General features: G+C 66.3%; 203 protein-coding genes, 6 tRNA genes and 6 pseudogenes (1 of these 215 cut by a window edge). 112 read left to right on the top strand and 103 right to left on the bottom strand.

Annotated features, from left to right (window positions below; translation table 11 throughout):
• The 3 genes in view from MNAB215_RS09440 to espB (MNAB215_RS09430) are tightly spaced (at most 31 nt apart) and all read right to left on the bottom strand, a layout consistent with a single transcriptional unit that may run on beyond the window.
• Window positions 1-60, bottom strand: the beginning of a protein-coding gene (locus MNAB215_RS09440) for a PHP domain-containing protein (RefSeq protein ID WP_077078629.1). 951 nt of this gene lie to the left of the window's left edge; 60 of the gene's 1,011 nt are visible here — the first part of the coding sequence; its start codon is at window positions 58-60; the stop codon falls past the left edge of the window.
• Between the two features lie 21 nt (window positions 61-81).
• Window positions 82-513, bottom strand: coding sequence for a hypothetical protein (locus MNAB215_RS09435; RefSeq protein ID WP_077078628.1), 432 nt, complete (start codon window positions 511-513; stop codon window positions 82-84).
• Window positions 514-544: 31 nt separating this feature from the next.
• Window positions 545-2,059 carry an EspB family ESX-1 secretion system-associated protein gene (espB, locus tag MNAB215_RS09430; RefSeq protein WP_131829096.1) on the bottom strand — a complete coding sequence of 505 codons (1,515 nt, stop codon included), beginning with the start codon at window positions 2,057-2,059 and terminating at the stop codon, window positions 545-547.
• A gap of 264 nt (window positions 2,060-2,323) precedes the next feature.
• On the opposite strand from espB (MNAB215_RS09430), the gene MNAB215_RS09425 reads away from it, so the two are divergent.
• Entirely contained in the window at window positions 2,324-2,971 is a 648-nt protein-coding gene (locus tag MNAB215_RS09425; protein ID WP_077078626.1) for a response regulator, read from the top strand.
• A 2-nt stretch (window positions 2,972-2,973) separates the two neighbouring features.
• Here the strand turns inward: MNAB215_RS09425 and MNAB215_RS09420 are convergent, their stop codons facing one another.
• A complete protein-coding gene (locus MNAB215_RS09420) occupies window positions 2,974-4,317 on the bottom strand; it encodes a sensor histidine kinase (RefSeq protein ID WP_425436431.1) in 1,344 nt (447 codons plus the stop codon).
• A 25-nt stretch (window positions 4,318-4,342) separates the two neighbouring features.
• On the opposite strand from MNAB215_RS09420, the gene MNAB215_RS09415 reads away from it, so the two are divergent.
• A complete protein-coding gene (locus tag MNAB215_RS09415; protein ID WP_077078624.1) occupies window positions 4,343-5,194 on the top strand; it encodes an LLM class F420-dependent oxidoreductase in 852 nt (283 codons plus the stop codon).
• 374 nt (window positions 5,195-5,568) lie between these two features.
• Here MNAB215_RS09415 and MNAB215_RS09410 read toward each other — a convergent pair whose 3' ends face one another.
• Entirely contained in the window at window positions 5,569-7,035 is a 1,467-nt protein-coding gene (locus tag MNAB215_RS09410; protein ID WP_077078623.1) for a glutamate synthase subunit beta, read from the bottom strand.
• A complete protein-coding gene (gene gltB, locus MNAB215_RS09405) occupies window positions 7,028-11,611 on the bottom strand; it encodes a glutamate synthase large subunit (RefSeq protein WP_077081889.1) in 4,584 nt (1,527 codons plus the stop codon). The genes MNAB215_RS09410 and gltB overlap by 8 nt, the downstream gene beginning before the upstream one ends.
• Window positions 11,612-12,153: 542 nt before the next feature.
• On the opposite strand from gltB, the pseudogene MNAB215_RS09400 reads away from it, so the two are divergent.
• A pseudogene (locus tag MNAB215_RS09400) lies at window positions 12,154-13,381 on the top strand (MinD/ParA family ATP-binding protein).
• A 16-nt stretch (window positions 13,382-13,397) separates the two neighbouring features.
• On the opposite strand, the gene sigI reads toward MNAB215_RS09400, so the two are convergent.
• Window positions 13,398-14,267 carry an RNA polymerase sigma factor SigI gene (gene sigI / locus MNAB215_RS09395; protein WP_077078621.1) on the bottom strand — a complete coding sequence of 290 codons (870 nt, stop codon included), beginning with the start codon at window positions 14,265-14,267 and terminating at the stop codon, window positions 13,398-13,400.
• Between the two features lie 123 nt (window positions 14,268-14,390).
• Between sigI and MNAB215_RS09390 the strand changes: the two genes are divergently transcribed.
• The gene (locus MNAB215_RS09390) at window positions 14,391-15,227 is read left to right on the top strand and encodes an NAD(P)H-binding protein (protein ID WP_077081888.1); all 837 of its coding nucleotides are present in this window, start codon (window positions 14,391-14,393) and stop codon (window positions 15,225-15,227) included.
• 18 nt (window positions 15,228-15,245) lie between these two features.
• Window positions 15,246-15,695, top strand: a complete 450-nt coding sequence (locus MNAB215_RS09385) for a nitroreductase family deazaflavin-dependent oxidoreductase (protein WP_077078620.1) — start codon at window positions 15,246-15,248, stop codon at window positions 15,693-15,695.
• A gap of 123 nt (window positions 15,696-15,818) precedes the next feature.
• On the opposite strand, the gene MNAB215_RS09380 is transcribed toward MNAB215_RS09385, so the two are convergent.
• Entirely contained in the window at window positions 15,819-16,100 is a 282-nt protein-coding gene (locus MNAB215_RS09380) for a WhiB family transcriptional regulator (RefSeq protein WP_077078619.1), read from the bottom strand.
• Between the two features lie 442 nt (window positions 16,101-16,542).
• On the opposite strand from MNAB215_RS09380, the gene espM reads away from it, so the two are divergent.
• From espM to MNAB215_RS09290, 15 genes and pseudogenes are all read left to right on the top strand, one after another.
• Window positions 16,543-17,646, top strand: a complete 1,104-nt coding sequence (gene espM / locus MNAB215_RS09375) for an ESX-1 type VII secretion system transcriptional regulator EspM (protein ID WP_077078618.1) — start codon at window positions 16,543-16,545, stop codon at window positions 17,644-17,646.
• Between the two features lie 160 nt (window positions 17,647-17,806).
• On the top strand, window positions 17,807-19,204 hold the full coding sequence (locus MNAB215_RS29700) for an EspA/EspE family type VII secretion system effector (RefSeq protein ID WP_165691555.1): 1,398 nt from the start codon (window positions 17,807-17,809) through the stop codon (window positions 19,202-19,204).
• A gap of 72 nt (window positions 19,205-19,276) precedes the next feature.
• Window positions 19,277-19,591 carry a type VII secretion target gene (locus MNAB215_RS09350; RefSeq protein ID WP_077078616.1) on the top strand — a complete coding sequence of 105 codons (315 nt, stop codon included), beginning with the start codon at window positions 19,277-19,279 and terminating at the stop codon, window positions 19,589-19,591.
• Between the two features lie 2 nt (window positions 19,592-19,593).
• Window positions 19,594-20,460 (top strand): ESX secretion-associated protein EspG, encoded by an 867-nt coding sequence (locus MNAB215_RS09345; protein ID WP_077078615.1) that lies wholly within the window; start codon window positions 19,594-19,596, stop codon window positions 20,458-20,460.
• A 24-nt stretch (window positions 20,461-20,484) separates the two neighbouring features.
• Window positions 20,485-21,099, top strand: a complete 615-nt coding sequence (locus MNAB215_RS09340; protein ID WP_077078614.1) for a hypothetical protein — start codon at window positions 20,485-20,487, stop codon at window positions 21,097-21,099.
• The gene (eccA, locus tag MNAB215_RS09335; protein WP_077078613.1) at window positions 21,092-22,813 is read left to right on the top strand and encodes a type VII secretion AAA-ATPase EccA; all 1,722 of its coding nucleotides are present in this window, start codon (window positions 21,092-21,094) and stop codon (window positions 22,811-22,813) included. The genes MNAB215_RS09340 and eccA (MNAB215_RS09335) overlap by 8 nt, the downstream gene beginning before the upstream one ends.
• 3 nt (window positions 22,814-22,816) lie before the next feature.
• Window positions 22,817-24,262 (top strand): type VII secretion protein EccB, encoded by a 1,446-nt coding sequence (gene eccB / locus MNAB215_RS09330; RefSeq protein ID WP_077078612.1) that lies wholly within the window; start codon window positions 22,817-22,819, stop codon window positions 24,260-24,262.
• Window positions 24,262-26,508 carry a type VII secretion protein EccCa gene (gene eccCa / locus MNAB215_RS09325; protein ID WP_077078611.1) on the top strand — a complete coding sequence of 749 codons (2,247 nt, stop codon included), beginning with the start codon at window positions 24,262-24,264 and terminating at the stop codon, window positions 26,506-26,508. Before eccB (MNAB215_RS09330) ends, eccCa (MNAB215_RS09325) begins: the two co-directional genes overlap by 1 nt.
• Window positions 26,505-28,280: a type VII secretion protein EccCb gene (eccCb, locus tag MNAB215_RS09320; RefSeq protein WP_077078610.1), complete on the top strand. Its 1,776-nt coding sequence runs from the start codon at window positions 26,505-26,507 to the stop codon at window positions 28,278-28,280. Before eccCa (MNAB215_RS09325) ends, eccCb begins: the two co-directional genes overlap by 4 nt.
• A 259-nt stretch (window positions 28,281-28,539) precedes the next feature.
• Entirely contained in the window at window positions 28,540-29,763 is a 1,224-nt protein-coding gene (locus MNAB215_RS09315) for a PPE family protein (RefSeq protein WP_077078609.1), read from the top strand.
• 97 nt (window positions 29,764-29,860) lie between these two features.
• On the top strand, window positions 29,861-30,154 hold the full coding sequence (locus tag MNAB215_RS09310; RefSeq protein WP_425436430.1) for a WXG100 family type VII secretion target: 294 nt from the start codon (window positions 29,861-29,863) through the stop codon (window positions 30,152-30,154).
• Between the two features lie 36 nt (window positions 30,155-30,190).
• Window positions 30,191-30,481 carry a WXG100 family type VII secretion target gene (locus MNAB215_RS09305; RefSeq protein ID WP_077078607.1) on the top strand — a complete coding sequence of 97 codons (291 nt, stop codon included), beginning with the start codon at window positions 30,191-30,193 and terminating at the stop codon, window positions 30,479-30,481.
• A 104-nt stretch (window positions 30,482-30,585) separates the two neighbouring features.
• Window positions 30,586-32,017 (top strand): annotated as a pseudogene (locus MNAB215_RS09300) (MinD/ParA family ATP-binding protein); the annotation flags it as partial.
• Entirely contained in the window at window positions 32,014-33,579 is a 1,566-nt protein-coding gene (eccD, locus tag MNAB215_RS09295; RefSeq protein ID WP_217348923.1) for a type VII secretion integral membrane protein EccD, read from the top strand. The pseudogene MNAB215_RS09300 and the gene eccD (MNAB215_RS09295), both read left to right, overlap by 4 nt.
• A gap of 104 nt (window positions 33,580-33,683) precedes the next feature.
• The gene (locus MNAB215_RS09290) at window positions 33,684-34,421 is read left to right on the top strand and encodes a hypothetical protein (RefSeq protein ID WP_077078526.1); all 738 of its coding nucleotides are present in this window, start codon (window positions 33,684-33,686) and stop codon (window positions 34,419-34,421) included.
• Window positions 34,422-34,479: 58 nt separating this feature from the next.
• Here MNAB215_RS09290 and MNAB215_RS09285 read toward each other — a convergent pair whose 3' ends face one another.
• The 4 genes from MNAB215_RS09285 to MNAB215_RS09275 form a co-directional block, all read right to left on the bottom strand.
• On the bottom strand, window positions 34,480-36,663 hold the full coding sequence (locus MNAB215_RS09285) for a hypothetical protein (RefSeq protein ID WP_077078527.1): 2,184 nt from the start codon (window positions 36,661-36,663) through the stop codon (window positions 34,480-34,482).
• 111 nt (window positions 36,664-36,774) lie between these two features.
• Window positions 36,775-38,304 (bottom strand): EspB family ESX-1 secretion system-associated protein, encoded by a 1,530-nt coding sequence (gene espB / locus MNAB215_RS30500; RefSeq protein WP_077078528.1) that lies wholly within the window; start codon window positions 38,302-38,304, stop codon window positions 36,775-36,777.
• A 43-nt stretch (window positions 38,305-38,347) separates the two neighbouring features.
• A complete protein-coding gene (locus MNAB215_RS29695; RefSeq protein WP_165691551.1) occupies window positions 38,348-38,485 on the bottom strand; it encodes a hypothetical protein in 138 nt (45 codons plus the stop codon).
• Between the two features lie 366 nt (window positions 38,486-38,851).
• A complete protein-coding gene (locus MNAB215_RS09275; RefSeq protein ID WP_077081882.1) occupies window positions 38,852-39,538 on the bottom strand; it encodes an FkbM family methyltransferase in 687 nt (228 codons plus the stop codon).
• A gap of 95 nt (window positions 39,539-39,633) precedes the next feature.
• On the opposite strand from MNAB215_RS09275, the gene MNAB215_RS09270 reads away from it, so the two are divergent.
• The 4 genes from MNAB215_RS09270 to MNAB215_RS09255 are packed head-to-tail and all read left to right on the top strand — an operon-like array spanning window position 39,634 to window position 42,894.
• Window positions 39,634-40,602, top strand: coding sequence for a TauD/TfdA dioxygenase family protein (locus MNAB215_RS09270; RefSeq protein WP_077078529.1), 969 nt, complete (start codon window positions 39,634-39,636; stop codon window positions 40,600-40,602).
• Between the two features lie 13 nt (window positions 40,603-40,615).
• Window positions 40,616-41,437, top strand: coding sequence for a DUF6065 family protein (locus MNAB215_RS09265; protein ID WP_077078530.1), 822 nt, complete (start codon window positions 40,616-40,618; stop codon window positions 41,435-41,437).
• Between the two features lie 30 nt (window positions 41,438-41,467).
• Entirely contained in the window at window positions 41,468-42,121 is a 654-nt protein-coding gene (locus MNAB215_RS09260) for a hypothetical protein (protein WP_077078531.1), read from the top strand.
• Entirely contained in the window at window positions 42,118-42,894 is a 777-nt protein-coding gene (locus tag MNAB215_RS09255) for a hypothetical protein (protein ID WP_077078532.1), read from the top strand. Before MNAB215_RS09260 ends, MNAB215_RS09255 begins: the two co-directional genes overlap by 4 nt.
• 4 nt (window positions 42,895-42,898) lie before the next feature.
• Here MNAB215_RS09255 and MNAB215_RS29400 read toward each other — a convergent pair whose 3' ends face one another.
• The 16 genes from MNAB215_RS29400 to MNAB215_RS09170 all read right to left on the bottom strand — a co-directional run bounded on the left by MNAB215_RS29400 (window position 42,899) and on the right by MNAB215_RS09170 (window position 61,277).
• Window positions 42,899-44,515: a DUF4254 domain-containing protein gene (locus MNAB215_RS29400; protein ID WP_077078533.1), complete on the bottom strand. Its 1,617-nt coding sequence runs from the start codon at window positions 44,513-44,515 to the stop codon at window positions 42,899-42,901.
• A 68-nt stretch (window positions 44,516-44,583) separates the two neighbouring features.
• The gene (locus MNAB215_RS09240; RefSeq protein WP_077078534.1) at window positions 44,584-45,597 is read right to left on the bottom strand and encodes a glycosyltransferase family 9 protein; all 1,014 of its coding nucleotides are present in this window, start codon (window positions 45,595-45,597) and stop codon (window positions 44,584-44,586) included.
• A 13-nt stretch (window positions 45,598-45,610) separates the two neighbouring features.
• Window positions 45,611-46,390 carry a sulfotransferase family protein gene (locus tag MNAB215_RS09235; RefSeq protein WP_131829094.1) on the bottom strand — a complete coding sequence of 260 codons (780 nt, stop codon included), beginning with the start codon at window positions 46,388-46,390 and terminating at the stop codon, window positions 45,611-45,613.
• Window positions 46,391-46,443: 53 nt separating this feature from the next.
• Window positions 46,444-46,788, bottom strand: a complete 345-nt coding sequence (locus tag MNAB215_RS30495; RefSeq protein ID WP_077078536.1) for a YbaB/EbfC family nucleoid-associated protein — start codon at window positions 46,786-46,788, stop codon at window positions 46,444-46,446.
• Window positions 46,789-47,011: 223 nt separating this feature from the next.
• Complete coding sequence (eccE, locus tag MNAB215_RS09225) at window positions 47,012-48,412, bottom strand: type VII secretion protein EccE (RefSeq protein WP_077078537.1); 1,401 nt, start codon at window positions 48,410-48,412, stop codon at window positions 47,012-47,014.
• Between the two features lie 7 nt (window positions 48,413-48,419).
• The gene (mycP, locus tag MNAB215_RS09220) at window positions 48,420-49,769 is read right to left on the bottom strand and encodes a type VII secretion-associated serine protease mycosin (protein WP_077078538.1); all 1,350 of its coding nucleotides are present in this window, start codon (window positions 49,767-49,769) and stop codon (window positions 48,420-48,422) included.
• Window positions 49,770-49,954: 185 nt separating this feature from the next.
• Window positions 49,955-51,805 (bottom strand): type VII secretion AAA-ATPase EccA, encoded by a 1,851-nt coding sequence (gene eccA, locus MNAB215_RS09215; RefSeq protein ID WP_077078539.1) that lies wholly within the window; start codon window positions 51,803-51,805, stop codon window positions 49,955-49,957.
• Window positions 51,802-53,340 (bottom strand): type VII secretion protein EccE, encoded by a 1,539-nt coding sequence (gene eccE, locus MNAB215_RS09210; RefSeq protein WP_077078540.1) that lies wholly within the window; start codon window positions 53,338-53,340, stop codon window positions 51,802-51,804. Before eccE (MNAB215_RS09210) ends, eccA (MNAB215_RS09215) begins: the two co-directional genes overlap by 4 nt.
• On the bottom strand, window positions 53,337-55,001 hold the full coding sequence (gene mycP, locus MNAB215_RS09205; protein WP_083746293.1) for a type VII secretion-associated serine protease mycosin: 1,665 nt from the start codon (window positions 54,999-55,001) through the stop codon (window positions 53,337-53,339). Before mycP (MNAB215_RS09205) ends, eccE (MNAB215_RS09210) begins: the two co-directional genes overlap by 4 nt.
• A 5-nt stretch (window positions 55,002-55,006) precedes the next feature.
• On the bottom strand, window positions 55,007-56,488 hold the full coding sequence (gene eccD, locus MNAB215_RS09200; RefSeq protein WP_077078541.1) for a type VII secretion integral membrane protein EccD: 1,482 nt from the start codon (window positions 56,486-56,488) through the stop codon (window positions 55,007-55,009).
• On the bottom strand, window positions 56,488-57,516 hold the full coding sequence (locus tag MNAB215_RS09195; protein ID WP_077078542.1) for a MinD/ParA family ATP-binding protein: 1,029 nt from the start codon (window positions 57,514-57,516) through the stop codon (window positions 56,488-56,490). The genes eccD (MNAB215_RS09200) and MNAB215_RS09195 overlap by 1 nt, the downstream gene beginning before the upstream one ends.
• Window positions 57,517-57,552: 36 nt before the next feature.
• Complete coding sequence (locus tag MNAB215_RS09190) at window positions 57,553-58,386, bottom strand: ESX secretion-associated protein EspG (protein ID WP_077078543.1); 834 nt, start codon at window positions 58,384-58,386, stop codon at window positions 57,553-57,555.
• Window positions 58,387-58,450: 64 nt separating this feature from the next.
• Window positions 58,451-58,741 (bottom strand): WXG100 family type VII secretion target, encoded by a 291-nt coding sequence (locus MNAB215_RS09185; protein WP_077078544.1) that lies wholly within the window; start codon window positions 58,739-58,741, stop codon window positions 58,451-58,453.
• 50 nt (window positions 58,742-58,791) lie between these two features.
• On the bottom strand, window positions 58,792-59,115 hold the full coding sequence (locus MNAB215_RS09180; protein ID WP_077078545.1) for a WXG100 family type VII secretion target: 324 nt from the start codon (window positions 59,113-59,115) through the stop codon (window positions 58,792-58,794).
• A gap of 173 nt (window positions 59,116-59,288) precedes the next feature.
• On the bottom strand, window positions 59,289-59,807 hold the full coding sequence (locus MNAB215_RS09175; protein ID WP_077078546.1) for a pullulanase: 519 nt from the start codon (window positions 59,805-59,807) through the stop codon (window positions 59,289-59,291).
• A 24-nt stretch (window positions 59,808-59,831) separates the two neighbouring features.
• Window positions 59,832-61,277, bottom strand: a complete 1,446-nt coding sequence (locus MNAB215_RS09170; protein WP_077078547.1) for a CCA tRNA nucleotidyltransferase — start codon at window positions 61,275-61,277, stop codon at window positions 59,832-59,834.
• 110 nt (window positions 61,278-61,387) lie between these two features.
• Here MNAB215_RS09170 and MNAB215_RS09165 point away from each other — a divergent pair, with 110 nt between their 5' ends.
• The 8 genes from MNAB215_RS09165 to MNAB215_RS09130 all read left to right on the top strand — a co-directional run bounded on the left by MNAB215_RS09165 (window position 61,388) and on the right by MNAB215_RS09130 (window position 72,445).
• The gene (locus MNAB215_RS09165; RefSeq protein WP_083746071.1) at window positions 61,388-62,122 is read left to right on the top strand and encodes an NUDIX hydrolase; all 735 of its coding nucleotides are present in this window, start codon (window positions 61,388-61,390) and stop codon (window positions 62,120-62,122) included.
• A complete protein-coding gene (locus MNAB215_RS09160; RefSeq protein ID WP_077078549.1) occupies window positions 62,119-64,527 on the top strand; it encodes a DUF6049 family protein in 2,409 nt (802 codons plus the stop codon). The genes MNAB215_RS09165 and MNAB215_RS09160 overlap by 4 nt, the downstream gene beginning before the upstream one ends.
• Before the next feature lie 161 nt (window positions 64,528-64,688).
• Window positions 64,689-68,144, top strand: coding sequence for a lipid II flippase MurJ (locus MNAB215_RS09155; protein WP_245830422.1), 3,456 nt, complete (start codon window positions 64,689-64,691; stop codon window positions 68,142-68,144).
• Between the two features lie 62 nt (window positions 68,145-68,206).
• A complete protein-coding gene (sigM, locus tag MNAB215_RS09150; RefSeq protein WP_077078551.1) occupies window positions 68,207-68,794 on the top strand; it encodes an RNA polymerase sigma factor SigM in 588 nt (195 codons plus the stop codon).
• 71 nt (window positions 68,795-68,865) lie between these two features.
• Entirely contained in the window at window positions 68,866-69,642 is a 777-nt protein-coding gene (locus MNAB215_RS09145) for a hypothetical protein (protein ID WP_077078552.1), read from the top strand.
• Window positions 69,643-69,733: 91 nt separating this feature from the next.
• Complete coding sequence (gene trxB, locus MNAB215_RS09140) at window positions 69,734-70,744, top strand: thioredoxin-disulfide reductase (RefSeq protein ID WP_077078553.1); 1,011 nt, start codon at window positions 69,734-69,736, stop codon at window positions 70,742-70,744.
• Complete coding sequence (trxA, locus tag MNAB215_RS09135; RefSeq protein WP_077078554.1) at window positions 70,741-71,094, top strand: thioredoxin; 354 nt, start codon at window positions 70,741-70,743, stop codon at window positions 71,092-71,094. The genes trxB (MNAB215_RS09140) and trxA (MNAB215_RS09135) overlap by 4 nt, the downstream gene beginning before the upstream one ends.
• Before the next feature lie 130 nt (window positions 71,095-71,224).
• On the top strand, window positions 71,225-72,445 hold the full coding sequence (locus MNAB215_RS09130) for an N-acetylmuramoyl-L-alanine amidase (protein ID WP_077078555.1): 1,221 nt from the start codon (window positions 71,225-71,227) through the stop codon (window positions 72,443-72,445).
• On the opposite strand, the gene MNAB215_RS09125 is transcribed toward MNAB215_RS09130, so the two are convergent.
• From MNAB215_RS09125 to rpmH (MNAB215_RS09085), 9 genes are all read right to left on the bottom strand, one after another.
• Window positions 72,442-73,194 carry an acetyltransferase gene (locus tag MNAB215_RS09125; protein WP_077078556.1) on the bottom strand — a complete coding sequence of 251 codons (753 nt, stop codon included), beginning with the start codon at window positions 73,192-73,194 and terminating at the stop codon, window positions 72,442-72,444. The two genes, MNAB215_RS09130 and MNAB215_RS09125, sit on opposite strands and share 4 nt — an antisense overlap.
• Window positions 73,195-73,489: 295 nt before the next feature.
• Entirely contained in the window at window positions 73,490-74,473 is a 984-nt protein-coding gene (locus tag MNAB215_RS09120; RefSeq protein WP_077078557.1) for a ParB/RepB/Spo0J family partition protein, read from the bottom strand.
• Between the two features lie 17 nt (window positions 74,474-74,490).
• Window positions 74,491-75,516 (bottom strand): ParA family protein, encoded by a 1,026-nt coding sequence (locus tag MNAB215_RS09115; RefSeq protein WP_425436427.1) that lies wholly within the window; start codon window positions 75,514-75,516, stop codon window positions 74,491-74,493.
• Window positions 75,513-76,244, bottom strand: a complete 732-nt coding sequence (gene rsmG, locus MNAB215_RS09110) for a 16S rRNA (guanine(527)-N(7))-methyltransferase RsmG (RefSeq protein WP_077078558.1) — start codon at window positions 76,242-76,244, stop codon at window positions 75,513-75,515. The genes MNAB215_RS09115 and rsmG (MNAB215_RS09110) overlap by 4 nt, the downstream gene beginning before the upstream one ends.
• A 60-nt stretch (window positions 76,245-76,304) precedes the next feature.
• Window positions 76,305-76,913, bottom strand: a complete 609-nt coding sequence (locus MNAB215_RS09105; protein ID WP_077081884.1) for a Jag family protein — start codon at window positions 76,911-76,913, stop codon at window positions 76,305-76,307.
• Between the two features lie 85 nt (window positions 76,914-76,998).
• Entirely contained in the window at window positions 76,999-78,123 is a 1,125-nt protein-coding gene (gene yidC / locus MNAB215_RS09100) for a membrane protein insertase YidC (RefSeq protein ID WP_077078559.1), read from the bottom strand.
• Window positions 78,098-78,457, bottom strand: coding sequence for a membrane protein insertion efficiency factor YidD (gene yidD / locus MNAB215_RS09095; RefSeq protein WP_077078560.1), 360 nt, complete (start codon window positions 78,455-78,457; stop codon window positions 78,098-78,100). Before yidD (MNAB215_RS09095) ends, yidC (MNAB215_RS09100) begins: the two co-directional genes overlap by 26 nt.
• The gene (gene rnpA, locus MNAB215_RS09090) at window positions 78,457-78,816 is read right to left on the bottom strand and encodes a ribonuclease P protein component (RefSeq protein WP_077078561.1); all 360 of its coding nucleotides are present in this window, start codon (window positions 78,814-78,816) and stop codon (window positions 78,457-78,459) included. Before rnpA (MNAB215_RS09090) ends, yidD (MNAB215_RS09095) begins: the two co-directional genes overlap by 1 nt.
• A 24-nt stretch (window positions 78,817-78,840) precedes the next feature.
• Entirely contained in the window at window positions 78,841-78,984 is a 144-nt protein-coding gene (rpmH, locus tag MNAB215_RS09085; protein WP_077081885.1) for a 50S ribosomal protein L34, read from the bottom strand.
• A 587-nt stretch (window positions 78,985-79,571) separates the two neighbouring features.
• Between rpmH (MNAB215_RS09085) and dnaA (MNAB215_RS09080) the strand changes: the two genes are divergently transcribed.
• From dnaA (MNAB215_RS09080) to MNAB215_RS09040, 9 genes are all read left to right on the top strand, one after another.
• Complete coding sequence (dnaA, locus tag MNAB215_RS09080) at window positions 79,572-81,086, top strand: chromosomal replication initiator protein DnaA (RefSeq protein ID WP_077078562.1); 1,515 nt, start codon at window positions 79,572-79,574, stop codon at window positions 81,084-81,086.
• Between the two features lie 489 nt (window positions 81,087-81,575).
• Window positions 81,576-82,775 (top strand): DNA polymerase III subunit beta, encoded by a 1,200-nt coding sequence (gene dnaN / locus MNAB215_RS09075; RefSeq protein WP_077078563.1) that lies wholly within the window; start codon window positions 81,576-81,578, stop codon window positions 82,773-82,775.
• Window positions 82,776-83,942, top strand: a complete 1,167-nt coding sequence (gene recF / locus MNAB215_RS09070) for a DNA replication/repair protein RecF (RefSeq protein WP_077078564.1) — start codon at window positions 82,776-82,778, stop codon at window positions 83,940-83,942. It begins immediately after the preceding gene.
• Window positions 83,939-84,496, top strand: a complete 558-nt coding sequence (locus MNAB215_RS09065) for a DUF721 family protein (RefSeq protein WP_077078565.1) — start codon at window positions 83,939-83,941, stop codon at window positions 84,494-84,496. Before recF (MNAB215_RS09070) ends, MNAB215_RS09065 begins: the two co-directional genes overlap by 4 nt.
• Window positions 84,497-84,761: 265 nt before the next feature.
• Window positions 84,762-86,795 carry a DNA topoisomerase (ATP-hydrolyzing) subunit B gene (gene gyrB, locus MNAB215_RS09060; RefSeq protein ID WP_077078566.1) on the top strand — a complete coding sequence of 678 codons (2,034 nt, stop codon included), beginning with the start codon at window positions 84,762-84,764 and terminating at the stop codon, window positions 86,793-86,795.
• 52 nt (window positions 86,796-86,847) lie between these two features.
• Window positions 86,848-89,364 carry a DNA gyrase subunit A gene (gyrA, locus tag MNAB215_RS09055; protein ID WP_077078567.1) on the top strand — a complete coding sequence of 839 codons (2,517 nt, stop codon included), beginning with the start codon at window positions 86,848-86,850 and terminating at the stop codon, window positions 89,362-89,364.
• A gap of 115 nt (window positions 89,365-89,479) precedes the next feature.
• Window positions 89,480-90,331 carry a DUF3566 domain-containing protein gene (locus MNAB215_RS09050; protein WP_077078568.1) on the top strand — a complete coding sequence of 284 codons (852 nt, stop codon included), beginning with the start codon at window positions 89,480-89,482 and terminating at the stop codon, window positions 90,329-90,331.
• A 62-nt stretch (window positions 90,332-90,393) separates the two neighbouring features.
• A tRNA-Ile gene (locus MNAB215_RS09045) sits at window positions 90,394-90,467 on the top strand.
• Between the two features lie 145 nt (window positions 90,468-90,612).
• Window positions 90,613-90,685 (top strand) — tRNA-Ala (locus MNAB215_RS09040).
• A gap of 37 nt (window positions 90,686-90,722) precedes the next feature.
• Here the strand turns inward: MNAB215_RS09040 and MNAB215_RS09035 are convergent.
• The gene (locus tag MNAB215_RS09035) at window positions 90,723-91,475 is read right to left on the bottom strand and encodes a C39 family peptidase (protein ID WP_077078569.1); all 753 of its coding nucleotides are present in this window, start codon (window positions 91,473-91,475) and stop codon (window positions 90,723-90,725) included.
• Window positions 91,476-91,676: 201 nt separating this feature from the next.
• Window positions 91,677-92,102: a cell wall synthesis protein CwsA gene (cwsA, locus tag MNAB215_RS09030; RefSeq protein WP_077078570.1), complete on the bottom strand. Its 426-nt coding sequence runs from the start codon at window positions 92,100-92,102 to the stop codon at window positions 91,677-91,679.
• Window positions 92,103-92,232: 130 nt separating this feature from the next.
• On the opposite strand from cwsA (MNAB215_RS09030), the gene MNAB215_RS09025 reads away from it, so the two are divergent.
• Window positions 92,233-92,781, top strand: coding sequence for a peptidylprolyl isomerase (locus MNAB215_RS09025; protein WP_077078571.1), 549 nt, complete (start codon window positions 92,233-92,235; stop codon window positions 92,779-92,781).
• A gap of 25 nt (window positions 92,782-92,806) precedes the next feature.
• On the opposite strand, the gene MNAB215_RS09020 is transcribed toward MNAB215_RS09025, so the two are convergent.
• The gene (locus MNAB215_RS09020; RefSeq protein WP_077078572.1) at window positions 92,807-93,256 is read right to left on the bottom strand and encodes a PH domain-containing protein; all 450 of its coding nucleotides are present in this window, start codon (window positions 93,254-93,256) and stop codon (window positions 92,807-92,809) included.
• A gap of 131 nt (window positions 93,257-93,387) precedes the next feature.
• Window positions 93,388-93,669 (bottom strand): cell division protein CrgA, encoded by a 282-nt coding sequence (gene crgA / locus MNAB215_RS09015; protein WP_077078573.1) that lies wholly within the window; start codon window positions 93,667-93,669, stop codon window positions 93,388-93,390.
• Window positions 93,670-93,791: 122 nt separating this feature from the next.
• Here crgA (MNAB215_RS09015) and MNAB215_RS09010 point away from each other — a divergent pair, with 122 nt between their 5' ends.
• Entirely contained in the window at window positions 93,792-94,535 is a 744-nt protein-coding gene (locus MNAB215_RS09010) for a DUF881 domain-containing protein (protein ID WP_077078574.1), read from the top strand.
• A 38-nt stretch (window positions 94,536-94,573) separates the two neighbouring features.
• Window positions 94,574-95,272, top strand: a complete 699-nt coding sequence (locus MNAB215_RS09005; protein WP_077078575.1) for an aminodeoxychorismate/anthranilate synthase component II — start codon at window positions 94,574-94,576, stop codon at window positions 95,270-95,272.
• Here the strand turns inward: MNAB215_RS09005 and pknB (MNAB215_RS09000) are convergent.
• The 7 genes from pknB (MNAB215_RS09000) to MNAB215_RS08970 all read right to left on the bottom strand — a co-directional run bounded on the left by pknB (MNAB215_RS09000) (window position 95,250) and on the right by MNAB215_RS08970 (window position 105,148).
• Complete coding sequence (gene pknB, locus MNAB215_RS09000) at window positions 95,250-97,127, bottom strand: Stk1 family PASTA domain-containing Ser/Thr kinase (protein WP_077078576.1); 1,878 nt, start codon at window positions 97,125-97,127, stop codon at window positions 95,250-95,252. The two genes, MNAB215_RS09005 and pknB (MNAB215_RS09000), sit on opposite strands and share 23 nt — an antisense overlap.
• Window positions 97,124-98,455 carry a serine/threonine-protein kinase gene (locus MNAB215_RS08995; protein ID WP_077078577.1) on the bottom strand — a complete coding sequence of 444 codons (1,332 nt, stop codon included), beginning with the start codon at window positions 98,453-98,455 and terminating at the stop codon, window positions 97,124-97,126. Before MNAB215_RS08995 ends, pknB (MNAB215_RS09000) begins: the two co-directional genes overlap by 4 nt.
• Window positions 98,452-99,930: a D,D-transpeptidase PbpA gene (gene pbpA / locus MNAB215_RS08990; RefSeq protein WP_077078578.1), complete on the bottom strand. Its 1,479-nt coding sequence runs from the start codon at window positions 99,928-99,930 to the stop codon at window positions 98,452-98,454. Before pbpA (MNAB215_RS08990) ends, MNAB215_RS08995 begins: the two co-directional genes overlap by 4 nt.
• Window positions 99,927-101,336, bottom strand: a complete 1,410-nt coding sequence (locus tag MNAB215_RS08985; protein WP_077078579.1) for an FtsW/RodA/SpoVE family cell cycle protein — start codon at window positions 101,334-101,336, stop codon at window positions 99,927-99,929. Before MNAB215_RS08985 ends, pbpA (MNAB215_RS08990) begins: the two co-directional genes overlap by 4 nt.
• The gene (locus MNAB215_RS08980) at window positions 101,333-102,853 is read right to left on the bottom strand and encodes a PP2C family protein-serine/threonine phosphatase (RefSeq protein ID WP_077078580.1); all 1,521 of its coding nucleotides are present in this window, start codon (window positions 102,851-102,853) and stop codon (window positions 101,333-101,335) included. Before MNAB215_RS08980 ends, MNAB215_RS08985 begins: the two co-directional genes overlap by 4 nt.
• Window positions 102,850-103,317 (bottom strand): FHA domain-containing protein FhaB/FipA, encoded by a 468-nt coding sequence (locus MNAB215_RS08975; protein WP_077078581.1) that lies wholly within the window; start codon window positions 103,315-103,317, stop codon window positions 102,850-102,852. The genes MNAB215_RS08980 and MNAB215_RS08975 overlap by 4 nt, the downstream gene beginning before the upstream one ends.
• A gap of 124 nt (window positions 103,318-103,441) precedes the next feature.
• A complete protein-coding gene (locus MNAB215_RS08970) occupies window positions 103,442-105,148 on the bottom strand; it encodes an FHA domain-containing protein (RefSeq protein WP_077078582.1) in 1,707 nt (568 codons plus the stop codon).
• A gap of 253 nt (window positions 105,149-105,401) precedes the next feature.
• Between MNAB215_RS08970 and MNAB215_RS08965 the strand changes: the two genes are divergently transcribed.
• The 4 genes from MNAB215_RS08965 (at window position 105,402) to MNAB215_RS08955 (ending at window position 107,730) form a co-directional block, all read left to right on the top strand.
• Window positions 105,402-105,487 (top strand) — tRNA-Leu (locus MNAB215_RS08965).
• A 90-nt stretch (window positions 105,488-105,577) separates the two neighbouring features.
• Complete coding sequence (locus MNAB215_RS29690) at window positions 105,578-105,742, top strand: hypothetical protein (protein WP_165691553.1); 165 nt, start codon at window positions 105,578-105,580, stop codon at window positions 105,740-105,742.
• 26 nt (window positions 105,743-105,768) lie between these two features.
• Entirely contained in the window at window positions 105,769-106,656 is an 888-nt protein-coding gene (locus tag MNAB215_RS08960; protein WP_077078583.1) for an SCO6745 family protein, read from the top strand.
• 18 nt (window positions 106,657-106,674) lie between these two features.
• Window positions 106,675-107,730 (top strand): NHL repeat-containing protein, encoded by a 1,056-nt coding sequence (locus tag MNAB215_RS08955; RefSeq protein ID WP_083746072.1) that lies wholly within the window; start codon window positions 106,675-106,677, stop codon window positions 107,728-107,730.
• A 14-nt stretch (window positions 107,731-107,744) separates the two neighbouring features.
• Here the strand turns inward: MNAB215_RS08955 and MNAB215_RS08950 are convergent, their stop codons facing one another.
• The 5 genes and pseudogenes from MNAB215_RS08950 to MNAB215_RS08930 all read right to left on the bottom strand — a co-directional run bounded on the left by MNAB215_RS08950 (window position 107,745) and on the right by MNAB215_RS08930 (window position 112,423).
• On the bottom strand, window positions 107,745-109,076 hold the full coding sequence (locus MNAB215_RS08950; protein ID WP_077078585.1) for a PPE family protein, SVP subgroup: 1,332 nt from the start codon (window positions 109,074-109,076) through the stop codon (window positions 107,745-107,747).
• Window positions 109,077-109,485: 409 nt separating this feature from the next.
• Complete coding sequence (locus MNAB215_RS08945; RefSeq protein WP_077078586.1) at window positions 109,486-109,827, bottom strand: GNAT family N-acetyltransferase; 342 nt, start codon at window positions 109,825-109,827, stop codon at window positions 109,486-109,488.
• Window positions 109,824-110,333 (bottom strand): annotated as a pseudogene (locus MNAB215_RS08940) (pirin-like C-terminal cupin domain-containing protein); the annotation flags it as partial. The gene MNAB215_RS08945 and the pseudogene MNAB215_RS08940, both read right to left, overlap by 4 nt.
• Before the next feature lie 197 nt (window positions 110,334-110,530).
• On the bottom strand, window positions 110,531-111,913 hold the full coding sequence (locus MNAB215_RS08935) for an acyl-CoA dehydrogenase family protein (RefSeq protein ID WP_077078587.1): 1,383 nt from the start codon (window positions 111,911-111,913) through the stop codon (window positions 110,531-110,533).
• A 93-nt stretch (window positions 111,914-112,006) separates the two neighbouring features.
• The gene (locus tag MNAB215_RS08930) at window positions 112,007-112,423 is read right to left on the bottom strand and encodes a WhiB family transcriptional regulator (RefSeq protein WP_077078588.1); all 417 of its coding nucleotides are present in this window, start codon (window positions 112,421-112,423) and stop codon (window positions 112,007-112,009) included.
• Between the two features lie 143 nt (window positions 112,424-112,566).
• On the opposite strand from MNAB215_RS08930, the gene MNAB215_RS08925 reads away from it, so the two are divergent.
• The 6 genes from MNAB215_RS08925 (at window position 112,567) to MNAB215_RS08900 (ending at window position 116,789) form a co-directional block, all read left to right on the top strand.
• Window positions 112,567-113,355, top strand: coding sequence for a helix-turn-helix domain-containing protein (locus tag MNAB215_RS08925; RefSeq protein WP_077078589.1), 789 nt, complete (start codon window positions 112,567-112,569; stop codon window positions 113,353-113,355).
• Window positions 113,352-114,182: a C40 family peptidase gene (locus MNAB215_RS08920; RefSeq protein ID WP_077078590.1), complete on the top strand. Its 831-nt coding sequence runs from the start codon at window positions 113,352-113,354 to the stop codon at window positions 114,180-114,182. Before MNAB215_RS08925 ends, MNAB215_RS08920 begins: the two co-directional genes overlap by 4 nt.
• Before the next feature lie 26 nt (window positions 114,183-114,208).
• Window positions 114,209-114,565 carry a DUF4226 domain-containing protein gene (locus MNAB215_RS08915; RefSeq protein ID WP_077078591.1) on the top strand — a complete coding sequence of 119 codons (357 nt, stop codon included), beginning with the start codon at window positions 114,209-114,211 and terminating at the stop codon, window positions 114,563-114,565.
• Between the two features lie 136 nt (window positions 114,566-114,701).
• Entirely contained in the window at window positions 114,702-116,117 is a 1,416-nt protein-coding gene (locus MNAB215_RS08910) for a DUF4226 domain-containing protein (RefSeq protein WP_077078592.1), read from the top strand.
• A gap of 46 nt (window positions 116,118-116,163) precedes the next feature.
• A complete protein-coding gene (locus MNAB215_RS08905; protein ID WP_077078593.1) occupies window positions 116,164-116,481 on the top strand; it encodes an ESX-1 secretion-associated protein in 318 nt (105 codons plus the stop codon).
• Window positions 116,478-116,789: a DUF2694 family protein gene (locus MNAB215_RS08900; protein WP_077078594.1), complete on the top strand. Its 312-nt coding sequence runs from the start codon at window positions 116,478-116,480 to the stop codon at window positions 116,787-116,789. The genes MNAB215_RS08905 and MNAB215_RS08900 overlap by 4 nt, the downstream gene beginning before the upstream one ends.
• Window positions 116,790-116,812: 23 nt before the next feature.
• Here the strand turns inward: MNAB215_RS08900 and MNAB215_RS29680 are convergent, their stop codons facing one another.
• Window positions 116,813-116,956, bottom strand: coding sequence for a hypothetical protein (locus tag MNAB215_RS29680; protein ID WP_165691554.1), 144 nt, complete (start codon window positions 116,954-116,956; stop codon window positions 116,813-116,815).
• Window positions 116,957-117,038: 82 nt separating this feature from the next.
• Here MNAB215_RS29680 and MNAB215_RS30665 point away from each other — a divergent pair.
• The 7 genes and pseudogenes from MNAB215_RS30665 to MNAB215_RS08870 form a co-directional block, all read left to right on the top strand.
• A pseudogene (locus MNAB215_RS30665) lies at window positions 117,039-117,380 on the top strand (hypothetical protein); the annotation flags it as partial.
• A 255-nt stretch (window positions 117,381-117,635) separates the two neighbouring features.
• A complete protein-coding gene (locus MNAB215_RS08895) occupies window positions 117,636-118,787 on the top strand; it encodes a DUF5631 domain-containing protein (RefSeq protein ID WP_342743249.1) in 1,152 nt (383 codons plus the stop codon).
• A 52-nt stretch (window positions 118,788-118,839) separates the two neighbouring features.
• The gene (locus MNAB215_RS08890) at window positions 118,840-119,169 is read left to right on the top strand and encodes a DUF2710 family protein (RefSeq protein WP_108637734.1); all 330 of its coding nucleotides are present in this window, start codon (window positions 118,840-118,842) and stop codon (window positions 119,167-119,169) included.
• Window positions 119,170-119,220: 51 nt separating this feature from the next.
• Window positions 119,221-120,711, top strand: coding sequence for a type VII secretion protein EccB (gene eccB, locus MNAB215_RS08885; protein WP_077081886.1), 1,491 nt, complete (start codon window positions 119,221-119,223; stop codon window positions 120,709-120,711).
• 2 nt (window positions 120,712-120,713) lie between these two features.
• Window positions 120,714-124,793, top strand: coding sequence for a type VII secretion protein EccCa (eccCa, locus tag MNAB215_RS08880; protein ID WP_077078597.1), 4,080 nt, complete (start codon window positions 120,714-120,716; stop codon window positions 124,791-124,793).
• A 176-nt stretch (window positions 124,794-124,969) separates the two neighbouring features.
• On the top strand, window positions 124,970-125,269 hold the full coding sequence (locus MNAB215_RS08875) for a PE domain-containing protein (protein ID WP_425436429.1): 300 nt from the start codon (window positions 124,970-124,972) through the stop codon (window positions 125,267-125,269).
• Window positions 125,270-125,278: 9 nt separating this feature from the next.
• Window positions 125,279-126,493, top strand: coding sequence for a PPE domain-containing protein (locus tag MNAB215_RS08870; RefSeq protein ID WP_077078599.1), 1,215 nt, complete (start codon window positions 125,279-125,281; stop codon window positions 126,491-126,493).
• A gap of 3 nt (window positions 126,494-126,496) precedes the next feature.
• On the opposite strand, the gene MNAB215_RS08865 is transcribed toward MNAB215_RS08870, so the two are convergent.
• Both MNAB215_RS08865 and MNAB215_RS08860 read right to left on the bottom strand, forming a co-directional pair.
• Window positions 126,497-127,270: a TIGR03084 family metal-binding protein gene (locus tag MNAB215_RS08865; protein WP_077078600.1), complete on the bottom strand. Its 774-nt coding sequence runs from the start codon at window positions 127,268-127,270 to the stop codon at window positions 126,497-126,499.
• 10 nt (window positions 127,271-127,280) lie between these two features.
• Window positions 127,281-128,567 carry an MFS transporter gene (locus tag MNAB215_RS08860; protein ID WP_077078603.1) on the bottom strand — a complete coding sequence of 429 codons (1,287 nt, stop codon included), beginning with the start codon at window positions 128,565-128,567 and terminating at the stop codon, window positions 127,281-127,283.
• 142 nt (window positions 128,568-128,709) lie between these two features.
• Between MNAB215_RS08860 and MNAB215_RS08855 the strand changes: the two genes are divergently transcribed.
• The gene (locus MNAB215_RS08855; protein ID WP_108637593.1) at window positions 128,710-129,312 is read left to right on the top strand and encodes a YqgE/AlgH family protein; all 603 of its coding nucleotides are present in this window, start codon (window positions 128,710-128,712) and stop codon (window positions 129,310-129,312) included.
• Here the strand turns inward: MNAB215_RS08855 and MNAB215_RS08850 are convergent.
• Window positions 129,309-130,295: a bile acid:sodium symporter family protein gene (locus MNAB215_RS08850; protein WP_108637735.1), complete on the bottom strand. Its 987-nt coding sequence runs from the start codon at window positions 130,293-130,295 to the stop codon at window positions 129,309-129,311. The genes MNAB215_RS08855 and MNAB215_RS08850 overlap by 4 nt on opposite strands.
• 49 nt (window positions 130,296-130,344) lie before the next feature.
• A complete protein-coding gene (locus MNAB215_RS08845) occupies window positions 130,345-130,689 on the bottom strand; it encodes a hypothetical protein (RefSeq protein WP_077078602.1) in 345 nt (114 codons plus the stop codon).
• 78 nt (window positions 130,690-130,767) lie between these two features.
• Here MNAB215_RS08845 and MNAB215_RS08840 point away from each other — a divergent pair, with 78 nt between their 5' ends.
• A complete protein-coding gene (locus MNAB215_RS08840) occupies window positions 130,768-131,112 on the top strand; it encodes a hypothetical protein (protein ID WP_077078602.1) in 345 nt (114 codons plus the stop codon).
• A gap of 49 nt (window positions 131,113-131,161) precedes the next feature.
• Entirely contained in the window at window positions 131,162-132,148 is a 987-nt protein-coding gene (locus MNAB215_RS08835; protein ID WP_108637735.1) for a bile acid:sodium symporter family protein, read from the top strand.
• On the opposite strand, the gene MNAB215_RS08830 is transcribed toward MNAB215_RS08835, so the two are convergent.
• Complete coding sequence (locus MNAB215_RS08830; RefSeq protein WP_108637593.1) at window positions 132,145-132,747, bottom strand: YqgE/AlgH family protein; 603 nt, start codon at window positions 132,745-132,747, stop codon at window positions 132,145-132,147. The genes MNAB215_RS08835 and MNAB215_RS08830 overlap by 4 nt on opposite strands.
• A 142-nt stretch (window positions 132,748-132,889) precedes the next feature.
• Here MNAB215_RS08830 and MNAB215_RS08825 point away from each other — a divergent pair, with 142 nt between their 5' ends.
• Both MNAB215_RS08825 and MNAB215_RS08820 read left to right on the top strand, forming a co-directional pair.
• Entirely contained in the window at window positions 132,890-134,176 is a 1,287-nt protein-coding gene (locus MNAB215_RS08825; RefSeq protein ID WP_077078603.1) for an MFS transporter, read from the top strand.
• A 10-nt stretch (window positions 134,177-134,186) separates the two neighbouring features.
• Complete coding sequence (locus MNAB215_RS08820; RefSeq protein WP_077078600.1) at window positions 134,187-134,960, top strand: TIGR03084 family metal-binding protein; 774 nt, start codon at window positions 134,187-134,189, stop codon at window positions 134,958-134,960.
• 3 nt (window positions 134,961-134,963) lie between these two features.
• On the opposite strand, the gene MNAB215_RS08815 is transcribed toward MNAB215_RS08820, so the two are convergent.
• The 7 genes and pseudogenes from MNAB215_RS08815 to MNAB215_RS30655 all read right to left on the bottom strand — a co-directional run.
• Window positions 134,964-136,178, bottom strand: coding sequence for a PPE domain-containing protein (locus tag MNAB215_RS08815; RefSeq protein ID WP_077078599.1), 1,215 nt, complete (start codon window positions 136,176-136,178; stop codon window positions 134,964-134,966).
• Between the two features lie 9 nt (window positions 136,179-136,187).
• Window positions 136,188-136,487 (bottom strand): PE domain-containing protein, encoded by a 300-nt coding sequence (locus MNAB215_RS08810; RefSeq protein ID WP_425436429.1) that lies wholly within the window; start codon window positions 136,485-136,487, stop codon window positions 136,188-136,190.
• A 176-nt stretch (window positions 136,488-136,663) separates the two neighbouring features.
• Window positions 136,664-140,743, bottom strand: coding sequence for a type VII secretion protein EccCa (gene eccCa / locus MNAB215_RS08805; protein WP_077078597.1), 4,080 nt, complete (start codon window positions 140,741-140,743; stop codon window positions 136,664-136,666).
• Window positions 140,744-140,745: 2 nt separating this feature from the next.
• Complete coding sequence (gene eccB / locus MNAB215_RS08800) at window positions 140,746-142,236, bottom strand: type VII secretion protein EccB (RefSeq protein ID WP_077081886.1); 1,491 nt, start codon at window positions 142,234-142,236, stop codon at window positions 140,746-140,748.
• Between the two features lie 51 nt (window positions 142,237-142,287).
• Entirely contained in the window at window positions 142,288-142,617 is a 330-nt protein-coding gene (locus tag MNAB215_RS08795; protein WP_108637734.1) for a DUF2710 family protein, read from the bottom strand.
• A gap of 52 nt (window positions 142,618-142,669) precedes the next feature.
• The gene (locus MNAB215_RS30660; RefSeq protein WP_342743248.1) at window positions 142,670-143,392 is read right to left on the bottom strand and encodes a DUF5631 domain-containing protein; all 723 of its coding nucleotides are present in this window, start codon (window positions 143,390-143,392) and stop codon (window positions 142,670-142,672) included.
• Between the two features lie 684 nt (window positions 143,393-144,076).
• Window positions 144,077-144,418 (bottom strand): annotated as a pseudogene (locus tag MNAB215_RS30655) (hypothetical protein); the annotation flags it as partial.
• An 82-nt stretch (window positions 144,419-144,500) separates the two neighbouring features.
• On the opposite strand from MNAB215_RS30655, the gene MNAB215_RS29675 reads away from it, so the two are divergent.
• Window positions 144,501-144,644 carry a hypothetical protein gene (locus MNAB215_RS29675; protein ID WP_165691554.1) on the top strand — a complete coding sequence of 48 codons (144 nt, stop codon included), beginning with the start codon at window positions 144,501-144,503 and terminating at the stop codon, window positions 144,642-144,644.
• 23 nt (window positions 144,645-144,667) lie between these two features.
• Here MNAB215_RS29675 and MNAB215_RS08785 read toward each other — a convergent pair whose 3' ends face one another.
• From MNAB215_RS08785 to MNAB215_RS08760, 6 genes are all read right to left on the bottom strand, one after another.
• Window positions 144,668-144,979 (bottom strand): DUF2694 family protein, encoded by a 312-nt coding sequence (locus tag MNAB215_RS08785; RefSeq protein ID WP_077078594.1) that lies wholly within the window; start codon window positions 144,977-144,979, stop codon window positions 144,668-144,670.
• Window positions 144,976-145,293 carry an ESX-1 secretion-associated protein gene (locus tag MNAB215_RS08780; RefSeq protein ID WP_077078593.1) on the bottom strand — a complete coding sequence of 106 codons (318 nt, stop codon included), beginning with the start codon at window positions 145,291-145,293 and terminating at the stop codon, window positions 144,976-144,978. Before MNAB215_RS08780 ends, MNAB215_RS08785 begins: the two co-directional genes overlap by 4 nt.
• A 46-nt stretch (window positions 145,294-145,339) precedes the next feature.
• Entirely contained in the window at window positions 145,340-146,755 is a 1,416-nt protein-coding gene (locus tag MNAB215_RS08775; protein ID WP_077078592.1) for a DUF4226 domain-containing protein, read from the bottom strand.
• A gap of 136 nt (window positions 146,756-146,891) precedes the next feature.
• Window positions 146,892-147,248 (bottom strand): DUF4226 domain-containing protein, encoded by a 357-nt coding sequence (locus tag MNAB215_RS08770; RefSeq protein ID WP_077078591.1) that lies wholly within the window; start codon window positions 147,246-147,248, stop codon window positions 146,892-146,894.
• A 26-nt stretch (window positions 147,249-147,274) separates the two neighbouring features.
• A complete protein-coding gene (locus MNAB215_RS08765; protein WP_077078590.1) occupies window positions 147,275-148,105 on the bottom strand; it encodes a C40 family peptidase in 831 nt (276 codons plus the stop codon).
• Complete coding sequence (locus MNAB215_RS08760) at window positions 148,102-148,890, bottom strand: helix-turn-helix domain-containing protein (protein WP_077078589.1); 789 nt, start codon at window positions 148,888-148,890, stop codon at window positions 148,102-148,104. Before MNAB215_RS08760 ends, MNAB215_RS08765 begins: the two co-directional genes overlap by 4 nt.
• Before the next feature lie 143 nt (window positions 148,891-149,033).
• On the opposite strand from MNAB215_RS08760, the gene MNAB215_RS08755 reads away from it, so the two are divergent.
• The 5 genes and pseudogenes from MNAB215_RS08755 to MNAB215_RS08735 all read left to right on the top strand — a co-directional run bounded on the left by MNAB215_RS08755 (window position 149,034) and on the right by MNAB215_RS08735 (window position 153,712).
• On the top strand, window positions 149,034-149,450 hold the full coding sequence (locus MNAB215_RS08755) for a WhiB family transcriptional regulator (protein WP_077078588.1): 417 nt from the start codon (window positions 149,034-149,036) through the stop codon (window positions 149,448-149,450).
• Window positions 149,451-149,543: 93 nt separating this feature from the next.
• Entirely contained in the window at window positions 149,544-150,926 is a 1,383-nt protein-coding gene (locus MNAB215_RS08750; RefSeq protein WP_077078587.1) for an acyl-CoA dehydrogenase family protein, read from the top strand.
• 197 nt (window positions 150,927-151,123) lie between these two features.
• Window positions 151,124-151,633 (top strand): annotated as a pseudogene (locus MNAB215_RS08745) (pirin-like C-terminal cupin domain-containing protein); the annotation flags it as partial.
• Window positions 151,630-151,971 carry a GNAT family N-acetyltransferase gene (locus MNAB215_RS08740; RefSeq protein WP_077078586.1) on the top strand — a complete coding sequence of 114 codons (342 nt, stop codon included), beginning with the start codon at window positions 151,630-151,632 and terminating at the stop codon, window positions 151,969-151,971. The pseudogene MNAB215_RS08745 and the gene MNAB215_RS08740, both read left to right, overlap by 4 nt.
• A 409-nt stretch (window positions 151,972-152,380) precedes the next feature.
• Window positions 152,381-153,712, top strand: a complete 1,332-nt coding sequence (locus MNAB215_RS08735; RefSeq protein WP_077078585.1) for a PPE family protein, SVP subgroup — start codon at window positions 152,381-152,383, stop codon at window positions 153,710-153,712.
• Between the two features lie 14 nt (window positions 153,713-153,726).
• Here the strand turns inward: MNAB215_RS08735 and MNAB215_RS08730 are convergent, their stop codons facing one another.
• The 4 genes from MNAB215_RS08730 to MNAB215_RS08720 form a co-directional block, all read right to left on the bottom strand.
• Window positions 153,727-154,782, bottom strand: coding sequence for an NHL repeat-containing protein (locus MNAB215_RS08730; RefSeq protein ID WP_083746072.1), 1,056 nt, complete (start codon window positions 154,780-154,782; stop codon window positions 153,727-153,729).
• A gap of 18 nt (window positions 154,783-154,800) precedes the next feature.
• A complete protein-coding gene (locus MNAB215_RS08725) occupies window positions 154,801-155,688 on the bottom strand; it encodes an SCO6745 family protein (protein WP_077078583.1) in 888 nt (295 codons plus the stop codon).
• A 26-nt stretch (window positions 155,689-155,714) separates the two neighbouring features.
• On the bottom strand, window positions 155,715-155,879 hold the full coding sequence (locus tag MNAB215_RS29665; protein ID WP_165691553.1) for a hypothetical protein: 165 nt from the start codon (window positions 155,877-155,879) through the stop codon (window positions 155,715-155,717).
• Between the two features lie 90 nt (window positions 155,880-155,969).
• Window positions 155,970-156,055 (bottom strand) — tRNA-Leu (locus tag MNAB215_RS08720).
• Window positions 156,056-156,308: 253 nt separating this feature from the next.
• On the opposite strand from MNAB215_RS08720, the gene MNAB215_RS08715 reads away from it, so the two are divergent.
• From MNAB215_RS08715 to pknB (MNAB215_RS08685), 7 genes are all read left to right on the top strand, one after another.
• Window positions 156,309-158,015, top strand: a complete 1,707-nt coding sequence (locus MNAB215_RS08715; protein ID WP_077078582.1) for an FHA domain-containing protein — start codon at window positions 156,309-156,311, stop codon at window positions 158,013-158,015.
• Between the two features lie 124 nt (window positions 158,016-158,139).
• Entirely contained in the window at window positions 158,140-158,607 is a 468-nt protein-coding gene (locus MNAB215_RS08710; protein ID WP_077078581.1) for an FHA domain-containing protein FhaB/FipA, read from the top strand.
• Window positions 158,604-160,124, top strand: a complete 1,521-nt coding sequence (locus tag MNAB215_RS08705; RefSeq protein WP_077078580.1) for a PP2C family protein-serine/threonine phosphatase — start codon at window positions 158,604-158,606, stop codon at window positions 160,122-160,124. The genes MNAB215_RS08710 and MNAB215_RS08705 overlap by 4 nt, the downstream gene beginning before the upstream one ends.
• Window positions 160,121-161,530 (top strand): FtsW/RodA/SpoVE family cell cycle protein, encoded by a 1,410-nt coding sequence (locus MNAB215_RS08700; protein WP_077078579.1) that lies wholly within the window; start codon window positions 160,121-160,123, stop codon window positions 161,528-161,530. The genes MNAB215_RS08705 and MNAB215_RS08700 overlap by 4 nt, the downstream gene beginning before the upstream one ends.
• Window positions 161,527-163,005, top strand: coding sequence for a D,D-transpeptidase PbpA (pbpA, locus tag MNAB215_RS08695; RefSeq protein WP_077078578.1), 1,479 nt, complete (start codon window positions 161,527-161,529; stop codon window positions 163,003-163,005). Before MNAB215_RS08700 ends, pbpA (MNAB215_RS08695) begins: the two co-directional genes overlap by 4 nt.
• Window positions 163,002-164,333: a serine/threonine-protein kinase gene (locus tag MNAB215_RS08690; RefSeq protein ID WP_077078577.1), complete on the top strand. Its 1,332-nt coding sequence runs from the start codon at window positions 163,002-163,004 to the stop codon at window positions 164,331-164,333. The genes pbpA (MNAB215_RS08695) and MNAB215_RS08690 overlap by 4 nt, the downstream gene beginning before the upstream one ends.
• Window positions 164,330-166,207, top strand: coding sequence for a Stk1 family PASTA domain-containing Ser/Thr kinase (pknB, locus tag MNAB215_RS08685; RefSeq protein ID WP_077078576.1), 1,878 nt, complete (start codon window positions 164,330-164,332; stop codon window positions 166,205-166,207). Before MNAB215_RS08690 ends, pknB (MNAB215_RS08685) begins: the two co-directional genes overlap by 4 nt.
• Here pknB (MNAB215_RS08685) and MNAB215_RS08680 read toward each other — a convergent pair.
• Together MNAB215_RS08680 and MNAB215_RS08675 are read right to left on the bottom strand one after the other, a co-directional pair.
• A complete protein-coding gene (locus tag MNAB215_RS08680) occupies window positions 166,185-166,883 on the bottom strand; it encodes an aminodeoxychorismate/anthranilate synthase component II (protein ID WP_077078575.1) in 699 nt (232 codons plus the stop codon). The genes pknB (MNAB215_RS08685) and MNAB215_RS08680 overlap by 23 nt on opposite strands.
• A 38-nt stretch (window positions 166,884-166,921) precedes the next feature.
• Window positions 166,922-167,665, bottom strand: coding sequence for a DUF881 domain-containing protein (locus MNAB215_RS08675; RefSeq protein WP_077078574.1), 744 nt, complete (start codon window positions 167,663-167,665; stop codon window positions 166,922-166,924).
• Between the two features lie 122 nt (window positions 167,666-167,787).
• Between MNAB215_RS08675 and crgA (MNAB215_RS08670) the strand changes: the two genes are divergently transcribed.
• Both crgA (MNAB215_RS08670) and MNAB215_RS08665 read left to right on the top strand, forming a co-directional pair.
• The gene (gene crgA / locus MNAB215_RS08670; RefSeq protein WP_077078573.1) at window positions 167,788-168,069 is read left to right on the top strand and encodes a cell division protein CrgA; all 282 of its coding nucleotides are present in this window, start codon (window positions 167,788-167,790) and stop codon (window positions 168,067-168,069) included.
• A gap of 131 nt (window positions 168,070-168,200) precedes the next feature.
• Window positions 168,201-168,650: a PH domain-containing protein gene (locus tag MNAB215_RS08665; RefSeq protein ID WP_077078572.1), complete on the top strand. Its 450-nt coding sequence runs from the start codon at window positions 168,201-168,203 to the stop codon at window positions 168,648-168,650.
• 25 nt (window positions 168,651-168,675) lie between these two features.
• Here the strand turns inward: MNAB215_RS08665 and MNAB215_RS08660 are convergent, their stop codons facing one another.
• Window positions 168,676-169,224, bottom strand: a complete 549-nt coding sequence (locus MNAB215_RS08660; RefSeq protein ID WP_077078571.1) for a peptidylprolyl isomerase — start codon at window positions 169,222-169,224, stop codon at window positions 168,676-168,678.
• 130 nt (window positions 169,225-169,354) lie between these two features.
• Between MNAB215_RS08660 and cwsA (MNAB215_RS08655) the strand changes: the two genes are divergently transcribed.
• Together cwsA (MNAB215_RS08655) and MNAB215_RS08650 are read left to right on the top strand one after the other, a co-directional pair.
• Window positions 169,355-169,780: a cell wall synthesis protein CwsA gene (cwsA, locus tag MNAB215_RS08655; protein ID WP_077078570.1), complete on the top strand. Its 426-nt coding sequence runs from the start codon at window positions 169,355-169,357 to the stop codon at window positions 169,778-169,780.
• Between the two features lie 201 nt (window positions 169,781-169,981).
• Complete coding sequence (locus MNAB215_RS08650) at window positions 169,982-170,734, top strand: C39 family peptidase (RefSeq protein WP_077078569.1); 753 nt, start codon at window positions 169,982-169,984, stop codon at window positions 170,732-170,734.
• 37 nt (window positions 170,735-170,771) lie between these two features.
• Here MNAB215_RS08650 and MNAB215_RS08645 read toward each other — a convergent pair.
• From MNAB215_RS08645 to dnaA (MNAB215_RS08605), 9 genes are all read right to left on the bottom strand, one after another.
• Window positions 170,772-170,844 (bottom strand) — tRNA-Ala (locus tag MNAB215_RS08645).
• A 145-nt stretch (window positions 170,845-170,989) separates the two neighbouring features.
• Window positions 170,990-171,063, bottom strand: a tRNA-Ile gene (locus MNAB215_RS08640).
• Between the two features lie 62 nt (window positions 171,064-171,125).
• Window positions 171,126-171,977 carry a DUF3566 domain-containing protein gene (locus tag MNAB215_RS08635; RefSeq protein ID WP_077078568.1) on the bottom strand — a complete coding sequence of 284 codons (852 nt, stop codon included), beginning with the start codon at window positions 171,975-171,977 and terminating at the stop codon, window positions 171,126-171,128.
• Between the two features lie 115 nt (window positions 171,978-172,092).
• Window positions 172,093-174,609 carry a DNA gyrase subunit A gene (gene gyrA / locus MNAB215_RS08630; RefSeq protein ID WP_077078567.1) on the bottom strand — a complete coding sequence of 839 codons (2,517 nt, stop codon included), beginning with the start codon at window positions 174,607-174,609 and terminating at the stop codon, window positions 172,093-172,095.
• A 52-nt stretch (window positions 174,610-174,661) separates the two neighbouring features.
• On the bottom strand, window positions 174,662-176,695 hold the full coding sequence (gyrB, locus tag MNAB215_RS08625; protein ID WP_077078566.1) for a DNA topoisomerase (ATP-hydrolyzing) subunit B: 2,034 nt from the start codon (window positions 176,693-176,695) through the stop codon (window positions 174,662-174,664).
• Window positions 176,696-176,960: 265 nt separating this feature from the next.
• On the bottom strand, window positions 176,961-177,518 hold the full coding sequence (locus MNAB215_RS08620; RefSeq protein WP_077078565.1) for a DUF721 family protein: 558 nt from the start codon (window positions 177,516-177,518) through the stop codon (window positions 176,961-176,963).
• Window positions 177,515-178,681 (bottom strand): DNA replication/repair protein RecF, encoded by a 1,167-nt coding sequence (recF, locus tag MNAB215_RS08615; RefSeq protein ID WP_077078564.1) that lies wholly within the window; start codon window positions 178,679-178,681, stop codon window positions 177,515-177,517. The genes MNAB215_RS08620 and recF (MNAB215_RS08615) overlap by 4 nt, the downstream gene beginning before the upstream one ends.
• Entirely contained in the window at window positions 178,682-179,881 is a 1,200-nt protein-coding gene (gene dnaN / locus MNAB215_RS08610) for a DNA polymerase III subunit beta (protein ID WP_077078563.1), read from the bottom strand.
• A 489-nt stretch (window positions 179,882-180,370) separates the two neighbouring features.
• A complete protein-coding gene (dnaA, locus tag MNAB215_RS08605) occupies window positions 180,371-181,885 on the bottom strand; it encodes a chromosomal replication initiator protein DnaA (protein ID WP_077078562.1) in 1,515 nt (504 codons plus the stop codon).
• A gap of 587 nt (window positions 181,886-182,472) precedes the next feature.
• Between dnaA (MNAB215_RS08605) and rpmH (MNAB215_RS08600) the strand changes: the two genes are divergently transcribed.
• The 9 genes from rpmH (MNAB215_RS08600) (at window position 182,473) to MNAB215_RS08560 (ending at window position 189,015) form a co-directional block, all read left to right on the top strand.
• Complete coding sequence (gene rpmH, locus MNAB215_RS08600; protein WP_077081885.1) at window positions 182,473-182,616, top strand: 50S ribosomal protein L34; 144 nt, start codon at window positions 182,473-182,475, stop codon at window positions 182,614-182,616.
• Window positions 182,617-182,640: 24 nt separating this feature from the next.
• A complete protein-coding gene (gene rnpA, locus MNAB215_RS08595) occupies window positions 182,641-183,000 on the top strand; it encodes a ribonuclease P protein component (RefSeq protein ID WP_077078561.1) in 360 nt (119 codons plus the stop codon).
• Window positions 183,000-183,359: a membrane protein insertion efficiency factor YidD gene (gene yidD, locus MNAB215_RS08590; RefSeq protein WP_077078560.1), complete on the top strand. Its 360-nt coding sequence runs from the start codon at window positions 183,000-183,002 to the stop codon at window positions 183,357-183,359. The genes rnpA (MNAB215_RS08595) and yidD (MNAB215_RS08590) overlap by 1 nt, the downstream gene beginning before the upstream one ends.
• The gene (gene yidC, locus MNAB215_RS08585; RefSeq protein ID WP_077078559.1) at window positions 183,334-184,458 is read left to right on the top strand and encodes a membrane protein insertase YidC; all 1,125 of its coding nucleotides are present in this window, start codon (window positions 183,334-183,336) and stop codon (window positions 184,456-184,458) included. The genes yidD (MNAB215_RS08590) and yidC (MNAB215_RS08585) overlap by 26 nt, the downstream gene beginning before the upstream one ends.
• A gap of 85 nt (window positions 184,459-184,543) precedes the next feature.
• The gene (locus MNAB215_RS08580; RefSeq protein WP_077081884.1) at window positions 184,544-185,152 is read left to right on the top strand and encodes a Jag family protein; all 609 of its coding nucleotides are present in this window, start codon (window positions 184,544-184,546) and stop codon (window positions 185,150-185,152) included.
• 60 nt (window positions 185,153-185,212) lie between these two features.
• On the top strand, window positions 185,213-185,944 hold the full coding sequence (gene rsmG, locus MNAB215_RS08575) for a 16S rRNA (guanine(527)-N(7))-methyltransferase RsmG (RefSeq protein ID WP_077078558.1): 732 nt from the start codon (window positions 185,213-185,215) through the stop codon (window positions 185,942-185,944).
• Window positions 185,941-186,966, top strand: a complete 1,026-nt coding sequence (locus tag MNAB215_RS08570) for a ParA family protein (RefSeq protein WP_425436427.1) — start codon at window positions 185,941-185,943, stop codon at window positions 186,964-186,966. The genes rsmG (MNAB215_RS08575) and MNAB215_RS08570 overlap by 4 nt, the downstream gene beginning before the upstream one ends.
• A 17-nt stretch (window positions 186,967-186,983) precedes the next feature.
• Window positions 186,984-187,967: a ParB/RepB/Spo0J family partition protein gene (locus MNAB215_RS08565; protein WP_077078557.1), complete on the top strand. Its 984-nt coding sequence runs from the start codon at window positions 186,984-186,986 to the stop codon at window positions 187,965-187,967.
• A gap of 295 nt (window positions 187,968-188,262) precedes the next feature.
• Window positions 188,263-189,015 carry an acetyltransferase gene (locus tag MNAB215_RS08560; RefSeq protein WP_077078556.1) on the top strand — a complete coding sequence of 251 codons (753 nt, stop codon included), beginning with the start codon at window positions 188,263-188,265 and terminating at the stop codon, window positions 189,013-189,015.
• Here the strand turns inward: MNAB215_RS08560 and MNAB215_RS08555 are convergent.
• From MNAB215_RS08555 to MNAB215_RS08520, 8 genes are all read right to left on the bottom strand, one after another.
• Complete coding sequence (locus tag MNAB215_RS08555; protein ID WP_077078555.1) at window positions 189,012-190,232, bottom strand: N-acetylmuramoyl-L-alanine amidase; 1,221 nt, start codon at window positions 190,230-190,232, stop codon at window positions 189,012-189,014. The genes MNAB215_RS08560 and MNAB215_RS08555 overlap by 4 nt on opposite strands.
• 130 nt (window positions 190,233-190,362) lie before the next feature.
• Window positions 190,363-190,716: a thioredoxin gene (trxA, locus tag MNAB215_RS08550; RefSeq protein ID WP_077078554.1), complete on the bottom strand. Its 354-nt coding sequence runs from the start codon at window positions 190,714-190,716 to the stop codon at window positions 190,363-190,365.
• On the bottom strand, window positions 190,713-191,723 hold the full coding sequence (trxB, locus tag MNAB215_RS08545; RefSeq protein WP_077078553.1) for a thioredoxin-disulfide reductase: 1,011 nt from the start codon (window positions 191,721-191,723) through the stop codon (window positions 190,713-190,715). The genes trxA (MNAB215_RS08550) and trxB (MNAB215_RS08545) overlap by 4 nt, the downstream gene beginning before the upstream one ends.
• A gap of 91 nt (window positions 191,724-191,814) precedes the next feature.
• On the bottom strand, window positions 191,815-192,591 hold the full coding sequence (locus tag MNAB215_RS08540) for a hypothetical protein (RefSeq protein ID WP_077078552.1): 777 nt from the start codon (window positions 192,589-192,591) through the stop codon (window positions 191,815-191,817).
• A gap of 71 nt (window positions 192,592-192,662) precedes the next feature.
• Window positions 192,663-193,250 carry an RNA polymerase sigma factor SigM gene (gene sigM, locus MNAB215_RS08535; RefSeq protein WP_077078551.1) on the bottom strand — a complete coding sequence of 196 codons (588 nt, stop codon included), beginning with the start codon at window positions 193,248-193,250 and terminating at the stop codon, window positions 192,663-192,665.
• Between the two features lie 62 nt (window positions 193,251-193,312).
• Window positions 193,313-196,768, bottom strand: a complete 3,456-nt coding sequence (locus MNAB215_RS08530) for a lipid II flippase MurJ (protein WP_245830422.1) — start codon at window positions 196,766-196,768, stop codon at window positions 193,313-193,315.
• 161 nt (window positions 196,769-196,929) lie between these two features.
• Window positions 196,930-199,338, bottom strand: a complete 2,409-nt coding sequence (locus MNAB215_RS08525) for a DUF6049 family protein (RefSeq protein ID WP_077078549.1) — start codon at window positions 199,336-199,338, stop codon at window positions 196,930-196,932.
• Window positions 199,335-200,069: an NUDIX hydrolase gene (locus MNAB215_RS08520; protein WP_083746071.1), complete on the bottom strand. Its 735-nt coding sequence runs from the start codon at window positions 200,067-200,069 to the stop codon at window positions 199,335-199,337. The genes MNAB215_RS08525 and MNAB215_RS08520 overlap by 4 nt, the downstream gene beginning before the upstream one ends.
• 110 nt (window positions 200,070-200,179) lie before the next feature.
• On the opposite strand from MNAB215_RS08520, the gene MNAB215_RS08515 reads away from it, so the two are divergent.
• The 16 genes from MNAB215_RS08515 to MNAB215_RS08440 all read left to right on the top strand — a co-directional run bounded on the left by MNAB215_RS08515 (window position 200,180) and on the right by MNAB215_RS08440 (window position 218,558).
• Complete coding sequence (locus MNAB215_RS08515; RefSeq protein WP_077078547.1) at window positions 200,180-201,625, top strand: CCA tRNA nucleotidyltransferase; 1,446 nt, start codon at window positions 200,180-200,182, stop codon at window positions 201,623-201,625.
• A 24-nt stretch (window positions 201,626-201,649) separates the two neighbouring features.
• Complete coding sequence (locus MNAB215_RS08510; protein ID WP_077078546.1) at window positions 201,650-202,168, top strand: pullulanase; 519 nt, start codon at window positions 201,650-201,652, stop codon at window positions 202,166-202,168.
• Window positions 202,169-202,341: 173 nt separating this feature from the next.
• Window positions 202,342-202,665: a WXG100 family type VII secretion target gene (locus MNAB215_RS08505; protein WP_077078545.1), complete on the top strand. Its 324-nt coding sequence runs from the start codon at window positions 202,342-202,344 to the stop codon at window positions 202,663-202,665.
• 50 nt (window positions 202,666-202,715) lie between these two features.
• Window positions 202,716-203,006 (top strand): WXG100 family type VII secretion target, encoded by a 291-nt coding sequence (locus MNAB215_RS08500; RefSeq protein ID WP_077078544.1) that lies wholly within the window; start codon window positions 202,716-202,718, stop codon window positions 203,004-203,006.
• A gap of 64 nt (window positions 203,007-203,070) precedes the next feature.
• On the top strand, window positions 203,071-203,904 hold the full coding sequence (locus tag MNAB215_RS08495; RefSeq protein ID WP_077078543.1) for an ESX secretion-associated protein EspG: 834 nt from the start codon (window positions 203,071-203,073) through the stop codon (window positions 203,902-203,904).
• A gap of 36 nt (window positions 203,905-203,940) precedes the next feature.
• Entirely contained in the window at window positions 203,941-204,969 is a 1,029-nt protein-coding gene (locus MNAB215_RS08490) for a MinD/ParA family ATP-binding protein (RefSeq protein ID WP_077078542.1), read from the top strand.
• Window positions 204,969-206,450 (top strand): type VII secretion integral membrane protein EccD, encoded by a 1,482-nt coding sequence (gene eccD / locus MNAB215_RS08485; RefSeq protein ID WP_077078541.1) that lies wholly within the window; start codon window positions 204,969-204,971, stop codon window positions 206,448-206,450. Before MNAB215_RS08490 ends, eccD (MNAB215_RS08485) begins: the two co-directional genes overlap by 1 nt.
• A 5-nt stretch (window positions 206,451-206,455) precedes the next feature.
• On the top strand, window positions 206,456-208,120 hold the full coding sequence (mycP, locus tag MNAB215_RS08480; RefSeq protein WP_083746293.1) for a type VII secretion-associated serine protease mycosin: 1,665 nt from the start codon (window positions 206,456-206,458) through the stop codon (window positions 208,118-208,120).
• Window positions 208,117-209,655 carry a type VII secretion protein EccE gene (eccE, locus tag MNAB215_RS08475; protein WP_077078540.1) on the top strand — a complete coding sequence of 513 codons (1,539 nt, stop codon included), beginning with the start codon at window positions 208,117-208,119 and terminating at the stop codon, window positions 209,653-209,655. Before mycP (MNAB215_RS08480) ends, eccE (MNAB215_RS08475) begins: the two co-directional genes overlap by 4 nt.
• The gene (gene eccA, locus MNAB215_RS08470) at window positions 209,652-211,502 is read left to right on the top strand and encodes a type VII secretion AAA-ATPase EccA (protein ID WP_077078539.1); all 1,851 of its coding nucleotides are present in this window, start codon (window positions 209,652-209,654) and stop codon (window positions 211,500-211,502) included. Before eccE (MNAB215_RS08475) ends, eccA (MNAB215_RS08470) begins: the two co-directional genes overlap by 4 nt.
• Before the next feature lie 185 nt (window positions 211,503-211,687).
• Window positions 211,688-213,037 carry a type VII secretion-associated serine protease mycosin gene (mycP, locus tag MNAB215_RS08465; RefSeq protein WP_077078538.1) on the top strand — a complete coding sequence of 450 codons (1,350 nt, stop codon included), beginning with the start codon at window positions 211,688-211,690 and terminating at the stop codon, window positions 213,035-213,037.
• A gap of 7 nt (window positions 213,038-213,044) precedes the next feature.
• Entirely contained in the window at window positions 213,045-214,445 is a 1,401-nt protein-coding gene (gene eccE / locus MNAB215_RS08460; RefSeq protein WP_077078537.1) for a type VII secretion protein EccE, read from the top strand.
• Between the two features lie 223 nt (window positions 214,446-214,668).
• Window positions 214,669-215,013: a YbaB/EbfC family nucleoid-associated protein gene (locus MNAB215_RS30490; protein ID WP_077078536.1), complete on the top strand. Its 345-nt coding sequence runs from the start codon at window positions 214,669-214,671 to the stop codon at window positions 215,011-215,013.
• A 53-nt stretch (window positions 215,014-215,066) separates the two neighbouring features.
• On the top strand, window positions 215,067-215,846 hold the full coding sequence (locus MNAB215_RS08450) for a sulfotransferase family protein (protein WP_131829094.1): 780 nt from the start codon (window positions 215,067-215,069) through the stop codon (window positions 215,844-215,846).
• A gap of 13 nt (window positions 215,847-215,859) precedes the next feature.
• Window positions 215,860-216,873, top strand: a complete 1,014-nt coding sequence (locus MNAB215_RS08445) for a glycosyltransferase family 9 protein (RefSeq protein WP_077078534.1) — start codon at window positions 215,860-215,862, stop codon at window positions 216,871-216,873.
• Window positions 216,874-216,941: 68 nt separating this feature from the next.
• Window positions 216,942-218,558, top strand: coding sequence for a DUF4254 domain-containing protein (locus tag MNAB215_RS08440; protein WP_077078533.1), 1,617 nt, complete (start codon window positions 216,942-216,944; stop codon window positions 218,556-218,558).
• A 4-nt stretch (window positions 218,559-218,562) separates the two neighbouring features.
• On the opposite strand, the gene MNAB215_RS08435 is transcribed toward MNAB215_RS08440, so the two are convergent.
• From MNAB215_RS08435 to MNAB215_RS08420, 4 genes are read right to left on the bottom strand one after another with little or no spacing between them, the layout of a single operon-like run.
• Window positions 218,563-219,339 (bottom strand): hypothetical protein, encoded by a 777-nt coding sequence (locus tag MNAB215_RS08435; RefSeq protein WP_077078532.1) that lies wholly within the window; start codon window positions 219,337-219,339, stop codon window positions 218,563-218,565.
• Window positions 219,336-219,989 carry a hypothetical protein gene (locus MNAB215_RS08430; RefSeq protein WP_077078531.1) on the bottom strand — a complete coding sequence of 218 codons (654 nt, stop codon included), beginning with the start codon at window positions 219,987-219,989 and terminating at the stop codon, window positions 219,336-219,338. Before MNAB215_RS08430 ends, MNAB215_RS08435 begins: the two co-directional genes overlap by 4 nt.
• Before the next feature lie 30 nt (window positions 219,990-220,019).
• A complete protein-coding gene (locus MNAB215_RS08425; RefSeq protein ID WP_077078530.1) occupies window positions 220,020-220,841 on the bottom strand; it encodes a DUF6065 family protein in 822 nt (273 codons plus the stop codon).
• Between the two features lie 13 nt (window positions 220,842-220,854).
• Window positions 220,855-221,823, bottom strand: a complete 969-nt coding sequence (locus MNAB215_RS08420) for a TauD/TfdA dioxygenase family protein (protein ID WP_077078529.1) — start codon at window positions 221,821-221,823, stop codon at window positions 220,855-220,857.
• A gap of 95 nt (window positions 221,824-221,918) precedes the next feature.
• Here MNAB215_RS08420 and MNAB215_RS08415 point away from each other — a divergent pair, with 95 nt between their 5' ends.
• The 4 genes from MNAB215_RS08415 (at window position 221,919) to MNAB215_RS08405 (ending at window position 226,977) form a co-directional block, all read left to right on the top strand.
• Entirely contained in the window at window positions 221,919-222,605 is a 687-nt protein-coding gene (locus MNAB215_RS08415) for an FkbM family methyltransferase (RefSeq protein ID WP_077081882.1), read from the top strand.
• Window positions 222,606-222,971: 366 nt separating this feature from the next.
• Complete coding sequence (locus tag MNAB215_RS29660; RefSeq protein WP_165691551.1) at window positions 222,972-223,109, top strand: hypothetical protein; 138 nt, start codon at window positions 222,972-222,974, stop codon at window positions 223,107-223,109.
• A gap of 43 nt (window positions 223,110-223,152) precedes the next feature.
• Window positions 223,153-224,682, top strand: a complete 1,530-nt coding sequence (espB, locus tag MNAB215_RS30485; RefSeq protein WP_077078528.1) for an EspB family ESX-1 secretion system-associated protein — start codon at window positions 223,153-223,155, stop codon at window positions 224,680-224,682.
• Between the two features lie 111 nt (window positions 224,683-224,793).
• On the top strand, window positions 224,794-226,977 hold the full coding sequence (locus MNAB215_RS08405) for a hypothetical protein (protein WP_077078527.1): 2,184 nt from the start codon (window positions 224,794-224,796) through the stop codon (window positions 226,975-226,977).
• Window positions 226,978-227,035: 58 nt separating this feature from the next.
• Here MNAB215_RS08405 and MNAB215_RS08400 read toward each other — a convergent pair whose 3' ends face one another.
• The 3 genes from MNAB215_RS08400 to MNAB215_RS08390 all read right to left on the bottom strand — a co-directional run.
• Window positions 227,036-227,773, bottom strand: coding sequence for a hypothetical protein (locus MNAB215_RS08400; RefSeq protein WP_077078526.1), 738 nt, complete (start codon window positions 227,771-227,773; stop codon window positions 227,036-227,038).
• Between the two features lie 104 nt (window positions 227,774-227,877).
• Window positions 227,878-229,443, bottom strand: coding sequence for a type VII secretion integral membrane protein EccD (eccD, locus tag MNAB215_RS08395; RefSeq protein ID WP_217348923.1), 1,566 nt, complete (start codon window positions 229,441-229,443; stop codon window positions 227,878-227,880).
• A partial coding sequence (locus MNAB215_RS08390) for a MinD/ParA family ATP-binding protein (protein WP_131829093.1) occupies window positions 229,440-230,686 on the bottom strand: 1,247 nt, incomplete at its 5' end. The genes MNAB215_RS08390 and eccD (MNAB215_RS08395), both read right to left, overlap by 4 nt.

The following is a 230,686-nucleotide window of genomic DNA, read 5'->3' as shown; positions in this document are numbered from 1 at the left end:
GTCCTGGCGGCTGCGGTCCTTGTAGTAGGCGATTTGCCGCAGCGCCGTTACCGGGTCCATGGCTCCAGTGTGCCCCGCCGGTCAGAGCAGCTGCCCGTGGACGAACCCGGCGAGAATCACGCCGAACCCGCCGATCTCACCGGCGATCAACAGGGCCATCGAGACCTCGAGTCCCCGGTCCTTCGTTTCGAATTGGTTGACGGTATCGCGCCGCAGACCGTGGCTGATATAGCCGATGATCGCCCCGACGAAGAAGAACACGACGACCATCGCCGCCGTCAGGTTGACCCACGCCGGCCAGGCGCTCAGGGCGACGAACACCGCGATGAGCAAAGTCGCGAAGGAGTAAAGCAGCGCCGCCCGGTGCGCGATGTCGACATACGGATGTGCCCGGTGCTCGTCGGACGCCATGATCTGCCGGTATTTCCACACTCCGAGCACGAGCGCGAGCAGAAAGATCAGTCCAGCCGCCAGCAGGGTGATCTTGGTGTCGATTCCGAGCGCACTAGTCATCGTCCGGATGAGCTTAGTTGCGCCTCACGTCTCAGCGAACGTCATCGCCACCCGGTGCCGTCGCAACCGGGTATTTCGGCCGCGTCGCCTTATCGTGCTCGGCGGCGCCCTTCTGCGGACGGCGGCCGATGACTCCCTCGGTCCATTGCCGCTTCTCGGTGTAGATGGCCTTCTGCTCCTGCATCGCCTTGCCCTTGCCCTGACCCTGACCCTGCCCGCCGGCGCCACCCATCGGCATGCCACCGCCCATGCCGCCCCCCGCACCCTTGCCATTCAGCGCGGCGTATGCGTCAGGCACCGGGACCGAGCGACCCGGGCCTGCGGCGGCACCGGCTGTCGCCGCGTTGTTGTCGCCCCAGGACTGCAACGGAGCCGAAGGGACCGACGGCACACCGCCACCGCCGCCGAGCGACGCGGGCTTGATCCCCGGTCCTTTCGGCAGGTCCTTCCCGGGGGGAGGGACCTGCGGGGCCGCAGCGGCCGGCATCGACCCGTCGGGCGTGGACGGCATCCCGCCCATGGGAAGCGAGGGCATCTGCGGCATGCCGGAAAAGCTGTCGCCCGGAGGCAGTTCCCCGGACTCAATGTCACCAGGACCGTCGGATCCCAGCTTGAAGTCGGGAATGGCAGACACGGTCGGAAACATCGAGGGATTCACCGGCGGCAGCGGCAAGGACGCGTTGGAGACATAAATCGTCAGTGCCTCCTCCGATTTGTCCTGCAGGACCTGATACCACCGGATCGCCCAATGCACTTGGGTCGGATCATTTTCTGTGTACCACTTGTACCAATAGTCGACATTTGAAATATCAATGGGCCCAGGGTGTTCCGCCGGAATGGTATTCCCGCCCTCCGGATCGTGTTCGTACGAACCGACCTTGGCCCGGAGCTGTTTCTGGGCATCGACGACGCCCCTGGCCTGCTTGCTCAGCGTCGTGCACAGTCCGACCATGCTGAATATCCATTGCCGCTGCTGCTCGAAATTCCCCTCGACCGCCGACCTCGCGTCGCCCTCCCAGGCGTTAAACGGGCGGAACCGGTAGGTCTGGTCCTGCAAGGAGCGCTGGAAGTCGTCCCAGGCGTCCGCAAATGCGGTGAAAGCCGCGCCCTGGTCGCCGTTTTCGATGTCGATGACCGCTTGCCTGACCTCGTAATAGGGGTAATCAAACGCCGCCGACATCGGCAGGGGATCCGGCGCGACGAATGCCCCGCCTTCGTTATGTGCACCGACTTCCGCCGGCGTGACATCCAGCATGGACCCTTCGGAGTCGATGGTGTCCGCCGCTGCGTCGTCGACCTCTTCATAGGCTTTGGCCGCATCCCTCAGGGATTTCGCGAGGGATTTCCATTCACGTTCACAACCCCTCAAGTACAGCCGCATCATGTCGGCGGACAGTGCAATTTGACGGGCCGCATCCCTGCTGTATGAAAGGGCACACGGCGCTGGCGGATTGAGGGTCGGGATGTTGGCGAGGGGCTTTTCGAGCTCGGCAGCTCGGGCCAGCAGCTCGTCATATTCCACGTTGAGTGTCTGAGGCTGCGTCATGGCGTCCATCTCCTCGAGGGGCTCCTACCGGCGTTCCGGCCGCTTCGCCGTCTGTCACGTATGACTATTCCGGCGCAGGCGGCCGAGGTCCCTCGCGCAAACGTCGGGTAGGGGGGATGAGATGTCCTCCCCCATTTGGGGGAGGACAGCCCGCAGCGGTTGGCGCAAACCACCTCCTCGGCGAGCCGGCCGGGGAAGAATGAGAACGCGCTGTCGTGAGGGCGAGCGCACACGAGATCTTCGAGGGCCCGTGGAGCGCAGCCGATGTCACAGCAATCAGACCGCGTCAGAGTCGTCGTTGCCGACGACCACCCGGTGACCCGGGACGGCATCGTCCGGGCGCTCAAGGCGAGCGGGAAGATCGACGTGCTCGCGGAATTGGGCGATGGTCGCTCGGCGCTGGCCACGATCCGTGAGCTGAGGCCCGCGGTGGCGCTGGTCGACTACAAGATGCCCGAACTCAACGGACTCGACGTGGTCCGAGCGGTAGCGAGGGACGGTTTGGGCACCTACGTTGTCTTGCTCAGCGCCTTCGATGACAGCTCGGTCATCTATCAGGCCCTCGCCGAAGGCGCCGCGGGCTACCTGACAAAGGACGCCGACAGCGAGGAAATCGTTGCCGCCGTGCTCAAATGCGCAAAGGGCGCGACATATCTGCCGACCCAATTGGCGGGGGCGCTGGCGGGTGAGGTGAAAGTACGGGCCCGGGGAGATGCGGCGTTGCTGACACCGCGCGAGCTGGAGGTGGTGCGCATGATCGCCGAAGGGTTGACGGTCCCGCAGATCGCCGTGCGCCTGTTCGTGTCGCCGAGCACGGTGAAGACACACGTACAGCACCTGTACGACAAGCTGGGTGTTTCGGACCGGGGTGCGGCGGTGGCGGAGGCGATGCGGCGGCGGCTCCTGGAGTGAGCTCACCCGGGCAGCGGCAAATCCACGCAGATATGCGTCCCCGTAGGAACGTCGACAATCCTCAAGGTGCCGCCCGCGGCATCCACCCGTGCCCGCTGCGAGGCCAGACCGATATGCCCGTCGGCGAGGCGGCGCATCACCACATCAGCGTTTATCCCAACACCGTCGTCCTGGACAGCTAGCTGGCACTCGCGATGGGCGACCTTAAGTTTCACGGACGCGTGCGACGCTCCAGAGTGGCGGACCACGTTTGACAACAACTCGCGAACCACCCCGAACACCATCGGATCGATAGCGTTCCTGCATGGGTAATCGATGTCGGTCGTGATGGCGATGCCGGAGCGTTCGGCGGTGAAGGCCGCCAGCTTTTCCACTGCGGCGCCCAACCCGACCTGTTCGAGCACGGCCGGATGCAGCTCGAAGGTTGCCTCGCGCAATCGCCGCGAGGCGTCATCGAGACTCGCCACCGCTCGTTGCAGCGGTTCGGCAGGAGATTTCTTGATGAAGTCGACAATGTCGCGCCGAGCCGCCAACACGTCCTGCAGGGGCCCATCATGGATGGCTTCGGAAATTTCTCGCCGCTCGGTATCCGAGGCGGTCATTGTCTCAGCGAGCAACGCCTCACGGGAAGCGGTCATTTTCGCCAGTTCCCCAAAATGACGCAGGCGGAAAACAACCGCCAACAAGGCCGTGCCACAGATGAATCCGTAGATCAGCACAATGAGCAATACCTGCGGCCAACCCAGTCGTCCCGTAATGAAGGGGTCCTGAATGATCGACGCGGTGAAAACCCCGAACGCGAGGGTCAGACCCAGAGCGGCGCGCCACTCCGAAACATCCAAGGCAACCATGCGCGGGACCATCACCATCAACAGCAGCGGAAGGTACCCCGCGGGTGACAACAGGTTGAAGCCGACAATCGCCACCACATCGACCATCGCGAGAACATGCAGCGTGCGGTTCGCGGCCAGCGATCGACTCAGGTGAGAAAACCCGAGAATCAGAACACTCAACGCGATGAGGATGTACCCGCCGAGCAGTGTTCCCTGCTGAGTCCATCTACTGTGATCCCGGTCGACCAATGCGGCCCCGACCATGATGAATGCGACGACCGTACGTTGCACCGCCGCGATTCGCAGTGCACGCCACCGGTGTACGCGCAGTACCCCCTCAAGCTCCGTGTCGGTGACCTGGCCGCCCCAGGCTTCGCGCTTCCTGCCGGACTCCGACACATGTGATGGCTTCAACTGCCAATCCCCCAGGTCTTTGCGCTGATTGTTGAACAGACAGCCACAATCTAAGTGCCGTTGGCATGCCGCGGAGGCGCATTCGCCTAGGAACGTCACCGTTCGCTTAAGTACTGTCGGGAGTATGCGATTCGCGTTCAAGACCTCCCCGCAAGACACCACCTGGCCCGACCTGCTCGCGGTCTGGCAGGCAGCCGATGACATCGACGTCTACGAGTCCGGGTGGACGTTCGACCACTTCTACCCGATCTTCTCCGACAGCAGCGGGCCGTGCCTTGAGGGGTGGACGACGCTGACCGCACTTGCGCAGGCGACCAAACGCCTGCGCCTGGGCACCCTGGTCACCGGCATTCACTACCGCCACCCCGCAGTGCTCGCCAATATGGCTGCCGCACTTGACATCATCTCCAACGGCCGTCTCGAGCTCGGCATCGGCGCCGGGTGGAACGAAGAAGAGTCGGGTGCTTACGGCATCGAGCTGGGCAGCATCAAAGAACGCTTCGATCGGTTCGAGGAAGCCTGCGCGGTGCTGACCGGTCTGCTCAGCGAGGAGACCACCGACTTCGACGGGAAGTACTACCAACTCAAGGGTGCGCGCAACGAGCCGAAGGGGCCGCAGCGCCCGCACCCGCCGATCTGCATCGGCGGCAGCGGCGAGAAGCGCACCCTGCGGATCACCGCGCGCTACGCGCAGCACTGGAACTTCGTCGGGGGTCCGCCCGACGTGTTCGCCCACAAGCGTGACGTGCTGGCCTCGCACTGCGCGGACATCGGACGGGATCCGAAGGAAATCACGACGTCGGCCCATCTACGCCTGGAGCCCGACCTCAACTACGGCAAGGTCATCGAAGACGCGGCTGGGCTGGCGGCCGAGGGATTGGACCTCGGCATCGTCTACCTACCCGCGCCGCACGACCCGGCGGTCCTGGAACCACTGGCCGAGGCGATCCGGGATTCGGGCCTGAAAGACGGGTGACCCCGGCTTGCCGGGCTCATCTCTGGTGCGATAACAACTCGGTAACGCTGAGCAAACCCTTGTTGATCCTGGGCAAAAGAACTGCGTGCGGCTACACCCCGAACAGCAGCAGATCCTCAGCGGTAACCAGGCGTTCCTGTTTGGCGGGAAATTCGCGGCTCTTCACTGGGTGGCGAAACCATGACCAGGCTATTCGCCCCATCCGCGTTCGAGGTAGTGGATTGACATACACAATGATCACTCCTGCGATCGTTCCGGTCAGCGAGGCTTGAGCGTGACCAAGCCCACAACGGGTTATTAGACACCCGCGCTCTGGCAAACTGCGGGAGACGCGCCGACCGACTCCGGCCGTGTTTCTGAAGTGACTGATGTGACTACTGAAGCGGAGCGGCCGTCGGTTTGACCGGCGCCGGCAGCGCGGTTGCGCCCATCAAATGCCGGTCCACGGCCGCCGCCGCGGCCCTTCCCTCAGCTATGGCCCAGACGATCAACGACTGGCCGCGACCCATGTCCCCGGCCACGTAAACCCCGGGAACCGACGTGTCGAAATCAGCTCCGCGGGCGACATTGCCACGGTCGGTGAACTTCACCCCGAGTTCGGTGAGCAGGCCCGGTTTCTCCGGACCGACGAAGCCCATCGCCAGCAACACCAGGTCGGCCTCGAGCTCGAAGTCGGAACCCTCGACCTTGACGAACTTGCCGTCCTCCATCGTGACTTCGTGCGCCTTGAGCCCGGTCACGCGTCCGTCCTTGCCGGCGAACTGCTCGGTGTTCACCGAGAAGACCCGCTCGCCGCCCTCTTCGTGCGCCGACGACACCCGGTACATCAGCGGGTAGGTCGGCCACGGAGTGGATTCGGCGCGAGTCTCGGGCGGGCGCGGCATGATCTCGAATTGGTGCACCTCGACCGCGCCTTGCCGGTGCGCGGTGCCCAGGCAGTCGGCCCCGGTATCGCCGCCGCCGATGATGATGACCTTCTTGCCCTTAGCGGTGATCGGGGGCTCCCCGTCTTCGCCCAGGACGTCATCGCCTTCCTGCACCCGGTTACCCCACGGCAGGTATTCCATCGCCTGGTGGATGCCGTCCAATTCGCGGCCCGGTACGGGCAGATCGCGCGCCGCGGTGGCACCGCCGGCCAGCACGACCGCGTCGAAGTCGGCCAGCAGCTGCTCCGCGGTGATATCGACGCCCACATCGACGCCGGCCCGGAATTCGGTTCCCTCGGCCCGCATTTGGTCAAGCCGGCGGTCGAGGACGCGCTTTTCCATCTTGAATTCCGGGATGCCGTAGCGCAGCAATCCCCCGATGCGGTCGGCCCGCTCGAAAACGGTGACGCTGTGCCCGGCGCGGGTCAGCTGCTGGGCGGCGGCCAACCCGGCCGGCCCCGAACCTATTACGGCAACCGTCTTTTCGGTCAGCTTCGTGGGCGGCAACGGCACCACGAAACCCTCGTCGAAAGCGTGATCGATGATCTCCAGCTCGATCTGCTTGATCGTCACCGGATCCTGGTTGATTCCCAACACACACGCCGGCTCGCAGGGCGCGGGACACAATCGACCGGTGAAGTCGGGGAAGTTGTTGGTGGCGTGCAGCCGTTCGATCGCATCGCGCCAACGACCCCTGCGCACCAGGTCATTCCATTCCGGGATCAAGTTGCCCAGCGGACAGCCATTGTGGCAGAAGGGAATACCGCAGTCCATGCAGCGGGTTGCCTGCTCGCGCAAGGTCTCGTCGGAGAATTCCTGGTAGACCTCTTTCCAGTCCTTCAACCGCAGCGGGACAGGCCGGCGCTGCGGCAGTTCCCGGTGCGTGTACTTCAGGAAGCCGCTCGGATCAGCCATGCGCGGCCGCCATGATCGCCTTGTCGACATCGGTGCCGTCGCGTTCGGCTTGCGCGATCGCCTGCAGCACCTTCTTGTAGTCGCGGGGCATCACTTTCACGAAATGCCGTTGCTGCCCGCGCCAGTCGGCCAGAATGCGCTGGCCGACTGCGGAATCGGTGTTATCGACATGCGCCTGCAGGATGCCGTGCAGGTACTCCGCATCATCGGCGTCAACAGTCTCAAGGTCCACCATCTCCGTGTTCAGGTTTTCCGGCAGTTCTTCGGCGGGGTCGTAGACGTAGGCCACACCACCGGACATGCCGGCCGCGAAGTTACGTCCGGTGGGCCCGAGGATCACCACCCGACCGCCGGTCATGTACTCACACCCGTGATCGCCCACACCCTCGACCACGGCGTGCGCGCCGGAGTTACGGACCGCGAACCGCTCCCCCACCACGCCGCGCAGGAAAACCTCCCCGCTGGTGGCGCCGAACAGGATCACGTTGCCGCCGATGATGTTCTCCTCGGCGACGTAGTCGGCCGGCGCATCGTCGGACGGCCGCACCACGATTCGGCCACCGGACAAGCCCTTGCCGACGTAGTCGTTGGCGTCGCCGTACACGCGCAACGTAATGCCCTTGGGCACAAAGGCACCGAAACTGTTGCCGGCGGACCCGTCGAAGGTGATGTCGATCGTGCCGTCGGGCAGGCCTTGGCCGCCATAGGCTTTCGTCAGCTCGTGGCCAAGCATCGTGCCGACCGTCCGGTTGACGTTGCTGATCGTGGTGGCGAACCGGACCGGTTTGCCGGAATCCAGCGCCTCGCGGCTCATCACGATCAACTGCTGGTCCAGCGCCTTGTCCAGGCCGTGATCCTGGCGCGAGCTGCAGTACAGGTCCTGGTTCATGAACGCGGATTCCGGCTCGTGTAGCACCGGAGTCAGATCCAGCTTGTGCGCCTTCCAGTGTGCGCGCGCCAGCGTGGTGTCCAGGGCGCCCACCTGACCAACGGCCTCGTTGAAGGTGCGGAAGCCCAACTGCGCCATGTATTCCCGCACTTCTTCGGCGATGAACATAAAGAAGTTCTCTACGAATTCCGGCTTACCGGTGAACCGTTCGCGCAGCAGCGGGTTCTGGGTGGCGACGCCGACCGGGCAGGTGTCGAGGTGGCACACCCGCATCATGATGCAGCCCGCCACCACCAGCGGAGCGGTGGCGAAGCCGAATTCCTCGGCGCCAAGCAGCGCCCCGATCATTACGTCGCGCCCGGTCTTGAGCTGGCCATCCACCTGGACCACGATCCGATCGCGTAACCCGTTGAGCAGCAACGTCTGCTGCGTCTCGGCCAGTCCCAACTCCCACGGAGCGCCAGCGTGCTTCTGCGACGTCAACGGCGTTGCACCGGTGCCGCCGTCATGGCCCGAGATGAGCACCACGTCGGCGTGCGCCTTGGATACACCGGCGGCCACCGTGCCGACTCCGTTTTCGGAGACCAGCTTAACGTGTACTCGCGCCGACGGATTCGCGTTCTTAAGATCGTGGATCAGCTGCGCGAGGTCCTCGATGGAGTAGATGTCGTGGTGCGGCGGCGGTGAGATCAGGCCGACACCAGGCGTGGAATGCCGGACTTCGGCCACCCACGGGTACACCTTGTGGCCCGGAAGTTGGCCGCCCTCACCGGGTTTCGCGCCCTGGGCCATCTTGATCTGGATATCGGTGCAGTTGGTCAGGTAGTGCGAGGTGACCCCGAACCGCGCGGAGGCGACCTGCTTGATCGCGCTGCGTCGCCAGTCTCCATTGGGATCGTGGTCGAAACGCTTGACGTCCTCGCCGCCCTCACCGCTGTTGGAGCGGCCGCCCAGCCGGTTCATTGCGATGGCCAGCGTCTCGTGCGCCTCGGCGGAGATTGAGCCGTAGCTCATCGCACCGGTGGAGAACCGCTTGACGATCTCGCTGGCGGGTTCGACCTCGTCCAGCGGAACGGGCGGCCGCACGTCCCCGCGGAACTTGAGCAGCCCCCGCAGCGACGCCATTCGTTCGGACTGGTCGTCGACCAGCCGGGTGTACTCCTTGAAGATCTTGTACTGGCCGGTGCGGGTGGCATGCTGCAGCCGGAAAACCGTCTCCGGGTTGAACAGGTGGTACTCACCCTCGCGCCGCCACTGGTAGTCCCCGCCCACCTCGAGTTCGCGGTGCGCGCGCTCGTCCGGGCGGTCCAGATAGGCCAGCTTGTGCCGAATGGCGACGTCGGTGGCGATGTCGTCCAAGGTGATGCCGCCGGTCGGGCAGGCCAGCCCAGTGAAGTACTCGTCGAGCACATCCTCGGAGATCCCGACGGCCTGGAACAGTTGGGCACCGGTGTAGGAGGCCAGCGTCGAAATGCCCATCTTGGACATGACTTTCAGCACACCCTTGCCCGCGGCCTTGACGTAATTGTTCAACGCCTTGTCGCGGTCGATCCCGTCGATGACACCGCGGTCGAGCATGTCCTCGATCGACTCGAACACCAGGTAGGGGTTCACCGCGGCGGCACCGCAGCCGATCAGCATGGCCATGTGGTGCACCTCGCGGGCGTCACCGGATTCGACCACCAACCCCACGTGAGTGCGGGTCCGATCCCGCACCAGATGGTGGTGCACCCCGGCGACGGCGAGCAGTGCCGGTATCGGGGCCATCTGCTCGTTGGAATCCCGATCGGAAATGATGATGACCCGGGCACCGTCGGCGATCGCGGCCGACGCCTGCGCGCGCACCTCATCCAGCGCGGCCGCTAGCCCGGCGCCGCCTTCGGCGACCGGGTACAGACAGTGAATCACCTTGGAGTGCATGCCATGCGAGCGACCGTTGACCTCGTCGTCCGGGTTGAGGTTGACTAACTTGGCCAGCTCGTGGTTACGCAGGATCGGCTGTTGCAGCAGGATCTGATGACACGACTCGGCGTCCGGGCTGAGCAAGTCGCGCTCCCCGCCGGTGGTGCCCTGCAGGCTGGTCACCACCTCTTCGCGGATGGCGTCCAGCGGCGGGTTGGTCACCTGGGCGAACAGCTGGTGGAAGTAGTCGTAGAGCATCCGGGGACGCTGCGACAGCACCGCGACCGGAGTGTCGGTACCCATCGATCCCAGCGGCTCGGCGCCGGTGCGAACCATCGGCGCCACCAACAGGTTGAGTTCTTCGTAGGTGTAGCCAAAAGCCAACTGCCTCATGACAAGTCGATCATGGGCCATCCGCACGTACTTGCCCTGGGGCAACGACTCGAGCGGAACAAGTCCGTTGTCGAGCCACTCCTGATACGGGTGCGCGGCGGCCAGCTCGGCCTTGATCTCCTCGTCGGCGACGATGCGGCCCTGGGTGGTGTCCACCAGGAACATCCGGCCGGGCTGCAGCCGCATCCGGCGCACCACCTTCGACGGATCGAGGTCCAAGACGCCAGCCTCCGACGCCATCACCACCAGGCCATCCTCGGTGACCCAAATCCGTGACGGGCGAAGGCCATTGCGGTCGAGCACCGCGCCGATGATGGTGCCATCGGTGAACGTCATCGACGCCGGACCGTCCCACGGTTCCATCAGCGAGGCGTGGTACTCGTAGAACGCGCGCCGGGCCGGGTCCATCGATTCGTTGCGTTCCCAGGCCTCGGGAATCATCATCAGCACCGCATGCGGCAGGCTGCGCCCACCCAGGTGCAGCAATTCGAGTGCCTCATCGAATCGCGCGGTGTCCGAGGCGCCCGGGGTGCAGATCGGGAACAACTTCTCCAGGTCGTCGGCGGACCCGAAGACATCAGTCTTGATCAACGCCTCGCGGGCCCGCATCCAATTCTCGTTGCCGGTAACGGTATTGATCTCCCCGTTGTGGGCGATGCGCCGGAAAGGGTGTGCCAGCGGCCACGAGGGGAAGGTGTTGGTGGAGAAGCGTGAGTGCACGATACCCAGCGCACTCGTCAGCCGATCGTCTTGCAGGTCAAGGTAAAACGCCTTCAGCTGCGGCGTGGTCAGCATGCCTTTGTACACGAACGTCTGGCCCGACAGGCTGGGGAAGTACACCGTCTCGCGGCCGGGCCCGTCCTGGCCCGGGCCCTTGGTGCCCAGTTCGTGCTCGGCGCGCTTGCGGATCACGTAACAGCGCCGCTCGAGCGCCATTCCCGATTCTCCGGTCAAGAACACCTGCCGGAATGTCGGCATCGCGTCGCGCGACAGCGCGCCCAGCGACGAGTCGTCGATGGGTACGTTGCGCCAGCCCAGCACCGTCAGGCCCTCGGCCTCGACGATCTTTTCCAGCGCGGCACAGGCGGCGGCGGCGTCTTTGGACGACTGCGGCAGGAACGCGATACCCGTGGCATAGCTGCCCGGCTCCGGCAGCTCGAATTCCACGACCTCACGCAGGAAGGCGTCCGGGACCTGGACCAGGATGCCCGCGCCGTCACCGCTGCGCGGCTCGGCGCCAGCGGCGCCGCGATGTTCGAGGTTGAGCAGTGCGGTGATGGCCTTGTCGACGATGTCGCGGCTTCGACGGCCGTGCATGTCGACGACCATGGCTACGCCGCACGAATCGTGCTCGTACGCGGGGTTGTATAACCCAACGCGCTTGGGCGTCATATGCACCTGCCCCTCCACCAGAACTTCTGCGCTGCCCTTTTGGGCTCCGACGGGACCGCACCCGGAGGTTGCGGGCTCAAACCCCGTCGGTCTTGTCGATAGGCTGTCTCCCAGGCGGAAACTGATCCGAGCAGGGAATCGTCCGTGCGGCGCTGAACGGTGGGCGTGTACCAAGTCTCGACAAGTCGTAAAACGATATGACAAAAACCGGCTGACATGCCAACTTCCGCAAGTCTAACCTGCGAGCTGGCTGCGGCGTAAATCCGCTGCAGAAGGCCCTTACCAGCACCGCAGCGCGCAGGTGAGCAACCGAAAATCCGGTCAACTCGGTACCGGCCCTGGGCCGTTGTGCACCACCTCCGCAGTCGGAACAAGTTTGCTATGGTCCAGGGTCGATTCGCCCCGCACGACGCGGCGGCACCGCGTCGGCGGCGACGGGGTTTGCGCGGGACTTGGAAGGCCCCGAGGCACCGCGTGCCCGATAATGGAGTTCCGTGCGATCGACCACACGCGGCGGTCGATCGGCTGGCACTGAGGAGCCCATGAACGAGCGCGACGAATTCCTGCGGGACCGTCTGCAGCCCCCCCCCCGCGCCGCCCCTCCCCTTTTCGTCGCCAGCGCCAGATGTGTATAAGGGACGGGTGTACGCGCCTGCGCCGCAACGGCCGCCCACGGCTCCCCCAGTCCCGCTCCGCCAGCCGCCCACGCACCCGCCCGTCGCGGGTCAGCACGCCGTGGCACCGCCGCGACCCGAAGCGCCCCAGCAGACGGCCGCACCGCCGGCGCCCGCGGCCTCGGTCAGTCAGCCACCGTGGCGCGATGCCGGACTGGTGAGGGCCTCGGCCACCGCGGCCGAGCCCCCGGACCGCGGCTGGCGCCGCCTCCTGCGGCTGATCACCTTCGGCCTGGTCAAGCTGGGTCCATCGCCCGAGCAACGCCTAGCGGTCCAGTACGAGGCCGCGATCCGGACCGTTCTGCACGGCACACACAAGGTGGGCGTGCTGGGCAAGGGCGGCGTCGGGAAGACATCCGTCGCCGCCAGCGTCGGCTCGCTGTTCGCCGAGCTGCGGCGCCAAGACCACGTGGTGGCCATCGACGCCGATACCGCCTTCGGCCGGCTGAGCAGCCGAATCGATCCACGGTCGACGGGCTCGTTCTGGGAGCTGACCGCCGACAAGAACCTGGAGACGTTTACCGATGTGGCCGAGCGGGTGGGCCGCAATTCGGTGGGCCTCTACGTGCTCGGTGGCGAACCGGCGGCCGGCCCGCGCAGGGTGCTCGATCGCGCGATCTACCGGGAAGCCGCGTTGCGGCTGGACCGCCATTTCGCGATCTCGGTCATCGACTGCGGCTCGACGATGGATTCAGCGGTCACCCACGAGGTGTTGCGCGACCTCGATGCGCTGATCGTCGTGTCGTCGCCATGGGCGGACGGAGCCTCCGCGGCGGCCCGGACCATGGAATGGCTGTCGGATCAGGGCCTGACGGAGTTGTTGCACAACACGATCGTTGTGCTCAACGACTCCGACGGGCACGCCGACAAACGCACGCGCGCCCTGCTGGCCCGCGAGTTCGTCGATCACGGGCAGCCGGTGGTCGAGGTTCCCTTCGATCCCCATCTTCGGCCCGGCGGCGTGATCGATGTGGGCCACGAGATGGCCGCGCCGACACGGCTCAAATTTCTGCAGATCACGGCGATGATCGCCGGCCATTTCGCGGCGCGTGGCGACCGTGGGCGCAATCGCCGGGTCAGCCAAGGCGAAAGCTGAAGCGGCCCAGCCGAATTCACCCGCGGGCCGCCGGGTCGGCGATCGCCTCGACCTTCGTGACCAGGCGGCCCTCGATGGTCAGCACGATGGCGGCAAACAGCCGGCGCTCGGCGAAGGCCAGCAGGGCCGGACCACCGGCAGGGCCGCTGACGAGAGTCACCTCCGGGCCTAAGTAGCGCATCAGGTTGGGGGCCACCGCGTCCGGCCCGTGGTTGATCTGGGGCGGCGGCGCCGGTTCGGCCAGCACCGTGCCCACACCCCATACCGTGGGATCCAGCACGGCGGCCAGCGCGGCGATGTCGCCGTTGGCGCAGGCGTTGATGAATTTCTCAGTAACGAGTAGATGCTCGGCGGTGGTCACCCCGCTCGCCTTCGGTTGCGCCACTTCGAATTTAGATCGTGCTCGCCGCGCCAGCTGACGGCAGGTGCCAACCGGGCGGCCCACGGTTTCGGCAATCGAGTCGAAGGGCACACCGAACACGTCGTGCAGCACGAAGGCGACCCGCTCACCGGGACTGAGCCGCCTCAACACTTCCAGCAACGCGCTTCGTACCTCGTCATCGAGAGTCACCCGGTCGGCCGGGTCGGGGGTCTGCGACTCCAGAATGTCGCGGCCGTCATCGCCGGGTGGACTCAGCCGTTCGTAACGGATTCGTGCCGAACGCACGTGATCGAGGCAGAGCCGGCTCGTCACCACCGTGAGCCAGCCCCGGACATCGTCGATCTCACCGGCGCCCACCCGTGACAGGCGCAAAAAGGCCTCTTGCGCAACGTCTTCAGCGTCGCCGACATCCCCGAGGATTTGGTATCCGAGATTGACCAGATAGGGGCGGTGACGACGCCATGCGTCGCCGATCTGGCCAGTGGGCGGCTGCGGCGTGTTCATGACTCATCGACGATCCGGTGCCGGAAAAAGTTACGCACTCCGACTGTAACTTTCCCCGGTCGGCGCCCGTCGTCAATGGAGAAATCGGCCAAGGACGCGTTTTCACGACCAGGAGGAACCATCATGACGATCGTCGTCACCGGAGCGACCGGCAATGTCGGACGCCCCCTCGTTGCCGAACTTGTCGCAGCAGGCGCCGCGGTACGGGCCGTCTCGCGCACCGCGAAGCCCACAGAATTCTCCTCGGGCGTGCAGGTGTTCGGCTCGGCGGCCGACGCGCTCTCGGGAGCGTCGGCAGTATTCCTGAATTCCCGTGCGCTCGGTGCCGACCTCGCCCATGTGGTGGCGCAGTGCCAGCGGGGCGGGGTCGCCAAACTGGTCGCGTTGTCGGCGATCAACGCCGACGACGACTTCTCGCGACAGCCGTCCCGATTTCGCGGCGACCGCAACAAGGAGACCGAGCAGCTCGCCGTTGACTCCGGTTTGGCGTGGGTGAGTTTGCGGCCCACCGTCTTTGCGACGAACTTCGCCGGGATGTGGTCGGCGCAACTACGCGCGGGCGATGTGGTGGCCGGGCCGTACGCCGCGGCAACGACCGCACCGATCGTCGAGAGCGACATTGCGGCAGTCGCCGCCAGCGCCCTGCTGAGCGATGAGTTTGTCGCTCAGCGAATCCCCTTGACCGGGCCGCAGGCCTTCACCAACACCGAGCTGGTGGACGTGATCGGTAGCGTCCTTGGCCGCCCGCTGCAGTATCGCGAGATGCCGGCGGACGTGGTGCGGCAACGGTTCGTCGGCTTGGGCTTCAGCGCCGAATTCGCCGACGCGTACACGGCGATGCTCGCCGAGACGGTCGACAAACCCGCCCTGGTCACCCACGAGGTGGAAAAGATTCTCGGCCGCCCGGCGGTGACCTTCGCGCAGTGGGTGGGTCAGCACCGCGAACTGTTCACCAACTAGATCGGAAAGGAGACCGCGATGTCCCAACCCCGTCCGCCGCGCTATCTCAAACCCATGAACCGGGTACTGATGGCGGTGCACAGACTCGGGATACCCACCGGCCCCGCCATGGTGCTCACCGTGCCGGGCCGCAAATCAGGCAGGCCGCGCAGCACTCCGATGACGCCGTTCGAGTTTCGGGGCGGCCTCTACGTGGTGGCCGGCTATCCGGGCGCCGACTGGGCGGCGAACGCCCGCGCCGCCGGCAGTGGCACGTTGGCGCGGGGCCGCCGGTCTCGCGAAGTCAGGATCGTCGAGCTGACCACGGAGGAAGCGCGCCCGGTATTGCGGGCGTTTCCCTACGAGGTTCCGGTTGGCGTGTCGTTCGCGAAGCGCTCGGGGGTGGTGCTCGACGGGACCGCCGACGAATTCGAAGCCCTGGCAGGCACGCTCGCAGTTTTTCGTTTCGACCCAGTCACCCCGCGCTAGCAGATTTTGGTTGAACGCGAGGCAGCGCGGGCAACTCCCAGAGATGTCGCGCTGTTGTCGCCGACCTTCCGGCAATCCCCAAAGGGGAAGTAGTGCAAGGCGTTTCACGGTCTGCGGCATCGATCAGGCCGATCTGGCCGTGACGCGCACCGGGTATCCGTTGCGCTCGGCCAACGAGCGCAACTGGCCCAGCGCGCGAGCCCGCGGCCGGCCGCTTTCAGGAATGACGACGCCGGCCCACAGCCCCTCGGCGCCCGAGGACTCCACGGCCTCGCGGGCACACTGCCACCGGCGCGGGCAGGCGCGGCACAAGGCCTTGGCCTCGGCGTCGGGCGCGGTCGTCCAGCGATCCGGGTCCTGTGTGCACGCGCCCAGCTGAATGTTGTAGAGAGCTGTTGCGGTCATCGCTACGTTCCTTTACAAAGCGTTGCAGTTCTACTTCCTGTTGATCGATAGGCTATAGCAGTAACCGTTGCGATGCAACAGTTAAAGCGCTGCGGTTTCAGTTGGGATCCACGGTTCACGCTTCGGTGGCCATCCCACGCGCTTGAGGCTTCGGTCGGCCTAACTGCCGGAGAACAGGGGCGGAACGGTGTGGCAAAGCTACGCTGGACCAGGTGATTCTGCCTCGCTCCAGGTCAAACGGCGTGGCGGCAACGGCGCGGGAGGCTGAACTGTAGCAGTTAAGCGGTTGCGCTTCGGTTTCGGAGACCCGCAGCGTGCTGGCCTGTTGCGTAACAATATGGGGCGTAAGTGTAGCGCCGCGATGGAATTTGCCCAGTGCAGCGGTTAGACTCCTGAAGGCGGACAGCCCGCCGGATACGTCTCAAGCGAGGAATCACCGACGATGCCCAACGTCGCGTCAAGGCCCGCGCTGCTGGTCGTGCACAGCGGTGACAGGTCGCACGCGATCGAACCGGAACGCGGTGTGGTGACGATTGGCCGCGAGCCGCAGGCCGGCGTGCAGATCGATGATCCGCAGATCTCTCAGGCGCACCTGCGAGCCGAACCGGCGGACGGGCAGTGGCGAATCGTCGACAGCAGTCCGGACGGGATGTTCGTCGACGGGTTGCGCAAGACCTCGGTAACAGTCACGGACAAGACCATCGTCCACTTCGGCGACCCCACCGCGGGCAAAGTCTTGACATTCGAAGTCGTCAGGCCGCCGAAACCCGCAGAGCAGCAAGATGATCCAGACGGCCAGGACAACATCATCCAGACCAGCGAACCGGACCCGGGCCTGGCTCGCGCTGGAGCCGCGGCTGCCGCACGCCGTCGCGAACTCGACATCAGTCAGCGCAGCCTCGCCGCCGACGGAATTATCAACGCCGGGGCGCTCATCGCCTTCGAAAAGGGCCGCAGTTGGCCGCGCGAACGTACCCGCGCCAAACTCGAAGCGGTGCTGCAGTGGCCCGTCGGGACCATCGCGCGGATCCGGCGCGGCGAGCCAGTCGCCGAAGAGGCGACCCCGCACAGCGCGCCCCCGGACGCCCCGGCGGCCGACGACCAGATGGCCGACGGCGCGGCGTCGTTGATCGCACAGGCCGTCGTCGCAGCCGTCGACGGCTGCAGCCTGGCCATTGCGGCCCTGCCGCCGGCCGAGGATCCGGAGTTCACCGAGCGGGCAGCGCCCATCCTCGCTGACTTGCGCCAGCTCGAGACGATTGCCGTGCGCGCCACTCGAATCAGCCAAATAACGCCGGACCTGATCAAGGCGCTCAGCGCAGTCCGCCGGCATCGCGACGAACTCATGACGCGTGGGGCGAGCGCTCCGGACGCCCCCCTGGCGCAACGTTTATATGCGGCCCGCCGGCGGGCCAACCTTTCCACGCTGGAAACCGCGCAAGCGGCCGGCGTCGACGAAGAAATGATCGTGCGCGTGGAGGCCGGGGAGGCAATGCCCGCTCACATCACCGACGCGATCGAAACGCTAATCGGCCACATCACCTAATTTCGACCTGCCGACTTCCCGTCAAATCCAATTATTCGCTTTTCGGCAACCTTGCCGCAACGTTAGCCATAGCGTGTACGCGCCCGGTGGTGGAAGCTGTTGGCTAGCCGGAAAATTCGTGCACCGGGCCTGGTCGGAGCGCTGTTAGGCTCGATCTACCGTGCACAGGATCGGTGCACATGACAAGCGAGCGCGAAGGGAAACACCCATGGGTTGGCTAAACGGTGCGACAGATTTAGCGACGTGCGTAAAGAGTTTTGGATCCGGCGTCACTGCTGCCTCAACCGGGGACTGGGCGAACCTTGGTGCCAGCGCGGCCACCATCCTGGGCAAAGGGATGATCTATGCGGGTAAGCAAAACGCAGTCCTAGCAAAAGCGTTGAAGGACAGCGGAACGAAGGTGCTGCCGACGCCGACGGCCATTGTCGATGCTGCGGCGTTGGCGGTCAGCGTCGTGGACTTGCTGAACGGATTCGGCTCCCCCAACTCCGGCTCCGCCGTATCCACGGCCAAAGACAAATTCGCCCTATTCACGAAAGACTTGGACCCCGGCGCCATTCCGGACCCCCGAGACTGGAGCGGTACCGCTGCGACCGCCTACATCGGCCAGGTAAACGCGCTAAAGGGTTTCGTTGACCAGATGAATCAGTTAGACCAGACCCTGAAAGAAAAGTTGGGTAAGCAGGCCGCCGAGGTCAAGCAGGCGCACCTGACGTGCACCGTCAACGTGGCCGTGCTGACCGCCGCAGCGGGAATTGCCCTGGCCTTGTACCTGATCCCCGTCGCCGGCCCGGGAATATCGCAGGCGTGGCAGATCGTCGCCGCCTTCGCGTGTTGTGCGGCAGTATTCGTCGTCGAGATGCTCACGCTGTCGAGTTCGATGGGCATTGCCAACGAGCTCACTGCATTGGGCCTGAAATACGTCCAGCTCGGCAAGGATACGGACGCGAAAATGGCAGGTAACTTCGGAAAGATTCAGGGCAAGGTCGCGACGGAGAGCTCATCCCAGCTGTCCAGCTTCCACGGCATCTCCGACGGCCTCAGCAGCTTCTCCTTCGCTGGTATCACCGTTTCGAAGCTGGCCAACGAGCCCGGCGCCAAGGTGCCGGTGGAGCAAAAGGCTCTGCTCGACGACGCCAGTGAAAAGGCTAGTGCTGCGCGAACCTCGACTGACACGCCGGCGAAGACCACGGGCGACAAGACGGCGCCCGCGCCGGCGTCGTTCACGCCGCCCACCCTGGCTCAGATGGGGCAGATGTCCCAGGGGATGAACCAGATGACCCAGGCCCTCAGCCAGGGAATGCAACAGATCCAGTCGCTCGCCCAATCCGCAAAAGGCTCGGCCCCTGCGGCCGCTCCCCCGATGCCCGCGCACGAGGTGGGCGACGTCAAGGGCGAGGACGGGCTGACCGACGAGGAAAGAGACAAGAAGAAGAAGGAAGAAGCAGACGCCGCAGGCGCTGCCTCCGGTGCCGGGGGTACCGAGCGTGCACCTGCGGATGCCGCAGCAGCGCCCGCCGCCGCGGGGGCGCCTGGCGGTCGCGAGCGCGTCCTTTGATCCCACTGAGGCGCCAAACCCAGTGCGCCCCAATGGCATAGCGAGAAATTTAAACGTTAAGGAGACGGACCAATGGCAGATCTACTTCTCAGCCCAGGAACCCTCAAGACCCTGGCAGACAGGCAAACGGACGCCGCAAAGGATGCCGAAGCAGGCGCCGGCGCACTGAGCGGAACGGGAGGCAACTGCTGGCTTACGCACGGCGTCATCAGCGGATGCTCCAATTCGGGTTTCGGCTCCATCGAGGACATCCGCAAAGCCGCGGGCACGGCCCTGGCCAACGGGAGCAGGACCCTCGCCGCAAAGTTGCTCGCCGCTAAAGAGGCATACACCGGCGTCGACTCGGAGTTGGCCGGAAACCTCAACAAGCAGATGCTTGACAAGTAGCCATGTCCGGTCCCCTCACCGCCGGGCTTGTCGACGGCGTGGTCGGCGTCGAGGTGACGATTGACGGGCTGCTGCTGATCGCCGACCGGCTACAGCTGATCGACTTCCCTACCGCGCTTGGGATCCGGCCGAACATTCCGCAAGAGGACCTGCGCAACCTGGTCTGGGACCAGGTTGCGCGTGACCTCACTGCACAAGGGGTGCTCGACCATTCCGGTGAGCCGCACCCAGCGGTGGCCGAGATGGTCGGCACCCTCGGCAGGGCCGACCGCACACTCGAGGGGCGGTGGTGGCGGCGCGATGTCGGCGGCGTGATGGTGCGCTTTGCGGTGTGCCGCAAGGGCGATCACCATGTCATCGCCGCGCGCGACGGCGAGATGCTCGTGCTGCAGCGGGTAGCTCCGCAGGTCGGTCTGGCGGGCATGGTGACCACCGTGCTCGGCCCGGCGCAGGCTGCCAACGTCGAGCCGCTGACCGGTGTGGCCAGCGAGCTGGCGACCTGCACTACCGCCGCCCAGTTGGTCGGTCACGGCGTCGCACCCGCGTCGGCCCGCATCTACGCCGAGATCGTCGCCAACCCGAGTAGCTGGGTGGAAATCAGTGCCAGCCAACGACATTCCGGTGGCACGTCGACGCAGACCGAGGTTGCCGCGGGCGTTCTCGACTCGCCGCTGGGCAGGCTCGTGTCATTGCCCCGCCGCGTCGGCGGTGAACTGTACGGAAGCTTTCTGTCCGGCACTCAGGAAAATCTGCAACGCACGCTGGACGGATTGCTGGAATTCCTCCCCGCACGCGCTTGGCTCGATCACACTTCGGATGTCGCGTCCGCCTACTCCCCTGATCACGCTCACGCCTCCTACCGAGGCTGACATTTCCGCCGCTACCAGTGAAAGATGGATCCCATGCCCGAGCACGACGATCTCTCCGCCTTGGACTTCTCCGCCCACCAGTCGGGATCGGATGACGACGGTCACGACGAATCGCACGCCCTCGACTTCTCCGCCACCGCCGAAGCCGGCGACGAGTCAGACGTAGAAGCGTTGTACGACTACACGCCCACCGAGCCCGAAGAGATCGACAATGAGCTCGAAGCCATCGCCGCGGCCACCGAGGCAGTCGAAGGCGAGGAAGACGAAGAGGACAGCGTCGAGGGGTTCACGGTGACCAACCCTCCCGAGACGGTGTCGGTGACGGCCCTCATCGACGGCAGGACTCAGCGGGTCACACTCTCGGCAACGGCGACCAAGCTCAGCGAATCCGAGCTTGCCGACGAGATCATCGTCCTCGCCGAACTGGCCCGGCAGAAGGGGCTGGCCGGCCAGCACACTTACCTGACGGAGAACGCTGACCAAATCCAAGGGCTGGACGGGCTGGCCGACCTCGGGATCGACAGCAACCAGATGCTCCGCGAGTTGATGCAGTCCGGCATGCAGTTGCCGACCCCGGAACAGGCCGACGCGGCACAGACCGAAGTCTTCGCTGCCCGATACACGCCCAATAATGAGTGACCACCTGGCCGGTCTGTTCGAAAATGCGGTCGGCATGCTGCCCGTCTCGGAGGCACGGTCGCTGGACCTCTTCACCGAGATCACCAACTACGACGAATCCGCCTGCGACGCATGGGTCGGTCGCATCCGCTGCGGCGACAACGACCGGGTGACGCTGTTTCGCGCCTGGTATTCACGCACCCAGTTCGGCAGGCTGGCGGGGTCCGCCCAAATCTCGATGAGTGCCGTCGGGGCCAGGGTCCCGATCGGCGGCCTGTACGGCGACATCACCTACCCGGTGAATTCGCCCTTGGCGATTACCCTCGGCTTCGCGGCAAACGAAGCGGCGCATGGAAATTACGCGGATGCGATGGAAGCCGTCGAGGGCAGTCCGACCACCGGTGCCGAGCACCTGCTGTCGTGGGCCAAAGCGGTGATCTACGGGGCCGCGGGGCGGTGGACCGAGGTGATCGACGAAGTCAGGAGCGCCGGGAAATGGCCGGACGCATTTCTGGCTGCCGCCGCAGGTGTCGCGCACGGCGTCGCGGCGGCCAACCTCGGTCTGTTCACCGAAGCCGAGCGCCGGCTCACGGAGGCGAACTCCTCGCCGGCGGGTGAGGCCTGTGCGCAGGCCATCGCCTGGTATCTGGCGATGACGCGCCGCGGCCAGGGGAACGAAGAGGCCGCGGTGGCCCTGCTGGAGTGGCTGCAGACCACCCATCCGAGCGCCAAAGTTACTGCAGCACTGAAAGATTCGTCTTTTCGCTTGGCGACGACCAGCGCCGAACAGATCTCGGCTCGCACCGATCCCTGGGACGCGACCAGTGTGGTGGCTGACACCTCGGGGCGGGAGAAGCTACTCGTCGAGGCCGAGGCCGAGCTGAAACGGCAGATCGGGCTCACCCGGGTCAAGGATCAAGTCGAGCGGTACCGCGCCGCGACCCAGATGGCGCGAGTCCGCGCCGCACGCGGCATGAAGGTCGCGCAGCCGAGCAAGCACATGATCTTCACCGGGCCGCCCGGTACCGGCAAGACGACGATCGCGCGAGTGGTGGCCAACATCCTGGCAGGGCTCGGTGTCATCCAGGAACCGAAACTCATAGAGACGGCCCGTAAGGATTTCGTCGCCGAATACGAAGGGCAATCGGCGGTCAAGACGACCAAAGCGATCGACCGAGCCCTGGGCGGGGTGTTGTTCATCGACGAGGCCTACGCACTCGTGCAGGAACGCGGCGGGCGCCCCGACCCCTTCGGACAAGAGGCCCTCGACACCCTGCTGGCACGAATGGAGAACGACCGTGACCGGCTGGTGGTGATCATCGCGGGCTATGGCAACGACATCGACCGGCTGCTGGAGACCAACGAGGGTTTGCGGTCCCGGTTCGCCACCCGGATCGAATTCGATTCGTATTCCCCCGAAGAGATCCTGGAAATCGCCAGAGTCATTGCAAAAGCCAATGACTCGACGCTCAGCACGGAAGCGGCCGACAACCTGTTAGGGGCGGCCAAGCTACTGAGTCAGCAGACGGTGCGTGGTAAGGCCGCGCTCGACATCGCAGGCAACGGTCGCTACGCGCGTCAGCTGGTGGAGGCCGGCGAACAATACCGCGACATCCGTCTGACCCGGGCCGTCGATTTCGAAGAGCTCGACGCCGACCGCCTCAGCGAGATCAACGGCGAAGACATGGCCGAGGCAATCGACGCGGTACACGGCCGCCTCAACATCGCTGAGTGACGCATGGCGGGGATTCGGCTTACCACGAAAGTTCAGGTGAGTGGCTGGCGCTTTCTGCTCCGGCGGTTAGAGCATGCCATCGTCCGGCGCGACACCCGGATGTTCGACGACCCGCTGTCCTTTTACGGCCGTTCGGCCGCGCTCGGCATTGTCATCGCGGCACTGATCTTGGTGGGCGCGTTGGCGATGGCGTACTTCAAGCCGCAGGGCAAGCTCGGTAGCGGCAATCTGTTCGTCGACCGCACGACCAATCAGCTGTACCTGATGGTGTCCGGACAGTTGCACCCGGTCTACAACCTGACCTCGGCGCGGCTGGTGCTCGGAAGTCCTGCCGACCCAACAGGCGTGAAGTCCGCCGAGTTGAACAAGCTGCCCAAGGGGCAGTCGGTCGGTATCCCGGGCGCCCCCTATGCCACGCCGGTCGCCTCGGACACCTCGTCGGTTTGGGCGCTGTGTGACACGGTCACGAAGGCCGACACCGTTAACCCGACCTTGCAGACCGCGGTCATATCAATGCCTTTGGTGATCGATGCCGCGGTCAATCCGCTCCTGCCGAGCGAGACACTGCTGGCAACCTTCCAGGGGAAAGACTGGATCATCACCGCGAAGGGGCGGCACGCCACCGACCTGGCCAATCACTCCCTCACCTCGGCGCTGGGGATACCGCTGTCGGCCAAGCCGACACCGATCTCCGCAGCGATGTTCAACGCGATACCTGACGCCGGCTCATGGCAGCTGCCACCGATCCCGGGCGCGGGCGCACCCAACACCCTTGGATTGCCTGAAGAATTGGTGATCGGTTCGGTCTTTCAGGTGCAGACCGTTTTCGGAACCCAGTTCTACGTGGTGCTGCCCGACGGTGTCGCGCACGTGAACGCCAACACCGCTTCGGTAGTGCGCGCCACCGAATCATATGGGCTGGTGTCGATTCCGGCGGTGATCCGGAGTCAGGTCGTCAAGATCCCCGAACGCGAATACCCCTCCCCCCTGCCCGACGAAGCGATCAAGATCGTGTCCCGGCCCAACGAGCCGGTGTTGTGCTGGACGTGGGAGCGGAAACCCGGTGAGTCCGGAGCGGCCCTGACCACCGTCGTGACCGGTCGGCATCTGCCGATACCGCCATCGGCTATGAGCTTGGGCATCAGGCAGATTCAGGGTTCGGCCACCATCTACACGGACGGTGGAAAATACGTGCAGTTGCAGTCCCCTGACCCCCGCTACGGCGAATCTCTCTACTACATCGACCCAGAGGGTGTGCGCTACGGGATCCCGGATGCGCAGACCGCGTCGTCGCTGGGCCTGTCGTCACCCAAACCCGCGCCGTGGGCAATCATTCGACTCTTAGTGGACGGTCCGGTGCTGTCCAAAGACGCCGCGCTGCTCGAGCACGACACACTGCCCGCCGACCCGACCCCCCGCAAGCTACCCGCGGCACCCGGAGCGTCCTGATGACGACGAGAAAATTCACCCCGAGCGTCGCACGCGGCCCCCGGCTGACCCCGGGTGAGATCGCCGTCACGCCTCCCGAGGACCTCGGCGTCGACGTTCCGCCGGCGTTTATCCAAAAAGTTCTTCCCTATGTCATGGGTGTCTGCATGCTCGGCATGATCGGCATCATGGTGTTCACCGGTACGAAGGCGCTGTCGCCGTACATGATGATGACGCCGCTGATGATGATCATGATGTCGTTGAGCATGGTGGGCGCCGGCGGGGGTGGCGGCGGCAAAAAAGTGCCCGAGATCAACGCAGACCGCAAGGAGTACCTGCGTTATCTGGCCGGACTTCGCCCGCGGGTGACGTCCTCTGCCACCGCCCAGGTGGCGTTCTTCAGTTATCACGCACCACATCCCGAGGATCTGCTGTCGATCGTCGCGACACCCCGGCAGTGGTCCCGTCCGGCCAGCGCCGACTTCTACGCCGCGACCCGGATCGGAATCGGCGACCAGCCGGCGGTCGACCGCCTGATGAAGCCGTCGGTCGGCGGCGAACTGGCAGGCCCGACGGCGGCACCCCAGCCCTACCTGGAGCCGGTCGCCAACATGTGGGCGGTTAAGTTCCTGCGCACCCACGGTCTTATCCACGATTGTCCAAAGCTGGTTCAGCTGAGAACATTTCCGACGATTGCCGTCGGCGGCGACCCGGCTGGGGCCGCTGGATTGCTGACAGCGATGATCTGCCACCTGGCCGTGTTCCATCCGCCGGACCTGCTGGCGATCCGCGTCCTCACCGAGACGCCCGACGATCCGCAGTGGTCCTGGCTCAAATGGCTACCGCACGTTCAGCATCCAACCGACACCGATGCGGCCGGTCCGGTCCGGATGATCTCCGCCCTTCCGGACAGTCTGTCCGATCTCGCCGCGCGCGGACCGCACTCGCCCGATTCGACTCCGGGCGGACCGTACGTCGTGGTGGTGGATCTGACCGGCGGCAAGGCGGGCGTTCCGCCCGACGGCAGGGCCGGTGTCACGGTGCTCACCCTGGGCAACCATCGCGGCTCGAACTACCGGATCAGGGTGGCCGATGATGGGACCGCCGACGACCGGCTGCCCGGCCAGCAGTTCCGCCAGGTGACGGCGACCACCGATCGCCTGACGGCCCAACAGGCGGCGCGTATCGCGAGAAAACTGGCCGGGTGGTCGATCACCGGCACCATCATCGACAAGAAGGGCGGCTCGGGCCCCAAGAAAAAAGTGCCGACGGAATGGCATCAACTGGTCGGCGCCAAGAGCGTCGAGGAGGTGGTTCCGTCCCGCTGGCGGATGTTCGCCGACAAGGACCTCGACCGCCTCAAGATCCCGTTCGGTCACCAACTCAAAACCGGCGAGGTCATGTATCTGGACATCAAGGAGGGCGCGGAATTCGGCGGTGGCCCGCACGGCATGCTCATCGGAACCACCGGGTCGGGCAAGTCCGAGTTTCTGCGCACCCTCATCCTGTCGCTGGTGGCGATGACCCACCCCGACCAGGTGAACCTCCTGCTTACCGACTTCAAAGGTGGTTCGACCTTTCTGGGCATGGAGAAACTTCCGCACACGGCCGCTGTCATCACCAACATGGCGGAGGAAGCCGAGCTCGTCGGCCGCATGGGTGAGGTGTTGACCGGCGAACTCGACCGCCGGCAGAACCTGCTGCGCCAGGCCGGAATCCAGGTCGGTGCGACCGGTGCGCTCTCCGGTGTGGCTGAGTACGAGAAGTACCGTGAGCGCGGCGCCGACCTGAAGCCGTTGCCGACGCTCTTTGTTGTCGTGGACGAGTTCGCCGAGTTGCTGCAAAGCCACCCGGACTTCGTCGGGCTGTTCGACCGGATCTGCCGGGTGGGACGCTCGTTGCGGGTGCATCTGCTGTTGGCCACCCAGTCGCTGCAGACCGGAGGGGCGCGCATCGACAAGCTGGAGCCCAACCTGACTTACCGAATCGCGTTGCGCACCACCAGCTCCCATGAGTCCAAGTCGGTGATCGGAACCCCGGAGGCGCAGTACATCACCAACAAGGAAAGCGGTGTCGGCTTTTTGCGGGTCGGCATGGAGGACCCGGTCAAGTTCAGCACCCTGTACACCGGTGCCACCTACGTTCCGCAAGCGCACTCCGAGACCAATGGCGAGGCCAGCGTGGAGGGCTCGCGCAACGGCGCCCGGCCTGTGACAATCCGCGAGTTCACCGCGGCTCCCCTCCTCGACGAGGTGGCGGCATCATGAGTGTCGACTCGAAGGGGAAGCCCCTGAGCGAGGTGGTGCTGGACCAGCTCAGCACCGTGGAGTCGCACGCATACAAGATGTGGCTGCCGCCGTTGACCGATCCGACGCCGGTCAACGAACTCGTCGAGCGGGCCGAGAGACGGCCTTTGTACTTCCCGCTGGGGATCATGGACGAGCCGCGCCGGCACCTGCAGGAGCCCTGGGGTGTGGACGTATCCGGGGGCGGCGGCAACATCGGGATTGGAGGCGCACCGCAGACCGGCAAGTCGACGCTGCTGCAGACCCTGATGCTTTCAGCCGCTGCTACCCACACACCGCGGCAGATCCAGTTCTACTGCATCGACCTCGGTGGTGGCGGGCTGATGTATCTCGACAATCTGCCACACGTCGGTGGGGTCGCCACCCGGTCAGAGCCCGACCGGGTCATGCGGGTGATCGCCGAGATTCAAGCCGTTGTGCGGCAACGGGAAGCCACCTTCAAAGAGAATCGGGTGGGCTCGATCGCGGCCTACCGGCAATTGCGCGATGATCCCAATAATCCGGTTGCGTCCGACCCGTTCGGCGACGTGTTTCTGGTCATCGACGGCTGGCCGGCTTTCGTGGGCGAATTTCCCGACCTCGAGGGGCATGTCCAGAATCTCGCCGCGCAAGGCCTGTCGTTCGGCATCCACACCATCATCACCACACCGCGCTGGACGGAACTGAAGTCGCGCGTCCGCGACTACCTGGGTACCAAGATCGAATTCCGACTCGGCGACGTCAATGACACCCAGATCGACCGCGCCACTCGAGACATCCCGGCGAACCGACCGGGCCGGGCGATGTCGGTGGAAAAGCACCACCTGATGATGGGCGTGCCCAGACTCGACGGGGTGCACAGCGCCGACCAGTTGGTGGAGGCGATGACCATGTCGGTGAGCCACATCGCCGCCCAGCATGCCGACCAGGCGCCTCGCGTCAGGGTCTTGCCGGAGCGCATCCACCTGTACGAACTCGACCCGGAACCACCCGGCCCGGAATCCGACTACCGGACCCGCTGGACGATACCGATCGGGCTGCGCGAGACGGACCTTTCGGTGACCTACGCCAACATGTACTCGACACCGCACCTGCTGATTTTTGGCGCGGCCAAGTCGGGCAAGACGACCATCGCCCACGCGGTCGCCCGCGCCATCTGCGCCCGCAACAGTCCCGATCAGGTGCGGTTCATGTTGGCCGACTACCGGTCCGGACTGCTGGATGCGGTGCCGGACAGCCACCTGCTCGCCGCCGGGGCGATCAACCGCAACGCGCCGTCGCTGGACGAGTCCATCAAGGCGCTGGCGGCTAACCTGACCAAGCGGCTGCCGCCTGCCGACCTGACCACCTCACAATTGCGCTCACGGTCATGGTGGAAGGGGTTCGATATCGTGCTTTTGGTCGACGATTGGCACATGATCGTCGGCGCCGCGGGAGGCCTGCCCCCAATGGGACCGTTGGCGCCATTGTTGCCGGCGGCTCCGGATATCGGGTTGCACATCATTGTCACCTGCCAAATGAGCCAGGCGTATAAGGCGACCATGGACAAGTTCGTCGGCGCCGCCTACGGCGCGGGATCTCCGACCCTGTTCCTTTCCGGCGACAAGCAGGACTTCCCGTCCAGGGACCTTCAGGTCAAGAAACGGCCACCTGGCCAGGGATTTCTGGTTACGCCGGACGGCAAGGAGGTCATCCAGGCCGTCTACATCGATCCTCCAGAAGAAGTGCATCCAGCACCGTCGGGAGACGGTTAGGATTATCCCAACGCGCATTACAGGAGCCGGAAATGAACTGCGATAAACCGCACCGGGGACTGTCGCGTGCGATTAGGCCTTTTACCGCTGCAGAATTGGTTTGTGTTCACTCAGAATTTGATATCCGTTCACACATAATTGGAAAAGGGCGGCGCAAGATGCACCCATCTCGCATCGTCGAATTCGCCGAAACTTTCGCGTAACAACTGACCGCCAGAACTGACGCAAAACCCACCTCGCAACCAAGGGAGACAGACCCATGCTGTGGCACGCCATGCCACCGGAGCTGAACACCGCCCGGCTGATGGCCGGAGCGGGTCCGGCGCCGATGCTGCAGGCTGCAGCCGGGTGGGAGGCGGTGGCGGCCGCGCTGGAAACTCAGGCCGCCGAATTGGCCGCAAGCCTGGCCTCTCTCAAGGCGGTATGGACGGGAGCGAGTAGCGATCGTGCGATCGCCGCGGCCATGCCGATGGTCACCTGGTTGCAGACGGCGGCGCAGCTGGCGCAGAAGCGCGGCATGCAAGCCGCCGCGCAGGCCGCTGCCTACGTGAAAGCGCTGGCGATGACGCCGTCGCTGCCGGAGATCGCCGTCAACCACATCACACATACGGTCCTGACGGCCACCAACTTCTTCGGAATCAACACCATGCCAATCGGTTTCAACGAAACCGACTACTTCGTCCGGATGTGGAACCAGGCCGGCGGCGCGATGGACATCTACGCCGCCGAGACCATGGCCAACACGGTCTTCGAGCCGCTGCCGGCGATGAAGCCGATCGTCGCGCCGGGGGTGGGCGAGGCGATGGCGGCCGAGGCGCTGGGCGCATTCTCGGCGATGGGGTCCGAGACCTCCTCCGCCACTGCTCTGCGCGCGCTTGCCGCGGCGACGGACGACACCGACGGCGTCCTGCCAGACCCCAGTGCCGTTGGCGTGGACCAGTTTTCGCAGATAATGCAGGGCCTCGGGCAGCTCGGCGGACCGATGCAGCAGTTGACCCAGCCGCTGCAGCAGATGATGTCGTCGCTATCCAGCCAAGCCGGCAGCATGGGCGGTTCGACGGGCCTTGGCGGCGATCTGCTGGCCGGCGGCAAACTCGGCGATGCCGCAGGCAAGGGCACGCAGCTCGGCATGGTCGGTGCGCCGCCGCTGTCCAGCCATCCGTTGACGGGCGGCTCGGGCCCCAGCATTGGAATGGGCCTGATGCACTCGGAGGCGCTGCCCGGGCAGGGGGGAACATCGCCCCGCACGTCGATGATGAGTTCGTTGATCGATAAGCCGGCTGCAGCGGGCGCGCCCGCCGGCGCAGGAGCCGGGGCGGGATCGTCGGCGACCGGCGGCGCCGCACCGATGGGCGCGATGGGCCAGGGCGGACAATCCGCCGGCGGGGCCAGACAGGGACTATCGGCCCCGGTGGCGCTCGCCGAGCAAAACGAGGACGAGGTCGTCCACGACGAACTCGTCGACGAGGGCGACGACTGGTGAGCGCCCGCAATTACAGACTTCCCGGCCGCCCAGGCCGGAAGACTTGCCATCACTTGGCGAGGCCAGAGCACACAGAAAGTAGTCCAACATGGCAGAAATGAGAACTGATGCCGCGACCCTCAGCGCCGAGGCCAGCAACTTCGACCGGATCTCCGGCGAGCTGCAGCGCGTCATCAGCGGGGTAGAGCAGACCGGTGGCGAATTGGCCAGCCACATGGTGGGCCAAGCCGGCACGGCGACGCAGCAGGCGCTGCAGCGCTTCCACGAGGCCGGCACCGCGCAGATCAAGGCGCTGGGCGACATTTCGCAGAACATCCAACAGGCCGGCGTCCACTACCAGCGGGCCGACGAAGAGCAGGCCAGCGCGCTCTCTTCGCAGATGAATTTCTAACCCAAACAAACTTCAAAAAAGAAACGGAGAAAAGATATGTCGGAACATCAGTCATGGAACTTCGGCGGCATCGAAGCCGGCGCGGGCACAATCGCGAGCTCGGTGCAGACCGTCCACGGCCTGCTCGACGAGGGTGGCCAATCGCTCGCCAAGCTCTCGGAGGCGTGGGGCGGTAGCGGTTCGGACGCCTACAAGGCCGTCCAGCAGAACTGGGACAACACGTCCAAGGAGCTCAACGAGTCGCTGCAGCAGCTGTCGCAGCGGATCAGCGAGGCCGGTCAGACCATGTCCCAGACGGAGTCTGGCGTCACGGGTATGTTCACCTAGATCGGCGGAAAAACGGCGAAACACGGGATCAGGCGAGTTCTCCGCTCAGGGTGAACTCGCCTCTTCTCGTGTTTCGCGGTATGGATGATTTCTGAGAGGTTCTCATGGGGGCCAACTACGACCGGCTCTTTCAGTCTCCCGAGGGGGCCGAAATCCCGGATGGGGCCGGGGCGGAGCCGGAGTTCGATATCGACTCGGGCTTCGAAGTCGATGTGCCGGGCCCGTCGGCGCGGATGCCGGCGAGTCCACCCCAGCCCAATGGCCATGTGCCGCCCCCAGTCGATTGGCACACCCCCCCCGCGCGGGGGGCGGCGCCCGCCCCGCCCCCCCCCGCCCCACCACCCGCGACGGGCACGCCCGGGTCCTCGTGAACCCGCCGAGGCCCAACGCGGCCACCCCGGCAACCCGCCGCACCCCCGTCGCGCCAAGGCGGAACAGCATCGCGCCGAACCGCCACCCGCCCGGAGGCCGCCGCGGCCCCGCCCGGATGCAGCCCGGCAGGCACCCAATGGCGGCCCGGTGCAGTCGACACCTCCGATGCCGACCACCAAGGGCGCTGCGGTGCAACCGGATTCACGGCCGGTGCCCGCAGCCGGCGAACCGCCGGGTGCGGTTTCCCATATCGGCGTGAAGCCCGGCAAAAAGTCAGCGACCAAGCTGGTTTCGCGACGAGGCTGGCGGCGTTGGTTTCACAAGCTGACGCGCATCAATGTGGGCTTGTCCCGCGACGAGAAATACGACCTGGACCTACGCAACCGGATTCGCCGCAGTCCCCGTGGGGCCTACCAGATTGCCATTTTGGGCCTGAAGGGAGGCGTCGGCAAGACAACGGTGACGGTCGCCCTCGGTTCAATGTTCGCCCAGGTACGGCGAGATCGGATCCTGGCTTTCGACGCCGACGCAAGTTGCGGCAACCTCGCCGATCGAGCCGGGCATCAGTCGGGCGCGACCGTCGCAGATCTATTGGCCGACAAGGACTTAACGCACTACAACGACATCCGCGCACATACCAGCGCGAACGCGGTCAATCTGGAGGTACTCCCGGCCGAGGACTACAGCACGGCCCGGCGGGCCTTCAGCGAAGCGGACTGGCATTATGCGGCCGACGCCGTGTCGAGGTTTTACAACCTGGTGCTGGCCGACTGCGGCGCCGGCTTGTTCGACCCGGTGACCCGCGGCGTGCTCTCGACTGCCTCGGCGGTGGTGATCGTGACCAGCGCATCGATCGACGGAGCCCGGCAGGCCGCGGTCGCGATCGACTGGTTACGCAACAACGGCCACCAGGATCTGCTGTCCCGTGCCTGTGTGGCGATCAACAACGTGTCCCCGGGAGATACCAATATCGCCGTTGGCGAGCTGGTCCGGCAATTCGAGCAGTATGTTCAGCCGAGCCGCGTCGTCGCGTTGCCGTGGGACAAGCACATTGCGGCCGGAACGGAGATTCAGTTGAGCCTGCTGGACCCCGCGTACAAGCGTAAGGTTTTGGAGCTAGCAGCAGCATTGTCCGACGATTTCGACAGGGGTGAACGTCGTTGAGCGCGCCCACCGCTACCGATACTGCTGCCGGCGCTGGCGCGGGAGCCGGCGCGGCCCCGGCGTCTTCGGCCCCCGCCAAGCCCGCAACCACCCGGGTGACGATCCTTACCGGCCGGCGGATGACCGATGTCGTGCTGCCCTCTGCCGCAGCGATAGAAACGTACATCGACGACACCGTCGCGGTGTTGGCCGACATCATTGGCGAAACAACGGCTGACGTCCTGGCCGGTTTCGACTTCGCCGCCCAAGGCTCGTGGACGTTTGCACGCCCGGGAGCCCCGCCGATGCAGGCCGACCTGTCACTCGACGATGCGGTGGTCGTCGACGGATCGCTGCTGACCCTGGTGCCGGTGAGTCGCACCGAGCGCTACCGGCCGCTCGTCGAGGACGTCATCGACGCGATCGCGGTGCTCGACGAATCGCCGGAGTTCGATCGTGCGGCACTGAATCGCTTTGTCGGGGTGGCGATCCCGGCGTTGAGCCTGGCGGTCACGGTGATATCGGCACTCACCTGGGCGAGCACCGGGCGCCACGAGTGGTGGCCACTCGCATTGGGGATCGCGGGAATCGCCTTCCTGGTCGGCAGCTGGGTGGCCAGCAGGTTTTACAAGAGTGCGAATTTTTCGGAAAGCCTGCTGTTGGCCGCGATTCCGCTCATTGTGGTGGCCGTAGGGCTGGCCGTCCCGCGGCCACACGGGGTCTCCTCCCTGGGGCCGCCGCAGTATGCCGGTGGCGCTGCGGCCGTGCTGTTTTTGACGCTGCTGACGCGGGGCGGACCTCGTCGGCGCATCGAAGTTGCCTCCTTCACTGCCGTTACCGCGATCGCGGTCACCGCGGCCACCGTCGCATGGGGGTACGGCTGGCAGCACTGGTTGCCGGCCGGCGCAATTGTGTTCGGGTTGTTCACCGTCACCAACGCCGCCAAGCTGACGGTCGTTGTGGCACGGATCGCGCTGCCGCCGATTCCGGCCCCCGGCGAGACCGTGGAGCATGACGAATTGCTCGATCCCGTTGCGGGCGAAGAGGTCACTGCGGACACGGAAACGCAGAAATGGCAGGCCATCATGGCTTCGGTGCCCGCGTCCTCCCTGCGGCTCACCGAACGCAGCCAGCTGGCCAAACAGCTGCTGATCGGGTTCGTCACGGCCGGCACCCTGCTTCTTGCCACCGGTGTGATCGCGGTGCTGGTACGCGGACATTTCTTCGTGCACACCTTGGTGGTGGCCGCCCTGGTCACGGTGATGTGCGCGTTTCGGGCCCGGCTCTACGCCGAGCCGTGGTGCGCCTGGTCACTGCTGGCAGCCGCCGTCGCCATTCCGATCGGCGTGACCACACGGTTGTGCATCTGGTACCCGCACAGCGCCTGGCTGTTCCTGACCATCTTGTGTGTCACGGGCCTGGTCGCGGTGGCGGTAGTCGGCGCGGCGGCCGGGATCCGCCGCATTACGCCGGTGACGAAACGGACGCTGGAACTGTTTGACGGCGCGGTCATCGCTGCGATCCTTCCCTTGCTGCTATGGATAACCGGCATCTATGACACAGTCCGCAATATCCAATTCTGAGCCGGCTGGCCTTCCGGCGAGGCACCGAGAAATATTGCTGCAGTTGACATGCGGCGACTTCGGTAAAATCCCTGTGATGGGCCCCGGGACAAAGGACTTTGACGATGACTGAATCACTGGTGGTTGATCCTGCTCGTCTCAAGGCCGCCGGGGTCACCTTGCGCGACCAGGTACTGCCCGCGCCTCCCGCCCCGATTTCGGCTGCCGGAGCCGATCCGGTGTCCGCTGCGATCAACGTGACCATGCCGGTCATCGAAGGTCCCGTGGTCACTGGGTTGCCGGATGTCCAAGCCGCCCTTACCAATACTGGATCAAAGATTGTCACCGCGGCCGAGAGATATGCCGAGACCGACCAGCTGCTCGGCGAGCACGTCGGCACGGTGCAGTTCCTGGCCGCCGGCGAACGGCAGCCGACGGACGCCGTGACCGAACAGCCGACAACTGCCGCGGCCCCCCGGCAATTGGGGGCCGAGACGGCCGACAAGAAGACCGACGAGGCATCCGACAAGAAGCCGGACAAGAAGTCCCAACCCACTGCGCCGATCGATGTCAATCAGCTGTCGGCGATGGCGCAGGCGGCCCAACCTCTTACCCAGGGTATGCAGAGCATGATGTCGAGCATGCAGGGCATGGGGACCGCCGGTTCATCGCCGGCCAAGCTCGCCGACGACACCAAAAAGGACGACACGACAACCCCCGACGAGCCCGCGGCCCAATTGGTCGACGCCACAACGCAGGACGCCGAGGGGGCCGCATCGGGCCAGCAGGGGTCGGGCAGCGCTCCAATCCAGCCACCGACCGGCGACCGGCCCGAGACGACTTCCGCCGAGACCGGGCTCTGAAACTCCGCGACACGTTCGGTTCCTTGCCGCAGCCTTCGCCCGCGGCGGGCGCATACGGCTAAGCCGGGCTCAAGATGCGTGGGTCGGCCAGCGCGGCGTTGAGCAACCCGGTGAGGTGTTTCCAGTACAGCCACTCGGCGACCGCGCTGCGTTGAGCCAACGGGTCGGCCTCGGCATGCGCCTCCCTCAGCAGAACCTGCTCGGCGTGAGCCACGTAGGCATGGAACGCTCGCAGGTGTGCTGCCTGACGACCAGAAGCCTTGCTGGCCATCGGCTTCATCACCTCGAACCACAGCATGAACCGATCGTCGGCCTGTGCATCGGCGCCCGCCGACCCGAGTGGCATCTCGGCGAGCAACTCCCCCATTCTCTCCGTCTCCGCGGCAGGCGAGACGAGCACAGCCGCCGCCTCGGGGTCGACCACTGACGCGGGTGCGGGCTGCTGGTCGGCGGCCGGCCCGGCCCCAGCCGGCGCCGGCGACAGCAGCTCGCCCAAGCGTGCGTCGGGCGTCGCTGTAAGCCGTTGTGCTGCTTCGGAATCCACTACCTCCAGCCGCGATCGTCCGACCATGTCACCGGTTTCCGGGATGTCGTCCGGACTCAAGACCATCTTGGGCACCCCGGCGTCGGAATTGGCCAACTGCTCCTGGGTGCCGATGACGGCCCGCAGTGTCTTGTCGTGGTGGTCCGCCCAGCCCCGCACGGCCATCACCGGGTAGGTCGCCCAGCGTGCCCGCTCGGCGGCTGGGATCGTCTCGTCGCCACTGGCCAGATACACCTGCTTGGGCAGCTGCACCCCTTCGGGGATGTAGGCCAGGCCGTAACTGTTGGCCACCACGATCGCGCCGTCGGTCGTCACCCCGGTCACCCAGAAGAACCCGAGGTCCATCCCGCCCCCCAGGTCGGGTGCGTTCAGCGCGGCACCGATGCGGCGCGCCAACTGCAGCGGATCGGGGCCGGCGCGACGCGACGCGTCGGCGGTCGCGGCGTCGGCGATCGCGTCGCGTTCAGCCCGCGCGGCCGACACCGGGACCACCGGGGCCGGCACCACGACAACGACTTCCTCGTCGTCGCCCGCCTGGGAATGCACGGCCTGCGCGGCACGCGGTTTGCTCTTCTGCGGCGTCCCCTTGCTCGCGGCTGGTTGCGTAGCCGCCGACTTATCGCCGGCGCTCTGCGGCCCGTAAGCGCCCGACCGCCCACCCGAGCCGGTGCCACCCGACCCGCCCGATCCCATCGCCCCGGCCGGCACGCCCGTCGCCCCAGGATGTGCACCGGCTCCGGCTTCCCCGGGTCTCGCCGATGCGGGCAACACCCCCGCCGACGCGGACGCCGGGGTCACACCCTTCGGGCCGCCCGCGGCTCCTCCCGGCTGCTGCGCCCCGGCTGCCGGACTCAACGGTGTGGCCGGAGTCGCTGGGGCCAGCGGAGCCGCCGGCCCACCGCCCGGCATGCCCCCCGGGATACCGGGACTGGGCCCGACGGGTGTCAGCGGCGATGGTCCACCCGGCTGTCCGAGGCCGGGTGTGACCGGCTGCAGACCGCCACCGTCCAGCGGCGGCATCCCAGGCGGCGTGGGCCCTCCCGCCCCGGGCGTCCCGGGCGAAGGGAGGCCTCCCCCACCTGGGACGGCCGGCGCGGAGGGTTGCGTGGGCCGGGGGGGCTGCACCGGAGCGTTCGGAACGGTGACGGGGGGTGGTGTTTTCTGGTCGAGCAGATCCTGCAGGGCGTTGGCCGGCGGTTTCCACGACTTGCTCACCAAGACCTGCGCGGCGGTGCCGTCGACGATGCTGACGTTGGCCGCGTGGGTCGCGTTCACCACGGTATTGATCTGGTGGGTCAGTTCCTCGGCGTCCAGGCTGGGGTCGTTCTCCAGCTCGGCGATCGTCCGGTGCGCCGCGACCACATTGTCGGCGACGTCCGACTTGGCCGTCACGACCGTCTGGGCGACATATTTGTGCCACGTGATCACGGTGGCGAGACCGTTTTGCAGCTTCGACATTTCAGCGATGAGCGTGCCGAGTTCGGCGTCGGCGGCACTGGCGGCGCTGCCCGACCAGACACCCCCGGCGAAGATCTCCGCCCGCTGGTACTGGCAGGCATCCATCACATCCGTGGCCTCGCGCAAGACCTGCGTGTACTGCTGGGCCCGGTCGTAGAAGGCCTGCTCGTCGACATCCGGCCACCCACCCGGACTCAGCATGCGGTCGGCATAGCCCCCCGTCGGCTTCGCGACGCCCATCAGCTACTCCTCCGCGCTCGCGGGTTGGCGGTCCGGCGTCCTTGTCGGCTGGTGCCGGACATCATCGTTAATCAGCGTAATCGAGGTTGGGGCAAGGCAACTGCGGCAAAATCAGCGGTCGCCGCCGGTCATGTGCGGTGGTTTGTCGGCGGGACCCTTGCGTGGACGATTACCGATCACGCCCTCCGTCCACGCCCGCTCCTCGGTGTAGAGCGACTCGTCCCCGTCGGCGGACTGCACGCGCTTGCCCTTGCCGCCATCCGACTTGCCTCCGGCGCCGCCCATCGGCATGCCGCCGCCCATGCCGCCGCCCGCACCGGTCGGGAGTCCTTTGCCTAAGCCCGCGGTGGCACCGCCCGGCGCCGCCGCCGCGGGGCGTGACGCCGCACCCCCGGCTCCCGCGTCCTGCAATGGTGTGCCAGGCATGCCCGGCACACCGCCACCGCCCAGTGACGCCGGTTTGACTCCGCCCGCACCCTTTCCGGCCAGCCCGGCCTTCTTCATCGCGTCGTTGACCATCCCCTGCGTGTCCGGCGTCGCCGGTGTTTGCGGACCACCCATGCCGCCCATTGACGGCATGGTGGGCATCATCGGCATCTGCGGGGTGTTGGCCGAGGGGTCGTAGGGATTGGGAATGTCCGGGGTGTTCGGGTCATCACCTTCAGCGCTGGGGGGGTTGATGACGTAGGCGCCGTAAGGAGATGTCGGGTTCAGCGGAGGCAGTGGGATTCCGGCCGTCGATATGTATGTCGATAATGCCGTCTCCGACCTGGTCTGCAGGGTCTTGTACCAATCGAGGGCCGTATATAGATACGGGCTCTTGTTTTGTACGTAATACTTGTACCAGTAATCGCATTGCGATACTTCGTAGGCCGAGGGGTGTTCCCCTTCCAGCGCGTGCGACTCGAAAGATGGGAATGGAACGCCGCTGGGCTGCACTCCACCCGAAGCCCTGACCTTTTTATGTGCATCGGCAACCATTTGAGCCTGTTTGGCCAGCGTCGTGCATAACGTCACCATGCCGAATATCCACTGCTTCTGTGAGGTGAAATTCTGCTCGACCGCCGCCCTCGCGTCACCCTCCCAGTTGACGAACGGCCGGAACCGGTAGGCCAGTTGCTGGAACTGCAGCTGGTAGCGGTTCCAATCGCTGGCACATGCCCGGAAGGCGGTGCCCTGGTCCGGACTTTCGATGGCGGTCGCGGCCTGTCGCACCTCGTAGTAGGGATATTCGAACGGCGGCGGCGGTGGTGGCGGTGGTGGTGGCGCCGGGATGTAATCCGGGTCGCACATCAGCGACATCTGGTCATTCCCGACCGCGGCCACCGTACTTTTCGGGGCCGCGGATGTGCCATCCATTTGTATTGCGTTTATGTCGTCCCCCGCGGCCTCGTCCACCTCCTCATATGCCTTGGCCGCATTCCGCAAGGATTTCGCCAGCGACTTCCATTCCCGCTGACACGCTTGGATATACAGCCTCAACGAATCGGCGTTGATCGCGATTTGCACGGCCGCGTCACGAACAAATGACAGGCTGCATGGCGCCTGTGGGTTGCCGACCGGCAGCGTCGGCATTGGCGCCTCGATCTCGTCGGCTCTCGCCATCAGCTCTTGGTATTCGACGTTCATCGTCTGCGTCATGTCCGCTTATTCTCCTCGGGGCCAAGCGATCGTGCTCGGTAGTTCATTTACCTATCAGCTCAATGTCGATCGGCAACTGACGCTGCCGCGAAGTACCAGTGTTGTTGTGTCGCAACGCGAAGCGGGCCAGCGACCAGTCCTTGGCCGCGCCGATGGGCTCGTCGTTGTCGTCGACCGGCATGTCTGCTGACTACTTGCTTGCACTCAACGACACAACCGCTGATCGGGCGTGTTCACCAACGTGTGGTGCAATCACCAACGACCCCTTTCGTTATGCCGGGCCATGCGGGCGGTGCAGTGGAACGCGAACCGCCGCCGAGTCTCAATCGTAATGCACCAATCTGGGCCGGTGCGCGCCGATTTTCGCACCTTATCGCCGCCGTCTCCGCGGTTTTCTGAATCATTTTTTGGCCAGGTGAGGTGGACGCGGTCGCGCCCACTCCGAATTCAGCTCACCGACATCGCCCGTTCAACCCAAGGTCCCTTTGGTCCATTTTCACGGATCGCGACGACCGGCCGCACGGCATCGGGCTCGAGTGCTCCGGCCTCAATCCCGCGCACGGAAAAAGACGCCGTCCGCCTGCAACACACGACCACTGCGCACGTCCACAAAACCCAGCGCGATACCCGCCAGAACGAAGCCCAAAGACTCCATCAGATCGAGCGCTTCTTGAATGAGCATGTCGCCGTCGTATAACGCCACGAAGGACAGTTCGAGTTGTAGGCCCACGCAACGGTCGTTGATCGTCGACTCACTCCCGGCGATCACCTGCTTCTCGAACCCCTGCACATCGATCTTCAGGAAAACCGCGTCGTCGTGCCGCAGGAGTCGCGGTGCCACAGAATCCAGTCTGCGTATCGCCACGTCTTCGACGCCGACATAGTTTGCCTGCGGAAACACGTCCCGGTGGCTCTGCAGCATGGGCAGGATGGAGCTGCTTGCACCGGCATTTCCGGCGACGTTCATCGCGATCGTTCCGTCGAAGTCACCCAGGGCGCACTGCCGGCACTCCCACAGCGGATCCGCCGACGAACTGCCGGCCAGCCGGGAAAACGGGCCCGCCAAGGGTTCGAACGAAACGATGCGGCCCTTGAAGTCGGCTTGGCGCAGGCGGGTGGCATATTGGCCGGAATTGGCTCCGGCATCGACAACGACATCAACCTTATGTCCCGCGAGTTGATGTACTAAGTGGCGCTGCCAATCTAATTCGGAATGGTAGTTCTTCACGGTCATATTGGCGCGATTCTCGATCCAATAAAAACCCACCGCGCAACACTACATCGGGCCGGGTATATTCGAGGCGGCCGGACTCAGAAGGGACCACGACGATGGCAAGGCCGGCGGAAATCGCGCTTACCGTAAGCAAATTGGGCAAGCACATCGGCGCGCGTATCGATGGGGTACTTCTCGGCGGCGGCCTCGACTCGAGCGTGGTGGATCTGATTCGCGACGCGCTGCTGCGTCACAAGGTGATCTTTTTCCCGGATCAGCACCAACTCGACGATGAACAGCATTTCGCCTTCGCCAAGACGCTCGGCGCACCGATCCGTGTCTACGGCGCCAACGCCATTCCCGGTGGCCCGCCGGGAGTGTCCCTGGTCGACTCCGAGCGCGGCAAGGCGACCCGTTGGCACACCGATCACACGTTCACGCTGAATGTCCCGATGGCCTCGATACTGCGCGCGGTCACGCTGCCGAGTTACGGCGGATCGACCCGGTGGGCATCCACCACCGCGGCCTACGCGGCGCTGCCGGTACCGCTGAAACACCTTGCCGAGAATCTCTGGGCGATGCATAGCAGCAACCGCTTTGACCAACTCGGCTACGTCGAGGGCATGGGCGCCATCCTGACGCCCGGCGGGTTGCCCGTCCCGTATCACGCCTTGGAGGAGACCAACCTGCTGAGCAACGCACTGGGGGCCGCGCGCGAGGAGGAATCGACGTTTCGCGTCGAACACCCCGTCGTCCGGGTACACCCTGGCACCGGCGAGCGGGCGCTGCTGCTCGGGCAGTGGGCGTGCGGCTTCGTCGGTCTTCAGAGCCACGAGTCGCTGGCCCTCTTCGACTTGCTGCAGAGCCGTATCACGTTGCCAGAGAACACCATCAGCTGGGATTGGCATCCGGGCGACGTGGCGATATGGGACAACTACGCCACGCAACACCGCGCCGTCGACGACTACGGCGACGAGCACCGGGTGATGCACCGCGTCGCCTTGATCGGCGAGGTTCCGGTGGATATCCATGGACGCCGCAGTCGGCAGCTCACCGGTGGGACACCCGAATCGATTACGGACTAGAGGGCGGGATCCCATGTCACCCGAGATGCCCGGTGACGGGCTCGAACTCGTTGCCTACGAGCTCCATCGCGCAGACGGTGTCGAGCTCGTGCCGGCTGCACGCGAACGCAACTGGATGAACTCGACCCACCAACGCTTTGCCAATCGATGTTTGCCGCTGCTCATGGCCAACCAAGCCGGCTGGGTCGTCGTCAGCAACGCCCGGGTCCGTGCTCGGTGGAATGGCGGTGCGAGTCCGGATTCCGTTGAGTTCGACTACGACGACGACGCGACGTTTCGTCCGACAAGCCACTTCGGCCACGGGATCATCACCTGGAGTCTCCCGTTCCTGTTCCGCACGCCGCCGGGTTTCAATCTGCTGGTCCGCGGTCCGGTTAACTGCCCCAAGCACGGAATTGCCGCCCTGGAAGGCATCGTCGAAACGGATTGGGCACCTGCGACTTTCACGGTGAACTGGAAGTTCACCCGCCGCCGCGTCTGGGCGACCTTCGAGAGGGGCGAGCCGGTGTGCTTGCTGGTTCCCCAGCGGCGCGGTGAGCTTGACGCGTTCGTCCCGAAAATAGTCTCGATCGCCGCCGCGCCCGATGAATTGCGCGGGTCCTACGACGCGTGGCGTGGCGGTCGCCGCGCTTTCAACGAAGGCCTGAAGCATCCGGGATCACCTGCAAGACAGGCTAGCTGGCAGAAGGACTACTTTCGAGGCAAGTTCCCCGACGGCTCGTCCGCGCCGCAGCATGAAACGCGCATGCAATTGCGGGCTTTCGCTCGGCTGGAAGAAGAGATCTGCGGATGGCCGAGCGACAGTGCCGCGCCGGACGGCGGCGAAACCCCATGAACGGCTTTGCATTGGAACGGGAGTGGCGCGATGGCATTGTTCTGTGCTGATGTCGCCCTCGTCAGCCTTGGGATGTCGTGCCAAGGGGCAATCCAGCTGCAAGTGCACAGATCACTCATCGCCGACATCGTCGGGGCTGAGGCCGTCATCAAAAGGACGCCATTTGATTGGCTGATCTGCCCGCCGATGTCCGCTGCGAAGATGATCGCCGGCGACCGGTACTACCCAGAGCGCATCTCTGAGTTGCACTGCTCGAAGGGGATGCCGCCTCGATGGCCGGCCGTCGGGGACTGCTATTTCTGGCATGAACAGGAAACCGTTGTATCCGAACCGGATACGTTCCTGGCCAAGTTCGCACATACATCGCGGACACTACGCGGCGTAGCGGGCTTCAAACGCCGTATATTTTTCGTGAGCAATACGCAGGACAATCTGGCCGACGAGGTTCAGGCCGTGGCACGTATCCCGGTCACGTTCACCGACCTGGCGATCAATCGCCTCGCGGCAGCGGTATCGCTACGCTTTGCTGCACCGCTTTATGTCGTGTCGACGCCCACACGCCACGAGCTACGTACGCCCGTGAACCTTGACCGACTATTCCTGATGGACGTAGTCCCCGGGATCCGGGGTTCGGATTCGGATTGGTCGGGCGTCTTTCGCGGGATGCTCGAGCGCACCGCATGAAGCTCGACATTCACCTTCAGACCCATTCCGACATCAGCGTGCACGGCGCGCATCGGTACGTCGGCGCGCCCAAGAGCGAGATCATGCTGCGCTGTACGCAGTCGCTCGTCACCTCGATCAATCGATCCGATGGCGACATCATCTTACGGGTCTTCGATGATCACTCGTCGCCCGAGGTTCTGACGACGCTACGTCGGATACTCCGAAACTGCCGGAAGCCAGTCGAATTCATTGCGCTCGGTGCACGAGGCTACAACGCGTCTTGCCTCGCATCCTTTTCCAGCGCGCGCGGCGATGCCCGCGAAGTCGTCTACTTCGTCGAGGACGACTACCTGCACGCCCCCTCGGCGATCCAGGAAATGCTCGATGTCCATGCGTTGTTCCGCGAGACACTCGGCGGCCGCGAAGTCGCGCTGCATCCCTATGACGACCCGAAGAATTATTGGAGCCCGATATTCAGCCGGGAGGACTGCCGCGTCGTGTACGGCACCCGGAGGCATTGGCGCACCAACACGCACACCACGAACACGTGCTGGGTGGAAGTCGAAACCCTACAACGGAATTGGGAGCTCTTTGAGCTGCTCGCCCGCTATTCGAGCACCCCCTACGGCCAGGAGCATCACATCTTCGAGGCTTCGACGATCAACAAGATCTGGCGCGAGCAGGTTGCCCTGTTTACCCCGATACCTTCGCTGGCACTTCATCTTCAGCACGAAGAGCACAGGGACCCGTACCTGGACTGGGAGCAGTGGTGGCGGGCCGCGGCCTATTGATGCGTCAGGTATCGCGGCTCTCGAACAGGTCGCAGTAACTCTGTGGCGCCGCCGATTTGAATTGCCGATACAGCTTGAACCTGACCTCGCCGGCCTGGACCCTCGTGAGCAATTGTTCGAGCCCACCGAAGAGGTCGGCGTGCTGCTCTTCGAGCACCGCAAGGCGTGGACTGGACCGTTCCGCGCGATTCGTGTGCAGAATCCGCAGCGTCAGAACTGACAGCCGATCAACGATGGTGCCGGGGGTTTCGGTGTAGAGCGGTGCACTCTGGTTCAGCTCAACGCGGTCAAGAAGCGTCACGTCGATGTCCTCGATGGCCGCGTTGCGCCGGGTGTTGAGGTCGTCGATGCGGCGCTTTCTGCGGGCCACCTCGCGGTCGTCGGCGCCCTGACGACGAACGGCGTCCTCGTGATGCCACAGGTCGAAATTCAGCGCGTGCAGCCGCAGTGCCTTGGCTGCGATGCCGCCGTCGTTCTCCGATGCCGCGGTGGTGGCTGCCCCGTGCCACGACAGCGCGGTGTCAGGGAACATCCGTACGGCGGAAAGAAGGTCCGCGCTGGCAGAATCCCCAGGTTTCGCAACGGATATCGGGTCCCGCTGCCCGACTAGATCTTCCATCGCGGCAAGTACCTCGTCTACCGTGATGTCCCCCATGGTGCTCCCCTCGACGTGCCGGTGTGGCGCAAACCTGAACCCCCACAGCGCGGCCTCGGTCGGGCCGAAGAGTCCGACGCCCGGGACCCGCGCCAGATCGGCGGCATGCAGCATGGCGGAGTCGATCCCCAGGAAAAGGTCCGCGCTGGCGACCAAGCCCATCGCGAGGTCGAGTGGCAGCCCGAGATGGGGAAAGACGCGGTCGCGCTCGCGCCCGACGTTGAGCTCCTCGTGTCCCATCCCGACCACCCAGGCCACGAAATCGCGATGCCGCGTCAGGAACCTGTCCAGCACATCGACGAATCTCGTTGCAGGCCAATGCTTTTTTTCCCAGTTGGTGTCGGCGTGCACGACGAGGACCTTCACGCCTGCTGGCACCGCGGCACGAATTGCTCGGACTTCGTCCTGCACTGCCGGGGGCAGCGGCACCGGGTATGCGTAGCTTTCGATCCGCAGCGCCGGATCGAACAACCGCGCCAACTTGAACGTCACGTCGGCCGAGTGCGGCAGGTCCCTCGGGACAACGATGTCGTAGTCGTCCGTCGGGAAACCGACGCTCCACGTGGGAGCCAGGCGCCGCCATAGAAACCGGGCAAGACCGTTCGACGGCGTGTCCCACGGCACTGCGTTCAAAAACAGATCAACAGTGCCGATCTCGGTCGCGAGGGCTTCGTAATCGAGAGTCCGCCCTGTGTGTCCCCCGATTGCGGGTCCTGCCGGAACTACTCCCGTGATGTCGACAAAGCGAGGGCTGACCTCCCGGAAGCACAGATCGAAGGCGGTCTTGGGGCACATCAGCGTGAGAGGGGCGGCAAACATCTCGGCCAAAGCCCGCAGCGTTGGCAACGTCAGAACGGAGTCACCGATAAACATTGAGAAATACACAGCCGGGTTGCGTGCCTGCAGCAGATGGCTCAGCGTGCCGCGCTGTACATCCAGCGACCGGCCGCCCCGCAGCACCGTCATTTCACTCAACCCGACCAACCTCCAGCCAGAGCGTAGGCGCTGCAGCAAGGATCTCGCATGGTCATCACCTAGAAATGCTCTCCGACAAGGTCTTCCATCGCACTGAGTACCTCCGCTGCGGTGATATCTGCCATGGTGCTCATTTCGACGTGGCGGTGTGGGGCGAACTTGAAACCCCATGTCGCGGCACGCGTGGGGCCGAAGAGCCCGACACCGGGGACCCGTGCCAGGTCAGCGGCATGCAGCATGGACGAATCGATCCCCACGAAGATGTCTGCATTGGCGACCAGGCCCATGGTGAGGTCCAGGGGTAGGCCGAGCTTGGGAATGATGCGGTCGCGCGCGCTCCCAACGTTGAGCTCCTCATGCCCCATCCCGACGACCCAGGCGACAAAGTCGCGATGGCGCGCCAAAAACCGGTCCAGTACATCGATGAACCTGGTCACGGGCCATCGTTTCTCGGTCCAATTGGTGTCGGCGTGCACGACGAGCACCTTGACCCCCGCAGGCACGGCGGCACGAATCGACCGGGCTTGCTGTTCCACCGCAGGCGGCAGCCGTAGCGGATGCGCGTAGTCTTCGATGCGCAGCGCGGGATCGAACAGCCGCGCCAGTGTGAACATCAAGTCCGCCGAATGACATTCCGTTTTGGGGACCACCACGTCGAATCCGCTGTCGGGTGAGAAGCCCACGCTTGTCGTGGGGGCCAGGCGGTCCAGAAACGGACGAATCACGATATTCGACAACGAATCCCAGGGCAGCGTGTCGATGAACAGGTCGACGGCACCGATCTCTGACACCAAGGAGTCGTAGTCGACGGTCCGTTCTGATTGTCCGGGCAGCGGGGGCGTCCCGACCAGGGGCAATCCCGTGATGTCGATGAAGCGGGGACTTACCTCGTGAAAGCAGAGATCGAACGCGACCTTTGGACAGATCAACGTCATTGGTGCGCTGAACATTTCGCCCAATGCCCGAAACGTTGGGAGCGTGAGCACGGCGTCCCCGATATTGGTGACGAAACACACCGCAGGCCTTTCTGCCCGCAGCAGCTCGCGTAGCTCACCGCGCTGAAAACCCGTCATCGATCCGATCCGCTCAGTTATAGCCAAAGCGGCGAGCCAGGGCCTCGACGCGGAACCACGCTGGATCGTCGGCGTCGATCCGGGCCCGGTGGGCCGGCGCCCGGCGCAGCGGAGAGAGGTTGGCAACCTTCCAGGGCAGGGGTTCACCGTCGCGGAAGAACTGGTGGTCGCCGGCCGTCTCCGGCGCCGGATGGGCGAGCGAGGCGGCGCTGTCGGAAAAGCTCAGGTCCCAGCCGCCCAGCGCGGCGTCGAGCGTCGCCTGCGGGTGCGCTGCGAAGGCCTCGTAACGCAACACGACAACCTCGGCCGCGCCCGCCAGCAGTGGCTCCAGACAACTCTGTGTCAGCTCCATGGCTTCGGTCACGGTGTCCTTGATCCAGAAGTCGGTGTCTGAGCGCGAAGGCGAATCCCGGTGCAGCAGAGAGGAATTGATTACCTCCCGCGGATCGCGCAGGACGAACAACACCACCGCCCCGGGGAAGGTGCGCCGCAACGTCTCCAGCTGTGCCGCATACCTCGGGTTCTTTTCGCCCCAAATGGTGCAGGGGCGCGCGATGTCGCTCATGATCGCCTGCAGGGCAACGGCCGGGTCGTTGGTTTCCCCGGCGTAGCGCCGGTAGGCCTCGTACACCCCGCGCTCGAGGAGGAAGGCCGCCAGCGTTCCGCTGACTGGCCCCCGGTTGACCTGGATCAAATCGATCTCGTCGAAGATCTTGATGTCGTGATGGTGATTGAGGAACTGGGTGACGATCGTCATCCCGGATCTCGGCGGCCCCACCACGAACAGCTGCACGGCGCGACCGTGCTCGCCGCCTCGCCTACAGTTCGCTCGCTGATCGGCCGCGATTACTCGCCAACGATTTTCTGCATCGAATCGATCATTCCGGCCATCGCCTCAAAGGTCGCTCCGGCGATCTCGTCGATGCTCGCCGCCGCTTGGGCCTGCGCCGTGATCAGCGCCTCGTTGATGCGATTCTGCACCGTTTCGGCGCCCAGCCGCAGCAGGCCGTCTTCGATGTGGAGCTCCGTGACCACCATGTCTCCGTTGATGACCACCTCGACGGTCTCGGTCTGGTCCTTGGCGCTAAAGGATCCGGTGCCCTTCTGCTTCAACGCGTTCTCCAGGACGTCGTTTAACTTCTTGAACTCGTCCAGGACCGCAGTGGCCTGCGGGTGCGGCTCAAATTCCACTTCAGATCCTTACCGTCGGGGATGGCCTGGCTGCCTGGGCGGTTGCCGGCTTGGGCATCGGCCACGGCAGGGCCTCAGTCTAAAGCGACTTTTGGTCGGGCCGCGACACTAATTCGCCGATCGCCCCGACTCAGAACCCGCCGTCCCGCACATCGGTAAACAGAAGTTGAACACACCGAAAACGGCGGGCCCGCATACGTTTCCCGGGGACTGCCCACGCCCATCACGAGCCGTCCCGCCTGCCGGGTAGCGCCGACTGATAGTGGGCCTCCTCCGGCGGGGAAACCGGCCGGATCGGCAACTGGCGATGGCGCGGAGTGCTAATGACGTTGTGCCGCAATATCACCGGGTCGACGCCGGGGTGCCGGCCTAGATAGGTCGTCGCGTTGGGCCACGACACCTTGGCCTCCGGCCCGATCTCGGCGCCGATCAGGGTCGCGAACTCCTGAAAATGTGGTCCCAGGGTCACGGCCCCGCCCGCCGCCGCCGACCGGAGTGCGAACTGGGTAAACGCCCTGGCATCGCCCAAGTTCAGGCTCGCGTCGACGTTGTCGAACGGCATGTAGACCCGGTACTGGCTTGAAGTTTCGCCGACCAACACGCCCGCCGATCCGATCGGCAGCTGCCAGTGACGGCCGGGGACGTGGGTCTGGCCTTGCAGCGCGTCGCGCTGCCCCCCGGACACTCGGGAAAACCCGCGCGGCCGTTTCGGCTTCGTCGCCGTTGTCAGCAACACCGTGGATCGCGGTGGCTTCCCGGGACCGATCCGCACCCTGGTGATGGTGTGGTCGGCGGGCACCGACCACCACACGTCCGGGCCGCCCGGCGCGGTGTATGCGGTGGTGAAATTGTCGTGGCCCTTGATTTTCGACCACTTCTCCCGCACGAAGCTGACTTCGGTGGCGTGGTCGAAGTCGTCAAAACTGCGCGCACACACCGCGTCCACACCGTTGCCGGCCAGTTGGTCGGCGATCCGCGTCGTCGAGGCCACCAGGTACCTGCACAGCCCCGTGACGCCGTTCGCGCGCCGTTGGGCCGACTTGCGGGCGAGCTGCGGATCGGCCCGCAGCATGACCCAGGTCCGCCGGAACGCCGGTGCCGGATCGTCGCCGATCACCTGCTGGTACAGGCTCACCACCTCGGGCGACGCGCTCTTGCCGACCCGGTGGCCGGCCGACACGACATCGGCTTCCAAGTCGGGGCAGTGCACCGACAGCAGTCGTTCCAGCAGCCGGGTGTCCACCACATCGTCGGTCTGGGCCTTCCCATCGACGATGACCGTCGGCGTGAAGGGCCGCGGAATCAGTTCGATGATCGCGACCAGGTCCCTGCCCTGCCAGCGCACGGCTACGTGATCGCCAGGTTCCACGGTGGCGCCGACGTCCGGCTCGGAGGGGGGTTCCGGGGCCCTGCGGTGCCGAAACAGCCAGGCGAACATCGCCACGATCCAGCCGGTGATTCGCCGACCGCGATAGGTGACCGTGGCCACCAGAGCGGCCACCGCTACCAACGTCGGGCCCGCCCACTCGTAGTGCGTCCGGTAAAACAGCAGCAGGCAGAGCGGGGCCAGCGCGGCCGCCCACAGGGCGTGACCGCTGGTGAACCGTAGCCGCAGGGATTTCATGGTTTCGTCAGTGCCGCTTCAACGCACGTCGGACCAATGCCGCCAGTCCCAGAGCCACAATCAGGCCGATGATCGCGAGCGCCACCGCGTTGATCGGCCCGTGGTCGGGGCCCGGCACCGGCACCGGGGGGTGAATTCGGTCGACAGGAAACGCATTTCCCGGAGCGGAGCCCGCGGGTACATCCCACGTGAGTGCGGCGACCGCGTCGATGGTTCCCGCGCCGACGGAGTCGTCGACACCGCCTCCGGGATGCCGCGAGGTGGCGACGATCCGGTTCATGATCTGTGCCGGGGCCAGATCGGGAAAGCGTTGCCGCAACAACGCGGCCAGACCGGAGACGTACGCCGCGGCGAACGACGTCCCGGCGATCGGCACCGGTCCCTCCTTGCCGGGCAGCGCATCCACGGGCTCGCCGAGGGGTCCGAGCGCAATGATGTTGTCGGCGGCCGCCGCGACGCTCACCCACGGTCCGTGCATCGAGAACTCGCTGGGAGCCCCGTTTTGCCCGACGCCCCCGACCGTCAGCACCAGCGGTGAGTACCACGCCGGCGTGACGATCGTCTGGACCCCCAACCAGCCGTGTGGATCGGAGGCGATCGCCGGATCGGGCGGTGGATTCTGCGCACAATCGCCGCCGACGTTGCCGGCCGCCACGACGACCACCGCGCCCTTGACGTTGACCGCGTAGTTGAGAGCTCCCCCTAGGGTGGACTCGTCGACCGGCTTTTTGACCTTGAAGCAGGCGGCCTCGCTGATGTTGATCACGCCGGCGCCGAGGTTTGCGGCGTGCACCACCGCGCGGGCCAGGCTGCGGATCGATCCGGCGGCAGGCGTCGCGTTGGGGTCACTCTGGTTGTTCTGCGTGTCCTTCGGCTCAAAGGCTTCCGAGGTCTGGCGTACGGAGATCAACCGCGCGTCGGGTGCGACTCCGACGAACCCGTCGGTGAGCGAGGGCCGCCCCGCGATGAGCGACGCGGTGAGCGTCCCGTGCGAATCACAATCGGACAGGCCGTTGCCGTCGGCGACGACGAAATCGCCGCCCGCCTCGGCCGGAACCCGCGGCGTTGCGTCCACGCCGGTGTCGATCACCGCGACCGTGACGCCGGCCCCGGTCGCGAACTTCTGGGCCTGGGTAATGCCAAGGTAGGTGTTGGGCCACGGGGCATCGTGGAAATTGGTGCCCGGCAGGGTCAAGGGCGCCTTACAGACCCGCTTCTGTTCCAGCGGCTGGTCGGGCCCCGTCACATCGGGGGGCACGGCACCGGCATCGATCGTGGGCGGAGAAACGGCCGCGGCGGGGGGCGCGCTGAGGAATACGAGTGATAGCGCCACCGTGATCAGGAAGATACGGTGCACCGCCGGACACTCCGTTCGTCAAGCCGCAGCGCTGCCGTGGCGCGCCACGCATGGCCTCCCACATTTCGGGCCCGGGTGCATCTTAAGCATGCCGCGTGGCCGGTATGGGTGACTCCGCATTCTCCGGTGCCGGCGGCCGACGACTCCCGTGTCGGCCGAGGGTGGTCACCATCCGGGCGACTCCGTCAAAGCACTATCGGCACATGCTTTTCCGCGCACGCATCCTTCACCGCGGCGAGGACGTCAGGGGTGCGCAGCGTCTGCAGGTCTTCGACGGTGACCGAACCCTTGTCGGTGCGGTGTTGCGCGGCCACGCGCGAGTCCCGCAGCCGCTCCGCGCGCTCGACCACATTGCGTGCGAACCGACCGTTCTGCATGGCATCGACACCGTGTGTGCCATCGGGCAGGCGGTAGGTCCGCAATGTCGCGCAGGCTGCCTTGAGTGCCTCGGCGGCGGCCGGCTCGAGGACGGTGGCGCGCGGCTTGCCGTAGCGAAGCGCGATCTCCACCAGCTCGCCCGGCGAGTAGGACTCGAAACGCAGCTTGCGGTTGAACCGGCCCGCCAGACCCGGGTTGACCGTGAGGAATTCGTCGACTTCCTTCTCGTATCCGGCGCCGATGAAACAGAAGTCGAACCGGTGCACCTCGAGGGCCACCAGCAGCTGGTTGACCGCCTCCATGCCGATCATGTCCGGCCGCCCGTCCTGGTGGCGTTCCACGAGCGAGTAGAACTCGTCCATAAAGAGGATGCGGCCCATCGAACGGTCGATCAGTTCGTTGGTCTTCGGGCCCGAGGCCCCGATGTGCTCCCCGCAGAAGTCGGACCGCTTGACCTCGACGATCTCGGGATGACGCACGATGCCGAGCCCGGCATAGATCTTTCCCAGCGCCTCGGCGGTGGTGGTCTTACCGGTGCCGGGCGGACCCACCAACAACATGTGGTTGGTCTGGTTGGCCAGGGGCAGGCCGGCGGCCTGACGCAGCGCCCGGACCTCGATCTGGTCCTCCAGTTCGGCGACCGCCCGTTTGACTTCGGTCAACCCGACCTGGTTGTCGAGCAGGGCGCGGCCCTCCTCCAGGAGTTCACCGCGCCGCCCCTTGTTGTCCTCTTCCGCGCGCTGCTGCGCGGACAGCTCGGTGGTCACATCCCATTTATTGGTGCGGGTTTCGATGGCGCCCTCGTCGGTGATCACCAGTTGCAGCGCGGGGTCGGCCAGCGCCTGCTTGGCTGATTCGATCAGCGCGCCGTTGATCGTCGCCTTGGAAAGCCAGACCTGGGCCTTGGGTTCGTCGCCGAGCTGGCGATGCGCCATCCCGCGCACATAGGCCAAGTCGGCCGCGATCAATGGGAAGTCGTTGGGATCGACTGCGGTGACGGCGGTTTCGATCTGCTGACGCCGCGACTCGGTCGGGCCACCGTATCCGCTGCGCAGCTCGACGCGGTCGGTCCACTCCAGCGCGACCCGCGCCTGACCGAGATGGGCCGCGGCATGCGCCGCCAACGTACAGGTCGCCGCCGTGACCGCCGACATGATGATCGCCTGGGGCGGCAGGATCGCCGCAGCCGTCGAGATCACATCCGGCCACCGTTGGGTGGCGAACATCAGATACGCCTCGATGTACTGCTTCCACTGATGGTTTTCCCAGGTGTCCAGCAGCGACGAATCCCGAAGCAGCGCTTCAGCTTTCTCATACTGGCGATCGTCGATGAGCGCACTCGCCAGCGCCAGGCCGGCGTGGGAGGCCTCGGTTACCGAGATCGACAGGTACGGCCCCGCTTTGATCGGGGCGGACAAACGCGCGCCGAGCCGGTTGGTTTCGCGGTGCAGCCGCGTCCCGTATTCGTAGAGGTGCTGCACGGTCGACAACGACTCGTCACCCGCGGCGATACGGCCCAGCCAGGCGTCGGCCATCGACGGATCGACTTCCGTCGCCTCGCGAAACCGCAGCGCGGCCGCGGCGACATCGCCGTCGAGCAGAGCCATCGCCTGATCGAAGAATTTTCGTGCGGCCGCAGGAGTGGTGCTGCTGGTCATGGTGTATCCACCGCTTCCAGCTCAGAAGTTCGCAGAACCATCGGTTCCGAGGATACGTAACGATTCTCGGCGCGGAACAACTCGACCTCCACCACATGGACATGGCCGCCGGCCGTCACTTCCACCGTCGCCGGGCCCGTCTGCGTGATCAACACATTGGCCGTCCCCCGGTACGGCTCGCCCGGTTCCCCCACCGAGATCAGGGTGTTCGGCCGCGGCGCCGGCGACAAAGTGCCGTCCACCACGCTGACCGTCGTGCCGGATACCGGTTTCGCCTGGTCGGTGACGCCGACGTCCGGCATCCGAACACTGTTCCACCGCTGCATGTTTCGAGTGTGCACCGTAATCCGCTCGCCCGCACCGGCCAGCCGGATCACGAACCGCTTGGCCAGCGCGTCCTCGGCGGCGATGTGCACCCGACTGAACTCGCCCGCGTCGTCGAACGGCAGCAGCATCCGGTTGCCACCCGCGACCTTGCCGAGCAGCACCCCCGACGGTCCGATGGGAACGATCAGCGGACCGCGCAGCACTCCACGGCGGATTCCGCGTAGCGGCGGCAGCGGCCCACACAGATTGGCGGCGAGGGCCTGCGCCTGCTCGCCCCGCAAGGTCCGCAACATCAGATTCAGCGGCGCCGTCGGCGGCTGGGCGGTCCGGGCCGTCACGGTAGCCGTGGCGGTGCCGTCGCCGAAAAGCGTGACGTTCTGCACGATCCCGTCCGCGCGCGCCGACCACGCTTGCGCCAGTGACTCCGCGGTGATGTCGCCGGGCCGGTACCAGTAGGTGGTCAGCCAGCCGTTGTCGCCGCGCAGCGAGCGCCAGCGCCGGTTGGAAACCTCGAGCGCGGATCGGCCCAGTCGCCGCTCCATCTCGACGATGTCGGTGGCCGTGGCGACCTTCGCGCGGACGCCGTGCTGCCGCATGGCCGCACTGATCCGCTGCGCGGCCGCGAGCGTCGCCGTGCCGACCGAGGTCCGGTCCCGCAGCGCTTCGGCATTGTCGAGCGCCGGAGTTCGCACGATCAACCAGGTCTCGCGCTGGCCGGCATACGGCGGCGTGCCGATCAGGGTGTCGTACACCCGCGGATAGTCACCGGTGCTGCGCCGGCGCGCCCCCGCGCTGACGACGCTCAGCGAACCCAGCTTTAGGCCCAGGCTTTGATGCAGCAGGGGAACCAGCTCGGTGAGATCGAACGAGTTCTCCGTGTAGGTTGCCGTCGATCCGGTGAAAAGCGTTGGTGTATGCGCCTTTCCGAAGAGCTGGACCGCGGCCACCGCAACGCCGTCCTGGTACCGGATGCCGCCACCGGCGCGGTCGTTGGCGACGGTCAGCGGCTCCGTCCAGTTGATCGGCCGACGACGCCGGAACCACAGGATCAACCACGACCACAGCGGCTGACCCCGCCACCGGACCACGCCGACGACCAGCCCGATCACCAATCCCACTGCAGCACCGATGTATTGACCGAAGGCCCACCCCGCGAAGGCTGCGAAGAAGATGCCGACGATGATGGTCAGCTTCGTCCCGGACCTCATCGTTCCCGCCGGGCCCGAACGATCAGCGAGACCACCGCGATCGCGGCCACGACGACACCGGCGAATACCAATGCCACGTTGCGGGCGCGGTGATCCGGCGGTGGTGGCGGCGGCAGCGGGTGCAGCACGCGGCTGGCCGCGCCGGGCGGGAGCTTGTCGCCGGGAGGCACATCGAACGTCAGCGCCGCAACCGGGTCGACGACGCCGTAGCCGACCTGATTGTCGACCCCACGCGGCGGATTGTGTGCGGTCTGCAGAATGCGATTGATGATCTGATGCGCGGTGAGCCCCGGGTACTTGGCCCGCACCAACGCGGCCACCCCGCTGACATACGCGGCGGAGAAGCTGGTGCCCCAGAACGGCATGTTCTTCTCGCCCGGACGGATCGGCGGGTAGGCGTTCACCGGTCCACCCGTCTCGGGGGACAACCCCATCACACCGACGCCGGGAGCGGCGGCGGCCACCCACGGTCCGGCCAGGCTCTTACTGATCGGTGCGCCGGTGTTGTCGACCGCGCCGACCGACAGCACGTAGTCGGAGAACCACGACGGCGACGACACGGTCTTCACCTGGTGCCAGTCGCGGGGGTCCGACGCGTTCAGCGGGTCGAACGACGGGTTCTGGGCGCAGCCGTCTTCGCTGTCATTGCCCGCTGCGGCGACGATCAGCGCGTCCTTCACGGTCGCGGCGTACCACACGGCGGCACCGATGGCGCCCTGGTCCAGCGGATCAGCAGCCGAAACACATGCTGTCACACTGACATTGATCACCTTGGCGCCCATGTTCGCCGCGTGCACGATGGCACTGGCCAGCGTCGCGATAGTCCCGGCCTTCTTGCGCCCCTCCATGTCACCGCCCCCGGGGTTCACCGGTTCGAAGGCCCGCGAGGACTGCCGGATGGAGATGACGACGGCGTGCGGCGCGACACCGACGACCCCGTCGGGCGCACCCGGGGGTAGCGGCGGCACCTCTGGGTCGTCGGGCTGCCCGGGCACTGGATCGCCCGGTCCGTTGGACGGGGCGTCCGGTGGGGGTGGCGGCGGAGGCGGCGGCGCCACGGTCTGGGTGATCGTCACCGGCGACGGTGGTGGCGGGGGCGCGACCGGCGGCGGCGCTCCGCCCGGAGGTGGCGCTCCCGCGTCGGTCGGCGGTGGCCCCGCAGGCGGCGGGAACGCCGGGATGGCCGGCATCGGCGCGGGCATCGGAATCCCTTGTGGCGCTGCCCCGATCAGCGACGCCACGATGGTTCCATGCGCATCGCAATCGGAGAGGCCGTCGCCGCCCATGATGTAGTCACCGCCCGCGACGACCGGTAGCCGCCGGCTGGGATTGATGCCGGTGTCGATGACGGCGACCGGCACCCCGTTCCCGGTCGAATACTGCCAGGCCTTGCCGATGTTCAGCATAGTGATCCCGGGCGCGAGCAGACCTACGTTCGGGTCGGCGACGGTGATCGTTCTGGCGCAGGCGAAGCTTTGCCGCATCGGCTGATCCGACACGGGCTTGCCGTCCGGCGGCACCCGCCCGGGGTCGACGGTCGGCGGCGGAATTGCTTGTGCCGCAGGCAGGCTCGCTATTGCGGCGACGAGCAGGCAGGTCAGTCCCGTCGCAGCGATCCGCTGCGACGCAGCCAGTAGAGCAGCCCACGCCGCGTCAACCATCCGGGTCATCGCATCCGCACCCAGGTGAACAAGCCGCCGATCCACGCGGCCAACGGCAGGGCCGCGATGATCGCCGCTATCTCCACCCATTCCGCCGTCATCCGGACCAGCGGAGTGAACCTGGTGATGGGCACCAGTAGCGCCGCCAGCAGGCCGGCGCCGCCGAACCCGGCCAAGACCAGCACCCCCCACAACACCGGAAGCCCGGACGAAGCGGGCTCGTGCGCAACGTATTTGACGACGCCGACGCACAGTGCGGCCGCCGCCCCACAAACCAGCGAGACGGCCTGGCGCTTGTCGGCGAACGCCCGCCCACGGCTGATGAAGATCAGCACGAAGAGCCCGGCCAGCACCGCGGCCGCCATGCTCCGGTCGCGGCCCGGCATCAGGGTGGCCCACACCGCGACGGGCAGCATCAGCGCGGCACCCACACAGATTCCCGTCAGGATGTTGTTGGCACGGACGGCCGCGATCGCGATCTGCGCGCCGCGCGGCGTGGTGTCGGTATTCACTTCCTCGTCGGCACCCTCGTCCACCGGCGACACCGCATCGACCGGCATACCCGCGCCGCGGCGGAACAGATCACGCCCGGTGATTGATCCGAAGTAGGGCGGCCGGATCCTGGCCACCCAGAGTGAGATCGTCGGCGACATCGTCAACAGCAACAGCAGGGCGACCAGGGTGCACATCCCCAGCCACTGCGCGGGAACCGGCCACCACATCCGGAATCCGGAGATAACCCCGCCCAGCCCGGTCACCGTCACCACGGTCGCCGCCACGTTGGCATGGCGCCCGGTCGCGGTCGCGAGTCCACACGTCAGCACCGCGCCCATCAGCGACCCGATGAATAGGATCGCGGCCCCGACGTGCCCCGGCGCACCGGCGGCGAAGCTCACCGTGAGCAGCGGCAGCGCGGTCCAGCCGAGCCCGTCCACCATGTCGGTTCGGCCCGGCCACCAACGCCACACCGCCCACGCTCCCCCGGCGATCAGCAGGCCGGACACACCGGTCACGATGGTCGGCAGCAACGAATCAGTCGATAAGCGTTGGCGCACAGCCAATCCCAGCCCTGTCATCGAGACCATCGCGAGAATGACCAGCGCGGTGTGCGCGGCCGTCTTTAAGGTGACCGGCTCGAACAGCGTCTTGCCGATCCGGGCGAGGCCGGTCGACAACGACTCGTACTGCGGCTCGAACGATTCGCCGGCCACCACGGGAACCAGGGTGAGCGTGGCGCCGTCCTCGACGCCGAGTTCGTCGAGCGTCTTGGTGACATCCAGCCGGACACCGTTGGCCTTGTGTAGTTCGTATCCGACCCCGGACTCCAGCCCGGTGAACCCCCGCCGCTTGAGTTCGTCGTTAAGTAGCTCGACGACGTTGTCGAGGAAGGCCTCGACGGGCACCGAGGCGGGGTATACCTGCGAGACCAGATGTTCTCCACAAACGACCGCAACCGCACAACGGGCCGGAAACGATACCTTCGCCATTAGCGTGGCCTGTCAGCATCTGGAATGTATTTGTCGGCCAGGGCCGCGGTGATCTCGAATAACCGCAAGCGGGTCTTTTTCTTCAACTCGTGACGTGTGTCGATAATCCCGCCTTTGGCGAGATACGGGTCGTAAGGCATGAATTCGACCGTCGCCCCCGATTGCGCGAAACGTTCGGTGAGGTAAGCACGCGCCTCGGAATCGTATTGGTCACGGCTGTCGTTCAAAATCACCATGCTGCGCGACACCGCCTCGTGGTAGCCCATCGACCGCAGCAGGTCGATCGCGCGGGTGACCGGCAGGGAGGTGTCCGCCGTCAGACCGGACACGAAAACCAAGGTGTCGCACGCGTCGAGCACCGCCTTCATCACGGGGTGCTCGAGGTCGTCGGACGTGTCCACCACGATGACGGTGTGCGTGCGGCGCAGCCTGGACAGCACGCCGGCGAACATCGAAGCGACCAGTGGCCGCGGTTGATCCGACGCGCGGTTTCCGGCCAGGACATCGAGGCCAAGACTGTTCTGCCCCAAGTGTTCCCGGATGTCCGCATAGCCCTGGACGTCGGTGTCGTTCAGGACCGCCGCGTAATCGCCCGGCGGGGATTCATCGATGCGCCCGGCCAGTGTGCCGAAGCCGGGGGCCGCATCGATGGCGACCACGTTCTCCGGCCGGCATTCGCGGAACACCGCGCCGATGCATGCGGTCATCGTGGTCTTGCCGACGCCGCCCTTCCCCGATATGACCCCGACCACGTACTGCTTGCGAATGTGGCGCCGGATTCGTTCCTGCAATTCCCGATAATGTCTTTCACCGGGCGATTCGCCGAAGTTAATGGCGTGAAAGGTGGCGTTATAGAGGAATCGCCGCCAGCCGGCGCCCGGCGGAATCTTGCGCGGCGCCACCATATCCGAGATGCGTAATGTCCCCGATACGGAGTCTTGGTTTTGGTAGCGAGCAGCGGGCGCTTCTCTCCGAGTCGGTCCGCCCTGTTCCTCGGGATTGGACGAGCCCGTCCACGGGTTTGTCACGATGCCGATGCTAACATTTGTGCGATACCCTCTCGACTACACAACTTTTCGGTACGAAAACCATTCTTGTTCGGCCGGCAGGCGCCGCATCATATGGCCGATCGCCGCAGCGATGTTGTTCTTGTTCCCGGGAGCAACGATCATCCACCTCTTGCCCGCGGAAGACATGTGTTCGGCGACCAGCCGTCCCTCCGGCGTATCCATGATGGTCACCGCCCCCGGCTCGATGAAGGTCCGGGTCGGCCGGCCACTGTCCACGCCGGACTGGATGGCGACGATCGAGGCTTGGGCCGAACGCTCGGGATCGGCCGCAAGTTCGAGCATGTGCACCTGGTCGTGGTCGAGCCCCTGATTGTCGAAGAACGTACGCACGGACTCCTGACTGGTCGCGGCTCCGCGCAGGGCATCGGCGTCCAGCGTGACAGGTCGTAGCGTCGCCGGATCGCAGCTGCCGCACAATCGCTCGATCTGTGCGGACAGTGCCGCGCTGGCGGTTGATTCGTTGACGGTGACGCCCGCACCGCTGATCCGCACGATGTCGGCGGACCGTTCCATGGCGACCCACCACTGCGCGAATCGGGCGAGCAGCGCCCGTGCCGGTTCGGCGTCGCCGGGCATACGGAAGTGCACGAGCAGGCCGACGTCGCGCCGGGACAGCACGGTCAGCCACTCGACGATCGTGCCGTCGACGGCGCCCAACTCGTCGATGACGCCGGCGGCCCGCAGTTCGGCCGCGACCGGATGCTGCAACGCCGCCTGCTTGGGCTCGACGCTGGGCAAGTGGGGCCGCAGGCCCATCTCGGGAGCCAGGACCTCGATGCCGGTGAGCACTTGGAGGACCCACAGCCCGTCCAATGTGGTGGTTAACACGCTGTTCCCCTGACGCAGCCTGGGGGGCGCACGCACCGCGTACGCCCCCACCCCGTATGCGTGGCTAGGTAAAGAGGTTGCCCATCTGGTAGTCCGTACTCACCGCGGCGTCGTGCACATTGCTCACGGTGTGTCCGTGCAGGCTGACCGTCTGAATGAGGTCCTCCAGGCCGTGCAGCATCTGCTGCTGGGCGTCGAAGAACGCGGTCGCGCCGTGGCCCTGGAAGAAGTCGCCCAGCGCCTGGGTGAGATGCAGAACGTCGCTGTGAATTTCCATCAGCTGCGCCGCCTGCGAACCGATGTCGCCGGACAGGCCGCTGACCGCGGCGTGGTTGTAGACGATGTTGTCGGCCATTTTGTGGTTCCTTACGTGAATAAGTCTGTGGATGGAATTGACGAACCGTCTTAGGCCGAGTGCCCGCCGCCGAAAACGCCGTTGAGGTTGTGGGCCGAGTCGGCTTCGTGGTTTTCCATGAGGACCGCCGCCTGGCCGAGTCCGTGGGCCAGACGATTGCCGCCGTTCAACATCTGCTGCAGGTCATGCTCGATCTGACCGGCGGTGTTCAGCGAGGTCGTCCCCGCCTGGCCGGCCCAGCCGGTGCCGCTGATGATGTTCTCGTGGCCGCTCAAGTACTGATTGGCGATTGTCGCCGCTTCCTGCAGCCGTGATTCGATCCGTTGCTTGGTACTACGCAGCAGCTCCGGTGTGACAACGGTTGTGCCTGCCATGGTTTTCCTCCCTGATTTCTAGGCCTCCCCGACCTGGATATGCATAGCAGTTTAGACAGCGATCGGGGACTGTCACTTCACTTCTTTTTCGGCTCCACACGCGGAGTGCGGTTGGTTTACCCAAATTGAACAAAAACCATGTCAACCAGGGTGACCGAAATGCCGGCTCGCAGTCACAAGCTGGTCGCGCCGTCGGACAGGCCGTCGCCGTCGGCGTCGGTCAACCGGACATTCCACCGGCCGTCACCATCGGTGTCCACATAACCGGTCATGCCGTCCTCGCCGGCGCACAGCACCCGGTCGGCTACCCCGTTGCCATCTGTGTCGACTAACCGGTCGTCCAGCTGGCCGCGCACGTGCACGCCATCGAAGTCGACGAGTGGACCACCCGTGTGCTCGACGCCATCGAGGGACAACCAGCGCAGTTGCCCGCCCCGATCGAAACTGACCGCCCAGGTGCCCGACCCGTCGTCGGTAAAGAAGGCCTCCGGGGTGCCGTCGTTGTCGACGTCGCGCGCCGCGTGATCGGCGATCCCGTCGCCATCGAAATCCGCCAGTGCGTCATCGCGCATCCCATCCCCGTCGAGATCCAGGCCGAACGCATCCAGGCGGCCGTCGCCGTCCAGATCGAGATCGGGTTGGCCGTGCCAGATGGCCGCATGTCCGTCGTCGCCTGCCAGGCAATAGTCCATGACCGTTCTGACGCGGTCGGTCGGCTAGGGGTTCCCCCGCGATCGCCACCAGGCCAGCAGCTCGTCGGTGGCCTCTTCGTTGGTCAGCGGACCGCGGTCCAGCCGCAACTCCTTCAAAAATCGCCAGGCCTCACCGACTTGTGGTCCCGCCGGGATGTCGAGCAGCTTCATGATCTGGTTGCCGTCCAGGTCCGGGCGGACCCGCGCCAGGTCCTCCTGGGCGGCCAGCTCGGCGATCCGCGCCTCCAGCTGGTCGTAGTTCGCCTGCAGCCGCGCGGCCCGGCGCTTGTTGCGGGTGGTGCAGTCGGCGCGCACCAGCTTGTGCAGCCGCGGCAGCAGCGGCCCGGCATCCGCGACATAACGGCGCACCGCAGAGTCGGTCCACCTTCCACCGCCATAGCCGTGAAACCGGAGATGCAGGTACACCAGCCCCGAGATGTCGTCGACCATCTGCTTGGAGTACTTGAGCTCCCGCAGCCGCTTGCGCACCATCTTCGCGCCCACCACCTCGTGGTGGTGGAAGCTCACTCCGCCGTCAGGCTCGTGGCGCCGGGTGGACGGCTTGCCGATGTCGTGCAGCAGCGCCGCCCAGCGCAGCACCAGATCCGGGTCGCCCGGGTCCTCCAGCGCGATCGCCTGCCGCAGCACGGTCAACGAATGCTGGTACACGTCCTTGTGCTGGTGGTGCTCGTCGATGGCCATCTGCATACCGCCGACCTCCGGCAACACCACCTCACCCATGCCGGTGTTCACCAGCAGGTCGATGCCGGCGACCGGGTCCGCCCCGAGCAGCAGCTTGTCCAGTTCGGCGGCCACCCGCTCGGCGCTGATGCGGCCCAGCTGCGGGGCCATCTCGCCGATCGCCGTCCGCACCCGCGGGGCGACGGTGAAGCCCAGCTGCGAGACGAACCGCGCGGCGCGCAGCATGCGCAACGGGTCGTCTCCAAAGGAAACCTCCGGCGCTGACGGGGTGTCCAGCACCTGGGCGCGGACCGCCGCCAAACCGCCCAGCGGGTCCAGGAGTTCGCCCGCCCCGTCGGCTGTGACGCGCACTGCCATCGCGTTCACCGTGAAATCGCGCCGCACCAGGTCGTCGTCGAGGCGATCGCCGAAACGCACCTCGGGATGGCGGGACACCTGGTCGTAGGTGTCCGCGCGAAACGTGGTGATTTCCAGGCGGTAATCGCCCTTGCCGACGCCGATGGTGCCGAAGTCGATCCCGGTGTCCCACACACTGTCGGCCCACCGCCGCACGAGCTGCTGGATCTGGTCGGGCCGGGCGTCGGTGGTGAAATCCAGATCGGCACTCAGCCGGCCCAGGAAGGCGTCTCGCACCGAACCGCCGACCAGATACAGTTCGTGGCCCCCGGCGTCGAACGCCGATCCGATCTCGCGCAGCACCGATGCATGCTGATTCAATGCGACCGCGGCAGCGGCCAGCAGCTTCGGATCGTCGGCAGCTTCCGGCACGTTCGATCAGGGTAGTCGGGTTCGCCGGGTGGCGGCGGGCGGCGCCGCGGCGCCCTTGCTAGCGGCGAGTATGTCCGGGACACCGGCCCGTGCCAGCTACTATCGCTTGGGTGTCGGACGGCGAACATGCCAAACCACGTCGGCGCCGCGGAAGGCGTCGCAATCGTGGTGCAGCCGATGCGGCCGAGAGCAATACGAACGGCCAAGCCAGCGATGAGTCATCGGCGACCAGGAAGCGCCGGTCCCGCACACCACGACGCGGGCCGGAGCGATTACGCACCGTGCATGAAACCTCGGCGGGCGGACTAGTCATCGACGGCATCGACGGGCCGCGCGATTCGCAGGTTGCGGCGCTAATCGGTCGCATCGATCGGCGCGGGCGGATGCTGTGGTCGCTGCCCAAGGGTCATATCGAGCAAGGGGAAACCGCCGAGCAGACCGCCATCCGCGAGGTGGCCGAGGAGACCGGGATTCGTGGCAGCGTGCTGGCCGCGCTCGGACGTATCGACTACTGGTTCGTCACCGACGGCCGCCGAGTGCACAAGACCGTGCACCACTACTTGATGCGCTTCTCCGGCGGAGAACTCTGCGACGAGGACCTCGAGGTCGCCGAGGTGGCGTGGGTGCCGATGCAGGAACTGCCGTCGCGACTTGCCTACGCCGACGAACGCCGCCTCGCCGAAGTCGCCGACGAACTGATCGGGAAGCTGCAGACCGACGGGCCGTCCGCGCTGCCCCCGCTACCGCCCAGCGCGCCTCGGCGTCATCCGCAGACACATTCGCGGACCCGCAACTCCGAGAAACCCGGAACGGGCAAGAAAAACGGTCACGGGCCAGGGTCGTGACCTCGCCACGAATCTGCTGGGCCGGCTTCGTGCGCATTGCCGTCGTGGTCGGCTTCGCGGTGGTGCTCGCCGGGCCCGTCGCCATACCGCGCGCGGCCGCCGGCGAGCCGGGAACGACGCCGTTCGTCCGTGTCCGCATCGATCAGGTCACCCCGGACGTTGTCACTACGACCAGCCCGCCCACCGTCACGGTCAGCGGGATGGTCAGCAATATCGGCGACCGCCCGGTCCGCGACGTGATGGTCCGGCTCGAGCACGCCGGGGCGGTGACGGCGTCGGCGAACTTGCGTACCTCTCTTGACGGCGGCACCGATCAGTACCAGCCGGCCGCCGACTTCCTCACTGTGGCACCGGAATTGCAACGTGGGCAGGAGACCGGCTTCACGCTGTCGGCACCCCTGCGCTCATTGACCAAGACGTCGTTGGGCATCGATCGGCCGGGGATCTATCCGGTGCTGGTCAACGTCAACGGGACACCCGATTACGGTGCCCCCGCCCGGCTCGACAACGCGCGGTTCCTGCTGCCGGTGATCGGTGTGCCGCCCGACCAGGCCGACTCCCTGGAGTCCGCCGTCGCGCCGGACACCTCTAAACCCGTATGGCTGACCATGCTGTGGCCGCTGGCCGACCGCCCCCGGCTCGCGCCCGGCCAACCCGGCGGAACCATCCCGGTCCGGCTGATCGACGACGACTTGGCCACGTCGCTGGCCACCGGCGGCCGGCTGGACATCTTGTTGTCCGCGGCCGAGGTCGCCACCAGCCACGACGTCGACCCCGACGGCGCCGTCGGGCGAGCCCTGTGCCTGGCCGTCGACCCGGATCTGCTGGTCACCGCCAACGCGATGACCGGCGGGTACGTCGTGTCCAACTCCCCCGACGGTCCCGCGCAGCAACCGGGTACCCCGACGCATCCGGGCACCGGCCAGGACGCGGCGACCACCTGGCTCAACCGGTTGCGGGCGCTGGGCAGGCGCACCTGCGTGGCGCCGTTGCCGTTTGCGCAAGCCGATCTGGATGCACTGCACCGCGTCAACAATCCCGAACTGAGCTCGATCGCCACCAACGGCGCCGGCGACATCGTCGACCAGATTCTCAATCTGCCCTCGACCCGCGGCGCCACCCTGCTCCCCGACGGCCCGCTGACCGGCGGCGCGGTCGACCTCCTCGGCGCCGATAGCACCACGGTCGCGGTCGCCGCAGCCGGCTTGACCGCCCCCGACCAGCCGGGCTCGTCGGACGGCGGACCCGAGTCGGGCGCCGCGGTCGACACCGCACCTCGGCGGCTGTCTCCCCAGGTGGCGGTCGCCCCGTTCGACCCGGCCGTGGGAGCCGCGCTGGCCGGGGCGGGAAACAACCCCACCGTGCCGACCTACCTGGACCCGTCGCTGACGGTCCGGCTTGCCCACGACTCGGGCACGGCGCGGCGTCAGGACGCCCTGGGCTCCATGTTCTGGCACGCCCTGGACCGGGACGCCGCGCCGCGCACTCAGATCCTGGTCCCGCCCGCCGTCTGGAACCTGCAAACCGACGACGCGCAGGTCATCATGACCGCGCTGGCCACCAGCATCCGGTCCGGTCTGGCGGTCGCCCGACCACTGCCAGCGGTGATCGCCGAGGCCCAAGCCATCGACCCGACCCGCACCGAACCGGCCGATGCCCCCGGCGCCGCGGTTGTCGAACGCGGCCGGTTCGCCGACGCCGTCGCGGCCGACGCCGGCGATCAGGCCGGGCGGCTGGGACGGCTGACGTCGGCATTGAGCACCGACGAGCGCACCGGGCTGACCGGCATCCAGTACACCGCCCCGCTTCGCGAGGACATGCTGCGCGCGTTGAGCCAATCGCAGCCACCCGATACCCGCAACGGACTGGCGCAGCAGCGGCTGGCCGTCGTCGGCAACACGATCAACGACCTGTTCGGCGCGGTCACCATCGTCAACCCGGGTGGCTCCTACACGCTGGCCACCGAACACAGCCCTCTGCCGTTGGCACTGCACAACGGACTGGCCGTGCCCATCAAGGTGCGGCTGCAGGTCGACGCTCCCCCGGGGATGACCGTCACCGACGTCGGGCAGATCGAATTGCCGCCCGGCTACCTGCCGCTGCGGGTGCCGATCGAAGTGAACTTCACCCAGCGGGTGGCCATCGACGTCACCCTGCGAACCCCCGATGGCACGCGGTTGGGCGATCCGGTCCGCATGTCGGTGCACTCCAACGCCTACGGCAAGGTGCTTTTCGCGATCACCCTGACCGCGGCGGCGGTGTTGGTGCTGCTCGCCGGGCGGCGACTGTGGCACCGGTTCCGCGGGCAGCCCGACCGCGCCGACCTGGACCGTCCCGATCCGCCGCGCCGCAGATCCGCCAACGACGACGTCGACCACCTGGTCGATGAAGAGCACCGAGTATGAAACCCGCTTACCCGCCGCCCCACCCACAGCCACCGCCGCACCGACCATCCCGGCCACAACCCCCAGCGCGCGGCCAGATTCCGGCGCCCACGGGGCCGGGCTCGGTAGCCCCACCGGGTCCCGGCCTGCCCACCCGGCGAGCCGAATTGTCCGACGCCGCAATGGTTTCGCATTCGTGGGCGATGGCGTTCGCGACGCTGGTCAGCAGGATCACCGGCTTTGCCCGCATCGTGTTGTTGGCCGCGATCCTGGGCGCCGCGCTGTCGAGTGCTTTCTCGGTGGCCAACCAGCTGCCGAACCTGGTTGCCGCGCTGGTGCTCGAGGCAACGTTCACTGCGATCTTCGTGCCGGTGCTGGCCCGCGCCGAGCAAAGCGACCCCGACGGCGGCGCGGCCTTCGTGCGCCGCCTCGTCACCGTGACCAGCACCCTGCTGGTATTCGCGACGGCGTTGTCCGTCGTGGCGGCACCGCTGCTGGTGCGGCTGATGCTGGGCCGCAGCCCGCAGGTCAACGAGCCCCTGACAACCGCGTTCGCCTATCTGCTGCTGCCGCAAGTGCTCGCCTACGGCCTCACCTCGGTGTTCATGGCAATCCTGAACACCCGCAACGTGTTTGGGCCGACCGCGTGGGCGCCCGTTGTCAACAACCTCGTCGCGCTGGCCACCCTGGCCGTGTATCTGGCGGTGCCCGGTGACCTCTCCGTCGATCCCGTCCGGATGGGCAACACCAAGCTGCTGGTGCTCGCCGTTGGGACCACCGCGGGCGTCTACGCGCAGACCGCGGTGCTGCTGGTCGCGCTCAAGCGAGAGCGTGTCAGCCTGCGTCCGCTCTGGGGAATCGACGAGCGGCTCAAGCGCTTCGGCGCGATGGCCGCGGCGATGGTGCTCTATGTGCTGATCAGCCAACTCGGCTTGGTGGTGGGCAACCAAATCGCGAGTACCGCGGCGGCTTCCGGGCCCGCGATCTACAACTACACCTGGCTGGTGCTGATGTTGCCGTTCGGCATGATCGGCGTCACGGTGCTGACCGTGGTGATGCCGCGGCTAAGCCGCAACGCGGCGGCCAGCGACACCAAGGCAGTGCTCGGCGACCTGTCGCTCGCAACCCGGCTGACGCTGATCACCCTCATTCCGATTGTGGCGTTCATGACCGTAGCCGGGCCGGCGATCGGTAGCGCATTGTTCGCCTACGGCCACTTCGGGAACGTGGACGCCGGATATCTGGGTGCCGCAATCGCGTTGTCGGCGTTCACCTTGCTCCCCTACGGCCTGGTGCTCCTGCAGCTGCGAGTGTTCTACGCGCGCGAGCAGCCGTGGACGCCGATCGTGATCATTCTCGTCATCACGGCCGTGAAGATCGCCGGCTCGGTGCTGGCGCCACATGTCACCGATAACCCCCAGCTGGTCGCCGGGTTCCTCGGGCTGGCAAACGGGCTCGGGTTTCTGGCCGGCGCGATCGTTGGCTACCTCTTGCTGCGGCGCACCCTGCTGCCGGCCGGCGGCCACCTGGTGGGCGTCGCCGAGGTGCGCACGGTCCTGGTCACCCTTGTCGCGTCGATGCTCGCCGGTCTGATCGCTCACGTCGCCGACCGGTTACTCGGACTGAACGCGTTGACCGCACATGGCGGCGCCGGCGGCTCGCTGCTGCGACTGCTGATACTCGCCGCCATCATGCTGCCGATCATGACGACGTTCATGGTCCGCGCACGCGTCCCCGAGGCGCAGGCCGCCCTGGGCGCCGTCAGGCGCCGCCTCGGGGGCCGCCAGCGCGTGGCGCTGACACCGCCCAAAGCAACTGTGCCGGATGCATCGTCTCGCCCTGGCCCGGTCCCGTACCCTGAGCAGAGGAATTCGTCCCCGCCGGGGGCAAATGCGGTCCAGGAGCCGATCCGGCGCAGGCCTCCGGAGCGGGCAGCCAACGCCCCTCTAGCGAAAGGACCGGAGGTGACCGACCGCCCATCGGAGAGCGCCGCATCCAGCTCCGGGTCAGGTGCTCCGCCACACCGGCCGGTTGCCGATGACTTCCAGCCCGACATTCCGTCCGGCTTCGAGGCGAGCTCAGCCGGAAGCTCGACGGCGCCACCCCCCTCCGACCAGCGCAACGGCGATCCGGCCCGCGACCGAGCCACGGAAGCCTCCCCCGACGAAGGCCACTTGGTTCCCGGCGCCCGCATCGCCGGGGGCCGGTACCGCCTGCTGGTCTTCCACGGCGGAGCGCCTCCCCTGCAGTTCTGGCAGGCGCTCGACACCGCGCTGGACCGGCAGGTGGCCCTCACCTTCGTCGATCCGGACGGGGCCCTGCCCGAGGACGTTCTGCAGGAAATCCTGTCCCGCACCTTGCGGCTCAGCCGGATCGACAAGGGCGGCATCGCCCGGGTCCTCGACGTCGTGCATACCGGTTCGGGGGGCCTGGTGGTCGCGGAGTGGATTCGCGGCGGATCGCTGCAGGAGGTCGCCGACACCGCGCCCTCGCCCGTCGGCGCCGTGCGGGCCATGCAGTCGCTGGCCGCTGCTGCCGACGCCGCCCACCGCAACGGTGTCGCCCTGTCGATCGACCATCCCAGCCGGGTCCGCGTCAGCATCGATGGCGATGTGGTGCTGGCCTATCCGGCGACGATGCCCGACGCCAACCCCGAGGACGACATCCGGGGAATCGGCGCCTCGCTGTACGCGCTGCTGGTCAACCGCTGGCCGCTGCCGGAGTTCGGGGTGCGCAGCGGGCTCGCGCCGGCCGACCGCGACCTCAATGGCCTTCCCGTCGAACCCACTGCCATCGACCGCGACATCCCCTTTCAGATCTCCGCTGTTGCCGTGCGGGCTGTCCAGGAAGACGGTGGAATACGCAGTGCCTCAACACTTTTGAACCTACTGCAGCAAGCGACGGCAGTGGCTGATCGCACCGAGGTGCTCGGTCCCATCGACGACTCGTCGGCGCCGCCGCCACCGGTGGCGCCTGGTCGCGAGTACTCGGCCATGGTGCGCCGGCGTCGCGGACTGCTGATCGGAATCGGCGCAGGCCTCGTCATCCTCGTGGTCGCGCTGTTGGTGCTCGCGTCGATCGTGAGCAAGATCTTCGGCAACGTCGGTGGCCTCAACAAAGACGAGCTCGGGCTGAACGGGCCCAGCTCATCGAACGCGTCGTCGACGGCCAGTCCCGCGGCCGCCGGCAGCACGGTCAAACCCACCAAGGCGACCGTCTTCTCCCCTGACGGCGACCCCGACAATCCCGGTCAGGCCGGACAGGCCATCGACGGCGACCCCGGTACCGCCTGGTCGACGGAGATCTACACCGACCCTGTTCCGTTCCCGTCGTTCAAGCAGGGCGAGGGGCTGATGCTGCAGCTGCCCAGCCCCACGGTGGTGGGCCAGGTCGGCATCGACGTTGCCGGCACGGGGACCAAGGTCGAGATTCGGTCCGCCTCCACCCCGACGCCGTCGAAGCTGGAGGACACCACCGTGCTGGTTCCGGCCTTCGCGCTCAAGCCCGGCCACAACGTCATACCGGTACGGGCCGGTTCACCGACGTCGAACCTGCTGGTGTGGATTACCACACTGGGAACCACCAATGGCAAGAGCCAAGCGACCTTCTCCGAAATCACGGTCCAGGCCTCCTCCTGACACTCACAACCGGCCCGGCCAGGTGAAGTGCTGCGCCAGGACCGATTGGTTACTGTCCGGCCGTGGGGTATGGGGCAGGCATCCAGGGTGAGCGCAGTGACGCCGAATTGCTCGCCGCCCACGTCGCCGGCGATCGCCACGCCTTCGCCGAGCTGTTCCGCCGTCATCAACGCCAATTGCACCGGCTGGCACGGCTGACCACGCATAGTCGCGAGGACGCCGAAGACGCGCTGCAGGATGCCATGCTGTCGGCGCACCGCGGCGCCGGTTCGTTCCGCTATGACGCGGCCGTCGGCAGTTGGCTGCACCGCATCGTGGTCAACGCGTGCCTGGACCGGCTACGTCGCGCCAAGGCCCATCGCACCACCCCGCTGGAAGACATCTATCCGGTGCCCGATCGGACCGCCCAGGTCGAGACCGCGATCGGGGTGCAGCACGCGCTGATGCGGTTGCCGGTGGAGCAACGGGCGGCGGTGGTGGCGGTCGACATGCAGGGCTACTCGATCGCGGAAACCGCCTCGCTGCTCGGCATCCCCGAGGGCACGGTCAAGAGCCGGTGCGCGCGCGGCCGGGTGCGCCTGGCGCAGTTGCTCGGGCACCTCGACGCCGGTGTGTACACCAGTCCGGACCGGCCCGCAGCTCAGCGCTGACACCGCTCGGTGTCGCCCGTCACGCGGGCTGTGCATGGCCATCGGCCTGTGCATGACGGACACTGAGGCGGATGGGTGAAGCGCAGAACGATCCGGCGGAGCACGCCCCGGATCAGGGGAACCCAGCCGACCCTGCGCTGACCGTGGAACTCATCGCCGACCTGCAGGCCGGTGTCCTCGACGACGAGGCCGCCGCCAGGGTACGCAGGCAAGTCCGCGCCGATCCGCAGGCCGAAGGGGTGCTGCGGGCGCTGAACCAGGTGCGCCGCGACGTCGCCGCCGCGGGTTCGGATCCAGCGTCGGCCCCCGAGGTGCCCCCCGAGGTCACCGCCCGAATCTCCGGCGCGCTGACGTCGGCCCCCGGTGCCCAACCCAGCGCCCGCGGCTCGGCCCATTCCGCGCGCCCGCACATCCGTCCCGCCCGGCTCGTCGCGGGGATCGCCGGCGGGTGCGCGGCGCTGGCCGCGATCGGATTCGGCACCGCCGCGCTGATCAACGCACCAGCCCCCGCGCCCAGCACCGAGCCGACCGCCGAGCACATTACGGTCTCCACGCCACCGATGGTGATCCCGCTCTCGCAGGCCGAGCTCCTCGCCCTACTCCACCGCAGCCCGGACTACGGCCCGCTCAGCGACCCGGCCCGGCGCGCGTCCTGCCTCAACGGCCTCGGGTATCCCGCGTCCACTCAGGTACTGGGCGGGCGGCCGGTCGAGATCAACGCCCGCCCCGGCATAGTGCTGGTCATGCCCGGCGACACCCCCGACAACTTGGCGGTCTTCGCGGTGGCACCGACCTGCAGCGCGGCCGACACCGGGCTGTTAGCCGACACCCAAATTCCCCGCCCTTAATGTGGTGCGATGTGTTGCGCAACGCAGCGGGAACACCCACGCCTACGCTGGCGTTCGAACGAATGCAAATATCTGGATCGGAAAGGCTCGAATGACCGCCTCTGGTGCTGACGAGACAGTGCACAACGTAATCGTTATCGGTTCGGGCCCGGCTGGATACACCGCGGCCCTCTATGCCGCCCGCGCGCAGCTGGCACCGCTGGTTTTCGAAGGCACCTCCTTCGGTGGCGCGCTGATGACGACGACCGAAGTGGAGAACTACCCCGGGTTCCGCGACGGCATCACCGGCCCGGAGTTGATGGATGAAATGCGCGAGCAGGCGCTGCGGTTCGGCGCGGACCTGCGGATGGAAGACATCGAGTCGGTGTCGCTGGACGGACCGATCAAATCCGTGGTCACCGCCGACGGACACACCTACCGCGCCCGGGCGGTCATCTTGGCGATGGGCGCCGCCGCCCGCTATCTGAATGTGCCCGGCGAGCAGGAGTTGCTGGGACGTGGCGTGAGCTCGTGTGCCACCTGCGATGGGTTCTTCTTCAAGGACCAGGACATCGCCGTCATTGGCGGCGGCGACTCCGCGATGGAAGAGGCCACCTTCTTGACCCGCTTCGCCCGCAGCGTCACCCTGGTGCACCGGCGCGAGGAGTTTCGCGCATCGCGAATCATGCTCGACCGTGCCCGCAACAACGACAAGATCAAGTTCGTCACCAACGCTGCCGTCGTCGCGGTCGACGGCGACAGCACGGTGACGGGACTCAGGTTGCGCGACACCGTAACTGGCGAAGAATCCACAATCCCGGTAACGGGCGTCTTCGTGGCAATCGGTCACGACCCGCGTTCGAGCCTGGTCCGCGACGTTGTCGATGTCGATCCGGAAGGCTACGTACTCGTCCAGGGACGCACCACCTACACATCGGTGGACGGCGTCTTCGCTGCCGGCGACCTGGTGGACCACACATACCGGCAGGCGGTCACCGCAGCGGGCAGCGGCTGTGCCGCCGCCATCGACGCGGAGCGGTGGCTGGCCGATCGTGAAGAGTCGGCATCCGGTGCCGACGGTCAAGCAGCAGGAAACACCGATTTGATTGGAGCACCACGATGAGTGACGCCGAAAAGGCCGGGGCCACAATAGAAGTCTCTGATGCATCCTTTTCCACGGATGTGTTGTCCAGCAATAAGCCTGTGCTGGTTGACTTTTGGGCGACCTGGTGCGGACCGTGCAAGATGGTCGCGCCGGTTCTCGAAGAGATAGCGGCCGAAAGCAAAGAACAACTCACGGTCGCAAAGCTCGACGTTGACGCCAACCCGGAAACCGCGCGTGACTTTCAGGTGGTTTCGATCCCCACGATGATCCTGTTCAAGGACGGTCAACCGGTAAAACGGATCGTTGGCGCAAAGGGCAAGGCGGCCTTGCTGCGCGAGCTGTCCGACGCGGTTCCCCACCTCAACTGATCGCGCCGACCTTTCGACGCACCCTCGCCGCTTAGCCTGGGGTTTTCCCGAAATTGAGCAGGATCTGCGACAATACCGGTTAGCTGTATTGCATATGTCAGGCAGGCAGTAAGCCCCGGAGGACCTTTGTATGTCGAGTCCGCGCCGCGTAAATGGCGACGCCCTGCGCTGTGGTGACCGCAGCGCAGCTGTGACCGAGATCCGGGTCGCGCTGTCCGCGCTGGGGCTTCTGGACAACGGCGACGAGGACATGACCACCGGCCGGCATGTGGCTCTCGAGCTGTTCGACGTCGGGCTCGACCAGGCGGTACGCGCCTTTCAGCAGCATCGCGGGTTATTGGTCGACGGCATCGTCGGCGAGGCCACCTACCGAGCGCTCAAAGAAGCCTCCTACCGGCTGGGCGCCCGCACGCTGTTTCACCAATTCGGTGCCCCGCTCTACGGCGACGACGTCGCGACATTGCAGGCCCGGCTGCAGGACCTCGGGTTCTACACCGGCTTGGTCGACGGACACTTCGGGCTGCAGACCCACAACGCCCTGGTGTCGTATCAGCGCGAGTACGGGCTTGCCGCCGACGGCATCTGCGGCCCAGAAACGTTGCGCTCCTTGTACTTTCTGAGTTCACGGGTCTCGGGCGGCTCACCCCACGCGATTCGCGAAGAGGAGCTGGTACGGCGGTCGGGCCCCAGACTGTCGGGGAAACGGATCATCATCGATCCGGGCCGCGGCGGTGGCGATCACGGCTTCATCGCGCACGGCCCCGGCGGCCCGATCAGCGAAGCAGACGTGCTGTGGGACTTGGCAAGCCGCCTCGAGGGCCGGATGACGGCCATCGGGATGGAGACCTTCCTCTCGCGGCCGACCAACCGCAGCCCCTCGGACGCCGAGCGTGCCGCCACGGCCAACAACGTCGGCGCCGACCTGATGATCAGCCTGCGCTGCGAAACCCAGACCAGCCTTTCGGCCAATGGCGTGGCGTCGTTCCACTTCGGTAATTCGCACGGCTCGGTGTCGACCATCGGCCGCAACCTGGCCGACTTCATTCAGCGAGAAGTTGTGGCGCGCACCGGATTACGGGACTGCCGTACCCATGGCCGAACGTGGGACCTGCTACGGCTGACCCGGATGCCGACCGTTCAGGTCGACGTCGGCTACATCACCAACCCGCGCGACCGGGCGATGCTGGTCTCGACGCAGACCCGCGACGCCATCGCCGAAGGCATTCTCGCCGCGGTCAAAAGGCTCTACCTGCTCGGCAAGAACGACCGGCCCACCGGCACCTTCACCTTCGCCGAGCTGCTCGCTCACGAGCTGTCGGTGGAGCGGGCGTCCGGGCTCGGCGGTTCCTAACCGCCGTTGTCCTTGATCTGCAACGCATTCGACACCGTGGACCCGGCTCCGACCGGCTGCTCTAGCTGAGCACTCGCGAGCAGTCGCTCCAGGGCTGCCTCCACCGCGGCCTTCCACCCCAGGCCCTTGTCCAGCTCGAGCCGCAGCCGTGGGAAGTACGGATGTGGCGCCACCACAACGAATCCCACGTCCTGCAAGAATTCCGCGTCGATGATGCACCGATCGACCGAGCAGTCACCGAGGGCCTCCAACACCGGCCGCACTGTGGGGTCCACCAGTTGCGGGTCGTGCAATTCCGAAGCGGCCGGCGTACGCCCGAATGCCTCCAGTGCCCGGACTCCGCGCCGCACCAACTCCTCGATCACCTGGGCGAGCAGACTGTGCGCCAGGTCGTCGGGAGCATGCCCGAATTCGACCCCCATCGACGTCAGCAGCACCGCGTCCGGAGACACGGGCGCGGTGGGAAACCGATGGGCCCGCGGTACCGCCCCCGGCGGCGCATAGAGGACGTACCCCAAGCACGAAGGCTCGGCAGCGCTGTGCTCGTCGGGGACCGTCGTGGCGACCTGCCCGCAGGACCCCCACTCCAGCATCACCATCGACAACCAGGCTTCCTTTTCGAATTCCGGGTCAGCGAGATGGCTGTCGCCCAGAGTCGCTGGGTCGACCTCCCAGAAGACGCATCGCCGCGCATGCTTCGGCAGCTGCTCGAAACCCTCGAGCCGCAACGGGGAAATTCGAGCCGACACTAGCCTCCTGGCTTCCGTGCGTACTGCAGCCGATTGCCTACAGCCCGGCGATTCGGGCTGACATGCGCCACCAACCGCTCCAGGATAGGAGAGTTTGTCGTCATTGGGCCACTGTTGACGCTGTTGCGTGAGCCAACCCGGCAGAACCCACGAACTCGTGGCCGCGCGCCGGCGGCGGAATGCGAAATGCTTTGGTATGCAATGGTTTTCCGCGTGGTGGCAGGGCCTGGGACGGTTCTCGTGCGCCCGAAAAGGGTCGCGTTGTCACCGTGACGTAATTACACCGTATGTCCGGTCATGCCTTTGGTGGGGTCATCACGTCGATAATTCGCTGCAGATCCTCCACCGAGCCGAACTCCACCACGATCCGGCCCTTGCGTTTGCCGAGGCTGACGGTGACGCGGGTGTCGAAGGTGTTCGACAGCCGGTCGGCAACGTCCTGGAGCCCCGGCATCTGAATCGGCTTGCGTCGGGGCGCTGGCGGGGCGGCGGCGTCACCACGGTTGGCCAGGGTGACGGCCTCCTCGGTAGCTCGCACCGACAGGCCCTCGGCGACGATGCGGCCGGCGAGCTCCTCCTGTGCCTCGGGACCAGATTCCAGGGACAGCAGCGCGCGGGCATGGCCGGCCGACAGCACCCCGGCCGCCACTCGGCGCTGGACCGCGATCGGCAGCTTGAGCAAGCGGATCATGTTGGAGATCAGCGGCCGCGAGCGACCGATCCGCGAAGCCAGTTCCTCGTGGGTGACCCCAAACTCGTCGAGCAGCTGTTGGTAAGCCGCCGCCTCTTCCAACGGATTCAGCTGTGCCCGATGGATATTCTCCAGGAGGGCGTCGCGCAGCAGATTGTCATCGCCCGTCTCGCGCACGATGGCCGGGATGGTGGCCAGGCCCGCCTCCTGCGCCGCCCGCCACCGCCGCTCCCCCATCACGATCTGGTAGCGCGCGCCGCCCGGCGTCCCGGCCGTCGCCCGCACCACGATGGGTTGCAGCAGACCGAACTCGCGGATCGAGTGCACCAACTCGGCCAGCGCCTCTTCGTCGAACACCTGGCGCGGCTGCTTCGGGTTCGGCTCGATATCGGACGGCGCGATCTCGCGGTACACCGCGCCCATCGCGGCGGCGTCCTGCGGGGTCCCCCCGATCAGGACGTCGGCGGCCGCGTCCCCCATCCGGGGGCCCAGCGTCGCCGGGCCCGAGTCGCCATCGGCCGGGCCGGTGGGGATCAGCGAAGCCAGGCCCCGTCCGAGGCCGCCCTTCTTGCGTAACGGCTGCGTCATGGTCGTCCCTTCCGTGTTCAGTCGCGTTGCGCGAGTTCGCGGCTCGCGTCGAGGTAGCTCATCGCCCCGCGTGATCCAGGGTCGTAGTCGATGATCGTCATGCTGTAACCCGGCGCCTCCGAGACCTTCACGCTGCGCGGGATCACGGTGCGAAGAACCTTGTTGCCGAAGTAGCGGCGTACCTCTTCGGCCACCTGATCGGCGAGCTTCGTCCGTCCGTCATACATGGTGAGGATCACCGTGGTGACGTCGAGTTGGGGATTGAGATGGGCCTTCACCATGTCGATGTTGCGCATCAGTTGGGATACGCCTTCGAGTGCGTAGTACTCGCACTGGATCGGGATCATGACCTCCGGCGAGGCGACGAGCGCGTTGATGGTCAGCAGCCCCAGCGACGGTGGGCAGTCGACGAAGACGTAGTCGAAGTCGAGTTTCTCCAGTTCGGCCAGGGCGGTCCGCAGCCGGTTCTCGCGCGCCACCATGCTCACCAACTCGATCTCAGCGCCCGCCAGATCGATGGTGGCCGGGACACAGAAGAGTCGCTCGCTGTGCGGGCTGCGCCGTACCGCCGACTGTAAGGACACCTCGCCGAGAAGTACCTCGTAGGACGATGGGGTCCCCGCCTGACGATCGGTGATGCCGAGGGCCGTGCTCGCATTCCCCTGCGGATCCAGATCGATGACGAGTGTCTTGAGTCCCTGCACCGCGAGGGCGGCGGCGAGGTTGACTGCCGTGGTCGTCTTGCCGACGCCGCCCTTCTGGTTCGCGATCGTGAACACCCGCCGCCGGCGTGGCCGGGGCAACGGTGGATACGCGGTGTGCAGAACCCGCATCGCGCGTTCCGCCGCGGCGCCGATAGGGGTGTCGTATTCGTCCGATGTTTCACGTGAAACATCGGGGGCGGAACCGACCGCTGGCGCATCGGAGGCGGGCGCGATCCCCTCCGGTGCGAACGGCGGCGCGATCGGCGCCACCGCCGGCGAGACGGGGTGTCCGGCGCTGTGGCCGACCGGGCCTGCGGGCCCACCCTCGGGAGAACTCATCGAGACCTCCTCTTCGCCGACGCCGCGGCCCGACCGGACGGTCGCTCTCCGCGCTGCGCCAACACTACGGTTGCGGGCGGACGCAAATAGTTCGCGCCACATGCGAACACCCTGACATCAACGGCGCCCGCGGCCGCCATCACACGCCGGTGTTCTTGGACTTCGTCGGGAGCGCGCTCCCCCTTGATCGCAACCATCCGCCCGCCCGGCCGTAGCAACGGCATACTCCACTTCGTCAACTTGTCCAACGCGGCAACCGCTCTCGACACCGCGGCATCGCTCCCGCCGATCTGCTCGCGCACCCACGATTCTTCGGCGCGGCCACGCACCACCTCGATGGTCAACCCTAGTTCGGCGACGGCCTCTTTGAGAAACTCGCTGCGGCGCAGAAGCGGCTCCAGTAGCGCGATGCGGAGGTCGGGTCGGGCGATCGCCAACGGTATGCCGGGCAATCCGGCCCCGCTCCCGATATCGACCACCCGGTCGCCGGGATCGAGCACCTCCCCGACCGCAGCACTGTTGAGGAGATGGCGTTCCCACACGCGGTCCACTTCGCGTGGTCCTAACAATCCCCGCTTCACCCCGGCGGTGACGAGGAGTTGCGCGTACCGCTGCGCGACCTCGATCCGCGGGCCGAAGATGGCCGCCGCGGCGTCGGGCACTGCCACTGGCTCGTCCGAAGATCCCGGTGTCCGATCGGATTGGCCGACATGTTTCACGTGAAACATTCCTCCGGTCCGGTGACGGTTCCAGCGCTTGCCGGGTCCTCGCGAACTACATGGCTGTAACTAGTCGTGCAGCACCACAACGCGGCGGGACGGCTCCACGCCTTCGCTCTCGCTGTGCACCCCGGGCACCGCCGCGACGGCGTCGTGAACGATCTTTCGCTCGAACGGCGTCATCGGGCGCAGCTCTTCGCGCTCGCCGCTGTCCAAGACCCGCCTGGCGATCTTGTCGCCCAGCGCGGCCAATTCCTCGCGCCGTCGCAGCCGCCAGCTCGCGATGTCCAGCATGAGTCGGCTGCGGACGCCGGTCTTCTGGTGCACCGCCAGCCGGGTGAGCTCCTGCAGGGCGTCGAGCACCTCGCCGCCGCGTCCGACCAACTTGTTCAAGTCATCGCTGCCGTCAATGCTGACGACCGCCCGGCTGCCTTCGACATCCAGATCGATGTCGCCGTCGAAGTCCAACAGGTCCAACAATTCTTCGAGATAGTCCCCCGCGATCTCCCCCTCGGCGACCAAGCGATCCTCCAGGTCGTCGGGTTCGTCGGAGGCGCCATCCCCGGTCGCGGCCTCATTCTCATTCGCCGCGGCGTCCTCGGTTGCGGCGTCCTCAAGCTCGTCCTCGACCGCCACTCGGGTATCCAGGTCGCGGCCGGTGGTCTCGGCTTCGGTCATCGGTTTCTTCTCTCCCTCATCCACGGGTCTCTGTCTCGCTTGGGTCACTCAACGGCGGCGGGCTGATAACGCAGGCCCGCCGCGGTCAACGTTTGCGTCTTTTGGGTCGCGCTCCGGGTCGCGGCGTGCGATTGGCCGGGCCGTTGTTCCGTGCGGCCGGGTTCGGCTTGCCGGGTTGCGTCTTCGTCTTCGCGTCGGCCGAGCCGTCCGAGTCCGGCGCTTCGTCGCCGTCCACTGCATCGTCGTCAGCGATCTCCGGTGACCCGTTCCCATTCACCGGTGGCGCCTTCGGGGCGCGCTTGGGTTTGGCTCCGGGTGCCGGCGCGTTGGCGGCGCGCCGTTCGATGGCTTCCTGCTTCTTGGCCTCGTCTTCTTTCTCGATCATCCCGAAGACGTAGTGCTGCTGGGCAAAGGTCCAGATGTTGTTCGCGAACCAGTACAAGATGATCGCGATCGGAAGGAACGGCCCACCAACGACCACCCCGAGTGGAAACACGTACAGCGCAAGCTTGTTCATCATCGCGGTCTGTGGGTTCGCGGCCGCCTCCGGGCTTTGGCGGGCGACCGACGCACGACTGTTGAAGTAGGTTGCGATGCCGGCCAGGATCATCACCGGCGCGCCCACGGCTATCACCGCGGGGCGGCTGAAATCGATGAAGGCGTCCAACCCGGTGCGCTGCGTCATCGATGCCCCGATCGGAGCGCCGAACAAATTGGCGTCCAGGAAGTGGCCGACGTCGGCGGGTGTGAATACGTAGTTCCCCGTCAACCGGTTCTGGATGACCGACATGTGCGGCTGGCCGAAGCCCCCCGTCGTCCGGTTGAACGAACGCAACACGTGGTACAGGCCGAGGAACACGGGGATCTGGGCGAGCATCGGGAGGCAGCCCAGGATCGGATTGAAGCCGTGCTCCCGTTGCAGCTTCTGCATCTCGAGCGCCATGCGCTGACGGTCCTTGCCGTACTTCTTTTGCAGTGCCTTGATCTGTGGCTGCAGCTCCTGCATCTGCCGAGTGGTGCGGATCTGACGCACGAACGGCTTGTACAGCAGTGCCCGCAGACTGAACACCAGGAACATCACGGACAGGGCCCATGCGAAGAAGTTCGACGGCCCCAGCAGGTAGCCGAACAGCTTGTACCAGACCCACATGATCCACGACACCGGGTAATAGACGAAGTCGAGGCTAAACACATCGAACAAAAGATTCACTCTCCCCTCGCGCCGCGCGGGGGGACCCGGCGGCGCTGGTGTCTTCGAAGTTCGTCCGGCACTCGCGTTGCGAACGGCGTTCCGGTATCGGGTCCCATCCTCCCCGATGCCACGGCCCGCATTTGGCGAGCCTGGCCGCGGCCAGCCAGCTCCCCCGAATCAGGCCGTACTCGGTTAGCGCATCGACCGCGTACTGGCTACAGGTCGGAATGAAGCGACACGTCGCCGGGCGCAGCGGCGAAACCATGTGTCGGTACAGCTGGATCAAGAACACCAGTCCCCGCGCCGCGGCCTTGCCCGCACCGCCGACCCTTGTCCGCACCGACCTACCCATCAGTCCGTGCTCACTTGTTCGACGGCCCGCCGCAAACCTTTTCGCACCTGCTGTTCCAACCGCGCCGACGACACGTTGCGGCTACCCGGCAGCGCCCGGAGCACCACTTGGTCGGACTGGCGAAGATCGGTGAGCATGTTCCGGACGACGTGGCGCAGCCGGCGCGAGACCCGATGGCGTTCCACGGCTGAACCGACTGCCTTCCCAACTATCAGGCCCACCCGCGGACCGTTGTCCTCGGCGGAGTCGGTGACTCGGCGAACGTGGACGATGACATCGCGCTGCACCGCGCGCGCACCATGTTTGACGGTCGCGTCGAACTCAGTCGACCGCCTCATACGGTTGCGTGCCGAAAGCACCGCCCAGGAACCTGACGTTGTAGATCAGGCAGAAAGCGCGCCGCGGCCCTTGCGGCGCCGACCGGACACGATGGCACGCCCGGCGCGGGTACGCATGCGCAGACGGAAGCCGTGCACGCGGGCACGGCGCCGGTTGTTCGGCTGAAAGGTCCGCTTGCCCTTGGCCACGGCATTCTCCTCGGTCTGTCTTGCTCGAAGCTTTCCCAGCCATCCGGCCGCCCGCGTTTTCACCGAATCGCGGCTCGATCGAAAAGTGGTCTTGCTACTGGCCGGCGCGGTTCCCCTGACATACCTGGGTCGCAGCCGCATCGCCGACTTTCGGGCGACTGTATGAGGGTACTGATGAGGATTCGCCTGGTCAAACTTGGCCTGCCCCAACGGCACCAGCGGAACTGCGACCCCGAACCGGCACCGCGCCGCCGAAAAACGAAAAATGCCCCACGGCAGCTTAAAGAAGCCGACTGGAATGCAGCGGAACGGTTGGCAGCCGCACGGAAAACTGTTAGCTTCGGGCAATGCCGTTTCAGACCCCAGCGGCGCAAGACAACGAAGCAAGGATGGCGGATCAACTGGCTGTCTAGGTGAACTTCTCGAGGTTCCCTCCAGCACGGAGATCGCGAGCCGTCGCCGGTAGGCTGCGGCCCGTATACGATCACCCTGTCCACACCTGTGTATAACTATGTGGACAGATGCTTCGTCGCCAAGCGTGGTTGTAGCTCAAGCCCAGAGTTTGCGAGAACCAGGGAGATGCGTCGTTGACCGATGACCCCGGTTCGGGCTTTACCAGCGTATGGAATGCAGTCGTTTCCGAACTCAATGGCGACGCCAGCGCGGACGGTCTCACCACCAATCGAACGGTTCTGGACAACCCGCTAACCCCTCAGCAACGAGCCTGGCTGAATCTCGTTCAGCCACTCACCATCGTCGAGGGGTTTGCCCTGCTGTCTGTGCCGAGCAGTTTTGTGCAGAACGAGATCGAACGCCATCTGCGCACACCCATCACCGACGCACTGAGCCGCCGGCTCGGACAGCAGATCCAACTCGGGGTCCGCATCGCCCCGCCCGCCGACGACGTCGACGAGATGATTTTTCCGCCTCCGGACAGCTTCACCGACGAAGGAGCCGAATCGTCAAGTGACGACGAGGGTGACGAAAACGGTGAGGCGATCGACGCCGAACAAAATTGGCCCAACTACTTCACCGAGCGGCCACACACCGTCGATCCCGCGGTTGCCGGTGGCACCAGCCTCAACCGCCGCTACACCTTCGACACCTTCGTCATCGGTGCATCCAACCGGTTCGCGCACGCCGCGGCGCTGGCCATCGCCGAGGCCCCGGCTCGCGCTTACAACCCGCTCTTCATCTGGGGCGAATCCGGCCTCGGCAAGACGCACCTGCTGCACGCCGCCGGCAACTACGCGCAACGGCTGTTCCCGGGCATGCGGGTCAAATACGTCTCCACCGAGGAATTCACCAACGACTTCATCAACTCACTTCGCGACGACCGCAAGGTCGCCTTCAAACGCAGCTATCGCGACGTCGACGTGCTACTGGTCGATGACATCCAGTTCATTGAAGGCAAGGAAGGTATCCAGGAAGAGTTCTTCCATACCTTCAACACCTTGCACAACGCCAACAAGCAGATCGTCATCTCGTCGGACCGGCCACCCAAACAGCTTGCGACACTGGAAGATCGGCTGCGAACACGGTTCGAGTGGGGACTGATTACCGACGTCCAACCCCCGGAACTCGAAACCCGCATCGCCATCCTGCGCAAGAAAGCACAGATGGAGCGGCTGGCGGTACCCGACGATGTGCTCGAGCTGATCGCCAGCAGCATCGAGCGCAACATCCGCGAGCTCGAGGGTGCCCTGATTCGGGTGACCGCATTCGCATCGTTGAACAAAACGCCGATCGACAAGGCGCTGGCGGACATCGTGCTGCGGGATCTCATCGCCGATGCCAGCACCATGCAAATCAGCGCGGCGACGATCATGGCCGCCACCGCCGAGTACTTCGACACCACCGTGGAAGAGTTACGCGGCCCGGGCAAGACCCGAGCCCTGGCGCAGTCGCGGCAGATCGCGATGTACCTGTGCCGCGAACTCACTGACCTCTCGCTGCCGAAGATCGGACAGGCATTCGGCCGCGACCACACCACGGTCATGTATGCGCAACGAAAGATCTTGTCCGAGATGGCCGAGCGACGTGAGGTGTTCGACCACGTTAAAGAACTCACGACTCGCATCCGCCAGCGCTCCAAGCGCTGATTTGAAACTCACGAGTCAAACTTTTTTCAAAAAACTTCTCGCACGGCTGTCACATCAGCCACACCCTGACGGTGTGGGCAGCGCTGTGGAAAAAGCAGGCAAACCACCGTGGATGAACCGCGCCGCCGTGTACATCTGTCATTCATCCCCACCCGCTCAACACCGTGCACACAGCCACGCGCGCTGTCATCCACACCCCCATCGAGGTCCTAGCTGCACAGAAGCCAGGCTGTCCCCAGAATGCACAGGCCTTAATACTGATACTTAGATCTCTAAGTTGTTTCTTCTTCGAAGAACAGCATTGGGGACGCTTCGTTGCACTGCCCCCAGAGCGGTCTCGTTGACCCGGCTTGTCGGCCTTGGCGATTAGCTTTCAAGATGGCCCGCGACGATCTACGGTTGTTCTTCGACTCCCGTTGCGGGGGCCCCACGCTAGCGGGGGACGCGGCTAGCCACTGGACGTGAATCTTTTGTAGGTGAAGGGACGCTATGGACGCGGCGACGACAAAAGCTGGCCTCACCGACTTGAAGTTCCGCCTGGTGCGAGAGTCTTTCGCCGACGCGGTGTCCTGGGTGGCGAAGAATCTGCCGACCAGGCCGGCGGTCCCGGTGCTTTCCGGTGTTCTGCTGACCGGCTCGGATGAGGGTCTGACGATCTCCGGATTCGATTACGAGGTTTCCGCCGAGGCACAGGTGGCGGCCGAAATAGCCTCTCCGGGAAGCGTTTTGGTCTCCGGACGGTTGTTGTCCGACATCACCAGGGCGTTGCCGAACAAGCCGATCGACTTTTATGTCGACGGCAGCCGGGTCACGCTGACCTGTGGGAGCGCGAGGTTCTCGTTGCCGACGATGGCCGTCGAGGATTACCCCACGCTGCCCACGTTGCCCGACGAGACCGGGGTGTTGCCGGCGGATGTGTTCGCGGAGGCGATCGGTCAGGTTGCCATTGCCGCGGGCCGGGACGACACGTTGCCCATGTTGACCGGGATCCGGGTGGAGATTTCGGGCCAGTCGGTGGTGTTGGCGGCAACCGACCGCTTCCGCCTCGCGGTGCGCGAGCTGACGTGGTCGGCATTGTCACCCGATGTCGAGGCCTCGGTGCTGGTGCCGGCCAAGACGTTGGCGGAGGCCGCCAAGGCAGGGATCGATGGGTCGGAGGTCCGGCTGGCGTTGGGTGCCGGTACTGGTGTCGGGAAAGAGGGGCTGCTTGGTATCAGCGGCAACGGAAAACGCAGCACCACGCGACTGTTGGATGCCGAATTTCCGAAGTTCCGTCAGCTGCTGCCTGCGGAACACACCTCGGTGGCCACCATCAATGTCGCCGAGTTGACCGAGGCCATCAAGCTGGTCGCGCTGGTGGCCGACCGCGGCGCGCAGGTTCGCATGGAATTCGGCGACGGCATGTTGCGGCTTTCGGCGGGCGCCGACGACGTGGGGCGGGCCGAAGAAGACCTGGCCGTCGACTTCGCCGGCGAGCCGCTGACCATCGCGTTCAATCCGACGTATTTGACTGACGGGCTCGCGTCGGTGCATTCGGATCGGGTGTCGTTCGGGTTCACCACGCCCGGCAAGCCTGCATTGCTGCGCCCAGCCCTTGACGATGACAGTCATCCGAGCGGCAATGGTCCGTTCTCCGCTTTGCCGACGGATTACGTGTACCTGCTGATGCCAGTTCGGTTGCCGGGCTAGGTGTACGTCCGGCATTTGGGGCTGCACGATTTCCGGTCCTGGGCGGTCGCCGACCTTGAACTAGAGCCGGGACGGATGGTGTTCGTCGGTCCTAACGGTTTCGGTAAAACGAATCTTGTTGAGGCACTTTGGTATTCGACCACTCTGGGTTCACACCGGGTGAGCACCGACCAACCGTTGATCCGGGCGGGTAGCTCACGTGCGGTGGTTTCGACGATTGTGGTGAACGAAGGCCGCGAATGCGCGATCGACCTGGAGATCGCAGCGGGCCGGGCCAACAAGGCTCGACTCAACCGGTCTCCGGTGCGCAGCACCCGCGAGGTGGTCGGTGTGCTGAGGTCGGTGCTGTTTGCTCCGGAAGACCTCGCACTGGTTCGCGGCGATCCGTCCGAACGCCGGCGCTACCTCGACGATTTGGCAACGATGCGCCGCCCGACCGTTGCCGGGGTACGTGCCGATTACGACCGGGTGCTGCGGCAGCGCACGGCGTTGCTGAAATCGTTGGGCGGTTCACGGCATCGGGGTGATGCGAGCGCACTGGATACCCTCGATGTTTGGGATAGCCGGCTGGCCGAACATGGTGCCCAATTGATGGCCGCGCGAATCGATTTGGTGAACCAGCTGGCGCCCGAGGTGGAGAAGTCGTACCAGTTGCTGGCGCCGGCCTCGCGGCCGGCGTCGATCGCCTACCGGGCGAGCATCGACGGCCTGGCGGTCGCCGACGCGCCCGATAACGCGGGCACCGATCGCGAATTTCTGGAAGCGGCGTTGTTGGCCGCGCTCGCTGCGCGCCGCAACGCCGAATTGGAACGCGGCATGTGTCTGGTAGGCCCGCACCGCGACGATCTGGAGCTACGGCTCGGCGATCAACCCGCGAAAGGCTTTGCAAGCCATGGGGAATCGTGGTCATTCGCGGTCGCGCTGCGGTTGGCGTCGTATGAGTTGTTGCGCGCCGACGGCGGCGAGCCGGTGTTATTGCTCGACGACGTGTTCGCCGAACTCGACACCGCACGGCGCCAGGCACTGGCCGGGGTGGCCGAATCCGCCGAACAGGTGCTGATAACCGCGGCGGTACTGGAAGACATCCCGGCTGGCTGGGATGCTAGGCGGGTGCACATCGACTTGCGCGACGAAGACGCTGGACGAGTATCGGTGGTGCAGAGATGACCGACGAAGAGCGGGATCGCGAACAACCCGCGGCATTCGGCGAGCCTACCGGCATCGACCTGGTGCGGCGCACCCTCGAAGAAGCCCGCGCCGCGGCCCGGGCACAGGGCAAGGATGCGGGTCGCGGGCGGGCGGGCGCTCCCGTATCGCGGCGCGCCGGCGGGCAACGGCGCAGCTGGTCGGGACCGGGCCCGGATGTCCGCGACCCGCAACCGCTGGGCAGGCTGACGCGCGACCTGGCGAAAAAGCGCGGCTGGTCGACCCAGGTGGCCGAAGGCACGGTGTTGGGTCAATGGCCGTCGGTGGTGGGTCATCAAATCGCCGATCATGCGATCCCGGTCGGGCTGAGCGAAGGGGTGCTCAGCGTGACCGCGGAATCGACCGCCTGGGCGACCCAGCTGAGGATGATCCAGGCTCAGCTGTTGGCGAAGATTGCCGCCGCGGTTGGCAACGGTGTGGTGACGTCGCTGAAAATTACCGGCCCGGCCGCGCCGTCCTGGCGGAAAGGGCCGCGGCACATCTCCGGTCGGGGGCCGCGCGACACCTACGGGTGAGCCTTCCGGCAGGTCATGGGTCTGGCCAACACGCCACCAACACGCCGTAAAAATTGAACCCCTCAGATCGGCGAGAACGAAACGGACCCCCATGACGCACGTCCGGACGCGCCGTCAATAAAGAAATTGAGCACACGGCGCGTCCAGCTGGGTAGAAACGCGCCCAGAGAATCGGTCCAGACCCCCACTCACGGTAGAGTGGAGACATGCGACTGCTGCGGTGACCAGACCGCCCGCATGAAACCCCAAGGAGAACATTCCGACCGTGGCTGCCCAGAAGAAGAAGGCGCAAGACGAATACGGCGCTTCAGCGATCACCGTGCTCGAGGGGCTGGAGGCCGTCCGCAAACGCCCAGGCATGTACATCGGGTCGACCGGTGAGCGGGGCCTGCACCACCTCATTTGGGAGGTGGTCGACAACTCGGTAGACGAAGCGATGGCGGGCTATGCGACCCAGGTCGATGTGCGGATCCTCGAAGACGGCGGTGTCGAGGTGGTCGATGACGGCCGCGGCATCCCGGTAGCCATGCACTCCACCGGTGCCCCCACTGTCGACGTGGTGATGACGCAGCTCCACGCGGGCGGCAAGTTCGGCGGTGAGAACAGCGGCTACACGGTCAGCGGCGGATTGCACGGTGTGGGGGTCTCGGTGGTCAACGCCCTGTCCCGGCGGCTCGAAGTCGACATCTCCCGCGACGGCCATGAGTGGTCGCAGTACTACGAGCGCGCGGTACCGGGGACGCTCAAGCAGGGTGAGGCCACCAAGAAGACCGGAACCACCATCAGGTTCTGGGCAGATCCCGAGATCTTCGAAACCACCGATTACGACTTCGAGACGGTCGCGCGCCGGCTGCAGGAGATGGCGTTCCTGAACAAGGGATTGACCATCAACCTCACCGACGAGCGAGTGACTAAGGAAGAGGTCGTCGACGACGTCGTCAGCGACACCGCCGAGGCGCCCAAGTCCGCCGAAGAAAAGGCGGCCGAGTCCAAGGCTCCGCACAAGGTCAAGCGCCGCACCTTTCACTACCCCGGTGGGTTGGTGGATTTCGTCAAGCACATCAACCGCACCAAGAGCCCGATCCAACAGAGCGTCATCGACTTCGACGGCAAGGGCACCGGCCACGAAGTCGAAATCGCCATGCAGTGGAACGGTGGCTATTCGGAGTCGGTGCACACCTTCGCCAACACCATCAACACCCACGAGGGTGGTACGCACGAAGAAGGCTTCCGCAGCGCGCTGACGTCGGTGGTGAACAAGTACGCCAAAGACAAGAAGCTGCTGAAAGAGAAGGACGCCAACCTCACCGGCGACGACATCCGCGAAGGCCTGGCCGCGGTGATCTCGGTGAAGGTCGCCGAACCGCAGTTCGAGGGTCAGACCAAGACCAAGCTGGGCAACACCGAGGTCAAGTCGTTCGTGCAGAAGGTCTGCAACGAACAGCTCACGCACTGGTTCGAAGCAAACCCCTCCGAGGCGAAAACCGTCGTCAACAAGGCGGTGTCGTCCGCACAGGCCCGCATCGCCGCACGGAAGGCCCGTGAGTTGGTGCGCCGCAAGAGTGCCACCGACATCGGAGGACTGCCCGGCAAGCTGGCCGATTGCCGCTCCACCGACCCGCGAAAGTCCGAACTCTATGTGGTGGAGGGCGATTCAGCGGGCGGCTCGGCGAAGAGCGGGCGCGACTCGATGTTCCAGGCCATCCTTCCGCTGCGCGGCAAGATCATCAACGTCGAAAAGGCCCGCATCGACCGGGTCCTGAAGAACACGGAAGTCCAGGCGATCATCACCGCGCTGGGCACCGGGATCCACGACGAATTCGATATCACCAAGCTGCGCTACCACAAGATCGTGCTGATGGCCGACGCGGACGTCGACGGCCAGCACATCTCGACGCTCCTGTTGACGTTGTTGTTCCGGTTCATGCGCCCGCTGATCGAACACGGGCACGTGTTTTTGGCGCAGCCGCCGCTGTACAAGTTGAAGTGGCAGCGCTCCGAACCGGAGTTTGCCTACTCGGACCGCGAGCGCGACGGCCTACTGGAGGCGGGCCGGGCGGCGGGCCGAAAGATCAACGCCGAAGACGGTATTCAGCGATACAAAGGTCTCGGCGAAATGGATGCCAAGGAGCTGTGGGAAACCACGATGGACCCCTCGGTCCGGGTGTTGCGACAGATCACGCTCGACGATGCGGCCGCGGCCGACGAGCTGTTCTCCATCTTGATGGGCGAAGATGTCGAGGCTCGGCGAAGCTTTATCACCCGTAATGCCAAGGACGTTCGCTTCCTGGATGTCTGAGTGATCAGACCCGCCTCAGACCAGCCACCGCTGACCGACCGACGAGGAACACATGACTGACACCACTTTGCCGCCGAGCGACGCAGCCGGCGACCGCATCGAACCGGTGGACATCCAGCACGAGATGCAGCGCAGCTACATCGACTACGCCATGAGCGTGATCGTGGGCCGCGCGCTTCCGGAGGTACGCGACGGCCTCAAGCCGGTGCACCGCCGGGTGCTTTACGCGATGTTCGACTCCGGCTTCCGGCCGGACCGCGGACACGCGAAATCCGCACGCTCCGTTGCCGAGACGATGGGTAACTACCATCCGCACGGCGACTCGTCGATCTACGACACCCTGGTGCGGATGGCCCAGCCGTGGTCGCTGCGCTATCCGTTGGTCGACGGCCAGGGCAACTTCGGTTCGCCGGGCAACGACCCGCCAGCGGCCATGCGGTACACCGAGGCTCGGCTGACTCCGCTCGCGATGGAGATGTTGCGCGAAATCGACGAGGAGACAGTCGATTTCATTCCGAACTACGACGGCCGGGTGCAGGAACCGACGGTTCTGCCCAGCCGTTTCCCCAACCTGCTGGCCAATGGTTCGGGTGGCATCGCGGTCGGCATGGCGACCAACATCCCGCCGCACAACCTGCGCGAACTCGCCGAAGCCGTTTACTGGTGCCTGGACAACCACGAGGCCGACGAAGAAGCCACCCTCGCCGCGGTCTGCGAGCGGGTGAAGGGCCCGGACTTCCCCACCCATGGTCTGATCGTTGGATCACAGGGGATCCACGACGCCTATACCACGGGCCGTGGTTCGATCCGGATGCGCGGAGTTGTTGAGGTAGAGGAAGATTCGCGCGGGCGCACCTCGATCGTCATCACCGAGTTGCCCTATCAGGTCAACCACGACAATTTCATCACCTCGATTGCGGAGCAGGTGCGCGACGGCCGGCTCACCGGCATCGCCAACATCGAGGACCAGTCCAGCGACCGGGTCGGGCTGCGCATCGTCGTCGAGATCAAGCGCGACGCGGTGGCCAAGGTAGTGCTGAACAACCTCTACAAGCACACCCAACTGCAGACCAGCTTCGGCGCCAACATGTTGTCGATCGTCGACGGGGTGCCCCGCACGCTGCGCCTCGACCAGATGATCCGCTACTACGTCGAGCACCAGCTCGATGTCATCATCCGGCGCACCACCTACCGGTTGCGCAAGGCCAACGAACGCGCACACATCTTGCGCGGTCTGGTCAAAGCCCTTGACGCGCTGGACGAGGTCATCGCCCTGATCCGCGCATCGGAGACCGTCGACATCGCCCGGAGCGGGTTGATCGAGCTGCTGGACATCGACGAAATCCAGGCCCAGGCCATCCTCGACATGCAGCTGCGCCGGCTGGCCGCCCTGGAACGCCAGCGCATCGTCGACGATCTGGCCAAGATCGAAGCCGAGATCGCCGACTTGGAAGACATCCTGGCCAAGCCGGAGCGGCAGCGCACGATCGTGCACGACGAGCTCGCCGAGATCGTCGAGAAGCACGGCGACGACCGTCGCACCCGGATCATCGCGGCCGACGGCGACGTCAACGACGAGGATCTGATCGCCCGCGAAGACGTCGTCGTCACCATCACCGAGACCGGATACGCCAAGCGCACCAAGACCGATCTCTACCGCAGCCAAAAGCGCGGCGGCAAGGGTGTGCAGGGCGCCGGGCTCAAGCAGGACGACATCGTCGCGCACTTCTTTGTGTCCTCGACGCACGACTGGATCCTGTTCTTCACCACCCAGGGGCGGGTGTATCGGGCCAAGGCCTACGAACTGCCGGAGGCGTCGCGGACCGCGCGCGGCCAGCACGTCGCCAACCTGCTGGCATTCCAGCCCGAGGAACGCATCGCCCAGGTGATTCAGATCAAGGGCTACGAGGATGCGCCGTATCTGGTGCTGGCCACCCGTAATGGTCTGGTCAAAAAGACGAAGCTGACCGACTTCGACTCCAACCGGTCAGGCGGCATCGTCGCCGTCAACCTGCGTGACGGCGACGAGTTGGTCGGCGCGGTGCTGTGCTCGTCGGAAGAGGATCTGCTGCTGGTCTCGGCCAACGGTCAGTCCATCCGGTTCTCGGCGACCGACGAGGCGCTGCGGCCGATGGGCCGCGCCACTTCGGGTGTGCAGGGCATGCGGTTCAACGCCGATGATTACCTGTTGTCGCTCAACGTCATTCGCGAAGGCACCTATCTGCTGGTCGCCACGGCCGGGGGCTACGCCAAGCGCACCGCGATCGAGGAGTACCCGGTCCAGGGCCGCGGCGGCAAGGGCGTGCTGACGGTTCAATACGACATTCGGCGCGGCAAGCTGGTCGGCGCGTTGATCGTCGACGACGACAGCGAGCTGTACGCGATCACCTCGGGTGGCGGTGTCATCCGCACCGCGGCGCGCCAGGTCCGCAAGGCCGGACGGCAGACCAAGGGCGTTCGGTTGATGAACCTGGGTGACGACAACACACTGCTGGCCATCGCGCGCAACGCCGAGGAAAGCGACGACGAGGGCATCGATGACACCGGCGACGGGGAGTCGGACGGCTAGCTCGCGATGGGCGTGGGTCAAGCAGCGGCTCGCGACAAATCCCCGGGCATTAGACTCAGCCCGATCAGACGTGCCACCGCCCGGGCGGCCGAGGTAGGACAGGTAAGGAGTCGGGGTGACTTCACCTAACGAGCCGGGCGCCCCCAAGAAGGGCGACGGCCCCAACGGGGATGGACCGGTCGAGCGCACGGGAGCGCACCAAGGGACGCCCGCACAGGCCGGCCGGGGCCAGGACGCGGCGGACTCGCCCCCCTGGCAGCGCGGGGGCGGTCGCCCCGCCCAGCCGGCAAGCCGCCCGGCCGAAGCTCAGGGTGACCGGACGTCGGGCCCACCCGCAGGCCTTGATGCCCGGCTGAATCGCTTCATCTCCGGTACGGCGACGCCCGGGGCGGGCGCCGCGGCACCCCGCAGCGACAGCCAGCCGGTCGAGGCCTATGCCAGTGAGCTGCCTGATCTGTCGGGCCCGATTCCGCGGGGAGCGCAGCGCAAGAACACGCCGGAGCGTGCCGCGGAGACGTCGAACTCGTCGAGCTCGGGCCGGTCGGCGGCCACCGAAACCCGGGAGACGTCGGACAACCGCCCGCAGGTGGCGCGGCGACACCGCGGCCCCGTGCGGGCCAGCATGCAGATCCGCCGCATCGATCCGTGGAGCACGTTGAAGGTGTCGCTGATGCTCTCGGTGGCACTGTTCTTCATCTGGATGATCGCGGTCGCCTTCCTGTACCTGGTGCTCGGTGGCATGGGCGTGTGGGCCAAGCTCAACAGCAACGTCGGTGACCTGCTGAACAACACCAGCGGCAGCAGCGGAGAACTTGTTTCGAGCGGCACCATCTTCGGCGGCGCAGTGCTGATCGGCTTGGTCAATATCGTCTTGCTGACCGCCATGGCGACCATCGGGGCGTTCATCTACAACCTGGCCACCGATCTGATCGGCGGCATCGAAGTGACCCTGGCCGACCGGGATTAGTGCGAGGTTTTGGGGTGGGGCGGCGATTGCGGTAATCTCGTCGCTCGGCCGTACGCGAGTACGGGCCTATAGCTCAGGCGGTTAGAGCGCTTCGCTGATAACGAAGAGGTCGGAGGTTCGAGTCCTCCTAGGCCCACAACCATGTGCCCTTCAAGACGTTGTGTGAGACTTGCATTGCCGTTGGCGCTGATTGCCTTGGTGGCAGCGGTGTTTTGGTCGCGGCGTGGGGTCGAAGTCTGGCATGTGGCGGATGTTGATCCATCCGCGCCTAGTTTTGAAGAGGGGCCTTAGCTCAGTTGGTAGAGCACTGCCTTTGCAAGGCAGGTGTCAGGGGTTCGATTCCCCTAGGCTCCACAACTCACAGGCGCGCCGCGACAAGGCGCCGGCGACGTCAACCTGGCGCCGCGGTAACGGTGATGGATTCCTGCCCAATTTTCCAGGCGGTCATGAATGTGCCGATGCTGACCTTCGTGTCGGCGTAATCGGCGTAGGGGTCGTTGAGGTGAACGATCTCTTTGTTGGTGTCGATTCCGGTCACAACAAGGAGATGATCGGCCGAGGTGCGCTGGTCGTTGGAGCCCAAGATTGTTCCCGAGTTGACCCACGCGATGACCTTGCGGTCGGCGCCGAGGTACTCCTCTAACTTGGACAGGCCGACCTCCTCGGGGTGTTTGTCGTAGGTCATGTGCGATTTGATCCCGTAGTGGTCGAGCAGCACGACAGTGTCTGCCATGTCGATGCCGCCCTTCTCGGTTTCGTGGCCCGGGTCGCCGGTGGGGAGGTAAATCGGACCGTTGCGGATCGACGAGGGAGTGTTCTGTGCCACCTTGATGATTTGTCCCTCGGTCGGAGTGTGGCCGGTGACTTCACCGACCACGTCGGCGACCGAAGCCAGGCCGCAGGTGTCCTCGAGCGACTGCTGCACCCAATATTTGGCGGCGGCCGCCGGGTCGCCGTAAATGCCGCTGTCAAGCGCGCTTGCCGTGGTGGGTGTGCTACCAGAGGTGGCCGCAGGCGACGTGGTCGCCGCTCGTATCGGGGATGGCGACGAGCTACACGCCGATACCACCGACATGCCGGTGGTACCGATGCAAGCGGCCACGAGGGCGGTGCGCACCGCGGTTGCGACCCGGGAGTCGAACACGTTGCCTCGCAAAAGCCGGTCGGACAGTCGGTAGGCCGCACGGTAACACCCCGTAGTAAACGTTCGGGGCGGAATCAGGGACCATGCCAAAGGTGCGAATTGTCGCGACGCCCTTTGCCACCCGAGGCGGGCTGGGATCCGTTGAACAGCAGGGAATTTCGCCTCGACAAGGCGGGCCAGCGGGCCGCGATTCCCGAGGCGCTAGGGGCGCGGCTGCACGTCGACGCTGGGCGGCCGCGGCGACGGTTCTGGGCGCGACGAACGCCGGATGATGCTGAACGCGACGGCGCCGGCGGCCAGGACCGCCACCGCGGCAACCGCGAGCACCCATGGGCGAGGCCCGCGGCGGCGCGACCGCCGGGCGTCCTGCAGCGCCTGCGGAAGGTTGGCGACCACTTCCTGCGCGGCCGCCAACTCCAGGCCGATCGTTTCTTGTGCCGCGGCGATTTCGCGGGCCAACTGGCCCCGCTCATACGCGCGACGGAGCTGTGCGGCGGTCGACCGCGCGGAGTCGACACCGAGCCCGACAACCCCACGGGTGACATCCACCGGTCCCACCGTTGAGTACGTCAGCCCCCGGGCCAATCGCTCCCGGGGCGTCAGCCGGGACTCCGCCTTTGCTCTCATCTGCCGCCTTCCTCAACGGATCGTGGAACCTACAGACTGCCACCATCAGGACGCCGTGGGTCAATTGCCCGGAGAGCGTCCGGGGCCGGACGTGGCCGAGTGACACCCGGTGCGGGCACGCCCACGGCGAGTGGCAGACTGTGTTGCCGTGACTAACAGCCCCTTTCAGACTGCCACCGCCACGCTGCACACCAACCGCGGCGACATCAAGGTCGCTCTCTTCGGAAATCACGCCCCCAAGACGGTCGCCAACTTCGTCGGCCTGGCGCAGGGCACCAAGGATTACTCGACCCAGAATGCCTCCGGCGGCCCGTCGGGCCCGTTCTACGATGGCGCGGTCTTTCACCGGGTGATCCAGGGCTTCATGATCCAGGGCGGCGACCCGACCGGTACCGGTCGCGGCGGCCCCGGCTACAAGTTCGCCGACGAATTCCACCCCGAGCTGCAATTCGACAAGCCCTACCTGTTGGCGATGGCCAACGCGGGCCCGGGCACCAACGGCTCCCAGTTCTTCATCACCGTCGGCCAGACGCCGCACCTGAATCGGCGCCACACGATCTTCGGTGAGGTGACCGACCCCGATTCGCAGAAGGTCGTCGACGCGATCGCGACCACCTCCACCGACGGCAACGACCGTCCGACCGACGCGGTTGTCATCGAGTCGATCACCATCTCGTAAGACGGCTGTTTGGCCGAGTCTGCGCTCACGGTTGTTGCCGGCCGGCGTAACCGGCGGCAGTGAGCGCGTCGAGAACCTCTAATGGGCTGGTGCCGAGGTCCCAGCGACTGAACAGCACCAGCCTTTCGTCGGCCGTTTCGACCTCGAGCAACCGCACGGTCCGCCCGTAGCGGCGGAATTCGGTGATCCGAATGATCTTGATATCGGAATGCTGCAATACCTGCGTTCGGAACCAGCCCCGGATCGCCAGGCCGGCGGGTGTAATTGCCAGCTTTGGGCGTGCGCGCCACGACGCGCCCGCAAACAAGATCAGACCCACCGCGGCAATCCCGGTCAGAGCACGCCCCGGCGGGTCTGTGACGACAGTCACACTTGCGATAGCCATTAAAACGCCGGCAACCCCGCAACCAGCGATTCCCGCCAAGCGCGGTTCCCACTGTGTTTGCTGAGCGGGCAACCTATGCCCTCCCACCATGGGCGATGCAGTTATCCACAGCAGCTATCAACAGTGGGGATAAATAACACGCGTGTGATTGGGTGCACACAAGGTTGCTGGCGTAGCGACAAATCAACGGGAAGATGAATTCATTATGTTGTGACTACTGGTCAGTGCCAGCGCATGGTGAGCAACAAACCGGTGATCATGAAGGCGAACGCGATCGCATAGTTCCAGGGGCCGAGTTGCGCCATCCAGTTCAGCGCTGCCGGGGCCTGGCTGCCGACGGCGGCTAATTGGAAGACCATCAGCCAGACGAGCCCGATCAGCATGAGACTGACGAACAGCGCGACGAACCACACGCTCGACGGTCCAACCTTCACCTTCACGGGTGTGCGGCTGACAGCGCTCACGGTGAAGTCGTTCTTCTTACGGACCTTCGACTTGGGCATGATTACCTCGGGCTTACCTCAACGACGCGATGAGCAGGACGGGGTGCAACGATTATTGCTGCAGGCAGAGCTTGGCTACGAGCCTAACTCACCTGGCAGCGTCACCAGGAAACGGAGAGTCGATGAGTGACACGCGCCGCTCGCCATGGCGGTTCGGGGTGCCGCTGGTCTGCCTGATGGCGGGACTGCTGTTGGCTGCCACTCACGGTGTGTCCGGCGGCGCCGAGATCCGCCGCAGTGATGCGCCTCGCCTGGTCGATTTGGTTCGCGAGGCGCAGTGGACGGTGGACGGCCTCAAGGCGCAGCGCGACGAGCTGGCCGCCAAGCTCGATTCGACGCACCTGCGGTCCTCCGATGCCGCGCTGGCGGCGATGCTGCGGCGCTCCGCGGAGCTGGCCGGTGAGGCGGATATGGATGCGGTCCACGGACCTGGGCTGGTGGTCACCCTCGAGGACGCCAAACGGGACGCCAACGGGCGCTTCCCGCGCGACGCCTCCCCCGACGACCTGGTGGTACACCAGCAAGACATCCAGGCGGTTCTCAACGCGCTGTGGAGTGCGGGTGCCGAGGCCGTTCAGATGCAGGACCAGCGGATCATCGCGACCTCGGTGCCCCGCTGCGTTGGCAACACGCTCTTGCTCAACGGCCGCACCTACAGCCCGCCGTACGTGATCATCGCCATCGGCAATGCGGCGGCGATGCAGGCGGCCCTGGCCGCCGCTCCGCTGGTGATCCTGTACAAGCAGTATGTCGTTCGCTTCGGACTCGGCTACAGCGAAGACGTCAAGTCCGATGTGCGGATAGTCGGCCACAGCGAACCGGTCCGGATGCATTTCGCCCAGCCGATCGGGCCCGTGAACTACTAGGGCCTACTAGGTGCTCGGGTGAACGGTAGCCTGGCACGATGCGGATCCTGGTTGTCGACAACTACGACAGCTTCGTGTTCAACCTGGTGCAGTACCTGGGCCAGCTTGGCGTCGAGGCGCAGGTGTGGCGCAACGACGACGACCGGCTGTCCGGCGCGGCCGATGACCACGCCGCCATCGCGGCGCAGTTCGACGGTGTTCTGCTCAGCCCGGGCCCGGGCACCCCGGAACGCGCCGGTGCGTCGATCAGCCTGGTGCACGCATGCGCCGCTGCGCGCACCCCGCTGCTGGGGGTGTGCTTGGGGCATCAGGCGATTGGAGTCGCGTTCGGGGCGACGGTCGATCGCGCGCCCGAGTTGCTGCACGGCAAGACCAGCAGTGTGTTTCACACGAATGTGGGTGTGCTGCAAGGACTTCCGGATCCGTTCACGGCGACGCGGTATCACTCGCTGACCATCCTGCCGGAATCCTTGCCCGCAACCTTAGAGGTGACGGCCCATACCCGCAGCGGGGTGATCATGGCCGTGCGGCACACCGAGTTGCCGATCCACGGTGTCCAATTCCACCCGGAGTCGATTCTGACCGAGGGCGGCCACCGAATGCTGGCCAACTGGCTGGAGTACTGCGGATGGTCGCGCGACGACACCCTGGTGCGCCGACTGGAAAACGAGGTCCGCGCCGCGGTGCGGCCGTATTTTCCGCCGGATCCCGCTGCTACTGACCGAACTTCAGCGTGATGACGCCGTCGCGGTTTACCCCGGCGCCGGCCGGCGGGTTCTGATAGACGACTTTGTTGCGCTGGGAGCCACCCGCGTCCACGTCTTGACCCTTGTCCAGCACCCCGGTCCAGCCCAGCGCGCGTAGCCGCGGCTCGGCGTCGGTCCAGAACATGCCGCTCAAGTCCGGCATCAGGAATTGATTGCCCTTGGACACCTGCAGCTCGATAATCGAATCGACCGGCACGGTTTGTCCCTTAGGGGGATTCGTCGCGATCACCTCACCCGCGGGCCGCGGGCTGTCCACCGCCGCCTGGGTCAGCTTGGTGAAGCCGTAGACGGTCAGGTTCTTCTGCGCGATGTCGACGGTCTGCCCCGCGACATCCGGGACCTGCTTGGTCTCCGGCCCGGAACCGACGATCACGGTGATCATGTTGGTGATTGCGGACGTCTGGTTGGCCGGCGGATTGGTCTGGATCACCTTGCCCAGCAGCTCGGGGGTCGACGGCGAGTTGGCCTGCTTGAACTTGGTGAATCCGGCGGCCTTGAGCTTGCTGACGGCGTCGGCGTAGGTCAGCGACGACACGTCGGGCACCTCGCGCTGTTCCGGACCGGTGGACACATTGATGGTGATCTCGTCGCCGGCGCCCACCGACGCGTTAGCACCGGGATCGGTGCTGATCACATGGTCGGGCGCGATGCTCGAGTCGGGCTTTTGCAGGGTGCGCGTCTTGAAGCCGCGGTTCTGCAGCGCCGCGATGGCGTCCGCCGACACCTGCCCCCGCATGTCGGGCACCTGGACGTCGCGGGTGCTGCCGCCGAAGGTGTTAAACGCGATGACGACGACGATCGTCAGGACCGCCAGCACCGCGACCGCGACAACCCAGCGACCGACCGAACCACCCGTGTTATCAGTCGCGGAATCCTCGAGACTCTGCCGAGGTAACGGGTCGGTGCGCGGACCGATGCCGGGACCGGTCGCGGTCATCAGCGAGGTCCGTTCGGCGTCGGTGAATACCTTGGGCGCCTCGGGCGTCTCCCCGTTGTGCACCCGAACCAGATCGGCCCGCATCTCCCCCGCGGTCTGGTACCGGTTGTCCGGATTCTTGGCCAACGCCTTGAGGACGACGGCGTCCAGGTCGGGGGATATGCCCTCGTGCCGTTTCGACGGCGGAACCGGATCCTCGCGCACATGCTGGTAGGCGACCGCGACGGGTGAGTCTCCGGTGAAAGGTGGCTCTCCAGTGAGGATTTCGTAGAGGACACAGCCTAGCGAGTAGACGTCGGAGCGGGCGTCGACGGTTTCGCCGCGGGCCTGCTCGGGCGATAGATATTGCGCGGTGCCGATCACGGCCGCGGTCTGGGTCACGCTGTTGCCGCTGTCGGCAATCGCACGCGCGATGCCGAAGTCCATCACCTTGACGGCGTTGGTCGTGCTGATCATGATGTTCGCCGGCTTAACGTCGCGGTGGATGATGCCGTTGCGATGGCTGAAGTTCAGCGCCTGGCAGGCGTCGGCGATGATCTCGATGGCCCGGCGGGGCGGCAGCGGGCCGTCGTTGTGCACGATGTCGCGCAGGGTGACGCCGTCGACGTATTCCATGACGATGTAGGGCAGCGGGCCGCTGGGCGTCTCGGCTTCCCCGGTGTCGTATACCGCCACGATCGACGGGTGGTTCAACGCGGCGGCGTTCTGCGCTTCGCGGCGGAAGCGCAGGTAGAAGCTGGGATCGCGGGCGAGATCGGCGCGCAGCACCTTAACCGCCACGTCGCGGTGTAAGCGGACGTCACGGGCCAAATGAACCTCGGACATGCCCCCGAACCCGAGGATGTCACCCAGTTCATATCGGTCGGACAGATGCTGAGGGGTGGTCATTGCGCTATCTCAGGTCCGGCCGCTGAGAAGGTGGGCATCAAGGGGTGAACCCAGCTCATTCCGGGCGGCCTGCTCTTGACACCAGAATTACCTATCGCCGGGCCATCCGTCCAATCAAGCCGCAGGCCCGGAGCCGATCCGTTGGGCGTCTTGGAGGCCGGCGGCGGTGCGCTCGCCGGCGGGGTCCCGGTGTCGGTGACCGTCGGGGGCGGGCTCTGTTGCTGATTGTCCCCGCGGGAGTTGATGACGATGAGCACCGCGATGATGATCGCGAGCGCGCCAAGGACCCCCGCGGCCCACAGCAACGCGCGCTGGCCCGACGAGAATGTGCGACGGGCCGGCTGTTGGCGACGACTACCCGTCGACGGCTGGGACCGGCGGGGCGGTGGTGTGCGGCCGCCGCTGGTGGCGACGGGCCTGGCCTGTGGGCTCGACGGGATAGCCGCCGGCGAGGCCCGTCCGGGGGGCGGCGTCGTGCTGGGCCGCGGGGGCCGACGGCCGGCCCGCACCGCGGCAACGGCGTCGGCGAACGGACCCCCGCTGCGATAGCGCATGCCGGGGTTCTTCACCAGGGTGATCTCGATGAGTTCTCGCACGTTGGGCGGCAGCTCGGGCGGCAGCGGCGGTGGGGGTTCCTTGATGTGCTTCATCGCGACCGTCAGCGCGCCGTCCCCGGTGAACGGCCGCTTGCCCGAAACCACTTCGTAGCCAACAACACCCAGCGAGTAGACATCGCTGGCCGGGGTTGCGTCGTGGCCAAGGGCCTGCTCTGGCGCGATGTATTGGGCGGTGCCCATCACCATGCCGGTCTGGGTCACCGGCGCGGCGTCGACGGCCTTGGCGATACCGAAGTCGGTGATCTTCACCTGCCCGGTGGGGGTGATCAGGATGTTGCCCGGTTTGACGTCGCGGTGCACCAGCCCGGCGGCGTGGGCGATCTGCAGGGCACGACCCGTCTGCTCGAGCATGTCCAGCGCATGCCGCAGCGACAGCCGGCCGGTGCGTTTGAGCACCGAATTCAGCGGCTCCCCGTTGACCAGCTCCATCACCAGGTAGGCGGTGCGGCCTTCGCCGTCCATCTGACTTTCGCCGTAGTCGTGCACGGCGGCGATCCCGGGATGGTTGAGCATCGCGGTGGTGCGCGCCTCGGCGCGGAACCGCTCAATGAACTCCGGGTCCTGGGAGAACTCCGCTTTGAGGACTTTGACCGCGACCCGGCGGCCCAGCCGGCTGTCCACGGCCTCCCACACCTGACCCATGCCACCGGTGGCGATCAGGCGCTGCAACCGGTACCGGCCAGACAGTGTCACCCCAACGCGCGGGCTCATGGGCCCCCCTGTAGCGCGGCCTCGATGACGGCCCGTCCGATGGGCGCGGCGAGCGCACCACCCGTCGCCGACAGCCGGTCGGCGCCGTTCTCCACTAACACCGCCACGGCAACCTTCGGCGCTTGGGCCGGCGCGAACGCGATGTACCACGCGTGCGGCGGTGTGTTGCGCGGGTCGGTGCCATGCTCTGCAGTACCGGTCTTGGATGCGATCTGCACGCCGGGAATGGCCCCTTTCTGCTGTGCGTCCTTCTCGGCGCCGATCATCAGCTCTGTCAGCTTAGCGGCGACCTGCGGCTGGACCGCGCGGCGCTGCTGGTAGGGCGCGGTCGTACTGATGACGGCGAGGTCTGGTCCCTTGAGGCTGTCGATCAGGTAGGGCTGCATCGTCACGCCGCCGTTCGCGATGGTAGCTGCGATCTCCGCGTTCTCCAGCGGCGTCAGGGCGACGTCCTTCTGGCCGATGCTCGACATACCCAGTGCGGCGGCGTCCGGGATGATCCCGACCGTCGACTCTGCGACCTGCAGCGGAATGACACTCGGATTGCTGTCCAGGCCGAACGAATGGGCCATGCTGCGCAGCGCTTCGGCGCCGGTGAGCAGGCCCAACTGGACGAACGCGGTGTTACACGACAGGGCGAACGCCTTGCTCAGGGCCACCGTCGGTTCGCTGCCGCACGGAGTGCCACCGTAGTTTTCCAGCGTGGCCGTGCTGCCGGGCAGCGGAATCGTCGCCGCCGCGGTCAACTGCTCGCTGTCGGTGGCGCCGGCCTGCAGCGCCGCCGCCGTCGTGATCACCTTGAACGTCGACCCGGGCGGGTAGGTCTCCGAAATCGCGCGATTGACAAGGGGGTTGTTGGGGTCGTCGCGAAGCCGCTGCCATGCCTGCGCCCGCACCTCAGGATCGTGTGAGGCCAGCAAGTTGGGGTCATACGACGGCGAGGACACCATGGCCAGAATCTTGCCGGTGGACGGCTCGAGGGCGACGACGGCGCCCTTGCAGGGCGGCCCGCCACAGCCCTGCTGCATCGCGTCCCAGCCGGCCTGCTGAACGCGCGGGTTGATCGTGGTGTCGACATTGCCGCCGCGCGGATCGCGACCGGTGAAGAAGTCGGCCAATCTGCGCCCGAACAGCCGCTCATCGGAGCCGTTCAGCAGCGGATCCTCGGCCCGCTCGAGACCCGAACTGGAATAGCTCAGCGAGTAGAAGCCGGTGATCGGCGCGTACACGGCGGGATTGGGGTAGACGCGCAGGAACCGAAAGCGGCTGTCGGTGGCGACGGAATAGGCCAGCAGTTGCCCGCCAGCGATGATCTGTCCGCGTTGCCGCGAGTACTCGTCGAGTAGGACCCGCTGATTGCGCGGGTCGGAACGCAGGCTGTCGGCCGCGAAGACCTGAGTCATAGTGGCGTTGAGCAACAACAGCACGATCAACGCCATCACGGTCACGGAGATCCGGCGCAGAGAGGTGTTCATACCCGCTCAATCACCTCGGTGTTCGACGCCGCGATCGGCGCCGCATTCTTGGCGCGGGTTCGCAGGGGGCGCCGGGCGCTGTGCGAGATGCGGACCAGGATCGCCAGTAGCACATAGTTGGCCAGCAGCGAGGAGCCGCCGTAGGACATCCACGGTGTGGTCAGCCCGGTCAGCGGAATAAGCTGGGTTACCCCGCCGACGACGATGAACAGCTGGATGGCCAGCGTCGATGCCAGACCCGCCGCCAGCAGCTTGCCGAAGCTGTCGCGCGTGGCGATCGCCGTGCGCAACCCGCGCACGATGACAATCGTGTAGAGCATCAAAATGCTTGCCAGCCCGACCAATCCGAGCTCTTCACCGAACGCGGCGATGATGAAGTCGGTCGACGCGGCCGGCACCGTGTCGGGCTGACCGTTGCCCAGCCCGGTGCCGAAGATCCCGCCTGTGGCGAAACTGAACAGCGACTGGATGATTTGATAGCCGTGGCCGTCGGGGTCGGAGAATGGGTCCCACCACATCGCTACGCGAACGCGGACATGCTCGAAAATGAAATACGCGACAACGCTTCCCGCGGCGAACAACACCAATCCCATGACAACCCAGCTAAAGCGTTGTGTGGCAAGGTAAACCACAACCAGGAACGATGCGTAGAGCAGCAGCGAGGTGCCGAGGTCTTTCTCGAAGACCATCACGCCCACCGAGATCACCCACGCCGCCAGCAGCGGCGCGAGGTCGCGCGGGCGGGGCAGCGTCATGCCCATCAGATGCTGACCGGCGCTGGTGAACAGGCCGCGCTTGGCGACCAGCACCGCCGAGAAGAAGATCAGCAACAGAATCTTGGAGAACTCTGCGGGCTGAATCGAGAAGGCCGGGAACCGAATCCAGATCTTGGCGCCGTTTTGCTCGGACAGCGACGCTGGCAGCAACGCGGGGATCGCCAGGAAAATCAGCCCCGCAATTCCGTAGATGTAGCTGTATCGGCCGAGTTGTCGGTGGTCCTTGAGAAAGGTGACCACGAGCGCGAACGCGGCGACGCCGACCACGGTCCACAGCATCTGCTGGGATGCGCTGGGGTGATGGCGTCCGCTCAGTTCGTTGTTCACCAGGTCGAGGCGGTGGATCATCACCAAGCCAAGTCCGTTGAGCAGGGCCACAATTGGCAACAGGAGTGGGTCGGTGTAGGGCGCGAAGCGCCTAATCGCCAGATGCGCGCTACCGAACACAAGCAGGAAGATCAGCCCGTAGGCGGTCAGGTCCCAGCGCAGGCCGCGCTCCTGGTTGGCCTCGACGATGAGCAACGCGGCGACGGTGATCAGCGCGGCAAAGCCCAACAGCGCCAGCTCGGCATTGCGACGGGTGGGCAGCGGAGGCGTGACCGCGACCGGTGGCTGGATTTGTGTGGTCATGCCACCGCCCGGCAGTCGATGCCCGGCTGAGGTGGCGGTGGAGGGAGCGCAGTCACCGTCTGAGAGGTAGTAGCGGTGGGCGGCGTGGTCGCGGGCGCTGCTGGGGTGGTGCTGACGGGAGGGCTAGCGGGAATCGAGCTGCTGGGTTGGCCGCTGGATGAGGGCGGGGGTCCCGGGACGCTTGGCGGTGCTGTTGCGCTGGTCATCGGGGCGGGCGATCCCGGCGGCGAAGTGGCGCGCGGCGGCGGACACGGCGGCAGTAGGGAGTTGGCGGACAATTCCCGCAACTGCGCTTCCGCGTCATCCAGGGTTCCGGCCGGAAGGCCGGCCTGAACCTGCGCGCGCTCGGCAGGGCGCAGATCCTGCAGTTGCATCACTCGGCAATCGAGGTGACTGCCGTATTGGCTGTAGCTGATCAGGGATAACTCGTTGCGGGCGTTGAGGCAGCCCACCAGATACGGCTCGTGCAGGGACATGCCCAGCAGCGATCCCTGAATTCCGCGGACGATCGACACCATGCCGTTGTAATCGGCGACGTAGTAGTTGCTGCGGATGATGGCTCGCCCGATGGCCAGGCCCGTGAGCACCAGCAGGATGGCCAGCGTGCTGACGATAATCATCCGCCGGCGCGGCCACCGCGGCCGTTGAGCCGCTTCCTCTTGTAGCGCAACAGGTTTGGCGGTTTCGCCCTTGCGGGGGCCGATCGCAGAGGCCCGGCCGGCGGAGGTGTTGGGCAGAGTGGTGAGCTGATCGTCGTCACCGGATACCGCGCCGGCGAGAATCGGCTGAGTCTGGCCGTAGTCGTAGTCGACCACGTCGGCCACCACCACCGTCACGTTATCCGGCCCACCGCCGCGCAGCGCCAATTCGATAAGGCGGTAAGCACTTTCGGCGACATCCGGGATTTGCAGCGCCTCGTGGATGGTTTCGTCGCTGACCGGGTCGGACAGTCCGTCCGAGCACAGGAGGTACCGGTCGCCGGCGCGCGCTTCACGCATCGTCAACGTGGGCTCGACCTCGTGGCCGGTCAGCGCCCGCATGATCAACGATCGCTGAGGGTGGCTATGGGCCTCTTCCCGCGTGATCCGCCCTTCGTCGACCAGGGTTTGGACGAAGGTGTCGTCCTTGGTGATCTGGGTGAGTTCGCCGTCGCGCAGCATGTATCCGCGTGAGTCACCGATGTGGACGAGCCCAAGTCGGTTGCCCGCGAACAGAATCGCGGTCAGAGTGGTGCCCATACCTTCGAGGTCGGGTTCCATCTCGACCTGGGCGGCGATGGCGGCGTTGCCGGAGCGGACGGCGGTATCGAGCTTGGCGAGCAGATCGCCACCGGGCTCGTCGTCGTCGAGATGAGCCAGCGCGGCGATCACCAGCTGAGAGGCGACCTCACCGGCGGCGTGGCCGCCCATGCCGTCGGCGAGCGCGAGCAACCGTGCACCGGCGTACACCGAGTCTTCGTTGTTAGCGCGTACCAGGCCGCGATCGCTACGGGCGGCGTATCGCAGGACCAGGCTCACGGGCGCAACTCGATTGCCGTCTTGCCGATCCGAACCGGCGTTCCGATTGGAACTCGTACCGCAGTCGTCACCTTCGCCCTGTCAAGGTAAGTGCCGTTGGTCGATCCTAGATCCTCGACGTACCATTCCGAGCCGCGCTGAGATAGCCGGGCGTGCCGCGTCGAGGCGTAGTCGTCTGTCAACACCAGGGTTGAGTCGTCGGCGCGACCGATCAACACCGGCTGTCCGCTCATGGTGATGCGCGCCCCTGCAAGCGCCCCCTCGGTGACTACCAGGTAGCGCGCGGCTTGGCCGCGCTGACGCGACGGCAGCAGCGTCCCGCGCAACGCCAAACCGCGGCGCACCATGACAGCACCGGTAGGTGCGTAGATGTCAGTTTTCAAGATCCGCAGGACAGACCAGATGAATACCCACAACAGCATTAAAAATCCGGCGCGCGTCAGTTGCAGTACTAGTCCCTGCATCTGGCGTCCTTTCCGTCCTGGCATCGCACCCGTTAGCCCGTGACTCCGAGCACATCAGCAACGTCACGATACTTGGACGGCGGTCGACGCGGGGCGAAGCACGGCAGCTTTGAGCCCGGTGCGGTCAGTGAATCCGAACGATGATCTCTGAGTGGCCCAGACGGATGACGTCGCCGTCGGCCAACTGCCACTCCTGTATCGGCGCATTGTTGACGGTTGTGCCGTTGGTGGAGTTGAGGTCCGAGAGCAGCGCGACCTGGCCGTCCCAGCGGATCTCCAGGTGACGGCGGGAGACGCCGGTGTCGGGCAGCCGGAACTGGGCGTCCTGTCCGCGACCCACGATGTTGGAACCTTCGCGCAACTGGTAGGTCCGGCCGCTGCCGTCGTCGAGCTGCAGGGTGACGTTGGCGCCGGCGGATCCGTACCCGCTGTAGCCGCCGTACCCTCCGCCCGCTTGCTGGCCGTAATCAGCTTGCTGGCCGTACTCGGGCTGCTGGCCGTACTCGGCGGACCCGGCGTAGTCGCCGGCCTGACCGTATTCGTAGTCGCGGTGTGCGGTCTCGGGGTAGCCGCCGCCTTGCGGGGGGTAGCCGCCCGGAACGCTCTCGGCGTACTGGGTGTAGTCGCCCGACTGGCCATAATCCTGCTGGCCGTATCCCTGGCCGCCTTGCTGGTAGCCCTGGTCGTAGCCGCCGCCCGGCTCATACCCGGCACCCTGCTCGGGGTATGCCGGTCGAGCCTGTTCGGTCGCCGGCGGGGGCGCGTAGCCCTCCTCCTGACGAGCGGGCCCGCGACCGTATTCGCCATAGCCGCCGTAACCGGGCTGACCGCCGCCGGGCTGACCGCCGCCAGGTTGACCGGCGCCGGGCGGGCCGTAGCCGCCGCCCGGGCGGTAGCCCTGGTCGTAGCCTTGGGCCCCGTAGCCGCCGGCAGCGGGGGGACGCTGTTCATACGACGGCGGGTAGCCGCCCTGCGGCTGGTCGGGGTAGCCGCGGCCCTGATCTTGGTATCCACCGGGAGGCGGGTAGCCGCCGGGAGCCTGATACCCGCCCGGGGGCGGGTAGCCACCCTGCTCGGGATATCCGCCCTGGGGTGGGTAGCCACCCTGCTCGGGGTAGCCGCCGCGCTGGTCGGGGTAGCCACCCTGCTCGGGGTAGCCACCCTGTTCGGGATGGCGAGGCGGTGGATATCCGCCCTGGGGTGGGTAGCCGCCCTGCTCCGGCGGGTATCCGCCGCGTGCCTCCGGCCCGCCCTGTGGGTCCTGACCACCGCGGTCGTCTTGTGGACGCGCATAGCGGTCCTCGGGGTACTCGTCGCCCGGCCGCCCCTGCCCCGGACCGCCGCGATAGCTCGGGTTGTCACTCATTGGTGGTACTCCTGGTTCTGCGCTGAACGCCTGATTTGATTGTCGCCGGGCGAGATCGCCGAGCGTCGGGCGGGGCTCGACATCGGGGTTGACAGCCCCGCGGGCGCGGAACTGGCCGGTGTGCAGGTTCGGCAGCTGCTCGAACCTGACGACCACATCACCATACGTTTGCCACCCCTGTTCATCGATATAGTCAGCCACGTGCCGCGCGAAAGCGCCTGACGAGACCTCAGAATCGGCGCCTACCTTCGCAAAGTCGTGCACACCGAGGGTAATGATGTATTCATTGGGCGCCAAAAGGCGATTTCCCTGCAGCGGCCGCACACCGTCTTCGGCTTCCCGACGCAATAGGGCTTCAACCTCTTGGGGGACGATCGATCCCCCGAATAGTCGGGCAAACGCGTCGCCGACGGTTACTTCGAGCTTGCGTTCGATGCGCGCAGCCAGCCCTTTTTGGCTACCCATGCGTCAGCGCTCACCCGCACTTGTCGCCGTATATCGCCGGCGCAAGGCAAAGGGCTTGCCGGCGTGTCGTATCACCCCAGCATGGTATCGGGATACCGCGATGCGGCGTCACCGGGAGAATTCTGAGAATCAAATCCGCGCAGTTCAAAGAGGTCTCCAGCCGGCGGCCCGGCGCCCGAGCCGTTGTTTGGGCCGGCTCAGCGGTTGGGGCGAGCGGCCACTAAAGTGATATGGTCCATCGGTTGTTTTCCCCGGGCGAGTGGCGGAATGGCAGACGCGCTGGCTTCAGGTGCCAGTGTCCTTCGGGACGTGGGGGTTCAAGTCCCCCTTCGCCCACCAAAAGCGGTTCGATGAACCGCATGCGTGGCCGCCACGAGGCGCTGTTCGGGCGACTACCCGCCCCTCAGGGTCGGCGGTAGAACTTGAGGCATGGCCGACACAGTCAAGGTCACGATCGATCGCGGCTCGGTGGCGATGGGCGACGACGTGGGGCGCTACTACGCGAAGACGCTCGGCGAGGACGAGTACCAATCCGCCGTTGCCCGGTTACATGCCGAATTATCCGACCTGGGTGAACTTCCCGGACCTGTGTAGCAAGGTGTCCATGATTAACTGCGTTCGTGCGCAGGGAATCCGGGCTGGCTCGCCGCTTCTTTGATCGGTTTGAGCCGATACACGCCGTGACGTATTTCGCGCCGGAGGCGCGGGCGGCCCTGGACGGACTGGGCTACCGGGGTTTCTGGATGGGCTACTTCGCGGCCCGCTCGGCGCCGCTCGGCATGGTGCCGCCCGAAGTCGTGACCGCCATCTTCTACAACTTCGCCCCCGAACGCGTCGCCAAGGCGCTGCCGTCGGCGTGGCAGATCGCCGGACCCGACGCCGCGCTAGGCGCCCGGCAAGACTCCGCGGTCGCGGCGCTGCGCCGGTACGGCCTCACTGCGGACGAAAAGGTCAGTGCCGCAGCGGAATTAGCGGGCAAGGCAGCACGCGAGGCGACGCTGGACGGGCGTCCGCTGTTCGCCGCGAACCGGGCGTTGCCGTGGCCGGACGATCCGCTGGCGGCGCTGTGGCATGCCGCGACGCTGCTGCGCGAGCAGCGCGGCGACGCACATGTCGCGCTGTTGGCCGCCGCCGGCGTCTCGGGCCGAGAATCCAACGTCTTGCACGCCGCGGCGGGTCGGGTCCCGCGCGACTACATCGCCCGCACCCGCGATTACGACGACGCGGCCTGGCGTCATCACGAACAACGCCTGGCCGAGCGCGGACTGCTGAACGAGGACGGTTCGCTGACGAGCACCGGCCAGCAGCTCAAGGACCACATCGAAGCGACAACGGACGCGCTGGCCCTCTCGGCGCTCGATCCGCTCAGCGACGATGAGGTCGAGACGCTATTTCGGGAGCTCACCCCGATCACCCGGGCGGTGGTCGCCGGCGGCGATGTCTCGGCGATCAACCCAATGAGCTTGCGGCGCGACGAATTACACGAGGACAGTGCGCATTTGGCCTAGCGCGGCAAGGTTCAAAGGATGCCCCCAAAGCGTCCGGCTGGGTATGGTGAGCCGGTGGAGGGCAAGCAGGCTGGGCGGCACCGCACCTCCGAGAAGCCAGACGGTGATGAACCACCCGTCGAGCAATCTCCGCCCACTGCCCACTCCGCGCCTCGGCGCCCGTGGTGGCGGCGGCCACGCATCGCGATCTCGGCCGCTGTCCTGTTGGTGGTAGCCGCCGTCGCTGCCGTTGTCATCACCAGCCAGCTGGGTAAGGACCGCTCTAACGCCGCGCGGCCCACCGGACCCCAACGCGGGATACGCGTCTTTGGCCCCGAAATTACGCTGCCGTTTACCGGTCTCAACCATCCCGCCGACGTCGAGGTGGATCCCGCCGGGAACCTCTATATCGCCGACGACGACAACAATCGGGTGCTGAAGCTGGCGGCCGGGGCGAGCACCCCAATCCAGCTGCCGATCACCGGCCTACGTGCCCCCGAGGGAGTGGCGGCGGACGCCGCGGGCAACCTCTACATCACGGAGGTCAGGGACGACATCGTGCTGAAGCTGGCGGCCGGGTCGAGCACCCCGACCGAGCTGCCCTTCACCGGCCTCAACAAGCCGCAGGGGGTAGCGGTTGATGCCAGTGGGACCGTCTATGTCGCCGACACCGGTAACGACCGCGTTCTGGAGTTGGGGGCCGGGGCGCGCCAGCCGGTGCAAATGCCGTTCACCGGTCTCGCCGGCCCGGAAGGGGTGGGCTTGGATGCCGCCGGCAGCATCTACGTCACCGACTCGGGCAACAGCCAGGTCCTGAAAATGCCGCCCAAGTCAGGCCGGCAGGAGGTGCTGCCGTTCACCGGACTCTTTACCCCCGGCGACCCCAGCGGCGTGGCGGTGGACGGTGCGGGCGATGTTTTCGTCACCGACTACACCGGCAACCGGGTGCTGGAGCTGGCGGCTGGGTCGAACCATCAGGCGATGATTCCGATAACCGGCCTCGAACACCCCAGCGGCGTGGCGGTGGATAACGCCGGCAATCTCTTCGTCACCGACTACACCGGCAACCGCGTGGTGAAACTGCCGGCGCCGTGACGACGCCGCCGGGATCAGCTCGGCAGCAGGCGCCGCTTCTGCTCGGCGAACTCCTCGTCGGTGAGAATTCCGGCGTCGCGCAGGGAGAACAATTCGCGCAGCTCTGCGGAGATGCCCGTAATCGGGCCGCCCGCAGCCGCTTCCGTCGCTTCTTCCGACTCATCCTGCGTCGATTTCCCGGGCTTGCCCAGTGCCAGCCCCATCCGCTCCCGCACGCCTGCACCCCCGCCACCGGTGGTGCCTGCCATTGCGCGCCCAGCCATGCTGGCCAGGGCCATCTGGCTGAACAGGTTGCCCGCGCCGCCAGCCGCCGAGGCTTCCGCGGCGGCCGCGACCGTCGTGGTGGGTAATGCGACCGCGCTGAGGCGAAACTCCGGCGCGGCCGCGGCCCACGTTGCCGGCACCGACAACCTGCCGACCGACGTCGAGTCGGCCAATGTCGCTGCTGGCGAGCCGAGGCTGTTGATCACCGGAAACGACGACGGAGGTATCGGTGCATAGCCGGGCCAGGACTGGATTCCCGCCCAGCCACTGACGATGTCGTCGGTGTGGAAACCGGTCAGGGCACCCACAACGTCATAGGGAAGAGACACCGTACTGAGGGCGGTTCCCGTCGGGTCGACGAAAACCGAGCTCAGGTCTGCCACGAAATTCAGCTCGTCCATCGCCGACAGGGGTGCCGCGGTCGCCGCGGGGGCCGCGGGGGCCGCGAGATTGGTCAACGCGTTGGGCACCGCCGACGAGACGCTCTGTTGCGCATTGCCGGCGGAGGTCCCCGTCGCCCGAGACACCGCGGCCGCCTGCGCCGTCGTGCCGCCGGAGTCGGTGGTCGAAGAAGGCGTGCTGAATGCGTCCAGCCTGGTGGCCGCAGCCGACGCGCCCGCGTAGCTCTGCATGGCCCCGGCGTCTTGCGCCCACATCTCGGAGTACTGCGTCTCGGTGGTCGCGATCGCCGAGGTGTTCTGCCCGAAAAGGTTTGTCGCGATCAACGCCGCCAGCAGGCTGCGGTTGGCCGCGACGACGGGCGGCGGCACGGTTGCGGCGAACGCGGCCTCGTACGCGGTGGCCGCCGCGATCGCCTGGTTGGCCGTTTGTTCCGCCTGCGCGGCGGCGGTTCTCATCCAGGCAATATAGGGAGCGGCCGCGGAAGCCATCGTTGCCGAGGCGGGCCCCAGCCATGGACCGGCCGTCAGGCCTGAGATTGCGGACTGATACGAACTGGCCGCCGAATGCAGCTCGGCGGCCAGCCCCTCCCAAGCCGACGCTGCCGCCAGCAGCGGACCTGAGCCGGCGCCGGTATACATCCGCGCAGAGTTGATCTCTGGCGGCAGCATCGCGAAGTCCATGTCATTCCCTCCGGTCGAGCATTCCCATGCGCGGGCCATCGGTAAACGGCAAACAAACGCAATGCTACGGGGGCCGGTGGGCGCTCAGTGTCAATAATTTTGCTCACTAAGACTGTGAGTTAGCTGGGAAATGGCGTTACTCCCGACAAACCTGCCTCCGGAGCCACCCGGCGTGGGGACACGCAACCCACCAAGGTGGGCTGCAAGCTGGCGATTTGCTCCCACCAAGGGTCGGTGCGAGTAGGCCCGGCGAGAGCGGCGGACCGGCCATGGACGGGCGCTACGCCGCTGCGACACCCGACGTCGGGTTCGCCACGAGTTGCTGAAAAGTGGGGCGTGTCGACCCGATTGGCCGGTATTACATCGCAGCAGCGACAGCCGGGCTGCCGGCCACGCCTTCCGCGGCTCCTCAGGTGGTCGGCTGGCTTTGCGTCCAGCTGACGATTTCGGGCGTGACCGGGTCGGTGATGTCCTCGTATTCGGGATGCTTCTGGAGGACCGTCTCGACCATGGAGCACACCGGGACGATCCGCTTGCCGGCGCCCCGGGCGGCGTCGAGCGCCTCCTTCAGGAGGATGGTTGCCAGGCCGCGGCCGCCGAATTCCGGATCTACCACGGTGTGGTAAAAGACCCGCTGGTCGCCACGGTCGAGAAAGTCAGCGTGGCCTGCGGGTTTCCCGTCGACGGCAATGGTGTAGGTCTGATGCCCAGCGGTGACGGTGGTTTCGGCGCCGGTCTTATCGGTGGTCATGTTGGATTCCCTTCTGTGTGTGGCTGATTGGGTAGCAGCCGGGTGGTCGGTAGCGGCGGGGCGGACAGTCGGGTGACCGGGCCCCGATATCCGGCGACGGCGCCGAAGCGTTCGTCGGCGTCCTGCCAGAGTTGCCGATAGCGGACGATTTCGTCGTGGCTGCGCGCGACGAAGTTCCACCACATCAAAAGCTCTTCGGTAAACGGTGTGCCGCCCAGCAGCACGACCCTGGCCGGCCGGTCCCCGACGTTGCGCAGGCGCAGCGCGGAGCTGCCCGGGCTTTGATACCCGAGCTCGGCGACGGACAGGGTCGTCCCCCTCATCTCCACCGTGCCCACATCGCAGAGCACACCGTGTTCGAACGCCGGGTCGACGTCGATGTTCACCGCAGCCTTCGCGTCGAGATCGATTTGGGCGCCCAACGGGGTGAACGTGTGCACTGGCGAGCGGCTGCCGGCCAGTTCGCCGAGAAACACCCGCACCGCGGCCCCCGGAACCGACACCGGTGCGTTGCACCGGCATCGCCCCCGGGCCGCCCAGCGGAACCTCGCGCGGAGACAGCACTTCGATGCCGGCGACCGACGTTGCGGCGCAGGCGACTTCGGTGGGTGCGGTCTCGAGGTTGCTCATCGTCCACTCTTGGCGCGGGCCTGAGGCGCCGATATCGCGACACTACCCGGGACCGGGGTGCCGTCGAGACGGACTACCGGCCCGGCGGGCGTAGCACCTGCATGGCCACCCGCATGATCGGCTCCGGAATTTGGTCCTTCACCGACAGCGCGGCATCCGCAGCGCGGGAACGCAGCGGTGCGCCCCGTCCGAAGATCCGGTTCAACGGACCGCCGGACGGCTCGAGCACCACGTGCAGCGGCGGAGTGCCCACCGCCGCGCCCAGCGCGTTCGAGATGACCATCCGCTGGATCTCGCTGGTTCCCTCAAAGATGGTGTACAGCTTGGCATCTCGGTACCACTTCTCGACCGGGTGGTCGGTGATGTAGCCCCAGCCGCCCATGGTCTGGATGGCGCGTTCGGTGGCCTTGATGGCAACCTCGCTGGCGGCGAGTTTGGCCATCGAACCTTCGCCTCGCTCGAATGGGACTTCGTTGGCTGCCATCCAGGAGGCACGCCAGGTCAGCAGCCGGGCGGCGTCGATCTGGGTGGCCAGGTCGGCCAGCGGAAACGCGATCCCCTGGTTGTCGATGATGGGCCCGCCGAACGCCTCCCGCTCGGTGGCATATGCCGTCGCGTACTCCAGCGCCGCCCGCGCGATGCCGATCGCTTGGGCGGCGACCATCGGACGGGTCTGCTCGAAGGTGCCCAGGGTCGCCGAGCCGGAGCGCTGTCCGCCGGCCACCAGTTCGCGGGCTTTGGCGAGCTTGTGCTCGAGTTTCTCTTGTCCGCCAAGCAGATTGGCGTTCGGCACGCGCACGCCGTTGAATCGTAGCTCCGCGGTGTGAGATGCCCGGCAGCCCAGCTTGTCCAGTTTGCGAACCAGTTCGAGGCCGGGGGTGCCGCCCGGTACCACAAACAGCGCCTGGCCGCGGTGGCCCAGCTCTTCGTCGACCACCGCATTGACCACATGGACGTTGGCGATGCCGCCGTTGCCGATCCACATCTTGTGGCCGTCGATGATCCAGTCGTCGCCGTCGCGGCGGGCGCGGGTGCGCAGATTGCGTACGTCGCTGCCGCCCTCGGGTTCGGAAATAGCCAGTGCGGCAAGCTTGAGATCGCCCGGGGTGCCGAAGCATTCGGGTGCCCACTCGAGCATCTGTTCCGGGGACGCCGCCTGGCCAATCGCCGACAGCGCGAGTGCCGGCATGACGATCGCCAAACCGATTCCCGCACAACCCCAGAACAGTTCCTCCATGAACATGGGCAGCGACATCCCGGTCGGGTCACCGATCAGATCGCGGTAGAACAGCGGACTGTAGAACCCGCGTTGGGCGGCCTCCTCGAGCACCGGCCAGGGAAACTCCTGGCGCTGGTCGTAGTCGAGTGCAACCGGGCGTATCACGGATTCGGCGAACTCGTGTGTCCGTCGGGCAAGGTCGTGCTGGGCTGCCGTCGGTGTCAGGTCGAACGTCATTGCTGTGCCTTTGGGTCAGCGGTCGCGGTCCTTGCCGACCACGACTACCCCGTCAGCTCAGTGAACAAACGTTCACCGTGTCCGGACGCGCTGTCAGGCGGCAGAACGCGGGCCAATCTGTGCCATCGGCAGGTGCAACACCATTGCGGGGGCCGGGATGGCCTCGTGTTCGCGGCGCGCCAGGAGCGCCGCGTTCTCGGGCAGCTGCCTTGAGCTGATCTCACCCGCGGCGATGCGGCGCAATATGTCGTGGGCCCGGGCGAGCTGGTGGCGCTTGCGGTACTGGCCACCGGGAAGCTTGACGCCGGCCCAGACGCCGTACTCCTCGCGGTGCGCGATGGCGTACTGCGCACACCGGCGCTGTTGCGCCAACGGGCACCGGCGCAGGCATTCGACGCGGGCCTCGGTGGCGGATCGCTCGTAGGCACGCGCCTTGGCCGCCCCGTCACCCTCGTCGTCATCGGGATAGCCGAACCACAGTTCCGGGTTGGCTGCGCAGGGGTGTCCCATCTCGGTCTCCTTGTCGGCATTGAAACGTAGACAGAAGCGTATACACAATCTTGGGACGTGCGCAAGAGAAACGTGACAAAAACGTATATCCGCTGACAAGGCGTACCCCCTGTGTAATATCCGGCCCATGGCCGGAGCCTGCGGTGAGCCGTGAATCGGCTGGTGCGGCGATCCGTGCGTTGCGTGAGTCGCGGGACTGGTCGCTAGCCGAGCTCGCCGCCGCGACCGGCGTCAGCATCATGGGACTGAGCTATCTGGAGCGCGGCGCCCGCAAGCCCCACAAAAGCACAGTTCAGAAGGTTGAGAACGGCCTGGGTTTGCCCCCCGGCACGTATTCGCGACTGCTGGTGGCCGCCGATCCCGATGCCGAGCTGGCCCGGTTGATCGCCGCACAGCCACCGGTGACCATGTCCGCTCGGCCCGCCGGGGCGGTGGTCGTCGACCGTCACAGCGACACCGACGTGCTCGAGGGCTACGCCGAAGCGCAGCTCGATGCCCTCAAATCAGTCATCGATAGATTGCCTGCGACAACATCAAACGAATACGAGACGTATATTCTCTCTGTGATCGCACAGTGCGTGAAGGCCGAGATGCTTGCGGCCAGCTCCTGGCGGGTGGCGGTGAACGCCGGCGCCGATTCGACGGGGCGCCTGATGCAGCATCTGCGGGCGCTGGAGGCAACGCGCACCGCCCTGCTGGAGCGGATGCCCACCAGCCTGAGCGCGCGGTTCGACCGGGCGTGCGCCCAGTCGTCGTTGCCGGATGCGATCATCGCGGCCCTGCTCGGTGTGAGCAGTGACGAGATGTGGGACATGCGAAATCGCGGCGTCATCCCCGCCGGAGCGCTCCCCCGCGTTCGGGCATTCGCCGACGGGGTCGAGGCGACGGCCGAGGATGGCAGTGACGGGGACAGTGGCGAGGGGGACGCGTGATCGAAAGCGATGTCGAGGCGTTGAGCCGCGCACACGAATTGTTCGCCGGCAACCCTCCCCGTCCGCCACTCAACGGCGCACACCACGGTGCATATCTGCGTCGCGCAGGCGTGCTGAATAGTGCTGTGGAACAAGCTGATTACCAACGCTGGGCGGACCACGGCCGGGAAGCGCTGTCGTCGGCAGATCGCACGGATGCCGCCGCGGCCCGCGTTATCGACGGTGCTCATCACGACCGGGCCCAGGCGCACGCGCTGACCAAGAGCGTCCTGGACGAGGCCCGCGCCGATGCCGTCGCTGCCCCGACGACACCGATGGCCCAGCGCGAGGCTGTACGTCGTCGTGTTGAGAGGCTGCGCGCGCAACGGACGCACGTCCTGGTGGCCAGGTTGCGCGCCCGCCGGCGTGCGACGGCGCTGCGGGCGTTGCGCTACCGGATGTTGCACCACCACGGGTCCGCGTTAGCCGGTTTGCGGCTGCCGTTGCCGAGCAGTCGTGCCGGGATCGCGGTGCGCGCGGCGTTGTCGCGCCTGGGCCGTCCGTATGTCTGGGGTGCGACGGGTCCCGATCAGTTCGATTGCTCCGGGCTGGTCCAATGGGCCTACGCGCAGGCGGGCCTCCACCTGGACCGCACCACGTATCAGCAGATCAACGACGGGATCCCGGTCCCGCGTTCGCAAGTTCGGCCGGGCGACCTCGTCTTCCCGCACTCCGGACATGTGCAACTGGCCATCGGCAACAATCTGGTCGTCGAAGCGCCCTACTCGGGGGCCTCGGTGCGGATCAGTCCGCTCGGCGGCAACGTCGCGATTCGCCGGCCGATATGAGAAGTAACGATGAATAGGTTGAGGCCATGTCGGAACAAGCGTCGTTAGCCGCCATCCGGGCGCGGCAATCAGCGTTGGCGAGCCAGCATGGCTCGGTGGCCGACGCCGATCGGGTGCTGTCGGAAGTGATTGCCAGCGCTCATGCCGCGATCCGCGAGAGCATCAGGCGACTGGACGCGATCGCCGAGGAAATCGATCGTGCCGTACCGAATCATGCTGCGCTCGCAGCGGATACGCCGATGGGAGCACGCGAGTTTCAGAAGTTCCTGATCGCCAAGCAGCGGGAGATCGCGGCAGTCGTGGCAGCTGCTCACCAAATGGACAGTGCGAAAGCAGCTGTGCTGCAAAGCCTCCGGGAGCAGTACGTCGTGCCTGGCGGCTAGCCGGCGGCCGGGCGAGAGATTTCCCCACACCCACCGCGAAGTGAATTGTCGACGAGAATGCGGCAAAGTACTGTCACCCGGCATGGAGGGGTCGCGACCACGCCCGCACTCGGGCGCAGCGTTGCTTGTCTAGCCGATGTCGATGTATGACGAGCTACTTGCCACGGTAAGGGTTGTGCGTGACCGCACTGGCGATCCGAACGCATGGCAGGCCGGGCTGACACCGAATGAGCTAACGGCCGTGGTCACCCCTGCTACCCATGGAAACAACCTCGCCGCGATCTCGACCAAGATTCGTCAACAACATCCCGACCTGTTCGATGCACGGGCGAAACCGGAAGGCACAGGTGTATCGGGTGACGAGGAAGGCGCCGCCGCCGAAGCCATAGCTGGCGCTGAAGTCGCTCTGGCACATCAGAATTCAGCAAGCTCACAACTCGACCTGCAAGTGATTTCGGCGATCATGAACGCCCATCTGAAAACCGTCGAGGGTAGGGAAGCGCTGACCGCGTTGCAGCGCGAAACCGAGGCGGCGGTGCAGACGCGATCCGATTTGGACACCCCGGTGGGTGCCCGGGATTTCCAACGGTTTCTCATCGGCAAGCTCCGGGACATCCGCGCGGTGGTGATGACCGCAAGTCTGGATGACACGTCGAAGTCGGCGCTGATGGCCGCATGGACATCGCTGTATGACGCCTCGACAAGCGGACTCGGCGAGACCCGGCCCGCGGCGACCCCGGTTACCGCACCCGTCAATGCGACCGCCCCGCTGCCGGCGGCCCCGGCCGATGCGGGCGGTGATCCGCTGCTGGATTCGCTGCTGGCGGAGGACCCGGCGCTGCTGAACGGCGACCCGGCACAGGACCCGGCGGCGGGCTCGTCGGTTCCGATCACGCCGACGACGCCAAGCATTCCCAATCTGGGCGGGGTGCCACTGCCAGGTGTGGGCACGATGGGCGGTTGGGGGGCGCCGGGTGGGTTACCGGCGTCCGGACGGCAAGAGGGTGGCGATCCGTCCTGGTCGGGGCTGGACGACAACGGGCCGCCGGACTCCAACGACCCCGATGCCTCAGGCGATGAACCCGACCACGCGAAAGACGACGAGCACCACGACGAGGACACGTCGGCGCAGAGCCACGAGGCGCCGCCATCGGGCCCGACCGCGGTGACGCTGCCCGACGGCGAGACCGTGACGGCCGCCAGTCCGCAACTCGCCGCGGCGATCAAAGCCGCGGCCGGTGGGGTGCCGATCGCAGATGCCTTCGCCCAGCAGGGAATTACGATCCCCGCACCGGGGACCACGGTCAGTAGTCCGCTCGACCCGGTGCAGGTCATACCGGGAGATATCGGCATTTTCACCGATCGTCATGCGCTTGGCCTGGGCCACGGCAAGGCCCTGCTCGACGGGCAGATTCAGCACATCGCCACCGTAAGCGGCCCGAGCTTTCTAGGCTGGGAGCATCCGCCGGCCACCGCGACCGCGCCGGCCACGACCGACACACCGACACCGACACCGACCCGGCCGGCGGCGACGTCGACCACCGAACTGTAGGGAACCCGCCGGCCCGGCCGGCGTCGCAGGAAGAGGAGACAAACGGATGGCAGATCGAATCCACGTGGTGCCCGCACACTTACGTGAAGCCGCTGCGCATCATCAGGAGACCTCCGACTACCTACGCACCATCCCGTCGTCGCACGCCGCGATTCAGGAGAGCCTGGACTCGCTGGGCCCCATCTTCGGCGAGCTTCGCGATGCCGGGCGCGAATTACTCGAGCTGAGACGCCAGTGCTATCAGCAACAAGCCGACGACCACGCCGATATGGCGCACAAACTCAGCGTCTCGGCGTCGGCATGGGACCAGCACGAGGAAGATGCGGCCGGGCAGCTGGGCGGCATCGTCGACGGCGGTCGATGACCGACGCCAATCCCGCCTTCGACACGGTTCATCCGAGTGGGCACATCCTCGTCCGCTCGTGCCGCGGCGGGTACATGCACAGCGTCGCGCTCAGTGAGGAGGCGATGGATACCGACGCCGCGACCCTGGCGCAGGGCATTCTGCTGACCGCCGACGTCTCGTGGCTCAAAGCGCTACTGGAAGTTCGAGACGAGATCGTCGCCGCTGGGCACACGCCGTCCGCCGAGGTCCCCAGCCCGCGTGACCTCGATGCGGCCATCGAAAAACTGCTGGCCCACAAATTGCGTCGCCGCGACCGCATGGATTAAGCGGCCGCACCACACCGATCGTCCTAGAGCAGCCATCTCTTAGCGGCATCGGGATCGGGTGCGATATCGCTGGGCGGCTCGATGGGATTGGCGCCGAACAACTCTCGCGCCCGACCGAGCAGGGCGCGCACTTCGTCGAGTTGCTGCTGCAGCGCAGAATCAGCCATGGCCTCACGGTACCCAGGCCGTCGGGGCCGCACAATTCACCGTCGGCAAAGCTCGCCCGCAAGATGTCGGTACGCTGAACCGGTGGCGATCTTCGGTCGGAAGACGGCGCGCCAGCGCCTCCGGAGAGCTACCCGGGAATCACTGGCGATGCCGGCCTTCAGCTCTCCCATCGATTGCACCCCGTGGGTGATCGGTGGGCTCTGGCCTGCCGAACTATCGACGATCACCGACGAAAACGCCCCGCTCGCAGAGCATCTCAGGGCCGACCTGCAGCGGATTACCAGCAGAGCCAACGATGAGCTGAAGATGCTCAAGCGCGCCGGAATGGATGATGCGGCCCGCCATGCCGCGGAGGCCCGTGCCATCAACGAGGCCCGCGCCCACGCGGCGCGACGAGTCGAGTCGGCGATTCGCCATTTACGTGCGCGGAAGGCCCGCCCCGACTACCCGCGGTACCCGCCCAGACGGGCGGCTGAGCGTTTCCCGCACAGTGATCGCGACAAAACGGAAATCATCCCCGTCGTTCCGGCGTTGCCGGAAACCTCCGCAGACGGGCCCATCGCGGACCGCACCGAGGTCATCCCGGTCCCGGCAACCGAGCATGCTGCCGACGAGCCGGCCGCGACGACTGAGGATGCCGAGACCGCCGTCATCCCGAAACTGTGGGCGGTCGAGCCGGTGCCGCCGGTCGATGACGACGACGAGGATACGGGCGGCCGGCATCGAATTTGGGGTGAGGAGGACGGCGAGCCGGCCGCCGCGCCGGACGCCCTGGAAACGCCGGCCCCGCCGGAACCGCCAGCGGTCGAAGCCGAACCCGAGACCACCCGGCTGGAAGCCCTCGCCCCACCCGAGGAGCCCGCGGACACCGGCTTAGACCCGTTGCTCGATCCGGTGCTGCCGGTCGATGACGACGACGACGATACGGGCGGTCGGCATCGAATTTGGGGTGAGGAGGACGGTGAGCCGGCCGCCGCGGCGGAAGCGCCGGAACCGGAAGCGCCGGAGCCGCAGGCCCGACCGGACGCGGTGGTACTGCAGGCCGCGCCGGAGGCCGTCGAGCCCTTGGAAGCCGCCGTGCCGTTGGTGGACGGCGGGGACGCCGAGGTGCCGGAGAGTCCGTACGAGGTCGACGACGAGACCGGCGCGATCCCGGCAGTCGAGGAGCCGGCCGCCCCGGTTGCGACCGAATCCGACACCGAACGCCTGCAGCGGATCCTCGCGTTCGTGGTGCGCCAAGAACCGCAGCTGAACTGGGCGGTCGGCGATCGCGCTGACGGCACGACGGTGCTGGTCACCGACCTCGCCCACGGCTGGATACCGTCGGGCATCACCCTGCCGGCCGGCGTGCAATTGCTGGCACCGGCACGGCGCACCGGTAAAGCCTCCGCGATGCTCGGCGAAACGACGCGCTCGGCGACCTACACGCCAGGGGATCCGGTAGGCCGGCCGGCTGACTTCGCCGCGACGGAACCTTCGGTGCAGGCGCGAGAGCTGCCGGCGGTCGACGACATGGGCTGGGAGCTGGGTCGAGTCACGCACTGGCGCGACGGATTGCCGCGGCTCGTCCACACGTTGGCCAAGGCCGCCACCGCTGGGACCGGCGTCGTCGAGGAAGAAGCCGACCTGCTGCGCGTCCACCTAGACACCGCCCGGTACCAGGTGCTGACGCAGTATCCCGACGCCGACCCCGCGCTTTTGCTCAACTGCCTCTTGCTGGCGGCGACCGAAAGCAGCGTCGCCGGCGATCCGATATCGGCGAACTACCACCTCGCCTGGTTCCAGAAGCTCAATGAACCGCCGGCCAGTCGGTGGAGCGCGGAGTCGTGACCGAGCGTCACACAATGAATTGACGCTGGTTGGAGCGCTCGATGATACTGACATCGTGGCGGGGTCGGGCAGTCGCAGTGAGCGGAGCGACCTGAAAGATCGCGATCTCGTCGAAGCGGTGTTGCGTGAGCTGAGTGAGGCGGCCGACAAGTGGGAAGCCCTTGTTGCGCAGGCCGAGACGATCACTTACAGCGTGGATTTGGGGGATATACGGGCGGTGGCAAATTCGGACGGCAAGTTGGTGGAGTTGGCGTTGCATCCGGACGTGATGAGCGGCTACGCCCATGCGGAGCTGGCTGACAGATTGAACCTCGCGATCGCGGCGCTGCGCGAGGAGGCGGAAGCCGAGAACCAGGCTAGATACGGTGGCGACCTGCACTGACGTCGGTATGGATGCGGCAGGCCCGCATCGACCGCCGAAAGGAGAATGACTGTGCCGCTCAATCTGTCCAACCGGGACCAGAACTCGGGGCACCTGTTTTACAACCGGCGGTTGCGGGCGGCCATCACCCGGTTCTCGGTTCGGATGAAGCACGACGACCGCAAACAGCAGGCGGCGGTAGCGCTGTCGATCGTGCTCGTCGTCATCGGCATCGGCTGGATGGCCCTGCTTCATGTGATGAAGCCCGCGGGCCTGGTCGGTGAATCGGCCATCATCGGCGACCGGGATACCGGCGCCATTTACGCGAAGATCAACGGGCGCCTGTACCCCGCGCTCAACCTGACGTCCGCGCGGCTGGCGGTCGGCAGCGCCGGTGCGCCCGCCTGGGTCAAGGCGAGCGAGATCGCGAAATACCCGACCGGCCCGATGATCGGGATTCCGGGCGCGCCGGACAGCCTGCCGATAACCCCGAGCTCGGTATCGGCATGGTCGGTGTGTGACACCGCGGCCACCCGGGGCAGCGGGACCGCGCCCCTGGTGACGTCGATCGCCGGCCAGCTGGCGCCCTCCGGCCGGTCGGCGCCCATGGGTCCGGCGCAAGCCATCCTCGCGACGCATCGCGGCGCGACGTACGTGATCTGGCGGGGGCAACGCTCCCGCATCGACCCGACCGACCGATCGGTCACCTTCAATCTCGGGCTTGATCCCGGGGTCACCTATCCGATCGAAATATCGAACGCTCTCTTCGACGCCATGCCATCGACGGAACCCCTTGTCCTGCCAGCTATTCCGGGTCACGGGACACCGTCGCGGTTTCTGCCGGGCGTCGCGGTGGGCAGTGTGCTGGAAACCCGCGATGCGAGCGGCACCGTCAACGGTTTCTATGTGCTGCTGGCCGACGGCGTGCAGAAGATCACCAGCTTCGTCGCGGACCTGTTGCGGACCGCGAATTCCGAGGGTTCGACGACGCCGGCCCTGATTCCCCCGGACAAGCTGATTCAGATCCCGGTGATCGACGTGCTCGACGTGGATTATTACCCGTCCGGGAAGCTGGAATTCGTCGACACGTCCGCGAATCCGGCGACGTGCGTCGGCTGGGAGAAGCAGGCCGGCGACCCGCAGGCGCGGATCACTGTCTTCAGCGGGCGGGGCCTGCCGGTCCCGATCAGCATGGATTCGCATCTGGTGCATCTAGTCCGCGACGACCGCGACCCCAATTCGGCTGAGGCGGAACAGACTTTGATGCTGCCTGGCGCGGCGAATTTCGTGACGACCACCAGTGGCGTGGCGACCGCGGACAGTCGGGAAAGCCTGTATTGGCTTTCGCCGCAAGGGGTTCGGTACGGAATTCAGTCGGATCATCCGACGCTGCAGGCGCTGGGGCTGGATCCGCGTCTCGCCGTGCAAGCGCCCTGGCCGATAGTGCGTACGTTCGCGGCCGGACCGGCGATAGGCCGCGAGGCCGCCCTGGTGGCGCGCGACGTGGTGACCGGCGGCGGTGCCGTGGCGCCCGTTCCCGATTCCAACCAAAACGGGGGGTAAGGATGTCCAAGCGAGGTTTCGTCCGAGGTGGCCGCAGGCCACCGCCGAACGTTCCGCCCGTGCGGATCGCGGTCGCCGCGCCGCTGGCGCTGCCCGAACGCGAGCCCCGCAACATCCTGGTGATGATTGCGCTGCCGGCGTTGCTGGTGGGAATCATCGGCACCCTGGTGGTGATGTACGCGTCGGGGATCCGGTCGCTGCAATCCGGCTTCTTCCCGATGATCGGTCTGGTCGGGTTCGGCACGCTGATGTTCAGCGGCCGCTTCGGGCGGGGACGCCGGATCTCCTGGGGCGAGCAGGAAAAGCAGCGCCGTAGTTATCTGCGCCAACTCGACGACGACCGCGACGAAGTCCAGCGCGCCGCGCAGGATCAGCGACGCAGCCAGCTGTTCGTGCACGGCGATCCGCAGAACCTGGACACCGTCATCGGCGGTCCGCGGATGTGGGAGCGACGCGGCACCGACCCGGATTTCCTTGACGTCCGGCTGGGGATCGGCGTTCAGCAAGCCAGCGAGTCGGCGGTGTCGCTGCAGTGGCCCGACGTCCCGATCGGGGAAGAACTCGAACCGGTAACCGGGGGCGCCCTAAGGGATTTCATCCTCGAGCAGAGCAAGATTCGCGGGATCGGCAAGGTGCTGAGCCTGCGCTCGAAGCCCGGATTCAGCTTCATCGGCGACGAACCAAGCGAGCTGCACAGTTTCGCCCGCGCGATCATGTGCTCCCTTGCGGTCTATCACAGCCCCAGCGACGTCAAGCTCATGGTGGTCACCCGGCATCCCGAGCAGTGGTCGTGGCTGGTGTGGCTGCCACACAATCAGCACGACGAGATGTTCGACGCATGTGGGTTGCGCCGGTTGGTGTTCACCTCGCCGACCGAGCTGGAAGAGGCGCTCGACGCCGAGCTGCACCGCAAGGGCCGGGGGCCATGGACTCCCCCGGTCGGATCCAGCCCCACCTCGATGCCGTCGCCGATGGAATCACCAGCCGGGCTGGCGCTGGGCCCGCACTGGGTGATCGTCGACGACAACGTCGGCACACCCGAGCAGTGGGAAGGCGTGACCGGGCAGAAGGGCATGGCCGGCATCACCGTGTTGCGGCTGGCGACGCGGGCCGGCGTCGGCGTCGGATTCGCCGACGACAGTGAACGTTTCGGCCTGCGCGAAGGGCGACTCACTCACCGCGGGACGTTCTACGCCGTCGCCGATATGCTCGCCGAGACCACCGCCAGCCGGTATGCCCGGGCACTCGCCCGCTGGTCTCCGATGAGTGCTGGGGAGTTGTCGGAGACTGACAGTCAGGGCGGTGAGCTGTTGCGGGCGCTGGGCATCAGCGATCCGCGCGAACTCGACGTCGACAGACTCTGGGGCGAGAGCCGTGGACGCGGCGACCACAAATGGGCGATGATGCCCGTCGGCGTCAAGCAGGGCGGCGAGCTGCAGTACATCATATTGCGCGCCAAGGACTTTGGTGGCTTCGGCTTCCACTCGGTGGTGATCGGCACGTCCGGCTCGGGCAAGTCGGAGTACTTCCTGTCGCTGTGCACCGGGATCGCGCTGACCCACTCCCCCGAGTCGTTCATCGTGATCTTCGTCGATATGAAGTTCGAATCGGCGGCCCAAGACCTGCAAGGCTTTCCACACGTCGCGGGTTCGCTGTCCAACCTGGGCAAGGACGACCGACATCTGGCCGAGCGGATGCGCAAGGCCGTCAACGGCGAGATCGCCAGGCGTTACCGGCTTTTCAACAAGGCCGGAGCGCGCGACGCCAACGAATACGAGGAGATGCGCCTGGCCGGACGGGATCTGGAACCGGTACCGATTCTGCTGGTGATCATCGACGAATACCTCGAGCTGTTCATTCACCACCCCGAGTGGATCGACCTGGTCATTCACATCGGGCAGGAGGGCCGCGGCTGTAATGTCTTCTTCACCCTCGGCGGTCAGCGCCTGGACCTGTCGTCGCTGAGTAAAGCCAAGAGCAACATCGCCTTTCGGGTTGCGCTGCGCGCCGAGACCGCGGAGGATTCCCGCGATGTGATCGGCAGTGACGCCGCGCTGCATCTCCCGTCGAAGGAGAACGGGTACGCCTTGCTCAAGGTCGGGCCCCGCGACCTCGAGCAGTTCCGCTGCTTCTACGTGTCGGCCCCCTTCGTGGTGCCCAAGCGGGTCGTCAACGTGAACAAGACGGTGGACGTGAGCTTTTCCCAGCCGCGCGAACTCACCTGGGCGTATCAGCCGCTCAGCGACGCCGACAGCGAGGCCTTGGCCGTCGCCGATGAACCCGACGAACCCGACGAGTTCCTGTACCACGAGGACGGATTCCGGAAGAAGAAGCTGGTCGACGTCATCCGGGAATCGCTGTTGGCCAACCCGGCGCGCCCGCCGCACCAAATCTGGCTTCCCCCTTTGGAAGTCAGTCAGACGATGGACGCACTCGTGGGCGCCTGGCGGGGCAAACCGTGGTACGTAGACTACGGACAGAACCCGGGCCTGGTCTTCCCGGTCGGTGTGGTGGACATCCCCGAAGAGCACTCCCAGCGGGTGCACGCGATGGATATCGAGATGGACAACATCATGGTGGTCGCGACCGCTCAGCGCGGTAAGTCGACGACCCTGATGACCCTGGTGACCTCGGCGGCGTTGATGTACCGGCCCGAGCGGGTCACGTTCTTCTGCATCGGGGCCTCGCTGTACCCGGTCGAGGAACTGCCGCATGTCGCGTCCGTCGTCAGCCAGACAGATACGGAGGGGGTCTCGCGAACCGTCGCCTCGATCGAGGCGCTGATCCTGGCTCGCGAGGCGTCGTTCAAGCAGTACCAAATCGACATCTCCGAATTCCGCGAGCGACGGTTCGGTACCGAACGCGAAGGTGCGACCGATCCCAACGACAAGTTCGGCGACGTCTTTCTGGTCGTCGACAACTTCAGCGACCTCTACGACAAGGACGCCCCCACCGGCGATCGGCTGGTCACGATAGCCCGCCAGGGCCTGTCCTACGGGATACACATCATCACCAGCGCCACGGCGTGGCTGGTGGGCCAAAAGCAGCAGCTGGTCAACGTGTCCAACGCGCGTATCCAACTGCGGTTGAGCAATCCCGACGAAACGCAGATGGGCGAGGGCTTCGACAAGAGAAAAGCCGCCCGCAACACGTTGGACCGGCCCGGGTTCGGCGTGACGCGAGAGGGCCACGAGTTGCTGGTGGGGTTGCCGGAGATCATTTCGGCGAGCGGCGAGCGCGTCACGACGCGCGAGCTTGGCGCCGTCATCGCCGACGTGACAGGTGCGGGCAGGCTGGAGAAGCTGGCCCGGCTGCCCGAGCGGATTCAGCTGGCCCAGGTCATCTCGGCGTTCGCCGACAGCGAGGCGGCCTCCGACCCGCTCAACGTGCCGTTTGCGATCGGCGAAAGCGCCTTGCAGCCAACGTATTTACCGACGCGGTCGGTGCCCAACATGTTGGTGCTGGGCCGGCAGCGGTGCGGCAAGACCACGACCCTGGCCGCCTTCGGGCAGGCGATCATGAGCCAGCTCACCCCGGAGCAGGCGCAGATCACCATCATCGACCCCAAGACGTCGCTGATCGGCAAAATCCAGGGTCCACATGTGCGCGCCTACGCCTACACGGCCGAGGACATCGACGTGGTCGTCGACGGGCTGGCAGCAATCCTGCGCGACCGCCTACCACCGTCGGGCCTGAGCCAGGAAGAGCTGATGCAGCGCAGTAACTGGGAAGGTCCGCATCATTTCCTGCTCATCGACGACGAGCAGGAGCTGCGCCCGCACGGCGTCATCGGCAAGAACGCCGCGACCGCCCCGCTGTGGGGATTGATGGAACGCAGCCGCGAGATCGGGCTGCACGTGATCGCGTCGCGCTTGCCCGGCAACTGGGCCGGGGTGTCGGTGACCAATCCATTCCTGCAGAAGATGACCAGTTCGCGGGCGCCCACCCTATTCATGGACAACGACCCGGCAGCTGTAAAGGTGTTCGGCCGGGTGAGCTCCCAGCAATTGCCTCCGGGGCGTGGCCTGCTGGTCACCAACGACGGAGCGATGGAAGGCGTGCTGGTCGGAGACCTCGACTAGGCCCGGTCAGGGCGACTAGTCCGGCCGCAAAATAGGTGATTAGACACCCCCTCAGGGTGCCCATAGAATTAGGCAATTCCGCGACATTTTCGCGGGCACAACTGGGTGGGAGTTCGGGCAAAAGGGGTATACCCCTGTAGCTGCGACCAGCAATACGAATCACGGAGGGGCAAAAAATGGGCGGTCTATTCCATATGGCTTCAGACGCCGTCGACCTGTCTGCGGTGACAGAGGGCGGCATCAGCGAAGAGATGGCCGCCACTACGGCCGCCGGAGCCGCGGCGCTCACCGGGGTGATGCCGATGGCGCCGGACGCCGACTCGGTGGAGTTCGCGGCTGCCCTGAACGCGGCGGGTGCGGCCTACCTGGCCACCGCGGCCGAGCACGCCGGCCAGCGCTCCGCGTTCGGTGGTGCTCAGGGCCTGGCCTCAGTTACCGGAGTCGCGGCCGACGCAGCGGGTTCGGACCTCTTGTAGGCGGCTTACATGCCTGATCCCAGGTGGACGGGTCCGCCCGAGTTCATTGCGCTGATCTTCGAGGCGGGGACTCCCTTATCGACCCTCGCGAATAACGCGGTGTGGGTCACCGAGACGGCGAACAAGGAAATCGCGGCCGGTCTCTCCACCGTCAATGCGTTCGCCACGGCCACACAGTGGCAGGGCGTGAGCGGGTTGACCTCGATGGTCACCAGCACCGGCCTCAACGCCGGATTGCACAGCCTGGTGGGCTGGACGGCACACAAGATCGGTGTCACGCAGACCGCCGTCGAGGCGTTCGTGACCGCGAGGTCCGGGGTCATTCCGTCCATGGTGTCGCAGACGAACCGCGACGAGTGGACGGTGTTGAACGCCACCAACTTCTTCGGGCAGAACACTCCCGGGATCGTCGAGCGGGACACCGAGTACTTCGGTGAGCACTGGCCGCACAATTCGGGCATCGGCTGGTCCTACTCCGCTGCGCTGTCCGCGTTGGCAGCGATGCTGGCGGTTCCGCCGCCCCTGGCCCCGCTGGGCGCCTCCCCCGCCGCGCCGGCGGCCGCGGCCTCGGCGGTCGGTGAAGCCGCAGCGCAGGGCGGCATGAACAATGCGCTGCAGGCCTCTAGCCAGGCGACATCGGCTGGCGGAGAGGCCGCCTCGGCGCCCGCCGAGGGCGGCAGCCAGATGAGTTCGATGATGCAGATGCCGATGCAGATGATGCAGAGCGTGATGGAGCCGATGCAGCAGATGGTCCAGGCGCCGATGCAAGCGTTCCAGAGCATCGGTCAGCTGCCGCAGAGCCTGATGGGATCTTTGGGCGGGATGTTCTCGGGCGCCGGTGGGGGCGGTGCCGGCGCGGCCGGTGCCGGGGCTGAGCCCATCTTGGCCGGCGCGACGAGCGCGGGTGGGCTCGGTGCTTCTGGCGCGGGCGGTGTCGGCGGTCTCGGGAGTGGCCTGGGCAGTTCTGGCGCGGCACTGACCAGCTACACGCGTCCCACCAGCAGTTTCGAACCGGAGGCCGGTGGGAAAGCGGCGCCGCTGCGCTCCGGCATGCTCAACGCCGCCGAAGTCCGCGGCCCGACCGCCGCAACGGGAATGGGCGGGTCGCCGATGCCGATGTCGCCGGCCGGCATGCTCGGGCACGGCAAGGAGGGCGGGGCCGATGATAAGGATGTCACCCGAGCTCGCGTCGTCATCGGAGCCGACCGGACCGACTCGGAGTAAGCCCTAGCGACCCTTGCCGGGTGGACCGGCGAAGGCCTGCGCAATTTCCAGCCAGCGCTGCGCGTCCGCGCCCGACGCCGTGAGATCCAGGGCACTCAGCGGTCGTCGCTGAGTCACCAAGAAGCAGAAGTCCTCGCCGCTGCCGGTTACCCGCTGGACGGCATCCGTCGGACCCCACGACCAGGTGTCGCCTTCGGGCCCGCGTAGCTCGACCAGAAATGGCTCGGTCGGCGGAGTCAGATTGTTGATGGCAAACGCGTAATCGCGGGTGCGTACCCCGATGTGGGCGATCGAGCGCAGTCGCTCGGTGGCCGGCCGTTTGACGCCAAGCGCATCGGCGACGTCGAGGCCGTGCGCCCACGTTTCCATCAGCCGCGCGGTGGCCATCGACGTGGAGCTCATCGGCGGCCCGAACCACGGCAGCTTGCGACCCTCGGCGACCGACAGCAGGGCCTCGTGCAATGGCTCGCGGGTGACCCGCCAGTCGGTCAACAGTTCCGCCGGGGGCACCGCCGCCAGGTCGTCCGCGCCGGCGTCGACGAATCCGTCCGGATCCTGCGCGGCGGCGGCCAGCATCTCGGCGAAAGCTGCCTCGTCGGTCACAGCGGCGAGCGCGGCCCGGTCGGTCCACAACAGGTGCCCGATCTGGTGCGCGATCGTCCAACCCGCTGCCGGCGTCGGATCGGCCCAGCGTCCGGCATCCAGCGGGGCCACCAACGCGTCGAGATCATCGCTTTCGGCGCGCAGCTCGGCGACGAAGGGTCCTGGATCCGCCATCTTTGCCTCCCTAGCGCGCCTTCACGGGGTGGCTGCGCCGGCCGACGACGCTGTGCACGAGTAGCCCAATCAGATACAGCACCGACCCGATGACCACAAAGATCGGCGCTTGCCCGTCCGGCGGCATAAACGCCGCGGCCGTGGTGATCGCGACGATGAACGACACCCAGAACAGGGAGTCCTGAACGGCGAACACATGTCCGCGAAGGGCGTCGTCGACGTCCATCTGCATCGCCGAATCGGCGCACAGTTTGATCATCTGGCCGGTGACGCCGAGGAAGAAGCTGCAGCCGACCATGACCGGCAGCATCAGTCCGGCACCGGCCAACTGGATCACCGCGGCGGTGGTCAGGGCGCCGTTCACCGCCACGTAGCGCCCCCACCGTCGCACGGTCGGCGGGGTCAGCAGGGTCGACACGAAAGAGCCCAGCCCCGAAGCGGCGAAGAACAGCAGAGCGATCCCCAACCCGCCGAACGCGGGGTTCTTCGTGTGATGCGCCAGCAGCAACAGCAGCAGCGAGTTGATGCCCACCACCATCCGGTGTGCAGCCAGCGCGGACAAGGCTGCCGCCACCGTCGGCTGGCGCACAATAGTGCGGGCCCCGTGCAGCCAACCGGTGACGACCGCGTAGACGGCAGATCCGTGGATCGCGCGCAGCGTGTCGTCGGGCCCGAGCACCCGGGGGCCGAAACGCAACGACAGCAGCAACGCAATGCACACCGGGACGGCCGTGATGAAGATGATCGTCGAGGCGCCCTTGTCTCCCCCACCGACGAAAAAGCGCGGCACCAGCATGAAGTTGGCGCCCAGAAACGCAGCGATCGCGCCGGACGCGGTGGCCACCGAGTTCATCGTCACGACCTGCTCGCGCGGCACCACGTGGGGCAGCGACGCCGACAGGCCTGACGCCACGAAGCGAGCCATCCCGTTGGCCAACAGCGCCCCGAGCAACAGGGCGACCTCACCCGCCCGGACCGCCAGAATCGTGCCGATCGCGGCGATCAGGACCAGCCGGGCCACGTTGGCGCCGACCAGCACCCACCGCCTGTCCCAGCGATCCATCAGCGCCCCGGCGAACGGCCCGAGCACGGAGTAGGGCAAAAACAACACCGCGAAGGCGCGGGCGATCGCGCCGGGGTCGGCGGCCCGGTCCGGGTTGAACAGCAGCGCCCCGGCCACGGTCGCCTGGAAGAGGCCGTCACCGAACTGACTCGCCATGCGCAGCTGCATCAGCCGCCAGAAATCTGGCATGCTGCGCACCGTCCGCCACAACTCGGCGGGTGCACGCGATTGCATCCGGGTTTGAAACACAGAACCGACTTCCAGAAAAGGGTGGGCAAAGGTCGCTGCGCTCGGCGGCGCTTCACTAACAGTACAAATATTCGTCCGGCGGCCTTGTTTTCCCCGGGCGCTACAACCGGAATGCGATGATGTTCTGATGCCGTCCGAAGACCCCGAAGACTATGTCGCACCCGCCGCACAGCGGGTGCGTGCGGGTACCTTACTGCTGGCCAACACCGATCTTCTCGAGCCAACATTCCGGCGCAGCGTGATCTACATCGTCGAGCACAACGACGGCGGCACGCTGGGTGTGGTGCTCAACCGGTCCAGCGAGACCGCGGTCTACAACGTGTTGCCGCAGTGGGCGAAACTGACGGCCAAACCGAAGACGATGTTCATCGGCGGCCCGGTCAAGCGCGACGCGGCCCTGTGTCTGGCGACGTTGCGGGTGGGCGCCGATCCCGACGGTGTCCCCGGTTTGCGGCATGTGGCCGGTCGGATTGTGATGGTCGATCTGGATGCCGAGCCGGACCTGATTGCACCGCTGGTCGAGGGGGTGCGGATCTTCGCCGGATACTCGGGCTGGACCATCGGCCAGCTCGAGGGCGAGATTGAGCGCGACGACTGGATTGTGTTGTCGGCGTTGCCATCTGACGTCCTGGCCGGGTCGAAGGCGGACCTGTGGGGACAGGTGCTGCGGCGCCAGCCGCTGCCGCTTTCGTTGCTCGCGACCCACCCGATCGACGTCAGCCGAAACTAGCGCCCCTCCCCCACCGTCGGCACTGCCGTGTCGTCGGCCCGGCGCGCCAGCGCGCTGGCGATCAGTGCGCACACCACGAGTTGGATCTGATGGAAGAGCATCAGCGGCAACATGGTCAGCCCCACGGTTGCGGCGGGGAAGAAGACCAGCGCCATCGGCAGCCCGGACGCCAGGCTTTTCTTCGAGCCGCAGAACAGCAACACGATCGCGTCCCCCCGGTCGAGCCGGCACAGCCGGCCGGTCACGGTGGTGATCGCCAGCACCGCCGCCAGCAGTGCCGCGGCGACGAGTGACACCACGATCAGCCGCCCCACGTCGACGCTGGCCCAGATTCCTTCCACCATGCCCATGGAAAAAGCCGTGTACACCACCAGCAGGATGGACCCGCGGTCGACGACCTTGAGCAGCGCCGCGTACCGGGTAATCAACCCGCCGATGCGTGGACGCATCAGTTGACCCAGCCCGAACGGCAACACCAGCTGCATCATGATGTCGCGGATCGCGCCGCCGTCGACACGACTCGCGCCGCTGGTGTCCATCAACAGCACCACCAGCAATGGGGTCAGCACGACGCCGAGGATGTTGGACAACGACGCGCTGACGATCGCGGCCGAGACGTGACCACGGGCAATCGACGTGAACGCGATCGAGGACTGCACGGTCGAGGGGACCAGGCACAGAAACAGCACGCCGGTGTACAGGTCGGCCGTCAGCACCGAGGGCACCAATGCGCGCGCTGCCAGCCCCAGCAGCGGGAAAATCACGAATGTGGTGGCCAACACCAGCAGGTGCAATCGCCATTGACGCACGCCGTGGAGCGCCTGCTGCGGCGATAACCGGGCGCCGTAGAGGAAGAACAGCAGCGCGATGGCCGCCTTGGCGGCGATGGACACCATCTCGGCGGCGTGGCCGTGGGCGGGGAGCAGGGCGGCCAGAGCCACGGTCGCCGCCAGGGCCAGCAGAAACACGTCGATGATGGCCATCAGCCGCCTCACCATGGCGGCTCGGGCGCGACGGTGCGCAGGCGGCCGATCAGTGGCAAGTCTGCGTGCAGACGGCGCAGCTACCGGCGCAGGCGGGGGCCCCTGCGGCCGCGGTGCGCAGCGCAAAACGTGCGCTCTGCCACGAGCCGGCGCCCAGCGTGCCCAGCGCCCCGGCCACGCAGACGATGACCACCACCAGCGCGGTCTGCGGGGAGGCGGCGAGCGCGACCACGCCGCCGGCGGCCAGCATGATCGCGGCAGCCAACTGCGTCGGCGCCAGGGCGCGCAGCGCCAGCGCGGACGTGTCGACAACCGCAGGGCGGGAAAGGGACCAGGTTCCAAAGCCGGCGGACGCCACCGCCGCACACATGCACAGCACGCCCGCGATCACCATGGGCACACAATACGAAATGTGCTCGCGATGCGCTCGGCCGGCCGAGCGCATCGCGAGCACATTTCGTATTGTGTGCCCATGGTGATCGCGGGCGTGCTGTGCATGTGTGCGGCGGTGGCGTCCGCCGGCTTTGGAACCTGGTCCCTTTCCCGCCCTGCGGTTGTCGACACGTCCGCGCTGGCGCTGCGCGCCCTGGCGCCGACGCAGTTGGCTGCCGCGATCATGCTGGCCGCCGGCGGCGTGGTCGCGCTCGCCGCCTCCCCGCAGACCGCGCTGGTGGTGGTCATCGTCTGCGTGGCCGGGGCGCTGGGCACGCTGGGCGCCGGCTCGTGGCAGAGCGCACGTTTTGCGCTGCGCACCGCGGCCGCAGGGGCCCCCGCCTGCGCCGGTAGCTGCGCCGTCTGCACGCAGACTTGCCACTGATCGGCCGCCTGCGCACCGTCGCGCCCGAGCCGCCATGGTGAGGCGGCTGATGGCCATCATCGACGTGTTTCTGCTGGCCCTGGCGGCGACCGTGGCTCTGGCCGCCCTGCTCCCCGCCCACGGCCACGCCGCCGAGATGGTGTCCATCGCCGCCAAGGCGGCCATCGCGCTGCTGTTCTTCCTCTACGGCGCCCGGTTATCGCCGCAGCAGGCGCTCCACGGCGTGCGTCAATGGCGATTGCACCTGCTGGTGTTGGCCACCACATTCGTGATTTTCCCGCTGCTGGGGCTGGCAGCGCGCGCATTGGTGCCCTCGGTGCTGACGGCCGACCTGTACACCGGCGTGCTGTTTCTGTGCCTGGTCCCCTCGACCGTGCAGTCCTCGATCGCGTTCACGTCGATTGCCCGTGGTCACGTCTCGGCCGCGATCGTCAGCGCGTCGTTGTCCAACATCCTCGGCGTCGTGCTGACCCCATTGCTGGTGGTGCTGTTGATGGACACCAGCGGCGCGAGTCGTGTCGACGGCGGCGCGATCCGCGACATCATGATGCAGCTGGTGTTGCCGTTCGGGCTGGGTCAACTGATGCGTCCACGCATCGGCGGGTTGATTACCCGGTACGCGGCGCTGCTCAAGGTCGTCGACCGCGGGTCCATCCTGCTGGTGGTGTACACGGCTTTTTCCATGGGCATGGTGGAAGGAATCTGGGCCAGCGTCGACGTGGGGCGGCTGATCGTGGTGTCACTCGTCGCCGCGGCACTGCTGGCGGCGGTGCTGGCGATCACCACCGTGACCGGCCGGCTGTGCCGGCTCGACCGGGGGGACGCGATCGTGTTGCTGTTCTGCGGCTCGAAGAAAAGCCTGGCGTCCGGGCTGCCGATGGCGCTGGTCTTCTTCCCCGCCGCAACCGTGGGGCTGACCATGTTGCCGCTGATGCTCTTCCATCAGATCCAACTCGTGGTGTGCGCACTGATCGCCAGCGCGCTGGCGCGCCGGGCCGACGACACGGCAGTGCCGACGGTGGGGGAGGGGCGCTAGTTTCGGCTGACGTCGATCGGGTGGGTCGCGAGCAACGAAAGCGGCAGCGGCTGGCGCCGCAGCACCTGTCCCCACAGGTCCGCCTTCGACCCGGCCAGGACGTCAGATGGCAACGCCGACAACACAATCCAGTCGTCGCGCTCAATCTCGCCCTCGAGCTGGCCGATGGTCCAGCCCGAGTATCCGGCGAAGATCCGCACCCCCTCGACCAGCGGTGCAATCAGGTCCGGCTCGGCATCCAGATCGACCATCACAATCCGACCGGCCACATGCCGCAAACCGGGGACACCGTCGGGATCGGCGCCCACCCGCAACGTCGCCAGACACAGGGCCGCGTCGCGCTTGACCGGGCCGCCGATGAACATCGTCTTCGGTTTGGCCGTCAGTTTCGCCCACTGCGGCAACACGTTGTAGACCGCGGTCTCGCTGGACCGGTTGAGCACCACACCCAGCGTGCCGCCGTCGTTGTGCTCGACGATGTAGATCACGCTGCGCCGGAATGTTGGCTCGAGAAGATCGGTGTTGGCCAGCAGTAAGGTACCCGCACGCACCCGCTGTGCGGCGGGTGCGACATAGTCTTCGGGGTCTTCGGACGGCATCAGAACATCATCGCATTCCGGTTGTAGCGCCCGGGGAAAACAAGGCCGCCGGACGAATATTTGTACTGTTAGTGAAGCGCCGCCGAGCGCAGCGACCTTTGCCCACCCTTTTCTGGAAGTCGGTTCTGTGTTTCAAACCCGGATGCAATCGCGTGCACCCGCCGAGTTGTGGCGGACGGTGCGCAGCATGCCAGATTTCTGGCGGCTGATGCAGCTGCGCATGGCGAGTCAGTTCGGTGACGGCCTCTTCCAGGCGACCGTGGCCGGGGCGCTGCTGTTCAACCCGGACCGGGCCGCCGACCCCGGCGCGATCGCCCGCGCCTTCGCGGTGTTGTTTTTGCCCTACTCCGTGCTCGGGCCGTTCGCCGGGGCGCTGATGGATCGCTGGGACAGGCGGTGGGTGCTGGTCGGCGCCAACGTGGCCCGGCTGGTCCTGATCGCCGCGATCGGCACGATTCTGGCGGTCCGGGCGGGTGAGGTCGCCCTGTTGCTCGGGGCGCTGTTGGCCAACGGGATGGCTCGCTTCGTGGCGTCAGGCCTGTCGGCGTCGCTGCCCCACGTGGTGCCGCGCGAGCAGGTCGTGACGATGAACTCGGTGGCCACCGCGTCCGGCGCGATCGCTGCGTTTCTGGGCGCCAACTTCATGCTGGTGCCGCGCTTTTTCGTCGGTGGGGGAGACAAGGGCGCCTCGACGATCATCTTCATCACGGCCGTCCCGGTGTGCATTGCGTTGCTGCTGTCGTTGCGTTTCGGCCCCCGGGTGCTCGGGCCCGACGACACGCTGCGCGCGATCCACGGATCTGCCGTCTACGCGGTCGTCACCGGTTGGCTGCACGGGGCCCGCACTATTGTGCGCCAGCCGACGGTGGCGGCAGCCTTGTCCGCGCTGGCTGCACACCGGATGGTGGTGGGCATCAACTCGCTGCTGCTGTTGCTGCTGGCGCATCACACGAAGAACCCCGCGTTCGGCGGGTTGGGGATCGCTCTGCTGTTCTTCGCCGCTTCGGGGCTGGGCTCTTTCGTGTCGACCCTGCTGACCCCGCCGACCGTGCGACGGTGGGGGCGCTACGTGGCGGTGAACGGCGCCCTGACCACCGCCGCGGTGATCCAGTTGGCCGGTGCCGGACTGATGCTGCCGGTCATGGTCGGCTGCAGCTTCTTCCTCGGCGTCACCGGCCAGATGATCAAACTGTGCGCCGATTCGGCGATGCAGATGGACGTCGACGACGCCCTTCGCGGACATGTGTTCGCCGTTCAGGACTCCCTGTTCTGGGTGTCGTTCATCGTCGCGATCACCACGGCCGCGGCGTTTATGCCGCCGGACGGGCAAGCGCCGATCTTTGTGGTCATCGGGTCGGTGCTGTATCTGATTGGGCTACTCGTGCACAGCGTCGTCGGCCGGCGCAGCCACCCCGTGAAGGCGCGCTAGGGAGGCAAAGATGGCGGATCCAGGACCCTTCGTCGCCGAGCTGCGCGCCGAAAGCGATGATCTCGACGCGTTGGTGGCCCCGCTGGATGCCGGACGCTGGGCCGATCCGACGCCGGCAGCGGGTTGGACGATCGCGCACCAGATCGGGCACCTGTTGTGGACCGACCGGGCCGCGCTCGCCGCTGTGACCGACGAGGCAGCTTTCGCCGAGATGCTGGCCGCCGCCGCGCAGGATCCGGACGGATTCGTCGACGCCGGCGCGGACGACCTGGCGGCGGTGCCCCCGGCGGAACTGTTGACCGACTGGCGGGTCACCCGCGAGCCATTGCACGAGGCCCTGCTGTCGGTCGCCGAGGGTCGCAAGCTGCCGTGGTTCGGGCCGCCGATGAGCTCCACGTCGATGGCCACCGCGCGGCTGATGGAAACGTGGGCGCACGGCCTCGACGTCGCCGATGCGCTTGGCGTCAAACGGCCGGCCACCGAGCGACTGCGCTCGATCGCCCACATCGGGGTACGCACCCGCGATTACGCGTTTGCCATCAACAATCTGACTCCGCCGACCGAGCCATTTCTGGTCGAGCTACGCGGGCCCGAAGGCGACACCTGGTCGTGGGGTCCGACGGATGCCGTCCAGCGGGTAACCGGCAGCGGCGAGGACTTCTGCTTCTTGGTGACTCAGCGACGACCGCTGAGTGCCCTGGATCTCACGGCGTCGGGCGCGGACGCGCAGCGCTGGCTGGAAATTGCGCAGGCCTTCGCCGGTCCACCCGGCAAGGGTCGCTAGGGCTTACTCCGAGTCGGTCCGGTCGGCTCCGATGACGACGCGAGCTCGGGTGACATCCTTATCATCGGCCCCGCCCTCCTTGCCGTGCCCGAGCATGCCGGCCGGCGACATCGGCATCGGCGACCCGCCCATTCCCGTTGCGGCGGTCGGGCCGCGGACTTCGGCGGCGTTGAGCATGCCGGAGCGCAGCGGCGCCGCTTTCCCACCGGCCTCCGGTTCGAAACTGCTGGTGGGACGCGTGTAGCTGGTCAGTGCCGCGCCAGAACTGCCCAGGCCACTCCCGAGACCGCCGACACCGCCCGCGCCAGAAGCACCGAGCCCACCCGCGCTCGTCGCGCCGGCCAAGATGGGCTCAGCCCCGGCACCGGCCGCGCCGGCACCGCCCCCACCGGCGCCCGAGAACATCCCGCCCAAAGATCCCATCAGGCTCTGCGGCAGCTGACCGATGCTCTGGAACGCTTGCATCGGCGCCTGGACCATCTGCTGCATCGGCTCCATCACGCTCTGCATCATCTGCATCGGCATCTGCATCATCGAACTCATCTGGCTGCCGCCCTCGGCGGGCGCCGAGGCGGCCTCTCCGCCAGCCGATGTCGCCTGGCTAGAGGCCTGCAGCGCATTGTTCATGCCGCCCTGCGCTGCGGCTTCACCGACCGCCGAGGCCGCGGCCGCCGGCGCGGCGGGGGAGGCGCCCAGCGGGGCCAGGGGCGGCGGAACCGCCAGCATCGCTGCCAACGCGGACAGCGCAGCGGAGTAGGACCAGCCGATGCCCGAATTGTGCGGCCAGTGCTCACCGAAGTACTCGGTGTCCCGCTCGACGATCCCGGGAGTGTTCTGCCCGAAGAAGTTGGTGGCGTTCAACACCGTCCACTCGTCGCGGTTCGTCTGCGACACCATGGACGGAATGACCCCGGACCTCGCGGTCACGAACGCCTCGACGGCGGTCTGCGTGACACCGATCTTGTGTGCCGTCCAGCCCACCAGGCTGTGCAATCCGGCGTTGAGGCCGGTGCTGGTGACCATCGAGGTCAACCCGCTCACGCCCTGCCACTGTGTGGCCGTGGCGAACGCATTGACGGTGGAGAGACCGGCCGCGATTTCCTTGTTCGCCGTCTCGGTGACCCACACCGCGTTATTCGCGAGGGTCGATAAGGGAGTCCCCGCCTCGAAGATCAGCGCAATGAACTCGGGCGGACCCGTCCACCTGGGATCAGGCATGTAAGCCGCCTACAAGAGGTCCGAACCCGCTGCGTCGGCCGCGACTCCGGTAACTGAGGCCAGGCCCTGAGCACCACCGAACGCGGAGCGCTGGCCGGCGTGCTCGGCCGCGGTGGCCAGGTAGGCCGCACCCGCCGCGTTCAGGGCAGCCGCGAACTCCACCGAGTCGGCGTCCGGCGCCATCGGCATCACCCCGGTGAGCGCCGCGGCTCCGGCGGCCGTAGTGGCGGCCATCTCTTCGCTGATGCCGCCCTCTGTCACCGCAGACAGGTCGACGGCGTCTGAAGCCATATGGAATAGACCGCCCATTTTTTGCCCCTCCGTGATTCGTATTGCTGGTCGCAGCTACAGGGGTATACCCCTTTTGCCCGAACTCCCACCCAGTTGTGCCCGCGAAAATGTCGCGGAATTGCCTAATTCTATGGGCACCCTGAGGGGGTGTCTAATCACCTATTTTGCGGCCGGACTAGTCGCCCTGACCGGGCCTAGTCGAGGTCTCCGACCAGCACGCCTTCCATCGCTCCGTCGTTGGTGACCAGCAGGCCACGCCCCGGAGGCAATTGCTGGGAGCTCACCCGGCCGAACACCTTTACAGCTGCCGGGTCGTTGTCCATGAATAGGGTGGGCGCCCGCGAACTGGTCATCTTCTGCAGGAATGGATTGGTCACCGACACCCCGGCCCAGTTGCCGGGCAAGCGCGACGCGATCACGTGCAGCCCGATCTCGCGGCTGCGTTCCATCAATCCCCACAGCGGGGCGGTCGCGGCGTTCTTGCCGATGACGCCGTGCGGGCGCAGCTCCTGCTCGTCGTCGATGAGCAGGAAATGATGCGGACCTTCCCAGTTACTGCGCTGCATCAGCTCTTCCTGGCTCAGGCCCGACGGTGGTAGGCGGTCGCGCAGGATTGCTGCCAGCCCGTCGACGACCACGTCGATGTCCTCGGCCGTGTAGGCGTAGGCGCGCACATGTGGACCCTGGATTTTGCCGATCAGCGACGTCTTGGGGTCGATGATGGTGATCTGCGCCTGCTCCGGGGTGAGCTGGCTCATGATCGCCTGCCCGAAGGCGGCCAGGGTCGTGGTCTTGCCGCACCGCTGCCGGCCCAGCACCAACATGTTGGGCACCGACCGCGTCGGTAAATACGTTGGCTGCAAGGCGCTTTCGCCGATCGCAAACGGCACGTTGAGCGGGTCGGAGGCCGCCTCGCTGTCGGCGAACGCCGAGATGACCTGGGCCAGCTGAATCCGCTCGGGCAGCCGGGCCAGCTTCTCCAGCCTGCCCGCACCTGTCACGTCGGCGATGACGGCGCCAAGCTCGCGCGTCGTGACGCGCTCGCCGCTCGCCGAAATGATCTCCGGCAACCCCACCAGCAACTCGTGGCCCTCTCGCGTCACGCCGAACCCGGGCCGGTCCAACGTGTTGCGGGCGGCTTTTCTCTTGTCGAAGCCCTCGCCCATCTGCGTTTCGTCGGGATTGCTCAACCGCAGTTGGATACGCGCGTTGGACACGTTGACCAGCTGCTGCTTTTGGCCCACCAGCCACGCCGTGGCGCTGGTGATGATGTGTATCCCGTAGGACAGGCCCTGGCGGGCTATCGTGACCAGCCGATCGCCGGTGGGGGCGTCCTTGTCGTAGAGGTCGCTGAAGTTGTCGACGACCAGAAAGACGTCGCCGAACTTGTCGTTGGGATCGGTCGCACCTTCGCGTTCGGTACCGAACCGTCGCTCGCGGAATTCGGAGATGTCGATTTGGTACTGCTTGAACGACGCCTCGCGAGCCAGGATCAGCGCCTCGATCGAGGCGACGGTTCGCGAGACCCCCTCCGTATCTGTCTGGCTGACGACGGACGCGACATGCGGCAGTTCCTCGACCGGGTACAGCGAGGCCCCGATGCAGAAGAACGTGACCCGCTCGGGCCGGTACATCAACGCCGCCGAGGTCACCAGGGTCATCAGGGTCGTCGACTTACCGCGCTGAGCGGTCGCGACCACCATGATGTTGTCCATCTCGATATCCATCGCGTGCACCCGCTGGGAGTGCTCTTCGGGGATGTCCACCACACCGACCGGGAAGACCAGGCCCGGGTTCTGTCCGTAGTCTACGTACCACGGTTTGCCCCGCCAGGCGCCCACGAGTGCGTCCATCGTCTGACTGACTTCCAAAGGGGGAAGCCAGATTTGGTGCGGCGGGCGCGCCGGGTTGGCCAACAGCGATTCCCGGATGACGTCGACCAGCTTCTTCTTCCGGAATCCGTCCTCGTGGTACAGGAACTCGTCGGGTTCGTCGGGTTCATCGGCGACGGCCAAGGCCTCGCTGTCGGCGTCGCTGAGCGGCTGATACGCCCAGGTGAGTTCGCGCGGCTGGGAAAAGCTCACGTCCACCGTCTTGTTCACGTTGACGACCCGCTTGGGCACCACGAAGGGGGCCGACACGTAGAAGCAGCGGAACTGCTCGAGGTCGCGGGGCCCGACCTTGAGCAAGGCGTACCCGTTCTCCTTCGACGGGAGATGCAGCGCGGCGTCACTGCCGATCACATCGCGGGAATCCTCCGCGGTCTCGGCGCGCAGCGCAACCCGAAAGGCGATGTTGCTCTTGGCTTTACTCAGCGACGACAGGTCCAGGCGCTGACCGCCGAGGGTGAAGAAGACATTACAGCCGCGGCCCTCCTGCCCGATGTGAATGACCAGGTCGATCCACTCGGGGTGGTGAATGAACAGCTCGAGGTATTCGTCGATGATCACCAGCAGAATCGGTACCGGTTCCAGATCCCGTCCGGCCAGGCGCATCTCCTCGTATTCGTTGGCGTCGCGCGCTCCGGCCTTGTTGAAAAGCCGGTAACGCCTGGCGATCTCGCCGTTGACGGCCTTGCGCATCCGCTCGGCCAGATGTCGGTCGTCCTTGCCCAGGTTGGACAGCGAACCCGCGACGTGTGGAAAGCCTTGCAGGTCTTGGGCCGCCGATTCGAACTTCATATCGACGAAGATCACGATGAACGACTCGGGGGAGTGGGTCAGCGCGATCCCGGTGCACAGCGACAGGAAGTACTCCGACTTGCCCGAGCCGGACGTGCCGATCACCACCGAGTGGAAGCCGAAGCCACCAAAGTCCTTGGCGCGCAATATGATGTACTGCAGCTCGCCGCCCTGCTTGACGCCGACGGGCATCATCGCCCATTTGTGGTCGCCGCGTCCACGGCTCTCGCCCCAGAGTCTGTCGACGTCGAGTTCGCGCGGATCGCTGATGCCCAGCGCCCGCAACAGCTCACCGCCCTGACTGTCAGTCTCCGACAACTCCCCAGCACTCATCGGAGACCAGCGGGCGAGTGCCCGGGCATACCGGCTGGCGGTGGTCTCGGCGAGCATATCGGCGACGGCGTAGAACGTCCCGCGGTGAGTGAGTCGCCCTTCGCGCAGGCCGAAACGTTCACTGTCGTCGGCGAATCCGACGCCGACGCCGGCCCGCGTCGCCAGCCGCAACACGGTGATGCCGGCCATGCCCTTCTGCCCGGTCACGCCTTCCCACTGCTCGGGTGTGCCGACGTTGTCGTCGACGATCACCCAGTGCGGGCCCAGCGCCAGCCCGGCTGGTGATTCCATCGGCGACGGCATCGAGGTGGGGCTGGATCCGACCGGGGGAGTCCATGGCCCCCGGCCCTTGCGGTGCAGCTCGGCGTCGAGCGCCTCTTCCAGCTCGGTCGGCGAGGTGAACACCAACCGGCGCAACCCACATGCGTCGAACATCTCGTCGTGCTGATTGTGTGGCAGCCACACCAGCCACGACCACTGCTCGGGATGCCGGGTGACCACCATGAGCTTGACGTCGCTGGGGCTGTGATAGACCGCAAGGGAGCACATGATCGCGCGGGCGAAACTGTGCAGCTCGCTTGGTTCGTCGCCGATGAAGCTGAATCCGGGCTTCGAGCGCAGGCTCAGCACCTTGCCGATCCCGCGAATCTTGCTCTGCTCGAGGATGAAATCCCTTAGGGCGCCCCCGGTTACCGGTTCGAGTTCTTCCCCGATCGGGACGTCGGGCCACTGCAGCGACACCGCCGACTCGCTGGCTTGCTGAACGCCGATCCCCAGCCGGACGTCAAGGAAATCCGGGTCGGTGCCGCGTCGCTCCCACATCCGCGGACCGCCGATGACGGTGTCCAGGTTCTGCGGATCGCCGTGCACGAACAGCTGGCTGCGTCGCTGATCCTGCGCGGCGCGCTGGACTTCGTCGCGGTCGTCGTCGAGTTGGCGCAGATAACTACGGCGCTGCTTTTCCTGCTCGCCCCAGGAGATCCGGCGTCCCCGCCCGAAGCGGCCGCTGAACATCAGCGTGCCGAACCCGACCAGACCGATCATCGGGAAGAAGCCGGATTGCAGCGACCGGATCCCCGACGCGTACATCACCACCAGGGTGCCGATGATTCCCACCAGCAACGCCGGCAGCGCAATCATCACCAGGATGTTGCGGGGCTCGCGTTCGGGCAGCGCCAGCGGCGCGGCGACCGCGATCCGCACGGGCGGAACGTTCGGCGGTGGCCTGCGGCCACCTCGGACGAAACCTCGCTTGGACATCCTTACCCCCCGTTTTGGTTGGAATCGGGAACGGGCGCCACGGCACCGCCGCCGGTCACCACGTCGCGCGCCACCAGGGCGGCCTCGCGGCCTATCGCCGGTCCGGCCGCGAACGTACGCACTATCGGCCAGGGCGCTTGCACGGCGAGACGCGGATCCAGCCCCAGCGCCTGCAGCGTCGGATGATCCGACTGAATTCCGTACCGAACCCCTTGCGGCGAAAGCCAATACAGGCTTTCCCGACTGTCCGCGGTCGCCACGCCACTGGTGGTCGTCACGAAATTCGCCGCGCCAGGCAGCATCAAAGTCTGTTCCGCCTCAGCCGAATTGGGGTCGCGGTCGTCGCGGACTAGATGCACCAGATGCGAATCCATGCTGATCGGGACCGGCAGGCCCCGCCCGCTGAAGACAGTGATCCGCGCCTGCGGGTCGCCGGCCTGCTTCTCCCAGCCGACGCACGTCGCCGGATTCGCGGACGTGTCGACGAATTCCAGCTTCCCGGACGGGTAATAATCCACGTCGAGCACGTCGATCACCGGGATCTGAATCAGCTTGTCCGGGGGAATCAGGGCCGGCGTCGTCGAACCCTCGGAATTCGCGGTCCGCAACAGGTCCGCGACGAAGCTGGTGATCTTCTGCACGCCGTCGGCCAGCAGCACATAGAAACCGTTGACGGTGCCGCTCGCATCGCGGGTTTCCAGCACACTGCCCACCGCGACGCCCGGCAGAAACCGCGACGGTGTCCCGTGACCCGGAATAGCTGGCAGGACAAGGGGTTCCGTCGATGGCATGGCGTCGAAGAGAGCGTTCGATATTTCGATCGGATAGGTGACCCCGGGATCAAGCCCGAGATTGAAGGTGACCGATCGGTCGGTCGGGTCGATGCGGGAGCGTTGCCCCCGCCAGATCACGTACGTCGCGCCGCGATGCGTCGCGAGGATGGCTTGCGCCGGACCCATGGGCGCCGACCGGCCGGAGGGCGCCAGCTGGCCGGCGATCGACGTCACCAGGGGCGCGGTCCCGCTGCCCCGGGTGGCCGCGGTGTCACACACCGACCATGCCGATACCGAGCTCGGGGTTATCGGCAGGCTGTCCGGCGCGCCCGGAATCCCGATCATCGGGCCGGTCGGGTATTTCGCGATCTCGCTCGCCTTGACCCAGGCGGGCGCACCGGCGCTGCCGACCGCCAGCCGCGCGGACGTCAGGTTGAGCGCGGGGTACAGGCGCCCGTTGATCTTCGCGTAAATGGCGCCGGTATCCCGGTCGCCGATGATGGCCGATTCACCGACCAGGCCCGCGGGCTTCATCACATGAAGCAGGGCCATCCAGCCGATGCCGATGACGACGAGCACGATCGACAGCGCTACCGCCGCCTGCTGTTTGCGGTCGTCGTGCTTCATCCGAACCGAGAACCGGGTGATGGCCGCCCGCAACCGCCGGTTGTAAAACAGGTGCCCCGAGTTCTGGTCCCGGTTGGACAGATTGAGCGGCACAGTCATTCTCCTTTCGGCGGTCGATGCGGGCCTGCCGCATCCATACCGACGTCAGTGCAGGTCGCCACCGTATCTAGCCTGGTTCTCGGCTTCCGCCTCCTCGCGCAGCGCCGCGATCGCGAGGTTCAATCTGTCAGCCAGCTCCGCATGGGCGTAGCCGCTCATCACGTCCGGATGCAACGCCAACTCCACCAACTTGCCGTCCGAATTTGCCACCGCCCGTATATCCCCCAAATCCACGCTGTAAGTGATCGTCTCGGCCTGCGCAACAAGGGCTTCCCACTTGTCGGCCGCCTCACTCAGCTCACGCAACACCGCTTCGACGAGATCGCGATCTTTCAGGTCGCTCCGCTCACTGCGACTGCCCGACCCCGCCACGATGTCAGTATCATCGAGCGCTCCAACCAGCGTCAATTCATTGTGTGACGCTCGGTCACGACTCCGCGCTCCACCGACTGGCCGGCGGTTCATTGAGCTTCTGGAACCAGGCGAGGTGGTAGTTCGCCGATATCGGATCGCCGGCGACGCTGCTTTCGGTCGCCGCCAGCAAGAGGCAGTTGAGCAAAAGCGCGGGGTCGGCGTCGGGATACTGCGTCAGCACCTGGTACCGGGCGGTGTCTAGGTGGACGCGCAGCAGGTCGGCTTCTTCCTCGACGACGCCGGTCCCAGCGGTGGCGGCCTTGGCCAACGTGTGGACGAGCCGCGGCAATCCGTCGCGCCAGTGCGTGACTCGACCCAGCTCCCAGCCCATGTCGTCGACCGCCGGCAGCTCTCGCGCCTGCACCGAAGGTTCCGTCGCGGCGAAGTCAGCCGGCCGGCCTACCGGATCCCCTGGCGTGTAGGTCGCCGAGCGCGTCGTTTCGCCGAGCATCGCGGAGGCTTTACCGGTGCGCCGTGCCGGTGCCAGCAATTGCACGCCGGCCGGCAGGGTGATGCCCGACGGTATCCAGCCGTGGGCGAGGTCGGTGACCAGCACCGTCGTGCCGTCAGCGCGATCGCCGACCGCCCAGTTCAGCTGCGGTTCTTGGCGCACCACGAACGCGAGGATCCGCTGCAGGCGTTCGGTGTCGGATTCGGTCGCAACCGGGGCGGCCGGCTCCTCGACTGCCGGGATCGCGCCGGTCTCGTCGTCGACCTCGTACGGACTCTCCGGCACCTCGGCGTCCCCGCCGTCCACCAACGGCACGGCGGCTTCCAAGGGCTCGACGGCCTCCGGCGCGGCCTGCAGTACCACCGCGTCCGGTCGGGCCTGCGGCTCCGGCGCTTCCGGTTCCGGCGCTTCCGCCGCGGCGGCCGGCTCACCGTCCTCCTCACCCCAAATTCGATGCCGACCGCCCGTATCGTCGTCGTCGTCATCGACCGGCAGCACCGGATCGAGCAACGGGTCTAAGCCGGTGTCCGCGGGCTCCTCGGGTGGGGCGAGGGCTTCCAGCCGGGTGGTCTCGGGTTCGGCTTCGACCGCTGGCGGTTCCGGCGGGGCCGGCGTTTCCAGGGCGTCCGGCGCGGCGGCCGGCTCGCCGTCCTCCTCACCCCAAATTCGATGCCGGCCGCCCGTATCCTCGTCGTCGTCATCGACCGGCGGCACCGGCTCGACCGCCCACAGTTTCGGGATGACGGCGGTCTCGGCATCCTCAGTCGTCGCGGCCGGCTCGTCGGCAGCATGCTCGGTTGCCGGGACCGGGATGACCTCGGTGCGGTCCGCGATGGGCCCGTCTGCGGAGGTTTCCGGCAACGCCGGAACGACGGGGATGATTTCCGTTTTGTCGCGATCACTGTGCGGGAAACGCTCAGCCGCCCGTCTGGGCGGGTACCGCGGGTAGTCGGGGCGGGCCTTCCGCGCACGTAAATGGCGAATCGCCGACTCGACTCGTCGCGCCGCGTGGGCGCGGGCCTCGTTGATGGCACGGGCCTCCGCGGCATGGCGGGCCGCATCATCCATTCCGGCGCGCTTGAGCATCTTCAGCTCATCGTTGGCTCTGCTGGTAATCCGCTGCAGGTCGGCCCTGAGATGCTCTGCGAGCGGGGCGTTTTCGTCGGTGATCGTCGATAGTTCGGCAGGCCAGAGCCCACCGATCACCCACGGGGTGCAATCGATGGGAGAGCTGAAGGCCGGCATCGCCAGTGATTCCCGGGTAGCTCTCCGGAGGCGCTGGCGCGCCGTCTTCCGACCGAAGATCGCCACCGGTTCAGCGTACCGACATCTTGCGGGCGAGCTTTGCCGACGGTGAATTGTGCGGCCCCGACGGCCTGGGTACCGTGAGGCCATGGCTGATTCTGCGCTGCAGCAGCAACTCGACGAAGTGCGCGCCCTGCTCGGTCGGGCGCGAGAGTTGTTCGGCGCCAATCCCATCGAGCCGCCCAGCGATATCGCACCCGATCCCGATGCCGCTAAGAGATGGCTGCTCTAGGACGATCGGTGTGGTGCGGCCGCTTAATCCATGCGGTCGCGGCGACGCAATTTGTGGGCCAGCAGTTTTTCGATGGCCGCATCGAGGTCACGCGGGCTGGGGACCTCGGCGGACGGCGTGTGCCCAGCGGCGACGATCTCGTCTCGAACTTCCAGTAGCGCTTTGAGCCACGAGACGTCGGCGGTCAGCAGAATGCCCTGCGCCAGGGTCGCGGCGTCGGTATCCATCGCCTCCTCACTGAGCGCGACGCTGTGCATGTACCCGCCGCGGCACGAGCGGACGAGGATGTGCCCACTCGGATGAACCGTGTCGAAGGCGGGATTGGCGTCGGTCATCGACCGCCGTCGACGATGCCGCCCAGCTGCCCGGCCGCATCTTCCTCGTGCTGGTCCCATGCCGACGCCGAGACGCTGAGTTTGTGCGCCATATCGGCGTGGTCGTCGGCTTGTTGCTGATAGCACTGGCGTCTCAGCTCGAGTAATTCGCGCCCGGCATCGCGAAGCTCGCCGAAGATGGGGCCCAGCGAGTCCAGGCTCTCCTGAATCGCGGCGTGCGACGACGGGATGGTGCGTAGGTAGTCGGAGGTCTCCTGATGATGCGCAGCGGCTTCACGTAAGTGTGCGGGCACCACGTGGATTCGATCTGCCATCCGTTTGTCTCCTCTTCCTGCGACGCCGGCCGGGCCGGCGGGTTCCCTACAGTTCGGTGGTCGACGTCGCCGCCGGCCGGGTCGGTGTCGGTGTCGGTGTGTCGGTCGTGGCCGGCGCGGTCGCGGTGGCCGGCGGATGCTCCCAGCCTAGAAAGCTCGGGCCGCTTACGGTGGCGATGTGCTGAATCTGCCCGTCGAGCAGGGCCTTGCCGTGGCCCAGGCCAAGCGCATGACGATCGGTGAAAATGCCGATATCTCCCGGTATGACCTGCACCGGGTCGAGCGGACTACTGACCGTGGTCCCCGGTGCGGGGATCGTAATTCCCTGCTGGGCGAAGGCATCTGCGATCGGCACCCCACCGGCCGCGGCTTTGATCGCCGCGGCGAGTTGCGGACTGGCGGCCGTCACGGTCTCGCCGTCGGGCAGCGTCACCGCGGTCGGGCCCGATGGCGGCGCCTCGTGGCTCTGCGCCGACGTGTCCTCGTCGTGGTGCTCGTCGTCTTTCGCGTGGTCGGGTTCATCGCCTGAGGCATCGGGGTCGTTGGAGTCCGGCGGCCCGTTGTCGTCCAGCCCCGACCAGGACGGATCGCCACCCTCTTGCCGTCCGGACGCCGGTAACCCACCCGGCGCCCCCCAACCGCCCATCGTGCCCACACCTGGCAGTGGCACCCCGCCCAGATTGGGAATGCTTGGCGTCGTCGGCGTGATCGGAACCGACGAGCCCGCCGCCGGGTCCTGTGCCGGGTCGCCGTTCAGCAGCGCCGGGTCCTCCGCCAGCAGCGAATCCAGCAGCGGATCACCGCCCGCATCGGCCGGGGCCGCCGGCAGCGGGGCGGTCGCATTGACGGGTGCGGTAACCGGGGTCGCCGCGGGCCGGGTCTCGCCGAGTCCGCTTGTCGAGGCGTCATACAGCGATGTCCATGCGGCCATCAGCGCCGACTTCGACGTGTCATCCAGACTTGCGGTCATCACCACCGCGCGGATGTCCCGGAGCTTGCCGATGAGAAACCGTTGGAAATCCCGGGCACCCACCGGGGTGTCCAAATCGGATCGCGTCTGCACCGCCGCCTCGGTTTCGCGCTGCAACGCGGTCAGCGCTTCCCTACCCTCGACGGTTTTCAGATGGGCGTTCATGATCGCCGAAATCACTTGCAGGTCGAGTTGTGAGCTTGCTGAATTCTGATGTGCCAGAGCGACTTCAGCGCCAGCTATGGCTTCGGCGGCGGCGCCTTCCTCGTCACCCGATACACCTGTGCCTTCCGGTTTCGCCCGTGCATCGAACAGGTCGGGATGTTGTTGACGAATCTTGGTCGAGATCGCGGCGAGGTTGTTTCCATGGGTAGCAGGGGTGACCACGGCCGTTAGCTCATTCGGTGTCAGCCCGGCCTGCCATGCGTTCGGATCGCCAGTGCGGTCACGCACAACCCTTACCGTGGCAAGTAGCTCGTCATACATCGACATCGGCTAGACAAGCAACGCTGCGCCCGAGTGCGGGCGTGGTCGCGACCCCTCCATGCCGGGTGACAGTACTTTGCCGCATTCTCGTCGACAATTCACTTCGCGGTGGGTGTGGGGAAATCTCTCGCCCGGCCGCCGGCTAGCCGCCAGGCACGACGTACTGCTCCCGGAGGCTTTGCAGCACAGCTGCTTTCGCACTGTCCATTTGGTGAGCAGCTGCCACGACTGCCGCGATCTCCCGCTGCTTGGCGATCAGGAACTTCTGAAACTCGCGTGCTCCCATCGGCGTATCCGCTGCGAGCGCAGCATGATTCGGTACGGCACGATCGATTTCCTCGGCGATCGCGTCCAGTCGCCTGATGCTCTCGCGGATCGCGGCATGAGCGCTGGCAATCACTTCCGACAGCACCCGATCGGCGTCGGCCACCGAGCCATGCTGGCTCGCCAACGCTGATTGCCGCGCCCGGATGGCGGCTAACGACGCTTGTTCCGACATGGCCTCAACCTATTCATCGTTACTTCTCATATCGGCCGGCGAATCGCGACGTTGCCGCCGAGCGGACTGATCCGCACCGAGGCCCCCGAGTAGGGCGCTTCGACGACCAGATTGTTGCCGATGGCCAGTTGCACATGTCCGGAGTGCGGGAAGACGAGGTCGCCCGGCCGAACTTGCGAACGCGGGACCGGGATCCCGTCGTTGATCTGCTGATACGTGGTGCGGTCCAGGTGGAGGCCCGCCTGCGCGTAGGCCCATTGGACCAGCCCGGAGCAATCGAACTGATCGGGACCCGTCGCACCCCAGACATACGGACGGCCCAGGCGCGACAACGCCGCGCGCACCGCGATCCCGGCACGACTGCTCGGCAACGGCAGCCGCAAACCGGCTAACGCGGACCCGTGGTGGTGCAACATCCGGTAGCGCAACGCCCGCAGCGCCGTCGCACGCCGGCGGGCGCGCAACCTGGCCACCAGGACGTGCGTCCGTTGCGCGCGCAGCCTCTCAACACGACGACGTACAGCCTCGCGCTGGGCCATCGGTGTCGTCGGGGCAGCGACGGCATCGGCGCGGGCCTCGTCCAGGACGCTCTTGGTCAGCGCGTGCGCCTGGGCCCGGTCGTGATGAGCACCGTCGATAACGCGGGCCGCGGCGGCATCCGTGCGATCTGCCGACGACAGCGCTTCCCGGCCGTGGTCCGCCCAGCGTTGGTAATCAGCTTGTTCCACAGCACTATTCAGCACGCCTGCGCGACGCAGATATGCACCGTGGTGTGCGCCGTTGAGTGGCGGACGGGGAGGGTTGCCGGCGAACAATTCGTGTGCGCGGCTCAACGCCTCGACATCGCTTTCGATCACGCGTCCCCCTCGCCACTGTCCCCGTCACTGCCATCCTCGGCCGTCGCCTCGACCCCGTCGGCGAATGCCCGAACGCGGGGGAGCGCTCCGGCGGGGATGACGCCGCGATTTCGCATGTCCCACATCTCGTCACTGCTCACACCGAGCAGGGCCGCGATGATCGCATCCGGCAACGACGACTGGGCGCACGCCCGGTCGAACCGCGCGCTCAGGCTGGTGGGCATCCGCTCCAGCAGGGCGGTGCGCGTTGCCTCCAGCGCCCGCAGATGCTGCATCAGGCGCCCCGTCGAATCGGCGCCGGCGTTCACCGCCACCCGCCAGGAGCTGGCCGCAAGCATCTCGGCCTTCACGCACTGTGCGATCACAGAGAGAATATACGTCTCGTATTCGTTTGATGTTGTCGCAGGCAATCTATCGATGACTGATTTGAGGGCATCGAGCTGCGCTTCGGCGTAGCCCTCGAGCACGTCGGTGTCGCTGTGACGGTCGACGACCACCGCCCCGGCGGGCCGAGCGGACATGGTCACCGGTGGCTGTGCGGCGATCAACCGGGCCAGCTCGGCATCGGGATCGGCGGCCACCAGCAGTCGCGAATACGTGCCGGGGGGCAAACCCAGGCCGTTCTCAACCTTCTGAACTGTGCTTTTGTGGGGCTTGCGGGCGCCGCGCTCCAGATAGCTCAGTCCCATGATGCTGACGCCGGTCGCGGCGGCGAGCTCGGCTAGCGACCAGTCCCGCGACTCACGCAACGCACGGATCGCCGCACCAGCCGATTCACGGCTCACCGCAGGCTCCGGCCATGGGCCGGATATTACACAGGGGGTACGCCTTGTCAGCGGATATACGTTTTTGTCACGTTTCTCTTGCGCACGTCCCAAGATTGTGTATACGCTTCTGTCTACGTTTCAATGCCGACAAGGAGACCGAGATGGGACACCCCTGCGCAGCCAACCCGGAACTGTGGTTCGGCTATCCCGATGACGACGAGGGTGACGGGGCGGCCAAGGCGCGTGCCTACGAGCGATCCGCCACCGAGGCCCGCGTCGAATGCCTGCGCCGGTGCCCGTTGGCGCAACAGCGCCGGTGTGCGCAGTACGCCATCGCGCACCGCGAGGAGTACGGCGTCTGGGCCGGCGTCAAGCTTCCCGGTGGCCAGTACCGCAAGCGCCACCAGCTCGCCCGGGCCCACGACATATTGCGCCGCATCGCCGCGGGTGAGATCAGCTCAAGGCAGCTGCCCGAGAACGCGGCGCTCCTGGCGCGCCGCGAACACGAGGCCATCCCGGCCCCCGCAATGGTGTTGCACCTGCCGATGGCACAGATTGGCCCGCGTTCTGCCGCCTGACAGCGCGTCCGGACACGGTGAACGTTTGTTCACTGAGCTGACGGGGTAGTCGTGGTCGGCAAGGACCGCGACCGCTGACCCAAAGGCACAGCAATGACGTTCGACCTGACACCGACGGCAGCCCAGCACGACCTTGCCCGACGGACACACGAGTTCGCCGAATCCGTGATACGCCCGGTTGCACTCGACTACGACCAGCGCCAGGAGTTTCCCTGGCCGGTGCTCGAGGAGGCCGCCCAACGCGGGTTCTACAGTCCGCTGTTCTACCGCGATCTGATCGGTGACCCGACCGGGATGTCGCTGCCCATGTTCATGGAGGAACTGTTCTGGGGTTGTGCGGGAATCGGTTTGGCGATCGTCATGCCGGCACTCGCGCTGTCGGCGATTGGCCAGGCGGCGTCCCCGGAACAGATGCTCGAGTGGGCACCCGAATGCTTCGGCACCCCGGGCGATCTCAAGCTTGCCGCACTGGCTATTTCCGAACCCGAGGGCGGCAGCGACGTACGCAATCTGCGCACCCGCGCCCGCCGCGACGGCGACGACTGGATCATCGACGGCCACAAGATGTGGATCGGCAACGGCGGCATCGCCAACGTCCATGTGGTCAATGCGGTGGTCGACGAAGAGCTGGGCCACCGCGGCCAGGCGCTGTTTGTGGTACCGGGCGGCACCCCCGGCCTCGAACTGGTTCGCAAACTGGACAAGCTGGGCTGCCGGGCATCTCACACCGCGGAGCTACGATTCAACGGCGTGCGCGTGCCGAACGCCAATCTGCTTGGCGGACAAGAGAAACTCGAGCACAAGCTCGCCAAAGCCCGCGAACTGGTGGCCGGCGGACAGCGCTCCGGCTCGGCGACCCTGGGCACCTTCGAGCAGACCCGTCCGATGGTCGCCGCCCAAGCGATCGGCATCGCGCGGGCGGCGCTGGAGTACGCGACGGCATATGCCACCGAGCGGGAGGCGTTCGGCGGGCCCATCATCGACAACCAGGGGATCGCGTTTCCGCTGGCCGACCTGGCCACCCAGATCGACGCCGCCCGGCTGCTGACCTGGCGTGCCTCCTGGATGGCAGCCAACGAAGTCCCATTCGAGCGAGGCGAAGGTTCGATGGCCAAACTCGCCGCCAGCGAGGTTGCCATCAAGGCCACCGAACGCGCCATCCAGACCATGGGCGGCTGGGGCTACATCACCGACCACCCGGTCGAGAAGTGGTACCGAGATGCCAAGCTGTACACCATCTTTGAGGGAACCAGCGAGATCCAGCGGATGGTCATCTCGAACGCGCTGGGCGCGGCGGTGGGCACTCCGCCGCTGCACGTGGTGCTCGAGCCGTCCGGCGGTCCGTTGAACCGGATCTTCGGACGGGGCGCACCGCTGCGTTCCCGCGCTGCGGATGCCGCGCTGTCGGTGAAGGACCAAATTCCGGAGCCGATCATGCGGGTGGCCATGCAGGTGCTACGCCCGCCGGGCCGGTAGTCCGTCTCGACGGCACCCCGGTCCCGGGTAGTGTCGCGATATCGGCGCCTCAGGCCCGCGCCAAGAGTGGACGATGAGCAACCTCGAGACCGCACCCACCGAAGTCGCCTGCGCCGCAACGTCGGTCGCCGGCATCGAAGTGCTGTCTCCGCGCGAGGTTCCGCTGGGCGGCCCGGGGGCGATGCCGGTGCAACGCACCGGTGTCGGTTCCGGGGGCCGCGGTGCGGGTGTTTCTCGGCGAACTGGCCGGCAGCCGCTCGCCAGTGCACACGTTCACCCCGTTGGGCGCCCAAATCGATCTCGACGCGAAGGCTGCGGTGAACATCGACGTCGACCCGGCGTTCGAACACGGTGTGCTCTGCGATGTGGGCACGGTGGAGATGAGGGGGACGACCCTGTCCGTCGCCGAGCTCGGGTATCAAAGCCCGGGCAGCTCCGCGCTGCGCCTGCGCAACGTCGGGGACCGGCCGGCCAGGGTCGTGCTGCTGGGCGGCACACCGTTTACCGAAGAGCTTTTGATGTGGTGGAACTTCGTCGCGCGCAGCCACGACGAAATCGTCCGCTATCGGCAACTCTGGCAGGACGCCGACGAACGCTTCGGCGCCGTCGCCGGATATCGGGGCCCGGTCACCCGACTGTCCGCCCCGCCGCTACCGACCACCCGGCTGCTACCCAATCAGCCACACACAGAAGGGAATCCAACATGACCACCGATAAGACCGGCGCCGAAACCACCGTCACCGCTGGGCATCAGACCTACACCATTGCCGTCGACGGGAAACCCGCAGGCCACGCTGACTTTCTCGACCGTGGCGACCAGCGGGTCTTTTACCACACCGTGGTAGATCCGGAATTCGGCGGCCGCGGCCTGGCAACCATCCTCCTGAAGGAGGCGCTCGACGCCGCCCGGGGCGCCGGCAAGCGGATCGTCCCGGTGTGCTCCATGGTCGAGACGGTCCTCCAGAAGCATCCCGAATACGAGGACATCACCGACCCGGTCACGCCCGAAATCGTCAGCTGGACGCAAAGCCAGCCGACCACCTGAGGAGCCGCGGAAGGCGTGGCCGGCAGCCCGGCTGTCGCTGCTGCGATGTAATACCGGCCAATCGGGTCGACACGCCCCACTTTTCAGCAACTCGTGGCGAACCCGACGTCGGGTGTCGCAGCGGCGTAGCGCCCGTCCATGGCCGGTCCGCCGCTCTCGCCGGGCCTACTCGCACCGACCCTTGGTGGGAGCAAATCGCCAGCTTGCAGCCCACCTTGGTGGGTTGCGTGTCCCCACGCCGGGTGGCTCCGGAGGCAGGTTTGTCGGGAGTAACGCCATTTCCCAGCTAACTCACAGTCTTAGTGAGCAAAATTATTGACACTGAGCGCCCACCGGCCCCCGTAGCATTGCGTTTGTTTGCCGTTTACCGATGGCCCGCGCATGGGAATGCTCGACCGGAGGGAATGACATGGACTTCGCGATGCTGCCGCCAGAGATCAACTCTGCGCGGATGTATACCGGCGCCGGCTCAGGTCCGCTGCTGGCGGCAGCGTCGGCTTGGGAGGGGCTGGCCGCCGAGCTGCATTCGGCGGCCAGTTCGTATCAGTCCGCAATCTCAGGCCTGACGGCCGGTCCATGGCTGGGGCCCGCCTCGGCAACGATGGCTTCCGCGGCCGCTCCCTATATTGCCTGGATGAGAACCGCCGCCGCGCAGGCGGAACAAACGGCCAACCAGGCGATCGCGGCGGCCACCGCGTACGAGGCCGCGTTCGCCGCAACCGTGCCGCCGCCCGTCGTCGCGGCCAACCGCAGCCTGCTGGCGGCGTTGATCGCGACAAACCTTTTCGGGCAGAACACCTCGGCGATCGCGACCACCGAGACGCAGTACTCCGAGATGTGGGCGCAAGACGCCGGGGCCATGCAGAGCTACGCGGGCGCGTCGGCTGCGGCCACCAGGCTGGACGCATTCAGCACGCCTTCTTCGACCACCGACTCCGGCGGCACGACGGCGCAGGCGGCCGCGGTGTCTCGGGCGACGGGGACCTCCGCCGGCAATGCGCAACAGAGCGTCTCGTCGGCGGTGCCCAACGCGTTGACCAATCTCGCGGCCCCCGCGGCCCCCGCGGCGACCGCGGCACCCCTGTCGGCGATGGACGAGCTGAATTTCGTGGCAGACCTGAGCTCGGTTTTCGTCGACCCGACGGGAACCGCCCTCAGTACGGTGTCTCTTCCCTATGACGTTGTGGGTGCCCTGACCGGTTTCCACACCGACGACATCGTCAGTGGCTGGGCGGGAATCCAGTCCTGGCCCGGCTATGCACCGATACCTCCGTCGTCGTTTCCGGTGATCAACAGCCTCGGCTCGCCAGCAGCGACATTGGCCGACTCGACGTCGGTCGGCAGGTTGTCGGTGCCGGCAACGTGGGCCGCGGCCGCGCCGGAGTTTCGCCTCAGCGCGGTCGCATTACCCACCACGACGGTCGCGGCCGCCGCGGAAGCCTCGGCGGCTGGCGGCGCGGGCAACCTGTTCAGCCAGATGGCCCTGGCCAGCATGGCTGGGCGCGCAATGGCAGGCACCACCGGTGGCGGGGGTGCAGGCGTGCGGGAGCGGATGGGGCTGGCACTGGGCAAGCCCGGGAAATCGACGCAGGATGAGTCGGAAGAAGCGACGGAAGCGGCTGCGGGCGGCCCGATTACGGGCATCTCCGCAGAGCTGCGCGAATTGTTCTCCCTGCGCGACGCCGGAATTCTCACCGACGAGGAGTTCGCCGAGCAGAAGCGGCGCCTGCTGCCGAGCTGATCCCGGCGGCGTCGTCACGGCGCCGGCAGTTTCACCACGCGGTTGCCGGTGTAGTCGGTGACGAAGAGATTGCCGGCGTTATCCACCGCCACGCCGCTGGGGTGTTCGAGGCCGGTTATCGGAATCATCGCCTGATGGTTCGACCCAGCCGCCAGCTCCAGCACCCGGTTGCCGGTGTAGTCGGTGACGAAAACATCGCCCGCACCGTCCACCGCCACGCCGCTGGGGTCGCCGGGGGTAAAGAGTCCGGTGAACGGCAGCACCTCCTGCCGGCCTGACTTGGGCGGCATTTTCAGGACCTGGCTGTTGCCCGAGTCGGTGACGTAGATGCTGCCGGCGGCATCCAAGCCCACCCCTTCCGGGCCGGCGAGACCGGTGAACGGCATTTGCACCGGCTGGCGCGCCCCGGCCCCCAACTCCAGAACGCGGTCGTTACCGGTGTCGGCGACATAGACGGTCCCACTGGCATCAACCGCTACCCCCTGCGGCTTGTTGAGGCCGGTGAAGGGCAGCTCGGTCGGGGTGCTCGACCCGGCCGCCAGCTTCAGCACGATGTCGTCCCTGACCTCCGTGATGTAGAGGTTGCCCGCGGCGTCCGCCGCCACTCCCTCGGGGGCACGTAGGCCGGTGATCGGCAGCTGGATTGGGGTGCTCGCCCCGGCCGCCAGCTTCAGCACCCGATTGTTGTCGTCGTCGGCGATATAGAGGTTCCCGGCGGGATCCACCTCGACGTCGGCGGGATGGTTGAGACCGGTAAACGGCAGCGTAATTTCGGGGCCAAAGACGCGTATCCCGCGTTGGGGTCCGGTGGGCCGCGCGGCGTTAGAGCGGTCCTTACCCAGCTGGCTGGTGATGACAACGGCAGCGACGGCGGCTACCACCAACAGGACAGCGGCCGAGATCGCGATGCGTGGCCGCCGCCACCACGGGCGCCGAGGCGCGGAGTGGGCAGTGGGCGGAGATTGCTCGACGGGTGGTTCATCACCGTCTGGCTTCTCGGAGGTGCGGTGCCGCCCAGCCTGCTTGCCCTCCACCGGCTCACCATACCCAGCCGGACGCTTTGGGGGCATCCTTTGAACCTTGCCGCGCTAGGCCAAATGCGCACTGTCCTCGTGTAATTCGTCGCGCCGCAAGCTCATTGGGTTGATCGCCGAGACATCGCCGCCGGCGACCACCGCCCGGGTGATCGGGGTGAGCTCCCGAAATAGCGTCTCGACCTCATCGTCGCTGAGCGGATCGAGCGCCGAGAGGGCCAGCGCGTCCGTTGTCGCTTCGATGTGGTCCTTGAGCTGCTGGCCGGTGCTCGTCAGCGAACCGTCCTCGTTCAGCAGTCCGCGCTCGGCCAGGCGTTGTTCGTGATGACGCCAGGCCGCGTCGTCGTAATCGCGGGTGCGGGCGATGTAGTCGCGCGGGACCCGACCCGCCGCGGCGTGCAAGACGTTGGATTCTCGGCCCGAGACGCCGGCGGCGGCCAACAGCGCGACATGTGCGTCGCCGCGCTGCTCGCGCAGCAGCGTCGCGGCATGCCACAGCGCCGCCAGCGGATCGTCCGGCCACGGCAACGCCCGGTTCGCGGCGAACAGCGGACGCCCGTCCAGCGTCGCCTCGCGTGCTGCCTTGCCCGCTAATTCCGCTGCGGCACTGACCTTTTCGTCCGCAGTGAGGCCGTACCGGCGCAGCGCCGCGACCGCGGAGTCTTGCCGGGCGCCTAGCGCGGCGTCGGGTCCGGCGATCTGCCACGCCGACGGCAGCGCCTTGGCGACGCGTTCGGGGGCGAAGTTGTAGAAGATGGCGGTCACGACTTCGGGCGGCACCATGCCGAGCGGCGCCGAGCGGGCCGCGAAGTAGCCCATCCAGAAACCCCGGTAGCCCAGTCCGTCCAGGGCCGCCCGCGCCTCCGGCGCGAAATACGTCACGGCGTGTATCGGCTCAAACCGATCAAAGAAGCGGCGAGCCAGCCCGGATTCCCTGCGCACGAACGCAGTTAATCATGGACACCTTGCTACACAGGTCCGGGAAGTTCACCCAGGTCGGATAATTCGGCATGTAACCGGGCAACGGCGGATTGGTACTCGTCCTCGCCGAGCGTCTTCGCGTAGTAGCGCCCCACGTCGTCGCCCATCGCCACCGAGCCGCGATCGATCGTGACCTTGACTGTGTCGGCCATGCCTCAAGTTCTACCGCCGACCCTGAGGGGCGGGTAGTCGCCCGAACAGCGCCTCGTGGCGGCCACGCATGCGGTTCATCGAACCGCTTTTGGTGGGCGAAGGGGGACTTGAACCCCCACGTCCCGAAGGACACTGGCACCTGAAGCCAGCGCGTCTGCCATTCCGCCACTCGCCCGGGGAAAACAACCGATGGACCATATCACTTTAGTGGCCGCTCGCCCCAACCGCTGAGCCGGCCCAAACAACGGCTCGGGCGCCGGGCCGCCGGCTGGAGACCTCTTTGAACTGCGCGGATTTGATTCTCAGAATTCTCCCGGTGACGCCGCATCGCGGTATCCCGATACCATGCTGGGGTGATACGACACGCCGGCAAGCCCTTTGCCTTGCGCCGGCGATATACGGCGACAAGTGCGGGTGAGCGCTGACGCATGGGTAGCCAAAAAGGGCTGGCTGCGCGCATCGAACGCAAGCTCGAAGTAACCGTCGGCGACGCGTTTGCCCGACTATTCGGGGGATCGATCGTCCCCCAAGAGGTTGAAGCCCTATTGCGTCGGGAAGCCGAAGACGGTGTGCGGCCGCTGCAGGGAAATCGCCTTTTGGCGCCCAATGAATACATCATTACCCTCGGTGTGCACGACTTTGCGAAGGTAGGCGCCGATTCTGAGGTCTCGTCAGGCGCTTTCGCGCGGCACGTGGCTGACTATATCGATGAACAGGGGTGGCAAACGTATGGTGATGTGGTCGTCAGGTTCGAGCAGCTGCCGAACCTGCACACCGGCCAGTTCCGCGCCCGCGGGGCTGTCAACCCCGATGTCGAGCCCCGCCCGACGCTCGGCGATCTCGCCCGGCGACAATCAAATCAGGCGTTCAGCGCAGAACCAGGAGTACCACCAATGAGTGACAACCCGAGCTATCGCGGCGGTCCGGGGCAGGGGCGGCCGGGCGACGAGTACCCCGAGGACCGCTATGCGCGTCCACAAGACGACCGCGGTGGTCAGGACCCACAGGGCGGGCCGGAGGCACGCGGCGGATACCCGCCGGAGCAGGGCGGCTACCCACCCCAGGGCGGATATCCACCGCCTCGCCATCCCGAACAGGGTGGCTACCCCGAGCAGGGTGGCTACCCCGACCAGCGCGGCGGCTACCCCGAGCAGGGTGGCTACCCACCCCAGGGCGGATATCCCGAGCAGGGTGGCTACCCGCCCCCGGGCGGGTATCAGGCTCCCGGCGGCTACCCGCCTCCCGGTGGATACCAAGATCAGGGCCGCGGCTACCCCGACCAGCCGCAGGGCGGCTACCCGCCGTCGTATGAACAGCGTCCCCCCGCTGCCGGCGGCTACGGGGCCCAAGGCTACGACCAGGGCTACCGCCCGGGCGGCGGCTACGGCCCGCCCGGCGCCGGTCAACCTGGCGGCGGTCAGCCCGGCGGCGGTCAGCCCGGTTACGGCGGCTATGGCGAATACGGTCGCGGGCCCGCTCGTCAGGAGGAGGGCTACGCGCCCCCGCCGGCGACCGAACAGGCTCGACCGGCATACCCCGAGCAGGGTGCCGGGTATGAGCCGGGCGGCGGCTACGACCAGGGCTACCAGCAAGGCGGCCAGGGATACGGCCAGCAGGATTATGGCCAGTCGGGCGACTACACCCAGTACGCCGAGAGCGTTCCGGGCGGCTACCCCCCGCAAGGCGGCGGCTACCCCGAGACCGCACACCGCGACTACGAATACGGTCAGGCCGGCGACTACGCCGGGTCCGCCGAGTACGGCCAGCAGCCCGAGTACGGCCAGCAAGCTGATTACGGCCAGCAAGCGGGCGGAGGGTACGGCGGCTACAGCGGGTACGGATCCGCCGGCGCCAACGTCACCCTGCAGCTCGACGACGGCAGCGGCCGGACCTACCAGTTGCGCGAAGGTTCCAACATCGTGGGTCGCGGACAGGACGCCCAGTTCCGGCTGCCCGACACCGGCGTCTCCCGCCGTCACCTGGAGATCCGCTGGGACGGCCAGGTCGCGCTGCTCTCGGACCTCAACTCCACCAACGGCACAACCGTCAACAATGCGCCGATACAGGAGTGGCAGTTGGCCGACGGCGACGTCATCCGTCTGGGCCACTCAGAGATCATCGTTCGGATTCACTGACCGCACCGGGCTCAAAGCTGCCGTGCTTCGCCCCGCGTCGACCGCCGTCCAAGTATCGTGACGTTGCTGATGTGCTCGGAGTCACGGGCTAACGGGTGCGATGCCAGGACGGAAAGGACGCCAGATGCAGGGACTAGTACTGCAACTGACGCGCGCCGGATTTTTAATGCTGTTGTGGGTATTCATCTGGTCTGTCCTGCGGATCTTGAAAACTGACATCTACGCACCTACCGGTGCTGTCATGGTGCGCCGCGGTTTGGCGTTGCGCGGGACGCTGCTGCCGTCGCGTCAGCGCGGCCAAGCCGCGCGCTACCTGGTAGTCACCGAGGGGGCGCTTGCAGGGGCGCGCATCACCATGAGCGGACAGCCGGTGTTGATCGGTCGCGCCGACGACTCAACCCTGGTGTTGACAGACGACTACGCCTCGACGCGGCACGCCCGGCTATCTCAGCGCGGCTCGGAATGGTACGTCGAGGATCTAGGATCGACCAACGGCACTTACCTTGACAGGGCGAAGGTGACGACTGCGGTACGAGTTCCAATCGGAACGCCGGTTCGGATCGGCAAGACGGCAATCGAGTTGCGCCCGTGAGCCTGGTCCTGCGATACGCCGCCCGTAGCGATCGCGGCCTGGTACGCGCTAACAACGAAGACTCGGTGTACGCCGGTGCACGGTTGCTCGCGCTCGCCGACGGCATGGGCGGCCACGCCGCCGGTGAGGTCGCCTCTCAGCTGGTGATCGCCGCGCTGGCTCATCTCGACGACGACGAGCCCGGTGGCGATCTGCTCGCCAAGCTCGATACCGCCGTCCGCTCCGGCAACGCCGCCATCGCCGCCCAGGTCGAGATGGAACCCGACCTCGAAGGTATGGGCACCACTCTGACCGCGATTCTGTTCGCGGGCAACCGACTTGGGCTCGTCCACATCGGTGACTCACGCGGATACATGCTGCGCGACGGCGAACTCACCCAGATCACCAAGGACGACACCTTCGTCCAAACCCTGGTCGACGAAGGGCGGATCACGCGGGAAGAGGCCCATAGCCACCCTCAGCGATCGTTGATCATGCGGGCGCTGACCGGCCACGAGGTCGAGCCCACGTTGACGATGCGTGAAGCGCGCGCCGGCGACCGGTACCTCCTGTGCTCGGACGGACTGTCCGACCCGGTCAGCGACGAAACCATCCACGAGGCGCTGCAAATCCCGGATGTCGCCGAAAGTGCTTACCGCCTTATCGAATTGGCGCTGCGCGGCGGTGGGCCGGATAACGTGACGGTGGTGGTGGCCGACGTGGTCGACTACGACTACGGCCAGACTCAGCCGATTCTCGCCGGCGCGGTATCCGGTGACGACGATCAGCTCACCACTCTGCCCAACACCTCCGCCGGCCGGGCCTCTGCGATCGGCCCCCGCAAGGGCGAAACCGCCAAACCTGTTGCGCTACAAGAGGAAGCGGCTCAACGGCCGCGGTGGCCGCGCCGGCGGATGATTATCGTCAGCACGCTGGCCATCCTGCTGGTGCTCACGGGCCTGGCCATCGGGCGAGCCATCATCCGCAGCAACTACTACGTCGCCGATTACAACGGCATGGTGTCGATCGTCCGCGGAATTCAGGGATCGCTGCTGGGCATGTCCCTGCACGAGCCGTATCTGGTGGGCTGCCTCAACGCCCGCAACGAGTTATCCCTGATCAGCTACAGCCAATACGGCAGTCACCTCGATTGCCGAGTGATGCAACTGCAGGATCTGCGCCCTGCCGAGCGCGCGCAGGTTCAGGCCGGCCTTCCGGCCGGAACCCTGGATGACGCGGAAGCGCAGTTGCGGGAATTGTCCGCCAACTCCCTACTGCCGCCGTGTCCGCCGCCGCGCGCCACTTCGCCGCCGGGATCGCCCGCCCCGATGACCAGCGCAACAGCACCGCCAAGCGTCCCGGGACCCCCGCCCTCATCCAGCGGCCAACCCAGCAGCTCGATTCCCGCTAGCCCTCCCGTCAGCACCACCCCAGCAGCGCCCGCGACCACGCCGCCCACCGCTACTACCTCTCAGACGGTGACTGCGCTCCCTCCACCGCCACCTCAGCCGGGCATCGACTGCCGGGCGGTGGCATGACCACACAAATCCAGCCACCGGTCGCGGTCACGCCTCCGCTGCCCACCCGTCGCAATGCCGAGCTGGCGCTGTTGGGCTTTGCCGCGCTGATCACCGTCGCCGCGTTGCTCATCGTCGAGGCCAACCAGGAGCGCGGCCTGCGCTGGGACCTGACCGCCTACGGGCTGATCTTCCTGCTTGTGTTCGGTAGCGCGCATCTGGCGATTAGGCGCTTCGCGCCCTACACCGACCCACTCCTGTTGCCAATTGTGGCCCTGCTCAACGGACTTGGCTTGGTGATGATCCACCGCCTCGACCTGGTGAACAACGAACTGAGCGGACGCCATCACCCCAGCGCATCCCAGCAGATGCTGTGGACCGTGGTCGGCGTCGCCGCGTTCGCGCTCGTGGTCACCTTTCTCAAGGACCACCGACAACTCGGCCGATACAGCTACATCTACGGAATTGCGGGGCTGATTTTCCTGGCGATCCCCGCGTTGCTGCCAGCGTCGCTGTCCGAGCAAAACGGCGCCAAGATCTGGATTCGGTTCCCGGCCTTCTCGATTCAGCCCGCAGAGTTCTCCAAGATTCTGTTGCTGATCTTCTTCTCGGCGGTGCTGGTCGCCAAGCGCGGCCTGTTCACCAGCGCCGGTCAGCATCTGATGGGCATGACGCTGCCCCGCCCGCGCGACCTCGCGCCGCTGCTGGCGGCGTGGGTGATCTCGGTGGGCGTGATGGTCTTCGAGAAAGACCTCGGCACCTCGCTGCTGCTCTACGCATCGTTCCTGGTTGTGGTTTACCTTGCCACACAACGCTTTAGCTGGGTTGTCATGGGATTGGTGTTGTTCGCCGCGGGAAGCGTTGTCGCGTATTTCATTTTCGAGCATGTCCGCGTTCGCGTAGCGATGTGGTGGGACCCATTCTCCGACCCCGACGGCCACGGCTATCAAATCATCCAGTCGCTGTTCAGTTTCGCCACAGGCGGGATCTTCGGCACCGGGCTGGGCAACGGTCAGCCCGACACGGTGCCGGCCGCGTCGACCGACTTCATCATCGCCGCGTTCGGTGAAGAGCTCGGATTGGTCGGGCTGGCAAGCATTTTGATGCTCTACACGATTGTCATCGTGCGCGGGTTGCGCACGGCGATCGCCACGCGCGACAGCTTCGGCAAGCTGCTGGCGGCGGGTCTGGCATCGACGCTGGCCATCCAGCTGTTCATCGTCGTCGGCGGGGTAACCCAGCTTATTCCGCTGACCGGGCTGACCACACCGTGGATGTCCTACGGCGGCTCCTCGCTGCTGGCCAACTATGTGCTACTGGCGATCCTGGTCCGCATCTCGCACAGCGCCCGGCGCCCCCTGCGAACCCGCGCCAAGAATGCGGCGCCGATCGCGGCGTCGAACACCGAGGTGATTGAGCGGGTATGAACACCTCTCTGCGCCGGATCTCCGTGACCGTGATGGCGTTGATCGTGCTGTTGTTGCTCAACGCCACTATGACTCAGGTCTTCGCGGCCGACAGCCTGCGTTCCGACCCGCGCAATCAGCGGGTCCTACTCGACGAGTACTCGCGGCAACGCGGACAGATCATCGCTGGCGGGCAACTGCTGGCCTATTCCGTCGCCACCGACAGCCGCTTTCGGTTCCTGCGCGTCTACCCCAATCCCGCCGTGTACGCGCCGATCACCGGCTTCTACTCGCTGAGCTATTCCAGTTCGGGTCTCGAGCGGGCCGAGGATCCGCTGCTGAACGGCTCCGATGAGCGGCTGTTCGGGCGCAGATTGGCCGACTTCTTCACCGGTCGCGATCCGCGCGGCGGCAATGTCGACACCACGATCAACCCGCGCGTTCAGCAGGCCGGCTGGGACGCGATGCAGCAGGGCTGTGGCGGGCCGCCCTGCAAGGGCGCCGTCGTCGCCCTCGAGCCGTCCACCGGCAAGATTCTGGCCATGGTGTCCTCGCCGTCGTATGACCCCAACTTGCTGGCCTCACACGATCCTGAGGTGCGGGCGCAGGCATGGCAGCGGCTTCGCGACGACCCCAACAACCCCCTTGTCAATCGCGCGATTTCGGAGACCTACCCGCCCGGGTCGACGTTCAAGGTGATCACGACGGCGGCGGCGCTGCAGGCCGGCGCCACCGACAGCGAGCAGTTGACCGCGGCGGCGACGATTCCGCTGCCCGGCAGCACGGCCACGCTGGAAAACTACGGTGGCACTCCGTGCGGCAGCGAACCGACGGTGGCCCTGAGCAAGGCGTTCGCCCTGTCGTGTAACACCGCGTTCGTCCAGTTGGGCCTGCTCACCGGCGCCGAAGCGCTGCGCAGCATGGCCCATTCGTTCGGCCTGGACAGCAATCCGAGTGTCATTCCGCTGCAGGTCGCAGAGTCGACGGTCGGGATCATCCCGGACGCCGCCGCACTGGGTATGTCGAGCATCGGCCAGAAGGACGTCGCCCTGACGCCGCTGGAGAACGCGGAGATCGCAGCTACCATCGCGAACGGCGGCGTGACGATGCAGCCCTACCTGATCGACAGCCTCAAGGGACCAGACCTCGCCGTCATCAGTACGACCGCGCCCTACCAGCAGCGCCGCGCGGTCCAGCCGCAGGTCGCCGCTAAGCTGACAGAGCTGATGATCGGCGCCGAGAAGGACGCACAGCAGAAAGGGGCCATTCCCGGCGTGCAGATCGCATCCAAGACCGGTACTGCAGAGCATGGCACCGACCCGCGCAACACACCGCCGCACGCGTGGTACATCGCGTTCGCGCCGGCCCAAGCGCCGAAGGTTGCCGTGGCGGTGTTAGTGGAGAACGGCGCCGACCGGCTGTCGGCGACGGGTGGTGCGCTCGCCGCGCCCATCGGACGGGCCGTCATCGAGGCCGCGCTACAGGGGGGCCCATGAGCCCGCGCGTTGGGGTGACACTGTCTGGCCGGTACCGGTTGCAGCGCCTGATCGCCACCGGTGGCATGGGTCAGGTGTGGGAGGCCGTGGACAGCCGGCTGGGCCGCCGGGTCGCGGTCAAAGTCCTCAAAGCGGAGTTCTCCCAGGACCCGGAGTTCATTGAGCGGTTCCGCGCCGAGGCGCGCACCACCGCGATGCTCAACCATCCCGGGATCGCCGCCGTGCACGACTACGGCGAAAGTCAGATGGACGGCGAAGGCCGCACCGCCTACCTGGTGATGGAGCTGGTCAACGGGGAGCCGCTGAATTCGGTGCTCAAACGCACCGGCCGGCTGTCGCTGCGGCATGCGCTGGACATGCTCGAGCAGACGGGTCGTGCCCTGCAGATCGCCCACGCCGCCGGGCTGGTGCACCGCGACGTCAAACCGGGCAACATCCTGATCACCCCCACCGGGCAGGTGAAGATCACCGACTTCGGTATCGCCAAGGCCGTCGACGCCGCGCCGGTGACCCAGACCGGCATGGTGATGGGCACCGCCCAATACATCGCGCCAGAGCAGGCCCTTGGCCACGACGCAACCCCGGCCAGCGATGTCTACTCGCTGGGTGTTGTTGGCTACGAAGTGGTTTCGGGCAAGCGGCCGTTCACCGGGGACGGCGCGCTGACGGTCGCGATGAAGCACATCAAGGAACCCCCACCGCCGCTGCCGCCCGAGCTGCCGCCCAACGTGCGAGAACTCATCGAGATCACCCTGGTGAAGAACCCCGGCATGCGCTATCGCAGCGGGGGTCCGTTCGCCGACGCCGTTGCCGCGGTGCGGGCCGGCCGTCGGCCCCCGCGGCCCAGCACGACGCCGCCCCCCGGACGGGCCTCGCCGGCGGCTATCCCGTCGAGCCCACAGGCCAGGCCCGTCGCCACCAGCGGCGGCCGCACACCACCGCCCCGCCGGTCCCAGCCGTCGACGGGTAGTCGTCGCCAACAGCCGGCCCGTCGCACATTCTCGTCGGGCCAGCGCGCGTTGCTGTGGGCCGCGGGGGTCCTTGGCGCGCTCGCGATCATCATCGCGGTGCTCATCGTCATCAACTCCCGCGGGGACAATCAGCAACAGAGCCCGCCCCCGACGGTCACCGACACCGGGACCCCGCCGGCGAGCGCACCGCCGCCGGCCTCCAAGACGCCCAACGGATCGGCTCCGGGCCTGCGGCTTGATTGGACGGATGGCCCGGCGATAGGTAATTCTGGTGTCAAGAGCAGGCCGCCCGGAATGAGCTGGGTTCACCCCTTGATGCCCACCTTCTCAGCGGCCGGACCTGAGATAGCGCAATGACCACCCCTCAGCATCTGTCCGACCGATATGAACTGGGTGACATCCTCGGGTTCGGGGGCATGTCCGAGGTTCATTTGGCCCGTGACGTCCGCTTACACCGCGACGTGGCGGTTAAGGTGCTGCGCGCCGATCTCGCCCGCGATCCCAGCTTCTACCTGCGCTTCCGCCGCGAAGCGCAGAACGCCGCCGCGTTGAACCACCCGTCGATCGTGGCGGTATACGACACCGGGGAAGCCGAGACGCCCAGCGGCCCGCTGCCCTACATCGTCATGGAATACGTCGACGGCGTCACCCTGCGCGACATCGTGCACAACGACGGCCCGCTGCCGCCCCGCCGGGCCATCGAGATCATCGCCGACGCCTGCCAGGCGCTGAACTTCAGCCATCGCAACGGCATCATCCACCGCGACGTTAAGCCGGCGAACATCATGATCAGCACGACCAACGCCGTCAAGGTGATGGACTTCGGCATCGCGCGTGCGATTGCCGACAGCGGCAACAGCGTGACCCAGACCGCGGCCGTGATCGGCACCGCGCAATATCTATCGCCCGAGCAGGCCCGCGGCGAAACCGTCGACGCCCGCTCCGACGTCTACTCGCTAGGCTGTGTCCTCTACGAAATCCTCACTGGAGAGCCACCTTTCACCGGAGACTCACCCGTCGCGGTCGCCTACCAGCATGTGCGCGAGGATCCGGTTCCGCCGTCGAAACGGCACGAGGGCATATCCCCCGACCTGGACGCCGTCGTCCTCAAGGCGTTGGCCAAGAATCCGGACAACCGGTACCAGACCGCGGGGGAGATGCGGGCCGATCTGGTTCGGGTGCACAACGGGGAGACGCCCGAGGCGCCCAAGGTATTCACCGACGCCGAACGGACCTCGCTGATGACCGCGACCGGTCCCGGCATCGGTCCGCGCACCGACCCGTTACCTCGGCAGAGTCTCGAGGATTCCGCGACTGATAACACGGGTGGTTCGGTCGGTCGCTGGGTTGTCGCGGTCGCGGTGCTGGCGGTCCTGACGATCGTCGTCGTCATCGCGTTTAACACCTTCGGCGGCAGCACCCGCGACGTCCAGGTGCCCGACATGCGGGGGCAGGTGTCGGCGGACGCCATCGCGGCGCTGCAGAACCGCGGCTTCAAGACGCGCACCCTGCAAAAGCCCGACTCGAGCATCGCGCCCGACCATGTGATCAGCACCGATCCCGGTGCTAACGCGTCGGTGGGCGCCGGCGACGAGATCACCATCAATGTGTCCACCGGTCCGGAACAGCGCGAGGTGCCCGACGTGTCGTCGCTGACCTACGCCGACGCCGTCAGCAAGCTCAAGGCCGCCGGATTCACCAAGTTCAAGCAGGCCAACTCGCCGTCGACCCCCGAGCTGCTGGGCAAGGTGATCCAGACCAATCCGCCGGCCAACCAGACGTCCGCAATCACCAACATGATCACCGTGATCGTCGGTTCCGGGCCGGAGACCAAGCAGGTCCCGGATGTCGCGGGGCAGACCGTCGACATCGCGCAGAAGAACCTGACCGTCTACGGCTTCACCAAGCTGACCCAGGCGGCGGTGGACAGCCCGCGGCCCGCGGGTGAGGTGATCGCGACGAATCCCCCTAAGGGACAAACCGTGCCGGTCGATTCGATTATCGAGCTGCAGGTGTCCAAGGGCAATCAATTCCTGATGCCGGACTTGAGCGGCATGTTCTGGACCGACGCCGAGCCGCGGCTACGCGCGCTGGGCTGGACCGGGGTGCTGGACAAGGGTCAAGACGTGGACGCGGGTGGCTCCCAGCGCAACAAAGTCGTCTATCAGAACCCGCCGGCCGGCGCCGGGGTAAACCGCGACGGCGTCATCACGCTGAAGTTCGGTCAGTAGCAGCGGGATCCGGCGGAAAATACGGCCGCACCGCGGCGCGGACCTCGTTTTCCAGTCGGCGCACCAGGGTGTCGTCGCGCGACCATCCGCAGTACTCCAGCCAGTTGGCCAGCATTCGGTGGCCGCCCTCGGTCAGAATCGACTCCGGGTGGAATTGGACACCGTGGATCGGCAACTCGGTGTGCCGCACGGCCATGATCACCCCGCTGCGGGTATGGGCCGTCACCTCTAAGGTTGCGGGCAAGGATTCCGGCAGGATGGTCAGCGAGTGATACCGCGTCGCCGTGAACGGATCCGGAAGTCCTTGCAGCACACCCACATTCGTGTGAAACACACTGCTGGTCTTGCCGTGCAGCAACTCGGGCGCGCGATCGACCGTCGCCCCGAACGCGACTCCAATCGCCTGATGCCCCAAGCACACCCCCAGCAGCGGGGTGCGCGCAGCGGCGCATGCGTGCACCAGGCTGATCGACGCACCGGCGCGTTCCGGGGTGCCCGGGCCCGGGCTGAGCAGAACACCGTCGAACTGCGCCGCGATGGCGGCGTGGTCATCGGCCGCGCCGGACAGCCGGTCGTCGTCGTTGCGCCACACCTGCGCCTCGACGCCAAGCTGGCCCAGGTACTGCACCAGGTTGAACACGAAGCTGTCGTAGTTGTCGACAACCAGGATCCGCATCGTGCCAGGCTACCGTTCACCCGAGCACCTAGTAGGCCCTAGTAGTTCACGGGCCCGATCGGCTGGGCGAAATGCATCCGGACCGGTTCGCTGTGGCCGACTATCCGCACATCGGACTTGACGTCTTCGCTGTAGCCGAGTCCGAAGCGAACGACATACTGCTTGTACAGGATCACCAGCGGAGCGGCGGCCAGGGCCGCCTGCATCGCCGCCGCATTGCCGATGGCGATGATCACGTACGGCGGGCTGTAGGTGCGGCCGTTGAGCAAGAGCGTGTTGCCAACGCAGCGGGGCACCGAGGTCGCGATGATCCGCTGGTCCTGCATCTGAACGGCCTCGGCACCCGCACTCCACAGCGCGTTGAGAACCGCCTGGATGTCTTGCTGGTGTACCACCAGGTCGTCGGGGGAGGCGTCGCGCGGGAAGCGCCCGTTGGCGTCCCGTTTGGCGTCCTCGAGGGTGACCACCAGCCCAGGTCCGTGGACCGCATCCATATCCGCCTCACCGGCCAGCTCCGCGGAGCGCCGCAGCATCGCCGCCAGCGCGGCATCGGAGGACCGCAGGTGCGTCGAATCGAGCTTGGCGGCCAGCTCGTCGCGCTGCGCCTTGAGGCCGTCCACCGTCCACTGCGCCTCGCGAACCAAATCGACCAGGCGAGGCGCATCACTGCGGCGGATCTCGGCGCCGCCGGACACACCGTGAGTGGCAGCCAACAGCAGTCCCGCCATCAGGCAGACCAGCGGCACCCCGAACCGCCATGGCGAGCGGCGCGTGTCACTCATCGACTCTCCGTTTCCTGGTGACGCTGCCAGGTGAGTTAGGCTCGTAGCCAAGCTCTGCCTGCAGCAATAATCGTTGCACCCCGTCCTGCTCATCGCGTCGTTGAGGTAAGCCCGAGGTAATCATGCCCAAGTCGAAGGTCCGTAAGAAGAACGACTTCACCGTGAGCGCTGTCAGCCGCACACCCGTGAAGGTGAAGGTTGGACCGTCGAGCGTGTGGTTCGTCGCGCTGTTCGTCAGTCTCATGCTGATCGGGCTCGTCTGGCTGATGGTCTTCCAATTAGCCGCCGTCGGCAGCCAGGCCCCGGCAGCGCTGAACTGGATGGCGCAACTCGGCCCCTGGAACTATGCGATCGCGTTCGCCTTCATGATCACCGGTTTGTTGCTCACCATGCGCTGGCACTGACCAGTAGTCACAACATAATGAATTCATCTTCCCGTTGATTTGTCGCTACGCCAGCAACCTTGTGTGCACCCAATCACACGCGTGTTATTTATCCCCACTGTTGATAGCTGCTGTGGATAACTGCATCGCCCATGGTGGGAGGGCATAGGTTGCCCGCTCAGCAAACACAGTGGGAACCGCGCTTGGCGGGAATCGCTGGTTGCGGGGTTGCCGGCGTTTTAATGGCTATCGCAAGTGTGACTGTCGTCACAGACCCGCCGGGGCGTGCTCTGACCGGGATTGCCGCGGTGGGTCTGATCTTGTTTGCGGGCGCGTCGTGGCGCGCACGCCCAAAGCTGGCAATTACACCCGCCGGCCTGGCGATCCGGGGCTGGTTCCGAACGCAGGTATTGCAGCATTCCGATATCAAGATCATTCGGATCACCGAATTCCGCCGCTACGGGCGGACCGTGCGGTTGCTCGAGGTCGAAACGGCCGACGAAAGGCTGGTGCTGTTCAGTCGCTGGGACCTCGGCACCAGCCCATTAGAGGTTCTCGACGCGCTCACTGCCGCCGGTTACGCCGGCCGGCAACAACCGTGAGCGCAGACTCGGCCAAACAGCCGTCTTACGAGATGGTGATCGACTCGATGACAACCGCGTCGGTCGGACGGTCGTTGCCGTCGGTGGAGGTGGTCGCGATCGCGTCGACGACCTTCTGCGAATCGGGGTCGGTCACCTCACCGAAGATCGTGTGGCGCCGATTCAGGTGCGGCGTCTGGCCGACGGTGATGAAGAACTGGGAGCCGTTGGTGCCCGGGCCCGCGTTGGCCATCGCCAACAGGTAGGGCTTGTCGAATTGCAGCTCGGGGTGGAATTCGTCGGCGAACTTGTAGCCGGGGCCGCCGCGACCGGTACCGGTCGGGTCGCCGCCCTGGATCATGAAGCCCTGGATCACCCGGTGAAAGACCGCGCCATCGTAGAACGGGCCCGACGGGCCGCCGGAGGCATTCTGGGTCGAGTAATCCTTGGTGCCCTGCGCCAGGCCGACGAAGTTGGCGACCGTCTTGGGGGCGTGATTTCCGAAGAGAGCGACCTTGATGTCGCCGCGGTTGGTGTGCAGCGTGGCGGTGGCAGTCTGAAAGGGGCTGTTAGTCACGGCAACACAGTCTGCCACTCGCCGTGGGCGTGCCCGCACCGGGTGTCACTCGGCCACGTCCGGCCCCGGACGCTCTCCGGGCAATTGACCCACGGCGTCCTGATGGTGGCAGTCTGTAGGTTCCACGATCCGTTGAGGAAGGCGGCAGATGAGAGCAAAGGCGGAGTCCCGGCTGACGCCCCGGGAGCGATTGGCCCGGGGGCTGACGTACTCAACGGTGGGACCGGTGGATGTCACCCGTGGGGTTGTCGGGCTCGGTGTCGACTCCGCGCGGTCGACCGCCGCACAGCTCCGTCGCGCGTATGAGCGGGGCCAGTTGGCCCGCGAAATCGCCGCGGCACAAGAAACGATCGGCCTGGAGTTGGCGGCCGCGCAGGAAGTGGTCGCCAACCTTCCGCAGGCGCTGCAGGACGCCCGGCGGTCGCGCCGCCGCGGGCCTCGCCCATGGGTGCTCGCGGTTGCCGCGGTGGCGGTCCTGGCCGCCGGCGCCGTCGCGTTCAGCATCATCCGGCGTTCGTCGCGCCCAGAACCGTCGCCGCGGCCGCCCAGCGTCGACGTGCAGCCGCGCCCCTAGCGCCTCGGGAATCGCGGCCCGCTGGCCCGCCTTGTCGAGGCGAAATTCCCTGCTGTTCAACGGATCCCAGCCCGCCTCGGGTGGCAAAGGGCGTCGCGACAATTCGCACCTTTGGCATGGTCCCTGATTCCGCCCCGAACGTTTACTACGGGGTGTTACCGTGCGGCCTACCGACTGTCCGACCGGCTTTTGCGAGGCAACGTGTTCGACTCCCGGGTCGCAACCGCGGTGCGCACCGCCCTCGTGGCCGCTTGCATCGGTACCACCGGCATGTCGGTGGTATCGGCGTGTAGCTCGTCGCCATCCCCGATACGAGCGGCGACCACGTCGCCTGCGGCCACCTCTGGTAGCACACCCACCACGGCAAGCGCGCTTGACAGCGGCATTTACGGCGACCCGGCGGCCGCCGCCAAATATTGGGTGCAGCAGTCGCTCGAGGACACCTGCGGCCTGGCTTCGGTCGCCGACGTGGTCGGTGAAGTCACCGGCCACACTCCGACCGAGGGACAAATCATCAAGGTGGCACAGAACACTCCCTCGTCGATCCGCAACGGTCCGATTTACCTCCCCACCGGCGACCCGGGCCACGAAACCGAGAAGGGCGGCATCGACATGGCAGACACTGTCGTGCTGCTCGACCACTACGGGATCAAATCGCACATGACCTACGACAAACACCCCGAGGAGGTCGGCCTGTCCAAGTTAGAGGAGTACCTCGGCGCCGACCGCAAGGTCATCGCGTGGGTCAACTCGGGAACAATCTTGGGCTCCAACGACCAGCGCACCTCGGCCGATCATCTCCTTGTTGTGACCGGAATCGACACCAACAAAGAGATCGTTCACCTCAACGACCCCTACGCCGATTACGCCGACACGAAGGTCAGCATCGGCACATTCATGACCGCCTGGAAAATTGGGCAGGAATCCATCACCGTTACCGCGGCGCCAGGTTGACGTCGCCGGCGCCTTGTCGCGGCGCGCCTGTGAGTTGTGGAGCCTAGGGGAATCGAACCCCTGACACCTGCCTTGCAAAGGCAGTGCTCTACCAACTGAGCTAAGGCCCCTCTTCAAAACTAGGCGCGGATGGATCAACATCCGCCACATGCCAGACTTCGACCCCACGCCGCGACCAAAACACCGCTGCCACCAAGGCAATCAGCGCCAACGGCAATGCAAGTCTCACACAACGTCTTGAAGGGCACATGGTTGTGGGCCTAGGAGGACTCGAACCTCCGACCTCTTCGTTATCAGCGAAGCGCTCTAACCGCCTGAGCTATAGGCCCGTACTCGCGTACGGCCGAGCGACGAGATTACCGCAATCGCCGCCCCACCCCAAAACCTCGCACTAATCCCGGTCGGCCAGGGTCACTTCGATGCCGCCGATCAGATCGGTGGCCAGGTTGTAGATGAACGCCCCGATGGTCGCCATGGCGGTCAGCAAGACGATATTGACCAAGCCGATCAGCACTGCGCCGCCGAAGATGGTGCCGCTCGAAACAAGTTCTCCGCTGCTGCCGCTGGTGTTGTTCAGCAGGTCACCGACGTTGCTGTTGAGCTTGGCCCACACGCCCATGCCACCGAGCACCAGGTACAGGAAGGCGACCGCGATCATCCAGATGAAGAACAGTGCCACCGAGAGCATCAGCGACACCTTCAACGTGCTCCACGGATCGATGCGGCGGATCTGCATGCTGGCCCGCACGGGGCCGCGGTGTCGCCGCGCCACCTGCGGGCGGTTGTCCGACGTCTCCCGGGTTTCGGTGGCCGCCGACCGGCCCGAGCTCGACGAGTTCGACGTCTCCGCGGCACGCTCCGGCGTGTTCTTGCGCTGCGCTCCCCGCGGAATCGGGCCCGACAGATCAGGCAGCTCACTGGCATAGGCCTCGACCGGCTGGCTGTCGCTGCGGGGTGCCGCGGCGCCCGCCCCGGGCGTCGCCGTACCGGAGATGAAGCGATTCAGCCGGGCATCAAGGCCTGCGGGTGGGCCCGACGTCCGGTCACCCTGAGCTTCGGCCGGGCGGCTTGCCGGCTGGGCGGGGCGACCGCCCCCGCGCTGCCAGGGGGGCGAGTCCGCCGCGTCCTGGCCCCGGCCGGCCTGTGCGGGCGTCCCTTGGTGCGCTCCCGTGCGCTCGACCGGTCCATCCCCGTTGGGGCCGTCGCCCTTCTTGGGGGCGCCCGGCTCGTTAGGTGAAGTCACCCCGACTCCTTACCTGTCCTACCTCGGCCGCCCGGGCGGTGGCACGTCTGATCGGGCTGAGTCTAATGCCCGGGGATTTGTCGCGAGCCGCTGCTTGACCCACGCCCATCGCGAGCTAGCCGTCCGACTCCCCGTCGCCGGTGTCATCGATGCCCTCGTCGTCGCTTTCCTCGGCGTTGCGCGCGATGGCCAGCAGTGTGTTGTCGTCACCCAGGTTCATCAACCGAACGCCCTTGGTCTGCCGTCCGGCCTTGCGGACCTGGCGCGCCGCGGTGCGGATGACACCGCCACCCGAGGTGATCGCGTACAGCTCGCTGTCGTCGTCGACGATCAACGCGCCGACCAGCTTGCCGCGCCGAATGTCGTATTGAACCGTCAGCACGCCCTTGCCGCCGCGGCCCTGGACCGGGTACTCCTCGATCGCGGTGCGCTTGGCGTAGCCCCCGGCCGTGGCGACCAGCAGATAGGTGCCTTCGCGAATGACGTTGAGCGACAACAGGTAATCATCGGCGTTGAACCGCATGCCCTGCACACCCGAAGTGGCGCGGCCCATCGGCCGCAGCGCCTCGTCGGTCGCCGAGAACCGGATGGACTGACCGTTGGCCGAGACCAGCAGCAGATCCTCTTCCGACGAGCACAGCACCGCGCCGACCAACTCGTCGCCGTCACGCAGGTTGACGGCGACGATGCCGCCTGACCGGTTGGAGTCGAAGTCGGTCAGCTTCGTCTTTTTGACCAGACCATTACGGGTGGCCAGCACCAGATACGGCGCATCCTCGTAGCCCTTGATCTGAATCACCTGGGCGATGCGTTCCTCGGGCTGGAATGCCAGCAGGTTGGCGACGTGCTGGCCGCGCGCGGTCCGCGACGCCTCCGGCAGTTCGTAGGCCTTGGCCCGATACACCCGCCCCTGGGTGGTGAAGAACAGGATCCAGTCGTGCGTCGAGGACACAAAGAAGTGCGCGACGATGTCGTCCTGCTTGAGCCCGGCGCCCTGCACACCCTTGCCGCCGCGCTTTTGGCTGCGGTAGAGATCGGTCTTGGTGCGCTTGGCGTATCCGGTCTCGGTGATGGTGACGACGACGTCTTCGCGGGCGATCAGATCCTCGTCGTTGACGTCGCCGTCGGCCGCGATGATCCGGGTGCGACGGTCGTCGCCGTGCTTCTCGACGATCTCGGCGAGCTCGTCGTGCACGATCGTGCGCTGCCGCTCCGGCTTGGCCAGGATGTCTTCCAAGTCGGCGATCTCGGCTTCGATCTTGGCCAGATCGTCGACGATGCGCTGGCGTTCCAGGGCGGCCAGCCGGCGCAGCTGCATGTCGAGGATGGCCTGGGCCTGGATTTCGTCGATGTCCAGCAGCTCGATCAACCCGCTCCGGGCGATGTCGACGGTCTCCGATGCGCGGATCAGGGCGATGACCTCGTCCAGCGCGTCAAGGGCTTTGACCAGACCGCGCAAGATGTGTGCGCGTTCGTTGGCCTTGCGCAACCGGTAGGTGGTGCGCCGGATGATGACATCGAGCTGGTGCTCGACGTAGTAGCGGATCATCTGGTCGAGGCGCAGCGTGCGGGGCACCCCGTCGACGATCGACAACATGTTGGCGCCGAAGCTGGTCTGCAGTTGGGTGTGCTTGTAGAGGTTGTTCAGCACTACCTTGGCCACCGCGTCGCGCTTGATCTCGACGACGATGCGCAGCCCGACCCGGTCGCTGGACTGGTCCTCGATGTTGGCGATGCCGGTGAGCCGGCCGTCGCGCACCTGCTCCGCAATCGAGGTGATGAAATTGTCGTGGTTGACCTGATAGGGCAACTCGGTGATGACGATCGAGGTGCGCCCGCGCGAATCTTCCTCTACCTCAACAACTCCGCGCATCCGGATCGAACCACGGCCCGTGGTATAGGCGTCGTGGATCCCCTGTGATCCAACGATCAGACCATGGGTGGGGAAGTCCGGGCCCTTCACCCGCTCGCAGACCGCGGCGAGGGTGGCTTCTTCGTCGGCCTCGTGGTTGTCCAGGCACCAGTAAACGGCTTCGGCGAGTTCGCGCAGGTTGTGCGGCGGGATGTTGGTCGCCATGCCGACCGCGATGCCACCCGAACCATTGGCCAGCAGGTTGGGGAAACGGCTGGGCAGAACCGTCGGTTCCTGCACCCGGCCGTCGTAGTTCGGAATGAAATCGACTGTCTCCTCGTCGATTTCGCGCAACATCTCCATCGCGAGCGGAGTCAGCCGAGCCTCGGTGTACCGCATGGCCGCTGGCGGGTCGTTGCCCGGCGAACCGAAGTTGCCCTGGCCGTCGACCAACGGATAGCGCAGCGACCACGGCTGGGCCATCCGCACCAGGGTGTCGTAGATCGACGAGTCGCCGTGCGGATGGTAGTTACCCATCGTCTCGGCAACGGAGCGTGCGGATTTCGCGTGTCCGCGGTCCGGCCGGAAGCCGGAGTCGAACATCGCGTAAAGCACCCGGCGGTGCACCGGCTTGAGGCCGTCGCGTACCTCCGGAAGCGCGCGGCCCACGATCACGCTCATGGCGTAGTCGATGTAGCTGCGCTGCATCTCGTGCTGGATGTCCACCGGTTCGATGCGGTCGCCGGCTGCGTCGCTCGGCGGCAAAGTGGTGTCAGTCATGTGTTCCTCGTCGGTCGGTCAGCGGTGGCTGGTCTGAGGCGGGTCTGATCACTCAGACATCCAGGAAGCGAACGTCCTTGGCATTACGGGTGATAAAGCTTCGCCGAGCCTCGACATCTTCGCCCATCAAGATGGAGAACAGCTCGTCGGCCGCGGCCGCATCGTCGAGCGTGATCTGTCGCAACACCCGGACCGAGGGGTCCATCGTGGTTTCCCACAGCTCCTTGGCATCCATTTCGCCGAGACCTTTGTATCGCTGAATACCGTCTTCGGCGTTGATCTTTCGGCCCGCCGCCCGGCCCGCCTCCAGTAGGCCGTCGCGCTCGCGGTCCGAGTAGGCAAACTCCGGTTCGGAGCGCTGCCACTTCAACTTGTACAGCGGCGGCTGCGCCAAAAACACGTGCCCGTGTTCGATCAGCGGGCGCATGAACCGGAACAACAACGTCAACAGGAGCGTCGAGATGTGCTGGCCGTCGACGTCCGCGTCGGCCATCAGCACGATCTTGTGGTAGCGCAGCTTGGTGATATCGAATTCGTCGTGGATCCCGGTGCCCAGCGCGGTGATGATCGCCTGGACTTCCGTGTTCTTCAGGACCCGGTCGATGCGGGCCTTTTCGACGTTGATGATCTTGCCGCGCAGCGGAAGGATGGCCTGGAACATCGAGTCGCGCCCGCTCTTCGCCGAGCCGCCCGCTGAATCGCCCTCCACCACATAGAGTTCGGACTTTCGCGGGTCGGTGGAGCGGCAATCGGCCAGCTTGCCGGGCAGTCCTCCGATGTCGGTGGCACTCTTGCGGCGCACCAACTCACGGGCCTTCCGTGCGGCGATGCGGGCCTGTGCGGACGACACCGCCTTGTTGACGACGGTTTTCGCCTCGGAGGGGTTTGCTTCGAACCAGTGCGTGAGCTGTTCGTTGCAGACCTTCTGCACGAACGACTTGACCTCGGTGTTGCCCAGCTTGGTCTTGGTCTGACCCTCGAACTGCGGTTCGGCGACCTTCACCGAGATCACCGCGGCCAGGCCTTCGCGGATGTCGTCGCCGGTGAGGTTGGCGTCCTTCTCTTTCAGCAGCTTCTTGTCTTTGGCGTACTTGTTCACCACCGACGTCAGCGCGCTGCGGAAGCCTTCTTCGTGCGTACCACCCTCGTGGGTGTTGATGGTGTTGGCGAAGGTGTGCACCGACTCCGAATAGCCACCGTTCCACTGCATGGCGATTTCGACTTCGTGGCCGGTGCCCTTGCCGTCGAAGTCGATGACGCTCTGTTGGATCGGGCTCTTGGTGCGGTTGATGTGCTTGACGAAATCCACCAACCCACCGGGGTAGTGAAAGGTGCGGCGCTTGACCTTGTGCGGAGCCTTGGACTCGGCCGCCTTTTCTTCGGCGGACTTGGGCGCCTCGGCGGTGTCGCTGACGACGTCGTCGACGACCTCTTCCTTAGTCACTCGCTCGTCGGTGAGGTTGATGGTCAATCCCTTGTTCAGGAACGCCATCTCCTGCAGCCGGCGCGCGACCGTCTCGAAGTCGTAATCGGTGGTTTCGAAGATCTCGGGATCTGCCCAGAACCTGATGGTGGTTCCGGTCTTCTTGGTGGCCTCACCCTGCTTGAGCGTCCCCGGTACCGCGCGCTCGTAGTACTGCGACCACTCATGGCCGTCGCGGGAGATGTCGACTTCGAGCCGCCGGGACAGGGCGTTGACCACCGAGACCCCCACACCGTGCAATCCGCCGCTGACCGTGTAGCCGCTGTTCTCACCGCCGAACTTGCCGCCCGCGTGGAGCTGCGTCATCACCACGTCGACAGTGGGGGCACCGGTGGAGTGCATGGCTACCGGGATGCCGCGGCCGTCATCGACCACCTCGACACCGCCGTCTTCGAGGATCCGCACATCGACCTGGGTCGCATAGCCCGCCATCGCTTCGTCTACCGAGTTGTCGACCACCTCCCAAATGAGGTGGTGCAGGCCCCGCTCACCGGTCGACCCGATGTACATGCCTGGGCGTTTGCGGACGGCCTCCAGCCCCTCGAGCACGGTGATCGCTGAAGCGCCGTATTCGTCTTGCGCCTTCTTCTTCTGGGCAGCCACGGTCGGAATGTTCTCCTTGGGGTTTCATGCGGGCGGTCTGGTCACCGCAGCAGTCGCATGTCTCCACTCTACCGTGAGTGGGGGTCTGGACCGATTCTCTGGGCGCGTTTCTACCCAGCTGGACGCGCCGTGTGCTCAATTTCTTTATTGACGGCGCGTCCGGACGTGCGTCATGGGGGTCCGTTTCGTTCTCGCCGATCTGAGGGGTTCAATTTTTACGGCGTGTTGGTGGCGTGTTGGCCAGACCCATGACCTGCCGGAAGGCTCACCCGTAGGTGTCGCGCGGCCCCCGACCGGAGATGTGCCGCGGCCCTTTCCGCCAGGACGGCGCGGCCGGGCCGGTAATTTTCAGCGACGTCACCACACCGTTGCCAACCGCGGCGGCAATCTTCGCCAACAGCTGAGCCTGGATCATCCTCAGCTGGGTCGCCCAGGCGGTCGATTCCGCGGTCACGCTGAGCACCCCTTCGCTCAGCCCGACCGGGATCGCATGATCGGCGATTTGATGACCCACCACCGACGGCCATTGACCCAACACCGTGCCTTCGGCCACCTGGGTCGACCAGCCGCGCTTTTTCGCCAGGTCGCGCGTCAGCCTGCCCAGCGGTTGCGGGTCGCGGACATCCGGGCCCGGTCCCGACCAGCTGCGCCGTTGCCCGCCGGCGCGCCGCGATACGGGAGCGCCCGCCCGCCCGCGACCCGCATCCTTGCCCTGTGCCCGGGCCGCGGCGCGGGCTTCTTCGAGGGTGCGCCGCACCAGGTCGATGCCGGTAGGCTCGCCGAATGCCGCGGGTTGTTCGCGATCCCGCTCTTCGTCGGTCATCTCTGCACCACCGATACTCGTCCAGCGTCTTCGTCGCGCAAGTCGATGTGCACCCGCCTAGCATCCCAGCCAGCCGGGATGTCTTCCAGTACCGCCGCGGTTATCAGCACCTGTTCGGCGGATTCGGCCACCCCGGCCAGTGCCTGGCGCCGTGCGGTGTCGAGTTCGGCGAACACGTCGTCGAGCAATAACACCGGCTCGCCGCCGTCGGCGCGCAACAACTCATACGACGCCAACCGCAGCGCGACCGCGAATGACCACGATTCCCCATGGCTTGCAAAGCCTTTCGCGGGTTGATCGCCGAGCCGTAGCTCCAGATCGTCGCGGTGCGGGCCTACCAGACACATGCCGCGTTCCAATTCGGCGTTGCGGCGCGCAGCGAGCGCGGCCAACAACGCCGCTTCCAGAAATTCGCGATCGGTGCCCGCGTTATCGGGCGCGTCGGCGACCGCCAGGCCGTCGATGCTCGCCCGGTAGGCGATCGACGCCGGCCGCGAGGCCGGCGCCAGCAACTGGTACGACTTCTCCACCTCGGGCGCCAGCTGGTTCACCAAATCGATTCGCGCGGCCATCAATTGGGCACCATGTTCGGCCAGCCGGCTATCCCAAACATCGAGGGTATCCAGTGCGCTCGCATCACCCCGATGCCGTGAACCGCCCAACGATTTCAGCAACGCCGTGCGCTGCCGCAGCACCCGGTCGTAATCGGCACGTACCCCGGCAACGGTCGGGCGGCGCATCGTTGCCAAATCGTCGAGGTAGCGCCGGCGTTCGGACGGATCGCCGCGAACCAGTGCGAGGTCTTCCGGAGCAAACAGCACCGACCTCAGCACACCGACCACCTCGCGGGTGCTGCGCACCGGAGACCGGTTGAGTCGAGCCTTGTTGGCCCGGCCCGCTGCGATCTCCAGGTCGATCGCGCATTCGCGGCCTTCGTTCACCACAATCGTCGAAACCACCGCACGTGAGCTACCCGCCCGGATCAACGGTTGGTCGGTGCTCACCCGGTGTGAACCCAGAGTGGTCGAATACCAAAGTGCCTCAACAAGATTCGTTTTACCGAAACCGTTAGGACCGACGAACACCATCCGTCCCGGCTCTAGTTCAAGGTCGGCGACCGCCCAGGACCGGAAATCGTGCAGCCCCAAATGCCGGACGTACACCTAGCCCGGCAACCGAACTGGCATCAGCAGGTACACGTAATCCGTCGGCAAAGCGGAGAACGGACCATTGCCGCTCGGATGACTGTCATCGTCAAGGGCTGGGCGCAGCAATGCAGGCTTGCCGGGCGTGGTGAACCCGAACGACACCCGATCCGAATGCACCGACGCGAGCCCGTCAGTCAAATACGTCGGATTGAACGCGATGGTCAGCGGCTCGCCGGCGAAGTCGACGGCCAGGTCTTCTTCGGCCCGCCCCACGTCGTCGGCGCCCGCCGAAAGCCGCAACATGCCGTCGCCGAATTCCATGCGAACCTGCGCGCCGCGGTCGGCCACCAGCGCGACCAGCTTGATGGCCTCGGTCAACTCGGCGACATTGATGGTGGCCACCGAGGTGTGTTCCGCAGGCAGCAGCTGACGGAACTTCGGAAATTCGGCATCCAACAGTCGCGTGGTGCTGCGTTTTCCGTTGCCGCTGATACCAAGCAGCCCCTCTTTCCCGACACCAGTACCGGCACCCAACGCCAGCCGGACCTCCGACCCATCGATCCCTGCCTTGGCGGCCTCCGCCAACGTCTTGGCCGGCACCAGCACCGAGGCCTCGACATCGGGTGACAATGCCGACCACGTCAGCTCGCGCACCGCGAGGCGGAAGCGGTCGGTTGCCGCCAACACCACCGACTGGCCCGAAATCTCCACCCGGATCCCGGTCAACATGGGCAACGTGTCGTCCCGGCCCGCGGCAATGGCAACCTGACCGATCGCCTCCGCGAACACATCCGCCGGCAACACCCCGGTCTCGTCGGGCAACGTGGGCAGCGTGGGGTAATCCTCGACGGCCATCGTCGGCAACGAGAACCTCGCGCTCCCACAGGTCAGCGTGACCCGGCTGCCGTCGACATAAAAGTCGATCGGCTTGTTCGGCAACGCCCTGGTGATGTCGGACAACAACCGTCCGGAGACCAAAACGCTTCCCGGAGAGGCTATTTCGGCCGCCACCTGTGCCTCGGCGGAAACCTCGTAATCGAATCCGGAGATCGTCAGACCCTCATCCGAGCCGGTCAGCAGAACACCGGAAAGCACCGGGACCGCCGGCCTGGTCGGCAGATTCTTCGCCACCCAGGACACCGCGTCGGCGAAAGACTCTCGCACCAGGCGGAACTTCAAGTCGGTGAGGCCAGCTTTTGTCGTCGCCGCGTCCATAGCGTCCCTTCACCTACAAAAGATTCACGTCCAGTGGCTAGCCGCGTCCCCCGCTAGCGTGGGGCCCCCGCAACGGGAGTCGAAGAACAACCGTAGATCGTCGCGGGCCATCTTGAAAGCTAATCGCCAAGGCCGACAAGCCGGGTCAACGAGACCGCTCTGGGGGCAGTGCAACGAAGCGTCCCCAATGCTGTTCTTCGAAGAAGAAACAACTTAGAGATCTAAGTATCAGTATTAAGGCCTGTGCATTCTGGGGACAGCCTGGCTTCTGTGCAGCTAGGACCTCGATGGGGGTGTGGATGACAGCGCGCGTGGCTGTGTGCACGGTGTTGAGCGGGTGGGGATGAATGACAGATGTACACGGCGGCGCGGTTCATCCACGGTGGTTTGCCTGCTTTTTCCACAGCGCTGCCCACACCGTCAGGGTGTGGCTGATGTGACAGCCGTGCGAGAAGTTTTTTGAAAAAAGTTTGACTCGTGAGTTTCAAATCAGCGCTTGGAGCGCTGGCGGATGCGAGTCGTGAGTTCTTTAACGTGGTCGAACACCTCACGTCGCTCGGCCATCTCGGACAAGATCTTTCGTTGCGCATACATGACCGTGGTGTGGTCGCGGCCGAATGCCTGTCCGATCTTCGGCAGCGAGAGGTCAGTGAGTTCGCGGCACAGGTACATCGCGATCTGCCGCGACTGCGCCAGGGCTCGGGTCTTGCCCGGGCCGCGTAACTCTTCCACGGTGGTGTCGAAGTACTCGGCGGTGGCGGCCATGATCGTCGCCGCGCTGATTTGCATGGTGCTGGCATCGGCGATGAGATCCCGCAGCACGATGTCCGCCAGCGCCTTGTCGATCGGCGTTTTGTTCAACGATGCGAATGCGGTCACCCGAATCAGGGCACCCTCGAGCTCGCGGATGTTGCGCTCGATGCTGCTGGCGATCAGCTCGAGCACATCGTCGGGTACCGCCAGCCGCTCCATCTGTGCTTTCTTGCGCAGGATGGCGATGCGGGTTTCGAGTTCCGGGGGTTGGACGTCGGTAATCAGTCCCCACTCGAACCGTGTTCGCAGCCGATCTTCCAGTGTCGCAAGCTGTTTGGGTGGCCGGTCCGACGAGATGACGATCTGCTTGTTGGCGTTGTGCAAGGTGTTGAAGGTATGGAAGAACTCTTCCTGGATACCTTCCTTGCCTTCAATGAACTGGATGTCATCGACCAGTAGCACGTCGACGTCGCGATAGCTGCGTTTGAAGGCGACCTTGCGGTCGTCGCGAAGTGAGTTGATGAAGTCGTTGGTGAATTCCTCGGTGGAGACGTATTTGACCCGCATGCCCGGGAACAGCCGTTGCGCGTAGTTGCCGGCGGCGTGCAGCAGGTGCGTCTTGCCGAGGCCGGATTCGCCCCAGATGAAGAGCGGGTTGTAAGCGCGAGCCGGGGCCTCGGCGATGGCCAGCGCCGCGGCGTGCGCGAACCGGTTGGATGCACCGATGACGAAGGTGTCGAAGGTGTAGCGGCGGTTGAGGCTGGTGCCACCGGCAACCGCGGGATCGACGGTGTGTGGCCGCTCGGTGAAGTAGTTGGGCCAATTTTGTTCGGCGTCGATCGCCTCACCGTTTTCGTCACCCTCGTCGTCACTTGACGATTCGGCTCCTTCGTCGGTGAAGCTGTCCGGAGGCGGAAAAATCATCTCGTCGACGTCGTCGGCGGGCGGGGCGATGCGGACCCCGAGTTGGATCTGCTGTCCGAGCCGGCGGCTCAGTGCGTCGGTGATGGGTGTGCGCAGATGGCGTTCGATCTCGTTCTGCACAAAACTGCTCGGCACAGACAGCAGGGCAAACCCCTCGACGATGGTGAGTGGCTGAACGAGATTCAGCCAGGCTCGTTGCTGAGGGGTTAGCGGGTTGTCCAGAACCGTTCGATTGGTGGTGAGACCGTCCGCGCTGGCGTCGCCATTGAGTTCGGAAACGACTGCATTCCATACGCTGGTAAAGCCCGAACCGGGGTCATCGGTCAACGACGCATCTCCCTGGTTCTCGCAAACTCTGGGCTTGAGCTACAACCACGCTTGGCGACGAAGCATCTGTCCACATAGTTATACACAGGTGTGGACAGGGTGATCGTATACGGGCCGCAGCCTACCGGCGACGGCTCGCGATCTCCGTGCTGGAGGGAACCTCGAGAAGTTCACCTAGACAGCCAGTTGATCCGCCATCCTTGCTTCGTTGTCTTGCGCCGCTGGGGTCTGAAACGGCATTGCCCGAAGCTAACAGTTTTCCGTGCGGCTGCCAACCGTTCCGCTGCATTCCAGTCGGCTTCTTTAAGCTGCCGTGGGGCATTTTTCGTTTTTCGGCGGCGCGGTGCCGGTTCGGGGTCGCAGTTCCGCTGGTGCCGTTGGGGCAGGCCAAGTTTGACCAGGCGAATCCTCATCAGTACCCTCATACAGTCGCCCGAAAGTCGGCGATGCGGCTGCGACCCAGGTATGTCAGGGGAACCGCGCCGGCCAGTAGCAAGACCACTTTTCGATCGAGCCGCGATTCGGTGAAAACGCGGGCGGCCGGATGGCTGGGAAAGCTTCGAGCAAGACAGACCGAGGAGAATGCCGTGGCCAAGGGCAAGCGGACCTTTCAGCCGAACAACCGGCGCCGTGCCCGCGTGCACGGCTTCCGTCTGCGCATGCGTACCCGCGCCGGGCGTGCCATCGTGTCCGGTCGGCGCCGCAAGGGCCGCGGCGCGCTTTCTGCCTGATCTACAACGTCAGGTTCCTGGGCGGTGCTTTCGGCACGCAACCGTATGAGGCGGTCGACTGAGTTCGACGCGACCGTCAAACATGGTGCGCGCGCGGTGCAGCGCGATGTCATCGTCCACGTTCGCCGAGTCACCGACTCCGCCGAGGACAACGGTCCGCGGGTGGGCCTGATAGTTGGGAAGGCAGTCGGTTCAGCCGTGGAACGCCATCGGGTCTCGCGCCGGCTGCGCCACGTCGTCCGGAACATGCTCACCGATCTTCGCCAGTCCGACCAAGTGGTGCTCCGGGCGCTGCCGGGTAGCCGCAACGTGTCGTCGGCGCGGTTGGAACAGCAGGTGCGAAAAGGTTTGCGGCGGGCCGTCGAACAAGTGAGCACGGACTGATGGGTAGGTCGGTGCGGACAAGGGTCGGCGGTGCGGGCAAGGCCGCGGCGCGGGGACTGGTGTTCTTGATCCAGCTGTACCGACACATGGTTTCGCCGCTGCGCCCGGCGACGTGTCGCTTCATTCCGACCTGTAGCCAGTACGCGGTCGATGCGCTAACCGAGTACGGCCTGATTCGGGGGAGCTGGCTGGCCGCGGCCAGGCTCGCCAAATGCGGGCCGTGGCATCGGGGAGGATGGGACCCGATACCGGAACGCCGTTCGCAACGCGAGTGCCGGACGAACTTCGAAGACACCAGCGCCGCCGGGTCCCCCCGCGCGGCGCGAGGGGAGAGTGAATCTTTTGTTCGATGTGTTTAGCCTCGACTTCGTCTATTACCCGGTGTCGTGGATCATGTGGGTCTGGTACAAGCTGTTCGGCTACCTGCTGGGGCCGTCGAACTTCTTCGCATGGGCCCTGTCCGTGATGTTCCTGGTGTTCAGTCTGCGGGCACTGCTGTACAAGCCGTTCGTGCGTCAGATCCGCACCACTCGGCAGATGCAGGAGCTGCAGCCACAGATCAAGGCACTGCAAAAGAAGTACGGCAAGGACCGTCAGCGCATGGCGCTCGAGATGCAGAAGCTGCAACGGGAGCACGGCTTCAATCCGATCCTGGGCTGCCTCCCGATGCTCGCCCAGATCCCCGTGTTCCTCGGCCTGTACCACGTGTTGCGTTCGTTCAACCGGACGACGGGGGGCTTCGGCCAGCCGCACATGTCGGTCATCCAGAACCGGTTGACGGGGAACTACGTATTCACACCCGCCGACGTCGGCCACTTCCTGGACGCCAATTTGTTCGGCGCTCCGATCGGGGCATCGATGACGCAGCGCACCGGGTTGGACGCCTTCATCGATTTCAGCCGCCCCGCGGTGATAGCCGTGGGCGCGCCGGTGATGATCCTGGCCGGCATCGCAACCTACTTCAACAGTCGTGCGTCGGTCGCCCGCCAAAGCCCGGAGGCGGCCGCGAACCCACAGACCGCGATGATGAACAAGCTTGCGCTGTACGTGTTTCCACTCGGGGTGGTCGTTGGTGGGCCGTTCCTTCCGATCGCGATCATCTTGTACTGGTTCGCGAACAACATCTGGACCTTTGCCCAGCAGCACTACGTCTTCGGGATGATCGAGAAAGAAGACGAGGCCAAGAAGCAGGAAGCCATCGAACGGCGCGCCGCCAACGCGCCGGCACCCGGAGCCAAACCCAAGCGCGCCCCGAAGGCGCCACCGGTGAATGGGAACGGGTCACCGGAGATCGCTGACGACGATGCAGTGGACGGCGACGAAGCGCCGGACTCGGACGGCTCGGCCGACGCGAAGACGAAGACGCAACCCGGCAAGCCGAACCCGGCCGCACGGAACAACGGCCCGGCCAATCGCACGCCGCGACCCGGAGCGCGACCCAAAAGACGCAAACGTTGACCGCGGCGGGCCTGCGTTATCAGCCCGCCGCCGTTGAGTGACCCAAGCGAGACAGAGACCCGTGGATGAGGGAGAGAAGAAACCGATGACCGAAGCCGAGACCACCGGCCGCGACCTGGATACCCGAGTGGCGGTCGAGGACGAGCTTGAGGACGCCGCAACCGAGGACGCCGCGGCGAATGAGAATGAGGCCGCGACCGGGGATGGCGCCTCCGACGAACCCGACGACCTGGAGGATCGCTTGGTCGCCGAGGGGGAGATCGCGGGGGACTATCTCGAAGAATTGTTGGACCTGTTGGACTTCGACGGCGACATCGATCTGGATGTCGAAGGCAGCCGGGCGGTCGTCAGCATTGACGGCAGCGATGACTTGAACAAGTTGGTCGGACGCGGCGGCGAGGTGCTCGACGCCCTGCAGGAGCTCACCCGGCTGGCGGTGCACCAGAAGACCGGCGTCCGCAGCCGACTCATGCTGGACATCGCGAGCTGGCGGCTGCGACGGCGCGAGGAATTGGCCGCGCTGGGCGACAAGATCGCCAGGCGGGTCTTGGACAGCGGCGAGCGCGAAGAGCTGCGCCCGATGACGCCGTTCGAGCGAAAGATCGTTCACGACGCCGTCGCGGCGGTGCCCGGGGTGCACAGCGAGAGCGAAGGCGTGGAGCCGTCCCGCCGCGTTGTGGTGCTGCACGACTAGTTACAGCCATGTAGTTCGCGAGGACCCGGCAAGCGCTGGAACCGTCACCGGACCGGAGGAATGTTTCACGTGAAACATGTCGGCCAATCCGATCGGACACCGGGATCTTCGGACGAGCCAGTGGCAGTGCCCGACGCCGCGGCGGCCATCTTCGGCCCGCGGATCGAGGTCGCGCAGCGGTACGCGCAACTCCTCGTCACCGCCGGGGTGAAGCGGGGATTGTTAGGACCACGCGAAGTGGACCGCGTGTGGGAACGCCATCTCCTCAACAGTGCTGCGGTCGGGGAGGTGCTCGATCCCGGCGACCGGGTGGTCGATATCGGGAGCGGGGCCGGATTGCCCGGCATACCGTTGGCGATCGCCCGACCCGACCTCCGCATCGCGCTACTGGAGCCGCTTCTGCGCCGCAGCGAGTTTCTCAAAGAGGCCGTCGCCGAACTAGGGTTGACCATCGAGGTGGTGCGTGGCCGCGCCGAAGAATCGTGGGTGCGCGAGCAGATCGGCGGGAGCGATGCCGCGGTGTCGAGAGCGGTTGCCGCGTTGGACAAGTTGACGAAGTGGAGTATGCCGTTGCTACGGCCGGGCGGGCGGATGGTTGCGATCAAGGGGGAGCGCGCTCCCGACGAAGTCCAAGAACACCGGCGTGTGATGGCGGCCGCGGGCGCCGTTGATGTCAGGGTGTTCGCATGTGGCGCGAACTATTTGCGTCCGCCCGCAACCGTAGTGTTGGCGCAGCGCGGAGAGCGACCGTCCGGTCGGGCCGCGGCGTCGGCGAAGAGGAGGTCTCGATGAGTTCTCCCGAGGGTGGGCCCGCAGGCCCGGTCGGCCACAGCGCCGGACACCCCGTCTCGCCGGCGGTGGCGCCGATCGCGCCGCCGTTCGCACCGGAGGGGATCGCGCCCGCCTCCGATGCGCCAGCGGTCGGTTCCGCCCCCGATGTTTCACGTGAAACATCGGACGAATACGACACCCCTATCGGCGCCGCGGCGGAACGCGCGATGCGGGTTCTGCACACCGCGTATCCACCGTTGCCCCGGCCACGCCGGCGGCGGGTGTTCACGATCGCGAACCAGAAGGGCGGCGTCGGCAAGACGACCACGGCAGTCAACCTCGCCGCCGCCCTCGCGGTGCAGGGACTCAAGACACTCGTCATCGATCTGGATCCGCAGGGGAATGCGAGCACGGCCCTCGGCATCACCGATCGTCAGGCGGGGACCCCATCGTCCTACGAGGTACTTCTCGGCGAGGTGTCCTTACAGTCGGCGGTACGGCGCAGCCCGCACAGCGAGCGACTCTTCTGTGTCCCGGCCACCATCGATCTGGCGGGCGCTGAGATCGAGTTGGTGAGCATGGTGGCGCGCGAGAACCGGCTGCGGACCGCCCTGGCCGAACTGGAGAAACTCGACTTCGACTACGTCTTCGTCGACTGCCCACCGTCGCTGGGGCTGCTGACCATCAACGCGCTCGTCGCCTCGCCGGAGGTCATGATCCCGATCCAGTGCGAGTACTACGCACTCGAAGGCGTATCCCAACTGATGCGCAACATCGACATGGTGAAGGCCCATCTCAATCCCCAACTCGACGTCACCACGGTGATCCTCACCATGTATGACGGACGGACGAAGCTCGCCGATCAGGTGGCCGAAGAGGTACGCCGCTACTTCGGCAACAAGGTTCTTCGCACCGTGATCCCGCGCAGCGTGAAGGTCTCGGAGGCGCCGGGTTACAGCATGACGATCATCGACTACGACCCTGGATCACGCGGGGCGATGAGCTACCTCGACGCGAGCCGCGAACTCGCGCAACGCGACTGAACACGGAAGGGACGACCATGACGCAGCCGTTACGCAAGAAGGGCGGCCTCGGACGGGGCCTGGCTTCGCTGATCCCCACCGGCCCGGCCGATGGCGACTCGGGCCCGGCGACGCTGGGCCCCCGGATGGGGGACGCGGCCGCCGACGTCCTGATCGGGGGGACCCCGCAGGACGCCGCCGCGATGGGCGCGGTGTACCGCGAGATCGCGCCGTCCGATATCGAGCCGAACCCGAAGCAGCCGCGCCAGGTGTTCGACGAAGAGGCGCTGGCCGAGTTGGTGCACTCGATCCGCGAGTTCGGTCTGCTGCAACCCATCGTGGTGCGGGCGACGGCCGGGACGCCGGGCGGCGCGCGCTACCAGATCGTGATGGGGGAGCGGCGGTGGCGGGCGGCGCAGGAGGCGGGCCTGGCCACCATCCCGGCCATCGTGCGCGAGACGGGCGATGACAATCTGCTGCGCGACGCCCTCCTGGAGAATATCCATCGGGCACAGCTGAATCCGTTGGAAGAGGCGGCGGCTTACCAACAGCTGCTCGACGAGTTTGGGGTCACCCACGAGGAACTGGCTTCGCGGATCGGTCGCTCGCGGCCGCTGATCTCCAACATGATCCGCTTGCTCAAGCTGCCGATCGCGGTCCAGCGCCGAGTGGCGGCCGGGGTGCTGTCGGCCGGCCATGCCCGCGCGCTGCTGTCCCTGGAATCTGGTCCCGAGGCACAGGAGGAGCTCGCCGGCCGCATCGTCGCCGAGGGCCTGTCGGTGCGAGCTACCGAGGAGGCCGTCACCCTGGCCAACCGTGGTGACGCCGCCGCCCCGCCAGCGCCCCGACGCAAGCCGATTCAGATGCCGGGGCTCCAGGACGTTGCCGACCGGCTGTCGAACACCTTCGACACCCGCGTCACCGTCAGCCTCGGCAAACGCAAGGGCCGGATCGTGGTGGAGTTCGGCTCGGTGGAGGATCTGCAGCGAATTATCGACGTGATGACCCCACCAAAGGCATGACCGGACATACGGTGTAATTACGTCACGGTGACAACGCGACCCTTTTCGGGCGCACGAGAACCGTCCCAGGCCCTGCCACCACGCGGAAAACCATTGCATACCAAAGCATTTCGCATTCCGCCGCCGGCGCGCGGCCACGAGTTCGTGGGTTCTGCCGGGTTGGCTCACGCAACAGCGTCAACAGTGGCCCAATGACGACAAACTCTCCTATCCTGGAGCGGTTGGTGGCGCATGTCAGCCCGAATCGCCGGGCTGTAGGCAATCGGCTGCAGTACGCACGGAAGCCAGGAGGCTAGTGTCGGCTCGAATTTCCCCGTTGCGGCTCGAGGGTTTCGAGCAGCTGCCGAAGCATGCGCGGCGATGCGTCTTCTGGGAGGTCGACCCAGCGACTCTGGGCGACAGCCATCTCGCTGACCCGGAATTCGAAAAGGAAGCCTGGTTGTCGATGGTGATGCTGGAGTGGGGGTCCTGCGGGCAGGTCGCCACGACGGTCCCCGACGAGCACAGCGCTGCCGAGCCTTCGTGCTTGGGGTACGTCCTCTATGCGCCGCCGGGGGCGGTACCGCGGGCCCATCGGTTTCCCACCGCGCCCGTGTCTCCGGACGCGGTGCTGCTGACGTCGATGGGGGTCGAATTCGGGCATGCTCCCGACGACCTGGCGCACAGTCTGCTCGCCCAGGTGATCGAGGAGTTGGTGCGGCGCGGAGTCCGGGCACTGGAGGCATTCGGGCGTACGCCGGCCGCTTCGGAATTGCACGACCCGCAACTGGTGGACCCCACAGTGCGGCCGGTGTTGGAGGCCCTCGGTGACTGCTCGGTCGATCGGTGCATCATCGACGCGGAATTCTTGCAGGACGTGGGATTCGTTGTGGTGGCGCCACATCCGTACTTCCCACGGCTGCGGCTCGAGCTGGACAAGGGCCTGGGGTGGAAGGCCGCGGTGGAGGCAGCCCTGGAGCGACTGCTCGCGAGTGCTCAGCTAGAGCAGCCGGTCGGAGCCGGGTCCACGGTGTCGAATGCGTTGCAGATCAAGGACAACGGCGGTTAGGAACCGCCGAGCCCGGACGCCCGCTCCACCGACAGCTCGTGAGCGAGCAGCTCGGCGAAGGTGAAGGTGCCGGTGGGCCGGTCGTTCTTGCCGAGCAGGTAGAGCCTTTTGACCGCGGCGAGAATGCCTTCGGCGATGGCGTCGCGGGTCTGCGTCGAGACCAGCATCGCCCGGTCGCGCGGGTTGGTGATGTAGCCGACGTCGACCTGAACGGTCGGCATCCGGGTCAGCCGTAGCAGGTCCCACGTTCGGCCATGGGTACGGCAGTCCCGTAATCCGGTGCGCGCCACAACTTCTCGCTGAATGAAGTCGGCCAGGTTGCGGCCGATGGTCGACACCGAGCCGTGCGAATTACCGAAGTGGAACGACGCCACGCCATTGGCCGAAAGGCTGGTCTGGGTTTCGCAGCGCAGGCTGATCATCAGGTCGGCGCCGACGTTGTTGGCCGTGGCGGCACGCTCGGCGTCCGAGGGGCTGCGGTTGGTCGGCCGCGAGAGGAAGGTCTCCATCCCGATGGCCGTCATCCGGCCCTCGAGGCGGCTTGCCAAGTCCCACAGCACGTCTGCTTCGCTGATCGGGCCGCCGGGGCCGTGCGCGATGAAGCCGTGATCGCCACCGCCGCGGCCCGGATCGATGATGATCCGTTTCCCCGACAGTCTGGGGCCCGACCGCCGTACCAGCTCCTCTTCGCGAATCGCGTGGGGTGAGCCGCCCGAGACCCGTGAACTCAGAAAGTACAAGGAGCGCAACGTTTCTGGGCCGCAGATGCCGTCGGCGGCAAGCCCGTACTCGCGCTGATACGACACCAGGGCGTTGTGGGTCTGCAGCCCGAAGTGTCCGTCGACCAAGCCGGTGTAGAACCCGAGGTCCTGCAGCCGGGCCTGCAATGTCGCGACGTCGTCGCCGTAGAGCGGGGCACCGAATTGGTGAAACAGCGTGCGGGCGCCCAGCCGGTAGGAGGCTTCTTTGAGCGCTCGGTAGGTGGCCTCGCCGACGATGCCGTCGACCAATAACCCGCGATGCTGCTGAAAGGCGCGTACCGCCTGGTCGAGCCCGACGTCGAACAGCTCGAGAGCCACATGCCGGCCGGTGGTCATGTCCTCGTCGCCGTTGTCCAGAAGCCCCAGCGCGGACAGCGCGACCCGGATCTCGGTCACAGCTGCGCTGCGGTCACCACAGCGCAGGGCGTCGCCATTTACGCGGCGCGGACTCGACATACAAAGGTCCTCCGGGGCTTACTGCCTGCCTGACATATGCAATACAGCTAACCGGTATTGTCGCAGATCCTGCTCAATTTCGGGAAAACCCCAGGCTAAGCGGCGAGGGTGCGTCGAAAGGTCGGCGCGATCAGTTGAGGTGGGGAACCGCGTCGGACAGCTCGCGCAGCAAGGCCGCCTTGCCCTTTGCGCCAACGATCCGTTTTACCGGTTGACCGTCCTTGAACAGGATCATCGTGGGGATCGAAACCACCTGAAAGTCACGCGCGGTTTCCGGGTTGGCGTCAACGTCGAGCTTTGCGACCGTGAGTTGTTCTTTGCTTTCGGCCGCTATCTCTTCGAGAACCGGCGCGACCATCTTGCACGGTCCGCACCAGGTCGCCCAAAAGTCAACCAGCACAGGCTTATTGCTGGACAACACATCCGTGGAAAAGGATGCATCAGAGACTTCTATTGTGGCCCCGGCCTTTTCGGCGTCACTCATCGTGGTGCTCCAATCAAATCGGTGTTTCCTGCTGCTTGACCGTCGGCACCGGATGCCGACTCTTCACGATCGGCCAGCCACCGCTCCGCGTCGATGGCGGCGGCACAGCCGCTGCCCGCTGCGGTGACCGCCTGCCGGTATGTGTGGTCCACCAGGTCGCCGGCAGCGAAGACGCCGTCCACCGATGTGTAGGTGGTGCGTCCCTGGACGAGTACGTAGCCTTCCGGATCGACATCGACAACGTCGCGGACCAGGCTCGAACGCGGGTCGTGACCGATTGCCACGAAGACGCCCGTTACCGGGATTGTGGATTCTTCGCCAGTTACGGTGTCGCGCAACCTGAGTCCCGTCACCGTGCTGTCGCCGTCGACCGCGACGACGGCAGCGTTGGTGACGAACTTGATCTTGTCGTTGTTGCGGGCACGGTCGAGCATGATTCGCGATGCGCGAAACTCCTCGCGCCGGTGCACCAGGGTGACGCTGCGGGCGAAGCGGGTCAAGAAGGTGGCCTCTTCCATCGCGGAGTCGCCGCCGCCAATGACGGCGATGTCCTGGTCCTTGAAGAAGAACCCATCGCAGGTGGCACACGAGCTCACGCCACGTCCCAGCAACTCCTGCTCGCCGGGCACATTCAGATAGCGGGCGGCGGCGCCCATCGCCAAGATGACCGCCCGGGCGCGGTAGGTGTGTCCGTCGGCGGTGACCACGGATTTGATCGGTCCGTCCAGCGACACCGACTCGATGTCTTCCATCCGCAGGTCCGCGCCGAACCGCAGCGCCTGCTCGCGCATTTCATCCATCAACTCCGGGCCGGTGATGCCGTCGCGGAACCCGGGGTAGTTCTCCACTTCGGTCGTCGTCATCAGCGCGCCACCGAAGGAGGTGCCTTCGAAAACCAGCGGTGCCAGCTGCGCGCGGGCGGCATAGAGGGCCGCGGTGTATCCAGCCGGGCCCGAACCGATAACGATTACGTTGTGCACTGTCTCGTCAGCACCAGAGGCGGTCATTCGAGCCTTTCCGATCCAGATATTTGCATTCGTTCGAACGCCAGCGTAGGCGTGGGTGTTCCCGCTGCGTTGCGCAACACATCGCACCACATTAAGGGCGGGGAATTTGGGTGTCGGCTAACAGCCCGGTGTCGGCCGCGCTGCAGGTCGGTGCCACCGCGAAGACCGCCAAGTTGTCGGGGGTGTCGCCGGGCATGACCAGCACTATGCCGGGGCGGGCGTTGATCTCGACCGGCCGCCCGCCCAGTACCTGAGTGGACGCGGGATACCCGAGGCCGTTGAGGCAGGACGCGCGCCGGGCCGGGTCGCTGAGCGGGCCGTAGTCCGGGCTGCGGTGGAGTAGGGCGAGGAGCTCGGCCTGCGAGAGCGGGATCACCATCGGTGGCGTGGAGACCGTAATGTGCTCGGCGGTCGGCTCGGTGCTGGGCGCGGGGGCTGGTGCGTTGATCAGCGCGGCGGTGCCGAATCCGATCGCGGCCAGCGCCGCGCACCCGCCGGCGATCCCCGCGACGAGCCGGGCGGGACGGATGTGCGGGCGCGCGGAATGGGCCGAGCCGCGGGCGCTGGGTTGGGCACCGGGGGCCGACGTCAGCGCGCCGGAGATTCGGGCGGTGACCTCGGGGGGCACCTCGGGGGCCGACGCTGGATCCGAACCCGCGGCGGCGACGTCGCGGCGCACCTGGTTCAGCGCCCGCAGCACCCCTTCGGCCTGCGGATCGGCGCGGACTTGCCTGCGTACCCTGGCGGCGGCCTCGTCGTCGAGGACACCGGCCTGCAGGTCGGCGATGAGTTCCACGGTCAGCGCAGGGTCGGCTGGGTTCCCCTGATCCGGGGCGTGCTCCGCCGGATCGTTCTGCGCTTCACCCATCCGCCTCAGTGTCCGTCATGCACAGGCCGATGGCCATGCACAGCCCGCGTGACGGGCGACACCGAGCGGTGTCAGCGCTGAGCTGCGGGCCGGTCCGGACTGGTGTACACACCGGCGTCGAGGTGCCCGAGCAACTGCGCCAGGCGCACCCGGCCGCGCGCGCACCGGCTCTTGACCGTGCCCTCGGGGATGCCGAGCAGCGAGGCGGTTTCCGCGATCGAGTAGCCCTGCATGTCGACCGCCACCACCGCCGCCCGTTGCTCCACCGGCAACCGCATCAGCGCGTGCTGCACCCCGATCGCGGTCTCGACCTGGGCGGTCCGATCGGGCACCGGATAGATGTCTTCCAGCGGGGTGGTGCGATGGGCCTTGGCGCGACGTAGCCGGTCCAGGCACGCGTTGACCACGATGCGGTGCAGCCAACTGCCGACGGCCGCGTCATAGCGGAACGAACCGGCGCCGCGGTGCGCCGACAGCATGGCATCCTGCAGCGCGTCTTCGGCGTCCTCGCGACTATGCGTGGTCAGCCGTGCCAGCCGGTGCAATTGGCGTTGATGACGGCGGAACAGCTCGGCGAAGGCGTGGCGATCGCCGGCGACGTGGGCGGCGAGCAATTCGGCGTCACTGCGCTCACCCTGGATGCCTGCCCCATACCCCACGGCCGGACAGTAACCAATCGGTCCTGGCGCAGCACTTCACCTGGCCGGGCCGGTTGTGAGTGTCAGGAGGAGGCCTGGACCGTGATTTCGGAGAAGGTCGCTTGGCTCTTGCCATTGGTGGTTCCCAGTGTGGTAATCCACACCAGCAGGTTCGACGTCGGTGAACCGGCCCGTACCGGTATGACGTTGTGGCCGGGCTTGAGCGCGAAGGCCGGAACCAGCACGGTGGTGTCCTCCAGCTTCGACGGCGTCGGGGTGGAGGCGGACCGAATCTCGACCTTGGTCCCCGTGCCGGCAACGTCGATGCCGACCTGGCCCACCACCGTGGGGCTGGGCAGCTGCAGCATCAGCCCCTCGCCCTGCTTGAACGACGGGAACGGAACAGGGTCGGTGTAGATCTCCGTCGACCAGGCGGTACCGGGGTCGCCGTCGATGGCCTGTCCGGCCTGACCGGGATTGTCGGGGTCGCCGTCAGGGGAGAAGACGGTCGCCTTGGTGGGTTTGACCGTGCTGCCGGCGGCCGCGGGACTGGCCGTCGACGACGCGTTCGATGAGCTGGGCCCGTTCAGCCCGAGCTCGTCTTTGTTGAGGCCACCGACGTTGCCGAAGATCTTGCTCACGATCGACGCGAGCACCAACAGCGCGACCACGAGGATGACGAGGCCTGCGCCGATTCCGATCAGCAGTCCGCGACGCCGGCGCACCATGGCCGAGTACTCGCGACCAGGCGCCACCGGTGGCGGCGGCGCCGACGAGTCGTCGATGGGACCGAGCACCTCGGTGCGATCAGCCACTGCCGTCGCTTGCTGCAGTAGGTTCAAAAGTGTTGAGGCACTGCGTATTCCACCGTCTTCCTGGACAGCCCGCACGGCAACAGCGGAGATCTGAAAGGGGATGTCGCGGTCGATGGCAGTGGGTTCGACGGGAAGGCCATTGAGGTCGCGGTCGGCCGGCGCGAGCCCGCTGCGCACCCCGAACTCCGGCAGCGGCCAGCGGTTGACCAGCAGCGCGTACAGCGAGGCGCCGATTCCCCGGATGTCGTCCTCGGGGTTGGCGTCGGGCATCGTCGCCGGATAGGCCAGCACCACATCGCCATCGATGCTGACGCGGACCCGGCTGGGATGGTCGATCGACAGGGCGACACCGTTGCGGTGGGCGGCGTCGGCAGCAGCGGCCAGCGACTGCATGGCCCGCACGGCGCCGACGGGCGAGGGCGCGGTGTCGGCGACCTCCTGCAGCGATCCGCCGCGAATCCACTCCGCGACCACCAGGCCCCCCGAACCGGTATGCACGACGTCGAGGACCCGGGCGATGCCGCCCTTGTCGATCCGGCTGAGCCGCAAGGTGCGGGACAGGATTTCCTGCAGAACGTCCTCGGGCAGGGCCCCGTCCGGATCGACGAAGGTGAGGGCCACCTGCCGGTCCAGCGCGGTGTCGAGCGCCTGCCAGAACTGCAGGGGAGGCGCTCCGCCGTGGAAGACCAGCAGGCGGTACCGGCCCCCGGCGATGCGGGCGCCGGGAACCAAGTGGCCTTCGTCGGGGGAGGCTTCCGTGGCTCGGTCGCGGGCCGGATCGCCGTTGCGCTGGTCGGAGGGGGGTGGCGCCGTCGAGCTTCCGGCTGAGCTCGCCTCGAAGCCGGACGGAATGTCGGGCTGGAAGTCATCGGCAACCGGCCGGTGTGGCGGAGCACCTGACCCGGAGCTGGATGCGGCGCTCTCCGATGGGCGGTCGGTCACCTCCGGTCCTTTCGCTAGAGGGGCGTTGGCTGCCCGCTCCGGAGGCCTGCGCCGGATCGGCTCCTGGACCGCATTTGCCCCCGGCGGGGACGAATTCCTCTGCTCAGGGTACGGGACCGGGCCAGGGCGAGACGATGCATCCGGCACAGTTGCTTTGGGCGGTGTCAGCGCCACGCGCTGGCGGCCCCCGAGGCGGCGCCTGACGGCGCCCAGGGCGGCCTGCGCCTCGGGGACGCGTGCGCGGACCATGAACGTCGTCATGATCGGCAGCATGATGGCGGCGAGTATCAGCAGTCGCAGCAGCGAGCCGCCGGCGCCGCCATGTGCGGTCAACGCGTTCAGTCCGAGTAACCGGTCGGCGACGTGAGCGATCAGACCGGCGAGCATCGACGCGACAAGGGTGACCAGGACCGTGCGCACCTCGGCGACGCCCACCAGGTGGCCGCCGGCCGGCAGCAGGGTGCGCCGCAGCAAGAGGTAGCCAACGATCGCGCCGGCCAGAAACCCGAGCCCGTTTGCCAGCCCGAGGAACCCGGCGACCAGCTGGGGGTTATCGGTGACATGTGGCGCCAGCACCGAGCCGGCGATCTTCACGGCCGTGATGACGAGAATGATCACGATCGGCGTCCACGGCTGCTCGCGCGCGTAGAACACTCGCAGCTGCAGGAGCACCAGGCCGTAGGGGAGCAAGGTGAACGCCGACAACGCGATTGCGGCACCCAGATATCCGGCGTCCACGTTCCCGAAGTGGCCGTAGGCGAACAATGCGCTACCGATCGCCGGCCCGGCTACGGTCATGAACGCCACAATCGGAATGAGGGTGATCAGCGTCAGCCGGGTTGCGAGCGACAGGTCGCCGAGCACTGCCTTGGTGTCGCTGGCCGCCGCGTTGCGGCTTAGCCGCGGCATCACCACGGTCAGCACCGTGACGCCGATCATGCCGAACGGCAACATCAGCACCAGCCAGGTGTAGTTGTAGATCGCGGGCCCGGAAGCCGCCGCGGTACTCGCGATTTGGTTGCCCACCACCAAGCCGAGTTGGCTGATCAGCACATAGAGCACCATCGCCGCGGCCATCGCGCCGAAGCGCTTGAGCCGCTCGTCGATTCCCCAGAGCGGACGCAGGCTGACACGCTCTCGCTTGAGCGCGACCAGCAGCACCGCGGTCTGCGCGTAGACGCCCGCGGTGGTCCCAACGGCGAGCACCAGCAGCTTGGTGTTGCCCATCCGGACGGGATCGACGGAGAGGTCACCGGGCACCGCCAGATACACGGCCAGGGTGGCCAGCGCGACGAGGTTGTTGACAACGGGCGCCCACGCGGTCGGCCCAAACACGTTGCGGGTGTTCAGGATTGCCATGAACACCGAGGTGAGGCCGTAGGCGAGCACTTGCGGCAGCAGCAGATAGGCGAACGCGGTTGTCAGGGGCTCGTTGACCTGCGGGCTGCGGCCCAGCATCAGCCGCACCAGCAGCGGTGCCGCCACGACGGACAACGCCGTCGCGAATACCAGCAGGGTGCTGGTCACGGTGACGAGGCGGCGCACGAAGGCCGCGCCGCCGTCGGGGTCGCTTTGCTCGGCGCGGGCCAGCACCGGCACGAAGATCGCAGTGAACGTTGCCTCGAGCACCAGCGCGGCAACCAGGTTCGGCAGCTGGTTGGCCACCGAGAAAGCACTCGACAGCGCGGCGCCCAGGATCGCGGCCAACAACACGATGCGGGCAAAGCCGGTGATCCTGCTGACCAGCGTCGCGAACGCCATCGCCCACGAATGCGAAACCATTGCGGCGTCGGACAATTCGGCTCGCCGGGTGGGCAGGCCGGGACCCGGTGGGGCTACCGAGCCCGGCCCCGTGGGCGCCGGAATCTGGCCGCGCGCTGGGGGTTGTGGCCGGGATGGTCGGTGCGGCGGTGGCTGTGGGTGGGGCGGCGGGTAAGCGGGTTTCATACTCGGTGCTCTTCATCGACCAGGTGGTCGACGTCGTCGTTGGCGGATCTGCGGCGCGGCGGATCGGGACGGTCCAGGTCGGCGCGGTCGGGCTGCCCGCGGAACCGGTGCCACAGTCGCCGCCCGGCGAGCAGCACCAACACCGCCGCCGCGGTCAGGGTGATCGCGAAAAGCACCTTGCCGTAGGCGTTGGAGTGCACCGACATGCGGACCGGATCGCCCAACCGCGTGCCATCGGGGGTTCGCAGGGTGACGTCGATGGCCACCCGCTGGGTGAAGTTCACTTCGATCGGCACCCGCAGCGGCAGGTAGCCGGGCGGCAATTCGATCTGCCCGACGTCGGTGACGGTCATCCCCGGGGGAGCGTCGACCTGCAGCCGCACCTTGATGGGCACGGCCAGTCCGTTGTGCAGTGCCAACGGCAGAGGGCTGTGTTCGGTGGCCAGCGTGTAGGAGCCACCCGGGTTGACGATGGTGACCGCGCCGAACAGGTCGTTGATCGTGTTGCCGACGACGGCCAGCCGCTGCTGCGCCAGTCCGTTGCGGGTATCGGGTGGCTGCGATTGGCTCAACGCGCGCAGCATGTCCTCGCGAAGCGGGGCGGTGTACTGGATGCCGGTCAGCCCGGTGCGCTCGTCGGTGCTCAATGCCGACGTCAGCCGTCCCAGCCGCCCGGCCTGATCGCCGGCGTCGGCCGCGACGGCGTCGGCGAACCGGCCGCGTTCGACAACCGCGGCGCCGGGGGCATCGGCCGGTTCGGTGCGGGTCGGGTCGATGGCTTGGGCCTCGGCGATCACCGCTGGCAGTGGTCGGGCGACCGCCAGACCGGACCGGATGCTGGTGGCCAGCGCGGTCATGATGACCTGCGCGTCGTCGGTTTGCAGGTTCCAGACGGCGGGCGGGACCAGGATCTGAGTGCGCGGCGCGGCGTCCCGGTCCAGGGCGTGCCAGAACATGGAGCCCAGGGCGTCCTGACGCCGCGCCGTGCCCGAGTCGTGGGCAAGCCGGACCGTCAGCGACGGGTCCAGGTAGGTCGGCACGGTGGGGTTGTTTCCCGCCCCGGCCAGCGCGGCTCCCACGGCCGGGTCGAACGGGGCGACCGCCACCTGGGGAGACAGCCGCCGAGGTGCGGTGTCGACCGCGGCGCCCGACTCGGGTCCGCCGTCCGACGAGCCCGGCTGGTCGGGGGCGGTCAAGCCGGCTGCGGCGACCGCGACCGTGGTGCTATCGGCGCCGAGGAGGTCGACCGCGCCGCCGGTCAGCGGGCCGTCGGGGAGCAGGGTGGCGCCGCGGGTCGAGGGCAGATTGAGAATCTGGTCGACGATGTCGCCGGCGCCGTTGGTGGCGATCGAGCTCAGTTCGGGATTGTTGACGCGGTGCAGTGCATCCAGATCGGCTTGCGCAAACGGCAACGGCGCCACGCAGGTGCGCCTGCCCAGCGCCCGCAACCGGTTGAGCCAGGTGGTCGCCGCGTCCTGGCCGGTGCCCGGATGCGTCGGGGTACCCGGTTGCTGCGCGGGACCGTCGGGGGAGTTGGACACGACGTACCCGCCGGTCATCGCGTTGGCGGTGACCAGCAGATCCGGGTCGACGGCCAGGCACAGGGCTCGCCCGACGGCGCCGTCGGGGTCGACGTCGTGGCTGGTGGCGACCTCGGCCGCGGACAACAAGATGTCCAGCCGGCCGCCGGTGGCCAGCGACGTGGCCAAGTCGTCGTCGATCAGCCGGACCGGGATGGTTCCGCCGGGTTGGCCGGGCGCGAGCCGGGGGCGGTCGGCCAGCGGCCACAGCATGGTCAGCCATACGGGTTTAGAGGTGTCCGGCGCGACGGCGGACTCCAGGGAGTCGGCCTGGTCGGGCGGCACACCGATCACCGGCAGCAGGAACCGCGCGTTGTCGAGCCGGGCGGGGGCACCGTAATCGGGTGTCCCGTTGACGTTGACCAGCACCGGATAGATCCCCGGCCGATCGATGCCCAACGACGTCTTGGTCAATGAGCGCAGGGGTGCCGACAGCGTGAAGCCGGTCTCCTGCCCACGTTGCAATTCCGGTGCCACAGTGAGGAAGTCGGCGGCCGGCTGGTACTGATCGGTGCCGCCGTCAAGAGAGGTACGCAAGTTCGCCGACGCCGTCACCGCCCCGGCGTGCTCGAGCCGGACCATCACGTCGCGGACCGGGCGGTCGCCGATATTGCTGACCATCCCGCTGACCGTGACGGTGGGCGGGCTGGTCGTAGTGACAACGTCCGGGGTGACCTGATCGATGCGGACACGGACGAACGGCGTCGTTCCCGGCTCGCCGGCGGCCGCGCGCGGTATGGCGACGGGCCCGGCGAGCACCACCGCGAAGCCGACCACGACGGCAATGCGCACGAAGCCGGCCCAGCAGATTCGTGGCGAGGTCACGACCCTGGCCCGTGACCGTTTTTCTTGCCCGTTCCGGGTTTCTCGGAGTTGCGGGTCCGCGAATGTGTCTGCGGATGACGCCGAGGCGCGCTGGGCGGTAGCGGGGGCAGCGCGGACGGCCCGTCGGTCTGCAGCTTCCCGATCAGTTCGTCGGCGACTTCGGCGAGGCGGCGTTCGTCGGCGTAGGCAAGTCGCGACGGCAGTTCCTGCATCGGCACCCACGCCACCTCGGCGACCTCGAGGTCCTCGTCGCAGAGTTCTCCGCCGGAGAAGCGCATCAAGTAGTGGTGCACGGTCTTGTGCACTCGGCGGCCGTCGGTGACGAACCAGTAGTCGATACGTCCGAGCGCGGCCAGCACGCTGCCACGAATCCCGGTCTCCTCGGCCACCTCGCGGATGGCGGTCTGCTCGGCGGTTTCCCCTTGCTCGATATGACCCTTGGGCAGCGACCACAGCATCCGCCCGCGCCGATCGATGCGACCGATTAGCGCCGCAACCTGCGAATCGCGCGGCCCGTCGATGCCGTCGATGACTAGTCCGCCCGCCGAGGTTTCATGCACGGTGCGTAATCGCTCCGGCCCGCGTCGTGGTGTGCGGGACCGGCGCTTCCTGGTCGCCGATGACTCATCGCTGGCTTGGCCGTTCGTATTGCTCTCGGCCGCATCGGCTGCACCACGATTGCGACGCCTTCCGCGGCGCCGACGTGGTTTGGCATGTTCGCCGTCCGACACCCAAGCGATAGTAGCTGGCACGGGCCGGTGTCCCGGACATACTCGCCGCTAGCAAGGGCGCCGCGGCGCCGCCCGCCGCCACCCGGCGAACCCGACTACCCTGATCGAACGTGCCGGAAGCTGCCGACGATCCGAAGCTGCTGGCCGCTGCCGCGGTCGCATTGAATCAGCATGCATCGGTGCTGCGCGAGATCGGATCGGCGTTCGACGCCGGGGGCCACGAACTGTATCTGGTCGGCGGTTCGGTGCGAGACGCCTTCCTGGGCCGGCTGAGTGCCGATCTGGATTTCACCACCGACGCCCGGCCCGACCAGATCCAGCAGCTCGTGCGGCGGTGGGCCGACAGTGTGTGGGACACCGGGATCGACTTCGGCACCATCGGCGTCGGCAAGGGCGATTACCGCCTGGAAATCACCACGTTTCGCGCGGACACCTACGACCAGGTGTCCCGCCATCCCGAGGTGCGTTTCGGCGATCGCCTCGACGACGACCTGGTGCGGCGCGATTTCACGGTGAACGCGATGGCAGTGCGCGTCACAGCCGACGGGGCGGGCGAACTCCTGGACCCGCTGGGCGGTTTGGCGGCGGTCCGCGCCCAGGTGCTGGACACCCCGTCAGCGCCGGAGGTTTCCTTTGGAGACGACCCGTTGCGCATGCTGCGCGCCGCGCGGTTCGTCTCGCAGCTGGGCTTCACCGTCGCCCCGCGGGTGCGGACGGCGATCGGCGAGATGGCCCCGCAGCTGGGCCGCATCAGCGCCGAGCGGGTGGCCGCCGAACTGGACAAGCTGCTGCTCGGGGCGGACCCGGTCGCCGGCATCGACCTGCTGGTGAACACCGGCATGGGTGAGGTGGTGTTGCCGGAGGTCGGCGGTATGCAGATGGCCATCGACGAGCACCACCAGCACAAGGACGTGTACCAGCATTCGTTGACCGTGCTGCGGCAGGCGATCGCGCTGGAGGACCCGGGCGACCCGGATCTGGTGCTGCGCTGGGCGGCGCTGCTGCACGACATCGGCAAGCCGTCCACCCGGCGCCACGAGCCTGACGGCGGAGTGAGCTTCCACCACCACGAGGTGGTGGGCGCGAAGATGGTGCGCAAGCGGCTGCGGGAGCTCAAGTACTCCAAGCAGATGGTCGACGACATCTCGGGGCTGGTGTACCTGCATCTCCGGTTTCACGGCTATGGCGGTGGAAGGTGGACCGACTCTGCGGTGCGCCGTTATGTCGCGGATGCCGGGCCGCTGCTGCCGCGGCTGCACAAGCTGGTGCGCGCCGACTGCACCACCCGCAACAAGCGCCGGGCCGCGCGGCTGCAGGCGAACTACGACCAGCTGGAGGCGCGGATCGCCGAGCTGGCCGCCCAGGAGGACCTGGCGCGGGTCCGCCCGGACCTGGACGGCAACCAGATCATGAAGCTGCTCGACATCCCGGCGGGACCACAAGTCGGTGAGGCCTGGCGATTTTTGAAGGAGTTGCGGCTGGACCGCGGTCCGCTGACCAACGAAGAGGCCACCGACGAGCTGCTGGCCTGGTGGCGATCGCGGGGGAACCCCTAGCCGACCGACCGCGTCAGAACGGTCATGGACTATTGCCTGGCAGGCGACGACGGACATGCGGCCATCTGGCACGGCCAACCCGATCTCGATCTGGACGGCGACGGCCGCCTGGATGCGTTCGGCCTGGATCTCGACGGGGATGGGATGCGCGATGACGCACTGGCGGATTTCGATGGCGACGGGATCGCCGATCACGCGGCGCGCGACGTCGACAACGACGGCACCCCGGAGGCCTTCTTTACCGACGACGGGTCGGGCACCTGGGCGGTCAGTTTCGATCGGGGCGGGCAACTGCGCTGGTTGTCCCTCGATGGCGTCGAGCACACGGGTGGTCCACTCGTCGACTTCGATGGCGTGCACGTGCGCGGCCAGCTGGACGACCGGTTAGTCGACACAGATGGCAACGGGGTAGCCGACCGGGTGCTGTGCGCCGGCGAGGACGGCATGACCGGTTATGTGGACACCGATGGTGACGGCCGGTGGAATGTCCGGTTGACCGACGCCGACGGCGACGGCCTGTCCGACGGCGCGACCAGCTTGTGACTGCGAGCCGGCATTTCGGTCACCCTGGTTGACATGGTTTTTGTTCAATTTGGGTAAACCAACCGCACTCCGCGTGTGGAGCCGAAAAAGAAGTGAAGTGACAGTCCCCGATCGCTGTCTAAACTGCTATGCATATCCAGGTCGGGGAGGCCTAGAAATCAGGGAGGAAAACCATGGCAGGCACAACCGTTGTCACACCGGAGCTGCTGCGTAGTACCAAGCAACGGATCGAATCACGGCTGCAGGAAGCGGCGACAATCGCCAATCAGTACTTGAGCGGCCACGAGAACATCATCAGCGGCACCGGCTGGGCCGGCCAGGCGGGGACGACCTCGCTGAACACCGCCGGTCAGATCGAGCATGACCTGCAGCAGATGTTGAACGGCGGCAATCGTCTGGCCCACGGACTCGGCCAGGCGGCGGTCCTCATGGAAAACCACGAAGCCGACTCGGCCCACAACCTCAACGGCGTTTTCGGCGGCGGGCACTCGGCCTAAGACGGTTCGTCAATTCCATCCACAGACTTATTCACGTAAGGAACCACAAAATGGCCGACAACATCGTCTACAACCACGCCGCGGTCAGCGGCCTGTCCGGCGACATCGGTTCGCAGGCGGCGCAGCTGATGGAAATTCACAGCGACGTTCTGCATCTCACCCAGGCGCTGGGCGACTTCTTCCAGGGCCACGGCGCGACCGCGTTCTTCGACGCCCAGCAGCAGATGCTGCACGGCCTGGAGGACCTCATTCAGACGGTCAGCCTGCACGGACACACCGTGAGCAATGTGCACGACGCCGCGGTGAGTACGGACTACCAGATGGGCAACCTCTTTACCTAGCCACGCATACGGGGTGGGGGCGTACGCGGTGCGTGCGCCCCCCAGGCTGCGTCAGGGGAACAGCGTGTTAACCACCACATTGGACGGGCTGTGGGTCCTCCAAGTGCTCACCGGCATCGAGGTCCTGGCTCCCGAGATGGGCCTGCGGCCCCACTTGCCCAGCGTCGAGCCCAAGCAGGCGGCGTTGCAGCATCCGGTCGCGGCCGAACTGCGGGCCGCCGGCGTCATCGACGAGTTGGGCGCCGTCGACGGCACGATCGTCGAGTGGCTGACCGTGCTGTCCCGGCGCGACGTCGGCCTGCTCGTGCACTTCCGTATGCCCGGCGACGCCGAACCGGCACGGGCGCTGCTCGCCCGATTCGCGCAGTGGTGGGTCGCCATGGAACGGTCCGCCGACATCGTGCGGATCAGCGGTGCGGGCGTCACCGTCAACGAATCAACCGCCAGCGCGGCACTGTCCGCACAGATCGAGCGATTGTGCGGCAGCTGCGATCCGGCGACGCTACGACCTGTCACGCTGGACGCCGATGCCCTGCGCGGAGCCGCGACCAGTCAGGAGTCCGTGCGTACGTTCTTCGACAATCAGGGGCTCGACCACGACCAGGTGCACATGCTCGAACTTGCGGCCGATCCCGAGCGTTCGGCCCAAGCCTCGATCGTCGCCATCCAGTCCGGCGTGGACAGTGGCCGGCCGACCCGGACCTTCATCGAGCCGGGGGCGGTGACCATCATGGATACGCCGGAGGGACGGCTGGTCGCCGAACACATGTCTTCCGCGGGCAAGAGGTGGATGATCGTTGCTCCCGGGAACAAGAACAACATCGCTGCGGCGATCGGCCATATGATGCGGCGCCTGCCGGCCGAACAAGAATGGTTTTCGTACCGAAAAGTTGTGTAGTCGAGAGGGTATCGCACAAATGTTAGCATCGGCATCGTGACAAACCCGTGGACGGGCTCGTCCAATCCCGAGGAACAGGGCGGACCGACTCGGAGAGAAGCGCCCGCTGCTCGCTACCAAAACCAAGACTCCGTATCGGGGACATTACGCATCTCGGATATGGTGGCGCCGCGCAAGATTCCGCCGGGCGCCGGCTGGCGGCGATTCCTCTATAACGCCACCTTTCACGCCATTAACTTCGGCGAATCGCCCGGTGAAAGACATTATCGGGAATTGCAGGAACGAATCCGGCGCCACATTCGCAAGCAGTACGTGGTCGGGGTCATATCGGGGAAGGGCGGCGTCGGCAAGACCACGATGACCGCATGCATCGGCGCGGTGTTCCGCGAATGCCGGCCGGAGAACGTGGTCGCCATCGATGCGGCCCCCGGCTTCGGCACACTGGCCGGGCGCATCGATGAATCCCCGCCGGGCGATTACGCGGCGGTCCTGAACGACACCGACGTCCAGGGCTATGCGGACATCCGGGAACACTTGGGGCAGAACAGTCTTGGCCTCGATGTCCTGGCCGGAAACCGCGCGTCGGATCAACCGCGGCCACTGGTCGCTTCGATGTTCGCCGGCGTGCTGTCCAGGCTGCGCCGCACGCACACCGTCATCGTGGTGGACACGTCCGACGACCTCGAGCACCCCGTGATGAAGGCGGTGCTCGACGCGTGCGACACCTTGGTTTTCGTGTCCGGTCTGACGGCGGACACCTCCCTGCCGGTCACCCGCGCGATCGACCTGCTGCGGTCGATGGGCTACCACGAGGCGGTGTCGCGCAGCATGGTGATTTTGAACGACAGCCGTGACCAATACGATTCCGAGGCGCGTGCTTACCTCACCGAACGTTTCGCGCAATCGGGGGCGACGGTCGAATTCATGCCTTACGACCCGTATCTCGCCAAAGGCGGGATTATCGACACACGTCACGAGTTGAAGAAAAAGACCCGCTTGCGGTTATTCGAGATCACCGCGGCCCTGGCCGACAAATACATTCCAGATGCTGACAGGCCACGCTAATGGCGAAGGTATCGTTTCCGGCCCGTTGTGCGGTTGCGGTCGTTTGTGGAGAACATCTGGTCTCGCAGGTATACCCCGCCTCGGTGCCCGTCGAGGCCTTCCTCGACAACGTCGTCGAGCTACTTAACGACGAACTCAAGCGGCGGGGGTTCACCGGGCTGGAGTCCGGGGTCGGATACGAACTACACAAGGCCAACGGTGTCCGGCTGGATGTCACCAAGACGCTCGACGAACTCGGCGTCGAGGACGGCGCCACGCTCACCCTGGTTCCCGTGGTGGCCGGCGAATCGTTCGAGCCGCAGTACGAGTCGTTGTCGACCGGCCTCGCCCGGATCGGCAAGACGCTGTTCGAGCCGGTCACCTTAAAGACGGCCGCGCACACCGCGCTGGTCATTCTCGCGATGGTCTCGATGACAGGGCTGGGATTGGCTGTGCGCCAACGCTTATCGACTGATTCGTTGCTGCCGACCATCGTGACCGGTGTGTCCGGCCTGCTGATCGCCGGGGGAGCGTGGGCGGTGTGGCGTTGGTGGCCGGGCCGAACCGACATGGTGGACGGGCTCGGCTGGACCGCGCTGCCGCTGCTCACGGTGAGCTTCGCCGCCGGTGCGCCGGGGCACGTCGGGGCCGCGATCCTATTCATCGGGTCGCTGATGGGCGCGGTGCTGACGTGTGGACTCGCGACCGCGACCGGGCGCCATGCCAACGTGGCGGCGACCGTGGTGACGGTGACCGGGCTGGGCGGGGTTATCTCCGGATTCCGGATGTGGTGGCCGGTTCCCGCGCAGTGGCTGGGGATGTGCACCCTGGTCGCCCTGCTGTTGCTGTTGACGATGTCGCCGACGATCTCACTCTGGGTGGCCAGGATCCGGCCGCCCTACTTCGGATCAATCACCGGGCGTGATCTGTTCCGCCGCGGCGCGGGTATGCCGGTCGATGCGGTGTCGCCGGTGGACGAGGGTGCCGACGAGGAAGTGAATACCGACACCACGCCGCGCGGCGCGCAGATCGCGATCGCGGCCGTCCGTGCCAACAACATCCTGACGGGAATCTGTGTGGGTGCCGCGCTGATGCTGCCCGTCGCGGTGTGGGCCACCCTGATGCCGGGCCGCGACCGGAGCATGGCGGCCGCGGTGCTGGCCGGGCTCTTCGTGCTGATCTTCATCAGCCGTGGGCGGGCGTTCGCCGACAAGCGCCAGGCCGTCTCGCTGGTTTGTGGGGCGGCGGCCGCACTGTGCGTCGGCGTCGTCAAATACGTTGCGCACGAGCCCGCTTCGTCCGGGCTTCCGGTGTTGTGGGGGGTGCTGGTCTTGGCCGGGTTCGGCGGCGCCGGCCTGCTGGCGGCGCTACTGGTGCCCATCACCAGGTTCACTCCGCTGGTCCGGATGACGGCGGAATGGGTGGAGATAGCGGCGATCATCGCGGCCCTGCCGTTGGCCGCGTGGATCGGCGGCTTGTTCACCTGGGTGCGGATGCGATGACCCGGATGGTTGACGCGGCGTGGGCTGCTCTACTGGCTGCGTCGCAGCGGATCGCTGCGACGGGACTGACCTGCCTGCTCGTCGCCGCAATAGCGAGCCTGCCTGCGGCACAAGCAATTCCGCCGCCGACCGTCGACCCCGGGCGGGTGCCGCCGGACGGCAAGCCCGTGTCGGATCAGCCGATGCGGCAAAGCTTCGCCTGCGCCAGAACGATCACCGTCGCCGACCCGAACGTAGGTCTGCTCGCGCCCGGGATCACTATGCTGAACATCGGCAAGGCCTGGCAGTATTCGACCGGGAACGGGGTGCCGGTCGCCGTCATCGACACCGGCATCAATCCCAGCCGGCGGCTACCGGTCGTCGCGGGCGGTGACTACATCATGGGCGGCGACGGCCTCTCCGATTGCGATGCGCATGGAACCATCGTGGCGTCGCTGATCGGGGCAGCGCCACAAGGGATTCCGATGCCCGCGCCGATGCCGGCCATCCCGGCGTTCCCGCCGCCTGCGGGGCCACCGCCGACCGACGCGGGAGCGCCACCTCCGGGCGGAGCGCCGCCGCCGGTCGCGCCCCCGCCACCACCGTCGCCGGTGACGATCACCCAGACCGTGGCGCCGCCGCCTCCGCCGCCACCCCCACCGGACGCCCCGTCCAACGGACCGGGCGATCCAGTGCCCGGGCAGCCCGACGACCCAGAGGTGCCGCCGCTACCCCCGGGTGCGCCCGACGGGGTCGTCGGTGTCGCGCCGCACGCCGTCGTCATCTCCATCCGGCAGTCCTCGCGGGCCTTCGAACCGGTGAACCCCGGGGGCGGTGACATGGAGGGGCGCAAGAAGGCCGGGACTATCGCGACGCTGGCCAGTGCCATCGTGCACGCGGCGAACATGGGCGCCAAGGTGATCAATGTCAGTGTGACAGCATGTGTTTCGGCTGCTGATCCGCTGGACCAGGGCGCCATCGGTGCCGCCGTGTGGTACGCCGCGACCGTGAAGGACGCGCTGATCGTCGCCGCAGCGGGCAATGACAGCGAAGACGGCTGCGCCCAGAACCCGTCGTTCGACCCGCTGAACGCGTCGGACCCCCGCGACTGGCACCAGGTGAAGACCGTGTCGTCGCCGTCGTGGTTCTCCGACTACGTGCTGTCGGTCGGCGCGGTCGACAACACCGGCGCACCGATCAGTAAGAGCCTGGCCGGACCGTGGGTGGCCGCCGCCGCTCCCGGCGTCGGTGTGATGGGGTTGTCCCCCGAGACGGGTGGACCGGTGAACGCCTACCCGCCGATCCGTCCGGGCGAGAAGAACATGCCGTTCTGGGGCACCAGCTTCTCCGCCGCGTATGTCAGCGGGGTGGCCGCGTTGGTGCGGGCCAAGTACCCGGGGCTCACCGCGCATCAGATCATCAATCGCATTCTGCAGACCGCACACAATCCGCCGCGTGGGGTCGACAATCAGGTCGGCTACGGCGTCGTCGACCCGGTTGCGGCGCTGACGTTCGATGTGCCTCCCGGCGACAAGCTCCCGCCCGGCGCGGCCAGCCGCGTGCTGCACCCGCTGCCGCCGCCACCACCGCCGGATCACCGCGCCCGCAACGTGGCATTGGTATTCGCCGGTGTCGTCGTGGCCGCGATCGCGGTGGTCTCGCTGATCGTTCGGGCCCGGCGGGAACGATGAGGTCCGGGACGAAGCTGACCATCATCGTCGGCATCTTCTTCGCAGCCTTCGCGGGGTGGGCCTTCGGTCAATACATCGGTGCTGCAGTGGGATTGGTGATCGGGCTGGTCGTCGGCGTGGTCCGGTGGCGGGGTCAGCCGCTGTGGTCGTGGTTGATCCTGTGGTTCCGGCGTCGTCGGCCGATCAACTGGACGGAGCCGCTGACCGTCGCCAACGACCGCGCCGGTGGCGGCATCCGGTACCAGGACGGCGTTGCGGTGGCCGCGGTCCAGCTCTTCGGAAAGGCGCATACACCAACGCTTTTCACCGGATCGACGGCAACCTACACGGAGAACTCGTTCGATCTCACCGAGCTGGTTCCCCTGCTGCATCAAAGCCTGGGCCTAAAGCTGGGTTCGCTGAGCGTCGTCAGCGCGGGGGCGCGCCGGCGCAGCACCGGTGACTATCCGCGGGTGTACGACACCCTGATCGGCACGCCGCCGTATGCCGGCCAGCGCGAGACCTGGTTGATCGTGCGAACTCCGGCGCTCGACAATGCCGAAGCGCTGCGGGACCGGACCTCGGTCGGCACGGCGACGCTCGCGGCCGCGCAGCGGATCAGTGCGGCCATGCGGCAGCACGGCGTCCGCGCGAAGGTCGCCACGGCCACCGACATCGTCGAGATGGAGCGGCGACTGGGCCGATCCGCGCTCGAGGTTTCCAACCGGCGCTGGCGCTCGCTGCGCGGCGACAACGGCTGGCTGACCACCTACTGGTACCGGCCCGGCGACATCACCGCGGAGTCACTGGCGCAAGCGTGGTCGGCGCGCGCGGACGGGATCGTGCAGAACGTCACGCTTTTCGGCGACGGCACCGCCACGGCTACCGTGACGGCCCGGACCGCCCAGCCGCCGACGGCGCCGCTGAATCTGATGTTGCGGACCTTGCGGGGCGAGCAGGCGCAGGCCCTCGCCGCCAATCTGTGTGGGCCGCTGCCGCCGCTACGCGGAATCCGCCGTGGAGTGCTGCGCGGTCCGCTGATCGTTCCCATCGGACCGTCGGGGGTGCTGCTCGGCAAGGTCGCGGGTGGCAACCGGATGCTGCTGCCGTTCGACGACGCGGGCGAGTTCAGTCGGGTGCACATCGCCGCCGAGGACGCGCTGGCCAAGCGGTTCGTGATCCGGCTGGCCGGTGCGGGCGAGCGGATTACGGTGCACACTCGAAACATGCAGCGGTGGAACAGTGTTCGGATGCCGGACGTCGGCGTCACCGACCAGGCGAAACCGGTATCCGGCACGACGGTCAGCGTGGTGGACGGCACTTTGTCGCCGGCGCCGCGGCCGAACACCCTGATCTCGGTGGGGGAACCGGGCGAGCCGTACCGGGGGACGGCCAATGTGTTGATCACGCAGACGGGCCCGGCGACGGTGGAAGTGACGGCCGGCGGCCATGTCCATGTGGTGGAGGTCGAGTTGTTCCGCGCCGAGAATCGTTACGTATCCTCGGAACCGATGGTTCTGCGAACTTCTGAGCTGGAAGCGGTGGATACACCATGACCAGCAGCACCACTCCTGCGGCCGCACGAAAATTCTTCGATCAGGCGATGGCTCTGCTCGACGGCGATGTCGCCGCGGCCGCGCTGCGGTTTCGCGAGGCGACGGAAGTCGATCCGTCGATGGCCGACGCCTGGCTGGGCCGTATCGCCGCGGGTGACGAGTCGTTGTCGACCGTGCAGCACCTCTACGAATACGGGACGCGGCTGCACCGCGAAACCAACCGGCTCGGCGCGCGTTTGTCCGCCCCGATCAAAGCGGGGCCGTACCTGTCGATCTCGGTAACCGAGGCCTCCCACGCCGGCCTGGCGCTGGCGAGTGCGCTCATCGACGATCGCCAGTATGAGAAAGCTGAAGCGCTGCTTCGGGATTCGTCGCTGCTGGACACCTGGGAAAACCATCAGTGGAAGCAGTACATCGAGGCGTATCTGATGTTCGCCACCCAACGGTGGCCGGATGTGATCTCGACGGCTGCGGCGATCCTGCCGCCCCAGGCGATCATCATGTCGGCGGTCACGGCGGCGACCTGTACGTTGGCGGCGCATGCCGCGGCCCATCTCGGTCAGGCGCGGGTCGCGCTGGAGTGGACCGACCGCGTCGAGCTGCGCAGCGGATACGGTGGCCCGACCGAGTCGCGGCGTCAGCAGATCGAAACCGCCGTCACCGCAGTCGATCCCAACGACTTCCCATTGATCGCGGCCGACTTGGCCTATGTGCGCGGGATGGCGCATCGCCAGCTCGGCGACGAACCCAAGGCCCAGGTCTGGCTTTCCAAGGCGACGATCAACGGCGCGCTGATCGAATCAGCCAAGCAGGCGCTGGCCGACCCCGCGCTGCAACTGGTGATCACCGACGAGGGCGCCATCGAAACCCGCACCAATAAATGGGATGTGACCACCGAGCTGTCCGCGCAGCAGCGCGCGGAAGAGGACAACAAGGGGCGGCGCGGTGAACTCCTGGAGGAGGGCCGCGCCCTGCTCGACAACCAGGTCGGGTTGACCGAAGTCAAACGGGCGGTCGCCGAACTGGAGGACCAGATCGAGGTCCGGGCGCTGCGTCAGGCCGCCGGCCTGCCCCTGGCCAACCAGACCAACCACATGTTGTTGGTGGGTCCGCCCGGCACCGGTAAGACCACCACCGCCGAGGCGCTGGGAAAGATCTATGCCGGGCTCGGCATCGTGCGTCATCCCGAGATCGTCGAGGTCAAGCGGTCCGACTTCTGCGGGGAGCACATCGGGGCCTCGGGCCCGAAGACCAACGAACTGATCGACCGTTCGATGGGCCGCATCCTCTTTATGGACGAGTTCTACTCGCTCGTGGAACGCCACCAGGACGGGCGGCCGGACATGATCGGCATGGAGGCGGTCAACCAGCTGCTGGTGGCCCTCGAGGTGCACCGGTTCGACTTCTGTTTCATCGGCGCCGGATACGAGAAGGAAGTCGACGAATTCCTCACGGTCAACCCGGGTCTGGCGGGCCGGTTCAACCGCAAGCTGCGTTTCGAGTCCTACTCGCCGGGCGAGCTGGTGGAGATCGCGCTTCGCTACGGCAAGCCGCGCGCCACCGTCCTCGAGCCGGCCGCCGCCGAGGCACTCAAGGCAGCCTGCGCGACATTGCGGACCTACCGCCTGCCCGATGGCACACACGGTGTCGATGCCATGCAGAACGGTCGGTTCGCACGCAATGTGGTCGAGCGCGCGGAGCGGCTGCGGGACTCGCGCGTGGCCGCGCAACACCGCACCGACAAGGGTTCGGTCACCGTCGAAGACCTGCAGACGCTGCGCACCCCTGACGTCCTCGCCGCGGTGAAGGATGCGTGCGCGGAAAAGCATGTGCCGATAGTGCTTTGACGGAGTCGCCCGGATGGTGACCACCCTCGGCCGACACGGGAGTCGTCGGCCGCCGGCACCGGAGAATGCGGAGTCACCCATACCGGCCACGCGGCATGCTTAAGATGCACCCGGGCCCGAAATGTGGGAGGCCATGCGTGGCGCGCCACGGCAGCGCTGCGGCTTGACGAACGGAGTGTCCGGCGGTGCACCGTATCTTCCTGATCACGGTGGCGCTATCACTCGTATTCCTCAGCGCGCCCCCCGCCGCGGCCGTTTCTCCGCCCACGATCGATGCCGGTGCCGTGCCCCCCGATGTGACGGGGCCCGACCAGCCGCTGGAACAGAAGCGGGTCTGTAAGGCGCCCTTGACCCTGCCGGGCACCAATTTCCACGATGCCCCGTGGCCCAACACCTACCTTGGCATTACCCAGGCCCAGAAGTTCGCGACCGGGGCCGGCGTCACGGTCGCGGTGATCGACACCGGCGTGGACGCAACGCCGCGGGTTCCGGCCGAGGCGGGCGGCGATTTCGTCGTCGCCGACGGCAACGGCCTGTCCGATTGTGATTCGCACGGGACGCTCACCGCGTCGCTCATCGCGGGGCGGCCCTCGCTCACCGACGGGTTCGTCGGAGTCGCACCCGACGCGCGGTTGATCTCCGTACGCCAGACCTCGGAAGCCTTTGAGCCGAAGGACACGCAGAACAACCAGAGTGACCCCAACGCGACGCCTGCCGCCGGATCGATCCGCAGCCTGGCCCGCGCGGTGGTGCACGCCGCAAACCTCGGCGCCGGCGTGATCAACATCAGCGAGGCCGCCTGCTTCAAGGTCAAAAAGCCGGTCGACGAGTCCACCCTAGGGGGAGCTCTCAACTACGCGGTCAACGTCAAGGGCGCGGTGGTCGTCGTGGCGGCCGGCAACGTCGGCGGCGATTGTGCGCAGAATCCACCGCCCGATCCGGCGATCGCCTCCGATCCACACGGCTGGTTGGGGGTCCAGACGATCGTCACGCCGGCGTGGTACTCACCGCTGGTGCTGACGGTCGGGGGCGTCGGGCAAAACGGGGCTCCCAGCGAGTTCTCGATGCACGGACCGTGGGTGAGCGTCGCGGCGGCCGCCGACAACATCATTGCGCTCGGACCCCTCGGCGAGCCCGTGGATGCGCTGCCCGGCAAGGAGGGACCGGTGCCGATCGCCGGGACGTCGTTCGCCGCGGCGTACGTCTCCGGTCTGGCCGCGTTGTTGCGGCAACGCTTTCCCGATCTGGCCCCGGCACAGATCATGAACCGGATCGTCGCCACCTCGCGGCATCCCGGAGGCGGTGTCGACGACTCCGTCGGCGCGGGAACCATCGACGCGGTCGCCGCACTCACGTGGGATGTACCCGCGGGCTCCGCTCCGGGAAATGCGTTTCCTGTCGACCGAATTCACCCCCCGGTGCCGGTGCCGGGCCCCGACCACGGGCCGATCAACGCGGTGGCGCTCGCGATCATCGGCCTGATTGTGGCTCTGGGACTGGCGGCATTGGTCCGACGTGCGTTGAAGCGGCACTGACGAAACCATGAAATCCCTGCGGCTACGGTTCACCAGCGGTCACGCCCTGTGGGCGGCCGCGCTGGCCCCGCTCTGCCTGCTGCTGTTTTACCGGACGCACTACGAGTGGGCGGGCCCGACGTTGGTAGCGGTGGCCGCTCTGGTGGCCACGGTCACCTATCGCGGTCGGCGAATCACCGGCTGGATCGTGGCGATGTTCGCCTGGCTGTTTCGGCACCGCAGGGCCCCGGAACCCCCCTCCGAGCCGGACGTCGGCGCCACCGTGGAACCTGGCGATCACGTAGCCGTGCGCTGGCAGGGCAGGGACCTGGTCGCGATCATCGAACTGATTCCGCGGCCCTTCACGCCGACGGTCATCGTCGATGGGAAGGCCCAGACCGACGATGTGGTGGACACCCGGCTGCTGGAACGACTGCTGTCGGTGCACTGCCCCGACTTGGAAGCCGATGTCGTGTCGGCCGGCCACCGGGTCGGCAAGAGCGCGTCGCCCGAGGTGGTGAGCCTGTACCAGCAGGTGATCGGCGACGATCCGGCACCGGCGTTCCGGCGGACCTGGGTCATGCTGCGGGCCGATCCGCAGCTCGCCCGCAAGTCGGCCCAACGGCGCGCGAACGGCGTCACGGGGCTGTGCAGGTACCTGGTGGCCTCGACGACGCGGATCGCCGACCAACTGGCCGGCAACGGTGTGGACGCGGTGTGTGCGCGCAGTTTTGACGACTTCGACCACGCCACCGAAGTCAGCTTCGTGCGGGAGAAGTGGTCGAAAATCAAGGGCCACGACAATTTCACCACCGCATACACCGCGCCGGGCGGCCCGGACGTGTGGTGGTCGGTGCCCGCCGACCACACCATCACCAGGGTGCGGATCGGTCCCGGGAAGCCACCGCGATCCACGGTGTTGCTGACAACGGCGACGAAGCCGAAACGGCCGCGCGGGTTTTCCCGAGTGTCCGGGGGGCAGCGCGACGCGCTGCAAGGCCAGACCCACGTCCCCGGCCGTCACTGGCAGCTGCCGATCGGATCGGCGGGCGTGTTGGTCGGCGAAACTTCAAGCCAGTACCGGGTCTACATGCCGTTCGACAACGTCGACGCGAGCCTGAACTTGGGCGATGCCAGGGCGTTTACCCAGTTCGCACTCCGGTCGGCGGCGGCGGGCGGGGCCGTGACCCTGGGACCACATTTTCAGGAGTTCGCGACCCTGATCGGCGCCGAGATCGGGCCGGAGGCCAAGGTGTCGTGGCCCAACGCGACGACCTATCTAGGCCGGCACCCCGGCGTCGACCCGGTGATATTGCGGCACAACGTCATTAGCACTCCGCGCCATCGCCAGTTGCCGATCCGGCCGGTTTCCCCGCCGGAGGAGGCCCACTATCAGTCGGCGCTACCCGGCAGGCGGGACGGCTCGTGATGGGCGTGGGCAGTCCCCGGGAAACGTATGCGGGCCCGCCGTTTTCGGTGTGTTCAACTTCTGTTTACCGATGTGCGGGACGGCGGGTTCTGAGTCGGGGCGATCGGCGAATTAGTGTCGCGGCCCGACCAAAAGTCGCTTTAGACTGAGGCCCTGCCGTGGCCGATGCCCAAGCCGGCAACCGCCCAGGCAGCCAGGCCATCCCCGACGGTAAGGATCTGAAGTGGAATTTGAGCCGCACCCGCAGGCCACTGCGGTCCTGGACGAGTTCAAGAAGTTAAACGACGTCCTGGAGAACGCGTTGAAGCAGAAGGGCACCGGATCCTTTAGCGCCAAGGACCAGACCGAGACCGTCGAGGTGGTCATCAACGGAGACATGGTGGTCACGGAGCTCCACATCGAAGACGGCCTGCTGCGGCTGGGCGCCGAAACGGTGCAGAATCGCATCAACGAGGCGCTGATCACGGCGCAGGCCCAAGCGGCGGCGAGCATCGACGAGATCGCCGGAGCGACCTTTGAGGCGATGGCCGGAATGATCGATTCGATGCAGAAAATCGTTGGCGAGTAATCGCGGCCGATCAGCGAGCGAACTGTAGGCGAGGCGGCGAGCACGGTCGCGCCGTGCAGCTGTTCGTGGTGGGGCCGCCGAGATCCGGGATGACGATCGTCACCCAGTTCCTCAATCACCATCACGACATCAAGATCTTCGACGAGATCGATTTGATCCAGGTCAACCGGGGGCCAGTCAGCGGAACGCTGGCGGCCTTCCTCCTCGAGCGCGGGGTGTACGAGGCCTACCGGCGCTACGCCGGGGAAACCAACGACCCGGCCGTTGCCCTGCAGGCGATCATGAGCGACATCGCGCGCCCCTGCACCATTTGGGGCGAAAAGAACCCGAGGTATGCGGCACAGCTGGAGACGTTGCGGCGCACCTTCCCCGGGGCGGTGGTGTTGTTCGTCCTGCGCGATCCGCGGGAGGTAATCAATTCCTCTCTGCTGCACCGGGATTCGCCTTCGCGCTCAGACACCGACTTCTGGATCAAGGACACCGTGACCGAAGCCATGGAGCTGACACAGAGTTGTCTGGAGCCACTGCTGGCGGGCGCGGCCGAGGTTGTCGTGTTGCGTTACGAGGCCTTCGCAGCGCACCCGCAGGCGACGCTCGACGCCGCGCTGGGCGGCTGGGACCTGAGCTTTTCCGACAGCGCCGCCTCGCTCGCCCATCCGGCGCCGGAGACGGCCGGCGACCACCAGTTCTTCCGCGACGGTGAACCCCTGCCCTGGAAGGTTGCCAACCTCTCTCCGCTGCGCCGGGCGCCGGCCCACCGGGCCCGGATCGACGCCGACGATCCAGCGTGGTTCCGCGTCGAGGCCCTGGCTCGCCGCTTTGGCTATAACTGAGCGGATCGGATCGATGACGGGTTTTCAGCGCGGTGAGCTACGCGAGCTGCTGCGGGCAGAAAGGCCTGCGGTGTGTTTCGTCACCAATATCGGGGACGCCGTGCTCACGCTCCCAACGTTTCGGGCATTGGGCGAAATGTTCAGCGCACCAATGACGTTGATCTGTCCAAAGGTCGCGTTCGATCTCTGCTTTCACGAGGTAAGTCCCCGCTTCATCGACATCACGGGATTGCCCCTGGTCGGGACGCCCCCGCTGCCCGGACAATCAGAACGGACCGTCGACTACGACTCCTTGGTGTCAGAGATCGGTGCCGTCGACCTGTTCATCGACACGCTGCCCTGGGATTCGTTGTCGAATATCGTGATTCGTCCGTTTCTGGACCGCCTGGCCCCCACGACAAGCGTGGGCTTCTCACCCGACAGCGGATTCGACGTGGTGGTCCCCAAAACGGAATGTCATTCGGCGGACTTGATGTTCACACTGGCGCGGCTGTTCGATCCCGCGCTGCGCATCGAAGACTACGCGCATCCGCTACGGCTGCCGCCTGCGGTGGAACAGCAAGCCCGGTCGATTCGTGCCGCCGTGCCTGCGGGGGTCAAGGTGCTCGTCGTGCACGCCGACACCAATTGGACCGAGAAACGATGGCCCGTGACCAGGTTCATCGATGTACTGGACCGGTTTTTGGCGCGCCATCGCGACTTTGTCGCCTGGGTCGTCGGGATGGGGCATGAGGAGCTCAACGTTGGGAGCGCGCGCGACCGCATCATTCCCAAGCTCGGCCTACCCCTGGACCTCACCATGGGCCTGGTCGCCAATGCAGACATCTTCGTGGGGATCGATTCGTCCATGCTGCATGCCGCTGACCTGGCACGGGTCCCCGGTGTCGGGCTCTTCGGCCCCACGCGTGCCGCGACATGGGGTTTCAAGTTCGCCCCACACCGCCACGTCGAAATGAGCACCATGGCAGATATCACCGCAGCGGAGGTACTCAGTGCGATGGAAGACCTTGTCGGAGAGCATTTCTAGGTGATGACCATGCGAGATCCTTGCTGCAGCGCCTACGCTCTGGCTGGAGGTTGGTCGGGTTGAGTGAAATGACGGTGCTGCGGGGCGGCCGGTCGCTGGATGTACAGCGCGGCACGCTGAGCCATCTGCTGCAGGCACGCAACCCGGCTGTGTATTTCTCAATGTTTATCGGTGACTCCGTTCTGACGTTGCCAACGCTGCGGGCTTTGGCCGAGATGTTTGCCGCCCCTCTCACGCTGATGTGCCCCAAGACCGCCTTCGATCTGTGCTTCCGGGAGGTCAGCCCTCGCTTTGTCGACATCACGGGAGTAGTTCCGGCAGGACCCGCAATCGGGGGACACACAGGGCGGACTCTCGATTACGAAGCCCTCGCGACCGAGATCGGCACTGTTGATCTGTTTTTGAACGCAGTGCCGTGGGACACGCCGTCGAACGGTCTTGCCCGGTTTCTATGGCGGCGCCTGGCTCCCACGTGGAGCGTCGGTTTCCCGACGGACGACTACGACATCGTTGTCCCGAGGGACCTGCCGCACTCGGCCGACGTGACGTTCAAGTTGGCGCGGTTGTTCGATCCGGCGCTGCGGATCGAAAGCTACGCATACCCGGTGCCGCTGCCCCCGGCAGTGCAGGACGAAGTCCGAGCAATTCGTGCCGCGGTGCCAGCAGGCGTGAAGGTCCTCGTCGTGCACGCCGACACCAACTGGGAAAAAAAGCATTGGCCTGCAACGAGATTCGTCGATGTGCTGGACAGGTTCCTGACGCGGCATCGCGATTTCGTGGCCTGGGTGGTCGGGATGGGACACGAGGAGCTCAACGTCGGGCGCGAGCGCGACCGCGTCTTTCCCCATCTCGGGCTGCCACTCGACCTCGCGATGGGCTTGGTCGCCAGCGCGGACCTTTTCCTGGGGATCGACTCCGCCATGCTGCATGCCGCCGATCTGGCGCGGGTCCCGGGCGTCGGACTCTTCGGCCCGACCGAGGCCGCGCTGTGGGGGTTCAGGTTTGCGCCACACCGGCACGTCGAGGGGAGCACCATGGGGGACATCACGGTAGACGAGGTACTTGCCGCGATGGAAGATCTAGTCGGGCAGCGGGACCCGATATCCGTTGCGAAACCTGGGGATTCTGCCAGCGCGGACCTTCTTTCCGCCGTACGGATGTTCCCTGACACCGCGCTGTCGTGGCACGGGGCAGCCACCACCGCGGCATCGGAGAACGACGGCGGCATCGCAGCCAAGGCACTGCGGCTGCACGCGCTGAATTTCGACCTGTGGCATCACGAGGACGCCGTTCGTCGTCAGGGCGCCGACGACCGCGAGGTGGCCCGCAGAAAGCGCCGCATCGACGACCTCAACACCCGGCGCAACGCGGCCATCGAGGACATCGACGTGACGCTTCTTGACCGCGTTGAGCTGAACCAGAGTGCACCGCTCTACACCGAAACCCCCGGCACCATCGTTGATCGGCTGTCAGTTCTGACGCTGCGGATTCTGCACACGAATCGCGCGGAACGGTCCAGTCCACGCCTTGCGGTGCTCGAAGAGCAGCACGCCGACCTCTTCGGTGGGCTCGAACAATTGCTCACGAGGGTCCAGGCCGGCGAGGTCAGGTTCAAGCTGTATCGGCAATTCAAATCGGCGGCGCCACAGAGTTACTGCGACCTGTTCGAGAGCCGCGATACCTGACGCATCAATAGGCCGCGGCCCGCCACCACTGCTCCCAGTCCAGGTACGGGTCCCTGTGCTCTTCGTGCTGAAGATGAAGTGCCAGCGAAGGTATCGGGGTAAACAGGGCAACCTGCTCGCGCCAGATCTTGTTGATCGTCGAAGCCTCGAAGATGTGATGCTCCTGGCCGTAGGGGGTGCTCGAATAGCGGGCGAGCAGCTCAAAGAGCTCCCAATTCCGTTGTAGGGTTTCGACTTCCACCCAGCACGTGTTCGTGGTGTGCGTGTTGGTGCGCCAATGCCTCCGGGTGCCGTACACGACGCGGCAGTCCTCCCGGCTGAATATCGGGCTCCAATAATTCTTCGGGTCGTCATAGGGATGCAGCGCGACTTCGCGGCCGCCGAGTGTCTCGCGGAACAACGCATGGACATCGAGCATTTCCTGGATCGCCGAGGGGGCGTGCAGGTAGTCGTCCTCGACGAAGTAGACGACTTCGCGGGCATCGCCGCGCGCGCTGGAAAAGGATGCGAGGCAAGACGCGTTGTAGCCTCGTGCACCGAGCGCAATGAATTCGACTGGCTTCCGGCAGTTTCGGAGTATCCGACGTAGCGTCGTCAGAACCTCGGGCGACGAGTGATCATCGAAGACCCGTAAGATGATGTCGCCATCGGATCGATTGATCGAGGTGACGAGCGACTGCGTACAGCGCAGCATGATCTCGCTCTTGGGCGCGCCGACGTACCGATGCGCGCCGTGCACGCTGATGTCGGAATGGGTCTGAAGGTGAATGTCGAGCTTCATGCGGTGCGCTCGAGCATCCCGCGAAAGACGCCCGACCAATCCGAATCCGAACCCCGGATCCCGGGGACTACGTCCATCAGGAATAGTCGGTCAAGGTTCACGGGCGTACGTAGCTCGTGGCGTGTGGGCGTCGACACGACATAAAGCGGTGCAGCAAAGCGTAGCGATACCGCTGCCGCGAGGCGATTGATCGCCAGGTCGGTGAACGTGACCGGGATACGTGCCACGGCCTGAACCTCGTCGGCCAGATTGTCCTGCGTATTGCTCACGAAAAATATACGGCGTTTGAAGCCCGCTACGCCGCGTAGTGTCCGCGATGTATGTGCGAACTTGGCCAGGAACGTATCCGGTTCGGATACAACGGTTTCCTGTTCATGCCAGAAATAGCAGTCCCCGACGGCCGGCCATCGAGGCGGCATCCCCTTCGAGCAGTGCAACTCAGAGATGCGCTCTGGGTAGTACCGGTCGCCGGCGATCATCTTCGCAGCGGACATCGGCGGGCAGATCAGCCAATCAAATGGCGTCCTTTTGATGACGGCCTCAGCCCCGACGATGTCGGCGATGAGTGATCTGTGCACTTGCAGCTGGATTGCCCCTTGGCACGACATCCCAAGGCTGACGAGGGCGACATCAGCACAGAACAATGCCATCGCGCCACTCCCGTTCCAATGCAAAGCCGTTCATGGGGTTTCGCCGCCGTCCGGCGCGGCACTGTCGCTCGGCCATCCGCAGATCTCTTCTTCCAGCCGAGCGAAAGCCCGCAATTGCATGCGCGTTTCATGCTGCGGCGCGGACGAGCCGTCGGGGAACTTGCCTCGAAAGTAGTCCTTCTGCCAGCTAGCCTGTCTTGCAGGTGATCCCGGATGCTTCAGGCCTTCGTTGAAAGCGCGGCGACCGCCACGCCACGCGTCGTAGGACCCGCGCAATTCATCGGGCGCGGCGGCGATCGAGACTATTTTCGGGACGAACGCGTCAAGCTCACCGCGCCGCTGGGGAACCAGCAAGCACACCGGCTCGCCCCTCTCGAAGGTCGCCCAGACGCGGCGGCGGGTGAACTTCCAGTTCACCGTGAAAGTCGCAGGTGCCCAATCCGTTTCGACGATGCCTTCCAGGGCGGCAATTCCGTGCTTGGGGCAGTTAACCGGACCGCGGACCAGCAGATTGAAACCCGGCGGCGTGCGGAACAGGAACGGGAGACTCCAGGTGATGATCCCGTGGCCGAAGTGGCTTGTCGGACGAAACGTCGCGTCGTCGTCGTAGTCGAACTCAACGGAATCCGGACTCGCACCGCCATTCCACCGAGCACGGACCCGGGCGTTGCTGACGACGACCCAGCCGGCTTGGTTGGCCATGAGCAGCGGCAAACATCGATTGGCAAAGCGTTGGTGGGTCGAGTTCATCCAGTTGCGTTCGCGTGCAGCCGGCACGAGCTCGACACCGTCTGCGCGATGGAGCTCGTAGGCAACGAGTTCGAGCCCGTCACCGGGCATCTCGGGTGACATGGGATCCCGCCCTCTAGTCCGTAATCGATTCGGGTGTCCCACCGGTGAGCTGCCGACTGCGGCGTCCATGGATATCCACCGGAACCTCGCCGATCAAGGCGACGCGGTGCATCACCCGGTGCTCGTCGCCGTAGTCGTCGACGGCGCGGTGTTGCGTGGCGTAGTTGTCCCATATCGCCACGTCGCCCGGATGCCAATCCCAGCTGATGGTGTTCTCTGGCAACGTGATACGGCTCTGCAGCAAGTCGAAGAGGGCCAGCGACTCGTGGCTCTGAAGACCGACGAAGCCGCACGCCCACTGCCCGAGCAGCAGCGCCCGCTCGCCGGTGCCAGGGTGTACCCGGACGACGGGGTGTTCGACGCGAAACGTCGATTCCTCCTCGCGCGCGGCCCCCAGTGCGTTGCTCAGCAGGTTGGTCTCCTCCAAGGCGTGATACGGGACGGGCAACCCGCCGGGCGTCAGGATGGCGCCCATGCCCTCGACGTAGCCGAGTTGGTCAAAGCGGTTGCTGCTATGCATCGCCCAGAGATTCTCGGCAAGGTGTTTCAGCGGTACCGGCAGCGCCGCGTAGGCCGCGGTGGTGGATGCCCACCGGGTCGATCCGCCGTAACTCGGCAGCGTGACCGCGCGCAGTATCGAGGCCATCGGGACATTCAGCGTGAACGTGTGATCGGTGTGCCAACGGGTCGCCTTGCCGCGCTCGGAGTCGACCAGGGACACTCCCGGCGGGCCACCGGGAATGGCGTTGGCGCCGTAGACACGGATCGGTGCGCCGAGCGTCTTGGCGAAGGCGAAATGCTGTTCATCGTCGAGTTGGTGCTGATCCGGGAAAAAGATCACCTTGTGACGCAGCAGCGCGTCGCGAATCAGATCCACCACGCTCGAGTCGAGGCCGCCGCCGAGAAGTACCCCATCGATACGCGCGCCGATGTGCTTGCCCAATTTGCTTACGGTAAGCGCGATTTCCGCCGGCCTTGCCATCGTCGTGGTCCCTTCTGAGTCCGGCCGCCTCGAATATACCCGGCCCGATGTAGTGTTGCGCGGTGGGTTTTTATTGGATCGAGAATCGCGCCAATATGACCGTGAAGAACTACCATTCCGAATTAGATTGGCAGCGCCACTTAGTACATCAACTCGCGGGACATAAGGTTGATGTCGTTGTCGATGCCGGAGCCAATTCCGGCCAATATGCCACCCGCCTGCGCCAAGCCGACTTCAAGGGCCGCATCGTTTCGTTCGAACCCTTGGCGGGCCCGTTTTCCCGGCTGGCCGGCAGTTCGTCGGCGGATCCGCTGTGGGAGTGCCGGCAGTGCGCCCTGGGTGACTTCGACGGAACGATCGCGATGAACGTCGCCGGAAATGCCGGTGCAAGCAGCTCCATCCTGCCCATGCTGCAGAGCCACCGGGACGTGTTTCCGCAGGCAAACTATGTCGGCGTCGAAGACGTGGCGATACGCAGACTGGATTCTGTGGCACCGCGACTCCTGCGGCACGACGACGCGGTTTTCCTGAAGATCGATGTGCAGGGGTTCGAGAAGCAGGTGATCGCCGGGAGTGAGTCGACGATCAACGACCGTTGCGTGGGCCTACAACTCGAACTGTCCTTCGTGGCGTTATACGACGGCGACATGCTCATTCAAGAAGCGCTCGATCTGATGGAGTCTTTGGGCTTCGTTCTGGCGGGTATCGCGCTGGGTTTTGTGGACGTGCGCAGTGGTCGTGTGTTGCAGGCGGACGGCGTCTTTTTCCGTGCGCGGGATTGAGGCCGGAGCACTCGAGCCCGATGCCGTGCGGCCGGTCGTCGCGATCCGTGAAAATGGACCAAAGGGACCTTGGGTTGAACGGGCGATGTCGGTGAGCTGAATTCGGAGTGGGCGCGACCGCGTCCACCTCACCTGGCCAAAAAATGATTCAGAAAACCGCGGAGACGGCGGCGATAAGGTGCGAAAATCGGCGCGCACCGGCCCAGATTGGTGCATTACGATTGAGACTCGGCGGCGGTTCGCGTTCCACTGCACCGCCCGCATGGCCCGGCATAACGAAAGGGGTCGTTGGTGATTGCACCACACGTTGGTGAACACGCCCGATCAGCGGTTGTGTCGTTGAGTGCAAGCAAGTAGTCAGCAGACATGCCGGTCGACGACAACGACGAGCCCATCGGCGCGGCCAAGGACTGGTCGCTGGCCCGCTTCGCGTTGCGACACAACAACACTGGTACTTCGCGGCAGCGTCAGTTGCCGATCGACATTGAGCTGATAGGTAAATGAACTACCGAGCACGATCGCTTGGCCCCGAGGAGAATAAGCGGACATGACGCAGACGATGAACGTCGAATACCAAGAGCTGATGGCGAGAGCCGACGAGATCGAGGCGCCAATGCCGACGCTGCCGGTCGGCAACCCACAGGCGCCATGCAGCCTGTCATTTGTTCGTGACGCGGCCGTGCAAATCGCGATCAACGCCGATTCGTTGAGGCTGTATATCCAAGCGTGTCAGCGGGAATGGAAGTCGCTGGCGAAATCCTTGCGGAATGCGGCCAAGGCATATGAGGAGGTGGACGAGGCCGCGGGGGACGACATAAACGCAATACAAATGGATGGCACATCCGCGGCCCCGAAAAGTACGGTGGCCGCGGTCGGGAATGACCAGATGTCGCTGATGTGCGACCCGGATTACATCCCGGCGCCACCACCACCGCCACCACCGCCGCCGCCGTTCGAATATCCCTACTACGAGGTGCGACAGGCCGCGACCGCCATCGAAAGTCCGGACCAGGGCACCGCCTTCCGGGCATGTGCCAGCGATTGGAACCGCTACCAGCTGCAGTTCCAGCAACTGGCCTACCGGTTCCGGCCGTTCGTCAACTGGGAGGGTGACGCGAGGGCGGCGGTCGAGCAGAATTTCACCTCACAGAAGCAGTGGATATTCGGCATGGTGACGTTATGCACGACGCTGGCCAAACAGGCTCAAATGGTTGCCGATGCACATAAAAAGGTCAGGGCTTCGGGTGGAGTGCAGCCCAGCGGCGTTCCATTCCCATCTTTCGAGTCGCACGCGCTGGAAGGGGAACACCCCTCGGCCTACGAAGTATCGCAATGCGATTACTGGTACAAGTATTACGTACAAAACAAGAGCCCGTATCTATATACGGCCCTCGATTGGTACAAGACCCTGCAGACCAGGTCGGAGACGGCATTATCGACATACATATCGACGGCCGGAATCCCACTGCCTCCGCTGAACCCGACATCTCCTTACGGCGCCTACGTCATCAACCCCCCCAGCGCTGAAGGTGATGACCCGAACACCCCGGACATTCCCAATCCCTACGACCCCTCGGCCAACACCCCGCAGATGCCGATGATGCCCACCATGCCGTCAATGGGCGGCATGGGTGGTCCGCAAACACCGGCGACGCCGGACACGCAGGGGATGGTCAACGACGCGATGAAGAAGGCCGGGCTGGCCGGAAAGGGTGCGGGCGGAGTCAAACCGGCGTCACTGGGCGGTGGCGGTGTGCCGGGCATGCCTGGCACACCATTGCAGGACGCGGGAGCCGGGGGTGCGGCGTCACGCCCCGCGGCGGCGGCGCCGGGCGGTGCCACCGCGGGCTTAGGCAAAGGACTCCCGACCGGTGCGGGCGGCGGCATGGGCGGCGGCATGCCGATGGGCGGCGCCGGAGGCAAGTCGGATGGCGGCAAGGGCAAGCGCGTGCAGTCCGCCGACGGGGACGAGTCGCTCTACACCGAGGAGCGGGCGTGGACGGAGGGCGTGATCGGTAATCGTCCACGCAAGGGTCCCGCCGACAAACCACCGCACATGACCGGCGGCGACCGCTGATTTTGCCGCAGTTGCCTTGCCCCAACCTCGATTACGCTGATTAACGATGATGTCCGGCACCAGCCGACAAGGACGCCGGACCGCCAACCCGCGAGCGCGGAGGAGTAGCTGATGGGCGTCGCGAAGCCGACGGGGGGCTATGCCGACCGCATGCTGAGTCCGGGTGGGTGGCCGGATGTCGACGAGCAGGCCTTCTACGACCGGGCCCAGCAGTACACGCAGGTCTTGCGCGAGGCCACGGATGTGATGGATGCCTGCCAGTACCAGCGGGCGGAGATCTTCGCCGGGGGTGTCTGGTCGGGCAGCGCCGCCAGTGCCGCCGACGCCGAACTCGGCACGCTCATCGCTGAAATGTCGAAGCTGCAAAACGGTCTCGCCACCGTGATCACGTGGCACAAATATGTCGCCCAGACGGTCGTGACGGCCAAGTCGGACGTCGCCGACAATGTGGTCGCGGCGCACCGGACGATCGCCGAGCTGGAGAACGACCCCAGCCTGGACGCCGAGGAACTGACCCACCAGATCAATACCGTGGTGAACGCGACCCACGCGGCCAACGTCAGCATCGTCGACGGCACCGCCGCGCAGGTCTTGGTGAGCAAGTCGTGGAAACCGCCGGCCAACGCCCTGCAGGATCTGCTCGACCAGAAAACACCACCCCCCGTCACCGTTCCGAACGCTCCGGTGCAGCCCCCCCGGCCCACGCAACCCTCCGCGCCGGCCGTCCCAGGTGGGGGAGGCCTCCCTTCGCCCGGGACGCCCGGGGCGGGAGGGCCCACGCCGCCTGGGATGCCGCCGCTGGACGGTGGCGGTCTGCAGCCGGTCACACCCGGCCTCGGACAGCCGGGTGGACCATCGCCGCTGACACCCGTCGGGCCCAGTCCCGGTATCCCGGGGGGCATGCCGGGCGGTGGGCCGGCGGCTCCGCTGGCCCCAGCGACTCCGGCCACACCGTTGAGTCCGGCAGCCGGGGCGCAGCAGCCGGGAGGAGCCGCGGGCGGCCCGAAGGGTGTGACCCCGGCGTCCGCGTCGGCGGGGGTGTTGCCCGCATCGGCGAGACCCGGGGAAGCCGGAGCCGGTGCACATCCTGGGGCGACGGGCGTGCCGGCCGGGGCGATGGGATCGGGCGGGTCGGGTGGCACCGGCTCGGGTGGGCGGTCGGGCGCTTACGGGCCGCAGAGCGCCGGCGATAAGTCGGCGGCTACGCAACCAGCCGCGAGCAAGGGGACGCCGCAGAAGAGCAAACCGCGTGCCGCGCAGGCCGTGCATTCCCAGGCGGGCGACGACGAGGAAGTCGTTGTCGTGGTGCCGGCCCCGGTGGTCCCGGTGTCGGCCGCGCGGGCTGAACGCGACGCGATCGCCGACGCCGCGACCGCCGACGCGTCGCGTCGCGCCGGCCCCGATCCGCTGCAGTTGGCGCGCCGCATCGGTGCCGCGCTGAACGCACCCGACCTGGGGGGCGGGATGGACCTCGGGTTCTTCTGGGTGACCGGGGTGACGACCGACGGCGCGATCGTGGTGGCCAACAGTTACGGCCTGGCCTACATCCCCGAAGGGGTGCAGCTGCCCAAGCAGGTGTATCTGGCCAGTGGCGACGAGACGATCCCAGCCGCCGAGCGGGCACGCTGGGCGACCTACCCGGTGATGGCCGTGCGGGGCTGGGCGGACCACCACGACAAGACACTGCGGGCCGTCATCGGCACCCAGGAGCAGTTGGCCAATTCCGACGCCGGGGTGCCCAAGATGGTCTTGAGTCCGGACGACATCCCGGAAACCGGTGACATGGTCGGACGATCGCGGCTGGAGGTAGTGGATTCCGAAGCAGCACAACGGCTTACAGCGACGCCCGACGCACGCTTGGGCGAGCTGCTGTCGCCGGCGCCGGCTGGGGCCGGGCCGGCCGCCGACCAGCAGCCCGCACCCGCGTCAGTGGTCGACCCCGAGGCGGCGGCTGTGCTCGTCTCGCCTGCCGCGGAGACGGAGAGAATGGGGGAGTTGCTCGCCGAGATGCCACTCGGGTCGGCGGGCGCCGATGCACAGGCCGACGATCGGTTCATGCTGTGGTTCGAGGTGATGAAGCCGATGGCCAGCAAGGCTTCTGGTCGTCAGGCAGCACACCTGCGAGCGTTCCATGCCTACGTGGCTCACGCCGAGCAGGTTCTGCTGAGGGAGGCGCATGCCGAGGCCGACCCGTTGGCTCAACGCAGCGCGGTCGCCGAGTGGCTGTACTGGAAACACCTCACCGGGTTGCTCAACGCCGCGCTGGCCGACCCACGCATCTTGAGCCCGGCTTAGCCGTATGCGCCCGCCGCGGGCGAAGGCTGCGGCAAGGAACCGAACGTGTCGCGGAGTTTCAGAGCCCGGTCTCGGCGGAAGTCGTCTCGGGCCGGTCGCCGGTCGGTGGCTGGATTGGAGCGCTGCCCGACCCCTGCTGGCCCGATGCGGCCCCCTCGGCGTCCTGCGTTGTGGCGTCGACCAATTGGGCCGCGGGCTCGTCGGGGGTTGTCGTGTCGTCCTTTTTGGTGTCGTCGGCGAGCTTGGCCGGCGATGAACCGGCGGTCCCCATGCCCTGCATGCTCGACATCATGCTCTGCATACCCTGGGTAAGAGGTTGGGCCGCCTGCGCCATCGCCGACAGCTGATTGACATCGATCGGCGCAGTGGGTTGGGACTTCTTGTCCGGCTTCTTGTCGGATGCCTCGTCGGTCTTCTTGTCGGCCGTCTCGGCCCCCAATTGCCGGGGGGCCGCGGCAGTTGTCGGCTGTTCGGTCACGGCGTCCGTCGGCTGCCGTTCGCCGGCGGCCAGGAACTGCACCGTGCCGACGTGCTCGCCGAGCAGCTGGTCGGTCTCGGCATATCTCTCGGCCGCGGTGACAATCTTTGATCCAGTATTGGTAAGGGCGGCTTGGACATCCGGCAACCCAGTGACCACGGGACCTTCGATGACCGGCATGGTCACGTTGATCGCAGCGGACACCGGATCGGCTCCGGCAGCCGAAATCGGGGCGGGAGGCGCGGGCAGTACCTGGTCGCGCAAGGTGACCCCGGCGGCCTTGAGACGAGCAGGATCAACCACCAGTGATTCAGTCATCGTCAAAGTCCTTTGTCCCGGGGCCCATCACAGGGATTTTACCGAAGTCGCCGCATGTCAACTGCAGCAATATTTCTCGGTGCCTCGCCGGAAGGCCAGCCGGCTCAGAATTGGATATTGCGGACTGTGTCATAGATGCCGGTTATCCATAGCAGCAAGGGAAGGATCGCAGCGATGACCGCGCCGTCAAACAGTTCCAGCGTCCGTTTCGTCACCGGCGTAATGCGGCGGATCCCGGCCGCCGCGCCGACTACCGCCACCGCGACCAGGCCCGTGACACACAAGATGGTCAGGAACAGCCAGGCGCTGTGCGGGTACCAGATGCACAACCGTGTGGTCACGCCGATCGGAATGGCGACGGCGGCTGCCAGCAGTGACCAGGCGCACCACGGCTCGGCGTAGAGCCGGGCCCGAAACGCGCACATCACCGTGACCAGGGCGGCCACCACCAAGGTGTGCACGAAGAAATGTCCGCGTACCAGCACCGCGATCACACCGGTGGCAAGAAGCAGGGTGCCGGCCGTGACGAACCCGATCAGCAGCTGTTTGGCCAGCTGGCTGCGTTCGGTGAGCCGCAGGGAGGACGCGGGCACCGAAGCCATGATGGCCTGCCATTTCTGCGTTTCCGTGTCCGCAGTGACCTCTTCGCCCGCAACGGGATCGAGCAATTCGTCATGCTCCACGGTCTCGCCGGGGGCCGGAATCGGCGGCAGCGCGATCCGTGCCACAACGACCGTCAGCTTGGCGGCGTTGGTGACGGTGAACAACCCGAACACAATTGCGCCGGCCGGCAACCAGTGCTGCCAGCCGTACCCCCATGCGACGGTGGCCGCGGTGACCGCGATCGCGGTAACGGCAGTGAAGGAGGCAACTTCGATGCGCCGACGAGGTCCGCCCCGCGTCAGCAGCGTCAAAAACAGCACGGCCGCAGCGCCACCGGCATACTGCGGCGGCCCCAGGGAGGAGACCCCGTGTGGCCGCGGGACGGCCAGCCCTACGGCCACCACAATGAGCGGAATCGCGGCCAACAGCAGGCTTTCCGAAAAATTCGCACTCTTGTAAAACCTGCTGGCCACCCAGCTGCCGACCAGGAAGGCGATTCCCGCGATCCCCAATGCGAGTGGCCACCACTCGTGGCGCCCGGTGCTCGCCCAGGTGAGTGCCGATATCACCGTGACCGCCAGGCTCAACGCCGGGATCGCCACCCCGACAAAGCGATTCAGTGCCGCACGATCGAACTCCGGCGATTCGTCGAGCACCGCGATCGCGTCGATGACGTCCTCGACGAGCGGCCGGTAGCGCTCGGTGCGACTCACCGGCACCAGGGTCAGCAGCGATCCGTCGACGACCACCGCATCGTCGAGTGACAGGTCGGCCTGCATCGGCGGGGCTCCCGGGCGTGCAAACGTCCACGAGCCTTGGGCGGCGAAGTCGAAACCGGCCAGGACGTCAGCCGTTGTTTCGCCAATGATGTCGGCCAACACCGCGACGGTGTCGTCGATGTACGTTTCTATCGCTGCGGCAGAGGGCAGCACGACATCGGTCATCCGCCGGCCGGTAAGGATCGTCACCCGGGTGGTTGCGGGCTTGGCGGGGGCCGAAGACGCCGGGGCCGCGCCGGCTCCCGCGCCAGCGCCGGCAGCAGTATCGGTAGCGGTGGGCGCGCTCAACGACGTTCACCCCTGTCGAAATCGTCGGACAATGCTGCTGCTAGCTCCAAAACCTTACGCTTGTACGCGGGGTCCAGCAGGCTCAACTGAATCTCCGTTCCGGCCGCAATGTGCTTGTCCCACGGCAACGCGACGACGCGGCTCGGCTGAACATACTGCTCGAATTGCCGGACCAGCTCGCCAACGGCGATATTGGTATCTCCCGGGGACACGTTGTTGATCGCCACACAGGCACGGGACAGCAGATCCTGGTGGCCGTTGTTGCGTAACCAGTCGATCGCGACCGCGGCCTGCCGGGCTCCGTCGATCGATGCGCTGGTCACGATCACCACCGCCGAGGCAGTCGAGAGCACGCCGCGGGTCACCGGGTCGAACAAGCCGGCGCCGCAGTCGGCCAGCACCAGGTTGTAAAACCTCGACACGGCGTCGGCCGCATAATGCCAGTCCGCTTCGCTGAAGGCCCGCCGGGCCGTGCTGTAGTCCTCGGCCGGGAGTACCTCCAGATTGACCGCGTTCGCGCTGGTATGTGCGCGGATGTCGTTGTAGTGCGTTAAGTCCTTGTCGGCCAATAGATCTGCGACGGTCGCGCCCGACTGATGCCCGGCTCGATCGGCGAGGTTGCCGCAACTTGCGTCGGCGTCGAAAGCCAGGATCCGATCTCGCCGTACCTGGGCGAACATTGAACCGAGGGCGACCGTCACCGTTGTCTTGCCGACGCCTCCCTTCAGGCCCAAAATGGCAATCTGGTAGGCCCCACGGGGACTGCGGCGAATCCGGTTGCGTAGGTCCAGGTCGTATTTCTCGTCGCGGGACAAGCCCACATTGATGCGCGTCAGCTTGTGAAACCAACGCCGCCAGCCTCGTCGCGAAACCAGCTTGGTCGCTGACTTTTTGCCGGGCTTCACGCCGATATGGGAAACCGCACCCGGCGGTTCGCCGGCTGCGGGCACCGGCCGTGAATCCGGTTGCACCGCAGCGCCCTTGGTGGTCGGCATCGGAGGTGTCGACTGCACCGGGCCGCCATTGGGTGCCTGCCGGGCTGCATCCGGGCGGGGCCGCGGCGGCCTCCGGGCGGGTGGCGGTTCGGCGCGATGCTGTTCCGCCTTGGCGCGACGGGGGTGCGGCGGGTTGCCGGGGTGGCCGCGTTGGGCCTCGGCGGGTTCACGAGGACCCGGGCGTGCCCGTCGCGGGTGGTGGGGCGGGGGGGGGCGGGGCGGGCGCCGCCCCCCGCGCGGGGGGGGTG

This window comes from Mycobacterium numidiamassiliense (genome assembly GCF_900157365.1).
Lineage (GTDB): Bacteria > Actinomycetota > Actinomycetes > Mycobacteriales > Mycobacteriaceae > Mycobacterium > Mycobacterium numidiamassiliense.
The sequence above is the reverse complement of the archived record's forward strand: the minus strand, read 5'-3'. Positions and strand labels throughout refer to the sequence as shown.

Excerpts from the sequence above, each read along its gene's own strand:
- MNAB215_RS09435 (WP_077078628.1), bottom strand. The coding sequence starts at position 513 with ATGACTAGTGCGCTCGGAATCGACACCAAGATCACCCTGCTGGCGGCT.
- espB (WP_131829096.1), bottom strand. The coding sequence starts at position 2,059 with ATGACGCAGCCTCAGACACTCAACGTGGAATATGACGAGCTGCTGGCC.
- MNAB215_RS09425 (WP_077078626.1), top strand. The coding sequence starts at position 2,324 with ATGTCACAGCAATCAGACCGCGTCAGAGTCGTCGTTGCCGACGACCAC.
- MNAB215_RS09415 (WP_077078624.1), top strand. The coding sequence starts at position 4,343 with ATGCGATTCGCGTTCAAGACCTCCCCGCAAGACACCACCTGGCCCGAC.
- MNAB215_RS09410 (WP_077078623.1), bottom strand. The coding sequence starts at position 7,035 with ATGGCTGATCCGAGCGGCTTCCTGAAGTACACGCACCGGGAACTGCCG.
- gltB (WP_077081889.1), bottom strand. The coding sequence starts at position 11,611 with ATGACGCCCAAGCGCGTTGGGTTATACAACCCCGCGTACGAGCACGAT.
- sigI (WP_077078621.1), bottom strand. The coding sequence starts at position 14,267 with ATGAACACGCCGCAGCCGCCCACTGGCCAGATCGGCGACGCATGGCGT.
- MNAB215_RS09390 (WP_077081888.1), top strand. The coding sequence starts at position 14,391 with ATGACGATCGTCGTCACCGGAGCGACCGGCAATGTCGGACGCCCCCTC.
- MNAB215_RS09385 (WP_077078620.1), top strand. The coding sequence starts at position 15,246 with ATGTCCCAACCCCGTCCGCCGCGCTATCTCAAACCCATGAACCGGGTA.
- MNAB215_RS09380 (WP_077078619.1), bottom strand. The coding sequence starts at position 16,100 with ATGACCGCAACAGCTCTCTACAACATTCAGCTGGGCGCGTGCACACAG.
- espM (WP_077078618.1), top strand. The coding sequence starts at position 16,543 with ATGCCCAACGTCGCGTCAAGGCCCGCGCTGCTGGTCGTGCACAGCGGT.
- MNAB215_RS09350 (WP_077078616.1), top strand. The coding sequence starts at position 19,277 with ATGGCAGATCTACTTCTCAGCCCAGGAACCCTCAAGACCCTGGCAGAC.
- MNAB215_RS09345 (WP_077078615.1), top strand. The coding sequence starts at position 19,594 with ATGTCCGGTCCCCTCACCGCCGGGCTTGTCGACGGCGTGGTCGGCGTC.
- MNAB215_RS09340 (WP_077078614.1), top strand. The coding sequence starts at position 20,485 with ATGGATCCCATGCCCGAGCACGACGATCTCTCCGCCTTGGACTTCTCC.
- eccA (WP_077078613.1), top strand. The coding sequence starts at position 21,092 with ATGAGTGACCACCTGGCCGGTCTGTTCGAAAATGCGGTCGGCATGCTG.
- eccB (WP_077078612.1), top strand. The coding sequence starts at position 22,817 with ATGGCGGGGATTCGGCTTACCACGAAAGTTCAGGTGAGTGGCTGGCGC.
- eccCa (WP_077078611.1), top strand. The coding sequence starts at position 24,262 with ATGACGACGAGAAAATTCACCCCGAGCGTCGCACGCGGCCCCCGGCTG.
- eccCb (WP_077078610.1), top strand. The coding sequence starts at position 26,505 with ATGAGTGTCGACTCGAAGGGGAAGCCCCTGAGCGAGGTGGTGCTGGAC.
- MNAB215_RS09315 (WP_077078609.1), top strand. The coding sequence starts at position 28,540 with ATGCTGTGGCACGCCATGCCACCGGAGCTGAACACCGCCCGGCTGATG.
- MNAB215_RS09310 (WP_425436430.1), top strand. The coding sequence starts at position 29,861 with ATGAGAACTGATGCCGCGACCCTCAGCGCCGAGGCCAGCAACTTCGAC.
- MNAB215_RS09305 (WP_077078607.1), top strand. The coding sequence starts at position 30,191 with ATGTCGGAACATCAGTCATGGAACTTCGGCGGCATCGAAGCCGGCGCG.
- MNAB215_RS09290 (WP_077078526.1), top strand. The coding sequence starts at position 33,684 with ATGACTGAATCACTGGTGGTTGATCCTGCTCGTCTCAAGGCCGCCGGG.
- MNAB215_RS09285 (WP_077078527.1), bottom strand. The coding sequence starts at position 36,663 with ATGGGCGTCGCGAAGCCGACGGGGGGCTATGCCGACCGCATGCTGAGT.
- espB (WP_077078528.1), bottom strand. The coding sequence starts at position 38,304 with ATGACGCAGACGATGAACGTCGAATACCAAGAGCTGATGGCGAGAGCC.
- MNAB215_RS29695 (WP_165691551.1), bottom strand. The coding sequence starts at position 38,485 with ATGCCGGTCGACGACAACGACGAGCCCATCGGCGCGGCCAAGGACTGG.
- MNAB215_RS09275 (WP_077081882.1), bottom strand. The coding sequence starts at position 39,538 with ATGACCGTGAAGAACTACCATTCCGAATTAGATTGGCAGCGCCACTTA.
- MNAB215_RS09270 (WP_077078529.1), top strand. The coding sequence starts at position 39,634 with ATGGCAAGGCCGGCGGAAATCGCGCTTACCGTAAGCAAATTGGGCAAG.
- MNAB215_RS09265 (WP_077078530.1), top strand. The coding sequence starts at position 40,616 with ATGTCACCCGAGATGCCCGGTGACGGGCTCGAACTCGTTGCCTACGAG.
- MNAB215_RS09260 (WP_077078531.1), top strand. The coding sequence starts at position 41,468 with ATGGCATTGTTCTGTGCTGATGTCGCCCTCGTCAGCCTTGGGATGTCG.
- MNAB215_RS09255 (WP_077078532.1), top strand. The coding sequence starts at position 42,118 with ATGAAGCTCGACATTCACCTTCAGACCCATTCCGACATCAGCGTGCAC.
- MNAB215_RS29400 (WP_077078533.1), bottom strand. The coding sequence starts at position 44,515 with ATGACGGTGCTGCGGGGCGGCCGGTCGCTGGATGTACAGCGCGGCACG.
- MNAB215_RS09240 (WP_077078534.1), bottom strand. The coding sequence starts at position 45,597 with ATGACGGGTTTTCAGCGCGGTGAGCTACGCGAGCTGCTGCGGGCAGAA.
- eccE (WP_077078537.1), bottom strand. The coding sequence starts at position 48,412 with ATGAAATCCCTGCGGCTACGGTTCACCAGCGGTCACGCCCTGTGGGCG.
- eccA (WP_077078539.1), bottom strand. The coding sequence starts at position 51,805 with ATGACCAGCAGCACCACTCCTGCGGCCGCACGAAAATTCTTCGATCAG.
- eccE (WP_077078540.1), bottom strand. The coding sequence starts at position 53,340 with ATGAGGTCCGGGACGAAGCTGACCATCATCGTCGGCATCTTCTTCGCA.
- mycP (WP_083746293.1), bottom strand. The coding sequence starts at position 55,001 with ATGGTTGACGCGGCGTGGGCTGCTCTACTGGCTGCGTCGCAGCGGATC.
- eccD (WP_077078541.1), bottom strand. The coding sequence starts at position 56,488 with ATGGCGAAGGTATCGTTTCCGGCCCGTTGTGCGGTTGCGGTCGTTTGT.
- MNAB215_RS09185 (WP_077078544.1), bottom strand. The coding sequence starts at position 58,741 with ATGGCCGACAACATCGTCTACAACCACGCCGCGGTCAGCGGCCTGTCC.
- MNAB215_RS09180 (WP_077078545.1), bottom strand. The coding sequence starts at position 59,115 with ATGGCAGGCACAACCGTTGTCACACCGGAGCTGCTGCGTAGTACCAAG.
- MNAB215_RS09175 (WP_077078546.1), bottom strand. The coding sequence starts at position 59,807 with ATGGACTATTGCCTGGCAGGCGACGACGGACATGCGGCCATCTGGCAC.
- MNAB215_RS09155 (WP_245830422.1), top strand. The coding sequence starts at position 64,689 with ATGGTTTCGCATTCGTGGGCGATGGCGTTCGCGACGCTGGTCAGCAGG.
- MNAB215_RS09145 (WP_077078552.1), top strand. The coding sequence starts at position 68,866 with ATGGGTGAAGCGCAGAACGATCCGGCGGAGCACGCCCCGGATCAGGGG.
- trxB (WP_077078553.1), top strand. The coding sequence starts at position 69,734 with ATGACCGCCTCTGGTGCTGACGAGACAGTGCACAACGTAATCGTTATC.
- trxA (WP_077078554.1), top strand. The coding sequence starts at position 70,741 with ATGAGTGACGCCGAAAAGGCCGGGGCCACAATAGAAGTCTCTGATGCA.
- MNAB215_RS09130 (WP_077078555.1), top strand. The coding sequence starts at position 71,225 with ATGTCGAGTCCGCGCCGCGTAAATGGCGACGCCCTGCGCTGTGGTGAC.
- MNAB215_RS09120 (WP_077078557.1), bottom strand. The coding sequence starts at position 74,473 with ATGACGCAGCCGTTACGCAAGAAGGGCGGCCTCGGACGGGGCCTGGCT.
- MNAB215_RS09115 (WP_425436427.1), bottom strand. The coding sequence starts at position 75,516 with ATGAGTTCTCCCGAGGGTGGGCCCGCAGGCCCGGTCGGCCACAGCGCC.
- rsmG (WP_077078558.1), bottom strand. The coding sequence starts at position 76,244 with ATGTTTCACGTGAAACATGTCGGCCAATCCGATCGGACACCGGGATCT.
- MNAB215_RS09105 (WP_077081884.1), bottom strand. The coding sequence starts at position 76,913 with ATGACCGAAGCCGAGACCACCGGCCGCGACCTGGATACCCGAGTGGCG.
- yidD (WP_077078560.1), bottom strand. The coding sequence starts at position 78,457 with ATGGGTAGGTCGGTGCGGACAAGGGTCGGCGGTGCGGGCAAGGCCGCG.
- dnaN (WP_077078563.1), top strand. The coding sequence starts at position 81,576 with ATGGACGCGGCGACGACAAAAGCTGGCCTCACCGACTTGAAGTTCCGC.
- MNAB215_RS09065 (WP_077078565.1), top strand. The coding sequence starts at position 83,939 with ATGACCGACGAAGAGCGGGATCGCGAACAACCCGCGGCATTCGGCGAG.
- gyrA (WP_077078567.1), top strand. The coding sequence starts at position 86,848 with ATGACTGACACCACTTTGCCGCCGAGCGACGCAGCCGGCGACCGCATC.
- cwsA (WP_077078570.1), bottom strand. The coding sequence starts at position 92,102 with ATGAGAGCAAAGGCGGAGTCCCGGCTGACGCCCCGGGAGCGATTGGCC.
- MNAB215_RS09020 (WP_077078572.1), bottom strand. The coding sequence starts at position 93,256 with ATGGTGGGAGGGCATAGGTTGCCCGCTCAGCAAACACAGTGGGAACCG.
- crgA (WP_077078573.1), bottom strand. The coding sequence starts at position 93,669 with ATGCCCAAGTCGAAGGTCCGTAAGAAGAACGACTTCACCGTGAGCGCT.
- MNAB215_RS09010 (WP_077078574.1), top strand. The coding sequence starts at position 93,792 with ATGAGTGACACGCGCCGCTCGCCATGGCGGTTCGGGGTGCCGCTGGTC.
- MNAB215_RS09005 (WP_077078575.1), top strand. The coding sequence starts at position 94,574 with ATGCGGATCCTGGTTGTCGACAACTACGACAGCTTCGTGTTCAACCTG.
- pknB (WP_077078576.1), bottom strand. The coding sequence starts at position 97,127 with ATGACCACCCCTCAGCATCTGTCCGACCGATATGAACTGGGTGACATC.
- MNAB215_RS08995 (WP_077078577.1), bottom strand. The coding sequence starts at position 98,455 with ATGAGCCCGCGCGTTGGGGTGACACTGTCTGGCCGGTACCGGTTGCAG.
- pbpA (WP_077078578.1), bottom strand. The coding sequence starts at position 99,930 with ATGAACACCTCTCTGCGCCGGATCTCCGTGACCGTGATGGCGTTGATC.
- MNAB215_RS08985 (WP_077078579.1), bottom strand. The coding sequence starts at position 101,336 with ATGACCACACAAATCCAGCCACCGGTCGCGGTCACGCCTCCGCTGCCC.
- MNAB215_RS08975 (WP_077078581.1), bottom strand. The coding sequence starts at position 103,317 with ATGCAGGGACTAGTACTGCAACTGACGCGCGCCGGATTTTTAATGCTG.
- MNAB215_RS08970 (WP_077078582.1), bottom strand. The coding sequence starts at position 105,148 with ATGGGTAGCCAAAAAGGGCTGGCTGCGCGCATCGAACGCAAGCTCGAA.
- MNAB215_RS29690 (WP_165691553.1), top strand. The coding sequence starts at position 105,578 with ATGGCCGACACAGTCAAGGTCACGATCGATCGCGGCTCGGTGGCGATG.
- MNAB215_RS08955 (WP_083746072.1), top strand. The coding sequence starts at position 106,675 with ATGCCCCCAAAGCGTCCGGCTGGGTATGGTGAGCCGGTGGAGGGCAAG.
- MNAB215_RS08950 (WP_077078585.1), bottom strand. The coding sequence starts at position 109,076 with ATGGACTTCGCGATGCTGCCGCCAGAGATCAACTCTGCGCGGATGTAT.
- MNAB215_RS08945 (WP_077078586.1), bottom strand. The coding sequence starts at position 109,827 with ATGACCACCGATAAGACCGGCGCCGAAACCACCGTCACCGCTGGGCAT.
- MNAB215_RS08935 (WP_077078587.1), bottom strand. The coding sequence starts at position 111,913 with ATGACGTTCGACCTGACACCGACGGCAGCCCAGCACGACCTTGCCCGA.
- MNAB215_RS08930 (WP_077078588.1), bottom strand. The coding sequence starts at position 112,423 with ATGGGACACCCCTGCGCAGCCAACCCGGAACTGTGGTTCGGCTATCCC.
- MNAB215_RS08915 (WP_077078591.1), top strand. The coding sequence starts at position 114,209 with ATGTCGGAACAAGCGTCGTTAGCCGCCATCCGGGCGCGGCAATCAGCG.
- MNAB215_RS08910 (WP_077078592.1), top strand. The coding sequence starts at position 114,702 with ATGTCGATGTATGACGAGCTACTTGCCACGGTAAGGGTTGTGCGTGAC.
- MNAB215_RS08905 (WP_077078593.1), top strand. The coding sequence starts at position 116,164 with ATGGCAGATCGAATCCACGTGGTGCCCGCACACTTACGTGAAGCCGCT.
- MNAB215_RS08900 (WP_077078594.1), top strand. The coding sequence starts at position 116,478 with ATGACCGACGCCAATCCCGCCTTCGACACGGTTCATCCGAGTGGGCAC.
- MNAB215_RS29680 (WP_165691554.1), bottom strand. The coding sequence starts at position 116,956 with ATGGCTGATTCTGCGCTGCAGCAGCAACTCGACGAAGTGCGCGCCCTG.
- eccCa (WP_077078597.1), top strand. The coding sequence starts at position 120,714 with ATGTCCAAGCGAGGTTTCGTCCGAGGTGGCCGCAGGCCACCGCCGAAC.
- MNAB215_RS08875 (WP_425436429.1), top strand. The coding sequence starts at position 124,970 with ATGGGCGGTCTATTCCATATGGCTTCAGACGCCGTCGACCTGTCTGCG.
- MNAB215_RS08870 (WP_077078599.1), top strand. The coding sequence starts at position 125,279 with ATGCCTGATCCCAGGTGGACGGGTCCGCCCGAGTTCATTGCGCTGATC.
- MNAB215_RS08865 (WP_077078600.1), bottom strand. The coding sequence starts at position 127,270 with ATGGCGGATCCAGGACCCTTCGTCGCCGAGCTGCGCGCCGAAAGCGAT.
- MNAB215_RS08860 (WP_077078603.1), bottom strand. The coding sequence starts at position 128,567 with ATGCAATCGCGTGCACCCGCCGAGTTGTGGCGGACGGTGCGCAGCATG.
- MNAB215_RS08855 (WP_108637593.1), top strand. The coding sequence starts at position 128,710 with ATGCCGTCCGAAGACCCCGAAGACTATGTCGCACCCGCCGCACAGCGG.
- MNAB215_RS08850 (WP_108637735.1), bottom strand. The coding sequence starts at position 130,295 with ATGGCCATCATCGACGTGTTTCTGCTGGCCCTGGCGGCGACCGTGGCT.
- MNAB215_RS08845 (WP_077078602.1), bottom strand. The coding sequence starts at position 130,689 with ATGGTGATCGCGGGCGTGCTGTGCATGTGTGCGGCGGTGGCGTCCGCC.
- MNAB215_RS08840 (WP_077078602.1), top strand. The coding sequence starts at position 130,768 with ATGGTGATCGCGGGCGTGCTGTGCATGTGTGCGGCGGTGGCGTCCGCC.
- MNAB215_RS08835 (WP_108637735.1), top strand. The coding sequence starts at position 131,162 with ATGGCCATCATCGACGTGTTTCTGCTGGCCCTGGCGGCGACCGTGGCT.
- MNAB215_RS08830 (WP_108637593.1), bottom strand. The coding sequence starts at position 132,747 with ATGCCGTCCGAAGACCCCGAAGACTATGTCGCACCCGCCGCACAGCGG.
- MNAB215_RS08825 (WP_077078603.1), top strand. The coding sequence starts at position 132,890 with ATGCAATCGCGTGCACCCGCCGAGTTGTGGCGGACGGTGCGCAGCATG.
- MNAB215_RS08820 (WP_077078600.1), top strand. The coding sequence starts at position 134,187 with ATGGCGGATCCAGGACCCTTCGTCGCCGAGCTGCGCGCCGAAAGCGAT.
- MNAB215_RS08815 (WP_077078599.1), bottom strand. The coding sequence starts at position 136,178 with ATGCCTGATCCCAGGTGGACGGGTCCGCCCGAGTTCATTGCGCTGATC.
- MNAB215_RS08810 (WP_425436429.1), bottom strand. The coding sequence starts at position 136,487 with ATGGGCGGTCTATTCCATATGGCTTCAGACGCCGTCGACCTGTCTGCG.
- eccCa (WP_077078597.1), bottom strand. The coding sequence starts at position 140,743 with ATGTCCAAGCGAGGTTTCGTCCGAGGTGGCCGCAGGCCACCGCCGAAC.
- MNAB215_RS29675 (WP_165691554.1), top strand. The coding sequence starts at position 144,501 with ATGGCTGATTCTGCGCTGCAGCAGCAACTCGACGAAGTGCGCGCCCTG.
- MNAB215_RS08785 (WP_077078594.1), bottom strand. The coding sequence starts at position 144,979 with ATGACCGACGCCAATCCCGCCTTCGACACGGTTCATCCGAGTGGGCAC.
- MNAB215_RS08780 (WP_077078593.1), bottom strand. The coding sequence starts at position 145,293 with ATGGCAGATCGAATCCACGTGGTGCCCGCACACTTACGTGAAGCCGCT.
- MNAB215_RS08775 (WP_077078592.1), bottom strand. The coding sequence starts at position 146,755 with ATGTCGATGTATGACGAGCTACTTGCCACGGTAAGGGTTGTGCGTGAC.
- MNAB215_RS08770 (WP_077078591.1), bottom strand. The coding sequence starts at position 147,248 with ATGTCGGAACAAGCGTCGTTAGCCGCCATCCGGGCGCGGCAATCAGCG.
- MNAB215_RS08755 (WP_077078588.1), top strand. The coding sequence starts at position 149,034 with ATGGGACACCCCTGCGCAGCCAACCCGGAACTGTGGTTCGGCTATCCC.
- MNAB215_RS08750 (WP_077078587.1), top strand. The coding sequence starts at position 149,544 with ATGACGTTCGACCTGACACCGACGGCAGCCCAGCACGACCTTGCCCGA.
- MNAB215_RS08740 (WP_077078586.1), top strand. The coding sequence starts at position 151,630 with ATGACCACCGATAAGACCGGCGCCGAAACCACCGTCACCGCTGGGCAT.
- MNAB215_RS08735 (WP_077078585.1), top strand. The coding sequence starts at position 152,381 with ATGGACTTCGCGATGCTGCCGCCAGAGATCAACTCTGCGCGGATGTAT.
- MNAB215_RS08730 (WP_083746072.1), bottom strand. The coding sequence starts at position 154,782 with ATGCCCCCAAAGCGTCCGGCTGGGTATGGTGAGCCGGTGGAGGGCAAG.
- MNAB215_RS29665 (WP_165691553.1), bottom strand. The coding sequence starts at position 155,879 with ATGGCCGACACAGTCAAGGTCACGATCGATCGCGGCTCGGTGGCGATG.
- MNAB215_RS08715 (WP_077078582.1), top strand. The coding sequence starts at position 156,309 with ATGGGTAGCCAAAAAGGGCTGGCTGCGCGCATCGAACGCAAGCTCGAA.
- MNAB215_RS08710 (WP_077078581.1), top strand. The coding sequence starts at position 158,140 with ATGCAGGGACTAGTACTGCAACTGACGCGCGCCGGATTTTTAATGCTG.
- MNAB215_RS08700 (WP_077078579.1), top strand. The coding sequence starts at position 160,121 with ATGACCACACAAATCCAGCCACCGGTCGCGGTCACGCCTCCGCTGCCC.
- pbpA (WP_077078578.1), top strand. The coding sequence starts at position 161,527 with ATGAACACCTCTCTGCGCCGGATCTCCGTGACCGTGATGGCGTTGATC.
- MNAB215_RS08690 (WP_077078577.1), top strand. The coding sequence starts at position 163,002 with ATGAGCCCGCGCGTTGGGGTGACACTGTCTGGCCGGTACCGGTTGCAG.
- pknB (WP_077078576.1), top strand. The coding sequence starts at position 164,330 with ATGACCACCCCTCAGCATCTGTCCGACCGATATGAACTGGGTGACATC.
- MNAB215_RS08680 (WP_077078575.1), bottom strand. The coding sequence starts at position 166,883 with ATGCGGATCCTGGTTGTCGACAACTACGACAGCTTCGTGTTCAACCTG.
- MNAB215_RS08675 (WP_077078574.1), bottom strand. The coding sequence starts at position 167,665 with ATGAGTGACACGCGCCGCTCGCCATGGCGGTTCGGGGTGCCGCTGGTC.
- crgA (WP_077078573.1), top strand. The coding sequence starts at position 167,788 with ATGCCCAAGTCGAAGGTCCGTAAGAAGAACGACTTCACCGTGAGCGCT.
- MNAB215_RS08665 (WP_077078572.1), top strand. The coding sequence starts at position 168,201 with ATGGTGGGAGGGCATAGGTTGCCCGCTCAGCAAACACAGTGGGAACCG.
- cwsA (WP_077078570.1), top strand. The coding sequence starts at position 169,355 with ATGAGAGCAAAGGCGGAGTCCCGGCTGACGCCCCGGGAGCGATTGGCC.
- gyrA (WP_077078567.1), bottom strand. The coding sequence starts at position 174,609 with ATGACTGACACCACTTTGCCGCCGAGCGACGCAGCCGGCGACCGCATC.
- MNAB215_RS08620 (WP_077078565.1), bottom strand. The coding sequence starts at position 177,518 with ATGACCGACGAAGAGCGGGATCGCGAACAACCCGCGGCATTCGGCGAG.
- dnaN (WP_077078563.1), bottom strand. The coding sequence starts at position 179,881 with ATGGACGCGGCGACGACAAAAGCTGGCCTCACCGACTTGAAGTTCCGC.
- yidD (WP_077078560.1), top strand. The coding sequence starts at position 183,000 with ATGGGTAGGTCGGTGCGGACAAGGGTCGGCGGTGCGGGCAAGGCCGCG.
- MNAB215_RS08580 (WP_077081884.1), top strand. The coding sequence starts at position 184,544 with ATGACCGAAGCCGAGACCACCGGCCGCGACCTGGATACCCGAGTGGCG.
- rsmG (WP_077078558.1), top strand. The coding sequence starts at position 185,213 with ATGTTTCACGTGAAACATGTCGGCCAATCCGATCGGACACCGGGATCT.
- MNAB215_RS08570 (WP_425436427.1), top strand. The coding sequence starts at position 185,941 with ATGAGTTCTCCCGAGGGTGGGCCCGCAGGCCCGGTCGGCCACAGCGCC.
- MNAB215_RS08565 (WP_077078557.1), top strand. The coding sequence starts at position 186,984 with ATGACGCAGCCGTTACGCAAGAAGGGCGGCCTCGGACGGGGCCTGGCT.
- MNAB215_RS08555 (WP_077078555.1), bottom strand. The coding sequence starts at position 190,232 with ATGTCGAGTCCGCGCCGCGTAAATGGCGACGCCCTGCGCTGTGGTGAC.
- trxA (WP_077078554.1), bottom strand. The coding sequence starts at position 190,716 with ATGAGTGACGCCGAAAAGGCCGGGGCCACAATAGAAGTCTCTGATGCA.
- trxB (WP_077078553.1), bottom strand. The coding sequence starts at position 191,723 with ATGACCGCCTCTGGTGCTGACGAGACAGTGCACAACGTAATCGTTATC.
- MNAB215_RS08540 (WP_077078552.1), bottom strand. The coding sequence starts at position 192,591 with ATGGGTGAAGCGCAGAACGATCCGGCGGAGCACGCCCCGGATCAGGGG.
- MNAB215_RS08530 (WP_245830422.1), bottom strand. The coding sequence starts at position 196,768 with ATGGTTTCGCATTCGTGGGCGATGGCGTTCGCGACGCTGGTCAGCAGG.
- MNAB215_RS08510 (WP_077078546.1), top strand. The coding sequence starts at position 201,650 with ATGGACTATTGCCTGGCAGGCGACGACGGACATGCGGCCATCTGGCAC.
- MNAB215_RS08505 (WP_077078545.1), top strand. The coding sequence starts at position 202,342 with ATGGCAGGCACAACCGTTGTCACACCGGAGCTGCTGCGTAGTACCAAG.
- MNAB215_RS08500 (WP_077078544.1), top strand. The coding sequence starts at position 202,716 with ATGGCCGACAACATCGTCTACAACCACGCCGCGGTCAGCGGCCTGTCC.
- eccD (WP_077078541.1), top strand. The coding sequence starts at position 204,969 with ATGGCGAAGGTATCGTTTCCGGCCCGTTGTGCGGTTGCGGTCGTTTGT.
- mycP (WP_083746293.1), top strand. The coding sequence starts at position 206,456 with ATGGTTGACGCGGCGTGGGCTGCTCTACTGGCTGCGTCGCAGCGGATC.
- eccE (WP_077078540.1), top strand. The coding sequence starts at position 208,117 with ATGAGGTCCGGGACGAAGCTGACCATCATCGTCGGCATCTTCTTCGCA.
- eccA (WP_077078539.1), top strand. The coding sequence starts at position 209,652 with ATGACCAGCAGCACCACTCCTGCGGCCGCACGAAAATTCTTCGATCAG.
- eccE (WP_077078537.1), top strand. The coding sequence starts at position 213,045 with ATGAAATCCCTGCGGCTACGGTTCACCAGCGGTCACGCCCTGTGGGCG.
- MNAB215_RS08445 (WP_077078534.1), top strand. The coding sequence starts at position 215,860 with ATGACGGGTTTTCAGCGCGGTGAGCTACGCGAGCTGCTGCGGGCAGAA.
- MNAB215_RS08440 (WP_077078533.1), top strand. The coding sequence starts at position 216,942 with ATGACGGTGCTGCGGGGCGGCCGGTCGCTGGATGTACAGCGCGGCACG.
- MNAB215_RS08435 (WP_077078532.1), bottom strand. The coding sequence starts at position 219,339 with ATGAAGCTCGACATTCACCTTCAGACCCATTCCGACATCAGCGTGCAC.
- MNAB215_RS08430 (WP_077078531.1), bottom strand. The coding sequence starts at position 219,989 with ATGGCATTGTTCTGTGCTGATGTCGCCCTCGTCAGCCTTGGGATGTCG.
- MNAB215_RS08425 (WP_077078530.1), bottom strand. The coding sequence starts at position 220,841 with ATGTCACCCGAGATGCCCGGTGACGGGCTCGAACTCGTTGCCTACGAG.
- MNAB215_RS08420 (WP_077078529.1), bottom strand. The coding sequence starts at position 221,823 with ATGGCAAGGCCGGCGGAAATCGCGCTTACCGTAAGCAAATTGGGCAAG.
- MNAB215_RS08415 (WP_077081882.1), top strand. The coding sequence starts at position 221,919 with ATGACCGTGAAGAACTACCATTCCGAATTAGATTGGCAGCGCCACTTA.
- MNAB215_RS29660 (WP_165691551.1), top strand. The coding sequence starts at position 222,972 with ATGCCGGTCGACGACAACGACGAGCCCATCGGCGCGGCCAAGGACTGG.
- espB (WP_077078528.1), top strand. The coding sequence starts at position 223,153 with ATGACGCAGACGATGAACGTCGAATACCAAGAGCTGATGGCGAGAGCC.
- MNAB215_RS08405 (WP_077078527.1), top strand. The coding sequence starts at position 224,794 with ATGGGCGTCGCGAAGCCGACGGGGGGCTATGCCGACCGCATGCTGAGT.
- MNAB215_RS08400 (WP_077078526.1), bottom strand. The coding sequence starts at position 227,773 with ATGACTGAATCACTGGTGGTTGATCCTGCTCGTCTCAAGGCCGCCGGG.